A 226,715-nucleotide genomic window follows, 5' to 3' on the forward strand; every position below is an offset into this window, starting at 1 on the left:
CGACGGCGTCCAGCAGCACGCGGACGCGAGAGCGTCCGGTGGCGGCGCCGGCAGCGCGGAGCGGCTCGACCAGGATGCTCTCGATGGTCATCGAGGGATTCAGAGAGGAGTAGGGGTCCTGGAAGATGACCTGGATGTCCTTGGCGACGACGCGCCGACGCGATCGCGAGAGCGAGTCGATCCGCTGGCCGCGGAACTCGATCGAGCCGCCGGTGACGGGGGCGAGTCCGAGGATGGCGCGGCCGATCGTCGTCTTCCCCGATCCGGATTCGCCGACGAGGCTCACGGTCTCTCCGGGCGCGAGGTCGAGCGAGACGTCCTCGATGACGGTCTTCCCACCGCGCTTGCCGCCGTATCGGACGACCAGATCGGTGATGCGCAGCAGGGGCTCAGTCATCGGACACCTCCAGGAGCTCGACCTGACGGGAGGAGGCGAGAAGGTCCTGGGTGTAGGGGTTCTGCGGGGCGGCGAAGAGCTCGTCGACGGTGCCCGTCTCGACGATGCGACCCTCCCGCATCACGCTGACGGTGTCGCAGATGTCGGCGACGACGCCGAGGTTGTGGGTGACGATGATCATGGCGAGTCCTCGTTCTGTGCTCAGTTCGCGCAGGAGCTCGAGCACCTCTGCCTGGACGGTGACATCCAGGGCGGTGGTCGGCTCGTCCGCGATGATCAGCTGGGGGTCGGAGGCGACGGCGCCGCAGATGAGGACGCGCTGAGCCATGCCGCCGGAGATCTCGTGCGGGTAGAGCTTCATGACGCGTTCCGCGTCCGTGATCCCCACTCGCTTCAAGAGTGCGGACAGCTGCTCCCGTGCCTCCTTCTTCGAGGCACCGGTGGCCGCGCGAAGGCCGTAGACGAGCTGGGCTCCGACGGTGAAGGACGGGTCGAGGTTCGACATCGGCTCCTGCGGGATGTACGCGATGCTCCGACCGCGGACCTTCCGCAGGCGTGCCTTGTCGGCGAGCAGGTCCTTGCCCTCGAAGAAGACGCTGCCGCCGAGGACGACCGCTTCGCGGGGGAGGATGCCGAGGATGGAGAACGCGATCTGGGACTTCCCGGAGCCGGATTCGCCGACCAGTCCGTGGATCTCGCCGCTGCGCAGATCGAAGTCGACGCCGTGCACGACCTCCGTCACGTCCTGCGACGACCGGGGGTATCCGACTCGGAGGTCGCGGATCGTCAGGATGTCGTCGCGTCGAGGTGTCAGATCGTTCGCGCCCGCGACGCGCTCGTCGTGCGCGGAGCGGAGCAGCGCCTTGCGCCGGGCGGGCTTGAGCGCGGCACTGCGGTTGGAGGCCTGGAGGGTGTCGCGGAGGCCGTTCCCGAGCAGGACGAGCGCCAGGATCGACGCGCTGATCAGCAGGGCCGGCCAGAGGACGTTCGCCGGGTTCGTGTAGATGTTGTTGAACGCCTCCTGCAGGATCCGACCCCAGGAGGGCTGCGATGGATCGCCGAGGCCGAGGAAGTCGACGCCGGCGAGGATCGCGATCGCGGTGGCGAGGACGAAGGAGCTCTGCACGATCACGGGAGCGCGGACCGCGGAGAGGACGTGTCGACCCACGATGCGGAAGTCCGAGAGGCCGACGACCTTCGCCGCGTCGATGTAGAGCTCGGACCGCACCGAGACGACGACCGAGCGCACCAGCCGGTAGAACGAGGGGGCGACGATGACGCCGAAGACGGTCATGGCGGCGGGGATGTTCGGTCCTGTCAGTGCGTACAGCGCGATCAGCATGACGATGCCGGGCAGGGACTGGACCACGTCCGAGACGAAGTTGATGATCGCCTCGGCCTTTCCGCGGTAGTAGCCGGCGATCAGCCCGAAGGTGAGTCCGAGCAGGAGCGAGACGCCGAGGACGAGGACGCAGGCGATGATGGTCTGCTGCGTGCCCCACATCAGGCGCGAGAGGATGTCGCGCCCGGAGGCGTCGGCGCCGAAAGGGTGCCCCGCGGTGAAGGGAGCCGCGTTCGTCGATGCCAGGTCGGTCGCGTTGGGAGCGAACGGCGCGATCCACGCGCTGGCGAGGCCGACGACGACGACGAGCAGGAGGAAGACGAGGCTGATCGCGGCGAGCGGGTTGCGGAGCAGGGATCCGAAGGTCGAGCGGCGCCGCGGCGAGACGAGAGCTGCGGTTCCGTCGGCGACCGGATCCACCCCGTGCTGGTCGATGGTCATCGGATCCGCGCTTTCGGGTTAAGGGCGGCACTGGCGAGGTCGGTGAGGAAGTTGACGACGAGCACGAGGACGATCACGACGATGACCGTTCCCATCACCATCGGCACGTCCCCCGCCTGAGCGGAGAGGTTGGCGAGCTGACCGACGCCGGGTAGCGCGAAGACCTCCTCGATGAACAGGGTGCCGCCGAACAGGCCCAGCGTGAGGAGACCGAGGGCGACGAGTCCGGGCCCGGCGGCGTTGCGCAGGACGTGGCGGAAGACGAGCTGCGACTCCGGGATGCCGCGAGCGCGGAGCGTCCGCACGAAGTCGCGGGACAGGGTGTCGGCGACGGCTCCGCGGAACTGCGCGGCGGCGTTCGCCACGCTGCCGACGATGAGGGCGAGAACGGGGAGAGTGAGCGCCCAGATCCACCCCTGCACGCTGTCCGTCGCCTTGATGTATCCGGTGGCGGGGAAGTAGGGCACGGCGATCGCGAAGGCGAAGACGAGGCCGATCGCCACGATGAACGGCGGGACGGCGGCGCCGAGAACGGAGATGAACTGGACCAGGCGGTCGATCCATCCTCCGTAGAGCGCCGCCGTCACGCCGAGGAGCACGCTGATGACGGTGGTGATGAGAAGGGTGGCGATGATGAGCGAGAGCGTCACGGGGACTCGAGACGAGAGCGCATCCGTCACCGACTGCCCGGTGAGATAGGAGGACCCGAGGTCACCCCTGACGGCTCCGGAGAGCCAGTCGAGGTACTGGACGACCAGCGGTCGATCGAGCCCCAGCCGTGCCACTTCCGCCTGCACCTGCTCATCCGAGGCGTTCAGCCCGAGCACGGATCGGGCGATGCCGGTGCCGTTGCTGAACATCAGGCTGAAGGTGGCGAAGCTCACGAGGAGCAGCACCGCGAGCGCTCGGACGAGGCTTTTGACGAGGGAGAGAAGCATGGTGGGGCCCGTCGACGTCGGTTACTGGAAGTCGCGCAGCAGGGGGTGCAGCGCCGAGAAGTCGGAGACGGTCGGGACCTCGACGCTGGGGCTGTGCGCGTAGAAGCCGTCCGGGTACGCCATCGGCACGAACCAGGCCTGGTCGATGATGTACTGGTTGATCTCCTGCTCGGCGGCGACCCTCTCCTCGGGGGTGCCCGTGAGGATCTGCTGCCAGAGGCCGTCGATGGTCGAGTCGGTCTGGTGCGAGACGTTCCAGATGCCGTCGGGGAGGACGTAGTCCTTGATGTCCTGGAGCGACTCGCCGTAGTTGCCGAGCTGCCAGAGCGGGACGGGGTAGTCGCCGCTGAGGAGGTTGGTGATCGCGTCGGGCCCGGACAGGTTCGCCTGCTCGACGGTGATGTTCAGCTCAGCGAGCTGCGCGGTGATGTAGGGGAAGAGCAGGTCGTGGTTCTGACCCTCGAGGAACGGGATCTGCAGCGTGAAACCGTCGGCGTAGCCGGCCTCGGCCATGAGCGCCTTGGCCTTCTCGACGTCGTACGGGTAAGGGTCGGTCGTCAGGTCCTCGAGGTAGGCGTCGCTACCGGGACGGAAGATCTGGTACGCCGGGTCGGCGTAGCCGCGGTAGAGCTGCTCGGCGATGGAGTCGCGGTCGAAGACCATGTTCATCGCCTGGCGCACACGGACGTCACCGAGCGCGGGGATCTTCTCGCCGTTGTGGTCGGTCAGGAGCAGGCGGGTGGTCACGCCTCGGAGGGTGACGATGTCCTGGCCCGAGGTCTTCGCCTCATCGACTGTCGCAGCGGACACGAGGGTGCCGTTGATCTGGTCCGTCTTCAGAGCGTTGAGTGCCGCGGTCTCGTTCGTGAAGACCTTGAGGACGAGCCTGTCGTAGGGGTAGGTCTCGGAGTCCCAGTAGTCGGGGTTCTGCGTCAGCGTGTAGGTGGAGCCGACGGTGCTGTCGCCGGGCTGGTAGAGGTAGGGGCCGGAGCCTACGACCTCGTTGTCCAGGTTGCCGCCCTCGATCGCCTCGGATGAAGTGATGTTCGCCTCGCACATGATGAGGTCGAGCGTCGGGATGGGCTGGGGGAAGGTGATGGTGATGGTGTTCGCGTCGGGGCTGTCGAACGTGAGGCCCTCGAATCGAGCGTTCACCTCGCCAACAGCGGTGAGGCTCGCCTCGACGTCTGCAGCGTCGAAGTCGGTGCCGTCGGAGAACTTCACGCCCTCGCGGAGCTTCAGTGTCGCGGACGACTGGTCGTCGTTGTACTCCCACTCCTCGGCCAGCTGCGCGGAAGGCTTGCCGAACTCGTCGCAGATGAGCAGGGCGTCCCATGCGGCGTCGGCGAACCAGCCCTGGTAGGAGGGCTGGATGAGGACGCTGAGGCCGGGGATGTCCGCCGTCATGCCGAGGGTGAGGGTGTCGTCGCCGCCCGAGGAGGCGGTCGTTCCTCCACCGGGGGCGCAGGCCGAGAGGGCGAGGACTGCGGCGGTGGGCAGTGCCAGCGCCATCGCCGCGCGGCGTCGGGTCGATCGCATTGCAACTCCTTTGTTGTGAGGGATCTCGGCTCTTCAGCCGGGCGGTCGAGATCTGTGCTGTCCGATCAGGCCGCGTCAGGAGACTAAGTGGGGGTTTTCACCTGATCAATGTACGGTCTCTTTATTGCGCAATTCCGTTCGCGCCTCTTCGTGAGGAGAGACGATGCTTATTGCGCAATGAAGCCGAGGAGGCGGGCATGGAGTCGACCGAACCGACACTGAAAGACGTCGCCACCGCGTCGGGAGTGTCGGTCGCGACCGCCTCCCGCGCTCTCGCCGGGCGCGGCGATCTCTCCCGTGCCACGCGCGAGCGAGTGGCGGACGCTGCCGACTCTTTGGGATATCTGCGCAGGGAGCGAGGGCGAGGCCGGCCCCGGACCCTGGATCCTCATCTGATCGAGCTGGTCCTCGGCAGCTTCGATGACGCCTGGACGACAGCCGTCACCTCCGGCGCCCGCGACGCGGCCTTCCGCCTCAACTTCGATCTGGTGCTCACGCTCGAGCGTGAGAATCCTGCCGAGGATTGGCCGACGCGCGTAGCGACGAGACGTCCTTCAGGGGTGATCGTCGGCATCATCCGACCGACCGCTCGGCAGCTGGCTGAGCTGCAGGGTCTGCGGATCCCGGTCCTCCTCCTCGACCCCCGATCGGATCCCGAGGGTGAACTGCCCAGCGTCGGCACCACGGATCGGCAGGGCGGGTACGACGCCGGCGCGCATCTCGCGAGGACAGGCGCCGACCACTTCGTGATCGTGTCCGGCGTTCCTCAGTACCGGTTCGGCCGAGCACGGGAGGAGGGCTTCCGGGCGGCCCTTGCCGAGCATCGACCGGGCGCGCGGGTGGAGCACCTGAATTCGGACTGGAGCAACGCCACCGTGACGGAGGAGCTGATGCGTGCCTTCGCGTCGCACCGAGATCCGGTGGGCGTCTTCGCCTGCAATGACGAGATGGCGCTCGTCGTCTACGAGGTGGCCAGGCGCCTGGGGCGCCGCATCCCCGAGGACATCGGCGTCGTCGGCTTCAACGACGAACCGCGCGCCTCGCTGGTGTCGCCACCCCTGACGTCCGTCCGTCAGCCTCTCCGCGCCATGGCCGCGCGCGCGGTCGAGCGAATCCGCGAGCTGCGCGAGCGGAACGAGCAGCATCACGAGCGCATCGAGCTGCCGACCGAGCTCATCGTGAGAGGGTCGACGCTGACAACCTCGCTGGGAGGTCCTGTCTCTCCCGGAGTCCTCTGACCAGACGGAGAAGCCGCCACAATGACGACCACGCGTTGCGCAAAAGTCGGTGCGCTGTAGGAAAAGGCGGGACGAGAACAGGACCATGGGAGAGCTGGTGGACGAGGACTGTCACCTCCTCGCGCCGCGCAGCGTCGACAAGAGAGGTCCTTATGCCCGTCTTCAGCGCCCGATCGCGCCTCACCGATGTCCTCGCCTCGGAGGAGGCGCGTGCCGCCATCACGCACATTGCTCCGCACTTCCTCACCTCCCCATGGGTCGAGATCGGCGCCGACTTCCCTCTGGGAACGACCGTGCGCGCCGCCCTCGGCGTCGAGGAGGAGCTCGCGGAAGAGGTCATCGCCCTCGTTTCGACGATCACCGACCCGACGGTGAGGCGGCCTGAGCCTCCGGCGATCTCTGCGGATCCGGATCTCGAGGGGCCGTCCGTCCGCCGAGGCTCGGCCCTGGTCGATCTGCCGGCGACGGCATCGACCGATGCGCCGTTCGACGTCGTTCTCTCCGGGCCCCGCATCGGGAATCCGTTCGTCGACGTCGAGCTCACTGCCGTCTTCCGCAGCGGCACTTCCGAGATTCGGGTCGGCGGCTTCTACGACGGCGATGACCGGTACGTGCTCCGCTTCCTCGCACCGGCCGCCGGCGTGTGGACGTTCGAGACCTCCTCGACGGCGCGATCGCTCGACGGCGTGCAGGGCGAGATCGAGGTCGCGACCGGACACGAGCACGGGCCGGTCCGCGTCGCCGACACTTTCCACTTCGAGCACGCGGACGGCACGCCTTACCGCCCCGTCGGTACGACGGCCTACGCCTGGACCCACCAGGATCAGCGGCTCCAGGAGGAGACGCTGAACTCGCTCGCGGGTACGCCCTTCACGAAGCTGCGGATGGGGCTCTTACCGAAGTCGTTCCTCTACAACGAGAACGAGCCGGAGGAGTTCGTCTTCGAGCGGGCTGGTGACGGGACGTGGGACACGACCCGCTTCGACCTCGACTACTTCCGTCACCTCGAGAAGAGGATCCGCCAGCTCGACGAGCTCGGGATCCAGGCCGACCTGATCCTGTTCCACCCCTACGACCGCTGGGGCTTCGCCGATCTCGGGCGCGCGGCGGACGACCGCTACATCTCCTACGTCGTTCGACGCCTCTCCGCCTTCCCGAATGTGTGGTGGTCGATGGCGAACGAGTACGACCTGCTCCTCGGAAAGACCGCGGTGGACTGGGACCGCCTCGCCGGCCTCGTCCAGGCGAACGACCCCGTCGGGCATCCGCTGTCCATCCACAACTGGGTCGAGATCTTCGACTACTCGGTGCCGTGGGCGACGCACGCCAGCATCCAGAACGGGGACTCGACGGCGGCGAACGTCGACAAGTGGCGCCACCGCTGGGGCAAGCCGGTGGTGATCGACGAGTTCGGCTACGAGGGCGATCTCGACCAGGGCTGGGGCAACCTCACCGCCGAAGCAGCGCTGTCCCGGCACTGGCTGGGCACCCTCCGCGGCGGCTACCTGACGCACGGCGAGACCTTCTACCGCGACGACCACGTGATCTTCTGGGCCAAGGGCGGGACGTTGACGGGCGCTGTGCCGGGCAAGCTGCGCTTCTTGGAGCAGGTCGTGGCCGAGTCGCCGACAGGGCGCCTGGAACCGCTGTCCTCCGACTTCGACGCCGTCCGCGGGGGAGTGGCGAAGCAGTACGTGCTCATCTACTTCGCTGACCGCCGTCCCCTCTTCCGCGATGTTCAGATCCCCGACGGCTCGACTGCGCGGATCGACGTCCTCGACACCTGGAACTGCACCGCGACGCCCGTTGAGGGACGTCATGGGGGGACGGTCCGGGTTCCGCTGCCTGCGCGACCGTGGATGGCGATCAGGCTCATCCTCGAGTGAGATGTTCGGGATCGTCCGCAGCCGAGCGCCGACGGCGGACGATCCCGGTCACACTTCTGCGCTGTCGGAGCACCGATCCTTCGCCGACGGACCCGGCCTCCACATCGAGCCGAATGTCCTAGTACCCGACCGACGCCCGAGACTGAGCAGGAGCGCTCCGCTATGCGGATGTCGGCGATCGGCCCAGGAGCGAAGGAGAGGGAGGAATCGGCGGAGGCTAAGGCCGCCGCGAGAGCGCGGCAGCTCGATGCCCCGACCGATCGCGCTGTCGCATGGTCACGGCTGCGCAGTCGTCCTCACGGGACTGCGACTCACGAGCGCGCCGAGCAGAACCGTGGCGAGGGTCATCGCGGAGGCGATCACCAGCCCGAGGGGCACTGCGCTCGTCAGTCCGAGCGCACCGACGATCGGAGACGCGATACCGGCGAGACCGAAGTTCGCCGCACCGAGGAGTGCCGCCGCCGTCCCTGCCCGTTCCGCCTGATCGGCGAGAGCGATAGCGCCCAAGCAAGGACCGCAGCCGCCCGCAAGGGTGAAGAACACGATCATCACGCCGACCAGGGGCGCCACTCCCGTCGAGCCGATCGAGACGAGACTGAGGAGGAGTCCGGAGGTCGCCATCAGGGGGAGGATGCACCACAGCACTCGGACCGGGGAGTACCTCTGGGCGAAGAACGCTGCGAACTGGGTGCCGACGACGAACGCGACCGCGTTCACCGCGGAGATCGCTCCGTAGCTCTGCGGCGACAGTCGGTACTCCTCTTGGAAGAGGAACGAGGAGCTGGACAGGTAGGCGAACACCGATGACACCATCAGCCCGCCGATGAGAGCGACGCCGACGAATCGCCGGTTCCTCAGCAGTGTCCGATAGCCGTGCCAGACCGCCCGCGTGGTCGATCGTTCGGTCCTTCGGTCCTGCGGGAGGGTCTCGGGCAGCCGGGCCACGCAGAGCAGGACCATTGCGGCTCCGTAGACCGCGACGACCGTGAAGATGCCGCGCCAGTCCGTCACGCTCATCAGCTGCGCGCCGACGAACGGTGCGGCGATCGGAGCGATCCCTGTGAAGAGCGCGATCCGAGCGAGTCCGCGGATGAGCTGTCGTCCCTCGGCCACGTCACGGATCATCGCCGTCGCCACGACGCCGCCACCCGCCGCGCCGGCTCCCTGGACGACGCGGAGGATCAGCACCCAGGTGATGTCGGGCGCGGCGATGATGGCGATGCTCGCCAGCACGTGCGCCGACGTGGCGACGAGCAGCGGGCGACGCCGACCGACCGCATCGCTCCAGGGTCCGACGACGAGCTGACCGAGCGCGAAGCCGATCGTCGCGGCGGTGAGCGTGAGCTGCACCTGCGAGGGTGACGTCGCGAGGTCGTCCTGCATCTCGGGGAAGGCCGGGAGGTAGAGGTCGATCGTGAGCGGACCGAGAACGGCGAGGAGTCCGAGAAGGACGATCAGAGTAGCGGGGACCCGCTCGGCGGGCGCGCGGGACGCGGTCGTTCCAGACATGTGAATGCCTCTTCCGGAAAGTCGTGACGTCTCCGGGACGGAACCGGGCGGGACAGGTGCCCTGCTTCAGCCTTGCACGATGCTCACTCGAGCCCGGCGGTGTTGCGCAAAAGACCACCGAGTCCTCTCGAGGCCCGGAGAGCCTTGCCCGAATCCTCAGCCGGTCTGCACGTCGAGCCGGACGTCCTCGAATCCGTCTGCACTCACGGTGATGCGGAGCACCCCAGCGCCGGTCGGTCGGATGATCGCGAGCGCGCGGCCCTCGAACGTGCTCGCGCTCTCGGCGAGGAAGCCCTCCTCCGTCACCGGGTTCGCGCTGCCGAGACCCTGCAGCACGCCCGGCCCCTCGACGTCGACGTGCACGCTGGCCCCGGCCGAGGTCGACAGGACACCTGATGCGTCCTGCAGCTCGATGGCGATGAAGGCGAGGTCGGTGTCGTCGGCGCGGATGCTCGAGCGGTCCGCCTGCGCGGTCAGAGCGAGCGGACCTCGGGGGGATCGGAGCACCGTTCGGCCGGCCTCCGCTCCGTCGACGAAGGCGACGGCGCTCAGCTCTCCTCGCTCGTACGGGACCTCGAAGGCTGCTCGGAAGCGGTGTGCGGGGCCGACGGCAGCACGGCCGACCGGACGGCCGTCGAGCAGCAGCTCGATCTCGTCCGCCGCGCTGTAGACCTCGAGGGGGACCGGCGTTCCGTCGGGCACCTCCAGATCCCACGTCGAGAGCGAGTCGGTCCAAGCCCAGCCGAGACGCTGCGGTGTGCGCCCGTACCCGCGGGGTCGGTCGACCGCGATGTAAGGCTCGTCGCGGAGCCCGAAGACGATCTCGCGGTAGTAGGACGCGGGTCGACGGTAGCCCGTGATGTCGATGTCGCCACTCCACGCGGTCAGCCAGGGGTACGGGGAGTACGCCTCGTCGTCGAAGCGCGTGCCGCCGATGCCCGCCTCACCGAGGTAGTCCCAGCCAGTCCAAGTGAAGTCGCCGATCACGTGGGGGTTCTCGGTGACGAGGGCCCACAGCTCGTCGATCTCGTTCGCGAGCGTCTCGGAGCCGACGACCACCCGGTCGGGGAAGCGCGCGAGGTCGGCGCGGTAGCGGCTGTGCGCGTAGTTGTGGCCGACGACGTCGACGACGGAGTGGGACTCCTCGGTCAGGTCGGTGACCTGCTCCGAGAGGCTGATCTCGTCGAACAGGTGGTGCATCTCGCCGAGGAGGTCGTTCACGCCGATCTTGCCGCGCAGATCTCCGGCGCGCTTCTTCAGCTCGGGGAGGAGCTGGGTGATCGTCCCGACGAAACCGCTGACGGCGTTCGTCGTGTACCTCGTCGGATCCAGCGCGCGGACCTTCTCGGCGAGGGCGCGTCCCCAGCGCGCGCCGTGCGGGTTGCCGGCGTCGAGCACCTCGTTCCCGATCGAGTAGACGATGACGCTCGGGTGGTTGAAGTCCTTGGCGACGAGCGATTCGACATCGCGCTCCCACCACTCGGGAAACGCCAGGGAGTAGTCGAACGCGTTCTTCGCCGTCGTCCACATGTCGAAGGTCTCGTCGATCACGAGCATGCCGAGGCGGTCGCAGGCCTCGATCATCGTGATGCTCAGGGGATTGTGGGACGCCCGGATCGCGTTGAAGCCGGCCCCCTTGAGGATCTCCATCCGGCGCTCCTCCGCCCGGCCGATCGCGGCCGCGCCGAGGAGGCCGTTGTCGTGATGGATGCAGGCTCCGCGCAGCTTCACGGTCTCGCCGTTGATGCGCAGGCCGCGGACCGGGTCGAGGCTGAGGGTGCGGATGCCGAACGGGGTCTCGATGGAGTCGATGAGTGCGTCGCCGTCCCAGAGCTCGGTGACGGCACGGTAGAGGTTCGCGTGCTCGACGCCCCATAGGAGCGGATGCGCCACGTACATTCTCTCCCGTGCGATCGCGGAGTCGCCGGGTTGCACGGTGACCGGGGACGACGCGGTCGCGACCTCCCTCCCGCTCGCGTCGAGAACGGAGGAGCGCAGTGTCAGCGACCGTGTGACGACGTCTTCGTTCTGCACGGTGGCGGCGAGGGACACGACGGCCTGATCGTCGTCGGTCTCAGGTGTGGTGATCCTGATGCTGTCCGCGGCGAGGTGCGCGAGGTCCGTGACGGCGAGGACGGTGTCGCGGTGGATGCCGAGCCCCGAGTACCAGCGGGAGTCCTGGTGGGCGCGGGCCTCGACGACGATCTCGTTCTCGGCGCCGTAGCGGAGGAAGGCGTCCAGCGGGACCTGGAAGACGGAGTAGCCGTTCGGCCGCTGGGCGGCGAACGCGCCGTTGACCAGCACGACGGCGTCACGGTAGACGCCCTGCAGCTCGAGCGTGATGCGGCGGCGACGCCACTCCTCGGGGACGGAGAAGAGCTTGCGGTACTCGACCACTCCACCGGGGAAGTAGCCCGACCCCTCGGACAGGCCGGGATCGCGGGGGAGCGCGAGCATCGCATCGTGGGGGAGTGTCACCGGCGTCCGTGCATCCGGGTCGTCGTTGAGCTGACTGAAGATGCTGACCTTCGGCCGGACGGTCCAGTCCTGATTGAACGAAGTGCGCGACATTGTGACTCCTTCGGCGGACAGCGTTGTCATCCGGTCCATCTCGACGATTTCAAAGGGCTTCGACCCGGGCAAGATCAGACGCTTTATTGCGCAAAACCTATCTCCTTCGTCGCCAGGCGGTGAGTGGGAAGCCACGGACGACGATCGGCTCGGCGCGGACGGCGGTCGCGCGCAGCTCCTCGGTCGGAAGCTCTGTGGTTGAGCGGCGGTCGGAGCGGATAGGGGCGCTCCGACCGCCGCGTTCTCCTAGCGGGCGATGACCAGATCGGGTCGCGAGGTGGACCCGATGAATCCGTCGCCGCTGAACTTCGCGATCAGCACGTGGCCGCCGCGCTTGAGCGCCGGGATGGTGACCGTCGTCTTTCCTCGGGCGTCGGCTGTCAGGTTCACAGTCGCGACCACCTGGCCGTTGTCCGTGACGGTGATCGTCCCCGTGGGAGAGGTGTTGTCGTCCGCCTTCACGGCGATGGTGTATTTCACGGATGCGCCGGCGCGTACGAGGTGGCGATCCACTGCACCCGTCACCGTGGTCTTCGCCGGTGCGGTGACAGAGGCGACTTCGCTGATCTTCCCGGAGTTGTCGGTCGCCCGGTATTCGACGACCGTCTTGGAGCCGGTCACCTTGATCGGTCCGGTGTAGGCCTGCCACGCGGACGGCTGACCACCCTTCTTGATGGTGCGGTACTCGATCGCTGCGACACCTGAGTAGTCGTCGGTGGCGTTCAGAGTGACGGTCTGCCCCTCGAACGCCGCGGCGACGATCGGGGCCGCGCCTTCATGGACGACGACCCGGACGCGGTCCAGATTGAGCACCTGGGCGTTGGGATCGGCGACGTCGCCTTCGCGATCAGCGGCCGCGCGGGCGCCGGCGAAGACAGTACCGGCGGTCGGGTAGATGTGCGTGGCGCTGGTCGAGACCTCGTTGGCGGGCTCTCCGAAGGGGACGTCTTCGAAGCTCCCGCTTCCGAGGTAGTCGAAGGAGGTCTTCGTGATCGCACCGAGCCCGTCAGGGGCGTCGGCGGTGAGGTTGAGCGTGACCGTCTGTCCGGTCTCGACCTCTGCTCGGTCGGAGCCGTTGACGCTCAGGCTCGCGGTGGGCTGGATTCCACCTCGAGCGTCGGCATCCGAGCCGACGACGACCTGGGACTTCACGATCTCGTACTGCGTGGAGGCAGGCGCGGCCACGTCGTCCTCCGCCCAACGAGCGATGTCGCGGAGAGCTTGCTCGACCATGCCGTAGAAGGGCACGAGGTATGCCGAGCGGTCCTGCGGGACTTCTCCCTCCTGGTGGTCGGCGCGGTCGTTGAAGTACACGCGGTACGTGTCCGCTGCGGCGTTTCCAAGGCTCTGCTCGACGCGCTTTCGGTACCAGTCCGTGTGGATGGGGAGGGCGTCGACGTCGTAGAGGTTCGAGACCACGATGACTTTGCCGTTGACCGAGCCGTCGAACGCGGTGTTGCCCGACACCGAGCCGAAGCGCGGCGGCTCTCCCACGGCGCGCTGCGGATAGATCGGCGTGCCGTCCGCGTTGCGGAACTGGTCGAGCGCGATCCAGCCGGTGCCGTCAGCGGGCAGCTGGTAGCGGTAGGCGAAGCGCTTGGCGATGTTCCAGCGGTGTCCGACGGTGTCGCCCATCTCTGCGAGTTCGGCGCGGACGCGCGCTCCGAGAGAAGATTCTTCTGTGCCGAGGTATCCGGGCGCGTTCCAGAAGTCGTCGACGTAGGTCGGGTCGTACGCGAGCGGGGTGTCGGAGTCGAGTCCAGCGCCGAAGTACCGGGTGTCGTAGCCCAGCAGGTAGGCCGGGTTCTCCCACGCCTGCCAGGGGATGCCGAGGAGGTGCAGCTCGGTGAGCATCGCCTTCTCGGCTTCGTCGAGTGTGGCGTAGGGGTCTCCGCTCCCACCGGGCAGCAGGGCGTCCGAGATGTCGTTCGCCTTGTCGGCGAGGATGAGCTCCGCCGCTGAACGGCCGTTGGCGGGGTAGCTGTTGGGGTTCGGTACGGCTTGCACGACGGGGACGAAGCCCTGCCAGACGCCCTGCACGTTCTCGGCCGCTCCGACGGTCTGAAGTGATCCGCCGCTCGGGCCGTAGAGGTAGCCGAAGATCTCGCGGTCGCTGTCGTAGTACTTCGCGGCGATCTGCTCCGCGAACTTCGCAGCGGCGGCGTCGTGTCGGTATCCCAGCGAGAGGAAGTCGTTGCCTGCCTGGACGGTGTAGCCGCCGCTGGCGAGGCTGAACTCGATGGCTCGATCATTCGCCCAGGAGGTGTTCGTGCCGGGGGTGAAGGTCGTCGGATAGGTGTACTGGAAGAAGCGGCCGTCCCACTTCTCTTTCTCGGCCTCCGGGTGGAGGTAGATGGTGAACTGGATATTCGTGCCTTCGAAGTGACCGGAGACACGGTGGTGAGGAACGGGCGCCGTTTCATCGGTTTCGGAATCGATGACCGGTCGGGTGTACAGCGGGTCCACGCATTCGGCGGTGATCTGCCATGCGCCGGCGCCGTCGACGGCGCACTGCGAAGATTCGGCGGCTCCGACGGGAGTTGCTGGCAGGATCGCAGCGCCTACTGTCAGGGCGGCCCCGAGAGCGAGAACGGCCTTCCCGCGGACGAAGGGCTGAGACATGTTTCTCCTTCAACATCATTGGTGAATGGGTGCGGCGTCACGCTGGAGATCCGTATCAGCGGATGCTGGTGGGCGGCACGCCGACGATAGGTGGGGCCTTTCGAGCGGTCAACGCGCGAGCATCTTTTTGCGCAATGGTCGAGGTGGAACAAGACCTGGACGCGGTGCGCGGAGAGCACGACCGATTAATGCGGACGCGTCCTCCGTGCAGGAGTAGCGGCCGTCGAGGCGGGCGATCTCGGTCGAGGCGCGCTCGAGCGGATGACGTCGTCCTGGTTGGCGCCGAAGATCAGACGCCTTATTGCGCAAAACCCGGCATCCCTGGTCGCCGCGCCTTGCTCGACCGCGGGTTGACCCCCAGGGTGAAGAGGCGTCACCGTCGGCCAAGCTCCGCTCGGGACAGCGGAGCGCGCTCCCCGCCTCCGCGGCCCACTCTCCGATGAAGGAGCCGTCGTGCACCACCTCGATGCCACACTGACCGTCGACCAGCGGGTCGACGCACTCCTGGCCCTGATGACGCTTCCCGAGAAGGCACATCAGCTGACCAGCATCATGGCCTTCGATCTGATCCGGCCCGACGGGTCAGACCTCGACACCGCGGACGATGTCCTCTCGCGACCGCCCGGTCATGTGGCGCAGCTCATCCGCGACGACCCGCGTCTCCTCGCCGATGACGTCATCGCGCTGCAGCGGCGCTTCGTCGAGCGCACCCGCCTGGGCATCCCGGCACTGTTCCACGCGGAGGCGCTCAACGGGCTGCTCGCCGGGGGTCACATGACCTTCCCTACCGCGATCGCTCTGGCAGCGGCGTGGAAGCCCGAACTCGTCGAGCAGATGGCTCGCCTCATGCGGGGTCAGCTGCGGCGGGTGGGGATGCGCCACGTCCTCTCCCCGGTGATGGACGTCGCCCTCGATCCGCGCTGGGGGAGGGTGCACGAGACCTACGGCGAGGACCCGTACCTCGTCACCGCGAACTCGGTCGCCTACGTCCGCGGCATGCAGGGCGACGATCTGAGCGATGGCGTGATCGCCACTGGGAAGCACTTCCTGGGCTATGCGGCACCCGAGGCCGGGCTGAACTCCGCGACGATCCCCGTCGGCCCCCGTCGACTGCGAGACCTGTTCGCTGTGCCCTTCGAGGCAGCCATTCAGATGGCCGGGCTGGGCTCGATCATGAACTCGTACTCCGACATCGACGGTGCACCGGTCGCCGGCTCCCGCGAGATCCTCACGGGCCTCCTGCGGGACGAGCTGGGCTTCGACGGCTTCGTCTCGGCCGACTACGCCAGCATCGACCACCTCGTGACCGTGAAGGGCGTGGCGCGGGACCTGTCGGAGGCCGGCCGCCTCGCGATCGAGGCCGGCCTCGACGTCGAGTTCCCGCGACCCTCCGCTTACGGCGACCGTCTGGTCGAGGAGGTCGAGTCCGGTCGCCTCGCCGCCGCCGCCGTGGACACGGCCGTCGCCCGGGTCCTGGCCGCGAAGTTCCGAGTCGGGTTGTTCGAGCAGCCGTATCCGCAGGAGGTCATCGACATCCCCGCCGTCGCAGCGGAGGGCGACGAGCTGTCCCTCGACCTCGCCCGCCGCAGCGTCGTGCTCCTCGAGAACGACGGACTCGTTCCCCTCGAACCGAGCGGCCGACGGATCGCGGTCGTCGGTCCGCACGCGGACGCACCGGAACTGCAGTTCGCCGCCTACAGCTACCCGTCGTGGCGCCAGGCCGTCGACGCGATCCACCTCGGCGGCGAGATCACGATGGTCGGCATCGACGAGCGCGCCGACGCCTGGCACCAGGCCCTGCTGCCCGCCGGCGAGGCGCAGCACCTCGCCCGCCAGCGTCTCGGGACCTTGTCTCTCGCGGAAGCACTCTCCACCGCCGGAGCCGAAGTCGTCCACGCCGCCGGGTCCGGCATCACCGAGCGGTTGGGTGATGACGCGATCGCGGAGGCGGTCGAAGCCGCACTGTCGGCGGATCTGACGATCCTCGCCCTCGGCGGGGCGAGCCTGTGGTTCAGCGGTGAGAGGACCGAGGGAGAAGCAAGCGACACCGCAGACATCGCGCTCCCCGCCGCTCAGGCCGAACTCCTCGACCGGATCGCCGAGACCGGTCGGCCCTTCGCGATCGTTCTCGTCCAGGGACGTCCGTACACCCTTCCCGCGAGCGCGGCGCGGTCCCGGGCGCTGGTGGTCTCGAGCTTCGGCGGGCCTCACGGCGCTCGCGCCGTGATCGACGTCCTCACCGGAGTCGTCACCCCGATCGGCCGTCTGCCGTACTCGATTCTTCGGCACGGCGGACAGCTGCCGCTCTACCACCACCGTGCAACCGGCAGCGGCGGGCGGCTCGCCTCCCCGGATCAGTCGTCCGGATACCTCGACATGCCGGCAACCCCGGCCTACCCGTTCGGATCTGGACTCAGCACCACGACGTTCGAGCTCGGTCAGCCTCGAGTTCCGGCTCGAATCGCGACGGACGAGGAGCTCGCCGTCGTGGCGAAGGTGGCGAACACTGGTCCGCGCGACGGCGCCACCATCGTCCAGCTCTACCTCCGAGTCCGGGGGACCGGTCTGACGCGCCCCTTCCAGCAACTCGCCGGCTTCCAGGAGGTGAGCCTCGAGGTGGGCAGCACCGCGGAGGTGCGGTTCGTCGTCGACTCCTCGCAGCTCGCACACACTCGACCTGACCTTCGGCTTGTCGTCGACCCGGTCGACATCGAAGTCGTCGTCGGTTTCGACGCCGAGGACGACTCCCGCCGCGCACACGTGGTGATGGACGGCCAGAGCAGAGACATCAACCGCTCCGAACGCGTCTACTTCTCGAGGTCCTCTCTCGATCGCCCTGAGCGGCCGACGTTCACTCCCCGTCTCCACCATTCGACTCCGTCTACACCTTGAGAGAAGAGCCACCTCTGGCTCAGGGGGTGATCGTGACCGCCAAGCACTTCGTCGGTTACAGCCTCCCCGAGGGCGGCATGAACCTCTCCGCGTTCGACGGGGGCTCACGGCGCACCCGCGATCTGTTCTCGTTCCCGTTCGAGGCAGCCATCCACGACGCCGGCATCGCCTCCCTCACGAACTCGTACTCCGATGTCGACGGCGTCCCCGCAGCGGCCTCGCACGAGATAGAGCTCGCCGAGGGCCGCATGCCGACGCGGTCACATTCCAGTTCCCGCCCTACAGCTACCCGGCGTTCCGTGCGATGACGGTGCACATGAGCTCGAGGGGCATGGGCAACACGACCGGAATCGGTCCGGGGATGGCGGCTTGGAACGACAGTTCCTTCCCCGCCCAGCAGGTCGATGACTCCGTGGGGGCGACTCGGTGCCACTTCCCGGCTTCACCGGCCTGGACCGCGCGTTCGCGGTCGAGCCGGGACGCATCGACTACTTCCTCGGATTCGATGCCGACGACCACCGAGTCACCGGGTCATTCGATCTCAAGGGAGACCGTCGCTTCCTCAGGAGCGACGAGCGGACGTTCTTCTCGACGACGAGAAGAGATGACGCTCTCTAGGTCTCTCCTGACCTTCGCATCTGCGGACGAGCGCCTCACCGTCGCAGAGGGTACCGCCGGCACCTCCCGGAACCGCCCGCGCCTGGCGGACCGCATGACGATCGGTGAACGGCCGCTTCGCAGGCGAAGCCGATGGACCCGAGAGGGTCACGGAGCCTTCTGCCCCGCCGCTGCGTCGTCTGCGACGTAGATGCAGAACGGGTGGCCGGCAGGGTCGGCGAGCACGAAGAGCGCCCCCTCCGGATCGGCGCTCTGATCGTCGACGACCGTGGCGCCCAGCGCGACAGCTCGCGCTCGCTGCTGCTCGAGCTCGTCCGCGTCCGCGACGGTGAAGTCGAGGTGCAGCTGCTGGCGCACCGGTCCGTCCGGCCAGGTCACTCGAGGAAGCTGATCCACCCGTTGCACCGTGAGACCCACGCCTTCGGAGGTGCGGATCGCGACCCACTCCGCGTCGTCGTCCGAGCCGTCGGCGGCGGGCTCGTCCCCCGGGCGGTACTCACCGCCCAGCAGGGCGAGGTAGAACGCCGCGAGCTCTCGCGCGTTCTCGGCGTCGAGCACGATCTGTCTCAGATGCAGAGCCATGGACGCAGAGTATGCCGAACGCCTGGGTAGAAGGATGCCAGGCACCGTGTCGCTCCAGCTCTGCGGCGGCTGTCATCGGACCGCGGTTCCCGTCTCCGCGTCGCCTCAGTACGGGACCTCGAGCGGCAGGACCGTGATGTCGAAGCCCGGCGCGGTGATCAGCAGGTTCGCGACCGGGACCGGGGTCTGCGACCGGTCGTCGTTGGCGATGAGGAGCAGGAGCACGGCGGACTCCTGGCCGGCCGGGAGCGCCGCGTCGTAGCGCAGAGCGATCTGCCCGTCGGGAGACTGGTCGGCGTAGTTCCACAGCTGCCCCCCGAAGCCGGCGAACGAGTAGCCGTCTCCGGGGTCGGCGAGTAGCACGGTGATCGTGCCGCTGTCGATAGATCCGGTGCCGTCGATCGATCCGGTGCCGGTGTTCGTGACGTAGACCCGGTACTCGGTCGATCCCGCCGGCGTGTACTCCGTCGGGCCGTCAGCGCGGGCGCCGAGCGCGGGCGCCGCTCCGCTCGTGGCGGCTGCGGGGGCGGCGACGGCCAGGGCGACGACGGGAGCGGCCCACGCCGCTCCGAGGAGCGTGCGGCGCCCGAGGGGTGAGGAGTCGACGGCGGGCACAGCGGTGGCCTTCCGGTGGAGGAGTGGGGCACGAGACGCGATGGCGTCGAGGCCGCCCAGCCTGGAAGCGCACTGGACCGGGGGTAAGACCCCCGAAGATGCCCGCTCGGAGTGGACGCGTCCGTCAGGGATGGTCGACCGGTCGCGGGAGCGTCCCGTGCTCGATGACCCGCTCGTAGACGCGCTCCATGATGTCGGCGAGCCGGGCGAGGTCGTCGGGATCCAGCGCGTCGAGGACCAGCGTCCGCACGAGCTCGACGTGCGAGGGCGTCGCCTCCCGGAGGGCCCGCCACCCGCCGGGCGTCAGGCTGACGTCGGTCGCGCGGCGGTCGTCGCTCGCCGTCGCCGTCGCGACCAGCGACCGGCGCTGCATCCGGCGGACGTGGTGCGAGGTCCTACTCCGCTCCCAGCCGAGGCGGGTGGCGAGGGCCGCCATGCGCATGACTCCCGAGGGCTCGCTCGTGAGCGCGACGAGGACGTCGTAGTCGGCGAGGGAGAGGTCGCTGTCGGCCTGGAGCTGCCGGTTCATCTCGTAGCGCAGCCGCAGCTGCACCTTCATGTAGGCGTACCAGGCGCGCACCTGATCGTCGGTCATCATCGTGTACGGGGATCCCGCGGGCGGGCCTCCCTGCTGCTCCGTGCTCACGCGTCTCCTGGAGGTTCGGGACCTCAGTATCCCTCTCGCCCGGACGCCTCCGAAATCCGCGCCACCCGCGACGTCCGCGCGATTCCGCTCAGCCGCACGAGGACGCGATCTACTCCGCGTCGCCCGAGACGCTCTCGCCGACCGCGACGATCAGCGACTCCACCGCCGCCAGCAGGTTGTGCAGCGCCTGCTGGAAGTTGTGGTCGTCGGGCAGCTGCTGGATGTCGAAGGCGGCGGCGCTCGCGTACTTCCGAGCGTCGGCGAGAGCGGATTCTTCACGGAACGTGGCCACGGTGATGTCCTCTCGGGAGACGGTGCGATGATGCCGACTGTTCCAGCCTCCTCGTCGGTTGCCATCCGTGATCTGACGTAGCCGCGGAGGCCCCTCCCTGGCACGTACGTCATCGCGCTGATGCGGGCGGCGGGCGCGGCTGCCACGCTTCGACGGGGGTCGACGCGACCACCGGTGAGGACTGACGTGACTCTCGCGCTCGAAGCGATCGACATCCGCAAGAGCTTCACGGCTGCGCGCCACGGGCCGGTCGTCGACGTGCTGCACGGGATCTCGCTCTCCGTGGCCGTGGGCGAGATGGTGAGCGTGGTCGGGCCGAGCGGATCGGGGAAGTCGACCCTGCTCTACTGCCTCGCCGGTCTCGAACGCCCGTCCGGAGGCAGCGTGACGATCGCGGGGACGGACACGAGCGATCTGTCGGGTCGCCGCCTCGCGGCTCTTCGGCGCAGCAGTCTGTCGTTCGTCTTCCAGTCCTACAACCTGGTCCCCTCCCTCACCGCGTCCCAGAACGTCGCACTGCCCGCGCGCCTCGCGCGACGTCCCGTGAGCGAGGAGCAGGTCGCCGCGGCTCTGGACGCCGTCGGCGTCCTGGCGGTGGGGCACGAGCGGCCTCCCTTCCTGTCCGGTGGGCAGCAGCAGCGGGTGGCGATCGCCCGGGCGCTGTTCGCCGAGCCCGACATCCTCTTCGCCGATGAACCGACAGGGGCGCTGGATGCGGCGTCCGGCCGGGTCGTCCTCGACCTGCTCCGAGGAGTGCGGGACAGGGGCAGTGCGGTGCTGATGGTGACGCACGATCTCGAGTCGGCGGCGCGCGCCGACCGGTCGATCGTGATCCGCGACGGCAGGATCCACCGCGAGCTCCTCGGCCCCACGGTCGAGCAGCTCTTCGATGCGGTCGTCAGCGCCGGCTGATGCTGACCCTGCTCCGATCCGATCTGCTGGGTGACCTGCGCCTGTGGTGGGGGACCTTCTTCGTGCTGGTGGCCGCAGGGGCGGTCGCCGGGGTGCCGACGACCCTCATCGAGACCGCGCTGAACGAGGAGGGGTTCCTCCGGCTGGGGATCCTCGCGGTCGCGAGCACCGCCCTCGTCCTCGCGACGGTGAGCCTGGTGCTCGTGCTCTCCTCGACGGTGCGCACGCTCGTCGAGCTGCGCCGCCGGACGTTCGCGCTCTGGCTCGTCGTCGGGATGCAGCCCGCCCAGGTCGCCGTCATCGTCGTGTGCGAGGTGGCGCTCGTCGCCTCGGCAGGGGCGGGAGTCGGTGCCGCCGTGGCGTACGGGCTCTGCCCGTCCCTCGTCGGGATCCTGCTCGAGGGGTCCAGCGGACTCCAGGACGTGCGGCCGGTCCTCTCTCCGGGCTCCGCGCTGCTGGGCGGACTGGTCGCCGTCGTCGTCGCGGTGCTCGCGGCCCTTCCCCTGGCACGAGAGGCCGGATCGACTCCCGTCCTCTCGCTCCTCCGGGGCGAGCAGCCTCGCCGCGTCAGGGTCGTCCGCCGGGCGATCCTCGCCGTGCTCCTCGTGGCGGTCGCCGGGTCGATGTACGCCGGCCTGCCGGGCGCGCTGCCGTCCGGGGCCGCGCAGTCGGTCCTCCTCGGACCCGTCCTCATCGCCGCAGCGGCGACAGCGGCGCCCGTGTACATGCCGGCCCTGATCCGGCTGTGGACCTCCGTCATCCCCGCGCGGGTGTCGGTCGCCTGGTTCCTGGCTCGGGAGACCGTGATCACCTCGGCGCAGCGCAGCAGCGCGGCCGTCGTCGCGTTCCTCGTGGCGATCGGCCTCCCGTGGACCTTCCTCGTCGGTCAGCAGACCGTCGCGTCGGCGGTGTCGGGGGCGGGATCCGCGGTCGATCCGCGACCGCTCGCGCTGCTCCTCGGAGGGCCGGCGCTGCTCGCGGCGATCGGCGCCGCCGCGGGGCTGCTGATGGCGAGCTCGAACCGGGAGCGCGAGGACGCACTCCTGGAGGCCGCGGGGGCCGACGACTCGGCTCGCACGCTGACGTCGGCCTGGGAGGCGCTGATCTACGTCGTCACCGCCGGCATCGTCGCGGGGATCGTCGCCGTCGCCGTGGGCGGAGGCGCGACGCTGTTCCTCGTCGCCGTCGCACCGGCCGTCCGTCCCGCTCTGGTTCCGGGGGTCGCCGTCGGAGCGACGCTGGTCTGCCTCCTCCTCGGCTGGATCGCGACGTTCGCCCCGCGCCTCGGCCGCACTCGCGCGATCGTCGAGGTGCTGGGGGAGTCGTGACCCGCGGGGTCGCGCCGGCCGACTCAGGAGAAGTGCTCTCCCCGCTCGAGCGCGTCTCGGAGCTGCGACCGGCTGGCGATCCCCAGCTTCGGGAACGTCTTGTACAGGTGCGTGCTCACCGTCCGGTGAGAGAGGTAGACCCGGTCGGCGATCTCCTTGTTGCTCATCCCGCGAGCGGCGAGGAGAGCGATCTGCAGCTCCTGCGGAGTGAGCGGTGAGACGGCTCCGCTCGCTGCCGCTCCCGGTCGCGGGGTCTCTCCGGCCGCCCGCAGCTCCGCCGCCGCGCGGTCGGCGAGAAGACGGGCCGAGCACGCGTCGAAGGCGTGGAACGCCTGAGCGAGATGCGGGCGCGCCTCAGCCGGCCGGCGCTCGCGCCGCAGCCACTCGCCGTAGAGGAGATGCGTCCGCGCCGCCTCGAAGGGCGACTCGGCGAACTCGCCGGTCGTGATCGCCCGGTCGAAGTGCTCGGCGGTCGTGTCGTTCCGGCCCTCCGAATCGGCGAGGAGGGCGCGGCTGCGGTGCACGAGAGACGCGAGGAACGCGGAGCGGTGGACCTGCGCGGCGCGCTCCGCCTGGTCGACGTTGTCCCGCACGGTGTCGGCACGTCCCGCCCGGACGGCGGCCTCCGCTCGGTCGGCGACGGCCCAGAGGGCACGGGTGGGATGCACCGTCATGTGGGTGAACTCGATCAGCGCGTCGCGGTACCTGGTGTCCGCCATGGCCAGGATCCCCGCCGCCCACCGGGCGTCGGCGCTCGCCATGGCGAGCGGATGCACCTCGGAGAGCTCCCGCTGCCGCCGGACGGCGTCCTGCGTCGCGCCGGCGTCCCCGAGCATCGCCTGCGCGCGGGCGACGGTCGCGAGGCACATGCCCTGCACCAGGGGCTGGGCCGTGTCCTCCGCCATGCGTGCGGCGAACTCGGCGTCGGCCAGCCCCTCGAGGATGCGCCCGCGGAGCAGCAGGATGGACGCCCGTCCGCGGAGCGCCTGCGCTTCGTCGGCGGGAGCCCTGCGCTCGTGGAAGCGCTCGCGCGCCAGGCTCCAGCAGGTCAGCGCGGTCTCGAGATCCTGCAGGGACTCCGCCGCGATCGCGAGGCTGAGCATGCCGATCGGCGACTGGTCCAGCTCTGCCACCAGCTGCGGCAGCACGGCGCGCACGTCGTCCTCGACCTGACCCAGGGGAGCCATCAGCGCCAGGATGATCGGCTTCAGGGGGTTCTGGGTGCGGATGGCGCGCGCTTGACGATCGATCCTCCGCCACTCCTCCTGCGGCAGATTGCGCCCTCGCGCCGTCATCGCCGCCGCCCAGAGCACCTCGACGCGTCGGTCGGCGTTCTCGGGCCCTCCGAGTCGCGCGATGGTCCGATCGATGTCCGCGGGGGAGTGGCCGGTGAGACCCGTCGTCAGGCTCAGGCCGTTGCGGGTGAGGGCGAGGAGCGTGATCGTCGCAGGGCGGACGGCGATCTGCTCCGCCTCCTCCACCGCCTCGAGCGCTTCGGCACTGAGTCCGGCGGAGCGGGAGACGTCGGCGGCGTGGGCCAGGCGGTCGGCGCGGTTCTCCTGCGACTCCGAGAGCTCGGCCGCCCGACGGTAGGCGGCGGCGGACTCGACCAGAGCCCCTCGGAGGCGTGCGCGCCGCCCCGCCGCCTCGAGATCGCCGGCGACGCTCTCGTCGCGCTCGAACGTCGACGACGCCTTGTGCCACGCCGCGCGAGCCGGGTCCCGCAGGGTCTGCGCGAGAACGGAGTGGGCCTCCTGCAGCTGCGCGGTCGGGGTGGCGCCCAGGACGGCGGCGCGCAGGAGCGGATGCCGGAAGTGCGGCCGCTCGTCGACGATCCGCAGCAGGCCCGCCTCCTCGAGGGGGCTGAGGTCTCCGATGTCGAGGCCGAGGAGCCGCCCGGCCTCGAGCACGTCGATCATGCCGGCGTCCTCTGCGGCCGCGGCGAGCCGGAGCAGCGCCTGGCTCCGCTCCGGGAGGTCGCCGAACTGCCCGAGGAACGCCTGCTCGAGTCGCTGCGTGGTGGGCACGACGCTCCGGAGGCCGTTCCTCCTGACCGGACCTCTCAGCGCGAGCGGAAGCTCGCGGAGGGCCAGCGGATTGCCGTTCGCCTCGCGGAGCACCCGGACCTTCTGCGCCTCGTTGAGGCCGGCGGACACCTCCGTGAGGATCGCCCGCGACGCACGATCGTCGAGGGGCTCGAGGACGAGCCGGTCGAGAGGGGACGCCGACGGGGTGGCGCCGCCCCAGGCGGTGCGGGAGGTGGCGAGCAGCGCGACGGGCGACTCGCCCAGTCGCAGCCCGATGAAGTCGATGACGTGGCGCGTCGACGTGTCGATCCAGTGCAGGTCCTCGACCGCGACGAACAGGGGGCTCCGGCTCGCTGCTTCCTCGAGCAGCCCCAGAGTGGCGATGCTCACCAGCAGTCGATCGGGCACAGGGCCCTCGGCCAGCCCGAAGGCGGTCGCCAGCGCCTCGCGCTGCCGCACCGGGAGGACGTCGAGCTGGCGCAGGAGCGGACGGAGGAGCTCGTGCAGGGAGGCGTAGCCGGTCGGCGACGCCTGCTCGAAGCCGGTGCAGCGCAGCACCCGGAAGCCGGTGTCCTCCGCGTGGCGCATCATCGCGGTCAGGAGCGCGGACTTCCCGATCCCCGCCTCCCCCTCGAGCAGCACGGCCATCCCAGCGCCTCTCGCCGACTCGAGCGCCGAGGTCAGCTGCTCCACCTCGTGCTCGCGGCCGACGAGAGGGTGCTCGTGGCCGCCGAGCAGGAAGGTGAGTGACATGTCACCAGAGTACGAGGCCGAGTGCGGGCGTTCAACACGTGCCGGCGGCGGGATACGTCAGTGCACGGATGACCCGTGTCCGTCCGCCGGAGCACCGTGGATCCCGCGGAGACACCGCACGACATCAGGAGGCAGTCATGGCCGGAAATCCGAAGAACATCGCGCTCGAGCCCGCGGCACAGGAGTTCGCCGATGCGACCTCCGCCCCGCCGTTCCTGTACGAGCTGCCTCCGGAGGAGGGCCGCAAGGCCGTCGATTCCGTGCAGGACTCGCCGATCGACAAGCCAGAGGTCGAGGACGAGTGGATCGACATCGAGGGCGGGCCCACCGGCACGGTGAAGCTCCGCATCGTGAAGCCGCTCGGCGCGACGGGCGACCTGCCCGTCGTCCTCTACATCCACGGTGCGGGCTGGGTGTTCGGCGACGCCCACACCCACGACCGTCTCGTGCGCGATCTCGCGATCGGCTCCCACGCGGCCGTCGTCTTCCCCGAGTACGACCGGGCGCCCGAGGCGGGCTACCCGGTCGCGATCGAGCAGTCCTACGCGGCCGCCCAGTGGATCGTCGCCCAGGGCGCGAGCAAGGGCCTCGACGCCGGCCGCCTGGCCGTCTCGGGCGACTCCGTCGGCGGGAACATGGCGATCGCCCTGGCACTGCTCGCGAAGTCCCGGGGGGACGTCGCCCTCACGAAGATGGTGCTGTTCTACCCGGTCACGAACGCCGCGTTCGACACCGCCTCCTACGACGAGTTCGAGGTCGGCTACTTCCTCGGACGCGAGGGCATGAAGTGGTTCTGGGACCAGTACACGACCGACGAGGCCGTGCGCGCCGAGATCACGGTCTCGCCGCTGCGGGCGAGCCTCGAGGAGCTCTCGGGGCTGCCGGACACCCTCATCATCACGGCCGAGGCCGACGTCCTCCGCGACGAGGGGGAGCAGTTCGCCGCGCGCCTGCGCGAGGCCGGAGTCAGAGCGGCCAACGCGCGCTTCGGAGGCATCACCCACGACTTCGTCATGGTCAACTCGCTGCACGGCACCGAGGCCGCCAAGCACGCGATCTGGCTCGCGACGGCGTCGCTGAGCGACGCCTTCCGCTGAGCGGCCCGGCGGCGCGCCGGCGACGGAGGGTGGGCCTGCGGCGGGGCAGGCCCACCCGCGTCAGGCCAGGGCCCTGGCGGCCGTCTCCCAGAGTCGATCGGCGTTGCCCGGGTCGACCGCGTAGCGGGCGACGCCGGTGGAGCGACCCTCGCCGCTGTCCACGACCTCCGACTCCTGGTTGTCCTCGAAGTACCGGCCGGTGACGCCTGCGAGAGCCGGCGACGCTGCGAGGAGGACGGAGGTCGCCGCCCCCTGCGCGGGCGTCTTGAAGAAGTCCTGCTCGATGCGGCGGCCGTGCTCGTCCATGGCGCCCATCGCCCGCAGGGTGGTGTCGTCGAGGTGCCGCTGCAGGTTCGTGGTGATCCAGCCGGGCATCAGCGCGTTGGCGGTGATGCCGTCGGCCGCCCAGCGCCGCGCGATGCCGGTCGCGAGGAGCACGTCCGCGGTCTTGGACTGCGAGTAGGCGTTCCACCGGTCGTACGGTCGGCGGTCGTAGTGCGGATCGTCGAAGTCGACCGGCGCCCGCAGGTGGGCCGTCGAGCTGAGGACCACGACGCGGCTCTCCTCCGCCTCGGCGAGGGCGCGGTGCAGCCCGCGAGCGAGTGCGAAGTGGCCCAGGTAGTTCGTCGCCAGCTGCAGCTCCCAGCCGTGGCCGTCGAGGCGGCGCTCGGGGACCGCCATCACTCCGGCGTTCGCCACGAGGCCGTCGAGGCGTCCCTCCCAGGCCGCCGTGAACCGGGCCACGCCGGCAGCGTCGGCGAGGTCCAGCTGCCGCAGCTCGATCTCGGGCGCTCCGGTCGCTCGGGGGAGTGCGGCGGAGGCCCGCTCCGGGTCGCGGACGCCGGCGACGACCCGCGCGCCGCGGCGGGCCAGCGCGAGGGAGGTCTCGAGGCCGATCCCGGAGGCGCCTCCCGTGACGACGTAGGTGCGCCCGGCCAGGTCGACTCCGGCGAGCACCTCGTCGGCGGTCGCCTTCGCGCCGAACTCGGTGCGGATCGGGTCACTCATCGCGCGCTCCCGCCGTCGAAGCCGTCACCCGCTCGAGGAACCGTGCGAGCTGGAGGGGCATGTCGCCGGGCTTGCGGGCGGTGATGAACGGGCCGTCCTCGACCACCGGCTCGTCGATGTACTCGGCTCCGGCGGCGCGGACCTCCGGCGCGACGTCCTTCCACGACGTGAGGCGGCGCCCCTCGACGAGACCGGCCGAGACGAGGATCTGCGGGCCGTGGCACACCGCTCCGATCGGCCGGCCCGTGGCGGCGAAAGCGGTGACGAACTCGAGGGCCGCGGGAAGGAGGCGCAGCTCCGACGGTGCGAGTCCGCCGGGGATGAAGAGGGCGTCGTAGTCGGAGGCGTCCGCTCCCGAGACGCTCTGGAGGCCGGTGCGCAGGGCGAGGCCCTTGTAGCCGGTCACCTCCGCGCCGGAGGGAGTCAGCACGTCGACGTCGTAGCCGGCCTCGGTGAAGCGGTAGTAGGGGTAGAAGAACTCGACGTCCTCGACGCGGTCGGCGGTGAGGATCGCGATCCGTCCGATCGGCGTCGCCGTGCTCCGGATCGCGGCGCGGTTGTCGGGGACGTGGGTGTCGGTGGTGGTGGGCATGAGCGTCAGCTTCCTGGAGGGGGATCCCCTCCGCTTCCGTTTGATGAGTATCAAACCGATACCGATCGTGCACTATGGTTTGAGATATGTCAAACGATGGGCGATCCGAGCTGTTCCCTGTTCCCGCCGTGGAGTCGATCGAGATCGTCGCCCTGCTGAAGGCGCTCGCCGACCCGGCGAGGCTGCGCGTCGTCTCGCGTCTCTCCGACGGCGAGTACCACCCGTGCACGACGGACGAGTACGGCCTCTCGCTGCACAAGTCGACCCTCTCCTTCCACTTCAAGACGCTCCGGGAGGCGGGCCTCACCGAGACGCGGGTGCGAGGACGCGACCACGCCGTGCGGCTCCGCATCGACGACGTGGACCAGCGGTTCCCGGGTCTCCTCGCCGCGGTCCTCGGTGCCACTGCCGGCTCCGAGCACCCTCGGACGCCGGCCGACTGAGCTCGTCGGCGGGCGCCGAGATCCCGCGCGGTACGTCACATGACGGTTGTCGACGTCCTGCGCACGAGGGAGATTTCAGACATGACCGAGACGCAGGCGAACCGAGAGAGCTTCTTCCGTCCCGAGGAGTGGGCGCTCGAGCGGCAGGCGATCCGCGATGTCGTCGACCGGTACGCGCACTGCGCGGACCGCGGGGAGCCTCGGGAGCAGGCCGCGGTGTTCGCGCCGGACGGGCGGGTCGTCCTCTACGAGGGCGACTCGAGTGCGAACGAGCCTCTGCAGACCATCACGGGGCGCGAGGAGCTGACGGCGACCTTCTCCGGGCTGATCGCCCAGTACGACGTGACGACCTACCTGAACGGGCAGTCGACGATCCAGCCGACGGGCTCGCACAGCGCGGTCGGCGAGAGCTACTGCCTCGCCTCGCACCTCCTGCACGACGCCGGCGAGCGCATCCTCCTGACCATGTCCATCCGCTACCTCGACCGCTTCGTCAAGACCGACGGAGCCTGGCTCATCGAGGAGCGCAGGCTCGTCTTCGACTGGGTCGACCGGCGCGTCTCGCGGCCCTGACGCCTCCACCCCCCCCCTCACCGAACGGAAGACGACGATGACCGAGCAGATCGAATCCCTGATGACCGCCAACCTCCTCGAGGTGTTCGGCGAGCGCGATCCCGCGCGACGCCGAGCAGCCATCGAGCGCACCTACACCGAGGACGTCTCGTTCCTCGATCCCGACGAGACCGTCGACGGCTACGACGCCCTCGACGCGAAGGCGGGGAAGCTCCTCGCGGACGCACCCGGCTTCGTCTTCTCGCCCGCCGGCCGGGTCTACGTCAATCACGACCTGGGGTACCTCGCCTGGAACTTCGGACCGGAGGGGCAGCCGCCCGTCGTCCGCGGGCTCGACGCGTGCTTCATCCGCGACGGCCGGATCGCGAAGGTCTACACCCTGCTCCTCGACGAGTGACGGCGGACGCTGGTGGCGTTCGGTCAGCCGGCGCGACTCGCTTGACACCCTTGCTAGATAGTTCTACTCTCCAACAGGTGGATAGTCCACTATCTAGAAGGAGACCCTCATGAGATCCCGCCTGACCTTCGCTCTGAACCCGGGGACGTGGCTGATGCCGCTGGTCCTCATCTTCGGACTGGCCGTGCTCTTCCCGGCCGTCTACCTGTCGGCGACCGTCGACCCGCAGGCGAATCTGCACGGGATGCGAGTCGGGCTCGTCGTCGAGCCGCAGGAGGGAGCGGGTGCGGGCACCGACTTCGCGGCCACGGTCGCCTCGGCCATCACCGGCGGCGTCGATTCCGAGAAGATCGATCTGATCGTCCTGGACAGCGCTGAGCTCGATCAGCGGATGCGGAACGACGACCTCGCCGGGGCGATCGTGATCCCCGCGACCTTCGACGCGGCCGTTCAGACGCTCCTCCCGGGCACCGACGGTGCGATCGGCCGACCGACCATCGAGATCCGGACCAACGCGGGCGACGGAGGCATCAGCAGCGGTCTGCTCACCGCCAATGTCTCTCCGCTGCTGACCGGCGTCGACCAGGAGTTCGGCCGGACCCTCACCGCCGGCGTGGCGCAGAGCGGTGCGCCGACGACTCCCGCGCAGACGCAGCTCCTCGCCGCTCCGTTCGACGTCGAGACGAGCGCCTACAGGGCACTGCCCGCCTCCGCCGGCTTCGGCACCAGCGCCTTCTACTACGCGCTGATCCTCCTGCTGATCGGCTTCGTCGGAGCCTCGGTCGTCAACCCGCTCGTCGACTCCGCCCGCGGATTCTCGCCGAGCGAGCTCGGTCCGCTGGTCATCCGCCGTCCCGCCCTGCCCCTCTCGCGACGGCACACCCTCCTCGTCAAGTACGGCGTCATGGTCGCGGCCGCGCCTCTCACGGCGCTGCTGGTCGAACTCGTCGCGCACCTCGCCGGTATCCCGATCTCCGACCCGGTGCAGCTCTGGGCGCTGTCCTCGGCCGCCATCGCCGCCGTCGGACTCGGTGCCCTCAGCGTGTTCGCGCTGCTCGGCAGCGGGATCGGATCCCTGGCGAACACACTGTTCTTCGTGGCCCTGTCGATGACGGCCTCCGGCGGGACGGTGCCGCTGAGCGCGGTGCCCGGGTTCTTCGAGGCGATCTCGTTCGTCGAGCCCTTCCGTCCCGTGCTGCAGGGCGTGCGCGCCATCCTGTACTTCGACGCGGTCCCGGAGGCCGGCCTGTACGCGGCCTGGCTGCACATCGGCCTCGGCGCGCTCGTCGCCGTCGCCCTCGGTCTGCTCACCACGCGGCTCTACTCGCGGCCGCGCACGCCCCGCGCTGCGTGATCGCCGTTCAGTCGGCGGACATGCGGTGGGTGCGGTTCGGCGCGATGTCGTCGTCAGCCATGTCCCGATAGCGCCGGGCGCCGGCCAGGGCGTCCTTCAGCTCGTCGCTGCCGAGCGGCACGACGTAGGCGGGCGTCCCGCGCTGGAATCGCCACCCCTCGCTCAGCGGACCCGCATCCACCACGTCGAACCCGATGCTCAGGATGAGCGTCACGACCGCCTGCTTCGCCTCCGCGTCGTCGCCCGCCACCGCGAGCGCCCTCCGGGTCCCGCCGTTCGGGCGGGCGTCCGTCGCGATGTCCTCGGCGTAGATGTTGTTGAACGCCTTCACCACTCGGGCGGCGGGGAACAGGGACTGCAGACGCTCCGAGGTGGTGGTGGACTCGTCGTCCAGCTCCTCGATGTGCCCCGACCAGTCGGTGTAGTAGTTCCCCGCATCGATGACGATCCTCTCCTCCAGTGCCGAGGGCGGCAGCTGGGCGTAGCGGTGCAGCGGCACCGCGAGGAGGACCATGTCCGCCCTCTCCGCGGCACCGCTCACCGTGTCGGCCGATGCCCCCTCGCCCAGGGTCGCGACGAGGTCGGTCAGGCTCTCCGGGCCGCGCGAATTCGCGAGGACGACCCGGTGGCCCGCTGCGACGGCCGCCTCGGCGAACCCCGCCCCCACGCGACCCGTGCCGATGATGGCGATGACTGTCATCGAAGACTCCTCTCTCCTCGTCGAGTGGCCCGTCCCCGGACGCCTCCCGACCATGATCCGTCCGCCGGGCTGCGGCGCCTTCCGTCAGGTGACGTACCCCTTCTTCGAGATCGCGTCGCACGACCGACCGGTGGTTCTCCTCTCTACCGCGCCACCCAGTCAGCCCTGTACGGTGAGCGGCACCCCGCCTCGATGCGGGTCGATCAGCGTCGGTGACGACGGCAGCAGGCGTGCAGCCGGCGCGTTCGATTCGGCCGCAGTTCCGAGCCGTCTCGACGGCGATCAGCCGCCTGCGGCGCCGCTGGAGGGAGAAGGCCGATGGGATTCTGGAGCAGTCTTTTCAGACCGCGTGAGGAGTCAGCTGCTGAGAAGGTCGGCTCGAGAGTGGACACGTTCTCTCGCTGGCACGACCCCGTCCTCGACGAGGCGTCCGGCCCGTGGGAGTCGCGTCTTCGACAGTTCGCGAGACGATGCGCGAACCGACTCCTCGAAGACGGGCAACCCCTCTGGAACTCGGCTCATCGACACAACGGACAGGATTCGTACAGAGACGCCTTCTGGGTGGTGTCGGTCGATGTCGATCGCGCAGACCGCTCACGTCTCGAGATGAAGATGGTCCAGGACACGTCGAGTGCCGCTCGAGGAGACTTCTCGGGTCGCATCCAGGGGCACGCTCTTCTCCTCACGCCCTCGGGAACACTGGTGTCCTCGGTCACCGAGATGTGGTTTCCCAAGAACGGTGATCACGCCCCCGGAGATCTCAGCTCGACGTTCACCCACTTCTCCACCGACCTGCTGGCAAGCTCGCCCTGGGGGCCTCGCAACATCGGGCGGTGGAAGCGGATCCCGGATCTCAGGGTGTATGGCGCGACTCAGTCGAGTCGGCGATCGGAGTTCCGCGGCGGCTATCCCGCCGGCGCCTGGAACGAGGATCCCGGCAGAGGAACGTCGATGTGCGTGAAGAAGTACACGGAGACCAGGGCGACCCTGTGGCCGCGGTACTTCGGTGACTACTACGGCTGATTCCCGCGCAGGCGGATGCCGCATCCACGGAGAGCGACGATCCGGCGCTCTCGGCCGTGCCCGCGCGGGACGCATCGGGCGGGCGCCCCGCGCGGAAGGGCTCAGGCGGCCAGACGGCGAGCGGCGAGCGTGCGACCGTGCTCCACGGCGCGCTTCTCGGCGAGGGCCTTGAGCTCGTCGGCGATCTCGGTGAACTGGTCCATCGCGGGGTTCACCCCGACGAGGGTGAACTCGCGGGTGACCACCTCGACGTCGAGCTGCCAGACGTCCTCGAGGATGCGGCGCATCCATCCGGTCGCGTGGTCCCACCCCTCGCGCGGGGTCCCGGCCGCGTAGTTGCCGCCCTGGACGGTCACGAGGACCGCCGGCTTGCCCGCGATCGAGGCCGGCGTGCCGGGAGCCAGGCGCGGGTCGGTGAGCACGAGATCGATGTAGGTCTTGAAGTGCTGCGAGACGCCGTAGTTGTAGAGCGGCACGGCGAAGAGCAGCGCGTCGGCTCCCTCCAGCTCGTCGGTCAGCGTCGCCGCGAGGGCCGCCGCGGCCAGCTGCCCGGGGGTGCGCGCGTCGGGCGGTGTCATCGAACCCGCGACCGCCTCCGACCACGAGGTCGACGGGAGGGGGTCGGCGCCGAGGTGGCGGCGGACGATCTCGGCATCGGGGTGAGCGGTTCGCCACTCGCTCTCGACGATGTCTCCGAGAGCACGGCTCGTGGAGCCCTCGATGCGGATGCTGGCGTCTAGACGGAACAGGGACATTCTTCTCCTTCAGAGAACCCGGATCGGACGAACCGGCGCGTACCCGGGCCGGCCTCCGCGGAGCACGTCCGGATCGGCCGCCCGGCCTTTGGTTACGATCGGTAACTCTGTACGCTGGCTTCCTGTTACCGCAAACGAGCCCCTGTTACCCGGCGGTAACGCAAGGAGGACCGATGCCGTCGGACACGGGAACCAAGACCCTGGAGGAGCGCCTCGGCGAGTCCATGCCCTCGATGCGCGAGCTGTGCACGGGCGACTCGCCCGAGGTCTTCCGGTCGCTGATGTCGCGCATCGGGGACAAGTGGACCCTCCTGGTCATCGGCGTCCTCGGCACCGATCGCCAGCGCTTCACAGAGGTCGCCGAGCTGATCCCCGGGATCTCCCGCCGGATGCTCACCGTCACCCTGCGCGCCCTCGAGCGGGACGGCCTGGTGACCCGCACCGTCTACGCCGAGGTCCCTCCGCGCGTCGAGTACGAGGTCACCCCGCTCGGGCGCTCGCTGCAGTGCGTGGCAGCCTCCGTCGGCGAGTGGGTCGGCGAGCACCAGCAGGCGATCGCCGATCACCGCCGCCGGTTCGACGCCGCGGCCGGCTCCGACCCCGTCGACGCCTGACCCCGGCGCCCGGGTCCGCGGGCATCCGGAGCGATCGCGACGGCCGCGCGCTACGCGCGACCCTGGAGGATCAGGTTCCAGTACACCCACGGCAGCACGTAGCGGTCGGCGAGGTAGGTGAGGCGGCGCTCCTTCGCGAGTCCCTTCCAGAACGGCACGGTCGGCTTCGGGCGGTAGCGGTCGTCGAACTCGGCGAAGACCACCGTCCAGCGGGAGACGACGAAGGGGCACACCGAGTAGCCGTTGTAGGTCTGGGGCAGCGGCCTGCCCTTGCGCGCGGAGACGAGGTTCTTCGCGAGGGTCGTGGTCTGCTGGCGGAGTGCGCCGCCGGACTTCGAGTTGGTGGTGGCGGCCGCGTCGCCGAGCGCCCACACGTCGGGGTACCGGGGGTGACGGAGCGTCAGGGGGTCGACCTCGACGAAGCCGTCCGGGTCGCCGTCGACCCCGAGATCCGAGCCGGCGAGCCAGTCCGGAGCCGACTGCGGAGGCACGGCGTGCAGCACGTCGTACGAGAGCACCTCGCGCTGGTCGGCCTCCGCGCGCGAGGTCCTGTCGGGACCGAGGAGGGCCGTGCTGCGGTCGCGCCCCGCGATGACGATCGTCCGCTCTGCCGCGTCGACCTCGACGAGCTCGCGGTTGTAGCGGACGTCGATGCCGTACTCGCGGACCTTGCGCTCGAGCTCGCCGTCGATCAGCGGCATCCCGAAGAGCGTGGGTGTGGGCACCACGAGCACGACGTGGATGTCGGCGAGTACCCCCGTCTGACGCCAGTAGTCGCACGCCAGGTACATCGGCTTCTGAGATGCTCCCGAGCAGGTCCCCGGGCCGCTGGGCTGGGTGAAGACGACCGTGCCGGAGCGGACGTCGCGCAGCACGCTCGACGCCTTGCGGGCGTAGTCGAACTCGTAGTTCGAGACGCCGACGGGCGACTCCATCGCCTCGACGAGCCCCGGGACCGACGACCAGTCCTTCTGGATGCCGGGGCACACGACGAGCTGCCCGTAGCCGATCGTCCGGCCCGACGCGAGGGTGACGGTCTTCGCCTCGGGATCGATGCTCCCGGCGCGGTCCTTGATCCAGGTGACGCCCTTCGGGGTCACGGACCCCTGCGGCCGGGTCGCCTTCGAGGCCGGAGCCGTCCCGCCGGCGATGTGCGAGAACATCGGCTGGTAGAGATGCGTCTCCCGCGGCTCGATCACCGCGACGTCCGAGATCCCGTAGCGGCGCAGGCGCCCCGCGACCGAGAGCCCCGCGTTCCCGCCCCCCACGATCACGACGTCGTGTGCCTCGAAACCAGCGCCGGTAGCAGTCATCCGTCAACCCTAGGGCGCGCGATTCCGATCGATCGGAACGGACGGACGACTACCGCCGCGGCCCGTGAAGCGGTAGGCGCATCAGCTCGCCTTCAGGGCCTCGCGCAGGCTGACCCGCGATCCCATGCGCAGCAGCGAGTTCGTGTAGATGGTGCTCGCCACCGCCATCACCGCGCCGGTCGCGGCGACGAGGAGCGCGAGGGAGACCAGCGGCTCCCACCACTCCGCCTCACCGAAGAACAGGCGCACGGGCATCGCGACGGGGGCGCTGAAGGGGACGTACGACAGGATCGTCATGATGAGCGCGTTGTCGCCGAAGAACACGACTCCGAAGTAGGGGACCATCACGAGCATCATCGCGGGGGTCATCACCGAGCCCGTGTCCTCCTGCCGCGACACCAGTGCGGCACCGGCGGCGAAGACGCTGGCCACCAGGACGAAGCCGAAGACGAAGAACACCACGAACCAGATCAGCGGCGCCGACAGCAGATCCAGCAGCTCGGTCTGACCCGTGATCGCCAGCCCGAGCGCCGACGCGGCCGCGATCGCCGCGGCCGTGCCGACTCCGATCACCGAGTTGCCGAGGATCTTGCCGGCCAGCAGTGCGCGCGCGGGGACAGCGGCGAGCAGGATCTCGACGATGCGCGACTGCTTCTCCTGCACCGTGTTCTGCATGATCGTCGCGCCCGAGCCGATCACGGCGAGCATGAAGACGAGCCCGAACGCCAGTCCGATGAGGGTGCGCAGACCGGAGGGGGTCTCGGAGGGATCGAGGAGCTCGACCGCGGGACTGACCGAGAGGGCCGAGACCAGGCCCTCAGGGGCCTCGTCGAGGGCGACGAGCGAGAAGCCGATCGCCGAGTCGTCGGGGACGAGCGCCGCATCGACCGATCCGGAGCGGACCAGCTCCTCCGCCTCACCCCGGGTCGCGACGTCGGTGACGTCGAGAGCGTCGGAGTCGGCGACGGCGGCGGTCACGGAGCCGACGACCGCCACCGGGGTCGCCTCGGCCGCGCGGTTCCCGAGCACGCTCGAGAGCACGATCCCGCCGATGACCAGCGCGAGCGTGATCACCGTCGAGATGAGGAAGGCCTTCGAGCGGACCTGCGAGAGGATCTCGCGCTCGGCGACCAGGAGCGTCGCGCCCCAGGTGCCCAGGCGGGCGTCGCCCGCGCTGCCGGTCGTCGTGCTGCTGCTGCTGCTCATCAGGCTGCCGTCACCTTCTCGTCGGCGCCCGAGGGCGCGGTCACCACGATGTCGCGGAAGATCTCGCCGAGCGTCGGCCGCACCGGCCGGAACACCGACACCGTTCCCCGCTCGACCGCCGAGCGGAGCACGACGTCGGCGGCCGCGGGGTCGGCGTGGAACAGCGCGGTCGTGCCGGCGAGCTCCTCGACCTCGACCCCCGGTACGCCGCGGACCCAGCCCACGTCCGCGCTCGTCTCGAGCGCCCACCGGTCGCCCGCGTACTGCTCGCGGAGATCCTCCCGCGAGCCCGCCGCCTTCACCCGGCCGCCCGCGATGATCACGAGGTCGTCGCAGAGGCGCTCGACCACGTCGAGCTGGTGGGAGGAGAACAGCACCGGGATCCCGCGCGCCGCGTGCTCGGCGATGACCGCGACGACCTCGTCGACGGCGAGCGGATCGAGGCCCGAGAAGGGCTCGTCCATGATCAGGACGTCGGGGTCGTGCACGAGCGCCGCCGCCACCTGCACGCGCTGCTGGTTGCCGAGCGACAGCGCCTCGAGCTTGTCGCGCCGGCGCTCGAGGAGGCCGAGGCGCTCGAGCAGGTCGTCCGCGCGCTGCACGGCGGTGGCCTTGTCGATGCCGTGGAGCCGGGCGAGGTAGGCCAGCTGCTCGCCGATCTCCATCTTCGGGTAGAGGCCCCGCTCCTCCGGCATGTAGCCGAAGCCGTGGAGTGCGGCCTGGCCGACGGGCGCGCCGTCGAGCGTCACCGTGCCGGAGTCCGGCCGCAGGACGCCCAGGATCATCCGCATCGTCGTGGTCTTGCCGGCCCCGTTGCCGCCGACGAAGCCGGTGAGGCGCCCCCGACCCACATCGAAGCTGACGTCGTCGACGGCGCGATGGCTGCCGAAGCTGCGACTGATGTTCTGCACGCTGAGCATGTAGACCTCCTCGGTCCGGGTTGACGTCTCCACGCTACGAGCGGGACGCGCCCACCGCTTCCGGCCCGGGGGTGACGTCGCCCCTCCGTCTCGAGGCGGAGTCCTGCGACGGAGGCGTCAGTCGACGAGGCCCGACCGGTAGGCGTAGGCGACGGCCTGCACCCGGTCGCGGAGCGACAGCTTCAGGAGCACGTTCGAGACGTGCGTCTTCACGGTCGCGCGACCGACGACCAGCCGCTCGGCGATCTCGTCGTTCGACAGCCCCTGCGCCATCAGCCGGAGGACCTCCGTCTCGCGCCTGGTCAGCTGATCGGGCACCGCTCCCGTCGGCACGGCCGACGGCCGGGACCTGTCGAGGGCGACGGCCCGCTCGATGACCGCGCGGGTCAGCTCGGGCGCGAGCAGAGCCTCCCCGGCGGCGATCGCCCGCACGCCGTAGACGAGCTGCTCGGGAGGGGAGTTCTTCAGGAGGAATCCGCTCGCTCCGGCGTCCAGCGCCGCCAGCAGGTAGTCCTCGCGCTCGAAGGTGGTCAGCATGAGCACCCGGGCGGTCTCGGCGGGGTCGGCCAGCATCCGCCGCGTCGCCTCGAGTCCGCCGATCCCCGGCATCTCGACGTCCATGCAGACGACGTCCGGGCGGGTCCTCGCGACGACCAGCAGAGCCTCCTCGCCGCTCGAGGCCTCACCCACGACGTCGATGCCGGCCTGCGCCGACAGGATGGTGCTGATCCCCTGCCGCATCAGGGCGTGATCGTCGACGAGGACGACCCGGACGTCGCTCATACCCGGACCCCCAGGGGCACGGACACTCGGACGACCCACCCGGACCCCGAGCGCGCCGCCGCCTCGAACGTGCCGTCGAGGGTCGCCGCGCGCTCGCGCATCCCGACGAGGCCGAGGCCGCCGCTGCGCTGACGCGGGCCGGGGCGGCCGAGCCCGTCGTCGGCCACCTCGAGCTCGACCGCGTCGTCGTCGTACCGCACGGTCACGCTCGCCCGGGTGCCGGGGCCGGCGTGCTTGAGCACGTTGGTCAGCGACTCCTGAGCGATGCGGTAGAGGTTCAGCCCCACGAGCGGAGGCACGTCGAACGGCTCGCCCACCCGCTCGAGCGAGACCCGCAGCCCCGCCGAGACGGCGTCCTCGACCAGGGCTTCGAGGGAGTCGAGGCCGAGGGAGGCGGTGACCGGCCCGATCGCGGACTCCTCGTCGCGGAGGGTCCCGAGGAGCTGGTAGAGCTCGCCGACCGCTGCCCGCGAGGTGGCCTCCAGCGCCTCCAGCTGCTGCTGCGCGCGCCCCGGATCGGTGCCGAGCAGCGTCCGCGCCGCCGCGGCCTGGACGCCCATCAGCGACACGTGGTGGGCGACCGCGTCGTGCAGCTCGCGGGCGATGCGCAGGCGCTCGATCGTGATCGCCTGCCGGGCGACCTTCGACTGCTCGTCCTCGAGCTGCCGCGTGCGGTACTCGGTCAGGGCCCGCTGGCGCGCCGACGACCAGGCGTGGTCGCCGAACCACCAGGCGCCGGCGAAGTAGAGCAGGTTGATCAGGACCTGCTGCAGCATGTAGGCGGCGACCGGGGTGAGGGCGCCGATGCCCTCGCCGTCGAAGTCGAGATCCTGCGTGCTCGCGCGGAAGAAGGTGATCATCAGCCAGACGCCCATCACGGCGACCAGCACGCCGCGCGCCCAGCCGGCCCGCGACCGGTTCGGGTCCCACGCCCCCACGCTGTACAGCGCCATGAAGAGGGCGATGTTGGTGATGGTGGCCTCGGGCACGCTCAGCTCTCCGGCCAGCACGAACGCGGCGCCCGTGACGGCGAGGACGGCCCCGGGCTGCACGCGACGGAACGCGAGCGGGAGCGTCACGAGCGCGAGGAGGCCGATGCTGAGGACGGGCTCCGCGGGATCCGGCCACAGGCCGATCGCCCGGCCGAGCACGAGCGAGAGGATGCCGGCTCCGAAGAGGGCGGCGGCGGTCGCGGCGTCGACCCGCCGCTGATCGGCGCTCGCCGGAGACCGCTGCCACGCGCGCGAATCAGGATCCACTGTCATCTCCCGCCCAATCTAGCCGCGGGGCGGTGACGCCGGACCAGGATGCGGCGGGCGGTCAGAGGCGGGCGAGCATCACGCGGGCGAGGAGGAAGACCCCGTACATGATCAGCCCCACGCCGATGAGCGCGAGCACGATCGTGCCGTAGGGCGGCACGGCGAGGAACCGGAGGGCGCCGTCGAGGCCTGTGGCGCTGTCGGCGTCGCCGGTGAACGCCGCGGTGATGAAGATGCCGCCGGCGATGCCGATCGCGACTCCCTTCGCCACGTAGCCGGTGGTGCCGAGGGTCGTGACCACGCGGCCGCGACGGCCGTGGGGCACCCGGATCAGCTTCCGGAAGCCGCGCCGGATCCCGATCGCGACGAAGCCGATGCCGGTGCCGAGCACGATCGCGCCGGTCAGGCCGAGGACGATCACACCCGTCGTGCTGGCGACCAGCTCCTGATTGACGGTCCTGATGGTCTGCGAGGAGCTCGTCGAGCCGCCCAGGGCGAAGACGAGAGCGGTCGCGGCGAGTGTGAGCGAGGCGAGCCCCTTGCCCGCTTCGACGACGCGGCGCCCCCAGCGGGTCGTGCGGCTCGTGCTGTCCGACCGGCCGCCGAGGGTGAGCTGCCAGAGGCCGAGGGCGAGCACGGCGCTGAACGCGAGCCAGGCGGCGGAGCTCCCGAGGGGTGCGCTCGTGAGTCCCGCGATCGCACCGGAGGGGTCCGCCTCCGCCGTCGACGTGTCGCCGAGCGCGAGCCGGATCGCGATCGCGCCGATGACGAGGTGCAGCAGACCGTTGACGGCGAAGCCGAGTCGCGCGAAGCGGCGGAACCGCCGGACCCGCGAGCGCGGCTGCGGGATCGGCAGGCTGTCCGTCGACACACTCCACTGTCTCACGGCGCGCTCCGGCGCCCGCGCGCATCCTGAGGCGCTCCGTCGTCGCGGGCCGCACCCCCGAGTAGCCTGGTGAGCCTCATGGCTGCCGACAACGAACCCACCGTCTCTCCGACCGACTCCCTCGAGGATCGACTGCGCGCCCAGGTCGCCCGCGAAGGCGAGCGGACCGTCGCTCTGCGCTCGGCCGCCCTGCTCGGCGGTGGCTACGAGGGGGAGGCGTTCCTGCTCACGGTCGGCGGCGAGCACGCCGAGGGGATCCTGAACGGTGCGCCCTCGCTGTACTGGCCGGAGCTCTGGGGCGCCCGCGCCCTGCTCTACGTCTGGGACGACGACGCCGCCGACGCCGTGATCGCGGGCCTGGCCAATGCCTCGTGGCGGGTCCGCGAGATGTGCGCCAGGGTCTGCACCGAGCGCGTCCTCGGTGGGCAGAAGAAGCTCGCCCGGCTCACCACCGACGCGCATCCCCGAGTGCGGGCGGCGGGAGCGCGGGCACTGCTCGCGGTCGCGCTGGCCGGCACGGCCTCGGGGCGCGACGAGAAGGGCGAGTTCGCGGCCAGTGTCGAGCAGACCCTGACCGCCATGCTCCGCGATCCCGACCGGGACGTCCGCCGGGCGGCCCAGCAGTCGGCGGATGCTCTGCGGGCGGCTCGGGCCCAGGCCGACTGACCGGAGCAGCGAGCCCTCGCGAGAGCGCGGGGCGGGTGCATCGTTCCTCCACAGGGGGCCGCGGGGGTCGATTCGTCTGGTGAGGGTGGTCGGGACGATGGCGTGTCGGTGGTCCCTGCTTCAATACCCGTATGACAGAGGTGGTTTCGGCGGGGGCGGTGCTGGAGGCGGTGCGTGCGCACGGCGATCGAGCGGCCGACCTCGCCCGTTCCGCGGCGCCGGTGCTGCTGGCCGCTGCGGAGGAGCTGTACGCGGGGTATCGCGCGGCGCTGGCGTGCCCGGAGTCGTTCGCGCGCGGCCTGTCGCGGAGTGAGTCGGACGTCCTGGTCGAGCGGTCGATCCGCGCGGAGTTCGCGGTCGCTCTGGGCGTGTCGGAGCGGGTCGCGTCGCGGGAGCTCGAGCAGGCGCAGCTGCTGATGGAGGACCTGCCGTTCACCCGGGCGGCGCTGGCGGCGGCGCGGATGCGGTGGGAGTCGGGCCGGCTGATCTGCGACGCCGCGGGCTCCCTGCCGGTCGCTTCCCGCGCTGCGCTCGACGAGCGCGCCGCGGAGCTGGCCGTGTCGATGACTCCGACCCAGCTGCGGCGAGCCGTCGCACGGTTGCGCGAGGAACTGCACGAGCAGCCACTCGCGCAGCGGCATGCTCGTGCGCGGGAGGATCGCGCCGTCTGGATCACGCCCGAGGTCGACGGGATGGCCACGCTCTGCGCCTACCTGCCTGCGCCGGCCGCGGTCGGAGCGTTCGACCGCCTCGACCGGATCGCCCGCACGCTGCGAAGCTCAGAAGACAGCGACAGCTCCGACAGCGACACCGCGACTGACGAGCGCACGCTCGCGCAGCTGCGCGCCGACGCGCTGGCCGATCTGCTCTGCGACGGCGACGTCGCCGGCACCACGCCGATCAGCGACGAGGAGACGACCTCGGCGACGTTCGTGCCGGGAGTGCGCGCCGAGGTGCGGCTCACCCTGGCTGCGAGCACCGCCGCGGGCCTGGACGACGCTCACGCCGACCTCGACGGGTACGGACCGGTCCCCGCCGACGTCGCCCGGGCACTCGTCGCGACGGGCGCCTCCTTCACCCGGGTCCTCACCGATGTGGACACCGGCGCGGTCGCCTCCGTCGGACGCAGTCACCGCGTCCCGCCGCCGCAGATGCGCCTGCACCTGCAGCTGCGCGATCAGACCTGCCGGTTCCCCGGCTGCACCCGCACCGCCGCCACCGCCGAGGCCGATCACACGATCGAGTGGCGGAACGGCGGCGAGACCGCCCTCCAGAACCTGGCCTCCCTGTGCGTCGGGCACCATCACGTCCGCCACGGCGACCGGTGGACCTACACCCTCCGCCCCGACGGGACCGCCGACTGGACGACTCCGACCGGCCGCCGCGTCACGACCCGACCACCCGTCCTCCCCGGCCGCCCACCCGAGCCGCGCCCACGACCACGGTTCGACGACCAGCCGCCGCCGTTCTGAGCGCGGACTCGACGCGCCCGCGACAACCCGGGTCAGGCGGCCAGGTGGAAGGTGCTCGCGAAGCGCCCGAGCAGCGCGCCCTGACCGCGCAGCACCTGCACCGCTCCGGAGGCGATGGCCCGGTCGGGAGTGAGCGCGCCCGAGATGAGGCGGTGCAGGCCGTCGCCGGCGTCGAAGGCCAGGTCGACGGGCGCGGCGGGCTCGTCGCCGCGCGAGACGGCGAGCAGCGGTCCGTCGACGCGGATCAGCAGTTCGGATCCGCCGAGCTGCGCCGCGTACGCGGTCGGCGGCAGCTCGGCCGCCACGAGCGGACGGAACGCGGTGCGCAGATCGACGGTCAACGACTCCGGAGTGACGACCTGCTCGTCGCGCGGGTCGCCGAGCGCCTTGAACCCCCAGGCGCCGAGCGCGAGCACGATCGGCTCGAGCTCGCGGCCGTAGTTGGTCAGCTCGTACACGATCACCCGCGAGCGCGGAGCCCGACGCAGGATCCCGGCCGCCTGCAGCTCCTTCAGCCGGGCCGCGAGGACGTTGCTCGGGATGCGGGGGAGCCCCTGGGCGAGCTCCCCGTAGCGGCGCGGGCCGACGAGCAGGTCGCGGACGATGAGCAGCGCCCAGCGCTCGCCGACCAGCTCGACCGCCCGCGTGAGCGCCGAGTACTGCCCGTAGTCGCGTGCCGCCATCGACCTCAGGCCTGCTCGGCCGTGAACGCCTCCGGGCCCTGCGCGGCGGCGACCGGGTCCATGTAGCCGAACTCGAGCAGGTTGCCGTCGGGGTCGGTCAGCTGCCGCTGGTACATGAAGCCGTAGTCGGCGGCGGGGCGCTCCTCCGTGCCGCCCGCGGCGAGGCCGGCGGTGACCGCCTCGTCGACCTCGTCCCGGGTGTCGACGAAGATCGCGGTCGTGACCGAGACGCTGGTGGCCGGGTCGCCGATCGGCCGGTCGCTGAAGGTCTGGAAGTACTCGCGCACCAGGATCATGAAGTAGCTGTGGTCCTCCTCGACCACGACGCACGCGGCGTTGTGATCGGTGAAGGCCGGATTGATCCGGAAGCCGAGCGCCGTGTAGAACGCCTTCGCGCGCTCGAGATCGGTGACGGGCAGGTTGACGAACATCGCGGTCATGGTGCTCTCCTCTTCGAGTGGGTCGGTGCGCCCATACTTGCTAAAAACAAGTGACTCGTCAAGGGCCTGCTGCACGATGCCTCCTCACTCAGAGGTGCGGCGCCACGTGCTCCGCGAAGGAGGCGGCCACGCGGTCGGCGACGGTGGCGAACGCGGTGTCCCAGATCGCCTGGTTGAAGATCTCGACCTCGACGTCGCCGGTGTAGCCAGCGGCCGCGACGGCCCGGGTCGGCTCGGCGAAGTCGATGACGCCGTCGCCGACGTGGTGCCGCGCCAGCAGCACATCGGCCGGCAGGGGCGTCGCCCAGTCGCAGACCTGGTAGCTCGCGATGCGGCCCTCGGCGCCGGCGCGGGCGATCAGCGGCAGCACCTCCGGATCCCACCAGACGTGGAACGTGTCGATCACGACGCCGACGGCGGCCGGCGCGAAGGGCGCCGCGAGGTCCAGCGCCTGCCCGAGCGTCGAGACGACCGCCCGATCGGAGGCGTACATCGGGTGCAGAGGCTCGATCGCGAGCTGCACGCCCGCGTCCAGCGCCGCCGGAGCGAGCTCGGCGAGCGCGTCCTGCACCCGGTCCCTCGCGCCGATCAGGTCGCGGGACCCCGCCGGGAGGCCCCCCGCGACGAGCACGAGCGCGGGCGCGCCGAGAGCCGCCGCCTCGTCGACCGCGCGGCGGTTGTCGTCGATCGCCGCCCGCCGCTCCGCGCCCTCGGCCGCCGTGAAGAAGCCGCCGCGGCAGAGGGAGGAGACGCGCAGGCCGCTTGCCGAGACGAGGCGCACCGCCGCGTCGAGGCCCACCTCGGCGACGGGCTCGCGCCACAGGCCGATGGCGGTGTAGCCGGCCGAAGCCGTGACATCGAGTGCCTCCGCGAGAGACGCGTGCTTGATCGTCGCCTGATTGAGCGAGAGCCGCGGATGGACGGTGACCGCGCCGGCGCTCACACCAGCACCGTGCGCACCGCGTCGACGCCGCTCAGGGCGAGCAGCTGCGTCCACCGCGCGGCGGCCAGCTCGGGGCGCTCGAGTGCACCGGCCTCATTCGCGAGCCGGACGATCTCGGAGAGGTGCGGGAGAGAGCGCGCCGAGTGCAGCCCGCCCACCATCGAGAAGGCCTGCTGGTGGCCGTTGAGCCACGAGAGGAAGGCGACGCCGGTCTTGTAGTACTGCGTCGGCGCCGCGAAGACCTGGCGCGACAGCGCCTCTGTGGGCCCCAGCAGGCGGCGGTACTCGGCGGTGTCGTCGCGGTCGAGCGCCTGGATCGCTGCGGAGGCGTTCGGCGCGACGGCGGCGAAGGCGCCGAGGAGGGCGTCGGAGTGCCGCACCTCGCCGTCCGGATCCGCGCCGCCCTCGATCAGGCCGACGTAGTTGAAGTCGTCGCCGGTGTAGAGCGTCGCGCCGCGGGGGAGCCGAGCGCGCAGGGCGATCTCGGCGTCCGCGTCCAGGAGCGACATCTTGATGCCGCTCACCGAGGCGAGGTCGTTCTCGATGATCCGCACGACGGTGTCCGACGCCTCCGTCACGTCGGAGGAGCCGAAGTAGCCCGCGAGGGCAGGGTCGAACGCGTCGCCGAGCCAGTGCAGGATGACGGGCGCCGAGGCCCGCGCGAGCACCGCCGCGTAGGCGCGCTCGTAGTCGGCCGCGGACGACGCCGCCCGGGCGAGATGCCGGCTGGCCATCATGACCACGCCGGCGCCCGCGTCCTCGGCGAAGGCGAGCTGCTCGAGGTAGGCGTCGATGACGCGCGTGAGCGGCACGACCTCCTCGGTCAGCTGGTCGGTGTTGACGCCCACGACGAGCGAGGCGCCCACGGAGGCGGCCTCGGCGGCGCTGCGACGGATCAGCTCCTGGGTCGCGGGCCAGTCCAGGCCCATGTTGCGCTGGGCGGTGTCCATCGCGTCGGCGACTCCGAGACCCCACGACCAGACGTGGTGCCGGAAGGCCAGCGTCGCCTCCCAGTCGACCTGGGCCGGGTGCCCGGGGACGTTCTCGCCGTGCACGAGCGGGACGACATGGGCGGCGGCGTAGGCGACGCGGGAGGCGAGCGGCGTCACCGGCCGCATCAGCGCGGGCGCCTCGGCGAGCTCGACCGCGCGGATCCCGCCGTCGCGCTCCAGCAGGGTGACGGCGGTCACGAGGCGACCTCGACGGAGGCGAGCGCCTCCGCATCCGCTGCGGCGTCGAGGGCGGCCACGTCGATCCGACGGCCCTCGCGGGACGACTCCAGGCCGAGCTCCGCCAGGCGGACTCCGCGGGCGCCCGCGAAGAAGTCGTACTCGTGGGGAGCGCCCTCGACGACGTGCCGGATGAACTGCTCCCACTGCGTCTTGAAACCGTTCTCGAAGACGTCGTTGACGGGCAGCTCCTGCCAGTCCTGCGCGTAGTCGTGGGTCTCGGGGAGGTCCGGGTTCCACGTCGGCTTGGGGGTCGCGACCCGCGGCTGCACCTTCGCGCCGAAGAGGCCGACGACCGCCGAGCCGAGGGTGCCGTCGACCTGGAACTCGACGAGCTCCCGCCGATCGACGCGGACCACCCAGGAGGAGTTCAGCTGCACCGTGACGCCGCCGGCGACGTCGAAGATCGCATAGACGGCGTCGTCGGCCGTCGCCGTGTACGGATCGCCCGCCTCGTCGACCCGGGTCGGGATGTGCGTGGTCGCCTTCGCGTAGACGCCCTCGATGGGTCCGAACAGGTTCTCGAGCACGTAGTTCCAGTGCGGGAACATGTCGACGACGATCCCGCCGCCGTCCTCGCTGCGGTAGTTCCAGCTCGGGCGCTGGGCGTCCTGCCAGTCGCCCTCGAACACCCAGTAGCCGAACTCACCGCGGACGCTGAGGATGCGGCCGAAGAATCCGGAGTCGATCAGCCGCTTGAGCTTCTGCAGGCCGGGCAGGTAGAGCTTGTCGTGCACGACGCCGTTCTTGACGCCGGCCGCCTTCGCGAGCTCAGCGAGCTCGAGCGCCTCGGCGTACGACTCCGCCGTCGGCTTCTCGGTGTAGATGTCCTTGCCGGCCGCGATGGCCTTCTTGATCGCGGGGACGCGGGCCTTGGTGACGAGGAAGTCGGCGTAGATCGGCCAGGCCGGATCGGCGAGCGCGGCGTCGAGGTCGGTGGTCCAGTGCTCGAGGCCGTGCTTCGCGGCGAGCTCGGCCAGCTTCGCCTCCGAGCGGCCGACCAGCAGCGGCTCGACCTGCACGCGGGTGCCGTCGGACAGCAGGACTCCGCCCTGCTCCCGGATCGCGAGGATGGAGCGCACGAGATGCTGGCGGTAGCCCATGCGGCCCGAGACGCCGTTCATGATGATGCCGATGGTGCGGGGCGTGGTCGACTCTGACACGGTGAGCCCTTTCGTGAGCGGAACGGAAAGCGTTTACCGCATCGTATGCGCCCGAGGCTGGTCGGGCAAGCGATTTCCCGCCGCGTTCGCGGCCGCCCTCTGCGAGCCGGAGGTGCTCAGGCGAGCCCGGGCGTGCTCTCGCGCACGACGACCGCCGTGGGCAGGACGACGGAGGACTCGGCGTCGGCCTCGTCGTCGAGGGCCATCGCGATCGCGCGGCTGCCGAGCTCGGCGAGGGGCACGGCCACCGTCGTGATCGCCGGGCTCACGTCGCGGAGGGTCGGGATGTCGTCGAAGCCGGCGACGCCGATGCCGCGCCCGGGTTCGATGCCCCTGTCGCGCAGCGCCGAGGAGGCGCCTATCGCCATCACGTCGTTCACTGCAAACACGAGATCGATGTCGCCGCCGTGCTCGTCGAGGAGCCGGAGCGTCGCCGCGTGCCCGCCGTCGCGGGTGAACGCGGTCTCGACGACGTGCGCCGGATCCACCGTCACCCCGTGCGCGGCGAGGCCGTCCGTGAAGCCCTGCATCCGGTCGGAGGAGGTGAGGAGGCTGGTCGGTCCGTGCACGATCGCGAAGCGGCGGTAGCCGAGTGCCACGAGCTCCTCGGCCAGAGCGCGGGCGCCCGCCCGGTTGTCGAGCTGGACCGTCGGGAACGGCAGCGACCGCTGGCTCAGCATGACGACGCGGCCGCCGGTGCGCTCGAACGACTCGAGCTCGGCGACGAGCGCGTCGCGCGAGGCCTCGTCGTCGAAGCGGCTGCCGGCGAGCAGCATCACGCGGGGGCGCCCGCCGCGCAGCGTGCGGACCAGGTCGAGCTCGCGGACCGGATCGCGATGCGTGACGGCGATCGTCACCACGAGCCCGGCCGCCTCGGCCGCGGCGAGGACTCCGGAGGCGATGCTCGAGAAGTAGGGGTCGGCGATGTCGCTGACCAGCAGCGCGACGGTCGAGGTCGTGCCCTTGGCCACGGCCTGGGCCGAGAGGTTGGGGGAGTAGCCGAGCTTGGTCGCCGCCGCGATCACACGGGCGCGGTACTCGTCGTTGACCTTGCGGGCACTGCCGTTCAGAGCGCGAGAGGCGGTGGCCAGCGAGACCCCGGATTCGCGGGCCACGTCGTGCAGGGTCACGGCCGCGGTGCGATCCCTCGATGCCATCGCTCACTCCTCGGCGGGCTGCGTGCCCGCTCCACGGTCGTCATTCTGCCACCCGGGCTCAGCGCCCACCGTCGGCGGCGCCCCCGAGAACACCCGGTCCGGGGTGCTATCCGACAGTCGTCCGAGACAGCCGCACGGCGACCGCGGCGAACACCGCGCAGCCGAGGGCGGGGACGATCAGCGGAGCGAGCTGCCAGGTGACCACCACGGTGAGCACGAGGGCGACCAGCACGGCGCCCGACCCGCGGAGATCGCGCACGCAGAGGCCGGCCGCCTCCCTGAGGAGGGGAGCCCAGCGGGAGTCGGGCGTCCACAGGGTGCACGCCGTGAGCAGCACCACCAGCGCGGCGGCGAGGGCGGCCGAGCAGACCACGGCGACGGCCGCTGCGCCGGGGATGCCGCCGCCCGCGACGAGCGCGAGATCGAGGGCGACCACTCCGATCGCGATGATCAGCCCCAGACCGATCGGGAGGGACCGGACGAGGCCCGCGCGAGCCTCCGCCCACGCCGCCGCGAGGGTCGACGGCTCGTCGAGCACGAAGCGGCGGAGGTGGCGTGCACCGACAGCGAGGGCGAGCGGCAGCGTCACCAGCGGCAGGGCGAGCACCGTGATCAGCACGCCCGTGAAGAGCACCTCGGCGAAGAGCGCGAACCTGTTCGCCGCTCCCGGCCAGCGGAGCGCCGTGCCGTCGGCCGAGGCCGCCCGGGCCTCCCGTGCGGCACGCCGGGAGCGCGCGGCGCTCATCCCTTGAGGCCCTGCGTCGCGACCCCGTCGACCAGGAAGCGCTGGAAGATGATGAAGAAGATCAGCACCGGCAGCAGCGCGAGCACCGAGACCGCGATCGTCGCACCGTAGTCGGAGGCCGACGTCTGGTCGTTGTAGACCCGCAGCGCGAGCGGCAGCGGCTGCTTCTCGGGGGTGTTCAGGTAGAGCAGCGGACCGAGGAAGTCGTTCCAGCTCCAGATGAAGGCGAAGATCGACGAGGTGATGAGCGCCGGGCGGATCAGCGGGATCGTGATCGAGCCGAAGATGCGCAGGTGGCCGGCTCCGTCGATCCGCGCGGCCTCGTCGAGCTCGCGGGGCAGGTTGCGGATGAACTGGACCATCAGGAAGACGAAGAACGCCTCGGTCGCGAGGAACTTGCCGATCAGCAGCGGCCAGTAGGTGTCCATCATCCCGAGCGTGCGGAAGATCGTGTACTGCGGGATGAGCAGCACGTGCATCGGCAGCAGCAGCGTGCCGATCATGAGCGCGAAGTAGAGCGGGCGACCGCGGAAGTCGAGTCGCGCGAAGGCGTAGGCCGCCATCGACGACGAGATCACCACTCCGATGACGGAGCCGACCGCCAGCACCGTCGAGTTGAGGAAGAACTGCCAGAGCGGCACTCCTCCGACTCCGGCGAAGACCTTGACGAAGTTGTCGATGGTCGGGTTCTGCGGCAGCAGGGAGGTCTGGCCGCCGAACTCGCTGTTGGGCTTGAACGCCGCGGCTCCCATCCAGACCAGCGGGTAGAGCACGACCGCCGTCAGGACGATCATGGCCGCGACCCAGATCAGGGTGGCGGTCTTCGGCCGCTTGCGGCGGGGGCGCGTCGGCGGCGCGGGCTCGGTGAGCGCCTGCGTGTCGGCCGAGGGGAGGGTGGTGTCGAAGGTCGTCATCGCGTGTCTCCCGAGTAGTGCACCCAGCTCTTCTGGGTCTTGAACAGCACGAAGGCGAGGACGCCGACGAACAGCAGCAGGACCCAGGCCATCGCCGAGGCGTAGCCCATCTGGTTGTTGGTGAACGCACGGGTGTAGAGGTACACCGTGTAGAAGTTCGTCGCCCCGGCCGGGCCGCCCGTGCCGTTGCCGATGATGTACGCCGAGGCGAAGACCTGGAACGCGTTGATCATCTCGAGCAGCAGGTTGAAGAAGATCACCGGCGAGAGCATCGGCAGGGTGACGCTGCGGAACTTGCGCCAGGGTCCGGCTCCGTCGACCATCGCGGCCTCGTAGAGCTCGGCCGGGACCTGCTTGAGGCCGGCGAGGAAGATCACCATCGGTGCGCCGAACTGCCACACCGCCAGGATGATCATCATCGGCAGGATGAGCGCGGGGACGCCGACCCAGCCGCCGATGTCGAGGCCGAAGATCTGCAGCCCGGAGTCGACGGGTCCGTCGGTCGAGAACATCGCCCGCCAGACGATGGCGATGCTGACGCTCGCGCCGATCAGCGACGGTGCGTAGAAGGCGGAGCGGAAGAACCCGGTGCCCTTCGCGCTGTAGTTCAGCAGCATCGCCACCAGCAGCGCGGCGGCCAGTTTGACCGGCGTGCCGATGAACACGTAGGCGAGCGTCAGCTGCACCGACTGCAGGAACTTGGGGTCGCCCAGGAGGCGCTCGAAGTTGCCGAGCCCGATCCACTCGGGAGACGTGAACAGGTTGTAGTCGGTGAAGGAGAAGTAGAGGGACATCAGCATCGGGCCGAGCGTGAGCCCGACGAAGCCGATGAGCCACGGCGAGAGGAATGCGTAGCCGGCCAGGGTGTCCCGCTTCGGGCGGCGTCGCGCCTCGCCTCCGGCCGGACGAGGGGTGCTCGTCCGGCCGTCGGCGGGGGCGACGCGACCGGATGCGGCGGTGCCGCTCGGGGTCGACGTCGTCGTCATGAGGTGCCTTTCCTGGCTGCTGCACGGATCGGTGGAGGATCAGTTGTCGAGCGTGACGGCGGTCTCGTCGAAGAACTGCTGCACGGCCTCGTCGACGCTGACGGCGCCGAGGCCCAGGCTGGTGCCGAGGTCGAGGAAGTTGGCCTCGATCGCGCCGTAGCCGGCGACCGGTGCGGCAGGAGCCTCGCCGATGCGGTCCTCGACCGAGTCGAGGTAGTCGGCGACCTGCTTGTCGGGGCCCTCGAGGTTCGCGCCCTCGAGCTGCTCGGACGAGGCGGGGATGCCGAGGGTCGCGCCGAAGATCTCGCCGACGTCGGGGCTGTTGATCAGGAAGTCGAGGAACGTCGCCGCCGCCTCGGGGTGCTCGGTGCTCGAGGAGATCGCCTGCATCAGGCCGACCTTCTGGTAGAGGTCCTTCGAGCCCTCATCCGCGGTGGGCGGCGCGGTCATGACGATCTCGGAGGCGCCGCTGTCGCCGATGTAGCCGCCGAGGAAGTTGCTCCAGCTCATCTCGCTCGTCGCGATGCCGGCGCCGAAGCCCGACTTGGGCAGCAGCTCCTGGAGGCGGGCGGCCGGCACGCCGGTCGTGGTGCGCATCTCGTCGCCCTGCTCCCAGAACGCCGCGAGGTCGTCCTCGGTGAAGCCGAGCTCGCCGTCCTCGGTGAACAGCTCCTTGCCGTCGGCGCGCAGCTGCAGCTCGAAGTTCTGGATGCGGCCGGTGTAGTCGGTGCCTCCGTAGACGGCGCCGCCGGTCTTCTCGGTGACGTCGGCGACGTAGGCCGCGTAGTCGTCCCAGGTGCCGCCTCCGGGGTAGGGCTCGAGGCCGTTGGCCGTCAGGAGGTCCTGGTTCTGGAAGATCGCCCAGGCGCTGTAGCCGGTGGGGATTGCGTAGGTCGCGCCGTCGAGCTCGCCGGTCGCGAGCAGATCCTCGGAGATGGTGCTCTCGTCGACCACGCCGCCGAAGTACTCGGAGAGGTCGCCGAGCAGGCCGTTGTCGCCGTACTGGCGGAGGTAGGTGTAGTCGAACTGCATCACGTCGGGGAGCCCGCCGCCGGCCGCCTCGGTCTGGCGCTTCTCCCAGTACCCGCCGTAGTCGGTGAAGGTGGAGTTGATCGTGATGTTCGGGTACTCCTCCTCGAACAGCGCGATGGCCTCGTCGTAGCGCGCGGCGCGGTCGTCGTTGCCCCAGAAGGTGTAGTCGAGGGTGATCGGCTCGTCGGGGTCGACGGTGGCCGAGGCACCGGAGCCCCCACCGGAGCAGGCCGTCAGTCCGAGTGCGGCCGCGGCCATGACGGCCACTGCTGCGACGCGGGTGCTGTGTGTGCGGAACATCTTCGTCCTTTCGAGAACATCATTGTTTCGAACCCCGACGCGCCTGTGAAACGTTTCGGGAAAGCGTTTGCCCTAAAGTACGTCGCCGCCGTGACGGCGTCAAGCGCCGATTGCGCAACCGTCAGGGCGAGGGCCGCCGGCAGCCTCCCGAGGCTGTGCGTGCACGGGAGCGGCGACTGCGTCACCGGAGCAGACGAGCACGCCGTCGACGACCGTGAGCACGGCCGAGCGGATGTGCGAACGGCGCCGCGACGCAGTCGGCGGCATGTCCGCGAGCTCGACCCCGTCCCACTTCGGATGCGTGAAGTAGACGACCAGGGCGCGATCGTGGCCGAGCGGCACGACATCGGCGTGCCGGGCGGCGACCGGAGCGCCGTCGGCCGTCCGCTCGGGCGCGGTGAGGATCAGCCCCTCGGCCTCCCGCTGACGCCGCCACTCGGTCGCGCCGTCGGGCGAGTGGTGCACGGCGAGCCCGCGCCACTCGTCGACGATCATCCAGAAGCGGCCGGACAGCTCGAACACCTTCGGCCCCTCGTGCGGACGCCCGTCGATCGCCACGCCCTCCACGTGCCAGGAGGACGGATCGGCTGGGTCGTCGCTGACGGCGACGCCGGTGGTCGAGCCCCGCCGCTCGTCCTTGAACCAGAGCCGCCACCGGCCGTCGCCGGTCCGAGCGACGGCGGCGTCGATGACGCGATCGGAGCCGAGGTCGATCTCGCCGCGCGGTCGCCAGCGCACGAGGTCCTCGCTGTCGAACACGGCGATGGCCGCCCGGCCGCTCCAGTCGTCCGGCGTGCCGTCGATCCGGGTCACGAACATCTGCCAGCGGTCGCCGATGCGGACGATGTCCGGGGCCCAGAGCGTGGCGGGATCGGCGCTGAGGCCGGCGTCCAGCCCGGCGACCGTGCCGCGGTAGCGCCAGCTCGCCCCGCCGTCGGTCGAGGCGGCGACGCCGATCCGGCTGCCGTGCACCCACTGCACCCCCGGCAGATCGAGGGAGGCGCGTCGCTGCGTGTAGAAGAGCAGCCACTCGCCGCGTAGGGGGTCGGCGACCAGCACCGGGTCCGTCGGCCCGTCGAGGACGGGATCGCGGTAGGGCTCGGCGAAGGCGTCGTCGCGCAGCGGCAGTGGTCGGCTCACGCGAGCGCCGCCGTGATGCCGGCGGCGTCGAGCGGGCCGTCGGCGAGCACGACCCGCCAGCTCCAGCGCGCCGGCCCCTCGAGAGGCCACTCGCGGTGGAAGAACGGGGCGGCGCCGAGCATCGGGGTCGCCCCGGTGCGCACGAACCAGGGCGACGGAGTGACGGGGTTCGCCGGGGAGGCGGCGATCGCCACGGTCGCGGCGCCGGTCGAGAGCGCGAGCCACGGCGACTCGGCGCCCATCGCCGCCTCCGGCGTCGTCGCGCCCTCGGGAGTCAGGACGAGTGCCGCCCCGAACGCCGAGGTGAGCCGGAGGAGGAGCCCGCCGTAGCCCGCTCCGGGGCGGCCCGCGGTCGTCGGCGAGCCGAATCGCAGGCCGTCGACGACGGGGCTCCACTCGCTCGCGATCGTCAGCACCGCCGCCCCCGCGCCGGGCCGGTGCACCGAGTGGCTCCGCCGCTCGCGCAGCAGCAGCCTCCCGGAGGCGTCGATCCAGCCGAGATCCAGCGTCGAGCCGTCCTGCGCGAGCACGCGCTGCGAGCCGTTGTTGTCGAGCTGCCGGTACCCCTCCCCGGCGACCCAGGTCACACCGCCCCAGAAGTTCGCGTCGACCCGCTCGTCGCTGATGCTCAGGTTCGCGACGGCCAGCGACAGGCCGAGGTGCCAGTCGTGATCCGGCGGGCGCAGGTCCGAGACGACGACGCCGCCGGGCGTCGAGACCGGGTGCAGGTAGGGGCGGGGGGAGTCGCGGGCCGGGGTGCGGGGGTCCTCGATGACGAGGGTCGCGATCCCGTCGTCCAGGATCACCGCGGCTCCCGGCGGAGGTCGACCACGTCGGCGCGCGCGGCCGTGCGCAGCGCCGGATCGGTCCGGAGCTCCTCGATCCGCACCGGTCCGCCGCGGCGGGTCGAGAGGTAGAGCGCGACCACGAGCTCCAGCGAGCGGGTCGGCGCGTCGGCGACAGCGGGCAGCGGCTCTCCGGAGCGGAAGGAGGCGTAGACGGCGTCGAGATAGGCCGCGTGGCCGCTCGGCACCTCGTCGGGCGGGAACGCCCAGCCCGCGGTCTCCACCGCGTCGACGTGCGGCGCGGGGGTGATCCGCCAGTGGGCGTGCCCGTGCCCGTAGAGGTGCTCGAGCTCGATCGTGGCGCGCTCGGTGTCGATGCGGATCGCACTCGACTCGCGGGGCGACACCGCGCTCGTGAGCACCGAGGCGACGGCGCCGGAGGCGAAGCGGAGCACGGCCGTCGAGACGTCCTCCGTCTCGATGTCGCGGCCGAGGCGCCAGGCCTGCCCCGACACCTCGTCGACGTCGCCGAGCAGGTGTGCGAGCAGGTCGAGCTGGTGGATGCCGTGACCGAAGGTCGTGCCTCCCCCCTCCGTCTCCCAGCGGCCCCGCCACGGCGCCGCGAAGTAGTCGTCGTCGCGGTACCAGAGGGTGTCGCAGCGCGCGACGAGCGGGCGGCCCAGTGCGCCCGAGCGGAGCAGGGCGCGCGTGTGCGCGGCGGCGGTGCCGGTGCGCTGCTGGAAGACCACGGCGAGGCGGCGACCCGCCTGCTCGGCCGCGGCGAGCATCCGGTCGACCTCGGCGAGGGAGAGGGCCGGCGGCTTCTCGACGACGACGTGCGCGCCGAGGGCGAAGGCGGCCTCGGCCTGCTCGGCGTGCACCCCCGGTGGCGTGCAGAGGTGCAGCACGTCGACCTCGGGGAGGTCGGCGAACGACGTGCCCGAGGTCGCGATGCCGTACTGCGCGGCGAACGCGCGCGCCCGGTCGGCGTCGGTGTCGATCGCGGCGACGAGGCGGGCATCGCGGCGGCCCGTCAGGGCGGCGGCGTGCAAGTGGGCGACGCCTCCGGTGCCGACGATGCCGACCAGGAGCGGCGGAGGAGTGTCGGCGTCCATGAGCGTCCTCGCGGGTCGGGCGACGGCGCGGGGTGCGCTCGCCGGGCCCCTGCACCCTAGCTCGGAAAACGCTTGCCCGCCATCTGCTCGAGGGATAGTGTCGATGCGTGAGAGAACCCCGCGCCTCCGCCGCCCCCCTCGAGATCGACAGGCACCGGCCCGCGCGGTCGGCCCTGGGCCTGCTCGGCCGCTACCGGCGCCGGATCGTCGTCGCGGTCCTGTTCTTCGCCGTGAAGGACACTCCGCTCTGGCTGCTGCCGGTCGTCACGGGCGCGATCATCGACGTCGTCGTGGCGGGAGGGCCGCCCTCGACGCTGTGGCTCTGGACCGCGATCGCCCTGATCGCGCTGCTGCAGAACTACCCGAACCACGTGATGTACACCCGGCTCTACATGAGCGCCGTCCGCCAGACCGGCACGGACCTGCGCAATGCGCTCGCGGAGCGGCTCCAGAACCTCTCGATCGGGTTCCACACCCGCGCGAGCTCGTCGATCGTGCAGACGAAGGTCGTCCGCGACGTCGAGAACGTCGAGACGATGCTGCAGCAGGTCGCGCATCCGCTGCTCTCGGCCGTGATGGTCGCGATCGGCGCCGTGGTGATGACGGCCCTGAACGTGCCGGAGTTCCTCCCCGTCTACGCCCTGGCCATCCCGCTGGCGGTGCTGCTGCGCGCGTTCCTCAGCGCCCGCTCGCGGCGGGGCAACGAGCTGTTCCGCCGCGAGGTGGAGCAGTTCTCGGCCCGGGTCGGCGAGATGGCGACCCTCATCCCGATCACGCGGGCCCACGGGCTCGAGCGCACGGCGGTCGATCGGGTCGCCGCGGGCGCCGAGGGCGTGCGGTCGGCCGGCTACAGCCTCGACCTCTTGAACGGACGCTTCGCGTCGCTGTCGTGGGTGGGCCTGCAGCTGCTCGGAGTCGGCTGCCTCGTCGCCGCCGCGTGGGCGTCGATCAGCGGATGGATCCCGATCAGCGCGGGCCAGGTGGTGCTGCTGAGCTCCTACTTCGCCCTGCTCACCGGGGCCGTGACGAATCTGCTGATGCTGCTGCCGACCATCGCGAAGGGGACGGAGTCGGTGCGCTCGATCGGCGAGCTCCTGCAGGATCCCGACCTCGAGCACAACGAGGGCAAGGCGCGGGTCGACGAGGTGCGCGGAGCGATCCGCCTCGACCACGTCGGCTACCGCTACGACGATCGGACCGCCGCGATCGACGACGTCGAGCTCGACGTGCGGCCGGGCGAGACGATCGCGTTCGTGGGCTCCTCCGGCTCGGGCAAGTCGACGATGCTCAACCTCGTGCTGGGCTTCCTGCGGCCCACGAGCGGCCGCATCCTCCTCGACGGACGCGACGCCGAGACTCTGGACCTGCGCAGCGTCCGCCGCTTCGTCTCGGTCGTGCCGCAGGACTCGGTGCTGTTCGAGGGCTCGATCCGCGAGAACGTCGCCTACGGACTCGGCGCTGTCCGCGACGACCGGGTCACCGCGGCGCTCCGGGACGCGAACGCGCTCGACTTCGTGCGGGCCCTCCCCGAGGGCTGGGACACCGTCGTCGGCGAGCGCGGCGCGCGGCTCTCGGGTGGGCAGCGTCAGCGCATCGCGATCGCCAGGGCGCTCGTCCGCGATCCCCGCGTGCTCGTGCTCGACGAGGCCACGAGTGCGCTCGACCCCGAGGCGGAGGCGCTGGTGCGCGAGGCGCTCGAGCGCCTGATGCGGGGACGGACGACGCTGGTCGTGGCGCACCGGCTCTCGACCGTCCGCTCCGCCGATCGCATCGTGGTGCTCGAGCACGGCCGCATCGTCGAGATCGGCGGGCACGCCGAACTGCTCGCCGCGGGCGGCCGCTACGCCGTGCTGCACGCGGTGCAGGCCGGCGCCTGACTCCGCCCGCCCCGCCCCGCGTCACTCGAGGTGGAAGTACTCCTCGAGGCGCACCATCGAGCGGTCGGGGTGGCCGGAGTCGTCGAAGTACTCCGCCATCGTGTCCTGCCAGCGGGTGTTGACCTCCTTCTCGGCCATGCGCGCCCGCGCCAGCTCGAAGTCGTCGGTCTCGAGGTACCCGACGATCAGGCCGTCGCTCTCGCGGATGAAGAGGGAGTAGTCCGACCAGCCGGTCTCGCGGAGCGCCTCCCGCATCTCGGGCCAGACCGTCTCGTGGGCGGCGAGGTAGTCGGCGATCCGGTCCTTCTTGAGCTGCATGGTGAAGCAGACGCGTTGTGTCATGCCCGTCCTCCTGTCCTGATGAGCGCCCAGCCGTACTGCTCGAGGCGCACCGACTCGACCGCGGTGCCGGTCGCGAGATCCGTGCCCGTCACGTCGATGTCGACCGTCTGGGCCCCGTGGTTGATCACGGTGACGACGTCGCCTCGGCGCGCCGCCTCGACCCAGGGGCTCGGCGTCCGCAGCACGGGGTCGACGCCGGCCTCCGCCGCGAGCCAGGCGGTCAGCCCGGCCATCCCCTCGTCGTCGGGGATCGTGGCGAGGTAGTGGGCGGTCCCCGCTCCCGACGCGCGGGCCGTGAGCGCGGGCATCCCCGCGGTGCGGCCGGTCGTGAACCGCGCGAGCACGTCCACCGGCCGCGGGTCGCCGTCGGGGGCGTGGATCGCGAGCTCCTCGACGAGGTGCTCGCCGGCGAAGGCACCGGAGGGTCCCTCCGCCCGCACCGCCGCGCCCGCCGCGAGCCCGCCGAACTCGAGCACCGACACCCCGAGCACGTCGCGCAGACCCACCTGGAAGCCGCCGTCGCGGAAGGCGTCGTCCTCGTCGACCACGTCGCTGAAGGCCGTCACGAGCAGGCGCCCGCCCGCCTCGACGAAGGAGGAGAGGTTCGCGGCGGCCTCGTCGGTCAGCAGGTAGGAGTGGGCGAGCACGACGACGGAGTAGCCCGTGAGGTCGTCCACGGGACGGACCAGATCGACGGCGATGCTCTGCCGGTGGAACGCCGCGTGCCAGCGCTGCACGAGCGAGAGGAAGTCGAGCGCGACGGGATGGTCGGGGTTCTCGATCGCCCACCAGTTCTCCCAGTCGAGCACGAGGGCGACCCGGGCTCCGGAGTCCGTGGGCCCGAGCTCCGGCAGCCCGCCGAGCACTCCTCCCAGCTCGACCACCTCCCGCCACGTGCGCGTTCCGGTGCCCGCCTGCGGGAGCATCGCCGAGTGGAACTTCTCGCTGCCCCGGCGCGACTGGCGCCACTGGAAGAAGAGGACCGCGTCGGCGCCTCGTCCGACGGCCTGCATCGACAGCGCCGCCATCTGCCCCGGCGCCTTCGGAGCGTTCGCCGGGCGCCAGCTGACCGCGCTGGTGGCCTGCTCCATCAGGAGCCAGGGCACGCCGGGCTTCAGCGACCGCATCAGATCGCGGGTGAAGGCGGCGCCGCGGAACGACTCCGGATCGGCGGGATCGAAGTAGTTGTCGTCACTCACGACGTCGACCTCGGCCGCCCACGACCAGTAGTCGAGAGCCGGGAACGCGCCCATGAAGTTCGTCGTGATCGGCTGCGTCGCCCCGGCCGCTCGGAGGATGTCCCTCTCGCTCACGTAGAGCTCGAGGAGGGTGTCGGAGGTGAAGCGGCGGAAGTCGAGCAGCCCCGCCGGATTGTGGCTGTAGGGGGCCTTCCTCGGGGGCACGATCTCGTCGAAGGAGCCGTACCGCTGCGACCAGAACAGAGTGCCCCAGCGGCGGTTGAGGGAGTCGACGTCGCCGTACTTGCGCTTGAGCCAGGCCCGGAAGGCGACGGCGGCGTTGTCGGAGTAGTCGTACTGCAGGTGGCAGCCGTACTCGTTGTTCACGTGCCAGAGCACCACGGCCGGATGGTCGTGGTACTGCTCGGCGATCGCGGTCACGAGCCGGGCCGCGAGCCGGCGGTAGTCGGGGGAGGCGGGGCTGTAGGCCTGCCTGCTCCCCGGCCAGTAGGTCGCCCCGTTCTCGTCCTGCGGCAGGAGGCCCGGGTAGGTCCGCGCCGCCCAGGCGGGCGGTGAGGCCGTCGCGGTCGCGAGATCCACCGCGATGCCGTGGCGGTGCAGGAGGTCGAGCACGCGATCGAGCCAGCCGAAGTCGAAGGTCGCCTCGTCGGGCTGGATGCGCGCCCACGCGAAGATGCCGAGGCTGACGAGGGTGACCCCCGCCTCCTGCATCCGCCGCGCGTCGTCCTCCCAGATCGCCTCGTCCCACTGCTCGGGGTTGTAGTCGCCTCCGTAGTGCATCATCCGTGCGGCATCCTCTGCTTAAAACGTTTCACGTCCTGCTTACCGTGTGCGCCGGGGCGATGCAAGGCAGGGGAGGGCCCGCCGCGTCTCGAGCCGATCGCACCTGCGTACCCTGGACCGCGGCGGCCCGAGACGCCGCACGCTCTGGAGGACCCGTGGCCCGAACCGCCGACCCCGTCGAGGAGGCGACCGGCCGCCGGGCGCGCACGACGCTCCTCCGCGCCGCTCGAGCGATCGACTCCGTGTCGACCGTCGAGGACGCGTGGATCCTCGTCGAGGGCGACCGCATCCGCGCCGCCGGCTCCGGCGAGGCACCGCCCGCCGACCGGATCGTCGAGGCGGGCGAGGCGACGCTCGTCCCGGGCTTCCTCGACATCCACGGGCACGGCGGCGCGCAGAGCTCCTACGACGACGGGCCGGAGGCGATCGCCGCTGCCCTCGCGATGCACCGCCGGCACGGCACCACCCGCTCCGTGCTCAGCCTCGTCGCCGCGCCGATCCCGGCGCTGGCCGCGTCCCTCGCGGTCATCCGCGACGCGATGTCCGGCGACCCGCTCATCCTCGGGGCGCACCTCGAGGGGCCGTTCCTCTCGCCCGGCAACCACGGCGCCCACGATCCCCGGCAGCTGCGGGAGCCCTCGCGCGGCGACGTCGCCGAGCTCCTCGACCGCGGTCGCGGCGTGCTCCGGCAGATCACCCTCGCGCCCGAGCTCGACGGCGCCCTCGAGGCGATCCGGCTGATCGTCGACGGAGGCGTCGTCGCGGCCGTCGGCCACACCGTCGCCTCCCACGGGCTCGCGCTGCGCGCGTTCGACGCGGGAGCGACCGTGCTGACCCACGCCTTCAACGCCATGCCCGGCATCCACCACCGCGAGCCCGGGCCGATCATGGCGGCGGCCGAGGACGAGCGGGTCACCCTCGAGCTCATCCTCGACGGCGTGCACGTCGCTCCGATCGTGGCGCGGACCCTGTTCCGCGCCGTGCCGGGCCGGATCGCCCTGATCACCGACGCGACGGCGGCGGCCGGAGCGCACGACGGCGCCTACCGGCTCGGCTCGCTCGAGGTGCGCGTGGTCGACGGGGTCGCCCGCGTCGCGGGGACGGACACGATCGCCGGCTCCACCCTGACCCAGGACGCGGCGCTGCGGACCGCGGTCGAGCGCCTCGGTCTCGGCCTGCAGGAGGCGATCACCGCGCTGACAGCGACTCCGGCCGCCGCGATGGGGGTCGGCGACCGGTTCGGACGACTGGCTCCCGGCTACGCGGCCGACGTCGTCGCGCTGCTGCCCGATCTCTCCGTCGGCCGGGTCTGGGCGGCGGGCGAGCCGGTGCCCGGGAGCTAGCGGGCGGCCACCACCAGCTCGTTCATCGTCCGCAGCACCTCCGGCGCGAGCAGCCGCTCCGGGTCGACCAGCGTCGCCGTGCGGACGTGCACGACCGCCTCCTCGCCGGGCAGCAGGGTCACCAGCTGGTCGGCGGCCTCGGCGTCGGGGGACGCGACGTCGGCCAGGACCGCCAGGTCGCGGACCACCCCGGTCGCGGTGACGCGCACGTCGACGCCGCCGGGGACGTGGGACGCCGTCGCCGTGAACGGGCGCGGCTCGAGCTCCGAGTCGCGGGGCTCGGCGAAGAACCAGAGTCCGCGGACCGTGCCGACCGAGGCGCGGAGGAGCTCTCGGGAGGCGGCGTGCGCCTCCGAGACCGCGGCGGCGACCGGCACGCGGGTCGCCGAGCGGGCGGCGACCTCGATCGTCGACTCCGTGCTCGCGAGCACCGTGCCGTCGTAGTCGAGACGGTCGACGACGAGGCGCCCGCTCCAGGCCTCCGGTGAGTCGTTCACCGCGACGACCGCGAGGCCCTCGCCCTCGGGCTGCACGGTCACGATGCGGTCGGCGAACGCCTTGCGGAGGGCGTGCAGCAGCGGCTTCGGGCGCTCGTCGCCGTCGACAGCAGCCCACGACACGACGGGCCAGCAGTCGTTCAGCTGCCAGAGGATCGCGCCCTGGCAGTGCGGCAGGAGGGAGCGGAAGTACTCGATCGCGACCGTCACAGCCGCGGCCTGGTTGAGCTGCATCGCCCAGTGCCACTCGGGCATGGTGTTCTGCAGCGGCAGGTGCGGCAGTAGTCCGTCGGTGAGCTTCGCGTTCCCCTCCATCGCCTTCTGGTGCACGAGCATGCCGGGCGACTCCGGAGTCAGGGGGTCGTCGCTGATCGAGCCGACGAGCGTCGACCACGCGGGAGGGCCCTGCCAGCCGAACTCGGCGACGAAGCGCGGGCGCTGGTCGCGGTAGCTCGGGTAGTCCTGGCGGTTCCACTGCTCCCACAGGTGCATCGAGCCGTGCAGCTCGTCGTTCGGGTGCAGCGCGGGGTCGGGCGAGAAGGGGCTGCCGGGGGTGTAGCCGACGTGGGGGGCGAGCTCCGCGACGATCGCGGGGAAGAGCTCGAAGTAGTAGCCGGCGCCCCAGGTGCGGCCCTCGAGCCGGAGCTTCCAGTTCCAGTCCTCGTGCCCCCAGAGGTTCTCGTTGTTGCCGTTCAGCAGCACGAGGGAGGCGTGCGCGCCCAGACGGGCCACCGCCTCGCGCGACTCCGCCACGATCTCGCTCCGGAGCGGCTCCTCCTCGGCGTAGGCGGCGCAGGCGAGCAGGAAGTCCTGCCAGACGAGCAGGCCCAGCTCGTCCGCGGTGTCGTAGAGGTCCTCCGACTCGAAGATCCCGCCGCCCCAGATGCGGACGAGGTTGACGTTCGCATCGAGCGCCTGCCGCAGCCGCCGCTCGTAGCGGGCCCGGTCGACGCGGTGCGGGAAGGCGTCGTCGGGGATCCAGTTCACGCCGCGGACGAAGACGCTCGCGCCGTTGACGATCAGCGTGAACGGGGCGCCCTCCGCGTCGGGTGCCGTGTCGATCTCGACCGTGCGGAAGCCGATGCGGCGCTCGACCCGCTCGAGCTCGGTGCCTCCGGCGGTCGCGGTGACGACGAGGTCGTGGAGCACCGGCTCGCCGTAGCCGACGGGCCACCACCGGTCGACGTCGTCGACGCGCACCTCGAGCGAGGCCTCCGTGGCGCCGTCGTCGAGGACGGCCTCGGCGGTGCCGCCCGCCACTTCGGCCCTGACCGTGATCGGGCCGGAGGCCGCGCGATCGAGGCGGATGCTCGCCCTCAGCACTCCCGTCGATCCGTCGAGCGTCGGCGAGGTGACGAGGGAGGCGATGCGCGCGACCGACCACGAGTGCAGCGACACCGGCCGCCAGATCCCGCTGCTGGAGGTGTCGATGCCCCAGTCCCAGCCGAAGCTGCACGCCGACTTCCGCAGCGCGTTGTAGGGGTGGTGGTTGACGTGCGGCCGGTAGCCGAGCTCGAGGCTCGCCCGGTCGGCAGCGGACACCGGGGCCGAGAAGTCGACAGTCAGCTCGTTGCGGCCCTCGCGGAGGAGGCCGTCGACCGGCACCCGGTAGGAGCGGTGCTGGTTGCGGCTCTCGAGCACGGTGACGCCGTTCAGCCGCACGTCGGCGACCGTGTCGAGGCCGCCGAAGTCGAGCTCGACCCGGTCGTGACCCTGGTCGGCCCACTCGAACGCCGTCGCGTACCGCCAGTCGGTCGCGCCGATCCACTCCTGCAGGCGCTCGTTGCCGTCGAGGAACGGGTCCTCGATCAGCCCGGCCGCGAGCAGGTCGGTGTGCACGACTCCCGGCACGGCGGCGGGGATGTCCCCGGCGCGCAGGACCGCGTCCGGGACTCCCCTGGCGCTCGTCGGGCGGAGGGTCCAGCCCTCGTGCAGGGTCCGGGTGCTCGTCATCGGGTGGTCCACGTGATCGCTCCTCGCGTCGGGCCGGGCCGGCGGCACGAACCTACACTCGGACCATGCGCCACGGAATCGTCATCCTCCCGCAGGAGCCCTGGATCGCGGCCCGCCGGAAGTGGCAGTCGGCCGAGGGTCTCGGCTTCGACCACGCCTGGACCTACGACCACCTCTCGTGGCGCTCGCTCGCCGATCAGCCGTGGCACGCGACCGTGCCGACGCTGACGGCGGCGGCCGTGGTGACCGAGACCATCCGCCTGGGCACCTTCGTGGCGTCGCCGAACTTCCGGCACCCGGTGCCGTTCGCGAAGGAGGTCGCGACGCTCGACGACATCGCGGGCGGCCGGTTCCTCCTCGGTGTCGGCTCGGGAGGGACGGGATTCGACGCCACCGTGCTCGGCCAGCCGCTGTACTCCGCGAGGGAGCGGCACGAGCGCTACGCCGAGTTCGTCGCGGCGCTCGACGTGCTGCTGCGCCACGAGGCGCCGGGCTCGGGCGGTATCGACCTCGAGGGCGCCTGGTTCACGGCGAGCGGAGCCCGCATGGTCGGCGAGCCGGCGCAGCGGCCGCGCGTGCCGCTCGTGCTGGCGGCGAACGGTCCGAAGGGTCTGGCGCTCGTGGCCGAGCACGCCCAGGGCTGGGTGACGACCGGCCGGGAGGGGACGGACGGCGACGAGTGGTGGGCCTCGGTCGCCGCGCTCGGCGAGCGGCTCGACGACGCGCTCGAGGCGGCGGGGCGCGACCAGCGCTCGCTCGACCGCTACCTCTCCCTCGACTCCGGACCGTTCTTCTCGTTCGAGAGCGTCGCCCGCTTCGACGAGATGGTCGGCCGCGCCGAGGAGCTCGGTTTCACCGACGTGATCTCGCACTGGCCGCGTGCCGAGGGGGTCTACGCGGGCGACGACGAGGTGCTGTACGAGGCGGCCTCGCGGTTCTGAGCCGTGACGGTCAGCGCCGCCGGCCGCCGAGCAGCGCGTGCAGCAGCGGCACGACCGAGGCCACCAGGAGCACCGTCCCGAGCACCCCGTCGTCGGGGCGGAGGATCGCCCCCGCGATCAGCAGGCCCGCGAACAGCACCGCCGAGATCACCCGCCGCACCGTGCCCTCGAGCACCGTCAGGCGGCGCTCGACGCTCGGGACGGTGACGGCGAGCCTGCCGTCGTCGAGCGTCGTGACCAGCTCGTCGAGCCGCCGCGGAAGGCGCCAGATCAGCCCCAGGGTGTCGACGGCCTGCCGGCCGATGTCCTGCGCGACGTTGCCCCGCTCCTCGCGGATCAGCTGCTGGGCGTAGGGCTCGACCGAGTCCCAGAGGTTGAACGCGGGGTCGAGCGCGCTGGCGACACCGGAGGTGAGCGACATCGCCCGGATGACGAGCAGGAAGTTCTCGGGCAGCTGGAACGGGAGCGAGCGCACCACGTCGCCGAACTGCACGGCGAAGTCGCGGAACTCTCGCGGGTCCACCTCGCGCAGCTCGGCGAAGCCCATGCCTCCGAAGCGGGCGAACAGCTGCGTCATCGCCTGCTCGAGCTCGCGCGAATCGGCGGAGGGGAGCAGCACGCCGACCTCGCGGGCCGCGTCGACCAGGCCCTTGCCGTCGCGCGAGGCGGCGGCGATGAGCATCTTGCGCAGACCCGCGCGGGTCGACGGCGGCACCTCGCCCATCATCCCGAAGTCGATGAACGTCAGCCGCCACGGCTGCTCGGCGCCGGGAGTCGGGGTGACGAAGATGTTGCCGGGGTGCGGATCGGCGTGGAAGTAGCCGTTCGTGAACAGCTGGTCGAACATGACCGCGGCGAAGACGGGCGCCACGTCCCGCGGGTCGATCCCGGCCGCGGCGAGCGCGGCGGCATCGGTGATCTTGATGGCGGTGACGTCCTCGAGCGTCAGCACCTTCCTCGTCGAGCGCTCCCAGACCACGTCGGGGATGCCCACGCGAGGGTCGCCGGCGAAGTCCGCTGCGAAGCGGATCGAGCTCGCGGCCTCGTGCAGGTAGTCGATCTCCTCGAGGCTGGTCGCCGTGAACTCCTCGACGAGCGCGGGCGCGTCGACCCGGTCCGAGACGAGGCGGACGTGGCTGAGCCAGCCGCCGACCCGCCGCAGCGCCGCGAGGTCGACCTCGACGATCCCGTCGATCCCCGGCCGCTGCACCTTGATGATCGCGGTCTCGTGCCCGGTGTCGGCGGCGTCGGTCGGGTTCAACCGCGCCCGGTGCGCCTGCCCGAGCGAGGCGGCCGCCACCGGCGACTCGTCGACCCAGGCGTAGGCGCGCTCCAGCGGCATCCCCAGCTGGGCCTCCGCGAGCACGCGGATCTCGGCGAAGGGAACGGGCGGGACCTCGTCCTGCAGCCCCTCGAGCTCGCGGGTGATCTCGGGCGGCAGCACGTCCAGGCGCGACGACATGAACTGGCCGACCTTGATCATCAGCCCGCCGAGCTCGACGGCGAGCACGTGGAAGCTGCGCGCGAAGCGCTGCATCCGCCGCGGTCGGGTGCGCAGGGCGATGGAGGAGAGCCCGACGCGCGGCAGGAGCAGATCGAAGAACCAGGTCACCGCGAGGTGCCAGCCGGCGAAGCGCAGGATGCGGCGGTACCGCCTGCGGTCGCTCCGTGTACGGAAGCCCGGGTCGCCGGGACCCGGGCTGACCGACGGCACCCGGGTCAGTCCTGCGCGAGGATCGCGTACAGCCTGCGGCGCGTGTCCTCGAGTTCCGTGATGGCCTGCCGGATCTGCGCCGGAGAGCCCGAGCGACCGACCTGCGCGGCCGCCTGCGCGAGCGCGACTCCGGCCCTGGGCAGTGCCCCGAAGTCGACCGACTCGGACTCGGCCGACGCCCACGGCGCCGACGTGCCGGAGCCCGCGACCTGCGCGTGACCCGCCTCGGTCAGCGTGTAGGTCTTGCGGCCGTTGGACTCGTCGGCGGCGATCAGGCCCTCGTCGGCCAGCAGCTGCAGCGTCGGGTAGACCGAGCCGGGGCTCGGCTTCCAGGCCCCGCCGCTGCGCTCCTCGATCTCGTGGATGATCTGGTAGCCGTGCATAGGCTGCTCGGCGAGGAGCGCCAGCACGGCGGCGCGGACGTCGCCGCGGCCGACCCGGCTGCCGACGCGCTTGTCGAAGCTGGAGCGCGCCTGCTCCATGGCCTGCCAGATGCCCTCGATCGGGTTCCCCGTGCCGAAGCCGGGCGTGGAGTACGAACTGTTCATGGTGACCTCCCGTTTCTCCGAACGATACTCAGCGATATGTGCGGCGACTGTGAGCGACAGCCCCTCCGCGATGCCCGTCAGCGCTGTCCGACCGGGGAGATCACCAGCTCGTCGATCCGCACGTGCGCGGGGCTGTCGAGCACGAAGAGCACGGCGCGGCCGATGTCCTCCGGAGTCAGCATCGCGGCCCGCTGCTCGGCGCCGGGGACCGACGGGCGCAGCGCGAGGAAGTCGGTGTCCACCTCTCCGGGGCAGAGGTGGCAGGCGGCGATCCCGTGGCGCCCCTCCTGGTCGTTGAGGGAGGCGCAGACCATCGCCAGCGCCGACTTGCTCGCCATGTAGGCGACTCCGGAGCCGGGGGAGAAGCGCCAGGCCGAGACCGACGAGACGACGACGATCGATCCGCGGCCGGCGGCGCGCATCGCGGGCAGCACCAGGTCGATCGTGCGGACGACCGAGGTCAGGTTGGTGTCGACGATGTGGGCGAACTCGTCGACCTCCTGGTCGGCCCAGTCGCGCTTCGGAGCATTCAGCCCGGCCGAGAGCACCAGGGAGTCGACCGGCCCCCAGGTCTCGACGATGCGCTCGTGGGCGGCGGAGAGAGCGGCGGGATCGCGGACGTCGACGGGGACGGCCAGCGCCTCGCCTCCCGCGTCCCTGATGGCCTGGACGGTGCCCTCGACCGCCTCCGCCCGTCGGCCGCTGACGGCGATGCGCCGGCCGGAGCGGGCGGCGGCCAGAGCACTCGCCCGGCCCATGCCGCTGCCCCCGCCCGTGATCCAGAGGGTCCCTCGGTCGGTCAGCGTCATCTCGTCCTCCGTCGCCCGGGCGCGCTGTCGGGCCGCGCCGATACGTGCGATCATAACGTCACTGATCACTCAAACGTATGCTTTATCGGAGGCACGAATGGACTGGGATCTGCAGGGACGCGTCGTCGTCGTCACGGGAGCGGGGCGCGGGATCGGCCGCACCATCGCCGAGGCGTTCCTCGCCGAGGGCGCGAGCGTCGCGGCGCTCGACGTCGCCGCCGAGTCGGTCGCCGACTTCGCCGATCGCCCGTCCGCGGCCGGGATCGCGGTCGACGTGCGCGACTCCGCCTCCGTCGCGACGGCGATCGCAGCCGTCGTGGAGCGCTTCGGAGGGATCGACGTCGTCGTGAACAACGCCGGCATCAACGCGGAGGGACGCATCGAGGATCTCGACGACGACGCCTGGCAGCGCTGCTTCGACGTCAACGTCGCCGGAGTCTTCCGGGTCACCAAGGCCGCGATCCCGCACCTCAAGAAGAGCGGGCGCGGGCGGGTGATCAACGCGGCGTCGTTCGCGGCGATCGTGCCCAGTGTCGGCAGCGCCGCCTACGCGGCGTCGAAGGCCGCGGTCGTGCAGTTCACCCGCGTCGTCGCGGGAGAGCTCGGCCCCTGGAACGTGACCGCCAACTCCTACGCGCCGGGCATGATCCCGACGGCGATGAACGGCTTCGCGACGATGCCCGAGGACGCCCAGTCGCGCCTCCTCGACACCCTGACGCTGCGCCGCTGGGGCGAGGCGTCCGAGATCGCCGACCTGCTGCTCTTCCTCGCGAGCGACGCGTCGCGCTACATCACGGGGACCCTCATCGACGTCAGCGGCGGCAAGCTCGCGACGCAGATCCCGGCGCGGGCGTACGAGTCCGCGGGCTCGTGACGCCGACCGGGTCGTCCCCGACCCCGCCGCACTCTCCGGCCCGCGCCTCCGCCGCGACGCGGTCGCTCCCGGGGCTGCACGAACAGGTGCTCGACGCACTCGGGGGCGACATCTGCGCGGGGCGGCTCACGCCGGGGAGCGTCCTCACCCTGCAGAGGATCGAGGAGCGCTTCGGCGTCTCGCGCTCCGTCGGGCGCGAGACGATCCGGGTCCTCGACTCGATGCGGCTGGTCGTGTCCCGTCGCCGGGTGGGCGTGGTGGTCCTGCCTCCCGACGAGTGGAACCTCTTCGATCCACGGGTCGTCCACTGGCGCCTGCAGGCGCCGGATCGGGACGCTCAGATCGCGGCGCTCGCCGAACTGCGGATCGCCGTCGAGCCGGAGGCGGCCCGTCTCGCGGCGACCCGCGCCACCTCGGCAGAGGTCGCCGAGCTCGTGAGCATCGCCGGGCGGATGTGGGCGGCGGGTGAGGACGAGGATCGGGAGCGGTTCCACGAGCTCGACCTCGGCTTCCACTCGCTCGTCCTCGTCGCCTCCCGGAACGGGATGTTCTCGCGCCTGGAATCGGTGATCAGCGACACCCTCACCGGACGGCGGGAGCACGGCCTCGGGCCTGACCAGCCGCTCCCCGTCTCGCTGGGGCTGCACGCCGAGGTGAGCGCCGCGATCCAGCGCCGTGATCCGACGGTGTCCTTCTCCTCGATGCGCCGGCTCCTGCTGCAGAGCGTGGCGGAGTCGATGCCGCACAGGGGCGACAGGCGCTCCTGATCGTCCTCACCCGCACGTCGGGCGGCCACTTGTCCACAGAAGAGGCGGTGGCGCGCCCGCCCACACGAAAGTGAGCATTACTCTCCTCGCACGGGGCTGACGTGAACCGTCGTCGGCGCACTGCGCCCGCGCGGCTGAGGAGAGGACATCGGATGAGTCGAACGGAACGGTCGGGGCCGGCTGGCCGTCGGAGGCGGGAGGCGAGAGCCGCCCGCGCGTTCGCGGGCGCGACGGCGGGCTGCGCGCTCGTGGGCGGACTGCTCGGCAGCGGGGTGGCGACGGTGCCCGCGGCGGCGGCGGCGGCCGAGCCGCCGCGCACGACGATCGAGAACACGCTGCTGCACGGAGGCGCGACCAACGCGGGAACGACGACCGTCTCGGCCTGGGTGCAGAAGGGCGAGACGTTCCGCGTCGACCTCCACCCGCTGAAGGGCGGTACGGGAGCGGGCGAGGGCGAGAGCGGAGGCGGGGCGGCCGCGATCACCGCCCCCGACGGCACCGTGCTCGATGCGCAGGCGTTCGCCCGCGGCGCGCCGCCGTCGGTCGCGGCGGGGGGCGAGTTCGTCGCCTCCGAGACCGGGGTCTTCCGAGTGAGCGTGACCGACGACGACGTGACGGCGCCGGTCAACCTGGTCTGGAGCATCGGCGTGGCCGACGCGTCGGGGCGGGCGATCGCGGGGCGCGTGTGGTCGGACTCCTACGGCATCCAGTCGGGAGCGAAGAGCTCGTACTCGAGTCCCGGCGAGCGCAGCTCCTCGTTCACCCTGCACGCCGTCACCGAGACGGGCGCGCGCTACGACATGACGCTGCGCGGCTACGACGGAGTCGCGTCGACCCTGCAGGCGACCAACAAGGGCAACGTGCGCGTGGGGTCCTCCGACCCCTCCTACCTCTCGGTCCCCATGCCCGAGTCGACCGAGGCGGGCGGCGTCGGCGCTTCGTACGTGCAGGCGTCCGGCCGCGCCGGGATCTCGGGCCTGCAGACCTACAGGCTGTTCCTCGACGAGCCCGCCGACGACCTGCCGGCCTCGATCGCGCCCGAGTACCGCGCGCCGACGATCGAGGGCCTCGCCTACCGACGCTCGGGTTCCTCCTCGAACGCGGGATCGCTGACCGGCACGCTCGGCACGCAGCCCGGCACGGTGACGGTCGACATCGACGCCGACGGCGACGGCGGCTACGACGGCGAGCGCGATGTGCACCTCACCGAGATCGTCGCCGAGAAGGGGCCGTTCGCACTCGAGTGGGACGGGCTCGACGCCCGCGGCGACGCCGTCGATATCCAGGACCCCGACGTGGGCTTCCGCGCCTCGATCGGGCGCACCAACGAGTTCCACTTCACCCGCGTCGACGCCGAGACCTCCTCGGGAGGCATCTCGATCGTGCGCTCCACCGGCGGCGGCGACAGCCCCACCGCCATCCACTGGGACGACTCGCTCCTCACCGGGTCGAACGCCGAGCGCTACTCGGCGACCGCCGACGCGGTGTCCGGCGAGGGCGGCGCCGACTCGGCCGCGGGCGTCCACCGCTGGGAGGCCGACGACTCCGGGGCGGGTCGGGCGCCGAACGCCAACGACTCGGTCCACGGCTCCTACGGTGATCTGCGGGCGATCGACGACTACGCGTTCGGCTCCGACGGCGCGGTCGCGACCGCCGGCCTCGACGCGCTGACGCCGCACGTGACCCTCGCGAAGAGCTCGTCCGTCGACTCCGACGTGCCGCTGCTGCCGGGCGCGCGGGTGCCCTACCGGGTGACGCTCACCTCCGACGGCTCCGGCGACGTCACCGACGCCGCCGTCGTGGACCACCTCGACCGGGGCGTGCTCGACGACGCCGACCTCGACGCGGAGTCGATCCGCACCTCGCACGGCTCGGCCTCGGTCGACCCCGGCACGGGCCGGATCGACTGGGCGGCCGGCACGCTCCCCGTCGGAACGGTGGCGGAGCTGACCTTCGACGTCGTCGTCCGGTCGGGAGGCGATGGCGACCTCACGAACACGGCGTGCCTCGCGGGAGCGCCGTTCGTCCCGTCCGATTCGACGACCGGGACCGACGCGAACCCGTGCGCGACCGTGCCGCACACCGTCGGCGAGGGCCGACTCTGGCTGCAGAAGTCGGCATCGCAGTCCTCCGCCGAGCACGGCGGCGAAGCAGGCTTCGACGTGGTGGTGGGCAACTCGGGCTCGGTCGACGCGACCGGGGTCACGGTGACCGACGTCCCCACGCTCGAGCACCTCGCCGACGCCACGATCGAGGACGGGCGCGGAGGCGTCCAGTCGGCGAGCGAGCCGGTCACCGGGCTGAGCATCCCCGCGGGCGGGCAGATCGCGCTCCACGTGAGCGGGCGCGTGGCCGACGGGTACGACGCCCTCACCATCCCCAACCGGGCGACGATCTCCGACCAGCCCGAGGGCTTCGACCCGCCGACGGTGCAGAACCCGTGCGCCGACGACAGCGCCTTCTCGTGCGCCGAGATCCCCGTTCCTCCTCTCGAGGGGCGCCTCGAGATCGAGAAGACCGCCCGGGAGGAGTCGGTGGCCCACGGCGACACGGCCTGGTTCGAGATCGTCGTCTCGAACATCGGTGACCGACCCGCCGACGGCGTCACCCTCTCCGACCTGCCGACACTCGAGCACCTGTCCGGCGTGACGATCTCGCGTGACGGCGGGCCCGCCTCCGCCGATCTCTCGGTCGAGGGCCTGTCGCTCGCCCCGGGCGAATCGACGACCTTCACCGTGATCGGGGTGGTCGCGGACGGGGTCGACGCGTGGACGATCCCGAACCGGGCCCGGATCGACGATCTGCCCGCCGGCTTCGCCCCCACGCTCGTCGGCAGCCCCTGCTCCGACGAGGCCGCCGCGTCGTGCGCCGAGGTGAGGGTGCCGCCGATCGGCGTCGTGCCCACCGTCCTCGCCTCGACGGGCGCCGCCGCGGGGCCGTTCGCCCTCGCCGGGGCGCTGCTGCTGCTCTCGGGCGGCGGTCTGCTCATCGCCCGGCGGATCCGCGGCGTCGGCCCGACGGCCGAGCCGATCCAGCACTGACGGCGAGGAGGGAGCCGGGATGGACCGGCTCCCTCCTCACCCCACGTCCACCCCTGCGTCCTGCCCCGCCCCGAAAGGCACCGAACGATGTCCCACCCCCACGACGCGCTGCCGCTGCGGGTCACCGAGCGCTTCCCCCTCCCCGACGGCCGCGTGGGCGTCACCGCCTGGTCGGCCGCCGATCCGGAGCAGCTCGAGCAGCAGCTGCGGACCCGCGCCGGGCACCCCCAGCCCGAGCGGGAGCCCGGCCGGCGCCTGCACCTGGCACGGGCTCCGATCGTGACGATCGAGGAGCGGCAGGGCTCCGGGCGCCGCCTCGTCGATCCCGGCCACGAGGCCCTGACCGACCGGCGCTGGCGGCGAGCGCTCACCCGGTCGCACCGGCCGCCGTGGCTCCGCCGCCTGATCGGTCCGCGCGACCTCCCGCGCACGGATCCGCCGGCGGAGGGGCTGACGTCGGCCCGGGTTCAGCCCTTGACCGCTCCGGAGGTCATCCCGGCGACGATCTGGCGGTTGAAGAAGATGTACATCACGAGCGGCGGGATCGTGATCAGCAGCACGTCCATGAAGAGCAGGTTCCACGACGACTGCGACTGCGACGAGAAGTTGTACAGCGTGAGCTGCACGGTCGCGTTCTCGTCCCCCGGCAGGAAGTACAGGGCGTAGGTGAAGTCGTTGAACACCGTCACCGCCTGCACCACGATGACCGTCACGATCACGGGCTTCAGCAGCGGGAGCACCACCGTGAAGAACAGTCGGAACGGGCCGGCGCCGTCGATCACCGCGGCCTCGTCGAGCTCGCGCGGGATCGTCGAGACGAAGGCGCGGAACAGGAGGATGCAGAACGACAGGCCGAAGGCGACGTGGACGGCGATCAGACCCGGCAGCGTCTTGAAGAGCTCGAGGCCCTGCAGCACCCAGATCGTCGGCACGACGGCCGGCGGGATGATCAGGCCGGCGAGGACGAGGCCGTTGACGAACGGGTTCCACTTGGAGCGGCGGCGCTGCAGCACGTAGCCGACCATCGCGGCGAGGACCACCATGATCGTCACCGAGACGATCGTGAGGACCGCGCTGTTCACGAAGGCGCGCAGCAGCACGAAGTCGCGCGCCTCGATCACGGCCTGCAGGTTCTGGAAGAACTGCCACTCGGTCGGCCAGGTGAAGCCGAGCAGCGACGACTCCTGCTGCGTCTTCGCCGCGGTGAGGACGATGAACGCGAAGGGCACGATGAACACGAGGACCGACAGCACGATGGCGGCGATACCGCCGCCGTACCGCCAGGCGCGCGACCCGCGGCCGACGCCGCGCTGCTTGACCTTCGAGCGCAGGGGATCGACGTCGAGGGGAGCGCCGGTGAGCGGGGACGGAGTGAGCGGGGTGGTGGTCACTGCTCGTTGTCCTTCCGGTTGAGCCAGGCCGAGAGCGGGAAGATGATCGCCGCCACGACGAGGAAGAGGATGACGTTGCCCGCGGTCGAGAGCCCGTAGAAGCCCGCCTGGTACTGCTTGTAGATGACCGAGGCGACCACGTCGCTCGTGAAGCCCGGACCGCCCTTCGTCATCGCCCAGATCAGGTCGAACGAGCGCAGCCCGCCGATCAGCGAGAGGAGGATCACCGTCACCGTCGCGGGACGCAGCAGCGGCAGGGTGATGTGCCGGAAGTTGTGCCAGGCTCCCGCACCGTCGACGCGGGCGGCCTCGAAGTAGTCCTGGGGGATCGCGACGATGCCCGCGATGTAGATGAGCGTCGCGAGCCCGACGCCCTTCCAGACGTCGACGAGCGCGACCGAGAAGAGCGCCCACTGCGGATCCGTCAGCCAGCCGGGGCCCGCCACCCCGATCGCGGCGAGACCCTGGTTGACGATCCCGTCGAACGGGTCGAGCAGCACCTTGAAGGTGATGCCGATGCCGATCGTCGACACCAGCACCGGGAAGAAGATGACGCTGCGGAGGAACCCGCGGCCGATGATCTGCGAGCTCAGCAGCAGGCCGAGCGCCATCCCGAGCACGATCTTGAGCCCGGAGGTGATCGCGGCGTAGATGAACGTGTTCACGAAGCCGGTCGAGAGGGCCGGATCCTGGAAGAAGGCGACGAAGTTGTCGAAGCCGATGAAGGTCGAGTCGAACAGCGTCCAGCGGGTGAGCGAGAAGTAGAGCGAGGCGACGGTCGGCACGAGGAACAGCACCACGTAGAAGACGCCGGCGGGGAGGTAGAACCAGGTGGGATACGGGCTCTTCATCGCCTTGCGGCGCTTGGGCCGCTCCGGGGCGGTGGGGGGAGGGGTGCGCCGCGTCTGGCGCTTCTCCGTCAGTGTCGTCATGGGATCTCCGTCGATCGGACCGTGGACGTGAAGGGGGTGGGGGCGACCGCGAGGCCGCCCCCACCGGGGATGCTCACCAGCCGTCGAGGCCGAGCTGCTGAGCCTGCTTGGTCACGTCGTCGTCGTACTGCGCAGCGCCCTCGGCGGCCGGGGTGATCCCCGAGCCCACCGCGACGGTGATCTGCTCGAGCGCCGGTCCCTTGATCGGCGAGAGGAACTCGAGCGCGAGACCGGTGTCGCCGCTGTCGAAGTAGGGCTGCATGTCCGAGACCAGCGCGGGCACGTCGTCCGGCAGCGTGCAGCCGTCGACGACGAACGGACCCTGGGGTGCGGCGATCTCGCTCTGGATGTCGCAGCTCTCGGGCGTCACGAGGAAGGCCATCAGCTTCTTCGCGCTCTCGAGGGCCGCGCCCTCGGTCGACTTCGCGACGTAGACCGCGTTCGGCTGCCACACGGTCAGCGGGTTCGAGTCGGCGGAGTCGCCGGGGAGCGGGAACAGCCCGACCGTGTCGAGCGCCTCCGGGTAGTTCTGGATCAGCGGGCCGGCCGCGAAGGTCAGCATCGGGTACTGCGCGCCCTCGCCGGTCGCGACCATCCGCACGCCGTCGTCGTAGGTCGCAGAAGCGAAGTCCTCGTTGACGAGGCCCGACTCGGCCACCTGCTGGAGGTGGTCGAAGCCCGCGAGGGCCGGCTCGTCGACGTACTTAGCCTCGTTGGCGGTGTACTTCTCGGCCCAGTCCGGGTCGTCCTCGAGCACGTTGGCGAAGTCGCCCAGCACGAAGAGCTGCGAGGTCCAGGTGTCGCCGTAGGTCTGGATGATCGGCGCGACGTCGCCCGCCGCCTTGATCGCCTCGCTGTTGGCGATGAACTCGTCCCAGGTCTTCGGCACCGTCAGGCCGAGGCTGCTGTAGACGTCCTTGTTGTAGAGGACCGCGCCGCCCATGGCCTGGCCGAGCGGGACGCCGTAGAGGTCCGACTCCGACGAGACGACGGTGCGGAAGCCCTCGTCGAGCGAGTCGACCCACGCCTCGTCCGAGAGCGGCGCGAGGTTCTGGTCGGGGTTGAGCGCCTGGAACAGCGAGCCGGAGTTGTAGGCGAACACGTCGCTCATCTCGCCGGTCGCCAGGCGGGTCTTGACGAGGTTGTCGCCCTCGCTGCCCTGCGGGCGGGTCTCGATGTCGAGGGTGATGTCGGGGTTCTCCTCCTCGAAGGCCGCCTTCAGCGCGTCCCAGAGCTCGACGGTCGCCGTCTGGTTGTCGATGAGGACGCTGAGCGAGGAGCCGTCGGCGGAATCGCCGCCTCCGCCTCCGCCGGTGCTGCAGCCGGTGAGCGCGAGAGCGAGGGCCGCTCCTCCTGCGCCGAGGGCGAGCAGGGCTCGCCGGTTCTGTCGGAACGACATCAATACCTCCATGTAGGGACAACTTCGTTGTTGCGGGGGGTGCCCGGGTGGTCGAGCCCGGCGTGCCGTTCGGGACGGCTGCGGGCCGACTCAGGGAGAACCTACGTCGGTCTCGTGAAACGTGTCAATCGATCTACGGAAATTCGTGGACCGATCTACACGATCGAGGTTGAACCGTTACAGTGACGAGCGCGGCAACGCGACAGCGGGGCTCTTGTCCCGCCCACCGAGGCACAGGAGGCGGCGGCGATGAGCTCGATCGACAGCGGCACCACAGGCCCCGCGACGATCCAGGACGTCGCCCTGCGGGCCGGCGTCTCCCGCGCCGCGGTCTCGAAGGTGATCCGCAACGCCTACGGAGTGAGTCCGTCGATGCGCGAGCGCGTCACGGCCGCGATCGCCGAGCTCGACTACCGTCCGAGCGTCGCGGCGCGGGCGATGCGCGGCTCCAGCTTCTCGATCGGCGTCGAGATACCGAGCCTCGGCAACGCCTTCTTCAACCGCATCGTCACGGGAGCGAGCGCCGCGCTCGAGGGCAGCCGCTACCAGCTGATCGTGGCGCCGGCGCAGAGCGACTCGGGCGAGGGGTTCCGCGCGATCGAGGCGCTCGTCGACCGCCAGGTCGACGGCCTGATCGCCGTCTCGCCCATGGTCGAGCCGTCCTGGCTCGAGCGTCTCGCCGCACGCACCCCCATCGTGATGCTCGGGCGTCACGACGACTCCGCCGGCTACGACACCGTCACCAACGACGACGTCGCGGGCACCGACCGGATCATGGACCACCTCTTCACCCTCGGCCACCGCCGCATCGCGCACCTCACCGTGAGCGAGCAGGTCACCGGCCGGGTGCCCGGCGCCCCCCACTCCGTCCGGCTCGTGCGGTACGAGCACCGGATGCGCGAGGCCGGGCTCGGGGACGAGGTGCAGGTGATCCACCTCGACCCGCTCACCGACGACACCCGCGTCCGGATGCTGGAGCTGTTCCGGTCGGTCGACCGGCCCACCGCGCTCTTCGCGGGCAACGACTCCCTCGCCCTCGACGCGCTGTGGGCGCGGGCCGACGCGGGGCTCTCCTCGACCCAGCTCTCGATCGTCGGCTACGACGACATCGAGGTCGCCGCTCATCCCGGCATCTCGCTGACCACCGTCGACCAGTTCGGCGAGGAGCTCGGCGATCGCGCGGTGCGCCTCCTGCTCGAGCGCCTCGGCGGGCGCACGGAGGCGGTCCACTTCCAGGTGGATCCCGTACTGCGGGTCCGCTCCTCGAGCGCGCCGATCGAGCGCCACTCCCTCCCCTCCGACCCTCTCCACGACCACACCGCACACCACGCAGAAGGACGACGATGACCGACTGGACCGCCCGCTTCCTGGCCGCCGACGACGCGCTCGGCGGCGCAGCCCCCCTCCTCCGCCGCGAGACCCCGCTCGAGACCGGGCACGGAGACGTCGCCTCGGCGACCCTCGCCCTCTCGGCGCTCGGGATCGTCGAGGCCACCCTCGACGGCGAGCCCGTCTCGGACGAGCTCTTCACCCCGGGCTGGACGAGCTACGAGTGGCGCCTGCGCTACTCCGAGCACGACGTGACGAGCCTCGTCGGCGGCGACTCCGTCACGCTGGGCCTCGCCCTCGGCGACGGCTGGTACCGCGGCCGGCTCACCTGGGGCGAGGGCGCAGCGCCCTACGGCCCCGAGATCGCCGGCTTCGCCGAGCTGCGGATCCGCTTCGCCGACGGCTTCGAGCAGATCATCGCCACCGACGACTCCTGGCGGGCCGGCGCGAGCGCCACCACCGCCGACAGCATCTACGACGGCCAGGACATCGACGCCCGCCGCGAGCCGCACGGCTGGAACCGTGCGGGCTTCGACGACTCGGCCTGGGGCGGCGTGCACGAGGTCGAGGTCGACCTCTCGATCCTCGAGCCCTACATCGCCCCTCCCGTGCGCCGGATCGCCGAGATCGCGCCGCAGAAGATCTGGACGAGCCCCTCCGGCCGGACGCTCGTCGACTTCGGTGAGAACCTCGTCGGCTGGATCCGCGTCGCGGTCACCGGGCCGGAGGGGAGCGTCGTGACCCTGCGTCACGCCGAGGTCCTCGAGAACGACGAGCTGGGCGTGCGGCCGCTGCGCGAGGCGAAGGCGACTGACCGCTTCACGCTCTCGGGAGGCGCCGACGTCTTCGAGCCGACCCTCACCTTCCACGGGTTCCGCTACGCGGAGGTCGACGGGTGGCCGGGTGAGATCCCGGAGGGGGCCCTCACGGCCGTCGTCGTCAGCAGCGACCTGCGCCGCATCGGCCGCTTCCGCAGCTCCGAGCCGCTCCTCGACCAGCTGCACGACAACGTGGTCCGCGGCATGCGCGGCAACTTCCTCGACGTGCCGACCGACTGCCCCCAGCGCGACGAGCGCCTCGGCTGGACGGGCGACATCGCGGCCTTCGCGCCGACCGCCGTCTACCTCTTCGACGCCGAGGACTTCCTCCGCGACTGGCTGCGCGACCTGGCCCTCGAGCAGCAGCACCACGACGGCGCCGTGCCGTTCGTCGTGCCCGACGTGCTGAAGCGCCGCGCGGCCGAGACCAGCTTCCCTCCCATGGACTCGACGGCGCTCTGGAGTGACGCCGCGGCCTGGGTGCCGTGGTCGGTCTGGCAGGCCTACGGCGACCGCCGGGTGCTCGAGGAGTCGTTCGAGTCGATGGCCTCGCACGCTCGTCGGGTGCGCTCGAAGCTGTCCCCCTCCGGCGTCTGGGACACCGGCTTCCAGTTCGGAGACTGGCTCGACCCCGACGCGGCTCCCGATGCGCCCGCCGATGCCAAGGCCGACAAGGGAGTCGTCGCGACGGCCTGCGCCTACCGCACGGCCCGCATCGTCGCCGACAGCGCCGCGGTGCTCGGCCGCGACGAGGAGGCGCGCGAGTTCGCCGACCTGGCCGCCGGTCTGCGCGAGGCGTTCCGCGCGCAGTACGTCGCCGACCAGCGCGTCTTCAGCGACTGCACCACCGTCTACTCGCTCGCGATCGTCTTCGGCCTGCTCGACGACGACGAGCTGGGCTGGGCGGGCGACCGCCTCGCCGAGCTCGTCGCCGAGAGCGGCTACACGATCTCGACCGGATTCGCGGGCACGCCGTTCATCACCGACGCGCTCTCCTCGACCGGGCACATCGACGCCGCCTACCGCCTGCTCCTGCAGAAGGACTGCCCGTCGTGGCTCTACCCCGTGACGATGGGCGCGACGACGATCTGGGAGCGCTGGGACTCGATGCTGCCCGACGGCTCGATCAACCCCGGCGAGATGACCTCGTTCAACCACTACGCGCTCGGCGCCGTCGCCGACTGGCTGCACCGCGTGGTCGGCGGGCTGGCACCGCTCGACCCCGGCTACTCCCGCCTCCTGATCGCGCCCCAGCCCGGTGCCGGCCTCGACTGGGCGGAGTCGTCGCTCGAGACCCCTCACGGACTCGCGAGCGTGCGCTGGGACCGCCGCGGCGACTCCGTCGATCTCGCCGTGACCGTGCCCGCCGGCGCGACCGCGGTCGTCCGCGCGGCCGGCGCTGCCGACCGCGAGCTGGGCGCGGGCGCCCACACGCTGACGCTCTAGCGCCGCCGGGGGAACCCGTTCGCGCCGAAGGAGCCCGCCCGCCGGGCTCCCTCGCCGAGAACGGGTTCCCTCGCGGGGGGAACACGGGTGCACGAAGAGTACAGATCGTGCAAGAATGCACTTTGTGAGTGAGAGTGCAAACGCGAGAGCGCAGGAGCGGCGAGCCCTGCTCGCTGCCCGCGCCCGCGAGCTCGCGGTCGAGCGCGGGCTCGGCGGCTTCACCATCGACGAGCTGTGCGACGACGTCGGCGTCTCGCGGCGCACCTTCTTCAACTACTTCCCGTCGAAGGAGCAGGCCGTCCTCGGCCGGCCCGAGGACGGGCTCGACGGCGAGGCGGCCGCGCGGTTCGTGGCCGGAGGCGGCACGCCGGGAACCCTGTCGCCCACCCTCCTCGACGGCCTCGTCGACCTCGCCGTCGAGCACTTCCGGGCGATCGGACTCACGCCCGACCGCGCCCAGCAGCTCTTCGCCCTGCTCGAGCGGGAGCCCAAGCTCTTCTCCGCGCTGATGCGGGCGGGGAGCGAGCGCGACCGGCTGCTCGAGCGCCTCTCCGCCGAGCGCGAGGGGCTCGACCCGGGCGACGTCCGCCTCCGGCTCGCCGTGCAGCTCGTCGGCACGCTCGCGCGCGTCGCGGTGGAGGAGTCGCTCGCGACCGACGCCGCCGACCGGTTCGAGCAGATCCTCCGCGAGCGTCTCGACCAGGCGCGATCGCTCGTCAGCGCCGCGCCCCGACCCTCCGCCTCCGAAGCCGCCCCCGCCCCCGACCCCGAGAAGGACCGATGACCACGACCGCCCCACCGAAGCCGCTCCTGCTCACGCAGCGCAGGATCTGGATCATCTTCTCGGCGCTCATCGCCGGCATGCTGCTCTCGAGCCTCGACCAGACCATCGTCTCCACGGCGATGCCGACGATCGTCGGCCAGCTCGGCGGAGTCGAGCACCAGGCCTGGATCACGACCGCCTACCTCCTCGCCACCACGATCGTCATGCCGATCTACGGCAAGTTCGGCGACGTGCTCGGCAGGCGCAACCTCTTCCTGATCGCGATCGCGCTGTTCACCCTCGCCTCCGTCGGCTGCGCCTTCGCCGGCGACTTCTGGAGCTTCGTCGTCTTCCGCGCGCTCCAGGGCCTCGGCGGCGGCGGGCTCATGATCCTGTCGCAGGCGATCATCGCCGACATCGTCCCGGCCAACCAGCGCGGCAAGTACCTCGGCCCGCTCGGCGCCGTCTTCGGCCTCTCGGCCATCGCCGGCCCCCTCCTCGGCGGTCTCTTCGTCGACCACCTGACCTGGCAGTGGGCGTTCTACATCAACATCCCCGTCGGCATCGCGGCCTTCGCGATCGCCTGGTTCGCGCTCACCCTGCCCAGCAAGAGGGCGCAGAAGCGGATCGACATCCCCGGAGTCGTCCTGCTCTCGGCCGCGACCACCCTGCTCATCTTCTTCACCGACTTCGGCGGCGACGCCGAGTACGGCTGGGGCGACCCGCTGACCTGGCTCCTCGGCGCCGGTTTCGTGGTCGCCGTCGCGGGCTTCGTCTGGGTGGAGTCGCGCGCCGACGACCCGATCATCCCGCTGAGCCTGTTCCGCAACCCGATCTTCGTGAACGCGACCGCCATCGGCCTGACGCTGGGGCTCGGCATGTTCTCGGCGATCGCGTTCCTGCCGACGTTCCTGCAGATGGCGTCGGGCACCTCGGCCGCCGTCTCCGGTCTGCTGATGCTGCCGATGATGGTGGGCCTGATGGGCACGTCGATCGCGTCGGGTCTGCTGATCACCCGCACGGGGAAGTACAAGATCTACCCGATCGTCGGCACGATCCTCACCGCGCTCGCGATGACGGCCATGACCACGCTCGCGGCCGACACCCCGATCTGGCTGATCTGCGTCTACCTCCTCTTCTTCGGCGCCGGACTCGGCCTGATCATGCAGGTCGTCGTCCTGGTCGTGCAGAACGCGGTCCCGGTCGAGCAGATCGGTACCGCGACCAGCTCGAACAACTACTTCCGTGAGGTGGGGGCGGCCCTGGGAGTCGCCATCTTCGGCACGATCTTCACCAACTCCCTCACCGAGAAGCTGACGGCAGTCTTCGCCGGGGCCGGCGACTCCGCGGCGGGCGCCTCGGCGGCGACCCTCGATCCGCAGACTCTCGACACGCTCCCGCAGTCGGTGCAGGACGGAGTCGTGGCCGCCTACGCGGATTCGCTCGCGCCGGTGTTCTGGTACCTCATCCCGTTCATCCTGATCGCTCTGGTGCTCGCGATCTTCCTCAAGCAGGTGCCGCTGTCGGATCAGGCCGGGATGGTCGCCCGCGGCGAGGCCGTCGGCGGCGAGGAGGCCGAGCGGATGTTCCGCGAGGAGTCGGAGACCTCGACCACCCGCGGAGTCACCACCCCCTGACCGGGCCCGCTGCAGCGCGGACGCTAGGCGGCGATCGACTCCTCGACGGGGTCGGTCGCCGTCGGCGTCTCGGCGGCCGGAATCGTCTCGTCGGCCGGAGCCTGCTCGGCGGCCAGCCGGGCGCGCTCGACCCCCGCGATCAGCACCGCGAACGCCTCCTCGAGCGAGTCGGAGTCGCGCAGCAGGATGCGCTCACCGGTCTCGACCTCGAGGCGGACGGTCTTGAAGACCGGTCGCGGCAGATCGGCGGCGAAGGTGATCAGGCCGAGGGCGACACCGGCGCGCCGGGCGCGCGCGATCCAGCGGTTGGAGTGGGTGCGGAGCAGGATCATGGCCGGGCCGTTCTCGAGGGGTGGGGATTGCGGCGGGGGAGTACGAGTGGATCCTCTCGAAGCTTCCTGCATGGGAGGCCTCCGGTTCCTGCACTTGACATCAACGTTCTCGAGAGTGGCGCGCCTGCGACAGGATGAGAGCTCGAACGCACGAGGCGGGAGATGCATGCCCGAGACGACCGAGACGGATCCGCGCTACCACGCGGCGTACCAGCGCGGCTATGAGGGCCCGGCGCCCGAGCGGCTGACGCGGGCCGAGGAGCGCTTCCGCCGTCCGCGCCGCGGCGAGCCCGGCCGCGAGATGCGCGGAGAGCCCCGGGCCGAGATCCCCGTGCTCCGCGATCGCCGCGCGGTGCGCTCCGAGCCCGCGCCCGCCCTCGTCCCCCCGACCGACGAGGTCGAGGTGACGCTCGCGCTGCCGGCCCCGACCCTCGGCCGCCGCGTCCCGATCACTCTGGCGATCATCGGCGCCGTGCTCGTCCCATTCGGTTCGATCGCGCTCTGGTGGGCGACGAACAGCGAGTTCGGCTACACCACCTACGTCGACGGCGTGGACCCCGAGCAGTACCTCCGGCTCGTGCTGCAGTACACCTCGACGCCGGCCCTGACCGTCGGTCTGCTGTCGCTCAGCGCGGCCGTCGTGGCCCAGGCGCTCCGGGCGCAGCGCCCATGACCCGCGCCCGAGTGTGGTGGGGAGCCGCGGTCGCCGTCGAGCTGCTCCTGTGCGCCGTCGTGCTCGCGATCCCGGTGATCATCCTCCTGCTGCCGAACCAGTGGCAGGGCGATTCGCCGACGGTCCCGACCGAGATCATCGTGCGGCAGGCGCTCTCGCAGGCCGCGCCGGCGTTCGCGACGGCGGCACTGGCGCTGCTGAGCGTCCTGGTCGTGGCGGCGTTCGGGCGGGACAGGCCGAAGCGCGCCGAGCGGGAGGCCGAGCCCGATGACGGCTGGGCCGAAGCCCTCGTCGAGGCGCCCCCCGCTCCGCGGCGCTGACCGCACCGCCCGGAGGCGTCAGGCCGCCGTCACCAGCACCCGCACATCCCACGCGCCGAGCGCGAGCAGCGATCCGGAGGCGAGCGCCTCACCCGAGTGCAGATCCTCGGCCGCGAACGGGACGGCGACCGACGCCGGCTCCCACGACCAGTTCTGCACCACGTGCAGGCGCTCGCCGCGGGCGTTGACGGCGGAGTGGACCCGCACGCTCCCGGCCTCCGGTCGCCACGGCGAGAGACCGGCGACCTCGCCGGCCCACGAGAGCACGGCGGAGGCGAAGCGCGGGTCGGGCAGGCCGCCCACGGTCGAGACGCGGCCGGCTCCGTGCGCGCGGGTGGTCACGGCCGCGTAGTCCCCGTGGAACGGGTGGTCGTAGCGGGCGAGGACGCTCGCCTCCGTGACCTCGTAGTCCTCGATCCACGAGGTGACCCCCGCGCCGGAGGGCACCACGAGAGGCGGCAGGCCGTCGACCTCGACCGCGAGCACCGGCACCGGCTGCTCGGGGTTGGTGTACTCGTCGTACCAGGCGCCGGCCGCCGCCGCGAGACCGCCTCCCGGAGCGACCTCGAGGCGCGCGCGAGCCTGGGTGTCGGCGTACCCGGTGCGCGGGCCGAGCACGAGGTGGCCGCCCGCCTCGGCGTAGGCGAGCAGCCAGGCGAGCACCGCGTCGTCGGCGGCGTAGTAGGCCGACACCACGAAGACCGGCTGCTCGGCCGCCACCGTCGCCGGGTCGTGCTCGAGCAGGCCGCTCGCGTGGAACAGCCGCGTCTGGAGGCCGGCGTCGAACGCGCCGCGCACGAACGCCTCCACCAGCGGCGAGTAGGAGTCGGGCACCGGCATCCCGTCGGGGCCGCCGAGCGGACCGAAGCGCTCGAGGGTCCACTTCGACGCGTGGTCGTAGAGGACGCCGACCTGCGCGTCGGGCGCGAGGCCGACGATCCGGTCGCCCAGCTCGCCGAGCTCGGCGCCGATCGCGGCGATCTCGCGGTAGGTGCGGCCGGGCTTCTGCGAGTGCGGGAGCACGCCTCCCCAGTAGGTCTCGGGGCCGAAGTGCAGCGTGTGCCAGTGCCAGTACTCGATCATCTGCGCGCCGCGGCTGATCAGCGCCCAGACCCCCTGGCGGCGCTGGCCGGGGTAGCCGGGGTTGTTCATCGACGAGAAGCCGATCGACTGCGCGCCCACCTCGGTCACCAGGAACGGCTCGTGCCGCGTCCCGTACATCCAGTCGGCAGAGTGGTAGAGCGCCCAGGTGCCTTGCGTCCACCAGGTCTGCGGCTTCGTCTCGGTGTCGGGCAGTGCGAGCGAGTCCTGCGCCTTGTAGTAGGGATTGCCCGCGGTGACGGTCATCATCGCGCCGATGGCGTCGTCGCGGAGGGTCGGCCGCGAGTACGACATGCAGGTCATCACGAAGCGCTCTCCCGCGTACTCCTCGACGATGCCGGTCTGCCAGCGCATGTACTCGGTGAGCAGATCCGCCTGGAACAGGCGCCAGGCGAGGTCGTACTGCGGGAGGAAGTTGGCGTCGGGGCGCCAGAGGTCGCTCCAGTCGGTGAGGCGGTGCGACCAGTAGGTGAGGCCCCACTCCTCGTTGAGGCGGTCGACGGTCCCGTAGCTGTGCCGGAGGTGGTCGCGGAAGCGCTCGAAGGCCTGGTGGTTGAAGATCTGCCAGGCGCCGGGCTCGTTGTCGACCTGGAACCCGATGATCGAGGGGTGCTCGGCGTGGCGTTCGAGGATCCTCCGGACGACGCGCTCGACGTGGAAGCGGAAGGCGGCGTGCGCGACGTCGATCTCCTGCCGCATGCCCCAGCCGAACGGCCTGCCCGTGGCGATCTCGACGTTGATCTCGGGGTAGCGGCGCTGGAGCCACGGCGGGATCGCGTAGGTCGGGGTGCCGAGGATCACGCCGATCCCGAACTCCTGCGCGGTGTCGAGCACCGGAGTGATCCACTCGAGGTCGAACGTGTCGTCCTCGGGCTCCCAGGTCGACCAGACGGACTCGCCGATGCGGATGACGGTGAAGCCGGCCGCCGCCATCTCCTCGAAGTCCTGCCGGAGTCGGGTAGTCGGCTGGTACTCGTGGTAGTACGCGGCTCCGAAGAGCACCTGGGGCGGGGTGTAGGGCATGCGAGGAGCCTTCCGAAACAGTTTCCTGCAGTTTCGCAGGTGCGCTCAGAGTAGGAGGCGGGATGCCGCATTCGCAACCAGGACGGGGGGATCCGCTGCCGTCCCGCGACGAAACAGTTTCAGCTAGGGTCGACGCACACTCCCGACCGGAAGGCCCCCGTGGCTCGCACCCCCGACACCCGCGTCACCCTCGACGCGGTCGCTGCGCACGCCGGCGTCTCGAAGGCGACCGCGTCGAAGGTGCTCAACGGCCGCCCCGGCGCGTCCCCCGCGACGCGCGCCCGGGTCGAGCAGTCCCTCCGCGAGCTCGGCTACTCGCCGAGCACCCGGGCCTCCCGGATCGGCGGCGGGATCACGGTCGTCTTCGACACCCTCCTGAGCCTCTACTCGCTGCGCGTGCTCGAGGGCGTCGTCGGGGGAGCGCAGAGCGAGCGGGTCGACGTCGTCACCGGCGTCCTCACTCCGGGCACGTCCGCCGAGGAGGGACTGCGCTTCGACCGCGCCTTCGTCCGCTCCGTGGCGGCGAAGGGGCACCTCGGGATCCTCGCCGTCACCACCGCGATCGACGCCGGCATCGTCGCCGCCTGCGCCGAGACCGGCCTCCCGCTCGTCGCGGTCGACGCGCCGAACCCGCTCGACCCCTCCGTCGTGAGCGTCGGCTCGAACCACTGGGTCGGCGGCCAGCAGTCGACAGAGCACCTGGTCGCGCTCGGGCACCGGAGGATCGCCTTCGTCGGCGGCGACGCCCGCAATCCCGGTCTGCGGGCCCGCTACGGCGGCTACCGCGAGGCGCTCGCCGCCGCCGGCATCGCGGAGGATCCGGCCCTCGTCTCGGAGCACGGCATGGCGAGCGCCGAGCGGATCGTGCCCGGGCTCCTCGAGCTCGCCGATCCGCCGACCGCCGTCGTCGCCACCAACGACATCGACGCGTTCCAGGCGATCCGCGCCGCGACGGCGGCGGGTCGGAGGGTCCCCGACGACCTCAGCGTCATGGGCTACGACGACACCTTCGCCGTGCTGCCCACCGCCCCGCTGCTGTCGACCGTGCACACTCCGATGCACGACATCGGGCGCCTGGCCGTCGAGACGCTGATCCGGATGCACGACGGGATCGCCCCGATCTCGCACCGCATCGAGCTCGCGACGACCCTCGTCGTCCGCGAGTCCACGGCGCCCCCGCGCCGCTGACGTGGATCAGGCCGAGCGCCGGCGCACGCCGATCAGGACGACCAGGCGGAGGAAGCCGACCAGGAACGTGGCGAGCAGCGCCGCGAACAGCAGCAGCACTCCCGCCCCGGCGACCCAGGTGGTCTCTCCGGAGGTGCCCTGGATCAGGAACTCGAGGCAGAACAGCGCCAGCCCGGTGTAGGCGAGCACGAGCACGATGATCGTGCCGGGCCGCATCAGCCGCTCCCGGGGCGTCCGCCAGAGCGCGGGCGGCTCGAACGCGCGGCGGAAGAGCCGCAGCGTCAGCGTGCCGACCAGGCCGATCAGGGCCGTCGCGATCAGCACGATGCCCACCGCGCCGATCCCGCCGTCGGACACGTCCGCCATCGACAGGGCGAGTCCCGTCGCGGTCACCACGGCCCCGAGCACTCCCGCGATCATCGCCGCGAACATCCCGAAGCCGCCGCGCAGCACGCTCTCGCGCTCGGGCCGGGGGGTCAGCGGCGCGTCGACCACGCGCTGCGGCGCCGGCGGGCGGGGGGAGGCGGACTCGCTCGGTCCGCCCCGGCCGGATGCGGTCCCCTGCGTCTCGACGACGTTCTCGCGAACGGGGATGTAGCGCAGCGGCGCCTCGATGCGCACCTCGGGTCGACCGCGGACGACGACCGTCGCGCCGACGCCGACGCCGCGCGGGAGGAGCGAGGGCGCGAGGAGCAGGGTGTCGCCGGAGCCGAGCGACCACTCGGCCGCGCGGGGCTCGGTGCCGTACCACTCCGCCGCCTGAGCGCCGCCCAGAGTGATCTCGATCGGTCGCCCGTCGAGGAAGGTCTCGGCGTCCAGATCGGTCCGGCCGAGGTTCCGCACCGTCGCGGACACCCGCCACCAGTCGTCGCCCGCGTGCGAGAGCAGCACCTCGACGTCGACCAGGGAGGCGGGCTTCGCGCGGCGTCGGCCCACCACGACCACGACGACCGCCGCGATCGCGACGAGCAGTCCGCCGAGCAGGCCCACGACGGCGACGATGATCTCCATCCCCCCAGTCAACCAGTCGACGCCGCTCGGGCACTGCGAGGCGGCGGGCTCCCGAGGGTTTGGCCCCTCGCGGAGGGTTCTGCATACTGAAGCAGCCGCCCCCAACAGGGAGCGTTCAGCTGCGACAGCGGAGGGTGGAGCGGTGTCGACCGTGCGCAACCGGGCTCCCGTCGCCCGCCGGACCGCCAGCCCCCTGCCTCTCGTGCTGGGCGCGGCGGGCCTCGTGGCGAGCCTCGCGCTGGCCATTCTCGCCGCCTCCACGGCCGCCGCGCCGGTGCGAATCCTCGGCCTCTCGCTGCCCCTGGTCCGCGGCACGGCGGTGTGGATGAGCGTCGTCGGCTACCTGCTGACCCCGCTCCTCGTCTTCCTCGCGGCCGGCTGGGACCTGTCGAGCCAGCGCGCGAGCACCCTCCGCGACGCCCGGCACTTCGCTCCCGACCCGCGGCTCACTCGCGCACTCCTGTGGCTCTCCGGCGCCGCCCTCCTCCTCGGTGCGTGGCACGTGCTGAACATCAGCGTCCCGGTCTCCGAATGGCTGGGCACGTGATCCGCCGCGTGCTCGCGGTGGTCCTCGCCGCGCTCCTCCTCGTCCTGGGGTTCGGAGCGGCGGCACAGGCGCAGACCACCGCGGCCCCCTCCGCCTCCCTCACCGACATCGGCCGCGGCGCCATCGAGGATCTCCGCACCTGCCTCTCCTCCTCCGACGTGCTCAACGTCTACTACCTCGTCGACAACTCCGGATCGCTGAACACCGGGGGCGAGGACGGCCGCGGCTCCGACCCCGATGTCGCCCGCGCCGACATCCTCGCGGGCAGCCTCGCCGAGCTCGGCGGCCTCCGCGACGACCTGACCGTCAACTGGGGGGCCGCGTTCTTCAGCCGCGCGTTCGAGTCCGCGGTCGACTGGCGTCCGTGGACGGGCGACAGCCCGGCGGCGCTCGCCGACACCATCCGCGCGAAGACCCCCGGCGGCGGCACGAACTGGCTCGCGGGGCTCCAGGGAGTGCAGTCCGCGCTGCAGAGCCAGCCGAGCGCCGGCTCCGCCTGCCAGCTCGTCGTCTGGCTGACCGACGGCGAGATCGACCTCGGCTCGGCGCAGGCCACCGCGGATGCCACCAACGCGCTCTGCGGCGCGCGCATCGACCCCGACGGCGACGAGCCGGGCGGCTTCGGCGTGCTCGCGGCGCTCCGCCAGGCCGGAGTCGTCGTGATCGGCACCCTCCTCGCCGACGGCGAGCAGCGCGAGCAGGCGCGGGTGATGTGGCCGCTGGTCGAGGGCAGCGGCACCTACGGAGGCGGCACCGCCACCTGCGGACCGGCGACGGCCCCCGAGGGCTCGGTCCGCGGCGCCGTCGTCGACGCCTCCGATCCGGCGGCGCTCGCCTCCGTGTTCCTCGAGCTCGGGTCTCGGATCGCCGGCGGATCCCAGCAGGGCCTCGCGGCCGACGGCACCTTCTGGATCGACGGCGGCGTCTCGAGGGTGCAGGCCGTGGTCACCGAGAGCGACTGGACGCTGCAGCCCCCCGCCGGCTCCGGACTCGGCACCCTGACCGCGGCGTCCCCCGAGGTGCAGGTCAGCGGCTCCTCCGGCGCGCAGCTCGTCGAGCTCGCCGTCGACCGCCCGGAGCTGCGGGGGCAGTGGACGCTCACCGGCGCCGACAGCGTCTTCTACTTCTCCGATCTGCGGATCGTCTTCGACGACGCCAACCAGGTCGAGCGCGCGGCCGACGGCTCCCTCGCGGCGAGCCTGACCGCCCGCGTCGAGCACGCCGACGGCTCGCCGGCCGACCTCTCGGTCTTCGACCAGGCCGTCTTCACGGCGACCTCGACCGCCGACGGCAGCACCGCCGCGCTGCCCGACGCGCGCATCGACGAGGCATCCGGAGTGATCACCCTCCCGCTGCCCGCCGACGTGACCGCCTCCGAGATCCTCGTGACCGCCTCCGTCGACCCGCTGACCACCGCGCCGCACCAGGTCGCCCTCGCGCCCGTCACCACGCAGCAGAGCATCACCACCGTCCTGCCGGCCGAGTTCCCCAGCGTCTCGTCACCGCTCGCTCTGAGCGAGCTCACCGGGGCCGAGGGCCGGGCGGAGGGGACCCTCGCGATCCAGGGACCGTCGAGCGGCGGCGGCGGCCAGGTCTGCCTGACCGAGCCGCCGACCGTGACGAGCGACAACGCCGATCGCTCCGACAGCTGGATCTGGACCTTCGCGGTCGACGGCGACGTCCTCGCGCCGGGTACCTGCGTCTTCGCCGAGCCGGGTGCGACCACCGCCCTCACGGTCACCGCCGAGAACCCCGTCGCCGCCTACTCCTCGGTCACCGCCGCCCTCCCGCTCGACATCCGCACCGCCACCGGCAGCAGCGCGCCGCAGACGATCGCGCTCTCGTTCCCCTCGACCTTCCCCGTGAACGCGGCCGCGATCGGGCTGGTCTCGCTGGTGCTGCTCCTGCTCGGGGTGCTGCTCCCGCTCCTCCTGCTCTGGCTCTTCAACCGCCGCACCACGCGGATCGCGATGGAGGGTTCGTTCCAGCGCGGCACGATCCCGGTCGAGATCACCCCGGAGGCGGTGCGCCCGGCGCCGACGGCCGGTCGCCTCGACGAGCGCTTCCGCTACCTCCGCAGCGAGACCGGGGTGCGCGAGCTGCCCGACGCCGAGCTCGGGCGCCTCCGCGCGCACGTGCCGTGGTGGCCGCTGAAGGCGCCGAGCTACCGGGTCGGTCCGCCCGCGAACGGCGTGGTGGTCGCCTCCCGCACCGGCACCCGCAGCACCTCGGCCGGGCGGCCGCTGCCGAGCGGCGGAGTGGCGTTCTCGGCCCTCCCGCTCGACTCCTTCTGGGCGATCGTCGTCCCCGAGCACGAGCTCGACCGGCCCCGGAGCGAGGACCCCGTCCGCGCCACCGCGGTGCTCTACCACCGTGTCGACCGCGACGACGAGGCGCAGTACGAGCGCCGCCTCGACGACCTGCTCCGCGACTCCGGCGCGCCCGCCTGGGTCACCGTCGACACCCTCCGCCGCGAGCGGGCTGCGAGCCGGCCCGAGCCGAAGGAGCCGCCGCGCACCGAGCCCCGCGACGGCGTCCCACCGCGCGTCGGCGCGTCGTCCGCCCCCTCCCGTCCGGGCTCGCCCCCGCGGCCCGGCACCCCGCCGCCGCGACCGGGCGGTGCTCCCGGCCGACCGAGCTCGCCGCCCCCGCCACGGCCCGGAGGCGCGCCGCCGCCCCCGCCGCCCGGCCGCTCCGGCCCCCGAACCCCTCCGCCCCGCGGTCGCTGACAGCGACTCCCTCAGCGACACGACGAAAGCAGATCCTCATGCTCAAACCCTTCCTCCTCATCGGAGTCGGCGGCTCCGGCGGCAAGACCCTCCGCGGCATCAAGTACCAGCTCGAGCTCAAGCTCCAGCAGCTGGGCTGGGAGGGCGGGATCCCGGCCGCCTGGCGCTTCCTGCACTTCGACACCCCCACCGTCCAGGACGGCATGGAGTACCAGGCGCCGTTCCTGCCGCGCCAGGACTACCGCGGCCTCGTCAGCACGGCGGCGACGTTCGACATCGTGCACGGCTCGATCACGAGCGCGCACGCGACGAACAACGCGATGCGCCACGACATCGAGCGCCAGCTGCCCGACCCGAGCCTGGTCAAGGTCGACGTCACCAAGGGCGCGGGCCAGTACCGCGCCGTCGGCCGCGCGGTCGCGCTCGCCGCGACGAAGGAGATCGCGCAGGCCGCGCGCATCGCGATCGGCCGCATGAACGACGCGGAGGCGCTCGCCGAGCTGCAGACGCTGGGCCAGCGCCTGCGCGCCCGAGACGACGGCGGCGACGGCAGCCCGATCGTCATCGTGATCTCGTCGGTCGCCGGCGGCTCGGGGGCCGGGCAGTTCCTCGACATCATCGAGATCGTCAAGTCGACCGCCAAGCAGTACCCGTGGTCGAACCAGTTCTTCAGCATGCTCTACGCGCCCGACGTCTTCGACCAGCTGAACGTCACCGCCGGCATGCCCGGCAATGCGCTCGCCTCGATCTCCGAGACCATGAACGGCTTCTGGACCGACACTCCGTCGCCGGCGACCCTCGAGCTGCTGCGCACCAAGGGCGTCGCGCCCTCGTACGGCGCCGCGATGGACCGGGTCGGCGCCGCCTACCCCTTCATCGTCGGCCGCAGCAACAGCAAGGTCACCTTCGAGGACCAGAACGCCGTCTACGACGCCGTCGCCACCAGCCTCACCGCGTGGATGATCGACGAGCGCGTGCAGGACGACATGATCGCCTACTCCTCGGGCAACTGGCAGGCGCGCTCGGCCGCGAACGTGCTGCCCGACAACTCCGGGCTGATGAGCCCCGCGCACCACTCGCCGCCCTTCTCCTCGATCGGCTTCGGCCGCGTCACCCTCGGCCGCGAGCGGTTCCTCGAGTACTCGGCCGAGCGCTTCGCCCGCTCGGCGATCGACCGGATGCTGTTCGCGCACGCCGAGGAGGATCCGCAGTTCGAGCGGATGACCGAGCGCGAGTACATCGAGAAGTCGGCCGACAGCGAGTACCAGCGCTTCCTCCGCGAGCTGCGCCTGAACGAGGAGACCGCCGAGCACAACGACGTCACCGACGCGCTGCGCGACACCGCCACTCTCGACCTGATCAAGGCCGAGCTGCAGCGCACCGCCGATGACGAGCTGAGCCGCCCCGAGTCGCTCGACCGCCAGGGCGGCACCGACATCACCACCTGGACCGACCGCCTGGTCAACGAGTACACCCGCGCCGCCCCGCGCCTGCTCCAGCGCGACCGCGAGGCGCGCCAGCAGCGCCTCGACGAGTGGACGCGCACCATGCCCGGCCACATCCTCGAGACCGTCTCGCGCTACGTCGCGCAGGACGGTCTGCCGGTCGTCGTCGCGATGCTCCGCCGCCTCGAGCGCGGCCTCAAGGGCACCGTCGACGCCCTGCGCGTCGAGGCGCGCCAGCACGAGGAGTGGGTGGGCACGCTCAGCTCGCTCGTCTCGGACGAGCTGCGCACCGCCGCCAACCAGCAGTCGATCCGCCCCGATCAGGAGGCGGTGCAGTTCGCGATCCAGCGGCTCGGGCAGGCGCTCGAGTGGTCCTCCGAGGCGGCGCTGCGCGACTCCGCGTGGGCCCTGCTCGCCGAGCTGCGCGAGACCTTCCTCGGTCCGCTCGCCGACTACCTCGACGGCTCCCGCACCGCACTGCTCCAGCGCGTGCACTCGCGCAAGACCAGCGACGACCGCGAGAACGCCTACGACTTCTGGCCGCGCCGCGTCGACGCCACCGTGCCGCGCAAGTACAACCCGGCGCCGAACGAGCGGATGCTCGTCGAGCCCGAGAAGTACCCAGGCGAGTTCGAGAAGCTGGTGCGCGCCTCCGTCGACGGCGACGCCAAGTACCAGGACGCCGTGCTGCGGGTGCTCACCGACCAGCTCGTCGGGGTCAGCCCCGACACCGAGTCGGAGGCGGGCGCCTGGTCGCTCGTCGGCAACCCGCGCACGTGGCGGCCGACCGTCACCGCCGACCCGGCCGTCGCGAACCCCGCGCAGCGCGCCTCCTTCGAGCTCGCCACCGACCCCGAGACCTACATCACGCGGGCCCGCGCGTGGATGAAGCGCGACGGCACCCCCTTCGCCGCCTACATCGGCGAGGACCTGCTCGGCTTCTTCGACTCCGAGATCCTGCCCCCTGACGTCTTCGCCGCCCGGCGCGACCGCTACCGCGAGCAGCTCCAGGCCGCCCTCGGCGCGAGCGAGCCGCTGGTGAAGCTGAACCCGGCGCTGCTGCGCGCCGTGCACGGCAAGGCGATCAACCAGGACACCTCACTGGTGTTCAGCTCGATCCCGTTCCGCGCGGGCACCGAGATGTACGAGGTCACCAAGGGCGTCCTCGGGCAGATGGGCGTCTGGGACGACGCGACCAGCGAGTCGTGGTTCCAGGACCAGAAGGTCGACGGCATCGAGGTCTTCGCGATGTCGGGCTTCCCCTACCAGCCGATCGTCATGGACTCGGTGATGGAGCCGATCGCCCGTGGCTGGCTCGCGCAGTCGAACACCCAGGACAGCCGCGAGGCGTTCTGGAAGTTCAAGCGCGCGCGCCTGCTCGGCGAGAGCATCCCCGCCGACCCGCGGGCGATCGCGTCGATGATCCGCGGCTGGTACGTCGCCAAGGCTCTCGGCCGCCTCGCCGTCGACTCGTCGCAGGGCGAGAAGGGCCCCAAGCTCTCGGTCTGGGACCCGTCGACCCGCTCCTTCGCCGACTTCCCGCACCCGCTGCTGAGCGAGCGCAACGCGCGCGCCGCCGACTTCCCCGGAGTCGTCCTGCAGTCGCTCGCGATCGCGATGGCCCTCTGCAACGTCGAGGGCACTCTCGCGCCGCTCGCCGCCTACCGCGTGCTGATCGCCCTCGGTCGGCGCGACGACGACACCGAGCTGGCCGAGTGGCTGCAGAGCGGCGTGCTGCCCACCGGCGCGCCGGTCCCGGAGGAGTCCCGCGCGGGCACCGCCGACGGCGACCTCGCGTCGCGCCGGGCCGCCGTGCAGGCCTACCTCACGAACGAGCTGGCCCGGTTCGACAGCGACATCGTGCAGCAGGACGAGATGGTCTCGGTCTACGACTACCCGGTCACCTGGGAGATGCGCGACCAGTTCCAGGAGGCGATCCGCGGGCTCGTCTCGTCGGTGCTGTCGACCGGGCCCCGCGACACCGGAGTGTGAGCATGGCTGACGGATCCCGGCCCGACGGCTTCTGGCCCGACGGCAAGGCGGCGATCGTCCTGCTGCCCAGCGGCGCGCAGGGCGAGACCCTGCTCGAGCTCGCGGCGCAGTGGACGAAGACCGGCCTGCTCGGGCAGGCCCTCTGGGTGCTGCCCGAGCACGTGAAGACCTCGGCCTACGCGCCTCCGCAGATCGAGGCCGTCGTGCTCGGGGTGGGCGCCGACCTCGAGTCGGTCGCGATCTCGGTCGACCTCTTCGAGGCGCTCGCGGAGGAGCAGCTCGGCCTGGTGCGACTGGTCACCCTCCGCTCGGCCCTGCCCGAGCGCGAGAGGGACGAGGCCCAGGACGCGGTCGCCGATCTCGTCAGCCGCTGGGTGCGCACCTCGATGCCGCTGCCGAACCCCTCCGCGACCCTCGCCGACCAGACCACCGAGCTGCGCCGGGTGACCCTGATCTGCGCGCCGACCGCCTTCCAGCTGCGCGAGCGGGTGGAGGCGCACGAGCACGGCTTCGTGGTCATCGCCTCGCCCGAGGACCGCTCGAGCCCGTGGTCGGGCGACGCCTTCGTGCGCGACGACGAGCGCTTCACCGGCTTCACCCTCACCCACCTGGCGAGCGTCGCCGGGCTCTGGAACGGCGTGACCGACGGCAGCGTCGAGCTGTTCTCGCGGGAATCCGACGGAGGCGACTCCGTCTGGATCTCGCGCGTGTTCCTCAACGCGGTGCTCACGGAGTCGCTCGGCCGCCGCGTCGCCGCCGGCGTGCTGCAGAACGCGGCCCGCCCCGACTCCCTGCTGATCGACCCCAGCGTGAGCCCGCCGCCGCCCGGCACCGCATTCATCGACGACGCCCAGATCGGCGGCTACGTCGACCGCATGGTCGAGGGCGCCCTGCGCCTCGACGGCGGCGCGCTCACCTACGACTCCGCCGGTGCGCTCGACGTGCCGGAGCCCGCCCGCATCGGCTTCTTCGCGCAGATCGGCCGCTTCTTCGCGTTCTCTGCCGGCAAGCTCGTGCAGATGCCGCGCTGGAGCGCCCGCTGGCTGTCGTCGAGCGCCAACCGCTCGATGACCCGCGCCCTGCACACCTCCGAGGGCTCCGCGGTCGTCGGCTCCTCGTTCGACGAGGTGCTCGATGTGCGCGACCGGCTGCTGCTGGCCGATCTCGACCGTCTCCGCGACGACGAGGGCCGTGCCCGCGTCGAGGCCGGAGCCCCCGCCGCGATGGCGCACGTGCGCACGACGCCCCAGCTGTGGGCGGGCCTGCGCCAGCTCGTGTTCGGCGCGCTCGACGGCAGCGCCGACCTGCGCGACGCCGGCTTCGCGCCCGTGGAGGGTGCCGTGCCGGTGTTCGGCCGGGTGGGCGACGTCCTCGCCCTGCCCGACGGGCCGTGGGAGTCGTCGGGGCACGACGTGCCGCCGGGGTTCCCCGCTCGGGTCGACTGGTACGCGCTGGCGCTCGCGGATCCGCGGGTGCAGCTGCAGAACTGGGTGACGGCGGGGGAGGCGTCGGTTGCCGCGGAGGTGCCTGTCGCCGAGCCGGTGCCTGTCGGGGCCGACGCGTTCGACCCGCCCGCCCAGGAGTCCCTCGTCGAGTCCGCCGCCGAGCCCGGCGTGGTGCGCATCGAGGTCCCCGCGGAGGAGCCTGTCGTGCCCCCTGTGGACCCCGAGGCCCGCCGCTCCGGCCGCCTCCAGGCCCTCGCCGAGTACGACCTCTGGGCCGGCACGCAGAGCTCGTCCTTCGTCTGGCGGTTCCTCGACCGCATCGCCGGCGAGCGTCGCCGCGCCGAGGACGAGGTCTCCTACCTCGTCGGCGAGATCGACGCGATCCGTCCGCAGCGCCCCGGAGAGCTCCTGGCCCTGCGCCGCGACTTCCACCGCTCGATGCTCGTCGGCTGGGTCACCGTCGTCGCCCTGGCGCTCGCCGTGGGAGTCGGCATCTGGTTCGTCAACGACTACGCCGCGCGCGACTCCGGCTCGTTCGAACCGGGCCTGATCACATCGGTGCTGCAGTGGGTGCTCCTGGGTCTCGGAGGCGCGGCGCTGTTCATCACGCTCGTCTCGCTCGTCCGCTACCACGCCGGCTGGTCGCGCTTCGAGCGCCGCATCGAGGTCGAGCGCACGCGCCTCGCCCACTACGGAGCGAGTGCCAGGCGTGCCCGTGAGGAGGCCGCGCGCCTCCGCTCGGTGCACCGCCAGGCCGTGGACTGGCTGGTCCTGCTGTCGAAGGCGATCCACCGCCCGTGGCACGTGCCCGAGGTGTGGACGCAGCACGAGACCTTCGACGTCGAACGCGGCCACATGCCCTTCGCCGTGCGCCTCGCCACCGTCAGCGGCGAGGAGACCGCCGCCGTCGCCCGCATGCGCGCCGCGATGACGTCGAAGCTCGTCCGCCGCGGCTGGCGTCACGAGGCCTTCGAGGCGTTGGTTCAGGAGATGGCCGCCGACTACGGAGCCGGCCAGGGCTTCGGGCTCTCGGCCCTCGACGAGGACCTCCCGCATTCGTCGAACCACACGCGCCGGATGCTGCTGCGTGCGTTGGACGACGAGTCCCTGCTCACGCGGATCGCCGCCCCGCGCCTGGCCGACATCGTCGCCTCCGTTCAGCGCGACGAGGAGTCGATCGCCCGCCCGCGCGTGCGGCCGATGGGTGTGAATCCTCTGAACGCCCTGCGCCGCCCCGAGGACTACGACGGCGTCGAGCTCGACCTCCCGTGGGACGACTTCCTGCTCGAGTCGCTGACCCGCGCCGACCCGATGACCCCGGTGAGCGCCACCGTGCTGACCGAGCTGCAGGTGGGGGAGCGGTACCACGAGCGCGTGACGAGCTTCCTCGTGGCGCCGTCGCGGCTGCAGGAGCGGCTGCGGTTCGACCCGGCCGCGCCGATCCACGTGGTGCCGTACGAGGGCGCGACGGGGGCGCCGGTGGATCTGGTGTGGCGGGTCGACGTCGTCGGTCCGGTGCCGCGCGCGGCGATCCGGCTGTGGGATGGGGCGCGCTCTGCGTCGGAGCCCGTGGTCGCACCTGAAGGCGACTCGGGGATCTAGTGGTGGGAGCGCCTCCGCCGCCCCGCCCGGGAGCGTTGCGGCGCGTGGCGCCCCCGGTGCTCCGCGGTAGGGTGCCGGCGCGAGTCGTGCGTCGGCGGGCGCCCTGGTGGGCGTTCGTCGTCGCCGCGGTGGCTGCTGCAGCTGTCGCGTTCGCCGTGGTCGGAGTCGGCGAAACGGTCGGCGCGCCGGGTGCTATCGGGACAGCACCGGCATCTCCCTCCGAGGCTGTTGCTTCTGCGCCCGATTCGCCTGTCGCTTCACCGACCGCCACTACTGCCGCTTCGCCTGCTGCTGCTGTCGGCTCCGCCGCCGAGGCCCTCGCCGCCCTCGCGTCGATCCCGAAAGACGATGGCTTCGCCGACATCCCCTACGACCGCGACCTCTTCGGCCAGGCGTGGTCCGACGTCGACCGCAACGGCTGCGACACCCGCAACGACATCCTCGGCCGCGACCTCCTCGATCCAGTGTTCAAGCCCGGCACCCGCGACTGCAAGGTCCGCTCGGGCCTCTTGATCGACCCCTACGACGGCACAGCAGTGTCGTTCGTCTCCGGCTCCGACACCTCCCGCCTCGTCCAGATCGACCACGTCGTCGCCCTCGGCTGGGCCTGGCACCACGGCGCCTGGGCCTGGACCGACGAGCAGCGCCTCGCCTTCGCGAACGACCCGGCGAACCTCGTCGCGGCCTCGGAGGAGACGAACCAGTCGAAGAGCGACGCCGGGCCAGGGGAGTGGCTGCCGCCGGAGCGGGAGCTGCAGTGCGGGTACGTGGAGCAGTTCGTGGGGGTGGTGAGCGGGTACGGGCTGGCGATCGGTGCAAGCGATCGGGCGGCGGCGAACGTGGCATTGACTGATTGCTTGGCCAATTGACGCACGCTTTCGCAATGACTAGTCGGCAGCCTTCGGCGAAAAAGATCAATCATGAGCGATGCTCGCCATAAGCGACGCGCATTCTCCTAATGTCATTAAGTGCCCGTTCTCACAGTAGAAGATCTCACGCTCGAATTGAACATTTCTCGGGCCGATGCCTTTGAGCGGTTCTTCGACTTTTTTGGAGCGTCAGAGCTTCGTGAGGAATGGTCGTTTTCTAAGGGCGCGTACTCGGAGTTCGCGGCAAGAAACCCGGTTCCGCCGCAGTCGCCACGGCGTTTCGATTTAGTCGTCGGAGCTACGGTGCGGCGAGCCTCCCTGCTACGTGCGTTCGGCGGCAGGTCGCAGCGCGGAATCACCGTTTCGTCCTCGGCCTCGGATATCTTTGCGTTCACAAATCCAGCGGAGGGGGCCTCCTATGGGTACGACCAGCATGAAGGTCCCCGCCCTGATGGTTCATACGCGTACACTGGCGAAGGGCCTGAAGGAGATCAAGAGTTTACTCACGGTAATCGCCTGCTTCGCGATGCGGAGGACCTGGGTCAAACTATCCGCCTTTTCTATGCAAAGGGCCCACGGGTAACGTACCTCGGCGCCTTCACGAACGGCGATCCGAAGTACCAATACGAGACCATTTCGGCCGGAGATAAGAAGCCGCGCCAAGCTCTCATTTTCAATCTTGTGCCCGTTGATGCCGACGTCTCGTCTCTTGCGATCATCCCGGCGACAGGAGGGGAAGGGGTCAGGCGGTATAAATGGGTTGAGCCGGAATCTTCCGATGCGTTCTATGCGACTACTGGCGAAGCCGGCGAGGTTCGATCCATCACTAGGACCGAATTTCTCCTGCAAGCTGATTTTGGTGCTTGGTTGGAGCGTTCTGGAACGCCTCCAGAACGGATCGGCCTGAATGTGGGCGTTGGATTCGTAAGTCCTGATTTCTACGTTCCTGCCACAACCTGGATTGTCGAAGCAAAAAAGTCAACTGCTCGACCATTCGTGCGCATGGCAATTGGTCAGGTTCTTGATTACGCGAATCTGGCACGACGGAACCAGCTCCCAGCTATTCCTATGATATTACTTCCCAGTCGGCCCGAAGCAGATTTGATTGAGTTGATTTCTAGCTTAGGCATATTGCTTGCGGTCAGATCTGAGGATGGCTTCGCTGTTGTGGATTCGCCTGCGTGAGCTTGCGCACGGCGGGCAGGTCAGGCGGCGCCCAGTTCAACGCAGATAGATCCGCTCGCGTCAGCCAGCGGAGTTCATCATGATCTGTACTCGCCACTGGAGGTCGATCGCAGAGACTAGCCCACCAGCAGCTCAAGCGAATAATTCGGCCGTCCACGGCGGTATCGTCGCTGCTAAGCATTCCGCCGATTCTCACGCGAATCGCAAGCTCTTCCAGAATCTCGCGTTCGAGCGCCCGCTTGGGTTTCTCGCCAGGCTCAATCTTTCCGCCAGGGAACTCCCACTGGCCGCCGGCTGCCTTCTCGGGCCGCCGGCGACCCGCGAGAATCAGGTTCCCGTCGGAGATGACTGCGGCAACGACCTCAAGAATTTGCACCTCTCCATCTTGGTGTGCCGGCGAGCGGCCCGCCGACTGCGCTTCGATGCCTCGCCGTGTGCGCGTTAGCGACGTTCTTGGACCTGCAACTGGTCGTGCAGGCCGACGAAGCCTGAGGAAGCTTCATTGGTTGGTTTTTGTGCCCGGCCGCCACGTGCCGCACAGCTGCAATGGCGTGGTCAGCGACGGACGAATCGCGAGAAGAATGCAGGGACGCGTGCGTTTCCCGCATCCGTAGGACCCCGAACTGCGGGTTCGTGCCGTTCCGCGACGGCGCGAAGTGTGCGGTGTTGTGTCCAGTTCACTTCTTGAGCGGGTCGTTCCCCCAGTTCATCAGCGAGTACCGCCACTTCGTCTCCGTCACGTCGCCCGACGGCCGCTGCTTCGAGTGCCGGGCCACGTACGCCGTGACCTTCTTCATGTGCGCGTAGTCGTCATCGGTGAGGTCGGCCTGCTTGGTGCCGAGGATGTCGACGATGCGGCGGCCGCTCTCGTGGCCGGTGGACTCGCCTCCGCTTGCCGGCTTCTGGCCGACCTCCTTGGACTCGTCCTTCGCCAGCCAGTCCTCGATCTGCTTCACGGTCATGTTCACGGCGTCTTGGAACTCGTCGCGGATCGTGTGCTTCTCGTCGTCTGTGGTCATCGTCGTCCTGCCTCTGCTCGCGACCCAGGGAAGGGGTACGCCTCCACTCGAGCGCCCCGTCGCCGAGAGGTCAAGCCCCATGCCCTCGCGCACCCGCCCACGTACCGTCGAAGACGTCCGCATTCGCGTGACCACCAGCAGAGAAGAGGCAGTCATGCCCTCACGCAACACGCTCGTCCGCAGCCTCCACGACCTCGGTGCCGCCGCCTGGTTCGGAGGCTCCCTCATGGGCGCCGTCGGCCTCAACGGAGCCGCGTCCACCTCGTCCGACCCGGCCGAGCGCCTCCGCCTCGCCTCGAACGGCTGGGCCCGTTGGACTCCGGTGCAGCTCGCCGCGATCGCCGCGCACGGCGTCGGAGGCATCGGCCTCATCCTCGCCAACAAGACGCGCCTCGCCAACCAGCAGGAGAGCCGCACCAACACGATCGTCAAGACCGTCGTGACCGGCCTCGCCGGCGCCGCCTCGGTGATCGCCGCCATCGCCGGTGCGACTCAGGCGAAGCACGCCGACGAGGGCGCCAAGGGCGTCACCGAGGCGTCGCCCAGCAACTCGCCCGAGCTGACGACTGCGCTGCGCGTGCAGAAGGTGACGCAGTGGGCGATCCCCGTCCTCACCGCCGTCATCATCATCCTCGGCGCCCAGCAGGGCGAGCAGCAGCGTCCGATCAAGGGCCTGTTCGAGACCACGGCCCGCATGTTCCGCAAGTAAGGACTCGCCGTCGGGCGTCGACAATTCAGGAAGGATCTCGCGGGGTCCGCGTGATCTAGGGGCCTCGGTGCCTCTCTCCGCCAATCCTTCCTGAATTGTTGACGCCCCGAGCGCCGACGATGTCGCGGCTGTTGACGCTCTCATCTCTACATAGGTAGCCTCGCCGCATGACTCCGCTCTCTCGCGTCACCGCCGCCACCGCGGAAGCGCTGCGCACCCTGCTCGACGCCGACGGGCCGACCTGGGGGATGCTCGTCATCAAGGCGACCGGCCGCCCGGCGGGCAGCGTCTACCCGATCCTCGAGCGGCTCGAGGGTGCCGGCTGGGTGACCTCGGTGTGGGAGACGGACACCGAGCGTAGCGGTCCGCGCCGGCGGCTCTACGAGCTCACGGGCGAGGGGGCGGAGGCGGCACCTGCGGCGATCGCGCGCGTCACCGCTCCGCACCGCACCATCGGCATCGCGGGGGCGACCGCATGATCGACCTGCTGCTGCGCCTCCTGGCCCGCCTCCTGCCTCCGCTCGCGCGCGACCGCTACCTCGAGGAGTGGAGGGCCGATGTCGCGGGAGCACCCGAGCACCGGCGCGATGTGGTGCTCGGGGCGCTCGTGCTCAGCGCCACCCTCGACCGGGGCCTGCCCGCGCACTCGGGCGAGCCGCGGTTTGTCCGGCCGCGACGCCTCGCTCGGCGGGGCCTGGGGCTCCTCACCGCGGCCGCCGTCGTGCTGATCGGCATCTCCCTCACCGGCGGAGGCATCGTCCCGGAGGGAGCGTCCGCGGGCGTGCTCGCCGCGCTGCAGACGACCGGTCGGATCCTCCTCGGGCTGGCGCTCGTCGCCGCGGCCCTCGGAGTCGTGCACCTGGCCGGTGCCGCCCGCGCCGCCGAGACGCGCACGGCCCGGGTGTCGCTGCTCGCGGCCGTCACCGGCCCGGCGGCGGTCGTCGTCGGTGTCCTGCTCCCGGGGGCTCCCTGGTGGCTGCCGTTGCTCGGCTTCGTCGTCGTGATCGCGGGGCTCGCCACCGGCATCGCGGTGATCGGCGGCACCCGTCCGCTCGGTGTCGAGCACCGCACGGCGACCCGGCGGCAGCGCGTTCCCGTCGCCGTCGGCGGTGCCGCGCTGGTCGTGGCGTTGATCGTGGTCGGCGCGATCGACCTCCTCGTCTGGAACCCGCTCGCGAAGGTGCCCGGCACCGACCTCGCGACCATCTACGCGCTGATGGGCGAGCGCGACGGCTTCTCGATCACGGGCACCCTCGTGGCGACGGTGGTCTGGGCGGTCTTCTGGAGTGTGCCGGCCCTGTTCGTGGCGGGGCTCGCCGTGCACCGCACGGGCGAGCACCTCACTCCGCGACGTCCCGCGATCGTGATGCTCTCGCTGGTGGGCGCCGCGATCTTCTGCCGCTTCTTCACCGGCTTCGGCATCGGCATGTCGATCGCCGACTCGTTCGCCACGAGCGGCGGCGACGGCTCGATCGTCTCGGCGGTGCTGCCCTCGGTGGGTCAGCTCGCCCTCGCGGGCGCGGCGATCGCGCTCGGCTGGGCGCCGCGGGTGCAGGCGCGACCGGTCGCGACTCCCGCGTAGGACCGCACGCAGAAGCGGGGCCGACGGACGAGCCGTCGACCCCGCCTTCGATCTGTCTGCTACTTCTGGGCGGTCCGCCTGCGCGTCGCGGTCAGCGCCAGCGCACCCGCGCCTCCGGCCACGAGCGCGAACGCCAGGGCGGCGAGCCCGGTCGTCCCCTCGGCACCGGTGTGCGCGAGGGCAGCGGCCGGCTTCGCCGTGGCGCTCGGAGTCGCGGACGGAACCGGGACGACGGGCGCGGCCGTCGCGGTCGGCTCAGCCGACGCGGTCGGCGCCACCGTCGGCTCCGGCGAGACCGTCGGCTCCGGCGAGACGGTCGGCTCGGGCGTCGGCTCCGTCACCGCCAGCTCCGGAGTCGACGCCGGCGCCACGCGGTGCAGCGTCGCCTGCTCGTAGTCGTACGACATCGCCAGCAGCATCGCGTCCTGGCTGCGCGGGGCGGCCAGCTCGAGTCCCGCCGCGGCTCCGGTCGACGTGAAGCCGGCCGGCAGCGAGACCGTCGGGACGCCGGTGTTCGCGCCGACGTCGCAGAACGTCGTGCCCGCCCAGTCGGGAGTCGCGGAGGTCGCGCTGGTCGGCATCGCCAGGGCATCGAGGTCGTTGTCGAGGAAGAACTGGTCCATCGCCGCCTTGCCCGCGTCCTGGGCGGCGATCGCCGCATCGTAGGCGGGGTTCGGGATGTCGGCGTTGCTCTCGAAGAAGGCGACGTCGTCCGGCAGCAGCGACGTCTTCCCGTCGGCGATGACGTCCGAGAAGGTCAGCGCGTCGGCCGGCTCGGTGAGGGCGGCGAGGCCCTCGGGCCAGGTCGCCTCCGTCGTCGCGAAGAACGAGTCGATGGCGGGGCGCATGTCGAGGTAGCCGCCGCTGACGAGGGTGCCCGAGACGAACTCGCGGGTGAACGTCGGCACCTCGACGATCTCGGCGCCCTGCGCGGCCAGGTCGGCGACCGCCTGGTCGATCAGCGCGGTGGTCTCGGCGAGTCCGGGGCGGGCCGGATCCTCCTCGTAGTCCCAGCGCACGTAGCCGATGCGCTTGCCCTCGAGGGCGGTGTCGCTGAGGCCCTCGACGTACGTCGAGCTGTCCTGCTCGTCGGCGATGACGGTCAGCGGGTCGGTCGGGTCGTAGCCGGCGAGCACCTCCATCAGGAGCGCCGCGTCGGTCACGGTCGTCGTCATCGGCCCCGAGACGTCCTGACGGGGAGACAGCGGGACGATGCCCGTCACGCTGGTCAGGCCCATGGTGGGGCGGTAGCCGACGAGGCTCTGGTGCGCGCTCGGACCGACGATCGAGCCGCAGGTGTCGGTGCCGAGGCCCGCGGGCGCGTAGCCGGCGGCGACGGCCGCGCCGGTGCCTCCGCTCGAGCCGCTGGCGCTGTTGGCCTGGTTGTAGGGGTTGTTGGTGCGGCCGCGCTCGGAGCTGAGCGTGTAGGTGCCGTGCCAGGCGAACTCGGCCATGTTCGTCTTCGCGAGGATGATCGCGCCGGCGTCGCGGAGGCGCTGCACCGCGGTCGAGTCGAGCTTCGTCTGGTAGGTGTGCAGCGATGCACTGCCCGCGGTGGTGGGCATGTCGAACGTGGCGTAGTTGTCCTTCACGAGGATCGGGATGCCGTGCAGCGGTCCGCGGATCGTGCCGGCCGCGCGCTCGGCGTCGAGCTCAGCGGCGGTCGCGAGCGCCTCCGGGTTGGCGAGGATCACGGCGGCGAGGCCGGGCTGGTCGCCGTAGGGGTCGTCGTACGCGGCGATGCGGTCGAGGTACCGCTGCGTCAGGGCGACCGAGGTGGTCGCTCCCGATTCGAGCAGCGCGAGGGCGTCGGTGATGCTGAGGTCGACCACCGCGGGGGCGGTGGCGCTCGCGGCGTCGGTGATGGTCGAGCCGAACGCGGAGGGGGCGGCCAGGGCGGCGCTGAGGGCGAGTCCGGAGCAGAGGGCGGTGGCGGCGGAGAGTCGGGCGACCCTCCGGAGGGGGGAGTGAGACAAGCGGAGACCTTCGGATCGAGTGAGAGGGGGCTTGGAACCTCCCCAGTTTCGGGGGCGTGTGTTGCCGCCCTGTTTCAGCTCCGAGTCGATCGAGCGCAGCCGCGTGTCACCCTTCAGTGGGTCGGCGCCACCGCCCCCTCCGGAACGTGGGTCAGGATGTCGCCCGGCTGGCAGCCGAGGACCTCGCAGATGGCGTCGAGGGTCGAGAAGCGGACGGCCTTGGCGCGGCCGTTCTTGAGGATCGAGATGTTCGCGGTCGTGATGCCGACTGCCGCGGCGAGGTCGGTCACCGACATCTTGCGCTTGGCGAGTTCGACGTCGAGGTTGATGACGATCGCCATCAGACGACCTCGGCGAGCTCGCTGCGCTGCTCGACGGCGAGGTGCAGGAGGCGGCGCATCACGACCACGAGCAGAGCGAGCGCAGCGCTCGCGACGGCGACCGCGGCGAACGCGAGGGCGGGGAGCGGAGCCGGCATCGCCGCGAGCACGGCGACCGCGCCGATCGTCGCGAGGACGGATCCGGCGACGAAGGCGCCGATCGCGAGGTCGACCCAGAGGTCGGAGCGGTGGTCGCCCGCGAACAGCGCGTCGTCGCGGGCGAGAGTGAGCAGGCGCCAGATCGACACCAGCACGACCTCGATGCAGAGCACCCCGGCGACGACCACGGCGACCAGGACTCCGTCGACGGGCCCGCCGTCGAGAGCCTCGCGGGCCACGGAGCTGACGCCGAGCTGGACCAGCAGGGAGCCGAGCAGCAGCAGGGCGAGCATCGCGCGGAGCGCGACGAGGACAGTTCGGGGCATCGGGGCCTCCTGTATCGAATAACGTGTGTTTCGTATGGAATGTCGATACTGTCACCTCTCGAGACCGGCGGCAAGGCGCCTCCGGGGACGGGTGACACGATGGTGCGGTATCGACGACTCCTCGGCACGGCTCTGCTCGTCGGCCTGCTGCCCGGCGCGCTGTCCGGGTGCTCCGGGAGCGACGGCAGGGCACTCGACGCGGCCCTGTCGGTGGACGAGTGCGTGCTCGCGAGCACGACGGACTCGAGGCCGCTGCCGCCGTTCTCACGGAGTTCGACCGCGGTGTTCGACGTCGACGTGACCGCGTCGGAGGAGTGCGGTGTCGAGCAGCTGACGGCGACGGCGATCGTCGTGGCCGAGGCCGCAGCGGAGGCGCTCGGGGGCGTCCCCGAGTGGCGCGCCTCGAGCGAGTACACCCAGCGCGTCGGCGACGACGTGTTCGCGGTCGCCGGCGTCCATGCCGATGCGGGCGCGGTCGTCGCCGCGCTCGAGGGCTGGGACGCGCTGCGCCGGGACGTCGACGGCAGGGTCTCGGTGCGGACGTTCGACGGCGACGCGACGATCGACATCGACCTCGTGGCGGGTACCGACGACACCGCTGCCGGTGTGCTCGCCCGCTTTCTGGAGAGCGGCTCGTCGATCTCGCGGGGCATCCCGGAGTGGACCATCAGTGTTGCCGGCGGCGCGCGGCCGTCCTCCGAGGTCGTCGTGCACGGGGAGCGCCCGGCGTGGGAGCTCGTGGGTCTCGCGCAGCAGATCGACGCCGCCTTCACCGGCGCGACGTCGATGCAGCTGGGCGCGACGGTGCTGAGCTTCTCGGTGACCGGTGGCGGCGAGGGCGGTCGCCCGCTGACCGACTCCGCCCTCTGGCCCTCGGTGCTCAGCACGATGACGGCGATGACGGATCGGGGGAGCGGCTACGGCATCGGCGGAGTCGTCGACGCAGAAGCCGCGGACGGGTCGGGGCGGGTGGTCGACGACTTCGCCGCGGCGAGCACCGACTGCGTGGCGCCTCCGGGAGGCGGTGCGACCACGCGGGCCGCCTTCGAGCACCTGGCCACCGTGATCAGGCCCGCGCATCCCGGGGAGTCATTCCCTCAGGCGGGTCTGAGCGCTCCCGCGTGCCGGTGAGGGGCCGAACCGCCTCACAACCAAGGCTCACAAGACCCGATGCCTGAATTTCCGAGGTTTCGGGCGATCCAGCCTCAGTTGTGCGGCCCGCTCACCCGAGATGCCGCAGGTACCGCCGCGGATCCTCGAGGAACCCGCGCCACGTCCGCACCAGATCCAGCTCGTCGTACTCGCACGACCGCATCCCGAAGTCACCGAGCTCGTAGAGGTCGGCGCCCGGCAGAGCCGCGAGGATCGGCGAGTGGGTCGAGAGGATCACCTGCGACCCCTCGGCGACGAGATCGCGCAGCAGGCCGATCAGCGCGAGGCACCCCGAGACCGAGAGCGCCGACTCCGGCTCGTCGAGCAGCCACAACCCGCGGATGCGCGAGCGCTGGGTCACGAGGTCGAGGAACGACTCGCCGTGGCTGCGCTCGTGGTAGCCCCCGTCGACGCCGGTGTCCTCGAGGTAGGTGAAGAAGCCGTGCATCGTCTCGGCGCGGAGGAAGAACCCGCGCTTGGACGCGCCGGCGCCCCGCACGAGCTGCAGGTGCTCGGCGAGGTCCGACTCCGAGGCGCGCGTCGCGTGCATCGCGCCGGTCGAGCCGCCCTCGGCGTTCAGCCCGTAGGCGAGCGCGAGCGCCTCGAGCAGCGTCGACTTGCCCGCCCCGTTCTCGCCGGTGAGCACGGAGACGGCGCCGAGATCCCAGCCCTCGGTCAGCACCTGACGCACGGGAGCGAGCGTCGCCGGCCACTCGCTCGGCAGCTCCGCCTCGGGATGCCGCTGCACGCGGCGGACGGGGAGGGACGAGAACACTGCGCCTCCGATGCTCGACCGCCTCAGTCAAGCACTCAGACCCTCCAGCCGGCCTCCGCCAGAGCCAGCGCCGCGTCGGCGCGCGGCGAGTACGGGAGGTCCTGGTCGAGCACCACGCGGTAGTCGGTGTCGCCCGGGCCGACCCAGAGGATGGAGTCGTCGGCGCGCGCATCGCCCAGCGCGGCCCGCACGGCGAGGGCCGGCTCGGGGACCTCGCGCACCTCGCAGCCGCGGCCGACGGCGCCGTCGAGCAGAGCGCGCCGGATCCGAGCCGGATCCTCGAAGCGCGGGTGGTGGTCGGTGACGATCACGAGGTCGGCGCGGTCGGCGGCCGCGCGGCCCATCGGCGCGCGCTTGCTCGGGTCGCGGTCGCCGTCGGCTCCGAGGATGACGAGCACGCGGCCCGTCGTCACCTCGCGCAGCGCGTCGACGGTGCGGGCGACCGAGTCGGGGGTGTGCGAGAAGTCGACGTAGAGGCGCGGGCCCTCGGCGCCCGAGACGAGCAGGGTGCGCCCGGGCACCGAGACGTCGAGCCCGGAGGCGAGTGCCGCGGCGATCGCGGTCCGCGCGTATCCCGCCTCCACCAGCATCACGATCGCCAGCGCCGCGTTCGAGGCCATGTGCCGCCCGATGAGCGGGACGGAGGTGGTCATCGACCAGCCGTCGGGAGCCTCCAGCCGGAAGCGGGTGCCGGTCGGAGTCGTCGACAGCACGTGGAGCGTCCAGTCGGCGTCGGCGCTCGAGCCGACCGTCACGACGGGCACGCGGGCGCGGGCGGCGACCGTGCGGCCCGCCTCCGTGTCGATCACGACGACGCCTCGGCGGCTGCGGTCGGGCTCGAACAGCCGCTGCTTCGCCTCCAGGTAGGAGGCGAGGTCGCCGAAGTCGTCGAGGTGGTCGTGGCTGAGGTTGGTGAAGCCGGCGACGTCGAACACGACTCCCTCGACCCGCGAGCGGATGAGCGCCTGGGCGCTGACCTCGATCGCTGCGGCCTCGACCCCGTCCTCGACCATGCGGGCGAGCAGCGCGTGCAGCTCCGACGACTCGGGAGAGGTGAGGCGGCTCGCCACGACGTGCTCCCCGCTCCGCCGCTCGGCGGTCGAGCTGAGACCCGAGGGCACGCCTACCTGGCTGAGCACGGCGTGGATCAGGTGCACGGTGCTCGTCTTGCCGTTCGTGCCGGTCACGCCGAGGAGGGTCGGCGCGGCCCGGTCGGTGCCGTAGACGCGGGCGGCGATCGCGCCGAGGGCGGCGCGCGGATCGTCGGCGACGAGGACCGGCAGGCCGGAGGTCAGCGCCGCATCGACGCCCGTCCCGTCGGTCAGCACGGCCACGGCGCCCGCCGCGGCGGCCTCGGCAGCGAACTCGACGCCGTGAGCGCGCCTTCCGGGCAGCGCGGCGAAGAGCGCCCCCGGCCGCACCTCGCGGTGCGACACGGTGACGCCCGTGGCGACGGCGTCGCCCCTCCCGATCAGCCGCAGACCGCGCAAGTCGTCGAGACGGACCCCCTCCGTGTGGAGCGGGTCGAGTCGCCGGAACACCGGCATGCGCACCTCCTGGACGGTCCGGGTCCCGCGCGAGCCGACAGCGCAGGACCCGGAGTCGCTACTTCGAGACCGGTCCGTAGTAGGAGCTGATCTCGTCGAGCTCCATCTCGGCGGTGGTCTGGATGAGCTTGAGCAGATCGGGGTCCAGACCCGGCGCGTACTCCTCGAAGCGCTCGGGGGCGATGACGGAGGGCACGCCCTCGGGCGCCTGCTCCTTCGACTCCAGGTCCGTGCCGTCGTTCGACGGCGAGGCCCCGCGGAAGATCTTTCCCGCCTCCGACGCACCCTCGAGATCGAAGGTGTACTGCTTGCTCTGCAGTCCCAGGTCGAGGAGCTTCTTGACCTCGGGGAACTTCTCGGCGTTGGTCTTCGGGATCGGCAGGGTCTTCTTCCAGTCGATGCCGAGGGTCTCGAGCGCCTTCGCGTAGGCGTTCTCGTGCGCCTGGTCGCGGACGATCAGGTAGGCGATGGTCGAGCGGGCGGTCTTGTTGGCCGTCATCTCGTAGATGCGCGACTTCTGCAGGCGCCCGGTCGACTCGAGCATGAGGTTGTAGAGCAGGTCGAGCACCAGGTTGCCGGAGTTGTAGACGTAGCTGCCGCTCCACGGGTTGCCGACCGAGTCGACCGGGAGGGCTCCCTGGGCGCCGACGAGGTAGTGGTGGATGTTGCTCGTGTCGAGCGCGATGTTCAGCGGAGTCGCACCGCCGGAACCCGGCTTGTCGAGCGGGTCGGTCGGCTTGCCCTGGTACTGCGGCGAGCCGTCGAGCAGGCGCGAGATGGTGGTGCCGATCAGCTCGACGTGGCTGATCTCCTCGGTGCCGATGCCCTGGATGAGGTCGCGGTAGGGCTTAGCGTCGGCTCCGCGGAAGTTCATCGCCTGGAAGAGGTACTGCATCATCGTGCGCATCTCGCCGAACTGACCGCCGAGCCCCTCCTGGAGCGCGTTCGCGGCGGCCGGATCCGGCTCGTCCTGCTCGATGTCGTTGATGAGTCGCTGCACGTGGAAGAACACCATTGCCTCCTGAATGGATCGGGAGACTCCAGCGTGCGTCGTGGTCGGTGCGCTTGCTAAGGGACTTGCCACGGAGGGGGTGGCTGGCGGACACTGCGCCTCCGCTGCCGGAGTCGGGCTACCGCAGCGCGAACGCCTCGCGGTAGACGTCGCCCAGCTCGGCGGACGCGGGCCCGCTGAGGCCGCAGGTGAGGACCGTGCCGCCCGTGGCGGCGATCAGGTAGTCGACACCGGGCTCGAAGGCGATCGGCGCGCCGTCGACGGCCGACTCGTCGGCCTGGGTCACCTCGAGGGAGTCGCCCACCTCGCCGGCGAAGCGGTCGAGGACGCGCAGGGTGACCACTCCGCCGTCGATCGACGTGACCTCGGCGCTGAAGGCGAGCTCGGCGGGGACGAGCGCCTCCGCGGTGACGGGGGCGCAGGAGGAGGCCGGGCCGCCGGTCGCCGGCAGCGCGAGGCGGGTGGCGGCGCCCCCTCCGAGGCCGAAGGCGAGCGGCAGCAGGAGGGTCGCGGCAGCGGCGAGGCTCAGGGCGCCGACTCCGGCGATCATCCAACGCGAGCGGCGGCGATCGGGAGACGGATCGGATCGCGGATCGGATCGCGGGGCGACTCCGGACGGTGCGGCTGCGCCTCCCGTCGCCGCCGCGAGGCGGACGCCGAGCTCGCCCGCCGTCAGCGGAGCGAGTCCGCGGGCCGGGTCGGTGGAGCGCATCCGCCAGCGGATCTCGTCGTCGCTCATCCCGGCTCGTCCCGCCCCGGGTCCGCTGAGCGTCGCGAACAGCTCCGCGAAGCGCCGCCGCGCGCGCTCGAGGCGGGACGCCGCCGCGTCGGGCGCGAGGACGAGCACCTCGGCGATCGCTCGGGAGTCGAGCGCCTCCCACGCCCAGAGGCGCAGCAGCTCGGCATCGGCCTCGCGCAGGCGCGCGAGCACCAGGCGCACCGTCTCGTCCGACTCCGACGGCCCCTCCTCGGAGTCGACGCGCACCTGCGGAGGGTCGACCACCGCGACCCGGTGAGCGAGGAGCACCTGCCGGCGCTGGGTGCGCCGCGCGTTCTGCAGCTCGAGCCGCGCGACTCCGATCGCCCACGCCGCGGGACTCTCGGCCGGGACCTCGGCCGAGCGGCGACGCAGCACGGCCAGCGTCGCGATGAGGACGTCGTCGGCCATCACCTCGTCGGTTCGGCGCCAGAGGTAGCGGCGGACGGGGTCCGCGACGGCGGCGGCGACCGCGGCGAACCGGTCGGGGCCCGCGAGGGGAGCTGGCATGGTCCTCATGCTCCCGCGAGTCCCTGAGCGCCGGCGTGCTTTCCCGCGGCGCGTTCGGGTTTCCTGCGCTCGGGCTCAGCCGCGCGACGCCGCGATCATCGCCAGCCGCCCCTCCACGAACGGCTCGATGTCGACGACCTCGCTCAGCACGAGCTCGTCGAGCGGCAGGCCCCGGCACTCGAGGGTCAGGGAGTGCCCGCGGACGGATGCGGCCGCTCGGGCGACGCCCGGAGCCTCCCACACCTCGAACGGCTCGCGAGCGCCGTCCACCTCGATCTCGGTGATGCGCGACGGGGCGGGGAGGAGCCCTGGCCGCGGAAGCGCGTCTCGGCCGAGCAGCCCCGCGATGTCCTGGCGCGGCTCGCCGAGGCACGTGCGGGTGGTGACGGCGGGATCCTCGTCGAGTGCGGCGCCGCTCCTGGCGAACGCGAGGCAGTGCGGGCCGCCCTCGAAGATCCACTCCGAGACGAGGCGCTCGCCGGTCCAGCCCTCGATCGCCCAGACCGGCAGATCGCCGAAGGTCGCGCGGATGCGGGCGACCTGCTCGGCGAGCAGCGCGGCGAACCCGTCGTCGTCGAGCCGGCCGGAGGAGCGCATGCTCGATGGTAGGTCGACCCGAGCGGGCAGGACCAGGGTGCAGCGATCGCTACTGTGAGCCCCATGCCCATCTGGTCCCTGCACGGAGACGGCCGCACCGTCGAGCCCGGCGCCGTCGTCGCCCCCGACGAGCGGCTGAGCTGGCCCGCCACGATCGCGATCGGCATCCAGCACGTCGTCGCCATGTTCGGCGCGACCTTCCTCGTCCCCGTGCTCACCGGCTTCCCGGTCGCGACGACCCTCCTGTTCTCGGGTCTCGGCACGCTGCTGTTCCTCGTGATCACCCGCAACAGGCTCCCGAGCTACCTCGGTTCGAGCTTCGCCTTCATCGCGCCCGTCACCGCCGCGACCGCGACGGGCGGCACGGGCTCGGCGCTCGCCGGAGTCGTGGCCGTCGGCGTCCTGCTCGCCGCGGTCGGCTTCGTGGTGCAGTTCGTCGGTCTCGGCTGGATCGACCGGCTGATGCCTCCGGTCGTGTCGGGCGCGATCGTCGCGCTGATCGGCTTCAACCTCGCGCCCACGGCGTGGCTCTCGTTCCAGGAGGCGCCCGTCACGGGCACCGTCACTCTCGCCGCGATCGTGCTCGGCAGCGTGTTCTTCCGCGGCTTCCTCGGCCGCATCTCGATCTTCGTCGGCGTCGTGGTCGGCTATCTCGTCGCTCTGCTGCGGGGCGAGATCGACTACTCCGCCGTCGCCGACGCGGCGTGGGTGGGGCTGCCTCCCTTCACGTTCCCCGACTTCGCGAGCGGATCGACGTGGTCGGGCATCGCGATGTTCCTCCCCGTCGTGCTCGTGCTGATCGCCGAGAACGTGGGTCACGTGCGCGGCGTCGCGACGATGACCGACTCCGCCGTCAACGCGCACACCGGCCGCGCGCTCATCGCCGACGGACTCGCGACCACCGTCTCCGGCGCGTTCGGCGGCTCCGGCACCACCACCTACGGCGAGAACATCGGCGTGATGGCCGCGACCCGCGTCTACTCCACCGCCGCCTACTGGGTCGCCGGCGTCACGGCCGTGCTGCTGAGCCTGTCGCCCAAGGTGGGCGCCGTCTTCAACTCGATCCCCGCCGGGGTCCTCGGAGGCGCGACCACCGCGCTCTACGGACTCATCGGCGTGATCGGCATCAAGATCTGGATCGACAACCGCGTCGACTTCTCCCGCCCGGTCAACCAGTACACGGCCGCGGTCTCGCTCGTGATCGCGATCGCGGGCTTCGCGTTCTCGTCGGGCGGGTTCGAGCTCGGCGGGATCGTGCTCGGCGCGGCGGCGGCGCTGGTGATCTACCACCCCGGCAACGCGGTCGCGCGCTGGAGGGGGACCGGGGCGGAGGACGGCGGGCGGGTGGAGTCGCGTGCGTAGGGTTCATCGCGCGCCGTCCTGCTCATGACCGCTCCGCCACTCGCCTTCGTGCGTTACGACATGAGTGAGGCCGGGTCGGCCGCGGCACTCTTCCTGGGTCGGAAGACTCTGTGCGGTATCTATGTTCTCGAGTTCGAGAACGGCCAGCGCTATGTCGGGCAGACGAGGAACATCGTCAGCCGGTACGCGACTCACCGTCGTCACCACGGCGACGTCGTCGCGCTCTCCTTCGCGCCGTGTCCTCCTGAGCTGCTCGATGAGTGCGAGGTCGAGGAGATCCGGCGACAGGAGGCCGCGCACAGCCTGCGAAATCTCGCCTTGACCGGGTGGCCGGGTGGGAGCGAGGACCTCGGGGTGACCGTCGAGGAGGGGCGCAGCGTTCTCCTGCCGTGGGAGCGAGGGCGTCGAGGTCTGATCGGAGACGAGGGTGGAGCGACACTTCCGGGACGATTCTGGGAACTCAGCCGACGCGCCGACTACGACGAGCTCGCGCGGGCGCTCGGCCGCTACATCGGCGAGACGGTGTCGGATCCCTTCGGAACACAGCGGGTCCTCTGGACGGTTTCGGCGTTGCCCTCGACGAACAGGACGAAGAAGGCCCGTCGTCTGCTCACTCTCAGCTGTGGGGTACTCGAGACCGTTTATGTGCAGGAGGACCGGACGAACGGCGAGCTGATGATCTGTGTCAATATCGACGCGCCTACCTTCGATGCGCTTGTCTCCGAGGCCGACCAAGATCTGCCGTCGATCTTCGCGGAGGGGTACGACGCCGACTACAAGAGCGCGGCGGTCGCTCAGTACGTCTTCGAGTCGTGGGCGGATCTGCTTCTCGCGCTCGACTTCTCTCCCTTCCTCGACGCTGCTTACAAGCTCAACACGACCCTGATGCGCCGCGGAGGCAGTCCTCTGCGGAGGAGTCACAACCTTTTCTTCGCCAACGACCTCCTGCATCGAGCGGTCGTCTGGCGATCGGAGACGCAGCATCGAGCGCGGGTCGACGACCGACTCAGCTGACGATCGCTCGGTTTCGATGTCAGTGGTCGGTGTCATCCTCCGTGCATGGCCACGATCGATCCGTACGCACCGCCCGTCGGGGGAGGCCCCTCAGTGCACGCGTGCTTCGAGGAGGCGTACGGGCAGGCCCTCGACGCCGCGGCCGCGCTGAGGCGGTTTATGTCGAGCGTCGCCGCCGAGCAGGCCGAGCTGATCGAGTGGTCGAGACGCATCGCGTACGCGCTGCCCGAGGCGCTCGTGCAGGTCGGAGTCCACGAGCAGCACGACCGGCTCGAGGCGGCGGCGCGCGCGCACGTCGCCGAGGTCGCGACGACCTTCCGGGTTTCGGAGTCGCACGCGGCCACCCTCGTCGACGAGAGCCGCCTCCTCGTGAACGAGCTGCCCGCGACGCTCGCCGAGCTGAAGGCCGGGCGCTGCGCCTACGAGCACGCCCGAGTCGTGACGTCCGAGGTGGTCGCAGTCCCGGAGGAGGTGCGGCCGCGCTTCGACGAGGCGGCGGCGGTCCTCGCGACCACCTGCACTCCGCCGCAGCTGCGCCGGCGACTCCGCGCGCTCCGCGAGCGGCTACACCCCGAGACCCTGACCGAACGGCACCGGCGCTGCCGGGAGGATCGCGGAGTCTGGGTCGACGCCGAGCGCGACGGTATGGCCACTCTGCACCTGCACGTGCCCGCCCCGGAGGCGTACGGAGCCTTCGACCGGATCGACCGCGCTGCGCGCTCGGTGCGCGAGGCCTCGACACGGGCGGAGGACCCGAGAACGCTGACGCAGATCAGGGCGGACGTGGCGGCGGCGATGCTCCTCGAGGGGGAGACCGGCACCGATCGCCGCTCGACCACCATCTCGCGCGGCATCCGCGCCGTCGTCGCCGTGACCGTTCCCGTTCTCAGCCTCCTCGGCCGCTCCGACGAGCCCGCGATCCTTGACGGCTACGGGCCGATCGATCTCGAGACCGCCCGCGAGCTCGCCGCCGCCGCCCCGAGCCTCACCCGCATCCTCACCGACCCGTTCACCGGGGTGACCCTCGGGGTCGATCGACGGCGCTACCGGCCACCCGTCGAGCTGCGCAGGGCCCTCATCCACCGCGATCAGACCTGTCGGTTCCCGGGCTGCCTCCGCACCGCCCGCAGCAGCGAGCTCGACCACACCGTCCCGTGGGAGCACGGAGGCGCCACCGACGCCGACAACCTGGCGCACCTCTGCGCCTCCCACCATCGCCTCAGGCACCTCACCACCTGGCAGCCGACCAATCGGGGCGGGGGAGAGGTCGAATGGCGGAGCCCGGCGGGGCGGGTGCTGACCGTCGACGCGCCCCGAGCCCAGGCTCCGCCGCCGTTCTGAGAACACCGCGCCTGCCCGCCGAGGGGAACCCCCTCCGCGATCCCGGATCGGCCGGGAGGATGGACGCATGACACGCATCGACCCGTTCTCGAGCATCGCGGAGCTGCGGGCGGCGCTCGCCGCGGGGGAGGTGTCGGCCGTCGAGGTCGCCGCCGATCGGCTGGCGGCGGTCGGCGAGCATCCGACGACCGTGGTGGCGCACGATCCGGAGGCGGTGCTGCGCGCGGCGGCGTCGGTCGACGAGCGGAGGCGGCGAGGCGAGCCGCTGGGCCCGCTCGCCGGGGTGCCGATCACGGTCAAGGACGCGTTCGAGGTCGAGGGGCTCGTCGGCAGCGTCGGCACGGCCGGCAGCGTGCACCGCTCCGGGAGCGACGCTCCCGCGGTCGCGGCGCTCCGGGCCGCCGACGCGGTGATCCTCGGCAAGACGAACGTCCCCGCGTTCCTCGCCACGCTCGACACCGCCAACGACGTCTACGGGCGCACACCCAACCCGTGGGGCGCGGGGCTCTCGGCCGGCGGCTCGTCGGGCGGGTCCGCGGCGGCCGTCGCCTCCGGTCTGTCATGGGGAGACCTGGGCAGCGACCTGGTCGGCTCGATCCGGGTGCCCGCGGCCTGGAACGGGGTCTGCGGGCACCGCCCGAGCAACGGAGTGATCTCGAAGCGCGGCCACCTGCCGTGGCGGACGGGCACGCGGCTCGAGCCCTCCGCCTCCGTCGCCGGACCGATCGCCCGCAGCGCCGACGACACGGCGGCCCTCTTCGAGGTGCTCGCAGGCACCGCGTCGCCCGGTCCGTGGCGGCTCGCGCTGCCCGCTCCTCGGTTCGCGGCGCTCGGCGAGCTGCGGGTCGGGCTCTGGCTCTCAGAGGAGTCGGCCCCGATCGACGACGAGACGGCGGAGGCTCTCGAGGCCCTGGCGGACCGCCTCGGACGGGCCGTCTCGAGCGTCCGCGTGATCCGCGACTACGTTCTGGCGACCGCGGACGCCGAGCAGCTGTTCGACCGGCTGGTGCAGCACGAGATCGCCTACGGAGCGGCACTCGACGGCACGGCGGCAGGCTTCGACACCGTCGGCGACCCCACTGCAGGAGCCCCCGCCGCGCAGGTCTGGGCCGATCTGGACGCGCAGATCGGCATCCGCGACCACTGGCACGACACGATCGCCGACGTCGACGTGGTTCTCGCCCCGACGGTGCCGTCCGCGGCCCCCATGGCACCGGTCGCCTCCGAGGGTGAGCCCGCGATCAGCCGCTGGAGCAACCTGGCGAATCTCGCGATGGGCCCGTCGACGGTCCTCCCGATCGGGCTCGGCTCCTCCTCGGGCCTGCCGATCGCGGCGCAGCTGATCGGGGCGCACGGGCACGACCTGTCGACGCTCTCGGCGGCCCGGCTGCTCGCCGACGCGGGCCTCGTCCCCCGGACGCTCAGTCCGTGAGCCCCGCCAGCGCGAGCTTCGCGTACAGGTCCTCGAGCAGCAGTCGCGTGTCGACCGCCGTGTAGACGCGCACCTCGGGCCCTCCTGTGCCGGCCGTGTACTGCCCGTCGGCCGAGATGCCCGGGCGCGGCACGAGCACGCTGCGGCTCGAGGAGGCGGCCGGCTCGAACGCCGAGAGCAGCGCGGTCGCGAGGACGAGCGGGCTGTCGCCGAGCGCGTAGGTCTCGCCGAAGCTCAGGCCGTGCGCGGCCCCCATCGCGAAGACCGTGTCGAGCGCATCGGCGAGGTGACGACCGAGCGCGCCCGCACCGTGCATCCGCACGCGCAGCTCTGCCGTCGACGCGAGGACCTGCCGGTAGGCGTCGCGCGGGAACTGCTCGATCGGCAGCTCCGAGGCGAACACCTCGCTCGCGGCGGCGACGTCGATGAGCAGGTTGTACTCGATCGGCATGGCGCCCGGCGGCGGCGAGGCGAGCCCCGGATGCTCGGGCCCGCCGATCCAGACGAGCGTCATCCGCGAGGCGATCGCTGGCTCGAGGCGGAGCGCCGCCGCGACCTCGGTGAGTCCCGCTCCGGCGCACAGGTAGAGCGGGCGGGGATCCTCGCGCAGGGCCTCGGCGACGATCGCGTGCGCGGCGGGCGACGCCTCCGCAGCGGAGTCGAGCGCGGTGTTCGACCCCGCCACCACCGGCACGTCGGAGCGACCGCAGAGCGCGAGCACCGTGCGCGCCGCCTCGGCCGCATTGTCGGCCGACCGTCCCGACGGGTCGAAGGGGTCGTCGGGCCGCAGGTGCGAGCCGATCACGATCACGAGCTCGACCGAGGGCGACAGCGCGTGCTGCGCCAGCTGCACCAGGCCGTCGGGGTCGCCGGAGTAGTCGTTGTCCGAGATGACGCGCACCCGCGGAGGCACGGCGGTCACGAGAGCACCTTCGTCAGGCGGATCGCCATGAACTGCCGCGCCGGCAGCTCCACCCGGAACGATCCCGAGAAGACGCCGGGCACCCGCGACACGCTCATCCCCCACGTGTCGATGACGTCCACGGTCCACCGGTCGGCGGGATCCCGCACGATCGTGCGGAAGCGCGGCCGGTTGAAGCCGAAGTACACCAGCTGCACGTCGCCCGAGCCGCCCCAGGGCGCGTCCCAGTCCGACGGCAGCGGGTCCATCCGCCCGCCCGGCATCTCCTCGGTGATGCGGCGGAGGAACGCGATCCGCGCGGGGCTGTCGCCGACGAGCTCGCCGCCCTTCGACCACCACAGCTCCTCGCGGTCGTTGAGGTAGGTCTCGCCGTGGCCGACGTAGCCGCCGCGCACGGCGCCCTCCCAGAAGCGGCGCGTCATCTCCTCGCCGGTGATGTTGCCCCAGCCCTGGTCGATGTCGCCCTCGTAGGCGCACTCGTCGATGACGACGGGCTTGCCCCACTCCCGGCGCCACGCGTCGGTGTTCTCGGCGGTGCGGTAGACGTCGATGCGCTGGACGCTCGCGTGGGTGATCCACGGCCGCGAGTAGTCGTAGAAGCCGAAGCAGTTGTGGATCGAGAGCAGGTGGCCGACCGGGTCCTCGGCGACGACGATCCCGGCCAGCCGCTCCCAGTCGTCGACGGTCTTCGACCAGAGCAGGTCGTACTCGTTCGCCATCGACCACCAGATGTTCGGGTGCGCGGCGAGACGGCGCACCACGTAGCGCGTGAGCAGGTCGTCGGCCGCGCGGCCCATGTCCGAGAAGCCCCAGCGGTCGTAGGCGTGGAACAGGATGAGGTCGGCCTGGATCCCGAGCGCGGCGAGGTCGGCGACGCGCTCCTCGAGATGCCGGAAGAAGGCTGGCACGGGGCGGTCGAAGTCCCACTCGCCGTCGTCCCCGCGCGAGAACGGGTACAGCTCGGGCTCGTTCGTGTTGTACAGGTACGCCTTCGGGAACACGCACATCCGCACCTTGGTGAAGGGCGCGTCGGCGAGCGTCGCGAGGGTCGCCTCCTCGAGGGCCGCGACCTGGTGGTTCCAGGCGTAGGCGGTCGTGCCGAGGGGGAGGTGGCGGGTGCCGTCCTCGTGCGCGAAGTGGAAGGTGTCGGCGACCCGGACCGGACCGTGGGCGCCGGGAAGGGCGTCGCCGACGACGACGGTGCCCCGGAGGCCGTCGAGGGAGCGGGCGGTGGAGGAGGTGCTGACGCTCCAGGTGCCGGCCGTGCGGGGGAGGAACCGGGCGCGGTAGACGCCGTCGCCGTCGTAGAACCCGCCGACGTGGACGACCTCCTCGCCGAGCCGGAACTCGGCGCCGAACTCGACGTCGACGAACGGGTTGCCGTGCGAGGGGCCGTCGACGACGATCTCGCAGGGCGCCTGCACGGTGCCCGCGACGGCGTCCCGCAGTCGGGCGCATCCCCGGGGTGCGTCGTCGTAGTCGTCGCCGGGCACGATCGCGACGCGCTCGGGCCGCGGGGCCGCGACTGCGGAGTCGTCCACGTCGGCGAGCGTCGACCAGAACGACTCCTCGCGGGCCGGGTCCGCCTTGAGGAGCGGGTCCATGCCGACGACGAGGCCGAGCGGTGCCGACCGCAGCTGCACGAGCAGCGGCGAGTTCACGACTCCGGGGGCGAACCGCCGGACGACGTCGGCCGCGTCGGGGTGGTCGAGGGCGGAGGCGAGGGTCGAGTCGCGGGAGAAGGGCACGCTCAGACCTCCACAGTGGTCAGGGTCTGGATGGCCAGGCGGAACTCCGTCTGCATGTCGAGCGCGTCGCGCTGGAGGAGCCACTGCACCTGGAGCCCGTCCATCGTCGCGACGGCGCGGATCGCGGCGCTGCGCGGATCGACCCCCGGCTCGAGCTGGCCCTTGGTCAGCATGTCGCCGAAGGCGTCGGTGAGCAGGTCGATCACGAAGCGGTAGCGCTTGGCGAAGTACTCGTGCGCCGGGTGATCGGCGTGGGTCGCCTCGGCCGACAGCACGCACTGCAGCTCGACGAGGCCCGGGATCCGGGTGTTGTAGGCGACCAGGTCGACGAGTCCGCGGATCGTCTCGAGCCCGGAGATCTGGTCGCCTCGCGGCACGCGCACCAGCGACTCGTCGTCGCGCAGGGTGAGGACCGCCGAGAGCAGCTCCCACTTGTTGGCGAAGTGGTGGAGGACCCCCGCCTGGCTGAGCCCGACCTTCTCGGCGATCTCGCGGAGGGACGCGGCGTGGTAGCCGCTCGCCGAGAACACCTCGAGACCCGCGCGGACGATCTCGGCGCGCCGGGCGGCCGTCTTGGCGTACTGCCCGCGCGGTCGCCGCGGCGGTGAGGTGGGGAGTGCCATGAAGTGCCTCCTGGCGCGTCGTTGCGAGGTGGTGGAGTGGAGCGCCGTGAGGCGGGCAGGGATGCCCCCGGTCTGAGAAACCTAACCCCTTGAGGTTTCCGAGTCAAAAACCTCGACGGATTCGGGTTTCAGGTTTCTCCCCGTCAGCGCGCAGAAGCGATCGCACTCGAGGGACGTGACCGGTCACGAAATCACGAAAACCTAACGCCACGAAGTTTTTTCGATGAAAACCTAGGGGTCAACTGTTTTTCGTGTTAGCTTCCTCGGCACCGGCTCATGGAAGAGTCGGGAGAACCTGGAGACCGAAGATGTTCCGATGGAAGAGGCTGGCGGCCGCTGCGATCGCCATCACCACGATGGTCGGCTTGACCAGCTGCGCTGCAGACTCCGAGGGAGGATCCTCCGACGGCTCGGGCGGCACGCTCACCCTCGGCGCGATCCAGACCCTGTCGACGTTCGCTGCGGCGGACTCGTACTGGGCCAACGAGTCGCCCTACATGCAGGCCGTGTACGACACGGTGCTGCGGGCCGAGCCCGACGGCACGATCACCGAGGGCCTCGCCTCCGCGTGGGAGTACAACGAGGACAGCACCGTCCTCACCCTCACGATCCGCGACGGCGTCACCTTCTCGGACGGCTCGACGCTCGACGCCGATGCGGTCGCCCAGAACCTGATCCGCTTCCGCGACGGCACCTCGCCCGACACGAACAAGATGGCCGACCTCGCCGACGCCGTCGCGACCGACGCCTCGACCGTCACGGTCACCCTGAAGCAGGCCAACCCGACCTTCCTCTTCTACCTGACGCAGAACGCCGGCCTCGTCGAGGCGCCCTCGGCCTTCGAGTCGGCCGACATCCAGACCGTTCCCGTCGGATCCGGCCCCTACGAGCTCGACGCGGCGAAGACCGTCATCGGCACCTCCTACGCCTTCACCAAGCGCGACGGCTACTGGGACGAGGACTCGGTCCACTACGACGACCTCGTCATCAACGTCTACAGCGACTCCACCGCTCTGGTGAACGCGATCAAGGGCGGCCAGGTCAACGCGGCCAACACGGTCGACAACAACGACCTCAAGGAGATCGAGGCGTCGGGCTTCACCGTCAACGCCTTCGAGCTCAACTGGACCGGTCTGCTGCTGCTCGACCGCGACGGCACGATCGCGCCGGCCCTGAAGGACGTCCGCGTCCGCCAGGCCATCAACTACGCCTTCGACAAGGAGTCGCTGCTCACGGCGATCGGCCAGGGCTACGGCACCCCGACGACCCAGATCTTCCCGACCTCCTCCGAGGGCTACGACGAGTCGCTCGACGACGACTACCCCTACGACCCCGAGAAGGCCAAGGAGCTGCTCGCCGAGGCCGGCTACCCCGACGGCTTCGAGCTGAACATGCCCAGCTCCTCGCTGGTCGGCTCCGCGACCTTCACGCTCATCCAGCAGCAGCTCTCCGAGGTCGGCATCACCGTGACCTACACCGACGCCGGCAACAACTTCATCGCCGATGTGCTCACCCCGAAGTTCGCCGCGACGTGGCTCACGCTGCAGCAGGACCCCGACTGGGCGCTGATCAACTTCGAGCTCAGCGAGAACGCGATCTTCAACCCCTTCAAGAACGCCGATCCCGAGCTCGCGACGCTGATCGAGGCCGTGCGCACCGCCGACGAGGCCGGCTACGCCGACGCCGTCAAGGCCGTCAACACCTACACGGTCGAGAACGCCTGGTTCGCCCCCTGGTACCGCCAGCAGTCGAGCTTCGTGACCGACGCGAACACCAAGGTCGAGACCCAGACGGGCAACGCCTACCCGTACCTCTGGAACATCACCCCGGCCTGATCCGGTCGTGAGGGGGCCGGCCCACCCGCCGGCCCCCTCCGCTTCTCTCCGCGCCGCCGAGTGTGAGCGCTGCCACTCCTCATCGAAGGACCACTGATGACCAGGTTCATCCTGCGACGCGTCATCTCGGGGATCATCCTCGTGGTGCTCATCTCCGTCGTCGCGTACGCCCTCCTCTACCTCGGCGGCGGCGACATCGCCCGCCGCATCCTCGGACAGAACGCGACGCCGGAAGCGGTGGCGCAGCGCGCCGCCGAGCTCGGCCTCGACCAGCCGATCTGGTCGCAGTACGTCGGCTGGCTCGGCGGCGCCGTGACCGGCGACCTCGGCAACTCGTGGTTCACCGGCCAGGCCGTCACCACCGCCATCAGCACCAGGGTCAGCGTCACGCTCTCGCTGGTGATCGGCGCCACCATCATCTCGGCGATCGTCGCCGTGGTCCTCGGAGTCTGGGCCGCGGTCCGCCGCGGCTGGGCCGACCGGCTCGTGCAGATCGTCTCGATCCTCGGCTTCGCGATCCCCGGCTTCCTCATCGCGCTGGGCCTCGTGACGGTCTTCGCGATCAACCTCCGCTGGTTCAAGCCGACCGGCTACGTCAACCTCTCCGACTCGTTCTCGGGGTGGGCCGCCACCGTCACGCTGCCGATCATCGCCCTCGCGATCGGAGGCATCGCCGGTGTGGCGCAGCAGGTCCGCGGCTCGGTCATCGACGCGCTCCGCCAGGACTACGTGCGGACCCTCCGCTCCCGCGGCCTCCCCGCCTCCCGAGTGGTCTTCCAGCACGTGCTCCGGAACGCCGGAGGCCCCGCTCTCGCCGTGCTCGCGGTGCAGTTCATCGGCCTCCTCGGCGGCGCCGTGATCGTGGAGCAGATCTTCGCGATCCCGGGTCTCGGCCAGGTCGCGGTCATCGCGACCACCCAGGGCGACATCCCGCTGGTCATGGGCCTCGTGCTCATCACGGCGATCATCGTCGTCATCGTCAACCTGCTCATCGACCTGCTCCAGGGCTGGCTCAACCCGAAGGTGCGACTCTCATGACCGCCACCGCTCCGCTGCCCGATCCGTCCCTCACCATCGGGATCGAGGAGCGAGCCGCCCGCACGCACCTCTTCCGCCGGCTCCTGCACAACCCGGTCGGGATCGTCTCGCTCGTGTTCCTCGCCCTGGTCGTGCTCTCGGCGGTCCTCGCTCCTCTGCTCGCCCCGGCCGACCCCAATCAGGCGTCGCTCCAGGACGTGCTCGCGGCGCCCGGAGGCGCGCACCCGCTCGGCGCCGACAGCGCCGGACGCGACGTACTCTCGCGCCTGCTCTTCGCGACGCAGTTCAGCCTCGCCGGCGCCCTGGTCGCCCTCCTGGTCGCGATGGTCATCGGCGTGACGAGCGGCCTGCTCGCCGGCTACTTCGGCGGCTGGTTCGACTCGATCTCGTCCTGGACGACCGGACTCCTGATGGCGCTCCCCGGCATCGTGGTGCTCCTGGCCGCCCGCGCCGTCATCGGCCCGTCGATGTGGCTCTCGATGGCCATCTTCGGCGTCCTGCTCTCGCCCGCGTTCCACCGGCTGGTCTACGCCTCCGTCACCGCGGTGCGCGGCGAGCTCTTCGTCGACGCGGCCCGCGTCTCCGGGCTCAGCAACGGGCGGATCATCGCCCGGCACATCCTCACCGTCGTCCGCGCTCCCGTCATCATCCAGGCGGCGCTCATCGCGGGCATCGCCATCGCGATCCAGGCAGGGCTCGAGTTCCTGGGCCTCGGCGACCTGTCGATCCCGACCTGGGGCTCGATGCTCAACGACGGCTTCTCCAACGTGTTCAACGCCCCGATCCTGATGCTCTGGCCGAGCCTGGCGATCGCGCTCACCTCGATCGCGCTGACCCTCCTGGGCAACGCGATGCGTGACGAGCTCGAGCAGAGCGCCTCCGGAGCGAAGCGCTCGAAGAAGCGCAAGGCGGCGTCGGCCCCGGCGACGGTGCCGACCAGCCTCTCGACCATCGGCATCCAGACGATGCTCGACGAGGACGCGGCGACGCCGCAGACCGTCGTGCACGAGGAGACGGCCGTCTCCAGCGCCGCCGAGGTGCTGCGCGTCACGAACCTCTCGATCGGCTACGGCCAGGGCGACGGCTCGACGAAGACCGTCGTGCACGACGTCTCGCTCTCGGTCCGCCGCGGCGAGATCCACGGGCTCATCGGAGAGTCGGGCTCGGGCAAGACGCAGACCGCCTGGTCGATCCTGCGCCTGCTGCCCGGCGGCGGCACCATCACCGGCGGCTCCATCGTCTTCGACGGCCAGGATCTCGCCCACCTGTCCGAGAAGGAGATGACGAAGCTGCGCGGCAAGCGCATCGCCTACATCCCCCAGGAGCCGATGTCGAACCTCGATCCCTCGTTCACCATCGGCACCCAGCTGGTGCAGCCGATGCGCGTGTGCCTGGGCATCTCGAAGGCGGAGGCGAAGGAGCGGGCGATCGCGCTGCTCACGCGAGTGGGCATCCCCAACCCGCAGCGCACCTTCGACGCCTACCCGCACGAGGTCTCGGGCGGCATGGCCCAGCGGGTGCTGATCGCCGGAGCCGTCTCGTGCGACCCCGACCTGCTGATCGCCGATGAGCCGACCACAGCGCTCGACGTGACCGTGCAGGCCGAGGTGCTCGATCTGCTGCGCGAACTGCAGTCCGAGCTCGACATGGGCATGATCCTCGTCACCCACAACTTCGGCGTCGTCGCCGACCTGTGCGACCGGGTCTCGGTCATGCGCGACGGCCGGATCGTCGAGACCGGCCCGGTCCGCTCGATCTTCGCCGAGCCCCGTCACCCCTACACCCGCGCTCTGTTCGACGCGATCCTCGAGGAGGGGCCCGCTCGCGGACCGCTCGTCGGGACTGTTCCCAAGGAGGCCCAGCGATGAGCGAACTGCTTCTCGACGTCAAGGACGTCGTCGTCGAGTACCCCGGCAAGGGCTTCCGGGCCCAGCCGTTCAAGGCCCTGAAGGGCGTCTCGCTCGACATCCGCCCCGGCGAGACCGTGGGCCTCGTCGGCGAGTCGGGCTCGGGCAAGACCACGCTCGGCCGGGCCGTCCTCGGGCTCGCCCCGGTGACGGGGGGCGAGATCCTCTACAACGGCCGCGACATCGCGCACCTCGACCGGCGCGAGCGCCGCGGGCTCTCCTCCGAGATCCAGGTCGTGTTCCAGGATCCCTACACCTCGCTCAACCCCTCGCTGACGATCGAGCAGATCCTGGTCGAGCCGCTCACCGTGCGGAAGGTCGACGCCAAGGTCGCCTCGAAGCGCGTGCGCGAGCTGCTCGATCAGGTGGGCCTGCCGCAGTCGGCGTCAGGCCGCCTCCCGCGCGAGTTCTCGGGCGGCCAGCGGCAGCGCATCGCGATCGCCCGTGCGCTCGCCCTCGAGCCGCGCCTGATCGTCTGCGACGAGCCGGTCTCGGCGCTGGACCTCTCGACCCAGGCCCGCGTGCTCGATCTCTTCACCGAGATCCAGGAGCGCACCGGAGTCGCGTACCTCTTCGTCTCGCACGACCTCGCCGTCGTGCGGCACCTCTCGCACCGGGTCGCCGTGATGTACCACGGCGAGATTGTGGAGTGGGGCGACGGCGACCAGGTCACCGCGCGCCCGGAGCACCCCTACACGCAGCGCCTCTTCCTCGCGGCCCCCGTGGCCGACCCCGTACGCCAGGCCGCCCGCCGTGACGAGCGCCGCGCGTTCGTCGCCGCCCACTCCGCCTGATCGATGACGAAAGAGAACCCCGTGACCGACACCGCCACCACCCCGCAGATCAGTGCCGAGGGGCCCGACGCCGACGCCCTGCTCACCGAGCTGATCGGCCGCCTCGACCTCGACGAGAAGGTGCAGCTGCTCACCGGCCGCGACTTCTGGACCACCTGGCCGATCGAGAAGATCGGCCTGCGCCGCATGCTCGTCTCCGACGGCCCGTCGGGCGTCCGCGGCGAGGTCTGGGACGAGCGCTCGCCCTCGCTCAACCTGCCCTCGGCGACCGCCCTCTCCTCCTCGTGGGACCGCTCGATCGCCAGGCGCTACGGAGCCGCCGCCGCGGTCGAGGCGCGCCGCAAGGACGTCGACGTCGTCCTCGGCCCGACCATCAACCTGCACCGCTCGCCGCTCGGCGGCCGCCACTTCGAGGGCTTCAGCGAGGATCCGGTGCTCACCGCCGACCTGGCCGCCGCCTACGTCAGCGGCGTGCAGGAGAACGGCGTCGGCGCGACTCCGAAGCACTACATCGCCAACGACTCCGAGACCGACCGCTTCACCGTCGACGTCCGGGTCGGCGACCGCGCCCTGCGCGAGCTCTACCTCCTCGCCTTCGAGCGGGCGATCGTCGAGACGCGCGCCTGGCTGGTGATGAGCTCCTACAACTCCGTCAACGGAGTCACCGCGACCGAGAACGACCTGCTCGAGACCCCGCTGAACAGCGAATGGGGCTTCGACGGAGTCGTCATCAGCGACTGGACCGCGGTGCGCTCGGTCGACAGCGCCCGCGCCGCCCAGGATCTGGTCATGCCCGGACCCGACGGACCCTGGGGCGCCGCGCTGGTCGAGGCCGTCCGCTCCGGCGCGATCGAGGAGGCGGTCGTCGACCGCAAGGTGCGCCGCATCCTCCGCCTCGCCGCCCGCGTCGGCGCGCTCGAGGGCTTCGCCCCGGCCGTCGCCGAGCCGGTGCTCGTCGAGGACGGCAGGGCCTTCGCCCGCGAGGCCGCCGCGGCGGGCAGCGTGCTGCTGCGCAACACGGGCGAGCTGCCGTGGGACGCGAGCGCCCTCGCCTCCGTCGCCGTCATCGGGCACAACGCCCGCGAGGCGCGCACCCAGGGCGGCGGATCCGCGACCGTGCTCCCCGAGAAGGTCGTCACCCCGCTCGACGGCATCCGCGCCGCGCTCCCCGGCGCCCGCGTCGACTACGCCCTCGGCGCGGTCGTGCAGGACGGAGTCGCTCCGCTCGCCCTCGAGACCATCACGAACCCCGTCACCGGAGAGCCCGGGCAGCGCGTGCGCTTCCTCGACCACTCCGGCGCCGAGCTCTTCGTCGAGGACCGCCGCGCCACCTCCCTCGTCTGGTTCGGCGGCACGGCACCCATCGCCGCCTCGGCCCGCGTCGAGTTCTCGACGATCCTGACCCCCGCGGCCGACGCCACCGTGCGCCTCGGCTTCGCCGTCGCCGGCACCGCCCGCGTCTTCGTCGACGGCGAGCTGTTCCTCGAGGAGACGCTCTCGCCGGTCGGCAACGACCTCGGCGCCTCGCTGCTCGCGCCGCCGTCGGTCTCGGCGCCGCTCACGGTCACCGCGGGCACGCCGGTCGACATCCGCATCGAGTACGACATCGTGCACGCCGAGGGCGACCTCGACGGCGCGCTGGGCTTCACCTACGGCCTCGAGCCCGAGGACACCCCGGCCGACGAGCTGATCGCCGCGGCGGTGGCGCTCGCCCGCGACGCCGACGTGGCCCTCGTGGTCGTCGGCACCAACTCCGCCGTCGAGTCGGAGGGCTACGACCGCAGCTCGCTCGACCTGCCCGGCGAGCAGGACGCGCTCGTGCGCGCCGTCGCCGCCGTCAACCCGCGCACCGTCGTCGTCGTCAACGCCGGAGCCCCCGTGCTGCTGCCCTGGCGCGACGAGGTCGCCGCCGTGCTGGTCGGCTACTTCGGCGGCCAGGAGATGGGCGACGCGGTCGCCGACGTCCTCCTCGGCCGCGTCGAGCCCGGCGGACGCCTCCCCACGACGTGGCCGGCCGCGATCGAGGACGTCCCCGTGCTGTCCACGCTGCCGACCGACGGCGAGCTGCACTACGACGAGGGCATCCACATCGGCTACCGCGCCTGGCTGCGCAGCGAGGTCGAGCCGGCCTACGGCTTCGGCCACGGTCTCGGCTACACCTCGTTCGACCTGCTCTCGGTCTCGGAGCCGTCGCCGACCGCCGCGGGCGAGGACGCGGTCCTCCTCGTCGACGTCGCGAACACGGGCGAGCGCGCGGGCAAGGTGGTGCTGCAGGCCTACGCCGAGCGCCGCGACTCGGTCGTCGAGCGCCCGGTCCGCTGGCTCGTGGGCTTCGAGAGCGCGAGCGTCGAGGCCGGAGCGAGTGCGCAGATCGCGATCACCGTGCCGACGCGCCTCCTCGCCACCTGGAACGACGGCTGGGACTACGAGCCGGGTGCGTTCACGATCCGCGTCGGCACCTCGCTCGAGGACGTCCCTCTCGCCACCGAGCTCGAGCTGCTGGCATGAGCGCCGTCTCCTCGGGCGGACGGGTGGGGGCCCCGCACCCGAACCCGCTGATCCCCGGATTCAACCCCGACCCGAGCGTGGTGGCCGTCGACGGCGTCTACTACATCGTCACGTCGACCTTCGAGTACCTGCCCGGCATCCCGGTCCATCGCAGCACCGACTTCGACACCTGGGAGCGCATCGGCAATGTCGCGACGCGCCCCGAGCAGATCGCGGTCGAGGAGGTGCCGACGGGCCTCGGAGTGTGGGCGCCCACCATCCGCCACCACGACGGTCTCTTCCACGTGATCGTGGTCGTGCCCGCGGGCCGCGGCTGCGTGGTCTTCACGGCGGAGGATCCGACGGGGCCCTGGAGCGACGGCACGGTGCTGCGCTCCGAGAGCGGAGCGGGCCTGCAGGGTATCGACCCCGACCTCGCCTGGACCGCCGACGGCACCGCCTACGTCACCTACTCCGGGCTGATCCTCGACGGTCCCGAGGCGGGGCAGCACCTCGGCATCCAGCAGGTGCGCGTCGATCTCGCCACGGGCAGGATCCTCGAGGAGCCGCGCTCGCTGTGGTCGGGCACGGGCGGCGGCTTCCCGGAGGCGCCGCACCTGTACCGCCGCCCCGGGCGCGACAGTCGCGACGACACGTGGTACCTGCTCATCGCCGAGGGCGGGACGGAGCGGGGCCACGGTGTCTCCATCGCCCGCAGCGACTCGCCGGAGGGGCCCTTCGAGACCGCGCCGACGAATCCGTTCCTCACCGCCCGGGGGACGACGCGGCCCGTGCAGAACACCGGTCACGGCGACCTCGTCGAAGGACCGGACGGCTCGACTCTGCTCGTGATGCTCGGCGTCCGCCCGCGCGGCGCCACCCGCGCCTTCTCGGCGCTGGGCCGCGAGACCTTCGTCACCCGCGTCGAGTGGGTCGACGGCTGGCCGGTGGCCGAGCCGGTGCAGCTCGCGCCGCGCGGTCCGCTGCGCGACGACGTCGACTTCTCCCTACCGCTCGATGCGGGCTGGATCGGGGTGCGGCGCCTTCCCGAGAGCATCTCCCTCGTCGACGTCGAACGCGGGGCTCTGCTGCTCCCGGGGGAGGGCCGGACCCTCCGGCACCCCCGGCCGACCTTCGTGGGGCGACGGCAGCTGACGCAGACGATGACGGCCTCGGTCGTCGTCGATGTGCAGAGCGGAGTCGGCGGACTGGCCGTCCGCTACGACGAGGACTCCTTCTACGCCGTCGAGGCGGAGGCGACCGGCTCGGGGACGCGGGTGACCGCGCGCGCCGTCATCCCCTCCTTCGAGCAGGAGTGGACCGCCGAGCTCCCCGAGGGCCCGGTGACGCTGGTGCTCGAGTCGGAGCGCGACGGGGGCGTGGGCTTCGGCCCGGGGCAGATGACCTCGGACTTCGTGGTGCTGCGCGCGGAGGCGGGCGGGGTCGAGCGCACGCTCGCCCGCATCGACGGCCGCTACCTCACCGCCGAGACCGCCACCTCGTTCACTGGGCGCGTGCTGGGTCTCTACGCGGTGACGGGCACGCCGGTCTTCTCGGAGTACCGGTACGCGGGCACCGACGACTGAGCTCCGGCGCGCGTCTACCACGTTTGCTCCCTGCCGCAACCCGGTGAACTTCCAGGCGGCTCGCGCCTACCGTCGAGGAAGACGACCGCAGCTGCGGATCGCCGCACATCGAGTGAGACAGCAAGGAGCACTACCGTGCCGCAGATCATCGAGACCGTCGACGTCAACGTCCCCGTGTCCGTCGCCTACAACCAGTGGACCCAGTTCGAGGAGTTCCCGAAGTTCCTCGACGAGGTCGAGTCGATCCAGCAGGTCACCGAGACGTTGACCGTCTGGAAGGTCAAGGTCGGACCCGTCGAGCGCGAGTTCGAGGCCAACATCACCGAGCAGCACCCCGACGAGCGCGTCGCGTGGAACAGCACCGGAGGCGAGACCGACCACGCCGGTGTCGTCACCTTCCACAAGCTCTCGGACTCCGAGACGCGCGTGACCGTGCAGCTCGACTGGGAGCCCGAGGGCTTCCTCGAGACGCTCGGCTCGCTCGTCGGAGCCGGCAGCCACGCCGTGAAGAAGGACCTGAAGAACTTCAAGGAGTACATCGAGTCGAAGGGCTCGCCCGACGGCGCCTGGCGCGGCGACGTCCAGGCCTGAGCGCATCAGGGCTGAGGCGGATCATGGCTGACAAGAAGGACGACGGGCTCGGCACCGAGGGCACCATCCCCGACTCCGAGGACGGGCTGTCGCTGGGAGTCTCGGGCGACTCCCACTTCAACCCCGAGGAGGACGCGCCCCACGAGAGCGAGTCCGAGGCCGGCTCCGAGAGCTGACCACCGCTGAACGACGAAGGGCCGGGCAGATGCCCGGCCCTTCATCGTTCAGCGCCAGGCGCGGGCGTACTGCGGAGGCGCGACCTCGGCCGGCGCGCCCAGCTCGTGCGCCATGCGCGTCGCGGCGTGCGGATCGCGGAGCAGCTCGCGGGCGAGCAGCACCACATCGGCGTCGCCCGCGGTGAGGACGCCCTCGGCCTGCTCCGCGGTGGTGATCAGGCCCACGGCGCCGACGAGGGCGCCGGTCGCCCGCCGCACCTCGCGGGCGAACGGGACCTGGTAGAGCGGCGCGACCGGGATGTCGGTGCCGCCGACCAGCCCGCCGGTCGACACGTCGAAGAGGTCCACTCCCGCCTCGCGCGCCCACTCCGCGACGCGGACGGTCTCGTCGAGCGTCCAGCCGCCCTCGGCCCAGTCGGTCGCCGAGAAGCGCACCAGCAGCGGCAGCGACTCGCCGATCTCGGCGCGCACGGCCCGCACGATCTCGAGCAGGAGTCGCGCCCGGTTCTCGAGCGGGCCGCCGTAGGAGTCGTCGCGCCGGTTCGAGAGCGGCGAGAGGAACTGGTGCAGCAGGTACCCGTGGGCGGCGTGCAGCTCGATCACGTCGAAGCCGGCGTCGACCGCGCGGCGGGCGGAGGCGCGGAACGCCTCGACGACCGCGGGCAGCTCCTCCGCGGTGAGGGCGCGCGGGCTCGCGTAGCCGTCGAAGGCGACGGCGGAGGGGCCGACCGTGTCCCAGCCGCCCTCCTCCGCGGGCACCGTGCCGCGCCCGCTCCACTCGCGGTAGGTCGAGGCCTTCCGGCCGGCGTGCGCGAGCTGGACGCCCGCGAGAGCGCCCTGCGCGTGCACGAAGTCGACGATCGGCGCCCAGGCGTCGCGCTGCGCGTCGTCCCAGAGGCCGGTGTCCCAGGGGCTGATGCGGCCCTCGGGCGTGACGGCCGTCGCCTCCGAGATCACGACTCCGACGCCTCCCCGGGCGATCGAGCCGAGGTTCACGAGGTGCCAGGTGGTCGGCACCCCGTCCTGCGCCTCGACGGAGTACTGGCACATCGGAGCCGCCCAGAGGCGGTTGCGCGCGGTGCGCGAGCGCAGTGCCAGCGGCTGGAAGAGGAGGGGCCCGGGAACGTCGTCTGTCATGAAGTGGGGTAACCGGGAACCGCGCCGGGCTATGCCCGGGTCAGCGCATTCCCGGTCAGCGCATTACCGGTCAGCGCGGCCACGTCGCGCCGGGCGCGTCCTGCCAGACCTCGCTCGAGGGCGCGAGCGCGTCGAGCTCCTCGAACAGCGCCGCCGGGATCTCGAGGGCGTCGTCGGCCACGAAGGAGTCGTAGTGCTCGGCGGTCGTGGCGCCGACGACGGTCGTCGTCACGCGGGGATCGCGCGTCGAGAACTGCAGGGCCGCCGCGGCGAGCGGCACGCCGGCGCGCTCGCACGCCGCTCCCATCGCGGCGACCGCGTCGACGATCGGCGCGGGTGCTGGTGCGTAGGCGTAGCTGCGCACCGGCTCCGGCCAGCGCGCGAGCGCGCCCCCGCCGTAGACCGCCGCGTTCACGACGACGACACCGCGGTCGACGGAGGCGTCGAGCAGCTCCTCGGAGGAGCGGTCGACGAGCGTGAAGCGGTTGTGGGTGATCACCGCGTCGAAGAGGCCGGTCTCGACGTAGTGCAGCAGCATCGGCGCGGGCCCGCCCGAGATGCCGATCGAGAGGGCGGCACCCGCCTCCTTCATCGCGACGAGCGCGCGCACCGGTCCGTCGTCGGCGAACGCCTCCTCGTACGAGATCCGCTCGGGGTCGTGCAGGTAGAGCAGGGGCAGCACGTCCATCCCGAGGCGCTCACGGCTCTCGTCGAGGCTCCGCCGCATCCGCTCGGCCGAGTAGCTGCCCGTCTCGGGGTCGCGGTCGAGCTTGGTGACGACGGTGATCCCCTCGGGCACCCCGCCGCGTGCCCGCAGGGCCTCGCCGATCAGGCGCTCGCTGTGCCCCTTCGCGTACTCGTTCGAGGTGTCGATCACCGAGACGGCTCGGTCGCCGGCAGTGGAGTCGAGCACCCGCTCGAGGGCCGGCACCCGCTCGAGGTCGCGGACCCGCTCGGGGTTCCAGGACGTGCCGAGGGTCAGCCGGGTGACCAGGGCTCCCGACGGGCCGAAGGGGCGGAGGGCGGTGGGGGAGGACTGCGATGTCATGGTGCCAGCCTGGCAGCCCTGCCTGCTCAGTGCACCCGAGCTCAGTGCACCAGAGCTCAGTGCACCAGCGTGCTCAGCCACACCACGACGACGCCGAGCAGGGTGGTGGTCAGCGTGCCGAGGAGGCGCCTCCCGAGCGGGCTGCCCCGCCGCGCCGACATCACGTAGCCGAGCAGCGCGAGGATGAGGACTCCCGAGCCGAGCGCGAGGTAGTAGGCGGTCCACTCGTCGACGAGTCCGAGCGGCCCGAGCGCGAGCAGCAGGGCGGGCACGATCATCGCGGCGAGCATGCCGACGGAGTGCCGGGCCGTGTCGGCCGCCGCCGCGAGCACCGTGCGAGGGCTCGGCTCCGTCGAGGGGAGGCGCGCGATCGTCCCGGCGTACAGGTGCGCCACCCAGAACACCGTGACCGAGCCGAGCAGGAACAGCAGCACCTCGAGGTCGGTGTCCTTGTCCCAGCCGACCGCGATGAGGGTGATCGAGAGGACCGTGCCGTAGATCGCCCCCTCGGTGCGCATCACGGCACCGACGACCCCGACCGCGGCGACCGCGCCGGTGCGGGTGGTGACGATCCTTCGCGGCGCGCGATCGGCTGCGGCCTCGACGGCGTCGTTCTGCTCGACAGGATCCATGGCGCACGGCCTTCCGCTCGGCACGGGCGACCGGCGGCGGGCTCGGTCTGTGCCCACCCTAACTCCCCGCCGGGCCCGACTCCCCGCTAGGCCCTGTCGTGCAGCGTGATGAGGTAGCCGTCGGGGTCGACGAAGGTGAAGGTCCGGCCGAACGGGCCGTCGATGGGCGGCGAGGCGATGGTGACTCCTGCGGCGACGAGGGCGGCGTGGATCGCCTCCGCATGGGGCGCGTGCAGCCAGATCGCCACCCCGCGGCCGAGGGGGGACTCGTCGAGGTCGACGCCCGGAAGCGGCTCGCGGACGGCGAACGCGGCCGGCGTCGTGGCGAACACGACCGCGTGCGGAGGGCCGGGCGTGCGGGTCAGACCGAGGTGCTGCTCGTAGAACAGCGCGGACCGTTCGAGGTCGCGGACTTGGAGCGAGAGGAATCCGGGGCCGGATGCGGGCATGTCGTTCTCCTTGGTGAGAGGATCAAGTGTCAGTTGACTGACATCGAGAAGAGTATGTCAGACTACTGACATGAGTCAAGACACCGGTCGGATCGTCCTCGACAGCTCACCCGGACGACTCCTCAAGGAGGCGTCGAGCGCCCTGCGCCAGGCGATGGAGGAGGTGCTGCGACCGCTCGGGATGACGATCACGCACTACGCCTGCCTCGAACTCCTCGCGCAGCGCCCCGGGCTGTCCAACTCCGAGCTCGCTCGCGGGGCGTTCGTCACCCGGCAGTCGATGAACGTGCTGCTCCAGGCGCTCCAGCGCGACGGCCTCGTGACGCGGCCCGATCAGGCGAGCGCCGGCCGGGTCCTGCCGGCCGAGCTGACCGAGGCGGGGCGCCGGCAGTGTGCGGCGGCCAGCGCCGCGGTCCGCGCGGTCGAGGACCGCATGGTCGAGGGCCTCGACTCCGCCGACCGGGCGCGGCTCATCGAGTCGCTCCGCCGCTGCATCGCCGCGCTCCGCTGATCAGAGGGCGATGACGCCGTCGATCACGCCCTGCGCGATGTCGGTGACCCGCGCCTGGCGCGACCGGGCGCGCTCCCGCAGGATCGACCAGGCCGACTCCATGTCGACGTTGCGGCTGTGCGCGATCACGCCCTTCGCCTGCTCGATGAGGACCCGGGAGTCGAGTGCGTGCTGCAGCTGATCGCGGGCGAGCGACGCCTCGCGGACGGCTCGCTCCTGCACGAGGCCGATGGTCGCGACGTCGGCGATGGTCTGGGCGACGGGCACGTCGGCCTCGTCGAGCCTGCCCGGCTTGTCGCGGAAGAAGTTCAGCGAGCCGATCGTCTCTCGGCGCAGCCGCAGCGGCACGGCGTGCACCGAGTGGTAGCCGGAGGCGCGGGCTCCGCTGGCGAAGCCGGGCCACCGCTCCACGATCTCCTCCAGGCTCCCGGCGGTGACGACGGAGCCGTTCTCGTACGACTCGACGCAGGGGCCGTCCCCGGCCGAGAGCTGGAGCGCCTCGATCAGGCGGAGGCGCTCGGTGGTCGAGGCCATCACGACCAGCTCACCGTGCCTGTCGGCGAGGAGGATGCCGACGTCGACGGCGTCGAAGATCCTCGCGCATCGCTCGACGAGGTCGTGCAGGAAGTCGACGACGTCGAAGTCGTCGACCAGGGTGTCGGCGACGACCGTCAGAGTCTCGAGGAGGATCTGCTCGCGCACGGAACCGGCCATGGGGTCATCCTACTTTCGGGTCGTCATCGCCCTGGTCGGGCGTGAAGTCGAGGGTGCGCGCGATGATCTGCGCGGCGACCTCGCGGACGCTGTGCCCGGAGGTGAAGGCGTGGACCCGGATGGTGAGCAGGGCCTCGTCGGGCGTGGACCCGGTCTGGGCGATGACCATGCCGGTCGCCTGATGCACTTCGCGCCGAGAGAGCGCAGGATCGCGGATCGCGACTCCGGTGTCGGCCTCGCCGAGCGCCCGCGCGACGACGGACCGGGCCAGGAGGGTCGAGAGACCCGTCGCGAGCCGCAGCTGCTCCGCCTCCAGGTGCACCGAGGAGCCGCTGTAGAGCGAGACCGCACCGATGCTCAGCGTTCCCACGAGGAGGGGGACGGCGACGACCGAGCAGACCCCCACGCGGCTCACCGCCGAGGAGAAGAACGGCCAGGTCGCCTGGTCGGCGTCGTCGGCCGCCTCCATCCGCACCGGGCGCAGGGTGCGGTAGGCCGTCCAGCCCGGCCCCTCGCCGAGGTCGATCTGCGCGCCGTCGAGGTCGGCCGCCCGGGTGCTGCTGGCGACGAGGGTCTCGATGTCGAACGGACGACCGAGCGCGGAGGCGGCGGCGTCCTCGACGGGCAGGAGGGTGACGAAGGAGGAGAGCAGGGCACCGATATCCGGGTCCTCCCCGGATCTCGACGAGAGCTGGTCGTCGCGGATCACGGGAGAAGACGGTAGCGGGCTGGAGGCCGGGACATGGCGGGGACCTTCGATCATCGTCCGATGACGAAGCTCCGCAGTATCAGGGCGCGCACGGGTGGTGCGAGTATAGCGGCTCGGGCCGTCGATGGGTCGGGGACGACGGATCCGGGTCTGGTGCGCGAGCGGAACTCTGCTCTAACGTGTCAGACGGCGGCCTTGACCCTGTTGCCACGCCACGACGTGCGACCGAACAGGGACGGGCTGATGACGCACACCGCACGGACGAGCGGCATCCCCGGCACCGACTGCGCGGCGCTCGAGGTCCTCTCCGACCTGCTCGCCGCGCTGAGCGACCCGGGTTCCATCCATGCAGGCCTCGCCGCGACGGTGTCGGCGCACGCCAGAGCGCTCCGGGACGCGACGCCGCCCGGACCTCAGACCGACGACCCCCGCGGGCGCGTCTTGAGCGGCACGACCGGCAGCTCCGCCAGCGACGGCGAGACGAATCCGGTCACGTCCGAGTAGTGCTCGTCCTCTCCCGAGCGCACGAACGACCAGCACTTCAGCGACGCCGGGCGCCCGCTCAGGGGGAGTGGGCTCGCCTCGACCACGATCGCGGAGGCCGAGCGGTGCACGACGCGGACGGGCACGGTCCGGCGCCGGCCGTCGACCGTCCAGCTCGCCGAGGCCCTCAGCCGGTCGCCCTGGCGGTCGATGCCGACCGAGAGCACCGAGCGGAAGTCCTCCGACGCGGCGCCCATCCCGATCTGGAAGTCGGCACCCGCGCCGTCGAGGAGGAACACGACGTCGAGCCCCCGCGCGTGCCGGACGGCGTAGGTCGCCGAGAGCACCCCCCGGCCGAACGAGGCGGCCCGGTCCTGTGCGTCCTCGAGATGCTGCCGTGCTTCGAGTTCCTGCATCCGATGCTCCTTCGCGCTCGGGGACCGCCGCGGAGTCCCGGACGGAACCGTACCGTACCGCTCGACCCTCGTCAGGGGGTCCGGACTGTCCGGTCTGCGAGCAGGTCGCCGCGCCTAGGATCGCCCCGTGCCCGATGCCTCGTTCTCCGCCCGCTCCGCCGTGCTCGACGCCCTCGCGACGCCGGCGCTCGTCCTCGACGAGGCCATCCTCGATCGCAACATCGCCCGCGTGGCGGCCTGGGCGCACGAGCGCGGCCTGGCGCTGCGGCCGCACGCCAAGACCCACAAGTCGGTCGAGATCGCCCGGCGGCAGCTGGCCGCCGGAGCGGTCGGCCTCACGGTGGCGACCGTGTCGGAGGCGGAGGTGTTCGCCGCGGGCGGGGTCGAGGACCTCTTCATCGCCTACCCGCTCTGGCTCGACGCCGAGCGGGCGGGCCGCCTCCGGCGCGTGCTCGAGCGCGCCAGGGTCAGGGTCGGCGTCGACTCGGCCGAGTCGGCCCGGCGACTCGCCGAGGCGATCCCGGAGCAGGAGCGCTCGGCCCTCGAGGTCGTCGTCGAGATCGACTCCGGTCACCACCGCAGCGGGGTGCTGCCCGGCGAGGCCGGAGCGATCGCGTCCGCTGCGACCGAGGCCGGCCTCGAGGTCGTCGGCGTCTTCACCTTCCCCGGCCACAGCTACGCGTCCGAGCAGCGGGCCTCGGCGGCGCGCGACGAGGCGGAGGCGCTCGGCGCGGCCGCCGCCTCCCTCGCGCAGGCGGGCGTGCCGGCCCGCGTGGTGAGCGGAGGGTCGACTCCCTCGGCCGCCTTCGCCGACGCGGCGGTGCTCACCGAGCTGCGCCCCGGGGTCTCGGCGCTCGGAGACGCCCAGCAGTGGGAGCTCGGGACGATCGGGCTCGACTCCCTCGCCGTCACCGTGCTCGCGACGATCGTCTCGCGCCGCGGCGACCACCTCATCGCCGACGCCGGCAGCAAGGTGCTCTCCTCCGACCGGGGTGCGGCGTCGACGGGCTTCGGCCGTCTGCCCGAGTTCCCCGACGCGCGCATCACCGTGCTCTCGGAGCATCACGCGACGATCACCGGAGTCGATCTGCCGCTCGGCACGCGGATCAGGATCGCGCCGAACCACGTGTGCGTCGCGGTGAACCTGGCGGACGAGTACCGCGTGCTGCTCGGCGACGGGGGCGGAGCCTCCTGGCCCGTCGACGCGCGCGGCCGCAACAGCTGACTCCCGGGGCTCAGGCCGGCGTCACCCGGGGGATCCGCAGGCCGACGAGCGACGTGAGCCCCAGCAGGACGAACGCGGAGGCGAACGCGGCGGTGGGCGAGGCGGCGTCGGCGAGCGCTCCGGCGAGCAGCGGGCCGATGACTCCGCCGAGATCGGACGCGGCCTGGAACACCGACACCGGGCGACCTCCCCGCTCGCCCGCCGCATCGCCCACGAGAGCGCCGGGAGCGGTGCCCATGAAGGCCGCCGCTGCGCCGTAGACGCAGAGCAGGACGACGAGCAGCCACAGCTCCGACACGAGCGGCATCGCCAGCATCGCCGCGGCGGCGACGGCGAAACCGCCGATCAGCGCGGGGCGGCGGCCCACCGTGTCGACGAAGCGCCCGGCGGGAGCGAGCGCGATCGTCTGGACGACCGCCGCGATGGCGAAGGCGATGCCGGTCCATGCGGGCCCGCCGTCCAGACCCTCGACGACCAGCACGGGGACGAGCGTCGCGCGCACCCCCATCGCCGACCAGCCGAGAGCGAAGTTCGCGAGCAGGGCGCTCTGGTAGCGGCGATCGCGCGCGACCTCGAGCAGCGGCTTCGTCACGGCCCCCGACCGCAGCGCCGCGTCGTGCTCGGGCCGCCTCAGCAGCACGAGCCCGACCAGCCCGGCGACGGCCAGGGTGCCCGCGTAGAAGAAGAAGGGCGCGGTGAGCGAGATCGCGGTGAGCACACCACCCACCGCAGGCCCGGCCATTCCGCCGAGCAGGAACCCGCCCTGGTAGAAGCCGATCGCTCGTCCCCGCCGCTCGGGCGCCGCCGTGCGCAGGAGGAGCGTCATCGCCGCGACCGAGAACATCGCGGAGCCGATCCCGCCCGCTCCGCGCAGCAGCAGGAGCTGCGGGTAGTCGGCCGCGATGCCGACGAGAGCGCTCGACGCCGCGACGATGCCGATGCCCGTCGCGAGCACGACGCGCTCGCCGAGCCTGTCGACGAGCGGCCCGACGAACGGGTTGGCGATCAGGCGCATCAGGGCGAACGCCGAGACGACCGCTCCGAGCTCGGTGAAGCCCACTCCGAAGCTGCGGACGTAGGTCGGGAGCACCGGAACGACCACGCCGAAGCCGAGCATCACGAAGAAGGCGACGACTCCCAGGACGAGCACGTCGCGGGGGAGCCTGTCGCGGTCGTGCCCGTCGCGGTCCGCGGGCCTGCGTCGGAGCTGCCACGGGAATCGCACCCGTCGACGCTACCCCGTGGTCGCGGGTGCGCCGGGCCGCACCGGGAATGCCTCCGCGGTCTCGACGTTGTCGCAGGGGATGACTTCGACACCTCAGCACTCCTCCCTCCGCCCGACCGACGCCGAGCGCCGCGCCCTCGTGGTCGGCGCCACCGGCATCGGCGGCTCCGCCCTCGTCGACCTGCTCACCGAGCGCGGCTGGCCGGTCACCGCGCTCTCGCGGCGGCCCATCGACGAGCGCCCAGGGGTCACCCCGCTCTCGGCCGACCTCCGATCGGCCGACGACCTCGCCCGGGTCCTCGCCCACGAGCGGCCGACGCACGTCTTCTTCACCGCCTGGTCGCGCCAGGCGAGCGAGGAGGAGAACATCGCGGTCAACGGCGGGATGGTCCGCGACCTCCTCGCCGCCCTCGCGCACGCTCCGCTCGAGCACGTCGCCCTGGTGACCGGGCTCAAGCACTACCTCGGCCCGTTCGAGGCCTACGGACAGGGCGCGATGCCCGACACGCCCTTCCACGAGGAGGAGGCGCGGCTGGACGCCCCGAACTTCTACTACGCGCAGGAGGACGAGCTCTTCGCCGCCGCCGCCCGAGACGGCTTCACCTGGTCGGTGCACCGCTCGCACACCGTCATCGGCCATGCCGTCGGCAACGCGATGAACATGGGGCTCACCCTCGCCGTCGCCGCGTCGATCCACCGCGAGCTCGGCACGCCGTTCGTGTTCCCCGGCTCGCTCACGCAGTGGAACGGCCTGACCGACATGACCGACTCGACGGTGCTCGCCGAGCAGATGCTGTGGGCGGGCACCTCGGAGGCGGGCCGCGACCAGGCGTTCAACGTGGTCAACGGCGACGTCTTCCGCTGGCGCTGGATGTGGACGCGGCTCGCGGACTACTTCGGCGTCGAGCCCGTCGGCCCGGGTGAGGAGCCGCAGCCGCTCGAGGAGCAGATGAAGGGGGCGGGAGAGGTGTGGCAGCGACTCGTCCGCGAGCACGACCTGGTCGAGCCCGACCTCGATCGCGTCGCCTCCTGGTGGCACACCGACGCCGACCTCGGCCGGAGGATCGAGGTGGTCACCGACATCAGCAAGTCGCGCCTGGCCGGATTCACGCTCCACCACCGCACGGTCGACTCCTTCACCGCGCTCTTCGACCGCTACCGCGCGGAGCGCCTCATCCCGTAGCGGGTAGCCCGGCCCGGCCCTCCGGACCCCGTCCGGACGCCCGCTCGACGCCCACCGGACACCTCGGCGACACCGTGCGTCTCCCCACCGTGCCTAGCGTCACGGCATGGCGGAGGCGGTGGGTACCAGGTGATCGAGCGGGTCGACCCGTTCATCGGCACCGAGGCGACGCTGCTCCCCGAGCCCACGGGGCTCGCGGCCACCTGGTGGTCGCCGAAGCCGCAGATCGGCAACACGCATCCCGGCGCGACCTACCCGCTCGGGATGGTCTCGGCCTGCTCGTACTCGGGCGCCTACCCGACCGGGTACGGACGCTACGACCTCGCGCTCGAGGGGGTGCCGCCCACGGTGCAGGACGGGCTGGTCGCCTCCGGGTTCACCCACTTCCAGCAGTCGGGCACCGGCGCGATCCGCAAGTACTACAACTACCTCCGCGTCACGCCGATGCTCGAGCCGCTCGACGAGCTCGGCCGCAGCTGGGAGCTCGAGGACGAGGTCGCCGAGCCGGGCTACTATGCGGCGACCCTCTCCTCCGGGGTGCGCGCCGAGCTCACGGTCGGGCCCGCGTCCGTGGTCCACCGCTACACCTTCCCCGAGCACCGCAGCGCGCGCGTGGTCGTCGACCTCTCGCTCGGCGGCCTCGCCATCCCCTCGGGAGCGACGATCCCGCTCCGCGCGCAGCTGCACTCGATCTCGCCCGGGGTCGCCGCGGGCGAGGTCGTGATGGAGGGTGCGCCCCTCGCGGTCCACCTCGAGTGCGACGCCCTGCGCTGGCGGCAGATGCTCTGGTACGACCGTCGGCTGATGCCGGGCGGCACCCGCCTCGACTTCGACCACATCCGCCCGACGACCCTCCGCCCGTTCGGCCTGATGTGGGCGGGCCCGAGCACGGCCGGGCAGACGGTCGAGCTGCGGATGGGGTTCTCGCTGCGGGGCACCGAGCGGGCCCGCGAGAACCTGCACCGCGATGTGCCGCCGACGGGCACCGGCTTCGAGCAGCGCCGCGACCGCACCCGCAAGACGTGGCGCAAGCGGCTGCGCTCGATCGCGGTCGACACGCCCTCGACCGAGCGCGAGACCGTCTTCTCGACGGCGCTCTACCACTCGCTCATCAAGCCGTGCCTCGCCCCCGACGAGAGCCCGTTCTGGCCCTCCGACGGACCGTTCGTCTTCGACATCAGCACGATGTGGGACATCTACCGCACGCAGCTGCCCCTGCTCACCGCGCTCGTCCCCGACCGCGCGGTCGAGATCGGTGCGGCGCTGCTGACCATCTGCGAGGAGGAGGGCAACTTCCCGATCGGCTACCGGATGGCCAAGGGGAGCGATCGCTTCTCCCGTCAGGGCAGCGCTCTGGCGCACACCTTCCTCGCCGACCTCTGCCGCCTCGGCGTCGCCGGCATCGACTGGGAGGCGGCCCTCGTGCACATGTCGGAGGACCTCAAGCGCACCTACGGCGAGGAGTTCCTCGCGGCCGGGGAGGCGCACCCGATCAGCCACACCCTCGACCTCGCCCACGGCTACTGGTGCACCGCGGTCGTCGCGCGCCACGTCGGCGACCGGGTGCTCGCCGAGCAGCTCGAGGAGCGGGCCGCGCAGTGGGTCAACGCCTACGATCTCCGCTCGGGACTGCTGAAGGACTCGACCTACTACGAGGGCACCCGCTACAACTACTCGTTCCGCCTGCTGCACGACATGGCGGGCCGCATCGCCCTGAGCGGAGGCGACGAGGGCTTCCTCGCGCAGCTCGACGACTTCTTCGGCTACGGCGCCGAGCCGGTCGTGCAGCCGGGCCTGCGCCCCGACCGGGCCGAGATGCTCGCGGGGGCCGCGCTCGGGCGCTTCGAGGGGCTGAACAACGAGCCCGACATGGAGGCGCCCTGGGCCTACCACTACGCCGGCCGCCCCGACCGCACGGCCGAGATCGTGCACGGCGTGCTGCACCAGCGTTTCGGCGCGGGCCGCGGCGGCCTGCCCGGCAACGACGACTCCGGCGGGCTGAGCTCGTGGTACGTCTGGGCGAGCCTCGGGCTCTTCCCGGTCGCCGGGCAGGGTCTGCTGCTGGTCAACGCCCCGGCCTTCGCGCGCGCGTCGCTCGCGGTCGGCGGCGCCGACTTCGAGATCCGCACCACCGGCTTCGTCGAGCCGGTGCCCGGCGGGCCCGTCCAGTACGTCCAGTCGGCCGAGCTGAACGGCGCACCCCTCGAGGCGAGCGTGATCAGCACCGCCGAGCTGCATCGCGGCGGCGAGCTGACGCTGCACCTCGGAGCAGAACCCGTCGGCTGGGGGAGCGCTCCCGCGCACCGGCCGCCGTCGTTCCCCCTCACGTAGTCCCACCCCCGATCACCGATCACCCCGAAGGAGACCCATGGACCAGAGCACGCACGACCACACCGTGCAGAACCGACTCGTCATCGTGGTCCGCGCGGATCCGGTGATCTGCGGGCACTCCGTCGAGGCGCGGAACCTCGCCGAGACGGCCCGCGAGCGCGGCTTCGACGAGGTCCGCATCGTCACGTGGCCGATCGAGCGCCTGCAGGCGGCCGGCCTCCCGCTGAAGCCGCTGGACGCCGTGCTGCCCTACAGCGACGGGATCATCGTCGAGCGGCCGGAGCCGGTCGGCGACTACAAGGTGCCCGACGGGCGCTACCTCGCGGGGATGGTCGGACGCCTGGTCGAGCTGTTCACCGACGGAGTGCCGACGGTCTGCCTCTCGCTCTACCTCAGCCCGCACACGATCGCCGTGTCGGATGCGCTGCGCGCGGCGTGGAGCACGGGACTGCCGGTCGACGTCACGACCGTGGCCGAGGCCGTCGGCTCCGACGTGACGAACGTGGTGCGCCGAGCGGTCGAGGAGGGGCGCCTGGGCGCCGCCGCCCACATCTTCGCGTCGTACCTGTCGCAGGACCACTGCGTCGCCGTGTCGGAGTACACGCGCGACCTCATCGTCGAGGAGGCGGAGCGGATCGACGCCGCCCACGGCACCCGCTTCGCCGAGCAGTGCCGCGCGCGCATCGAGATCTCCTACCCGGCGATCGACTCCGACGCCTACACGGGCCTCGACCCGGCGGTGGTCGACGAGGTCGTCCGTGCCAGGGGCCTCCGGACCGACGGCTACGTGCTCTTCCTCTCCCGTCTGACCGAGGCGAAGGGCGTCGAGGATCTCATCGGCGGCTTCGAGCGCAGTCGCGTCCACGACGATCACGAGCTCGTGATCGCCGGTCGGGGTCCTCAGGAGGCGGAGCTGCGGCGCCTCGCGGCCGCGTCACCGCTCGCGCACCGCATCCGCTTCCTCGACGACGTGGGCGACGCCGAGAAGCCCTACCTGATGGCCGGATGCTCGGCGTTCGTGCTCCCGAGCAAGCCGCGACCCGAGTTCGTCGAGACCTTCGGGATCGCGCTGGCCGAGAAGATGCTGGCCGGCGGGGGTCCGATCATCACGACCCTCACGGGCGGGATCGGCGAGGCCATCGGCGAGCACGCGTTCATCACGCCCGTCGACGACCCCGACACGATCGCTGCGCTGCTCGATCACGCCGTGCTCGAACTGGACGCCGAGGACCGGGCCCGTCGGGCGCTCGCGGCCCGCGAGTACGCCCTGCAGTTCGACCGCCGGACCGTCTTCGACCGCCTCTTCGCCCGGATCCCGCGTCCGCTGCTCGCGGAGCACGCGCTCGAGGCGGGCGAGGGCGTCGAGGTGGGCGGACTCTAGGAGCGCGCCGGGTCGTCGGCAGGAAGGGTCGAGTCCTGCGCGAGCAGCCAGAGGCGGTGGCGGACGAAGCGGAGCGTGAAGCTGCGGCGCTCGCCGCCCCCGTCGCGCTCGGCGAGCACCCTGATGCCGAGGACGGCGACGACGCGCCAGTGCTCGAGGCCCTCGGAGACGACGGCGGTGAAGACGTCGCCCGGGCACACATCCAGACCCGCCTCGCCGCCGTTCGCACCCTCGGGATCGATGGCGGCCTGCGCTTCGCTGGACGTGTCGATGGTCATCCTGCCGACTCCTGAGCCTGGCGGACCTCCGGTGGCGCTTCGGGGCGTCACGCGCCGGCCGTCGGATGCTCGAGAGGGGGCTCGGCATCCGACGGACGGTCATGCGCGCGACTCACGGGGACGAGCCCGCCGAAACGTCCCTGAGTCGCACTCGAAGTGTAGGGGTGCCGGGGACAGGGTGGCGCGAAATGTCAAGTACTTGCGAGGGAGTTCAGATCTCGATCGGACAACTGTTGGATAACGGCGCCGGGGATCAGGCCGCGGGCTCCTGGCGGATCGGCAGGGCGGCGGCCGAGCCGGCGGGCTCGGGGACGATGCGGAGTCCCGCTCCGCTGTTCGCACGCTCCATCAGGGCCTCGACCCACTCCGGGTTGATCGTGGGCTGACGGCTGCCCTTGAACTCGAACTGGATCGGGATGGTCGGGTGCATCCACACGCCGCGGCGTCCGGTGCCGGCCTGCGGGCTCGCATCGAGGGTGAGCAGGAAGCGCTCGTCCCGGCGGAACTTGTTGATGATGACGATCTGCAGGTGCGCGAGCGCCCGGTCCTCGACCTCGATGGCGGCGGGAGGCGTTCCGTACAGGATGGAGCCCATGATCTTCTCCGATCAGACGAGTGACGGTGCGCGACCACCCTATCGCTAGACAGACTTCCTACTAGTCAAGCTAGTTAGCCCTCGTCGGAGAGTGACGGACTGTTCAGGCGTCGATCACCCGACGGACACCTCCGGGGTCGCGCGGGAGCCTGTGTCAGGCGCGGCGGCGCTGGGTGCTGCCGACGGCTCGGTCGAGGTCGACCTCGACGTCGTCGAAGGCGGGCTCGCCGGACTCCTCGAGGTCCTGAGCGGGCTTCTCGACGATGTCGCGCATCGTCTGCAGGAAGTCGATCACGGTCGTCGCCTCCTGGCCCGTGAGGCGCTGGGCGGCCTCGAGCATGCGGCGGTGCATCTCGTCGAGCGTCTCGCGCACCTCTCGATGGGAGGTGGGGGTCGCCACGATGCGGATCGCCCGCCGGTCGCTCGGATGGGGCTGGCGCTCGACGTGCCCGCTCTTCACGAGGCGGTCGATCAGGACCGTCGTCGAGGCGGAGGAGATGCCGAGGTACGCGGCGAGATCCTTGGGGCTCACGTGCTGTCCCGACTGCTGCCGGCGCATGAGGAACTGCACCGCGAGCAGGTCGTTCTCGCCCATCCCCATCGAGCCGCGGGTCCGTCGGCGCATCGCCGTCTCGGCGGTCCGGAACGCGCGCATCGCCGCCAGCACCTCGACCGCGCCGGGCGCACTCGCCTCGCCGGGATACCAGAAGGCCCCGGGGCGGTCGGTCCCGGCCTCGTCCATGAGAAACAGTCTAGGCATTCACGTAGCAAGAACATCTAGCGGTAACGAACCCTGTCCAGATGCTTGTGCGGGGGGCGTCCAGGGGGTACAAATCGCATAGCTAGTTAGACAAGCTAGCGAATTCGACCGGACCAACGAGACCGCGAGGAGTGTGACGTGATCGACTGCTGTGTCGACCGACTCCTCGGTGCAGTGCTCGTCGAGCGCTACCTCCTCCTCGACCGCGTCGGAGACGGCGGGACCGCCTCCGTGTACCTGGCGAGGGATCTGCTCCTCGACCGCTCCGTCGCGGTCAAGGTCCACCGGGCAGCGGCCGGATCGCCGGAGGAGGACGCCCGCCGCGACCGCGAGGGTCGGCTGCTGGCCGACTCCCGGCACGCCTCGATCGTCGAGATCCTCGACCGGGGCCGGGTCGCGCTGCCCGAGGGCGAGGCGTCGTTCCTCGTCCTCGAGTACTTCGACGCGGCCGACAGCGCAGCGGCCTGGTTCACCTCGGCCGACGAGCGGGCCGTCGCCGACGTGGGCGCGCAGGTCGCCGAGGCGCTGGCGCACCTGCACGAGCGCGGCGTCCTCCACCGCGACGTGAAGCCCGAGAACGTCCTCGTGCGCTCCCGCGCCCTCCCGGTCGGTGCCTCGACGAGGGAGGCGAAGCTGAGCGATCTCGGCACCGCGCGTTCGCTCGACGATCCGCCCGTCGGCGCGCCGGGCACCGTGGTCGGCACCGCGGCGTACCTGAGCCCCGAGAGCCTCGGATCGGGCGTCGTCGCCGCCGCCTCCGACGTCTACTCCCTCGGCCTGGTGCTGCTCGAGGCGCTCTCCGGCCGACGCGCCTACAGCGGCACCACCCTCGAGATCTCGCTGCAGCGGATGCACCACTCCCCGGTCATCCCGGCATCCGTGCCGATGCGCTGGCGGTCCCTGCTCGGAGCGATGACGGCCCTGGACCCGGCCGACCGCCCCTCGGCACGCGACGTGGCCCGTCGCCTCTGGGCGGAGGTGCAGGACCTGCCCGCGAGCACGGCGCCCGCCGCCCCCTCTCGCGTGCACCGCCTGCTCGCGGCCACCGCCGCATTGTCGGTCGGAGTGCTCTCGACGCTCACTCTGATCGGCTCGCCGGGCTGACGCGCTCTCGCAGCGCTCGCCGAGGGTCGCTGCCGTAGCCTCCGAGTGACCCACGAACGGAGCCGCTCCCATGACCCCGCGCCGCCTCTTCCGCCTCATGTCGATCGTCGAGGCGGTGACCTGGACGCTCCTCCTCCTCGCCATGCTGCTCAAGTACGTCGTCGGAGTCGGCGACTGGCCGGTCAGCGCCGCCGGCCCGATCCACGGCTTCGCGTTCCTCGCCTACGGAGCGGCGGCGCTCGTCCTGGCCGTCAACCAGCGCTGGTCGGCGGGAGCGACGCTGCTCGCCCTGGCCTCGGCGGTCGTGCCCTACGCGACGGTACCGCTCGAGCGCGGATTCGAGCGCCGGGGGCTGCTCGAGGGTCCGTGGCGGCGCGAGGCCGGGTCCGACCCGCGCGACCGGAGGATCCTCGGCCGGCTGCTCCGCTGGGCGCTCGGACGCCCCGTTCTGGCCGGTGCGCTGGTGCTGGCCGCCGTCGCCGCCGTCTTCACCGCGCTTCTGGTCGTCGGGCCTCCCGGAGGCGGCGAGGCCTGAGGCCGACGCGTTCGCGCGCGACTACGCGAGCGCCCGGACGCGGTTGTTGCGGGCGCCGTGCTCGAGCTCGACGAGGCCGAGGTGCTCGAGGAGCGGCGGCAGGTAGACGCCGAAGCGCCCGCGGTAGCCGCGGCGCAGCCCGTACCAGCCGCCGACAGGGTTCGACTCGTCCCGGCCGAACGCCTCGACGCTCCCCGCCGGAGCCGGCTTGCTCTCGTCCGCGCCGCCCAGGGCCACCCAGTCGCCCTGCTCGAGCAGCCAGGTGTGCAGATCGGTCACAGCGCGCAGCTGGTAGCTGAGCCGCGTCGAGCCGACCGTGCAGACCAGGGTCTCGCCGTCGCGGTGAATCGTGTAGGCGGAGGTGCCGGGCGCGGTGGTGAGGGGGATCGGGGCGTCTGCGCCGCCGAGCGTGGAGGTGATGTCGGACATGGGGGCGAGCGTACGCGCGTGCCGCACCGGGCGGTCCGCCGCGCCGCGTGGTGCGCCGCAGTCGAGTGGACGCTGTCGTCCCGGAACGGTGGCGGCTCGTCTGCCGGTCGGTCGCGGCCCTCCCTGCTGGTCGAGTAGCCGCGCGGGGGAGTATCGAGACCCACCTCCTCATGCAGGTGGGTCGAGAGACGTCCGGTCCGTCAACTCTTCGTCGAGCGGCTGCGCAGCGGAGTACCCCGCCCTCCGGCGCCGGGCGGGCAGGAGGCTGACGTTCGTCGAGAGGTGGGTCTCGAGACGCCGCCTGCGGCGGCTACTCGACCAGCAGGCAGGCGGGTGACGAGCGCTTCCGGGCCGCGACCTGTTGGTCGAGTAGTCCCGCAGCGGCGCATCGAGACCCGCGCTCTCAAGCAGGAGAGTCGAGAGGCGTCCGGTCTGTCAGCCGTTCGTCGAGCGGCTGCGCGGCGTATCGCGACCCACGTCCTCCGCAGGTGGGTCGCGGGGCACCCACGGCGCTGCCTTGCTGGTCGAGCAGTGAACGACGCGCTCTCCTCGCTGGCGGCGGGCGGGCAGGAGGCTGACGCTCGTCGCGCGGTGGGTCTCGATACGCCGTCGGCGGCGGTTACTCGGCCAGCGGGTGGGCGGGCGACGAGCGACGAGTGCTTCCCGGCCGCCCGCTCCGCTGCCTGCTGGTCGAGGAGCCGCGCAGCGGCGTATCGAGACCCACGTCGCGCGGGTGGTTCAGAAGGGTGGCGGGTCGTCGAAGCGCGGGCGTGGGGGTGGTCCAGGTGGTCGGCCCGGGAGCGCGGGTGGTCGGGTGGTGACGCGGCGCCCGGTCGGGGTGGTCCACTCGGCGGTGCCGTCGGGGTGGAGGGTGTAAGTCCAGCGGTCGCCGTGGCGGACGTGGTGGTGCGCGACGCACAGCGAGGCGAGGTTGTGGAGGGCGGTGGGGCCTCCGTTGCGCCATTCGATCGTGTGGTCGGCTTCGGCGCGGGACGCGGGGCGGGTGCAGCCGGGGAAGCGGCAGGTCTGATCGCGCAGCTGCAGGTGGAGCCGCATCTGCGGGGGTGGAAGGCGGTGGGTGCGTCCGACCGAGACGACCCTGCCGGAAACCGGGTCAGTCAGAACCTGGGTGAACGACGATCCGGTGGCGGCGAGGTCGCGGGCGAGGTCGGCGGGGATGGTTCCGTAGCCGTCGAGGTCGGCGGGCGCGTCGTCGAGTCCCGCCGCGGTGCTCGCAGGCAGGGTCAACCGGATCTCCGCGCGCACTCCGGGCACGAAGGCGGGCGCCGGGCGGTCGGCATCGCGGTCGACGGGAGTGGTGCCGGTGATGACGCCGTCGCAGAGGAGGTCCGTCAGGGCGTCGGCGCGCAGCTGCGCGAGAGTGCGCTCATCACCTCGGATGCTGCCGGCGCTTCCGTCTTCCGTGCCGTCGCGGAGGATCCGGGCGATGCGGTCGAGGCGGTCGAACGCGCCGATCGCGGCTGGCGCCGGAAGGTGGGCGCACAGCGTGGCCATGCCGTCGACCTCGGGAGTGATCCAGACGGCGCGGTCCTCCCGCGCGCGAGCGTGCCGCTCGGCGAGGGGCTGCTCGTGCAGCTCATCGCGGAGCCGGTCAGCGGCGCGCCGCAGCTGCGTCGGCGTCATCCGCGCGGCCAGCTCCGCGGCGCGCTCGTCGAACTCGGCACGAGACCCGACGGGCAGGGTGGACGCGACCCGGCAGATCACCTGCCCCGACTCCCACCGCAGCCGCGCCTCCGCCAGGGCAGCACGCGTCACCGGTAGGTCCTCCATCAGCAGCTGCGCGTGCTCGAGCTCGCGCGACGCGACCCGCTCCGACACCCCCAACGCGACCGCGAAGTCCGCCCGGATGGACCGCTCGACCAGATCCGTCGTCTCACTGCGCGACAGACCCCGAGCGAACGCCTCCGGCCACGCGAGCACCGCCCGGTACCCGGCGTACAGCTCCTCAGCGGCCGCCAGCAGCACCGGCGCTGCGGAGCGGGCGAGCTCGGCCGCGCGGTCGCCGTGCGCGCGCACCTGCGTGAGCGCCGCCTCCGCCGTGCCGATCTGTGTCATACGTGTATTGAACCAGCGACCACCGACACTCACTCGCCCACAGCGAGCACGCCGGACAGAGCGGCTCCGATCCGCCCCTGTGGAGGAGCGAGGGCGCGCCCGCCTACGCCGTCTCGACGTCGATCAGGATCTCGGCGGCGCGGCGGGCGTGCAGCGCCGACTCCGGGGTGCCGGCGATCGCGGCGGTGGTCTGCGCGCCCTCGGCGAGGATCGCGAGCTGCGCGGCGAGCTCGGCCCCGCCCCCCGCACCCTCGGCGAGGGTGGCGAGGAAGCGCTGGAAGGACTCCTTGTGCTCGCGGGCGAGCTGCGCGACGGCGGGGTTCGACGAACCGAGCTCGCCGAAGGCGTTGATGAAGCCGCAGCCGCGGAACGAGTCCTCCGAGAACCAGTCGAACAGGAAGTCGTAGATCGCGAGGAGCTTGTCCCGGGCGCCGGAGGCCGACTCGACGCGGGCCAGGACTCCCGCTGTCCAGTGCTCGTGCCGGCCCTGGAGGACGGCGACGACGACCGCCTCCTTGCTCGCGAACTCGGAGTAGAGGCGCTTGAGCGAGACGCCGGCGGCGGTGCGCAGCTCGTCCATCCCGACGGACTGGATGCCCCGCTCGTAGTAGAGGCGGTCGGCCGCCGCGAGGATCGCGTCGCGGGGAGCGCGGTCGTCGAGGGTCTGGGTGGGCATCCTCCCATGGTAGGCGCTCAGGGAACGGGCGTTCTCGGGGGATGGCAATCGGGGGTCGGGCGGTGCCGCGTCGATGTCGGAGGCGGCTGCTAGCGTCGGCCCCCTCGGACGACGACAGCGAGAGGCGGCGCGGATGGTTCTGGCGATGCAGGCCGACGACTTCGGGGGGCCGGCCGCCCTCCGGCCGGTCGAGGTCGACCCGGGAGACCCTGGCCCCGGACGGGTGCGGCTGCGGGTGCGGGCGGCGGGTGTGAACCCCTCCGACGCCAAGCTGCTCTCGGGAGTGTTCGGTCGGGGCCGCACGCCGGTCCGGCCGGGCAGCGAGGTCGCAGGAGTCGTCACGGCGGTGGGATCCGACGCGATCGGGCCGCTCGGCGAGGTCGGCGTCGGCGACGAGGTCGTCGCCTTCAGGGTCTCCGGCGGCTGGGCCGAGGAGGTCGTGGTTCCCGCGTCCTCCGTGCTGAGCAAGCCCGCCGCCCTGGGCTGGGCGGCGGCGGCGGGGCTCCTGCTGACCGGGACGACCGCCGTGCACCTCCTCGAGGCCACACGGGTCTCCGCCGGCGACACGGTCCTCGTCCACGGAGCGAGCGGAGCCGTCGGCTCGCTCGTCGTGCAGCTCGCTCGCGGCCGCGGTGCGCGGGTGATCGGCACGGCGGGGGAGCGCGGTGAGGCCGTCGTGCAGCGGTTCGGCGGCGAGCCCGTGCGCTACGGGCCCGGCCTCGAGGAGCGCGTCCGTCTGCTCGCACCCGACGGCGTCGACGCCGCGCTCGACACGGCCGGCACCGAGGAGGCGCTCGACGTGTCGGTCGCGCTCGTCGCCGACCGCTCGCGCATCGCCACGATCGCCGGCTTCGAGCACGCGGCAGCGCTCGGCGGAGGGATCCTCCTGCTCGGCGGCGGCCCCGGCGCCGATCCCGGGGCGGCTCTCCGGGACGCCGCCCGTGCGCCGCTGCTCGAGCGGGCCGGCCGCGGCGAGCTCGAGGTGGTCCTCGGTCCCTCCTTCGCGTTGCGCGATGCTGCGGAGGCGCTCGCACTCGTCGCCTCGGGCCGCGCCGGCGGCAAGGTGGTGCTTCTCCCCTGACGCCGCGCGATCCGGCCCTCACGTCGAGCGACGCGGCACAGGGCAGCGCGGTGCTCCAGCTCGACGCGAACGGGCCGTTCGATCGCGCCGGAGCCGCGAGCCTCCTGCGGAACCATGCGCTCCCGGGCATCGACAGGGTCGCCGACGACGGCCGGCGCCTCGAGCGCCTCCTCACGGTCGACGGCGGACTGCACCCGGTCGCGATCCAGCTCACGGAGACGGGCGTCAGGGTCGAGACCGCATCGCAGGTCGCCCCCGCGGTCGCGGCGCTCGTGCGGGCCTGGTTCGACCTCGACTCCGACCTGATCGCCATCGGGGCCGAGCTGTCGCGCGACCCGCTCCTGGCCCCGCTCGTCGCCTCCCGGCCGGGGCTGCGCGCCACGCAGTACCCGGAGCCGTTCGAGGCCGCCGTGATGGCGGTGCTCGGTCAGCAGGTGTCGGTCGCGGCGGCGCGGACCTTCGGAGGGCGGACGGTCGCGGCCTTCGGGGCGGACGGCCCGGACGACCAGGACGGGCGGGGTCTGCGCACCTTCCCCACTCCGGAGGCGCTCCTGACCGGCGAGATCGAGGCGCTCCGGTCGGCGATCGGCGTCACGAACGCCAGGGCGAGGGCGGTCCGGGCGGTCGCGGCGGCCTTCGCCGCGGGCCTCGTGCTCGACCGCGACGGCGATCTGCCCGAGCAGCGGCGCCTCCTGCTCGCGATCCCCGGGATCGGACCGTGGACCGCCGACTACCTGGCGCTGCGGGTCCTCGGCGATCCCGATGCGTTCCCCGCGGGTGACCTGGTGCTCCGTCGCGCGCTCGGCGGCATCGGCACGGCCGGGGCCGAAACGGCGTCGCAGGCGTGGCGGCCGCACCGCGCGCACGCGGCGTTCCAGCTCTGGGCGTCGACGGGCGCGATGTGACGACCGGGGGCGGTGTGACGACGGGGGCAGTGTGACGACGGGCGCGGTGTGCGACTAGCTGAGGTACTCGACGTCGTCGTAGTGGAAGGGCGCGTCGTCCTCGTCGGGATCCTCGACGGGGACCTCCTCGTGCTCGAGGATGACGGCGACGCCGGGCGAGACCAGGACGCAGACCTCGCGGTCGCCGGCCACGGCGAAGCAGACCAGGTCGCCGTGCGAGCGCACCGCCTCGATCAGCCGCTTCTCGAGAGCCTCGGTGTCGAGGTCGACCGCCAGGAGGAAGCGGCGCCCGTCGATGCTCAGACTCGTGCGCTTCATCATGACCTCCTGCTCCGGGGGAACGCTACGTCGTCCCCTGCCCGGTGTGACCGGCTTGACGCGCAATGAGGACGCATGCATCCGGATGACGGCGTTCATCCGGCGTCCGGGCGCGACTCGTGATGACGGCGACCGGCCGTGCGCCGGTCCTCCTTCATCTCGGACTCGAACAGGTGCCGACGGCCGGCGGCGAGGCTCTCGCGGGCCGAGCGCTCGTGCTCGCGGAAGGCCCGGTAGTAGCCGTCGTCGTAGTCCTCGACGATCTGGAAGGTCCAGCGGCCCTCGATGACGTTGCGCCCGATGAGGTCAACCTCGAGCTCGTCGGCCAGATCGTCGTGCCCGGAGGCGCGGAACGCCTCGACCGCCTCGCCGAGGGCCAGGTCGGCCGCGCCCGTCAACCGGTGGAAGCCGTAGAGCAGGCCGCGGGCGTGCTCGACCGTCTCGAGTGCCTCCGAGAGCTTGCCCAGCGCCGCCACCGTGGCGTCGTCGAGACCGTCCGGACGCAGGTGCGCGGAATCGGGTCTGTCCTGTGAGCGGGTCATCTCGGAGAGCTTAGGCCGACCTCATTTCCCTGTGACCCCCTTGCGCCCGGGCCTCTGGAGGGGAGGCTGACGAGGCGGACGTCGTGCAGTCGACCGGCCTCGGCGACCACGGTGATGACGGTGCAGGCGGGCTGGCGCCGGCGATCGGTGGGCGAGCCGGGGTTCAGCAGACGCATCCCGCCGGGCGTGACGGTGTCCCAGGGGATGTGGCTGTGGCCGAAGACGAGCAGGTCGGTGGCGGGGTGCGCGGCGTCGGCGCGCGCCTCCCTGCCCGCGGCGGGGCCGGTCTCGTGGACGACTCCGACCCGCACGCCGCCGACCACGGCGTGCGCGACCTCGGGCAGCCGGGCGCGCAGCCCGGCGGGATCGTTGTTGCCCCACACGGCGAGGAGTCGCCGCGACCGCGCCTCGAGAGCGTCGAGGGTCGCCTCGTCGACCCAGTCGCCCGCGTGCACGACGAGATCGGCCTCGTCGACGGCCCGCCAGACCTCCTCGGGGAGCGCCTTCGCGCGCTTGGGCAGGTGGGTGTCGGCGAGCAGCAGCAGGCGGACCGGACCCTCGAGCGTCGGCGGGCTCCCGGAGGCGTCGGGCTCGAGGAGCGGCATCAGTGCGCCGGGCCGGGGGTCGGCTCCACCCCGCCGTCGGCTCCGGGCTCCTCGGCGGTGCTGGAGCCGCGCAGGCGGGCGTCGAGCGCCTCGAGCGCGGCGGCGAACCAGAGGTGGTCGCCGCGGTTCGACTCGAGGACGAAGTCGTGCAGCGCGCTCGAGGCCGAGACGTGCTCGGTGATGTCGCCGACGATCACGAGCCGCTTGCGGTAGTTGACGAACCTCTGCACGAACTCGCCCGCGATGCCGGAGCGGAGCCGGAAGAACTCGGGGTCGAGGCGGCCGACGGGCACCACGATCGTCTCGGTGTCGCCGCCGTAGGTCTCGGCGATCAGCGCGAGCGCGTCCTCGGGGGTCGAGAGCGCGCCGCCCTCGTCGTCGACGAGGAGGAGGGGGACGCCCTGGCGGGTCTCGGTTCGCATCGTCCCAGCCAACCACGTCACCGGAGCGCTGGTCAGCCTCCGGGGCGGAACGATCGCAGGCGGAGGCTGTTCATCACCACGAACACGCTCGAGAACGCCATCGCCGCTCCGGCCACGAGCGGGCCGAGCAGCCCCGCCATCGCGAGCGGGATCGCGGCGACGTTGTAGGCGAAGGCCCAGAACAGGTTGCCGCGGATCACCCCGAGGGTGCGGCGGCCGAGCCGCAGCGCGTCGGGGACGCGGGCGAGGTCGTCGCCGACGAGGGTGACGTCGGCGGCCTCGATCGCGGCGTCCGATCCCGCTCCCATCGCGATGCCGAGGTCGGCCGCCGCGAGGGCCGCCGCGTCGTTCACTCCGTCGCCGACGAAGGCGACGCTCCGACCCTGGAAGCGGAGCCGTTCGATCACGGCGAGCTTCTCCTCGGGCAGCACCTCGGCGATCACCTCGTCGATGCCGACCACCTCTGCGACGGCGCGCGCCGCGCGGTCGTTGTCGCCGGTCAGCACGAGGACGCGGACGCCGCGGTCGCGGAGCGCCCTCACGGCCGTGGCGGCACCGGGGCGAGGGCGGTCGCGCAGCACCGCGATGCCGCGCAGCTCGCCGTCCCAGCCCACTCCGACGACCGTGCCGCCCGAGAGCACCGCGCGCTCCGCCTCGTCGGAGAGGCCGCCCGACGCGTAGCCCCACTGCTCCTCGAGCCAGCGGAGACGCCCGGCGACCACGAGCCGCTCGCCGACCCTGGCGCGCACGCCGAAGCCGGCGCTCGAGCGGAACCCGGTCGCCGGGGGGACGTCGAGACCGCGCGCCTCGGCACCGCGGACGACGGCCGCAGCGAGCGGGTGCGCGGAGCCCCGCTCGACGGCGGCGAGCATCCGCAGCGCCTCGTCGCCGGTCGCCGAGACGACCTCGAAGTCGCCGGTCGTCAGCGTGCCGGTCTTGTCGAACACGACGGTGTCGATCCGCCGGCTCGCCTCGAGGACCTCGGGGCCGCGGATCAGGATGCCGAGCTGCGAGCCCCGACCCGTGCCCACGAGCACCGCCGTCGGAGTCGCGAGCCCGAGGGCGCAGGGGCAGGCCACCACGAGCACGGCCACGGCCGGCGAGACCGCCGCGGCGAGATCGGCGCCCGAGAGGAGCCATCCGACGAGGGTCGCCAGCGCGAGCAGCACCACGACGGGGACGAAGACGGAGGAGACGCGGTCGGCGAGCCGCTGCACGCGCGCCTTGCCGGCCTGCGCCTCCGAGACGAGCTGGCCCATGCGGGCGAGCGTGGTCTCGGAGCCGACGCGGTCGACCCGCACGGTCAGAACGCCGTGCGCGTTGAGCACGCCCCCCGTGACCGAGGAGCCGGGACCCACCTCGACCGGCACGCTCTCACCCGTGAGCAGGCTCGCATCGACGGCGCTCGAGCCCTCGAGAACCGTGCCGTCGGCGGCGACGATCTCACCTGGTCGCACCAGGAGGCGGTCGCCGACGGCGAGGTCCGCCGCCGGCACGCGCTCCTCGGTGCCGTCGGGCGCGAGGCGCGCGGCGTCCTTCGCGCCGAGGCGGAGGAGCGCCCGCAGCGCAGCGCCCGCGTCGCGCTTGGACCGGGCCTCGAGGTACCGACCGGCGAGCACGAGCACCGGCACCGCGGCGGCCACCTCGAGGTAGATCTCGTCGTGGCCGGACGGGGAGCCGAGCAGTTCGAACGGCATGCTCATCCCGGCGCGGCCTGCATCGCCGAGGAACAGCGCGTACACCGACCAGAGGAACGCGGCGCTGACGCCGAGGCTGATCAGCGTGTCCATCGTCGTCGACCCGTGCCGGAGCGCCCGCCAGGCCGTGCGGTGGAAGGGCAGCGCCCCCCAGACGGCGACGGGGGCGGCGAGGGTCAGGCACAGCCACTGCCAGTTCGCGAACTGCAGCGGAGGGATCATCGACAGCACCACGACGGGCAGGGCGAGGAGGGCGGAGACGCGCAGCCGGGTGCGGAGCGCCCGCCGGTCCGTGTCGTCGGCGGTGTCGGCGTCGGCGTCGGGTGCCTCCTCCGGTGCGTCGGCACGGCTCGGCACGCTCGCGGTGTAGCCGGCAGCCTCGACGGCGGCGATCGCGTCGGCCGCGGTGGTGCCCTCGGGCAGGGTCAGAGTCGCCCGCTCCAGCGCGAGGTTCACGCTCGCCGTCACTCCGGGGAGCGCGTCCAGCCTCCGCTCGACCCGGGCGACGCAGGAGGCGCAGGTCATGCCCCCGATCGCGAGCTCGAGCGGGGTTCCGGCCGTGTCGGGCACGTCAGTCGAGGGGGGCGAGCCGATAGCCGGCGTCGGCGACGGCGGCCGCGATCTCCTCGCGCCCGAGGGCGCGGGACGAGCCGACGGTCACCCGGGAGACTCCGTCGGGGGCGAGGGAGATGTCGATGCTGCCGACCTCGGGGTAGGCGGCGAGCTCCTCCGTGACGCTGCGCACGCAGTGCTCGCAGGTCATGCCGGCGACTCCGAAGCTCTGTGTGACGGAGGCGGGACCCGCGGCGTGAGCCGCCCCGTCGTGCCCTCCGCAGGCGCACGCGCCGCCTGAGCCGCAGCCTCCGGTGGCGCCCTTGGCGGTCAGGCCGAGATCGAGGCGGGTGCTCATGCGGGTCTCCTGGAGTGGTGCGATCGGTGCCGGGTCCGTGGTGGATACCCCCGGGGGGTACTGACCATCCTAGGCGGGTCGGGTTCCGGCGGCAAGACGGGCGCTGGAGGAGCGAGAATCGGAGGTGACGTGAACGACCGACGGGAGGACCGGCATGGACGCCTCGCCGCCACCGCCCCCCTGGGGAGCTCCGCCGCCCGGCGCCCGCACCCGGCCGCTGCCCTCGGTGCCGCTCCCGCCCCGCGCGCGCTTCGAGCCGACCGCGCTCCTGACCTCGCCCGCTCGGGCGCGGAGGCTGCGCACCGGACTCGGGTCGCAGCTGCGCCAGGCGAACCCCGAGAGGCAGCGCCGCCTCGCCGAGCTCGCCGAGATCGGAGGCGGTCTCGTGGTGCTGCGCGGAGCGGAGCTCGACCGCGCTCTCGAGAGGATCTCGGCCCCCGCCTCCGGCGCGTCGAGCAGGGGAGCGGTCGCGATCACCCTGGGCGCGGCTGGTCCGGCGCTCGCCGCCGAGCGCGCCGACTCCCTGACGATCGCCGGGTGGGAGGACGTGGTCGGCGTCGAGGTCGGCACCGTCGCCCACGGCGCTCGCCGCGTCCGTGCCGCCGTGCTGGCGGTCCGTGCGCCTCGGCGGGAGCCGCCTCCCGCGGAGGGCTTCCGCGGTCTCGCCTCGGCGGCCGCGCGCGCGTCCCTCCGGGCGCGCAGGGGCCGCACCGTCCTCGTGCCGCTCGTCGTCGCCTCCCCGGGGCCGCTCGGCTGGACCGTCGCCGACGACCGCTCCTTCCTCATCGCTCTCGACCGGCTGCAGCAGGCCCGCGAGCAGGGCACTCCGTGAGGGCGCGGCTGCCGTTCGTGCTCGCCGCCGTCGCCGCCCTGGTGCTGGGTCTCGCGCTGCGCTTCCTCCTCACCGGCCTCGTCGCCGATGTCGCGGGCGGCGTGCTCTACGTGGTGCTCGTCGCGCTGCTGGTGTGCGTCGTGCTCCCGCGACTGCCGGCCGTGTCGGCGGCGGGCATCGCGCTGGCCTGGTCGATCGCCATGGAGCAGCTGCAGGCGATCGGCGCCGCCGCCCGCCTCGTCGAGCTCTGGCCGCCGCTGCGGCTGGTGGTCGGCAGCACCTTCTCGTGGCTCGACATCGCGGCCTACGTCCTCGGGGCCGTCGTCGCGGCGGCCGTGCTGATCGCCGTCGCACCCCGCGGCCGTCCCGACGAGTCGCCCGACGGCTCGGGAGCGAGCCGCCCGTAGGGTGGGGCCATGGACGAGGCGACCGGCGCGACCGCGCGTGACGACGGCGTTCGGCGAGACACCGGCGGTGTCCCGACGCTGCGCCGCGAGGCGCTCGGCCGCCCGCGCGACCGGCGGCGGGATCGGCGCATCCCCGAGCCGGTCGACCGCTTCGCCACGGGCGAGGAGTACCCCGAGTACCGCGTCGACCTCGAGCGCATCCGCTTCTCGCCCTACTTCGCCCGCCTCTCGGCCGTGACGCAGGTCATCTCCCCGAGCGGAGTCGGCCAGGTGGTCCACAACCGCCTCACCCACTCGATCAAGGTCACCGCCGTCGCCCGCGCGATCGCCATGCAGCTGACGACGACCGACCGCGCCCAGCGCGAGCTGGTCGAGCGGCTCGGAGGCTGCGACCCGGTCGTCGTCCAGGCCGCGGCCAGCGCGCACGATCTCGGGCACCCTCCGTTCGGACACCTCGGCGAGCAGGCCCTCGACCGGCTCGCCCGCGAGAAGCTCGGACTCGAGGAGGGCTTCGAGGGCAATGCGCAGTCGTTCCGCATCCTCTCGGAGCTCGACGTCTGCGAGACGGTCGAGGCGGGCCTGAATCTCACGGCCGCGTCGCGGGCCGCGGTGCTCAAGTACCCCTGGGGCCGCGCCGTCTGCCGGCCCGACATCGACTCCACCGACCCGACCGAGCTGCCGCGCGGCTCGACCGCGAGCCGGTGGGAGACCGCTCCTCCGAAGTTCTCGGCCTACACGCTCGACCTCGACGACCTGCTCGATGCGCGCGCGGGCTTCGAGGCGATCGCTCCGTGGCAGCAGACGCTCGAGTGCTCGGTGATGGACGTCGCCGACGACATCGCCTACTCCCTGCACGACCTCGACGACTTCTACCGCGCGGGGGTGCTGCAGCAGGCGGCGGTCGCGGTGGAGTTCCGGGCGTTCCTCCGCGAGCAGAACGCGCTCGCGGCGCTCGACGCCGGTGAGCTGTGGGCACGGGCGCCGGGGCACTCCCTCGAGATGCTGCGACGGAGGCTGGTCGCCCGCGACCCGTGGATCGCCGGTGACGAGCTCTTCCGCGCCTCCGTCGAGCGGGTGTCGACCGAGCTGGTCGAGGGGCTGCTCGCCGTGCCCTTCGACGGATCGACGCGCACCGAGCGGGCCATCGAGTCGTTCGTCTCGTCGTGGATCGGGCGGCTGCAGCGCTCGGTGCTCGTGCTCGCGGAGCCGAACGTGCGCTCCGGGCACGTGTCGCTCCTCCCGGACGCGTGGCACGACGTGGCGGTGCTGAAGTTCGTGCACACCCGCTTCGTGATCGACCGGCCCGACTTCGCGACCTACCAGCGCGGCCAGTCGCAGGTGCTCGAGACGCTGGTCACCCACCTCGACGCGTGGCTGGCCGACCCGCGCGACAACACCCGCGCGCCGCAGAAGCTGCTCGATCTGATCGAGCTCGCCACCGACGGCTACTTCCGCCTCCGCGCCGATCGGGCCGACTGGCTGCCGGCCGGCCAGCGGGGGCGGCCGCGCGCCGATCCGGCGTCGCTCGAGCGGCTGGGGCGTGCCCGCGGCATCGTCGACTACGTCGCGACACTCACCGACGAGCAGGCGATGGCGCTGGCCGCCCGACTCCGCGGCGACCGCGAGCCGTGGGCGATGGGCACCTGACGCGTCGTCGCCCTCAGTGCGGCAGGTGCTCCTCGACCAGCGCCGCGAACTCCGGAGTCGCCGGCGACTCCCGCGGACGCACCCGCGCGACGGCCCGGCCGTTGCGGACGAGGAACTTCTCGAAGTTCCACTGCACGTCGCCGGCCTCGCCCGCGGCGTCGCGCGCCTCGGTCAGGACGGAGTAGAGGGGATGCCGGCCGGCTCCGTTCACCTCGGTCTTCGCGAGCACGGGGAAGTCGACGCCGTAGGTGGCCGAGCAGAACGCCTGGATCTCGTCGTTCGTCCCCGGCTCCTGCCCGTTGAACTGGTTGCAGGGGAAGCCGACGATCGAGAGGCGCTCGTAGCGCGTGTTCAGCTCCTGCAGCTCGCCGTACTGCGGAGTCAGGCCGCAGCGGCTCGCGACGTTCACGATGAGGAGGAGGTCGTCGCGGTACTCGGCGAGAGTGGTGGAGGCGCCGTCCGCCGTCTCGACGGGAACGGCGTAGAGGTCGGGGGTGGTGTCGGTCACCCGTCCGAGCCTAGGTGCGCCCGGCGCGGGAGGGTGGTTGACAGCGTCGGGATCGTGTGGCGGCCGATCGCCGCCCGCGTCGTTCCGGGGCTGGACGGCGCTGCCGTCCCTCGGGACCGCATCCCACCAGTATTCAGCCCGCATCCAGGAAGCAGCAGGTGAACGACAGCGTAAAATCGGTGCGGCACATGCCAGGATCGACAACTCGACAGGGAGTTCCGTTGGACGGAAACGCAACGACCACGCACCGCAACGTCGCGTTGCTGTCCGTCGCGACCACGATGGCCCCGCGCGTGACCACGTCGGCCGAGATCGATGCGCGCCTCGCGCCCGCACTCAAGCGCCTCCGCCTCCCCACCGGGCTGCTGCAGCGCGTCGCCGGCGTCTACGAGCGCCGCAACTGGGACAGCGAGCAGGACTTCGACGGAGCGGCCATCGAGGCGGGTCGGCGCGCGCTCGCCGAAGCGGGCATCCGGCCCGACCAGATCGGCCTGATCATCAACACCTCGGTCACCCGCAAGCACCTCGAGCCCTCCGTCGCGGTCCGCCTGCATCACGGTCTCGGGCTGCCCTCCTCGGCGATCAACTTCGACATCGCGAACGCCTGCCTCGGCTTCGTCAACGGGATGACCCTCGCCGCGCAGCTGATCGACGCCGGCCAGATCCAGTACGCCATGATCATCGACGGCGAGGACGCCGACGAGATCCAGGTCAACACGATCGAGCGCCTCAGCCGCGAGGGCATGAACCGCCAGGACTTCATGAGCGAGTTCGCGAGCCTCACCCTCGGGTCGGGCGCCGCGGCGGCCATCCTCGGCCCGGCCGATGCGCACCCGCAGGGCCACCGCCTCCTCGGGGGGATCACGCGGGCGGCCACCCAGTTCAACGAGCTCTGCGTCGGCAGCGTCGACGGCATGTTCACCGACGCCAAGGCGCTCCTCAAGGGCGGGATGGAGCTCGTCGTCTCCGCCTGGAAGGAGGCGAAGCGCGACTGGAACTGGGGGAAGATGGACCGCTACATCACCCACCAGGTCTCCTCCGTGCACACGAACGGCCTCGTGAAGGCGGTCGGCCTCGACCGCACCCGCGTCCCCACGACCTTCGGCACCCTCGGCAACGTCGGGCCGGCCTCGATCCCCATCACGCTCGCCCAGGAGGCGCCGACGCTCAAGCAGGGCGATCGGGTCCTCCTGATGGGAGTCGGCTCGGGGATCAACACCGCGATGCTCGAGATCGCCTGGTGAACGCTCCCGCGGGCTCGCACCCGGCCTCGAGGATCCGCGCCCTGCTCGGCGCGACAGCCCCGGCCCAGCGGCCGCCCGCGGGACTCGACGGGCTCGACCCCTCGTGGTCGCGGCTCGTCGACGCGCCGGACGCCGCGGGCGACTCGCGACGCTGGCACCTCCTCGACACCGGAGCGGCCCTCGACGCACCGCCGGTGGGGACGATCCTGTGCGTCCACGGCAATCCCACCTGGTCCTTCCTCTGGCGCCGCCTCGCCTCCGCGAGCCTCGAGGCCGCCCGCCGCGGCGAGCCGGCCTGGCGCGTCGTTGCGGTCGATCAGCTCGAGATGGGCTTCTCCGAGCGCACCGGCGCTCTGCACACGCTCGCCGACCGCGTCCGCGAGCTGTCGAACCTGACCGACGTCCTCGGGCTGACCGACGTCGTCACGCTCGGGCACGACTGGGGCGGAGTGGTGTCGCTCGGCTGGGCCGTCGACCACCCCGCCGATCTCCGCGGCGTGATGCTCCTCAACACCGCGGTGCACCAGCCGGCGGACGCGCCGATCCCGGCCCCCCTGCGCCTCGCCCTCGCCTCCGGGGTGCTCGGCGCCTCGACCGTCGGCACCCCGGCGTTCCTCGAGACGACCCTCGCGCTCGGCCGTCCGGCGCTGACCGGCCCCGTGCGCGACGGCTACCGCGCCCCCTACGACGGTGCCGCGCGCCGCGGCGGGATCGGCGGTTTCGTCGCCGACATCCCGGTCGACTCCGCGCACCCGAGCCACCACGAGCTCTCCCGGATCGCCGAGGGCGTCCGCTCCCTCGACGTCCCGGCGCTCATGCTCTGGGGCCCGCTCGACCCGATCTTCTCCGACCGCTACCTCGACGACCTCGTCGGCCGCCTCCCGCACGCGCAGGTCCACCGCTTCGAGGGCGCGGGCCACCTCCTGGCGGAGGACGTCGACTACGCCTCGGCGGTGCTGACGTGGCTCGGCGACGCCTCGGCCGAGGGTGGACCGGCACCGGACGTGCAGCGCCCGACCGCGCCGGTCGAGTCGCTCTGGCGGCACCTCGACACGCACGCCGACGACGACGGCGTCGCGCTCGTCGAGATGGCGCCGCCCGGAGGCGGGGGGCCGCGCACCGTGTCGTGGCGCCTGCTCTCGCGGCGGGTGCGCGAGCTCGCGGCGGGCCTCAGGGCCTCGGGGGTGCAGCGCGGCGATCGCGTGTCGCTCCTGGTGCCGCCGGGTGCCGATCTCACCGCGCTCCTCTACGCCTGCCTCCGCATCGGCGCCGTGGTCGTCGTGGCCGACGCCGGGCTCGGGCTGCGGGGCCTCACCCGCGCCGTGCGCGGCACCTGGCCCGATCTCGTCGTCGGCGCCCTGCCGGGGCTCACGGTCGCCCGTGCCCTCGGCTGGCCCGGTGGCCGCATCTCGACGCAGACGCTGCCGCGCGCCTCCGCTCGTGCCCTCGGCGTCGACACCTCGCTCGGTCAGCTGATCGAGCTCGGTCGCGCCGAGCTCGCCGCGAACGCCTGGGCGCTGGGCGAGCCGCCCGCTCCGGATGCGGTCGCCGCCATCCTCTTCACCTCCGGCTCCACGGGCCCGGCGAAGGGAGTCGTCTACACGCACCGCCAGCTCGCCGGCGTACGGGACGCGCTCGCCCCCCAGTACGGAGTGGGGGAGGGGACGGGCCTCGTCGCCGGTTTCGCCCCGTTCGCGCTGCTCGGTCCCGCCCTCGGGGCGCGGTCCGCGACTCCGGACATGGACGTGACCTCCCCGCGGACCCTGACCGCGAGGGCCGTCGCAGCCGCGGCGGCGCAGGTGGAGGCGACCGTCCTCTTCCTCTCGCCGGCCGCGCTCGCGAACGTGGTCGCCACCTCGGGCGCGCTCGACGACGGCGACCACCGCGCGCTCGGCGGCGTCCGCACCTTCCTCTCGGCGGGCGCCCCCGTGCCAGAGGGCCTGCTCGCGCAGGCGCAGGCGCTGATGCCGAACGCGTCGGCGCACACGCCCTACGGCATGACCGAGGCGCTGCTGCTGACCGACGCGTCGCTTGAGCACATCCGCGAGGCGGCGCTCGACGACGACCCGCGCGGCGGCGTGTGCGTCGGCGTTCCCGCGGACGGCGTGCGGCTGCGCATCGCCCCGCTCGACGATGACGGCCGGGCCGCGCCCGAACCCGCCGAGGTCGTCGGGGTGACCGGCGAGATCGTGGTGTCGGCCGGCCACGTCGAGGACCACTACGAGCGGCTGTGGCTGACCGACCGCGCCGCCCGCATCGGCGCGACGCCGGGCGAGCGCTGGCACCGCACGGGCGATGTCGGCCGCATCGACTCCCGGGGCCGGCTGTGGGTCGAGGGTCGTCTGCCGCATGTGATCGTGACGCCGGCGGGAGTCGTGACGCCCGTCGGTCCCGAGCAGCGGATCGAGGCGCGGGTCGCCTCCGTCGCCCGGGCCGCGATCGTCGGAGTCGGCCCCCGCGGCGTCTCGCAGCTGGTCGCCGTCGTCGAGAGCCGACGCCCGGCCCGCCGCACCCGCCTGGCCGAGGAGGGTCTCGCCGCCGAGATCCGCGCCGCCGTCGGCGCACCGGTGGCCGCCGTGCTCGTCGTGCCTGCGCTGCCGACCGACATCCGCCACAACTCCAAGATCGACCGCGCGGCGCTCTCGCGCTGGGCCGGGACGATCCTCGCGGGCGGCCGGATGGTGGCTCCGTGAGGGTGCTGGTGACCGGGGCGAGCGGACTGCTCGGCGGTGCGGTCGCCTCCGCTCTCGTCGCCGAGGGGCATGACGTCGTGACCTTCCAGCGGCGCGCCTCGGGAGTGGCGGGTGCCCGCGACGCGCGCGGCACCCTGACCGACCCGGTCGCGGTGCAGGAGGCGGTCGCCGGCGCGGAGGCCGTCGTGCATCTCGCCGCCAAGGTGTCGCTCGCGGGCGACCCCGGCGACTTCGACCGCGTGAACGTCGACGGCACCCGCCGGCTGCTGGCCGCGGCGGCGCGGGAGGGTGCGACCCGGTTCGTGCAGGTCTCGTCCCCGTCGGTCGCGCACGCGGGCGCGTCCATCGCGGGCTCCGACGCCGAACCCGCCGATCCCGATCGGGCGCGCGGCGACTACGCCCGGACGAAGGCCAGGGCCGAGCTGCTCGCCCTGGCCGCCGACGCTCCCGGCTTCTCGGTCATCGCCGTGCGCCCGCACCTCGTCTGGGGTCCGGGCGACACGCAGCTCGTCGCCCGCATCGTCGAGCGCGCCCGCGCCGGGCGGCTGCCGCTGCTCGGCGACGGTCAGGCGCTCATCGACTCGACCTACCTCGACAACGCCGCGTCGGCGATCGTCGCGGCCCTCGGCCGGGCCGCCGAGGTGCACGGCCGCTCGTACGTCGTGACGAACGGGGAGCCGCGGCCGGTGGCCGAGCTGCTCGCCGGCATCTGCCGCGCGGCCGGTGTGGAGCCGCCGCGCTGGTCGGTGCCCGCCTCCGTCGCCCGCGCCGCGGGGTCGGTCGTCGAGCGCGTGTGGGCGGTGCGTCCGGGAGCCGACGAGCCGCCGATGACGCGGTTCCTCGCCGAGCAGCTCTCGACCGCGCACTGGTTCGACCAGCGCCGCACCCGCGCCGACCTGCGGTGGACGCCTTCGGTCACGCTCGACGAGGGCCTGGCGCTGCTCGCCGACTCCTACCGGCGCTGAGACGACGAGAAGGCGCTGAGACGACGAGACGCCGCTGAGACGACGAGACGGACGGGACACCCGATGAGGGCGTCCCGTCCGTCACCGGGCTCAGGGCTCTGCGATCAGTCGGCGAGGATGAGGTACAGCGCGCGACGGGTCTCGTCGAGCTTCGCGGAGGCGGCGGCGCGCTGCTCCGGAGTCGCCCCGCGGAACTGGTGGACGGCAGCCGCGAGCTTGCCGACGTTCTCCATGAAGGCGCGGTCGGCGTCGCTGGCCCCGGGAGTCGCCTCCCACGCGGCGGCGAGCTCGTCGGCGTGCTCGCGGACGTAGGTGCCGCCCGCGTCGGTCAGCTGGTACTCGGTGCCGCGGCCCTCGCCGACGGCCGTGATGAGGCCCTCGTCGACGAGCTGCTGAAGGGTGGGGTAGACGGAGCCGGGGCTGGGGCGCCACGAGCCGTTCGTCTTCTCGGCGATGGCCTTGATCAGGCCGTAGCCGTTCGAGGAGTTCTCGGCGAGGAGGGAGAGGAGGGCGGCGCGCACGTCGCCGCGCCGGGCGCGTCCGCCGCCGCGTCCGAAGCCGGGGCCGCCGAAGCCCGGGCCGAAGCCGGGGCCGCCGCCGAAGCCGGGCCCGAAGCCGAAGCCCGGCCCGAAGCCGCGCCCGTGGCCGCCGGGGCCGCGGCGCTCGCGCTGACCGGGGTGGTCGTGTCCGTGTCCGTCGCGTCCTCGGCGGGAGGAGCGGTCGTCCTGGGCGGAGAAGAAGTCGTGGGAGTTCATGGGGTTCTCGTTTCTGTCGTGAGGAGGATCCCTTTCGATCGGATCCGATCGCCCGTCTCGAGCGAGTGCTCGTGATCTGTCGGCGATGTTGTAACGATATATCGCTACTGTTCACTGAGTCAAGAGGAAACCGAAGATCGCTACGCTGACCCCCGCCGCCGACCAGAAAGGGCCCGCATGCCGCCGCTCTCCACCGACGCGCTCGCCGCCGTCCTCGACGAGACGCTCCTCACCGGCGCCGTCCTCACCGACCGCGCCAGCAACCTCGGCAATCTCCGCCGCCTCGCCGCCCGCGAACCCGCCCACCTCTACGGGGTCGACGTCGCTGAGCACTGGAGCGTCGAGAGCCTCCTCGCGCTGATGGGGGAGCGGGTCGGCATCAGCACCGACCCCGCGTTCGAGCGCGGACAGGACCGGATCGACGCGCGCCTGGCGGTCGCCGGCCTCGACGCCTACCGCCTCCGGTTCGCCGCGGCGGTCCGCGACGGCGGGCTCCTCCTCTTCGCGACGGCCCACCCGGCCACCCTGATGGACGTCTATCGCCGCTTCGCGGCGGCGGCGACGGAGGCGGGCGCCCGCGTCCTCGACGTGAACGCGCTGCCGTCCGCCCGTCCCGACGGCATCCGCGTGCCCCTCGCCGACGAGCACCAGATGCTGTGGTCGACCGGAGGCGTCACCTGCGCCTACCGCGGCGGCAGCCTCGTGCACACCCACGCGCCCGAGCCGATGAACGCGCTCCTCGACGAGCTCGATGCGCTCGGCCTCCGCCCCGATCTCGTGATCGCCGACCACGGCTGGGCCGGCGCCGCGGGCCGCCGAGGCCTCTCGACGATCGCGATCGCCGACTGCAACGACCCGGCCGTCTTCGTGGCCGAGGCGCAGGGCTCGATCGAGGTCGTCGTGCCGCTCGACGACGGCCTGGCCGTGCACCTCTACGAGCCGGTGATCGACTACGTCCTCGCGGCGCTCGCGTCCAGCCCTGCCGACTCCGAGCCCGCGGGCACCTCCGGCTCGTAGAATCTCCCTCGGCTCGTCAGGATCCCGGGATCCGACGAGCCGAGCGCGTTCCCGCGAGCCCGAGGTCGAACCTCGCCACCCCCTCCCAGACGGAGCATCCGTGACCCAGCCCCAGGACGGCCTCCTCCCGCGCTTCGCGGTCGGCGTCGACATCGGCGGAACCTCGATCAAGGCGTCCCTGGTCGACGTGACCACCGGCGAGCGCGCCGCCCGCCGCTTCGCGGTCGCGAACCCGATCGGCAAGGAGCCCGAGGACTTCGCCGCGGCGATCGCCGGCATCGTCCGCGACGTGTCGCCGATCGCGGGCACGCCGGTGGGGGTGGGCTTCCCCGGTATCGTCCGCGGAGGGGTCGTCCGGCAGACGACGCACGTCTCCGAGCGCTGGGTCGGCCTCGACGCGCAGGCCCTGCTGTCCGAGGCGACCGGGGTCGACGTGGTCGTCGTGAACGACGCCGACGCGGCCGGAGTCGCCGAGCGCGAGTTCGGCGCGATGCGGGGCCGCGACGGCCTGCTGCTGCTGACGACGCTCGGCACCGGCATCGGCACCGCCCTCGTCCACGAGGGCGTCGTCGTCCCCAACTCCGAGCTCGGTCACGTGCACATCGACGGGCCCGACTTCGAACCCCGCGTCGGCTTCTCGGCCGTGCGCCGCGAGGGCATCACGCTCGAGGAGTGGGCCGGGCGCCTGAGCGTCTACTACCGCCACCTCGAGATGCTGCTCTCGCCCCAGCTGTTCGTGATCGGAGGCGCCGCCGCGCACGTCTTCGACGACTTCGCCGGCTTCCTCGACATCGGCACCGAGATCGTCCCGGCCCGCTTCGGCAACGACGCGGGCTTCACGGGAGCCGCGATGGTCGCCGTCTCGCCCGATCGGCTCGCCCCGTGGCACCGCTCGACCAGCGGCGCACGCCTCGACCCGGGAGCACCGGCGATCGCCGACTGACGGTCCTCCCGGTCAGCGGAGCAGCAGGCGGCGGTACACGGCGTCCAGCCGCGCCGCCGTCGACGCCCACGAGTGCGTCGCGGCCCAGTCCACGCCGCCTCGGCCCAGCCGCGCGCGCTCGGCGGGGTCCGCGAGCAGCCGCCGGATCTCCTCCGCCCACACGCCGGGGTCGTCGGAGTCGATCAGCACCCCGCTGCGCCCGTCGCTCACGGCGTCGACGAGGCCGGTGGTCCGGCGGGCGAGCACCGGTGTGCCGCTCGCGGCGGCCTCGAGCGCGATGAGCCCGAACGTCTCGGCCGCCGAGGGCACGAGCGCGAGGCGCGCCCGCCGGAGCCGTGCCGCCACTGCGTCGCGGCCCGCGACTCCGTCGAACCGGACCCACTCCGCGACCGCTCGCGCCGCCTCCTGCACCTCGCGGAGGTAGCCCTCGCGGCCCGGCGCCGGCCCGCCGATCAGGCGCAGCACCGGCCTCTCCTCGCGCGGGATCCGCGCGAGAGCCTGCACGGCGAGCAGCTGGCCCTTGAGCGGCTGGACGCGGCCGACGAGGACGATCTCGTCGTCGCGGGCGCCGCCTCCGGGATGGAACCGCGCCTCGACCCCGGGCGCCACGACCTCGACCCGGGCGGGATCGACCCCGTACCCGCGCACGACGTCGTCCCGCTCCGCCGCGCCGGCGACGACGACCGCATCGGCCGAGGCGAGCACCGAGCGCTCGGCCCGGATCCGCTCCTCGGGCTCCGCTACGTCGCCGGCCGCCAGGCGCGCGTTCTTCGCGAGAGAGCTCGAGTGCATCGAGTGCACGTGCGGGGCACCGGTGAGGGCCCCGGCGAGACCCGACACCCAGTAGTGCGAGTGCACGACGTCGGCGCCCGCGGCGGCGCGAGCGAACTCGGGAGCCGAGGAGGCGAGGGAGTACTTGTCGCCCGCCGCGACCGGCACACCGACCACCTCCACCCCCGGCGCGAGCAGGCGGGAGCCGGCTCCGCGGGTGAGCACGCGCACGTCCCAGCCGAGCGCCGCGAGCTCGGGCAGCACCGCGGCGAGGTACACGTTCATGCCGCCCGCGTCGCCGGTCGACGGCTGCTCGAGAGGAGACGTGTGCGCCGAGACGACGGCCAGTGAGGGCATCCCTCCATCGTAGGCAGGGGCGGCCGTCGTCCACGGATCCTGTCCCGCGGCTCGAACGGCCCCTGGAATCGGGTTGAATGGACGGATGCGCTCCGCTCGGTGCGCGGAGAGCTGGAGGTCCATGGCCCGCCGGAGTCCCCCCGATGAGGTGTCGCAGCCGTCGGCCGCGCCCCGGGCGACGGCTCGCGAGAGCTTCACCGAGCAGGACATCCGCGCGCTGGTCGGCTCGGCCGCCTTCGAGAAGGGCACGGCCTACGCCGACGAGGGCAGGGTCGGCGAGCTGCAGTGGTTCGGCGGCCGCACCAGGCTCTTCGGCCAGGTCCGCGGCTCCGGGCGCTCTCCCTACGCGGTCAGCGTGCAGCTCCGCGACGACGGCGACCGCTCCATACTGCTCGGCGGCGCGTGCAGCTGCCCGGTGAAGCACGAGTGCAAGCACGTCGCGGCGGTCCTGGTCGAGGCCCTGCGTCGCGAGCGCGAGGGCGGCCTCGGCGGCCCCTTCGCGGGCGAGGCCGCTGTCGACGCGGTCCCGGAGTGGCGCAGCGCCCTGGCGCCGCTGCTCGCGGGCACCGAGCGCTCGCACTCGGGCATCCCGCTCGGGCTGCAGTTCGAGCTGCTCCCCGGCGAGCCGGTGCGCCGTCCGCCCGGGCGCTACAACAGCTACCGACCGCCGCCCGAGCCGCGCCCGCGCCTGGGGGTCCGTCCGGTGCGGATGGGCGACCGCGACCGCTGGGTGCGCACCGGCACCAGCTGGCGCGACCTCGGCTATCTGCACTACAGCCACGACTACGACGAGCGCCAGATCGACATCGTCCGCGAGATGCAGGGGCTGCTCTCGGGCCACAGCGCCTCGAGCTACTACTCGCCCGACACCTGGCTCTACCTCGACCAGACCCGGAGCGAGGCGATCTGGGCGGCGCTGCACGGCGCGGTCCGGGCGGGCATCGGGCTGGTCATGGGCGACCGCGACCAGACCCCGCTGCGGATCCTGGACACCACGGCCACCGCCTCCATCGACGTCACGCGCACCCCGAACGGGCTCGAGCTGCGCTCGCTCGTCGCGATCGGCGAGCATCCCGCGCCCGAGGAGTTCGGCTTCATCGGCGACCCGGCGGTCGGCCTCTACACCTGGGAGGGGGGCGACGAGCTGCGCGCCCGCCCGGTCACGCTCGTCCCGTTCGCCGCGCCCCTGGTCTCCTCCGCCCGCACGTTCCTCTGGAGTCGCGAGCCCATCCGCATCCCCGAGCAGGAGGAGTCGGCCTTCCTCACCGAGCACTACCAGCGCCTGCACCGGCTGTTCGCGATCGTCTCGAGGGACGGCTCGTTCGAGGCGCCCCCGGTCCCCGAGCCGCGCCTCGGGCTCACGCTCGAGCACACGGAGGGCGCGGGGCTGCGCGGCTCGTGGTGGTGGCGCTACGGCGTCGAGGGCGCCCGCGGCGTCGAGGCCGAGCGCCTCCCCCTCCGGATCGACGACGAGGCCGGCTACCGCGACGCCGAGGCCGAGCAGCGGATCCTCGACTCCGTCACGGGGGCCGGCATCGACGCCGAGACGACGCCCGCCCTGGTGTCGCGCTCGAGCCGCCGGCTGCGCCCGACGTTCGATCTGCGCGGCATGCAGACGGTCGGATTCCTGACCGACGAGGTCGAGCGCCTCCGCGAGCTCGGCACGGTCGAGATCGAGGAGATCGGCGAGCGGGTCGAGTACCGCCAGGCCGAGTCGGCTCCGGTGGTCGCCGTGCAGACGGTCGCTCAGCCCGACAGCCGCGACTGGTTCAACCTCGAGATCTCGGTCACCGTCAACGAGGAGGCGGTGCCGCTCGCCGAGATCTTCCTCGCCCTCGCCCGCGGCGACGAGTACATGGTGCTGCCGAGCGGCGTCTACTTCGCGCTCGACGACGAGCGCTTCGGTCGCCTCCGCGAGCTGATCGCCGAGGCGCGCGAGCTCTCGGACGACCAGGGCGGGACCCTGCGGATCAGCCGCTTCCAGTCCTCGCTCTGGGACGAGCTCGTCGAGCTGGGCGTCGTCGAGGCGCAGGCCGCCGCCTGGCGCCGCGCGGTCGAGGGCCTCTCCGGATTCACGGCCACGGGGGCGCTCGAGTCGCGACCGCTCCCCGACGGCTTCTCGGTCGAGCTCCGCCCCTATCAGCAGCTCGGCTACGACTGGCTCTCGTTCCTCTACGACAACCAGCTCGGCGGCGTGCTCGCCGACGACATGGGTCTGGGCAAGACGGTGCAGTCCCTCGCTCTGATCGCGCGGGCGATGCAGGAGCAGCGCGCCGCGATCGGGGACGCCGGCACCTCGCCGCGCCCGTTCCTCGTCGTGGCCCCGACGAGCGTGGTCCCCAACTGGGTGGGAGAGGCGAAGCGGTTCGCCCCGGGCCTGAAGGTCGTCGGCATCGACGAGACGTCGAAGAAGAAGCGCAGGGCCCTGTCGTCGGTGATCGGCGAGGCCGAGCTCGTGATCACCTCCTATGCGCTGTTCCGGCTCGACTACGAGTCGTACGCCGGCATCAGCTGGGCCGGCTTCATGCTCGACGAGGCGCAGTTCGTCAAGAACCGCCAGTCGGCGACGCACCAGCTGGCACGCCGGCTCGACGTGCCGTTCAAGCTCGCGATCACGGGCACGCCGATGGAGAACAACGTGATGGAGCTGTGGTCGCTCCTGTCGATCGTCGCCCCGGGGCTGTTCCCGTCGCCGGTCGGGTTCGCCGAGTTCTACCAGAAGCCGATCGAGCGCGAGGCCGACTCCGAGAAGCTGAGCCAGCTCCGGCGCCGCATCCGCCCGCTGATGCTCCGGCGCACCAAGGAGCTGGTGGCGACCGAGCTGCCGCCCAAGCAGGAGCAGACCATCGAGGTCGAGCTGGGCTCGCGCCAGCGCAAGGTCTACGACACCTACCTCGCCCGCGAACGGCAGCGCGTGCTGGGCCTCATCGGCGACTTCGAGAAGAACCGCTTCGCGATCTTCCGGGCCCTCACGGTGCTCCGGCAGGTCGCGCTGGATGCGGCACTGGTCGACGACGCGCACGCGACCGTGCCCTCGACCAAGCTCGACCTGCTCGACGAGCTGCTCGCCGATGCGCTCGCGGAGGGGCACCGCGTGCTGGTGTTCAGCCAGTTCACGCGCTTCCTCGGCCGGGTCCGCTCACGGCTCGACGCGGCCGGCGTCGAGTACGCCTACCTCGACGGAGCGACCAAGAAGCGCGACGAGGTGATCGAGCGGTTCCGATCAGGCGACGCGGGCGTGTTCCTCATCTCGCTGAAGGCCGGCGGCTTCGGCCTCAACCTGACCGAGGCCGACTACTGCATCCTGCTCGACCCGTGGTGGAACCCCGCTACCGAGTCGCAGGCCGTCGACCGGGCGCACCGCATCGGGCAGACGCGCTCGGTCATGGTCTACCGCCTCGTCGCGAAGGACACGATCGAGGAGAAGGTGATGGCCCTCAAGGAGGCGAAGGCCGCGCTGTTCGCCGCCGTCATGTCCGACGACGGGGCCGCCGCGACCGGAGGCATCACCGCGGAGGACGTGCGCGAGCTCCTGGGCTGAGCAGCGGGCGGCCCGCTCAGCACTCCTGGTCGACGAGCACCTTCGCGAAGGCACCGGTCTGGTACGCGTACTCGTAGACCCACGAGCCGAGCGTGTACGGCTCCCCGGAGGAGACCATCAGCACCCTGCCGCTCCAGCAGCGCTCGAGGAGGATCCGCGCCCGCGTGATGTGCGGCGTCTGCGTGATCACGACGACGCTCTCCCACTCGTTCGCCCGGGCGTAGTCGGCGAGGGCGCGCGCCTCGCCCTGGGTCGTCCCGGGATCCGCGGTGAAGCAGATCACGTCCCTGCCCGGCTCGTCGCAGGCGACCACGTCGCTCGACTCGGGCGGCGCCGCCAGCTCCGACGCCCAGACCGAGATCAGCAGGGTGTCGGCGACGCCCTCGTCGACCAGCTCCCGGGCGAGGTCGGTGCGGGCCCGGGTCGCGGGCCCCAGGACCAGCACCGCGTCGACGTGCGCCGGCACCTCGTCGACGGCGGGGAACACGTAGACGGGCAGACCGGCACCCACCACGACGACGAGGGCGACCACGGCTCCGACCAAGAGGCGGTGCACCCAACGCAGCACTCCGCGCACCAGCCCTCCGATCTCCGGCGGTCACGGTACCGCAGTCGTGTGACAGCGACGTGTCGGCGAGCGTTGCCGATCGGGGAGCGCGCATCGAGATCCGCCTCCCGCAGTGACGCGTGATCAGCCGAGGAGCGTCCGCGCCCCCGCCACCACGTCGGCGCCGCTCCGGCCGAGGAGCCATGCGAGCCGCACGGCGACCGAGCGGTGCGGCTTCAGCAGTCGCCGCGCCGCCGTGCACGGCAGCGCGAGCACCTCGGCGATCCCCGCGTCGATGCCCTCGAGCCCGCCGTCGTCTCGGCCGTGCACCAGCTCGCGCCCCTCGTGCGCGAGCGGCGCGGGCAGAGTGCCCTCCCCGAGCGGGAGGCGCAGTGTCGCGAGGAGGGCGGCCGCCGCGATCCTCCCCGGGAGGGGCCGGCCGAGCCGGTCTTCGGCGAGCTCGCCGAAGAAGTCCGCGTGCCGCTCCAGGATCGCGATCGCCGCCTCCGCGAGGCGCTCCATCTCGGGGTGCAGCGACAGTCGGGCGAGGCGCCGGTAGGCCTGCATCGAGACCCGGGCGTCGACCTCGAGGGCGAGCGCCAGCGGCCCGGCCAGCAGCGCCGCCGTCCGGTCGCGGACGAGGTGCCGCACCGCCGCCGGCTCCGGCGGCCGGGTATCCACTCCGCGGATCTGCGGAGAGGCGGCCAGCACGTCGCCGAGCGCATCGGCGATCCGGTGCCGCTCCGCCGCCCAGGCCGGCGCGAAGATCCGCACCCGGGGGTCGGCGTGGGTGCGCGCGACCGGCAGCACGCGGGCGATGACGGCGTGCTCGACGGCGCGCAGGTAGGCGGTGGCGACGATCGCCTCCCGGTCGAGAGGCACCTCCTCGAACTCGCGGATCGAGAACCGCGATCGGAGGGTGCCGTGCGCGCTGCGGCTGTAGCTCTCGACGTCGAACGGTTCCGCGATGCCCATGCTGCCCGCCCTTCGCCTCGACCGTACCGCTCATCCTGCGCTCCGGGGCCCTCGGGGGGAAGTCTTGCCTGATCGAGCCGGCCGACGGCGCTGCCAGACTGGGTCGGCAGCGCCCCCCGGCGCGGGAGAGGGGCGGCATGACGGCGCGGGGATCGGCGATCGGTGCGGTGGTGGTCGCCGCCGTCTGCTTCGGGACCACCGGGACCGCCCAGTCCCTCGGTGCCGCCGGTCTCGATCCGCTGCTGCTGGGCGCGGCCCGCATCGTCCTCGGCGGCGCCCTCCTCGCCGCCCTGCTCGGCGTCGAGGCCGTCCGCGCTCCGCGTTCGGCTCCCCGGCGTCCCGGCGCGGCGGCCGTCCTGCTCGTGCTGGTCGGCGCGGTCGGCGTGGTCGCCTACCAGCCCGCCTTCTTCACGGGCACGGCCGAGAACGGGGTCGCGGTGGGCACGATCGTCGCTCTCGGCTCGGCTCCGGCCTTCACCGGGCTGCTCGAGTGGCTGGTGCTGCGGAGCGTCCCCGGCGCCCGCTGGTTCGCCTCCACCGCCCTGGCCGCTGTCGGCGTCGTGCTGCTCGCCGGCCTCCTCACGGGCGGTGCGGCAGGAGGCGTCTCCCTTCCGGGTCTCGCCGCCTCGGCCGCAGCGGGCGCCTCCTACGCCGTCTACGCGGTCTGCGGGAAGCTGCTGCTCGAGCGGGGGTCGACGCCGGCCGCCGCGATGGGGTGGCAGTTCGGAGTCGCGGCGCTCCTCGCGCTGCCGATCGTCCTGGTGAGCGGTCCGCAGCAGCTCGCCGGCGCAGTGCCGGCCGTCCTCTGGCTCGGCGCCGTCACCGTCGCTGTCGCCTACACCTTCTTCGCGCGGGGCCTCCGCGTTCTGCCCGCCGCCACCGTCTCGACCCTGACGCTCGTCGAACCGGCGACCGCGACCCTCCTGGGCGTGGCCGTGCTGGGTGAGCGGCTGACGACGGAGGCGCTCGCCGGCGTCGCCGTCCTCGTCGCGGCCGTGCTCCTGCTCGCGCTCCCTGCGAGGCGCACCGATCCGGAGGCGGAGTCGAGCCTCGCGGAGTAGCGTCGCTCGTGCCGCGGCGCCCTGGCGCCTCACCGATCGACGACGAGGGGCGGAGCGCATGACCAACCCCTGGCTGGCTCGACCCGGCAGCGCGCGGCGGCGCCCCCTCGTCGAGGCGTCCTGGGAGCGTGCCCGCAGCCACCGCCTCGACCCCGAACGCCTCACCGCGCCGCTCACCTTCTCGAGCAGCGAGCTCCGGGAGTACCGGATGGGGCACCCGCTCGCCTCGGTCCTCCCCGTCATCCGGCGCCTCCTCGTGCGCGACGCCGACGAGGACAGCGGCGTGCTGGTCGCGGTCGGGGACGCGCTCGGCCGTCTGCTCTGGGTCGACGGCGATCAGCGGCTGAAGGGGCTCGCCGAGGGGATGTCGTTCGTCGAGGGCGCGGCGTGGGCCGAGCCCGACGTGGGCACCTCCGCCCCGGGCACCGCGCTCGTCCTCGATCACGGCGTGCAGATCCACGGCGCCGAGCACTTCGCCACCCTGGTGCACCCGTGGAGCTGCACGGCGGTTCCCGTGCACGATCCCGAGACGCACGAGATCCTCGGCGTGATCGACATCACCGGAGGCGCCGACGTGGTCGCCCCGCAGACCCTCCCTCTGATGGAGGCGACCGCCGCGGCCGTCGAGAGCGAGCTTCTCGTCCAGCGGCTGCGCTGCCCGCAGCGCAGCCGAGCGGCGCAGAGGCAGCCGGCGGCCAGGGCGCCGAGCCTGCGCGTCCTCGGCCGCGAGACCGGTCTGGTGACCGCCGGCGCAGTCGCGCTCGAGCTGAGCGCCCGGCACGCCGAGATCCTCACCCTGCTCGCCTGGCATCGCCAGGGTCTGTCGGCCGAGCAGCTGGCACTCCTGGTGCACGGTCGCGAGGACGCCGTCGTCACGGTGCGCGCCGAGATGGTGCGGCTGCGCAAGGCTCTCGAGGTCTCGGTGCCGCGCCTCGTCCCGCTCTCGCGGCCCTACCGTCTCGGGAGCCCGGTCGACCTCGACGCTCGGCAGGTCCTCGGGCTCCTGGATCGCGGCTCGCACCGGCTCGCGCTCGACGCCTACGTCGGCGCGCCGCTGCCCGGCTCCGAGGCTCCGGGCATCCGCGCGATCGCGGATGAGCTGCGTGCACGGGTGCGCGAGAGCGTCGTGACCAGTGCGGCCGCCGAGACGCTGCTGGCCTACGCGAACGGTCCCGACGGCTCCGACGACGCCGAGGTGTGGGCCGAGCTGCTGCGGATCCTCCCGCGACGCTCGCCGCGCCGGGCCGGGATCGTCGCGCACCTCGAGGCGCTCGGAACCGCGCCGAGCTGACCGCGACCCGGTGCAACCTGCCGCAACCCCCCGCGACGTAGCGTCGACTCGGGCGCGCGATCCCCGCGTCCGCCGACAACGATGTCGATGGAGGTCCCCATGACGCTGTACGCCGACCCGGTAGCCGAGCAGGCACCGAAGGAGCCGGAACCCACGGTCTACGCCGCCCCGGGCACGGAGGGATCCGTCGCCTCGTTCCGCTCGCGCTACGACCACTTCATCGGAGGCGAGTACGTCGCCCCCGCGAGTGGTCAGTACTTCGAGAACATCACCCCGGTCACGGGCAAGCCGTTCTGCGAGATCGCCCGCGGCACCGCGGCCGACGTCGACCGGGCGGTCGAGGCGGGCTGGAAGGCCTTCGCGAGCTGGGGGAAGACCAGCCCCGCCGAGCGGTCGAACATGCTGCTCAAGATCGCGGACCGGATGGAGGCGAACCTCGAGCTGCTCGCGGTGGCCGAGACCTGGGAGAACGGCAAGCCGGTGCGCGAGACCCTCGCCGCCGACATCCCGCTCGCGATCGACCACTTCCGCTACTTCGCCGGAGCGATCCGCGCGCAGGAGGGCGGCGTCTCCGAGATCGACCACGACACGATCGCCTACCACTTCCACGAGCCTCTGGGAGTCGTCGGGCAGATCATCCCCTGGAACTTCCCCATCCTGATGGCGGTGTGGAAGCTCGCTCCCGCCCTCGCCGCGGGCAACTGCGTCGTCCTCAAGCCGGCCGAGCAGACTCCCGCCTCGATCCACGTGCTGCTCGACCTGATCTCCGATCTGATCCCCGCGGGCGTGCTCAACGTGGTCAACGGCTTCGGCATCGAGGCCGGAGCGCCGCTCGCGTCGCACCCGCGCATCCGGAAGATCGCCTTCACCGGAGAGACCACCACCGGCCGGCTGATCATGCAGTACGCGAGCGAGAACCTCATCCCGGTGACGCTCGAGCTCGGCGGCAAGAGCCCCAACGTCTTCTTCGCCGACGTGGCGGCCGAGCGCGACTCGTTCTACGACAAGGCGCTCGAGGGCTTCTCGTTCTTCGCCCTCAACCAGGGCGAGGTGTGCACGTGCCCCTCCCGTGCGCTGGTGCAGAAGTCGATCTACGACGACTTCGTCGGAGACGGCCTCGAGCGGGTCCGCCGCATCAAGCAGGGCGACCCGCTCGACGTCTCGACGATGATCGGCGCCCAGGCCTCGAACGACCAGCTCGAGAAGATCCTGTCCTACATGGACATCGGCAAGCAGGAGGGAGCGAAGCTCCTGATCGGCGGCGACCGGGCCGACCTCGGCGGCGAGCTCAGCGGCGGCTACTACGTCAACCCGACGGTGTTCGAGGGCCGCAACTCGATGCGCATCTTCCAGGAGGAGATCTTCGGCCCCGTCCTCGCGCTCACCTCGTTCGAGGATTTCGACGACGCCATCGGCATCGCGAACGACACGCTGTACGGGCTCGGCGCAGGAGTCTGGAGCCGCAACGGCGCCCAGCTCTACCGGGCCGGCCGCGCGATCGAAGCAGGCCGCGTCTGGTCGAACACCTACCACCAGTACCCCGCGCACGCGGCCTTCGGCGGCTACAAGCAGTCAGGCATCGGGCGCGAGAACCACAAGGTGATGCTCGACCACTACCAGCAGACGAAGAACCTCCTCGTCTCCTACGCGGAGGGACCGATGGGTTTCTTCTGAGTTGGTCTGCACGTGCTCCTCGTTCCTCGTCACACGTGGCGCAGTCGGCTCACCGAGGTGGTTGCGGTGGGAGGAGCGGGGAGCGTCGGGCCTACGGGGATCCGCTGAGACGCGGATCCCCGGTTCGGCCCTCGTTCCTGTGCGGCGCCTGCGGCGGCCGACCGCTCCGATCGAGTGGGCCGCGGAGCGGGCCTATCGAGATCACGTCCGCCATCAGTCGGGGGCTCCGCGCCCCCACCGAGAGGAGATACGCACATGACGTCCACCAGGGTCGACGTGACCGAGGAGGCGGCAGAGATGCTGCGCCGCATGACGGCGCTGCACGGGCCGCTGATGTTCCACCAGTCGGGTGGCTGCTGCGACGGCAGCTCGCCGATGTGCTTCCCCGTCGGCATGTTCCGCACCGGGGCGTCCGACGTGCTGCTCGAGCGCCTGCAGGTCGAGAGGCTCGACCCGATCGACTTCTTAATGTCTCGGTCGCAGTTCGAGTACTGGAAGCACACCCACCTCACGGTCGACCTCGTCGACGGCCGGGGCAGCGGCTTCAGCGTCGAGGCACCGGAGGGCAAGCGGTTCATGATCCGCAGCCGACTCCTCACCGATGAGGAGCTGGTCGAGTTCGGCCTGCTGCCCGCCGCCGCCGTGCAGCTCTGAGGCCGGGGAGGCGCGCCCCGCTCAGACGCTCGGCTGGGGCGGACTCGTCGCCGCGCTGCCGGTGCTGATCTGCACGCCCACCTCCGAGCCGCGCACGACCGAGGTGCCGGCCGCGGGGTCGGTCCCGGCGACCTGACCGGTGGGTACCGCCGAGTCGACCTGCGTCGACGCGCCGACCATGAGGCCGGCGGCCCTCAGCGCGCTCGTCGCAGCATCGACGCTCCGGCCCGTCACATCGGGAACCGTGACCATCGGGGCGGTCACGAACGACGCATCGGGCGGCGTGAAGGCCGCGCCGCCGTACTCCCGGTCGAACGCCGCCATCACCGGGTTCCAGATCCGGTGGCGGGCGAGGATCGCCGAGCCGCTCTCGAAGTCGATGGAGTCGAGCGCCATCCGCCTCCCCGAGTCGTCGAGCGCCGAGATGCTGCCCACCCAGACCGCGAGAGCCACCTCCGAGGAGGCGCCGAGCGTCCAGCCGTCGGCCGCGGCGTCCGTGGTCCCGGTCTTCGTGATGTGCTCGGTCCCGTCGCCGGGGCTCGCCGCGGCTCCGGTGCCCTGCGCCGTCACCTGGAGCAGGGCGTACTGGGTCGCCCGAGCGACCGCCGGCGTCATCGACCGCGTGCAGTCCGACTCCGGCGCCGGGATCGCCTCGCCGGTCGGCCCCACGATGGAGTCGATCGCGACGGCCGAGCAGGTGGTGCCGTCGTTCGCGATGCCCGCGTACGCGACCGCCATCGTGAGCGGTGCGATCTCGTTCGTGCCCAGCACGGTCGCGGGGGTCTGCAGGAGCGTCGTCGCGTCGGCCCGGTGCACGCCGAACGCCTCGGCCGTCTCGCGGATGGCGCACAGGTCGAGCAGGTGCGCCATGCCGATGAAGCCGGTGTTGATCGACTCGATCGTCGACTCGAGCGCGTTCAGGGAGTCGGGGAAGATCTGGCCGCCGTTGTTCTGCGGATTGAACGCGGCGTAGTTCTGCGTGCCGTTGCAGCTGTCGGTGAACCCCGTCCAGTTCTTGTTCTTCGCGTCGAACTGCTCGAGCAGCGAGTGGCCGTCCTGCAGCCACTCGATCAGCGTGAAGACCTTGTACGTCGAGCCGGTCTGGAACCCGTTGCCACCGCCGTACGCGGCGTCGACGTTCAGGTTGATCGCGGAGTACTCGCCGCCGTCGGCGGAGGCGATCTGGTCGGGATCCTGGCTGTAGCGCTTGTTCTGCACCATCGTGAGGATCCGCCCCGTGCCGGTCTCGACTCCCACGGCCGCGGCTCCGACGTCGAAGCGCGGGTCGGACGCGGGCACCTGCTCCGACATCACCTCGGCCGAGCGCTCCTGCATCGAGAGGTCGATGGTCGTGTAGACCTTGAGCCCGCCGCGCTTCATCGTCGCGTACCGCTCGTCGTCCGTCTCGCCGAGGGCGGGGTCGTTGCGCAGCACGTGCGAGACGTAGTCGCAGAAGTAGGCCGCATCGCCGGCCGTCTGGCATCCCGTCGACGGCTGGGTGATGTCGGGCGCGATCGGCTCGGCGACCGCGGCGTCGCGCGTCGCGGCGTCGATCTTGCCGTACTCGAGCATGCGGTCGAGGATGTAGTCGCGCCGGGCGGTGGTCAGGGCGTAGCCGTTCGCCTCGCCGTTGTCGGGGTCGTCCGGCCGGTCGAAGCGGAACTTCTCGGGATTGTTCACGATGGCCAGCAGCGCGGCCGACTGCGCGACCGAGAGATCGGCGGCCGAGATCCCGTAGTAGTACTCGGCGGCGGCCTCGATGCCGTAGACGGTGCCGCCGAAGAGGGCGATGTTGAGGTAGCCGAGCAGGATGTCGTCCTTCGAGTACTCCTTCTCGACGCCGATCGCGAGGCGCATCTCTTTGAGCTTGCGCTCGGGAGTGGTCGCCGTCGCCTCGGCGTAGGCGGCGTCGCGCTCGGCCTCGTCGGTGATCGACTCGGCCTTCTGCACGAGCACGTTCTTGACGTACTGCTGGGTGATCGACGAGCCGCCCTGCGTGTCGCTGTTCAGGATGTAGGTGCTCGCGATGGCGCGGAGCGTGCCCTGGATGTCGATGCCGCCGTGGTCGTAGAAGCGCGGATCCTCGCTCGCGACGAGCGCGTCCTTCACCGGGTCGGCGATCTGGTCGGCCGAGACCTCGATGCGGTTCTGGTCGTAGAAGGAGGCGAGCAGCGTCGGGTCGTCGGGGTCGCCCGCGTAGACGTCGGTCTTCTGCATGAGCTCGCCGACCTCGAGGTAGCTGGGCAGCGACTGGAACGCCGAGATCGTGCCCGTCGTCGCGGCCCCCGTGAGCGCGACCGCCGGAGCGACCGCGACGGTCGCCAGCAGCCCGGCGAGGACGCTGATGATCACGAATCCGAACAGCGCGCCGAGAGCTCCGTGGACGGTTCGACGGGGCTGGAAGACGGGGACGTTCGGTCGCTTCAGGATGTATCCTCTCGCTGCATCAGCACCCTAGGCGAGGCCCCCGACATCCTCGCCCAGGCGCGCCAGGACCGTCGGCGAGCGCTCAGGACGGCGCGCGGAGCGCTACTGGTCGAGCAGATCGCCGTTGAGATCCGAGATGTCGCTCGTGTTCAGCGGCGCCTCCCCGGTGCTCACCTGGAGGGGGATCACCGTCCCGCGGAGCACCTCCTCGTCGGCGCTCGGCGTCGTCGACACGACCGAGCCGGCGGGGACCGCCGTGGACGCGACCCGCTCGTTCAGGCCGACGCTGAAGCCCGCGGCGGTCAGCGTCGCGGTCGCGGCCTCGACGGTCTGACCCGAGACGTCGGGGACCGTCGTCACCGTGGCGCTGCGCGACGAGGAGGCGAGCATCGAGGCGGGCGGGTCGATGAAGTCGTCGCCGCCGTACTTGGCGTCGATCGCGGCCATGATCGGTCGGAAGATCACGTGGCGGGCGTCGGAGGCGCGGACGGTGCCCTCGTCTCCGGTGATGCGCAGCTGACGGAGGCTGACCTTCGTACCGGTGCCGTCGAGGCTGTTGATGCTGCCGACCCAGACCGCGAGCGACACCGCACGGCTCGCACCCGCCGTCCAGACATCGGCCGCGTCGTCGGTGGTACCGGTCTTGCCGATGTGCTCGATGCCGTCGTCGGGATCGGACTGCCGGCCGGTGCCCGCGGTCATGACGCGCTGCATCGCGTACTGCATCCCGTGGGCGACGTCGGCCGACACCGAGGAGGAGCAGTTCGCCGAGGGCACGGCGACCGCGGCGCCCGAGGAGTCGGTGATGCGGTCGATGACGACCGCGGAGCAGGTCGTCCCGTCGTTGGCGATGCCGGCGTAGGCGACCGCCATCGTCAGCGGGGCGATCTCGTTCGTCCCCAGCACGAACGCGGGGCCGTTCCGCGGCTCGGTGCCGTCGGCGCGGTGGACGCCGAACGACTCGGCGGTGGTGCGGATGTCGCAGAGGTCGAGCTCGTGGGCCATGCCCATGAAGCCCGTGTTGATCGAGTTCGTCGTCGCGGCCAGCGCCGTCATCGACTCGCTGTTCTCGGAGGCGACGTCGTTGCGCGGGGCGAAGCGCGACCCGGCGTAGTAGCCGTCGTTCGAGACGTTGCACTTCTGCGAGTACGAGGGGAAGCCGGAGGTCGGGGAGGCGAAGGACTCGTTGACCGTGTGCCCGGTGCGCAGCCACTCCGCGAGGGTGAACACCTTGAAGGTCGACCCGGTCTGCACGCCGGAGCCGCCGCCCATGCTCGCATCGACGTTGAGGTTGATCGCCGAGTAGTCGGGGCTGGTCGCGATCACCTCGGGGTCCTGGCTGTAGCGGGTGTTCTGCACCATCGACAGCACCCTGCCCGTTCCGGCCTGCACGGAGGCGGCGGTCGCCCCGACGTCGAAGCGCGTGTCCGTCGCCGGCACGTAGGCGCTCAGGGCCTCCTGCGAGGTGCTCTGGAGGTCGAGGTCGAGGGTGGTGACGACGTCGAACCCGCCCTGCCGGATCCTCTGGTAGCGCTCGTCGTCCGTCGCTCCGAAGACCTCGTCGTTGCGCAGCACGTTGAGCACGTAGTCGCAGAAGTAGGCGGCGTTGCCGGCCGTGGCGCAGCCGGTGGAGGGCTGGGTGATGTTCGGGGTGATCGGCTCGGCGACGGCGGCGTCGTGCTGCTCCTGCGTGATCTTCGCGTACTTCAGCTCCTCGCCGAGGATGTAGTCGCGCCGCTCCTTGGTCTCGGCGTAGCCGTTCGCGGCGCCGTTCACCTCGTCGCCCGGGTTGTCGAACCGGAACTTCTCGGGGTTGTTGACGATCGCGATCAGCGCGGCCGCCTGCGAGGTCGAGAGGGCGCTCGCCGGGATGCCGTAGTAGTAGTTCGCGGCGGCCTCGATGCCGTAGACCGTGCCGCCGAAGAGGGCGATGTTGAGGTAGCCGAGCAGGATGTCGTCCTTCGACGACTCCTTCTCGAGGCCGATCGCGAGCCGCATCTCCTTGAGCTTGCGCTCGGGAGTCGGGTCGGTCGCCTCCTTGTAGGCCTCGTCGCGCTCGGCCTCGTCGGTGATCGACTCGGCCTTCTGCACGAGCACGTTCTTGACGTACTGCTGGGTGATCGACGAGCCGCCCTGGAGGTCGTCGCCCGAGAGGGTCACGGCGAGCGCGCGGAGGGTGCCCTGGAGGTCGATGCCGCCGTGCTCGTAGAAGCGCGGGTCCTCGCCGGCGACCGCCGCATCCTTCGCGGTCTGGGCGATGTCGTCCCAGCCGACCTCGACGCGGTTCTGGTCGTAGACCGACGCGAGCAGGGTGGTGCCGTCGCCCGCGTAGATGTTGGTGCGCTGCATCAGCTGGCCGACGTCGAGGTAGCCGGGCAGGTTCTGGAACATGCCGATCGTGTTGCTCGTCGCCAGCCCCGTGAGGGCGAGGGCCGGAGTCACGCCGACCGTGATCAGCACCCCCGCGACGACGCTCATCCCGATGAATCCCACGATCGCCCGCAGCGACATCCCGAGCGGCCGGGCGGAGCGGCGGGATGCGGTGGGGAGAGCCATGGAGCGGTCGTCCTTTCGGCACGGCGGGGCCGTGGCGGTGCAGTGGGGGAGGGTGGCGAGAGCCTCGCGACGAGCGCGCGATCCCCTGGTGCATGGTACGTGACGCACCCCCTCCCGAGGCGTCCTCCCGCAGGACGAGATGCGAGGTGGCGGAGGATGCACAGCTGCTCGGGCCGGGCGTCGGAGGCGGCGTGTCGCGAGCCGGATCCGGCGCTGTGCGAAGACCGAGACGGGGCTCCGCCACGGACGATGCATCCGTATCGTGGGGGATGCGTCCCTCGCGCAGGACGCGGCAACGCACCCCGCACCATGCGCCGGTCCCGGGGCCCCCGGGACGGTCGGATCCGGCAGAAAGCACACCACCATGGCACGCATCTACGACGACGTGACGCAGCTCGTCGGCAACACCCCTCTCGTCCGCATCAACCGCCTCGAGGGCGCCGAGTCCGCGACGGTGCTCGCGAAGCTCGAGTTCTACAACCCCGCGAACAGCGTGAAGGACCGCATCGGCGTCGCGATCATCGACGCCGCCGAGGCCTCGGGCGAGCTGCCGCCGGGCGGCACGATCGTCGAGGGGACCAGCGGCAACACGGGGATCGCGCTCGCTCTGGTCGGTGCGGCCCGCGGCTACAAGGTCGTGCTGACCATGCCCGAGTCGATGTCCGTGGAGCGGCGGGTCCTGCTGCGCGCCTACGGAGCCGAGATCGTGCTGACGCCGCCCGGCGAGGGCATGCGCGGCGCGGTCGAGAGGGCGCAGGCCATCGTCGCCGAGACTCCGGGCGCGATCCTCGCCCGCCAGTTCGAGAACGCCGCGAACCCCGAGGTCCACCGCCGGACGACGGCGGAGGAGATCTGGAACGACACCGACGGTGAGGTCGACGTCTTCGTCGCCGGCATCGGCACGGGAGGAACCATCACCGGCGTCGGGCAGGTCCTCAAGGACCGCAAGCCCGGTGTGCAGATCATCGGCGTCGAGCCGATCGACTCGCCGCTGCTCACGCAGGGGACCGCCGGACCGCACAAGATCCAGGGGATCGGCGCGAACTTCGTGCCCGCCATCCTCGATCGCGACGTCTACGACGAGATCATCGACGTGACGCTCGACGACTCGGTGCGCGTGGCCCGCGATCTCGCGGCCCGGGAGGGGATCCTCGGAGGCATCTCCTCCGGCTCGATCATGTGGGCGGCCCTCGAGGTGGCCAAGCGCCCCGAGAACGCCGGCAAGACCATCGTCGCGATCGTCTGCGACTTCGGCGAGCGCTACATCTCGACCGTCCTCTACGAGGACCTCCGCAGCTGAGCGCCGCGACACCCGCTCCCGGCGTCCTCGCCCGGATGCGGGAGGACGTCCGCACCGCGCGCCGACGCGACCCGGCGGCGCGCGGTGCGGCCGAGGTCGTGCTCGCCTACCCGGGCCTGCACGCCGTCTGGGTGCACCGCGTCGCGCACGCCTGGTGGCGTCGCGGTCTGCACCTGCCCGCCCGGCTCCTCGCTCAGGCGGCGCGCGCGGCCACGGGGGTCGAGATCCACCCGGGAGCCGTCATCGGCCGGCGCCTCTTCATCGACCACGGCATGGGAGTCGTGATCGGAGAGACGGCGCGCATCGGCGACGACTGCATGCTGTACCACGGCGTCACCCTGGGCGGGAAGTCGACCCGGCGCGAGCGGAGGCACCCGACGATCGGCGATCGCGTGGTCATCGGAGCGGGCGCCGTCGTCCTCGGGCCGGTCGTCCTCGGCTCCGACGTCAGCGTCGGCGCCAACGCGGTCGTCGTCAAGGACGCACCCGATGGCGCTGTGCTCGTCGGCATCCCGGCGCGCGACCTGCGAGCGCTCGGTCGTGCGGACAGCGCGCTCGCCGATCCCGACTTCTGGATCGACCCCGCGATCCACATCTAGGGCGGGCCGGGATCGATCCCTACGAGCCGTGCGCGATGGTGCGCGGCGCGCTCTTGATCGTCGCGAAGGCGTCGAGCGCGTGCGCGCGCGTCTCCTTCAGATCGAGGATCGGCGCCGGGTAGTCCCCGCCCTCAGGAGTCAGCGTGTCGCCGAGCGTCCACGGCTCGTGGACGGCGGAGCCGCCGACAGCGCCGAGCTCGGGGACGTTCAGGCGGATGTAGTCGCCGTCGGGATCGAACTTCTTCGACTGCGTCACCGGATTGAACACCCGGAAGTAGGGGGAGGCGTCGGCTCCCGATCCGGCCACCCACTGCCAGTTCGCGGCGTTGCTCGCCGGGTCCGCGTCCACCAGCGTGTCCCAGAACCAGCTCTCGCCGATCCGCCAGTCGACCAGCATGTTCTTGATGAGGAACGACGCCGTGACCATGCGCACCCGGTTGTGCATGTAGCCGGTTCGCCAGAGCTCGCGCATCCCGGCGTCGACGAGCGGATAGCCGGTGCGTCCCTGGTGCCACGCCTCGAGCTCCTCCTCGTGCGGCTCACCCCACGGGAACGAGTCGAAGCGCGTGTCGAAGTTCGCGGTCGCGAGGTCGGGCCAGTGGAAGAGCAGGTGGTAGCAGAACTCGCGCCACAGCACCTCGGAGGCGAAGCGCTCGCCTCCCTCGCCGCGGTGCGTGCCGTCCCTGTGCGCCTCCTCGACCGCGTGCCACACCTGGAACGGGCTGATCTCGCCCCAGCGCAGGTGCGCCGAGAGGTTCGAGGTCGCGTCCTGGGCCGGGCGGTCCCGGCCGTCGGCGTACTCGTCGAGCTGCTCGGCGATGAAGGCGCGCAGGCGCTTCGCGGCGGCCTTCTCGCCCGGCTCCCAGCGCTCGCGGAGCCCGCCCGCCCAGTCGGGTCGCGTCGGCAGCAGCTCCCAGTCGGCCAGGTCGTCGGAGGCGGCTCGCCCGGTCCAGCCGTCGATCGTGCGCGGGCGGGGGAGCGGCGCCCGCGGAGCGTCGCGGTTCCGGCACGCTCGGGCGAAGGGCGTGTAGACCGAGTAGGGGCCACCGCTGCCGGTCTGGACGGTCCACGGCTCGAAGAGCAGCGAACCCTGGTGGCTCTCGGCCTCGATGCCGCGCGCCCGGAGCTGCTCCTTGACCGCGGTGTCCACGGCCCTCTCCGCCCCCCCGTACCGGCGGTTCCAGTGCACGGCACCGGCGCCGATCTCCTCGGCGAGCTGCAGGACCACGGCCTCGCCCGGCCCGCGGCGCAGGAGGAGCGACGCCCCGTGGTCCTCGAGGTCGGCCGCGAGGGCCGTGAGGCTCCCGTGCAGCCACCAGCGCGCTGCGGCCCCGAGCGGTCGGATGCCCGCCGACTCGTCGTCGAGGACGTAGCAGACGGCGACCGGGCCGTCCCGGTCGATCGCGGCGCGGAGGGCGGGGTTGTCGGCCAGTCGCAGATCGTCGCGGAGCCAGACGAGAGTGGGGGAGGAGGAGCTCATGGTCCGTCCATGATCCGCGAGGGCCGCGCCGGGGCGAAGACCTGGCCGCGACGGCCGGTGCGTGCTAGCGGAGGCGGGTCACTCCGGCCCGACGCGCTCGCGCAGCTTGTCGCAGAGGGCGGTGAGCTGGGCGAGCTCGTCGTCGTCCAGGGCCGAGCCCACCTGCTCCGAGATCGTCTCCATGTGGGTGAGGGCCACGCGGCGGAAGAGGTCGTAGCCCTCGTCGGTGATCGCGATCACTGTGCCCCGCGCGTCGGAGGGGTCCTCGCTCTTGACCACGAAGCCACGGCTGACGAGCCGGTCGATCAGGCGGCTCACGCTGGGCTGCGTGAGGAGCACGTGCTTGTTGAGGTCGCGGAGGCGGGCGCGACGGTCGGGCTGCCGCGTCAGGTTGAAGAGCACGTCGTACTCGTTGAGCGAGATCTCCTTCGAGGGGAACTCGGTGCTCAGCGTCCTCATGATGTGGACCTGGGCGCGGAAGAGCGACTCCCAGGCGGCCACCGCACGTCTCGACGCCACGCGTCCTCCTCCGTCCCGTCCGGGACTGTCCCGTTCAGGATAGGGCGTCCTTCAGCTCGGGGTTCGCGCATCGGAGGTGTCGCCTCCTGGAAACGACAGAAGGCCGGCCGCTGAGGCGAGCGGCCGGCCTTCATTCCCTTGCACCAAGAGTGTCCTGCAATCACATTCGCGCTTCGTCGCCACAGCAAACGACTAACGCTCTAGAACTATATAACGGATGGGTAACGCCGCAAGCCCCGATTTCCTGGGACCTCCCTGAGCGCCCTCCGGTGCTCTCTGCGACCCCGACTTCGAAGGGGGATCGGTCCCGATACGCCGCCCGCGGCCGCTACTCGACCAGCAGGAACGTGCCGGCGCAGCCGCACCTACAGCAGGGAACGTGCCGGCGGAGCCGCACCTTTTCCCGAGCGCGGTGCGGACGACTCCCCACCCTGCGGAAGGCGATCAGGTGAAAACGCGTGCCAGCGTTTTCACCGAGCCGAACGCACCCCGCTCTGCGAGACGCGCCCCCGTTTCCGAGCCGACCGCGGCGGAGCGAGCGCGAGCGCTCGCGCACCCCGCGGAAGGCGATCAGGTGAAAACGCGTGCCAGCGTTTTCACCGAGCCGAACGCACCCCGCTCTGCGAAACCCGACCCCGTTCCGAGCCGACCGCGGCGGAGCGAGCGCAAGCGCTCGCGCAGCAATTCAACTCAGAACAGGTCCGGGCTCGGCGTCGACGCGTAGCGGATCGCGACGTCGGCGTGGCGGTCGAAGCGGTAGCCGACTCCGCGGACGGTGCGGACGATGTCCTCGTAGCGGCCGAGCTTGGCGCGGAGGCGGCGGACGTGGACGTCGATGGTGCGCTCGTTGGGCGCGTCGTCGTCGGCGGCTCCCCAGAGGGAGGCGATCAGCTCGGCGCGCTCGATCGTGCGGCCCTCGCGGAGCACGAGGTACTGCAGGAGCTCGAACTCCTTGTAGGTGAGCGCGGTGGTCTCGTCGTCGAGGATGACGCGCTTGCGCGAGATGTCGATGACGACTCCTCCGGGGGCGCTGTCGAGGTCGGGCTCGGAGTCGGCGCGGCGTCGGGCGACGGCGGCCGGGTCCTGGAGGGCGAGGCGGACGACGTCGACGTCGCGCCCGCCGGCGCCCTGGGGGGCGAGGGCGACCGAGGCGTAGGTCTCGGCGTCGGGGGCGAGGAGAGCCGTGACGCGCTTGAGCTCCTCGACGAGCCGGCCGAGGTCGACTCCGGCGGCGCGGGCCTTGGCCTCGTCGATGCCGACGTAGAGGGCGAAGCCGCGGGCCTCGGTGCCCTGCGGCACGGCGCGCAGGCGCGGGGCGGCGGGGGCAGGCTGCGGTGCGGCCTGGAGGCGGGGGGTCTCGTGGGCGGTGGGTGCGGTGCGGGCGTGGAGGAGGGTCATGACGAATCCTTGGGGTGTTCGGATCCGGGACGGGTGTCCGGGGAGCGGATCCGGGTGTGCGCGAGTGCGGTCCGCACGAGGCGGTCCGGCGGTGTCGGACGGAGTGTCCGAGGGATCCGTCGCGCCTGCGACGCCCGTCCGATCACGGGGATCGGTCCAATCAGGAGGATCGGGGGGCGGAGGCTGTGCGGGGATCCGGCGAGGTCAGTGCCTCAAGCACACATTCGACAACACATGACGAGGCCACGGGCCATCATCATGTCGGCATTCCCGGAAGCCTCGAAGGAGGTCAGGGCGTGCAGGTTGTCAGTCATGATCGATAGTAAAGCCGACCGGAGCGGAGCACGTCAACCGATTTCCGCGCACCGGGGGAGGATGCGCGGTCTCGGCGGTCGGCGGACGGCGTCCGCCGGCTCAGCCCGCGAGCCCGTACAGGCGGTCGCCGGCGTCGCCCAGTCCGGGCACGATGTAGCCGAGCTCGTTGAGCCGCTCGTCGAGCGAACCGAGCACGATCGTGACGTCGCGGTCGCCGAACGCCTTCTCGACGGCGGCGAGTCCCTCGGGGGCCGCCAGGAGGCAGACGGCCGTGACGTCGACGGCTCCGCGGTCGAAGAGGAACTGGATCGCCGCGATGAGGGAGCCTCCGGTGGCGAGCATCGGGTCGAGCACGAAGCACTGGCGGTTCGAGAGGTCCTCGGGGAGGCGCTCGGCGTAGGTGGTCGGCTCGAGGGTCTCCTCGTTGCGCGCCATCCCGAGGAATCCGACCTCGGCGGTGGGGATCAGCTTGACCATGCCCTCGAGCATCCCGAGACCGGCGCGGAGGATCGGGACGACGAGCGGCTGCGGGTCGCTGAGCGCCAGCCCGGTGGTCGTCGTCACCGGCGTCTCGATCGTGACGGGCCTCGTGCGGACCCCGCGGGTCGCCTCGTACGCGAGCAGGGTCATCAGCTCCTCGGCGAGCTGACGGAACGTGGGGGAGGGGGTGCGCTTGTCGCGCAGCACGGTGAGCTTGTGCGTGATCAGCGGGTGGTCGGCTACGTGGACGCGCATAAGCTCAATCTACTTGCTGGCCGGAGGGCGGCCGGAGCCGGGAGGAGTGGCGCGATGCGCGAGAGCGACCTGCGCCTCCCCGCCGGATCGGACGGCTGGATGCGGTCGGCGCTCGAGGAGGCGCGGCGCGCCGAGGAGTGGGGCGACGTGCCGGTCGGCGCGGTGGTCGTCGACGCCGACGGAGTCGTCATCGGCCGCGGCCGCAACGAGCGCGAGCTGCACCGCGACCCGACGGCGCACGCCGAGATCGTGGCCCTGCGCGAGGCCGCCGCGGCTCGAGCCGACTGGCAGCTGAACGGCTGCACCCTCGTCGTCACCCTCGAGCCCTGCCCGATGTGCGCGGGCGCGATCCTCGCCGCGCGGATCGAGCGCGTCGTCTTCGGAGCGTGGGACGAGAAGGCGGGGGCGGCCGGATCGGTGCACGACCTCCTCCGCGATCGCCGGCACAACCACGTGGTCGAGGTCTACCCCGGGGTGCGGGCCGAGGAGAGCACGCGTCTGCTCGTCGACTTCTTCGCGGCGCGGCGCTGACGGTCGGGTCGCTCCCCGACCGGGAGGTCAGTGCTGAGCGCGGACCCACTCCGCCAGCGCGAGCTCGGTCGCGTCGCGCATGCGCGCGAACCGACCCTCGCGGACGTCCTCCTCGAGCGTCTCGGGCCGGTAGCCCGCCTCGGCGGCGTACTCGGCGTCACCCTCGAGCCAGCGCGACGCCATGGCGCCGGTGAGCTCGGGATGGAACTGCACTCCGAGCAGCCAGTCGCCGACCGCGAACGCCTCGACGGCGTACGACTCGGAGGAGGCGAGCAGGGTGGCGCCCCCGGGGAGGGCGAACGTGTCGCCGTGCCACTGCATGACCTCGACGTCGGCGAAGTGGCGGAGCGGAGAGCGCATCCCCTCCTCCGTCGGCCGGATCGTGCGGAACCCGACCTCTCTGGTGGGCCCCGCGTAGACGCGCTCGCCGAGGGCGGAGGCGAGCAGCTGCGCCCCGAAGCAGACACCGAGCGTCGGCCGGCGCAGGTGCAGCCGATCCTGGAGCAGGGCGATCTCGGGCGAGATGAAGGGGTGGTGGACGGTCTCGTAGACGCCGGCGCTCGAGCCGAGGGTGACGACGAGGTCGGGATCGACGATGTCGACGGCGCCGAGGTCCGTTCCGGCCACGACCTCCACGTCGAAGCCCAGCGCTCGCAGGATCGGGTCGAGGACGCCGAGTCCGGCGCCCCGCTCGTTGACGATCGCGAGTGCGCGCGGCACGTCAGCCTGCGCTCTCGGCGTCGGCCGTCAGGGGCGCGGCTGCGCGGTCGACGTCGGGCTCGAGGTAGATGACGCGGGCGGCCGGGACCGCTGCGCGGATCCGCTGCTCGGTGGCGTCGATCCCGGCGGCGAGGTGCTCGACCGTCTCAGCGGCCGGGAAGGCGAGCTTGGCGGCGACGAGGATCTCGTCGGGGCCGAGGTAGAGGGTCTTCATGTGGATGATCCGCTCGACGTCGTCGCCCGCCTCGATCGCCGAGCGGATCGCCGCGGCGTCGGCCGGAGTCGCGCCCTCGCCGACGAGGAGGCTCTTGGTCTCGATGCCGAGCACGACGGCGACGACGATCAGCAGGGTGCCGATCAGGATCGTGCCGATGGCGTCGAAGATCGAGTCGCCCGTGATGACCGAGAGGCCGACTCCGAGGAGCGCGAAGACGAGACCGGTGAGCGCGGCGACGTCCTCGAGCAGCACGACGGGCAGCTCCGGCGCCTTGGCGCGGCGGATGAACTGCAGCCAGGACTGCGTGCCGCGGGTGTGGTTCGACTCCTTGACGGCGGTGCGGAGCGAGTAGCCCTCGAGCCCGATGGAGACGAGGAGGACCAGGATCGGGAGCCAGGCGTTCTCGAGCTCGTGCGGATGCGTGATCTTGTCGATGCCCTCGTAGAGCGAGAAGACCCCGCCGACCGAGAACAGGATGATCGCGACGACGAAGGCGTAGACGTAGCGCTCGCGGCCGTAGCCGAAGGGGTGCTCCTCGTCGGCCTCCTTGCGCGACTTGCGGCCTCCGAGCAGCAGCAGGAGCTGGTTGCCGGAGTCGGCGAGCGAGTGCACGCCCTCGGCGAGCATCGACGCCGAGCCCGAGAAGAACCAGGCGACGAACTTCGTCAGCGCGATGCCGAGATTGGCGGACAGCGCCGCGATGATCGCCCTGCTGCCTCCGGATGCGCTCACGTGGTCTCCTCGAGGATCCTTCTGCGGGTGGGACGGTCGGCCCATCCTAGGGAGTCCGTTGCAGAGGAGCCCCTCCCCGCCCCGCGCGGTTCGTAGGATGTGCGGGTGACCGACGCTCCCGTGCTCCTCCCGCCCATCGCCGTCCTCGGCCTCGGCTCGATGGGCGGTGCGATCCTCACGGGGCTCCTCGCGCCCGGCGTGCACGTCGAGGGCGGCGTCCGCGTCACCAACCGCGAGGCCTCGAAGGCGGCGCTCTGGCACGACCACCCCGTCGTCACCGCGTTCGCGACGGCCGACGATCCGGAGGCGAACCGCCGGGCCGTCGAGGGAGCCTCCGTCGTGCTCGTGGCCGTGAAGCCGCACATGGTCCCCGACGTGCTCGACGAGATCGCCGAGGCGCTCGCTCCGGGGACGGTCGTCGTGAGCGTGGCCGCCGGAGTCACGGTCGAGACGTTCGAGCGCCACCTGCCAGAGTCGGTCGCCGTCCTGCGCTCGATGCCCAACACCCCCGCGGTCGTCGGCCGCGCCGTCACCGGGCTCAGCGCGGGGACCCGCTCGAGCGCCGACGACCTCGACCTGGTGCGCCGCCTGTTCCGGACGGTGGGCGAGGTGGTCGAGGTTCCGGAGTCGCAGCTCGACGCGCTCTCGACCATCTCGGGCTCGGGGCCGGCCTACGTCTTCCTGCTGATCGAGCAGCTGACGAGGGCGGCGATCGACAAGGGCTTCACGCCCGAGCAGGCCGCGACGATGGTGAACGGCACGTTCCTCGGGGCGGCCGAGCTGCTCGTCGACTCCGGAGAGGACCCCGCAGAGCTGCGCCGCCGCGTGACGAGCCCGAACGGCACGACCGAGCGCGCGATCGCGGTGCTGCAGGAGGCGGACCTCGCGTCGCTCTTCACCCGCGCGACCGACGCGGCCCTGGCCCGCGCCCGCGAGCTCGCCGCCTCCTGAGCCCCCGGCGGGTCAGGAGCCGAGGGCCGCGAAGCGCTCGATGTCGCTGGGGGTGCCGCTGACGACGATGAGGTCGTGGTTCGAGACCACGGTCTGCTCGGTCGCGTAGGTGAAGGGCTTGCCGGGGCTCTTCACACCGACGACGGTGACGCGGTGCTTGCGCCGCACCCCCGACTCCGTGAGGGTGAGGCCCCGGATCGGCTTCGGCGGGTACATCTTCGCGAGCACGAAGTCGTCGTCGAACTCGATGAAGTCGAGCATCCGCCCCGAGACGAGGTGGGCGACGCGCTCGCCGGCCTCCGCCTCCGGGTAGATCACGTGATTCGCCCCGATGCGCTCGAGGATCTTGCCGTGCGAGCGCGAGATGGCCTTGGCCCAGATCTGCGGGATCTTGAGGTCGACGAGGTTCGCGGTGATCAGCACCGAGGCCTCGATCGACGAGCCGACCGCGACGACCGCGACCTGGAAGTCCTGCGCGCCGATCTGCGCGAGGGCGTCGAGCGAGCGCGCGTCGGCCTGCACCGCGTGGGTGACGCGCTCCGACCACTTCTGCACGAGCCCGGCGTCGGCGTCGACGGCGAGCACCTCGCGATCGAGGCGGTCGAGCTGGCCGGCCGTGGCGGCACCGAAGCGACCGAGGCCGATCACCAGCACCGGGGCGTCGTACCTGATGCGGTCAACCAACGATGGGCCTCTCTTCCGGTCGTCTGAACAACTGCCTCCGCTGACTCGCGGCGAGCGCGGCGGCGAGAGTCACGGTACCAACGCGGCCCATGAACATGGTCAGCGCCAGCACGTAGACCCCGGAGGGAGGCAGCTCGGCGGTGAGCCCCGTCGACAGTCCCGAGGTGGCGAAGGCCGAGATGACGTCGAACAGCACGTGGTCGAGGGAGGCCTTCGTGATCTGGAGGATGATCACCGACGAGACGGCGACGGTGGTCGCCCCCCACAGCACGACGGAGACCCCGAGTCGCAGCACGTCGTTGGGGATGCGGCGGCCGAACGCCTCCATGTCGTTGGTGCCACGCGCCTCCGCGAAGGCCGCCAGGAAGAGGATGGCGAGCGTCGTGACCTTGATGCCGCCCGCGGTCGACGCCGAGCCTCCGCCGATGAACATCAGCATGTCGGTGACGAGCAGGCTCGAGCCGTTCAGATCGGGGATCGTGATCGTCGAGAACCCGCCGGAGCGGGTCATGGTCGACAGGAAGAACGACTGGAAGACCGTGTCTCCCGCATCGAGGACGCCGAAGGTCTTGGGGTTGTCGAACTCGAGCACGATGTAGAGCGCCGCGCCCGCGACGAGGAGGATCAGCGAGGTGACGAGGGTCAGCTTCACGTGGACGGACCACTTGCTGGGTCGGCGCCAGCCCCGCGACAGGGCGTAGATGACGGGGAAGCCGATGGAGCCGAGGAACACGCCGATCATGAGGATGCCGAGGAACCAGTAGTCGTCCTCGAACGGCGTGAGCCCGGCGGCGTTCGGCGCGAACCCGGTGTTGGTGAACGCCATCGCCGAGTAGTAGAACGAGTGCCAGACCGCTTCGCCGATCGGGATGCCGTCGATGAGCATCCGCGGGAACAGCAGCAGGGCGACCACGATCTCGATCACCGCGGCGCTGATCGCGACCGTGGTCAGGAGGCCGCCGATCTCGCCGAGGCGGACGGCCTGCCCCTCCGCGACGGGTCCGGAGTGGATCCGGAGCGGGTTGGAGTCGCTCGCCACCATGAGCTTCGCGCGGAGGCCGAGGCGGCGCGACACCGCCAGCCCCATGATCGACGCCAGCGTCAGCACGCCGAGTGCGCCGATGTTCACGCCGATGAAGATGATCGAGTGACCGAACGCCGACCAGTGGGTCGCCATGTCGACGGTCGCGAGCCCGGTGACGCAGATGACCGACATCGCCGTGAAGAACGCGTCGTGCAGCGGAGTGACGGTGCCCGTGGTGCTCGAGACCGGCAGCGAGAAGAGCAGCGTGAACACCAGGATCAGCGCCGAGAAGATGAGGATCGCGAAGCGGGAGGGCGACCGGCCCGCGAAGTCGTCGATGAGGTCGCGCGCCCGCTCGAAGCCCGACCAGGGCGAGACGGGGGAGACCCCCATGGGGCTTCGGAACTGCTGCCGAACCACCACGGCGATCCTCCACTCGATCGCGGCCATGCTACCGCCCGCAGCAGCCCGGGCCCGGCGGCCGCGTGGCGAGCGGACGGCTGCGCGCGGCACAGCGGACGCCCGGCTCGGGCCCGGCCGTGCTGACTACCCTGGGTTCATGGCAGACATCTTCGCGGTGATCGCGGACGGCACTCGCCGCGACATCCTCTCGATCCTGCTGGAGGAGCGGATCGAGGGGACCGCGCCGGGCGGCGGGATCAGCGTCTCGCGGATCGTCGCCCGCCTCGAGCTCAGCCAGCCGACCGTCTCGAAGCACCTGAAGGTGCTGCGCGAGGCGGGGCTGGTGACCGTCCGCGAGAGCGGGCAGCACCGCTACTACGCGCTGCAGTACGGCCCGCTCGAGGCGGTCGAGGACTGGCTGCTGCCGTTCCTCGCCGCGGACGACTCCGAGGCCGGCCCCGCGCTGCTCGATGCGACGGCGGCCGCCAGGGCGGAGTCGCTCGGGCGCGCGCTCGCGGAGCGGACCCACCAGGTCAGCACGGTGGTGCAGGACATCCAGCGCGGGGTGAGCGAGGGGGCGACGAAGGTCGCCGAGGTGCTCCGGATCCGCAAGTGAGCCACGGAGGCCGCAGCGCGATTCTCGTCGTCCGCCGCGTCGTGTAAGCTCGCGGGAGCCAGTTTTTCGTAAGCGGCCGTCCGTCGGGCGGCCGACCCCCTGAACGTTGTGAGGTCTTCGTGGGTTCTGTCATCAAGAAGCGTCGCAAGCGTATGGCGAAGAAGAAGCACCGCAAGCTGCTTCGCAAGACTCGTCACCAGCGTCGCAACAAGAAGTAGGCTCGCGCCTCTTCCCTCTCGAGCGTCCGCCCCTCTCCGGGGTCGGGCGCTCGTCTGCGTTCCAGCCGCTCTCGTGCGCGGGTCGGGGCCCGCCGCCCGGCGACCGCGACCGGGAGTGCCTCGAGCGCTCCTCTACACTGTGGGCGTGGTGGACGTGCGGCTGACTCTCGTGGGCAAGCCGGGCTGCCACCTGTGCGACGACGCCCTGACGGTCGTCCAGCAGGTCCTCGCAGAACTCGACGGCGATCCCGCGGCTCCGGCCGTCTCGCTGGTGGAGGCCTCGATCCTCGACGACGCCGAGCTCCACGAGCGCTTCGTCGAGGAGATCCCGGTCCTCCTGATCGAGGGACGCGTCCACACCTACTGGCGGGTCGACCCGATCCGCCTCCGCCGAGCCCTCCTGGAGCAGCCATGACCGTCCGGCACGTCGTCGCCTGAAAGCTGAACGCCGTCGATCCCGCTCAGCGGTCCGAGCACACGGAGCAGATCTCGGAGGCGCTGCGCAGCCTCCTGCCGATCATCCCCGAGATCGAGTCGATGACGATCGGGAAGAACTCGCTGTTCCCGAAGGACAACTTCGACATGGTGCTGATCGCGGACTACGCCGACGCCGATGCGCTGAACGCCTACGTCGAGCACCCCGACCACCGCCGGGTCGCCGGCTTCATCCGGCCGCTGGTCCGCGAGCGGGCCTGCGTCGACTTCGAGGTCTGAGCGGCGCGGAGGTCGGCCCGCCGTCGTGATCCGAATGTTGTAGAAGTCCCCTCGATGGGGGACCGCATTTCCTTCGAGCGTTCTTCGAACAGCCCTAGTCTCTTCACGGGGAGGACCGCTCCCCGTGTCCGGGGCGCGCGCCGCGTGCCGGCGGGGGAGGAACGTCCATGTCACGTCAGCGTCGCCGTACAGCGGCCTCCGCAGTCGCGCTCGCGGTGCTCGTCGCCGGACTCGCGCTGCCGGCCGCGGCCCAGGCCGGTGAGATCGTCCCGACCGGCGCCGCCACCTCCGTCGTCATCGAGCCGGTGACCGATCCCGAGGTCCCGTCCCTTCCCGAGGAGCCCGTCGAACCGGAGGTGCCCTCGATCCCCGAGGTGCCGCCGGAGCCGGAGCCCACGGTCGCCCCCGAGCCGGAGCCGGAACCCGAGGTGCCCGGTGTGCCTCAGGAGCCGGAGCCCGAGCCTCCTGTCGAGGTGCCGGGAGTGCCGCAGGAGCCGACGGAGCCCGAGCCCGAGCCGCAGCCGACGCAGCCGCAACCTCAGCCGTCGAGCCCCGGGACCGGCGGCGGGACGGGTGGGACTGGCGGGTCCGGTGGCAGCGGCGGGACCGGCGGCACAGGTGGCTCCGGCGGAACGGGCGGCACCGGTGGGAACGGCGGGACGTCCGGCGGGAACTCCGGCGGGACCGGCGGCTCCGGGACGACCGGCGGCACCACCGGCGGCACCACCGGAGGGAACTCGGGCGGGAACTCGGGCGGGAACTCGGGCGGATCCTCCGGCGGCACGGCGACGACCGAGGCCGGCGCGACTCCGCCCCGCTCCTCGGCTCCCGGCCGCACCCTGCTCTCGACGTCGGCCGGCGATCCGGCCGCGGCACCGGCTCCCGACGCGAGCGGCGCCGAGGCGACCACGCCCGCCGTGTCCGTCTACCTCACCCGTGACGCCGGAGTCGACCCCGGCGCTCTGACCGTCGATCTCGCTCGCTTCTACGGTGTCGGCGTCGCCTACGCCGGCTTCCAGCGCGAGGAGGTCGCCACCGCCACGCTCCGCGCCCCCGCGGGAATCGAGACGGCGCTGACCGTCGAGGGCCGCCAGGACGGCGAGACCACGAGCTCCGGGTCGGCGCTCGTGCCGACCGCGGCGCTCGCGGCGATCGGCACCTACACCGTCACGACGACGGGCGATCGCGGATCCTCGGCCACGACCACCTTCTCGCTCCTCGCCTCCTCCGGACCCGGCGTGCTCGTCGAGCCCCGAGAGGCGACCAGCGCCGAGGCGGCCTCGCCGCGCGGCGCCGTCTGGGGCTTCGGCCCGGTCGAGAGCGTGAGCGTCGGCGCCTACACGACGGCGGGCAAGAGCGCCGACCTCGCCGCCGGGGAGCTCGCCGTCCGTGTCGACGCGCTGGGCTGGTCCGACCTCGAGCTCGGAGACGCGATCGTGAAGGAGCCGACGGCCGCGGTCTACTGCATCGTCGCGGTCGGCTCGGTCTCGGGCCGGACGGCCGCCGTCACGGTCGCGTACCCCGAGGGCGACTCGGCCGCCGACGTGCCGGAGGCGTCGCAGGTCTGCGGCATCGCGATCACCGCCGCGAAGACCGGCCTCGTCGCCGCGGCGACCGCGGGCGGCACCGGCGGGCTCTCGGCCGGGGTCGGCCTGACCATCGGCGCGGGAGTCCTCGTCGCGGTGCTCGTGGCCGGGCTCGTCACCGCCGTGGTGCTCCGTCGCCGCCGCGAGAACGACGACCTGCTGATCGGCGGACCGCTGCCTCACCCCACGGAGGAGTGAGGGCGAGCGGTCCGCGGGTATCGAAACGCCGCTCCGCGGCTACACGACCAGCAGGGTGCGGGCGGGTTCAGCCGAGCGCGCTGAAACGGAGCAGCAGGGTGCGCGCCTGGGGGCGCAGCTGGAAGTCGGGCCAGACGTCGGGCCCGCAGGCCCGCGAGCCGAGGCCGTGCTGGGCGGCGTCGATCGTGAGGACGGAGCGGGTCGACGGCGGCAGCTCGTGCGGGTGGCCGGCGGCGGTCAGCTCCTGAGCGGTGTGCCGCGCGAGCGTGAAGCCCGGGAGTCGGCCGTGCAGGTCGGCGGCGGCCTCGATCCGGAGGCGCTCCGCTCCGCCGTCGCGCAGGATCAGCTCCCGCACGGCGCTCCGGTGGCCGTTCTCCTGCGGCCTGGCGTAGGTGGTGGACAGTTCGTCGATCCCGGCCGAGAAGCGTCCGACGCGCGCCGCGCGGAGGCTGTCGGGGTACGACTCGCGGGGACCGGTGCCGAACCACTCCGCGGAGTCGACGGACGCCGGGAGGTCGAGGCGGATCCCGAGCCGGGGCCAGACGGAGCCCCAGCCGCGGGTGGGCGCGAGATCGACCCGCAGCACCACGGCGTCGCCGTCGGTGCTCCAGCGCTCCTCGACGAGCAGCGCCGCGTCGAGGTCGGCGGCCGACCACCGCGTGCGGCGGCGGACTCCGTCGGAGGTGTCGACCTCCTCGACGCGGCCGACCAGCCGGTCGAGGCCCGCGGCGCGCCAGAGCGAGGCGGAGGAGGGTGCCGGGGTGCCGCGTCCGTCGCCTGCCCACGGGTCCTCGTCGACGTAGCCCGGGAATCCGGAGCCCTCGTCGTTGTCGGTCGGCGCGCGCCACAGCTCGGCGCGCGGGCCGCCGACCGCGAGTCCGGCGAGCGACACGAGCCGCCCGTGCCGGAAGGCGGCGGGGCCCAGCGCGCCGGAGTCGTCGAGCGCTCCTCCGCGCCGAGACCGTGCCCACGCGGGGATCGCAGCGGGTGCGGAGAGCCGGCGCTGGCCGGTGGAGAGCACGTGACCCTCCTCGGCCCAGGCGGTCGGGGCGGACAGGACCACGTCGACCGTGAGCCAGGCCTCGCCGCTGGTGGGCACGTCGAGCGGAGGCAGCGCGACGTGAGCGGAGTCGCCCGCCGCGATCGCGGGGGCGTCGAGGGTCCCCTCCACCGTCACCCTCCCGTCGAGCTCGAGCCGCCAGGTGAAGCGCAGATCGGCGGTGGAGGCGGTGTGCCGACGGTTCTCGATGTGCACGGCGTCATCGCCGATGCCGACGCGCACGGGCGAGACGATCTGCTTCCACTCGAAGAGTCCGGGGCTCGGCGTGCTGTCCGAGAGCACCATGCCGTCCATCACGAAGTTGCCGTCGTGCACGACCTCGCCGAAGTCGCCGCCGTAGGCGTAGTACTCGACTCCGTCGGGGGTGCGGGCGCGCAGGCCGTGGTCGCGCCACTCCCAGACGAAGCCGCCGTGCAGGCGCGGGTGGCGGTCGACGAGGTCCTCGTACTGGTCGATCGCTCCGGGCCCGTTGCCCATCGCGTGGACGTACTCGCAGAGCAGGAACGGCTTGGTGCGCTGGCGGGCGGACTCGGCGGCGGTGCAGCCGAGGAGGATCGAGCGGGAGTCGTCGCGGCCGATCCGGTCGGTCTCGGGGATGGAGGAGTACATCCGCGAGTAGACATCGGTGTAGGCGCCGGTGTAGTCGCCCTCGTAGTGCACGGGCCGCTCGGGGTCGCGGCCTTGGACCCACGCGGACATCGCGGCGAGGTTCGCTCCCGTTCCGGCCTCGTTACCGAGCGACCAGATCACGATGCTCGGATGGTTCTTGTCGCGCTCCACCGTGCGCTGGATGCGGTCGAGGTAGGCGTCGCGCCAGGCGGGGTCGTCGCTGGGGTTCCCGGCCCAGCCCTGTCGTTCGAAGCCGTGGGTCTCGAGGTCGCACTCGAGGATCACCCAGAACCCGAGCTCATCGGCGAGGTCGAGCAGGCGCGGGTGCGGCGGATAGTGGCTGGTGCGGATCGCGTTCACGTTGAACCGCTTCATCATCGCGAGGTCCGCGCGGGCGAACTCCTCGTCGAAGACACGGCCGCGGTCGGGGTGGGTCTCGTGCCGGTTCACGCCGTGGAGCACGACGCGGGAGCCGTTCACCAGGAACCGGTCGCCGCGGATCTCGACCGTGCGGAAGCCGAGGCGGAGCGAGACCGTCTCGCCCGTCGAGGCGAGCTCGGCGTCGTAGAGGCGCGGCACCTCCGCCGACCACGGCTCGACCTGCGCGACGTCGATCGGGGCGACGTCGTCGGCCGACGCCCACACCGTCTCGATGCCGAGGTCGGGGATCCGCAGTGTGACGGGGAAGGCGTCGGCCCCCACGGTGATCTCGGTCTCGATGCGACCCGCGCCGCCCGCGTAGGAGGCGCGCACCCAGGCGTCCTCGATGCCGCCGACGGGGCGCGCGAGCAGGTGCACTGACCGGAAGATCCCGGGCAGCCACCACTGGTCCTGATCCTCGACATAGCTCGACGCCGACCACTGGTGCACCCGCACGACGACGAGGTTCTCGCCCGGCCGCACCGCGCTGGTGACGTCGAACTCCTGCGCGAGGCGACTCCCCGAGCCGATGCCGATCTCGACGCCGTTCACCCACACCCGGTACCGCGACTCGACCCCGTCGAACCGCAGGACGACCGCCTCCGCATCGCCCCACGACTCCGGGACCTGGAACGTGCGCCGGTAGTCGCCCGTCGGGTTCTCGTCCGGGATGAACGGCGGCTCCGTCGGGAACGGGAACTGCACGTTCGTGTAGGCGGGACGGCCGTAGCGGCCGTCACCCTCGAGGACCCAGTGCGCGGGGACGGGGATCAGGTCCCACCCGGAGTCGTCGAAGGACTCGCCCCCGACGTCGTCCACTCCCTCACCCTCGGGCAGCACACCGATCCCGCCGAGCGTTCCCGGAGCGGCGGGGAGCAGGCGGAAGCGCCACTGCCCGTCCAGCGGGAGCGACGGAGCATCGGAGTGCAGCCACGAGCGGGCCGGCCGGCGCAGGCCGGAACCCGGACCGGTGCCGGTGAGGTAGTGGGCCGTCGTCGGGGGAGTCGTCACTTCACGGAGCCTTCCGTCAGGCCGCCGCGCCAGAAGCGCTGCAGCACGATCATGGCGATGGCGAGCGGGATGATCGACAGCAGCACGCCGCCGGTCGTCAGCTCGTAGAACTCGGGCAGGCGATCGACCTGACTGAGCCAGTTGTTGAGGCCGAGCGTGATCGGGAACAGCTCGGTGTCCGAGAGCATCACGAGCGGGAGGAAGTAGTTGTTCCAGATCCCGACGAGCTGGAAGAGGAACACGGTCACGAGCGCCGGGGTCAGGATGCGCAGTCCCAGCGTATGGAAGATCCGCAGCTCGCTCGCACCGTCGATCCGTGCCGCCTCGATGATCGCCGTGTCGACCGTCGCCTGCGCGTAGATGCGGCAGAGGAAGAGACCGAACGGCGAGACCAGCGAGGGGATCAGCACGCTCCAGTAGGTGTTCGCGATCCCCATCTGGCTGAAGAGCAGGAACAGGGGCAGGGCCGTCGCGGTGCCCGGCACGAGGACGCCGGCGAGGATCGTCCCGAAGACGAGCTTGCTGCCCTTGAACTCGTACTTGGCCAGTGCGTAGCCGCCCGCGGCCGCGAGGTAGGTCGCGAGCAGGGCTCCGACTCCGGCGTAGAGCACCGAGTTCAGGAACCAGCGGACGAAGATCCCGCCGTCGTAGGTCAGCACCTGGCGGAGGTTGTCCCAGAGCGCGAAGGTCGGCGCGAACCAGAAGCCGTAGGTGGCGAAGAGGTCCTCGGTGGTCTTCGTCGCCGCGACGACGACCCAGTAGACGGGGACGAGGAAGTAGACGGCGACGACGACGAGGATCGCGGTGACGATGATCGTCGAGGCGCGGTTGCGGCCCGCCGATCGGTCGGGGCCGCGGCCGGGCTTCACCGGGCGGTCGGCGGTGACGACTCCGGTCGTCGTGGGCTGCTCGGTGCGCTCGACCGTGCTCATGAGGACTTCCTGTTCGTGATCGAGAGGAACGTGAAGGACAGGACGAACGCGACGAGGGCGATCAGGACGGCCTGGGCGGCAGCGACGTTGTAGTCGTTGTAGGCGAAGGCGGTCGTGTAGGCGCTGAGGTTCGGCGTGTACTGGCTGTCGATCGCCGGCGCGACGGTCTTCAGAACCTGCGCCTCGGCGAAGAGCTGCAGCGTGCCGATGATCGAGAAGATCGTCGTCAGCACCAGCGCCGGCCGGATCAGCGGCAGCTGGATGCTCCGCGCGACCCGCCAGGTGGAGGCTCCGTCGACCTTCGCCGCCTCGTAGAGCTCGACCGGGATCGCCTTCAGCTGGGCGACGATGATCAGCATGTTGTAGCCCGTGTAGCTCCAGAGCGAGATGTTCGCGATCGACCAGAGCACCGAGTTCGCGCCGAGGAAGTCGGGCTCGAGGCCGACCACGTTCGCCGCGTCGATGATCGGGCTGAGCCCCGGCACGTAGAGGAACGACCAGAGGATGGTCGCGATGACGCCGGGGACGCCGTAGGGGAGGAAGTACGCGGCGCGGAAGAAGCCCGGCATCCTCGCCGACGCCGATTCGAGCATCAGCGCGAGCACCGTGCAGAGCGCGATCATGATCGGCACCTGCACGACGCCGAAGAGGAACATCCGGCCGATGGAGGCGATGAAGTTGCCGTCGGCGAGAGCCTGCGCGTAGTTGTCGAAGCCCGCGAAGCCGCTCGTGACCCCGGCCTCGCCGAAGAGACCCGAGCGGGTCACCCTGGTGAAGCTGGAGCCGATCGCGACCACGATCGGGATGATGAAGGTGAGCACGAACAGCGCCAGGAAGGGCGTGAGGAGGATCCACGGTGCGCGGGTGACCGCGCGGCTCCGGGTCGTCTTCGTGGAGCTCGTGGCCGCGACTGCGGCGGCGGCCGGGGACGTCGTCGTCGTCATGCCGATGCCTTCCTGATGCTGAGGCCCTTGTTCTCGAAGACCGTGATGATCTGGTTCTCGGCCTCGGCGACCGCGTCGACCAGGGTCACTCCGGACGCCTTCTTGCGGAAGCCGTCGCTCAGGATGTTGAACGACTGCTGGGTGACCGGCCACCACGACCAGTCGGGGTTCTGCTCCTCGGAGGCGGGCACGAGGACCTCCTCGTTGTAGTTCTCACCGCTGAAGAACTCGCTCGGGCCCTTGCGGGCCGTGCCGATCTCGCCGACGGCGGGCGACCAGCCGATGCCGCTGTTCGCGATCATCGCGTCGATCCCCTCCTGCGACGTGGTCATCCAGACCGCGAACTCGAGCGCCTCCTGGGGGTGCTTGCTGCTGGCGAACACCGCGGCGGTCGAGCCGCCGAGGAAGCTCGAGCCGAAGCCGGTGTCGCCCCAGACCGGCATCGGCGCGACGCGCCACTTGCCCGAGCCGCCGCTGACGCCCTGGATCAGCGCGTCGCCCCAGCTGCCGGTGGTGCAGGAGGCGATCCCGCCGTTCGCGGCGGCCGCGAACCAGGCGGGGGAGTAGGCGCCGTAGCCGGTCTGCACGAGGTCCTGATCGATGGCGATGTCGAAGAACTGCGCGACCTGCGTCGTGGCGTCGTCGGTCATGTCGATGACCCAGCCGTCCTCCTCCGCCGTCAGCCACTGCGCGCCCGCCTGGGTGGCGAACGCCGCGAAGACCGAGGCGTCGGCGAGCGGGAAGCAGTCGATGTAGGAGTCGACCCCGCGCAGCTCCGCGGCGACCGCGGCCCAGTCGTCCCAGGTCGTCGGAGGCTCGGCGCCGACCTGGCCGAGCACCTCCGGCTGGTAGAAGAACGCCATCGGGCCGCTGTCCTGCGGGATCCCGTAGACGCCTCCGGTGTAGCTGACCTGACCCCAGAGAGTGGGGTCGTAGCGGTCGGCGTACTGCTCGGCGCCGTAGCGGTTGAGGTCGACGAGCCCGTTGACGAGCATGAACTCGGGCAGCGAGCGCATCTCGACCTGGCCGATGTCGGGCCCGCCGCCGGCCGCGAGGGCCGAGTAGAGCTTCTGGTAGCCGCCCGCGTTGCCGCCGGGGATCCAGACCGCGTCGACCTGCACCTCGGGGTGCGAGGCGTTCCAGACGTCGCAGACCTTCTGCAGATCCTTGAGCCATGCCCAGTACTGGAGCCGGATCGGGCCGCTCGCGGCCGGGATCGCCGGGCCCGCGTTGACCGAGACGGTGCCGGGCGTGGCGCAGGCCGTGAGGCCTCCGAGTGCCGCGGTCCCCAGACCGGCGGCGATGAGCTGTCTCCGTGTGAACGGTGTCACTGTCCCTCACTTCATCGTGGTGGATGTCCGGGCCTCAGCGCCGCGGATGTTCCGGACGCTATCACAATGTCGAGTAGCTGCTCGAAATTCGTTTCTCCACCCCGGTCGCGGGGGTCGACCGCGCGCTACGCTGAGCGATCCGAGGAGTGGTCGACTCTTCCGCGGCACGAGGAGCAGTGATGACGGAGGCGGTCCCCACCCGCAGCGCGCGCCGCGGCCCCTATGCGAAGTCGGCCGAGCGCAGGCGCAGCATCATCGAGGCGGCGCACGCGGTCTTCGCGGCGCGCGGCTACGCCCGCGGCTCGCTGCAGGACGTCGCCGACCGCGTCGGGCTCAGCCAGACGAGCCTGCTGCACTACTTCCCGACCAAGAACGAGCTGCTGCTCGCCGTGCTGCAGCACCGCGACCTGATCACGGGCGACGGCTCGTCACCGCCCGATCCCCAGGAGGGTCTCGTCGCGGGAATCCTCCGCCAGACCCGCTACAACGAGAGCGCGCCCGGAGTGATCGAGCTCTACGCGGTGCTGTGCGGCGAGTCGACGACCGACGAGCATCCGGGGCGCGACTTCTTCGCCCAGCGCTTCGGGAGGCTCCGCGGCGAGTACGCGCTCGAGCTGCGCGCGCTGCGCGACGCCGGTCGCCTCCGCGAGGGCACCGACCCCGAGCGGGTGGCGGCGTCGATCATCGCGCTGTGGGACGGCATCCAGCTGCAGTGGGTGCTCGACCACGATGCCGTCGACATGGTCGCGTGCCTGGCCGACTACCTCGACCTGGTGATCCTGCCCGCCCCGCCGCGCAGCTCGCCCGGTCGATCCGTCACGGACGGCCCGTCCGACCCGCTGTGAGGGGCCGTTCGCGACGGATCGACCGGGCGGTGCCGCGGGGGTTCCCTCGGTGCGGCGACTACGGCAGGAGGCGCGTCGGGCCGCGGAAGAGGTAGGTGACCTCGCGCAGGTTGGCCTGGTGCAGCATCAGCATGACGACCCGCGACAGGCCCATGCCGAAGCCACCGTGCGGCGGGACCCCGTAGCGGAAGAAGTCGAGGTAGAACCCGAGCTCCTCGGGGTCGAGGCCCTTGTCGCGCGCCTGCTCGGTGAGCACGTCGATGCGGTGCTCGCGCTGCGCGCCCGTCGAGATCTCGACTCCGTTGTAGATGAGGTCGTAGCTGTTGGTGATCGACCCGTCGCCCTCGCGTCGCATGTGGTAGAACGGCCGGATGCTCGAGGCGTAGTCGGTCAGGAACACGAAGTCGTGGCCGAACTCCTCCTTGACGTACGCCGCGATGCGGCGCTCGCCCTCGGGGTCCATGTCGTCGTCGGCGCGGGGCACCTCGTAGCCGCGCTCGGCGACGATGCGCTTCGCCTCGGCCAGCGGGATGCGCGGGAACGGGGTGCTGGGCACCTCCAGGTCGATGTCGAAGAGCGCCTTCACCTCGGCGCCGTGCTTCTCGACGACGGCGGTGAGCCCCGCGACCATCAGCTGCTCGTGCAGCTCCATCACGTCCTCGTGCGAGTCGATCCACGAGACCTCGGAGTCGACGCTCGTGAACTCGGTCGCGTGCCGCGAGGTGAAGCTCGGGTCGGCGCGGAAGGCAGGCCCGACCTCGAACACCTTGCCGAAGCCTGCGGGCTGCGCCATCTGCTTGAAGAACTGCGGGCTCTGCGCGAGGTAGGCCTTGGTCTCGAAGTACTCGACCTCGAAGAGCTCGGCGCGCGACTCCGAGGCGCTCGCCATCAGCTTCGGGGTGTGGATCTCGATGAAGTCGTGCTCGACCCAGTAGGTGCGCAGGGCGTGCTCGAACGTGGTCTGCACGCGGGCGATCAGGTTCTGCTCGGGGCGGCGGAGGTCGAGGAAGCGCCAGTCCATTCGCTTGTCGATGCCGGAGTCGGGCGCGATGGGCGCCTCGGGGATCGACTCGGACACGATCTCGAGCGTCTCGAGCTTGACCTCGATGCCGCCGAGCTTCACGCGCTCGTCGTGCTTGAGCGCTCCGGTCACGGTGATGAAGGAGCCCTGCGCGAGGCCGGAGATCGCCTCGGTGATCGCGAGCTTCGCTGCCGAGGCGTCGTCGCCCTCGACGGCCTCGCGGACCGCGGGGTTCACCAGCTGCACGGCGCCCGACTCGTCGCGGAGGACGACGAACTGCACCTTCTTCTGGTCGCGCACGGTCTCGACCCAGCCGGAGACGCGCACCGGCCCGTCTTCGAGGGCGGCGAGCTTCTTGACGGTGGTTCGGGGGAGGCGGGTCTCGTCGGTCACGGTAGGGGAGTCTACTCGCGGGCTGTCCGCGGGCGTTCGGTCTCGAGGCTCGGGCCGGCGTCGACGTCCCACCTCGGAACTAGGGTCGTGCCGTGACTCGCACCGACAGGCTGTACGCGCTCGTGGAGGAGCTTCGGGCCGTCGCGCCCCGTCCCCGGAGTGCTCGGTGGCTCGCCGAGAGGTTCGGCGTCAGCTCCCGGACCATCGAGCGGGACCTGTCGGCGCTGCAGCAGAGCGGAGTCCCGATCTGGGCCGAACCCGGTCGCACCGGTGGCTACTGCCTCGACACGGCGCACACCCTGGCGCCCCTGGGGTTCACGGTCGACGAGGCCCTCGCCGTGACGGTCGCTCTGGGCTCGCTGGCGACGAGCCCGTTCCGCGAAGCAGCCGCATCGGCCCTCCGCAAGGTCGTCGCGGTCACGGAGGATCGCAGCCTGAGGCAGACCGCGGACCTCGCCACCCGTATCCACCTCCTCAGTGGAGCGAGGTCGGACGAGGCGCCCCCGGGTCTCGCCCAGGCGCTGCGGACCGGCAACGTCCTCCGGATCTCCTACCTCGACCGCACGGGAGCAGCGACCGAGCGGGACGTCGAACCGATGGGATTCGTCGGCAAGGGCGACGACTGGTACCTGATCGCGTGGTGCCGTCTCCGCGACGGCCTCCGCGCGTTCAGGGGGGACCGCATCGCGCGGGCGGAGCCCTCGGGCGAGCGACCACCGCGGCGACCGCTCCGCGCGGAGGATCTCGGCATCGTCGAGGGGACGCTGCGTGCGATCGGCCCGATCGCGGATCGGCGCTGAACACCGACAGGACGGTGTCGCCGGGGGAGTGGACGATGACGACGTCGAGCCGGACGGCGCGACGGGAAGGAACACCATGGACCTCGCCTCGATCCGCATCATCACCCACGACGTCGACCGGCTCACCCGCTTCTACGAGGCGGTGACGGGAACGAGCGCCGCACGGCCCGCCCCGGTCTTCGCCGAGGTCCGAACCGGCTCCGGCACCCTGGCGCTGGCGAGCCCCGCGACTGTCGCGATGCTGGGCGACGACGCGCCGCGACCGGGCGGCGACGGCTCGATCATCATCGAGTTCCTCGTCGACGACGTCGACGCGGAGTTCGCCCGGCTGCACCCCGTGCTCGAGGACGTCGTCCTCGAGCCGACCAGCATGCCGTGGGGCAACAGGTCCGCCCTCTTCCGCGATCCCGACGGCAACCTCGTCAACCTCTTCTCGCGTCCGACGCCGTGATGCCCGGCCCGTCGGCCTCAGTGCGAGGGCAGACTCGACGGTGACGCGGCACGAGACGCCGCGGCAGGCGCACGCAGAGGAGCAGACATGAGCACCGCACTGATCACCGGCGCGTCCAGCGGCATCGGCGCCGCCTTCGCGCGTGCCTTAGCCCGCCGGGGCTGGAGCCTCGTTCTGGTCGCGCGGAACGAGCAGCGACTCGAGGAGGCGGCGCGCACCTTCCAGGAGCTCGGCGCTCCGCACGTCGAGGTCCTCCCCGCCGACCTGTCCGACCGCGAGCAGGTCGAGCGGGTGCGGGCCAGGGTCGCCGACCCCGCGCGTCCCGTCCGCGTGCTCGTCAACAACGCCGGCTTCGGCATCGACGGGAGCTTCTCCGAGCCCGACGTCGCGGCGCAGGACGAGGCGTTCGAGGTGATGATCCGCTCCGTCTCCGTCCTCTCGGGCGCGGCGGCGGAGGCGATGATCGCCCGGCGGGACGGCGCGATCCTCACGGTCTCGAGCGTCGCGGGGTTCGTGCACCTCGGCCCGTACTCCGCGGTGAAGGCGTGGGCGACGGCGTTCACGCAGTCGCTCGCGGTCGAGCTGCGCGGCACGGGAGTGCGGGCGGCGGCGCTGTGCCCGGGCTGGGTGCGGACCGAGTTCCACGAGCGCGCGGCGATGGACACCTCCTCGATCCCCGAGGCGCTCTGGCTCGACGCCGACGCGGTGGTCGAGGAGTTCCTCCGTGACGTCGCGCGCGGTCGGGTGGTCTCGGTGCCGTCGTGGCGGTTCGGCGTGCCCGTGGCCGTGGCGCGGTACCTCCCGGACGCGCTCGTCCGGCGGATCTCGGCGGCCGTCCTCTCCCGCCGCTGAGGGCCCGCACAGGTGCGGCCCAGGCAGGCCTTTGCCGGGTTTCGACCCGGCCGCGTTCCGTACACTTGACGCTCGTGGTTGCCGATCAGATCCATCTCGTGCGGCACGGCGAGGTGTTCAACCCCGACCGGGTCCTCTACGGGCGACTCCCGAACTTCCGGCTCTCCGAGCTCGGCCACCGGATGGCCCGCGCGGCGGCCGACGACCTGCTCGAGCGCCGACGCCACGTGACGGCCCTCATCGCCTCCCCTCTGCAGCGCACCCGGGAGTCGGCGCAGCCGCTCTCGCAGGCGTTCGAGCTCGAGATCGGCATCGACGAGCGGATCATCGAGCCCACCAACCGCTTCGAGGGCAAGCGCATGGAGGCGCGCGCCTCGGCGCTGCGGGACCCGCGCAGCTGGCCGTGGCTGCGCAATCCCTTCGAGCCGAGCTGGGGCGAGCCCTACCTCTCGATCTCGGCGCGCATGTACGCGGCGATGCAGTCGGCGTGGGAGAGCACGGCGGAGGGTGACGTGGCCCTCGTCAGCCACCAGCTGCCGATCTGGACAGCGCACCGCGCGATCGCGGGCGAGCGCCTGTTCCACGACCCGCGCAAGCGCCGCTGCGCGCTCTCGAGCATCACCACGTTCGAGCGCCGCGGCGACGGCTTCGTCGAGGTCGGCTACTCCGACCCCGCAGCGGGGCTGCAGGGACTCGCGACCGACGTCGGGGCCGTCTGATGGCGCGACTGCGCGCCGTGTCCGGCCTGGCGCTCGCGGCTCTGCTCGCGCTCACCGGCTGCACCGAGGACGGCGGGCTCGCCGGCCAGTACCGCAACGGCGACAACAAGGGCTACATCTCGGGTGACGGCACCGTCACCGAGGTCGCCTCCGACGGCCGGGACGACCCGATCGTGTTCTCGGGGACCGACGAGGACGGCGCGACCGTCGACTCCGCCGACCTGGCCGGCCGGGTCGTGGTCGTGAACTTCTGGTACGCCAGCTGCGCGCCGTGCCGTGCGGAGGCGCCCGACCTCGAGTCGGTCAACGCGGAGTTCGCCGATCAGGACGTCTCGTTCGTCGGCGTGAACGTGCGCGATCAGGCGCCGACGGCCGCCGCGTTCGCCGAGACCTACGGCATCAGCTATCCGTCGATCGTCGACGTCGACTCCTCGGTGCAGCTCGCGTTCACCGGCGAGGTCCCGCCGAACGCCGTACCCACCACCATCGTCCTCGACCGGGAGGGGCGGGTCGCCTCGCGCATCCTCGGCCAGCTGCAGGAGGCGTCGATCCTGTCGACGCTCGTGAGCGACACGCTCGCGGAGTCGGAGTAGCCGCGTGGGCGACATCGTCATCAGCGGTCAGCTCCTCCTCGCCGTGCCGATCGCGCTGCTCGCGGGGCTCGTCTCGTTCGCGTCGCCGTGCGTCCTGCCGCTGGTGCCCGGCTATCTCGCCTACGTCGGCGGCTTCACCGACGCCGACGAGCGCGCCGCCCGCGGCCGCCGGCGGGTGGTGCTCGGCGTGCTGCTGTTCGTGCTGGGCTTCTCGCTCGTGTTCGTGCTCTACGGGGCCGCAGCCGGCTCGGTCGGCTTCTGGATGCAGCGCTACAGCGACGTCATCACCCGCGTGCTCGGCGCCGTGGTCATCGTGATGGGCCTGGTCTTCATCGGCCAGTTCTCGTTCCTCCAGCGCACCCTCCGGCCGAGCATCCGCCCCGCGACCGGCCTGATCGGCGCGCCGCTGCTGGGCATCGTCTTCGGCATCGGCTGGACCCCGTGCCTCGGCCCGACCCTCAGCTCGATCCTCGCGCTGGGGCTGGGCGCCGGCTCGCCGTGGCGGGGGGCGCTCCTCGCCCTGATGTACTGCCTCGGGCTGGGGCTGCCCTTCCTCCTCGTCGCCTTCGGCTTCAGCTGGGTGACCACGACGCTCGCCTTCGTGAAGCGCCACATCCGCGCGATCAACGTCGCGGGCGGCGTCGCGCTCGTGATCATCGGAGTGCTGATGGTGACCGGGATCTGGAACACCCTCGTCTACGGAGCCCTCGGCGAGGTGATCTATGGCTTCCAGCCCGCGATCTGACTCCGGAGTGCCGGACGCGCCCGTCGACCGCGAGGAGGCGACGCAGAAGCGCGCCGACGCGAGCTTCCGCCCGGCCGACCACCACGACTCCGACGCCGAGACGATCACGCAGCCCACGCTCGGCCTCGTCGGCTGGCTGCGCTGGATGTGGCGGCAGCTCACCAGCATGCGCACGGCGCTGTTCCTGCTGCTGCTGCTGGCCATCGCGGCGGTGCCGGGCTCGCTCGTGCCGCAGCGCTCCTCCGACCCCAACGGCGTCACGCAGTACTTCGTCGACAACCCCGATCTCGCGCCGCTGCTCGACAAGGTGCAGGCGTTCGACACCTACACCTCGGCCTGGTTCTCGAGCATCTACCTGCTGCTGTTCGTGTCGCTGATCGGCTGCATCATCCCGCGCACGAAGCACCACTTCGAGGCGATGCGCTCGCGGCCGCCGCGCACGCCCGCGCGCCTGCAGCGTCTCGCCGGGTACACCGTGCGCGAGGTCGACGGGGCGAGCGAGGAGGAGGCGATCACCTCCGCCCACGCCGTGCTGCGCCGCGCCGGCTACCGCGTCGAGCGCTACGAAGACCCGCGCGGGCGCTGGACGAGCGTGTCGGCCGAGCGCGGCTACCTCCGCGAGACCGGCAACCTGGTGTTCCACTCCGCACTCGTCGGCATCCTCGTGGCGGTCGGAGTCGGCGGCGGCTTCGGCTACAGCGGCCAGCGCGTGCTGGTCGAGGGCGGGCAGGGCTTCGCGAACAACCTCGCGGCCTACGACTCGTTCAACCCCGGACGCTTCTTCGACAGCGGTCAGCTCGATCCCTACCAGCTCAGGCTCGACGGACTCGATGTCGAGTACGAGGAGCAGAACCAGCAGGCGCTGGGCCAGGCGATCGACTACACGGCCCGGGTGACCACGACCCAGCGCGGAGGCGGCACCGAGGACGCCACGATCAAGGTCAACGAGCCCCTGTCGATCGGGGGCACCAACGTGTACCTGCTCGGCAACGGCTACGCGCCGACGATCACCGTCCGCGACCCGTCGGGAACCGCGATCTTCACCGACTCCGTGCCGTTCCTCCCGCAGGACGCCAACCTCACCTCGGTCGGAGTCGTGAAGGTGCCCGACGGTCTCGCCGAGCAGATCGGCATGACCGGGTTCTTCTACCCCACGCAGGACGAGCTTCCGTCGGGCGCATCGACCTCGATCTTCCCCGACCTGCAGTACCCGGTGCTCTCGCTCAACGTCTTCGCGGGCGACCTCGGCCTCGACGAGGGAGTGCCCACCTCGGTCTACGTGCTCAACACCGACTCGCTGACGCGCCTCACCGGCGGCGACACCGGGGTGGCCTCGATCACGCTCAAGCCGGGGGACAGCGCCGAGCTGCCGGACGGGCTGGGCACGGTGACGTTCGAGAACGTCGGAGCCGACCCCTCCGTCGTCGGGACCGACAGCGTCAAGCGCTTCGCCTCGTTCGACATCCACCACGACGCGACCCAGGGCTGGGTGCTGCTGTTCGCGATCCTCGTGCTGGCGGGGCTCCTGACCTCCCTCTTCGTCCCGCGCCGCCGCGTGTGGGTGAAGGCGGCATCCGGCCCCGACGGCGGGCTGACCCTCGAGTACGCGGGACTCGCGCGCGGCGAGGACCCGCAGCTCGTGCGCGCGGTCCGCGAGATCGCCGACCGCCACGCCCCGCTCGACGGGTCCTGACGCGCACGGTCTCCGCGTCCGGCGGAGGCGGAGCGAAGGGTGGCCTTATCTGTGAGGGTGCGCAGGGGCGGCTCGCGGCCGCAGCGATTACCCTGAGGGGGTGATCGAGACCCTCTCGCAGTACTCCGTGCTGTGCCTCTACTCCGCCATGGGCATCTATGCGCTGGCCTTCATCTTCTTCGCGGTCGACCTCGCCCGCCGCTCCTCGATCGCCGACGGCGAGTCGATCGAGGTCGTGCAGGAGGCGGAGCGCGTCGCCACCGCCGCCGCCGCCGACCGCGCCGCGAGCGGCAGGGCCACCGTCGCCGCCGCGGGCACGGGCCGCCCCACCGCGACGCTCTCGCGCCTGGGCAGTCGCGTCGAGGACGAGGTCTACAACGCGCCCTCGCGCTCGAAGGCGATGCGCATCGGGTTCTCGCTCACGCTGCTCGCCTTCGTGCTGCACCTCGGCGCGACGGTCCTCCGCGGAGTCGCCGCGGGTCGCGTGCCGTGGGCCAACATGTACGAGTTCTCGATCACCGGGACGCTGATCATCATCGGAGTGTTCCTCGCGGTGCAGCTGCGCTGGGACCTCCGCTTCCTGGGCGCCTTCATCACCGGGCTCGTCCTCGTGCTCCTCGGGGTCGCGACGGTCAACTACTACGTCGACGTCGTGCCCCTCCCGCCGGCTCTGCAGTCGTACTGGCTCGTGATCCACGTGCTCGTGGCGATCCTCGGCACGGCGTTCTTCGCCCTCGGCTTCGCGCTCTCCGTCACGCAGCTGCTCCAGTCGCGCCGGGAGGCGGAGGGGGACAGCCCGCGCTCGGTCCTGCGGTTCCTGCGGACCCTCCCGAGCGCGCTGACCCTCGAGAACCTCGCCTACCGCGTGACGATCATCGGCTTCATCCTGTGGACCTTCACGCTCATCGCCGGCGCGGTCTGGGCCGAGAAGGCCTGGGGCCGCTACTGGGGCTGGGACACCAAGGAGGTGTGGACGTTCATCATCTGGACGATCTACGCCGGCTACATCCACGCACGCGCGACCCGCGGCTGGCGCGGGACGCCCTCGGCCTGGCTCGCGATCATCGGCTTCGCGGCGGTCATGTTCAACTTCGGAGTCGTGAACGTGTTCTTCAAGGGGCTCCACGCCTACTCGGGGCTCGACACCGGCATGTAGGTCGGCGCGCGCTCCCCCCGGAGCTCGGAGCTCGGAGCTCGGAGCTCGGAGCACGGAGTTCGGTCCCCGGGCGGGTCAGGCGCCGCCCGTGATCACGTCGATCAGGTGCGGTGCGAACGGCTCCTCGAGCCCCAGCACGAAGCGGGTGCGCGACCCCTCCGGGTGCACGTCGCGGTAGATGCCGCGCAGGTCGGGGAGCGTCTGGCCCCGGCCGGGGCCCGAGGTCGCGTCGACCTCGACCGGCACGCGCGGGGCCGAGGAGAGGGCGATCGCGTCGACCGCGATCGCGGCGGCCATCGGATCGTGCAGCGCCGCCGTGCGCTCGCCGAAGTGGCCGACGTAGAAGTCGAAGTAGTAGTCGAGCGCCCGTCCGATCGCCTCGGCGAGCGCGTCGCCCGACTCGAGCAGGACCGCGCGGTTCTCCTCGGTCATCAGATGCCGCATCGTGACGTCGAGCGGGACGAGGGTGAGGTCCCAGTCGGCGGCGACCACCTCGGCCGCCGCAGCGGGGTCGTGCCAGATGTTCGCCTCGGCGACGGCGCTCACGTTGCCCGGAGCCAGCGCGGCGCCGCCCATGACGGTCACCGAGTGCAGGAGGGTCGTCAGCTCCGGGTGCCTGCGCAGCGCGAGGGCGACGTTCGTCAGCGGCCCGATCGCCACCAGCCGCAGCTCGCCCTCGTGCAGGCGGGCGAGGCGGAGGAGGAGGTCGGCGGGGTCCTCGTCGACCGGCTCGCCGCCGGACGGGAGGTCGACGCCTCCGATGCCGTTGTCGCCGTGCACGTGCGGAGAGCCGCCCGCGTACTCCTCTTCGAGGAAGTGGTGGGCGCCGACGGCGACCGGGACCTCGGTGCGGCCCGCGAGGGCGAGCAGCCCGAGGCTGTTCACCGCGGCCTGTCTCGCGTCGGTGTTGCCGCTGACGGTGCTGATGCCGACGAGCTCGGCGCGGGGGGAGCGCAGCAGGTAGGCGAGGGCGAGCGAGTCGTCGATGCCGGTGTCGCAGTCGAGGAAGACGGGGACGGTCGGTGCGGTCACGGGACTCCGATCAGCGGCGGGGAAGGGGGCGACGGGCATCGGCGACCGGCAGGCTCCATTCTGGCGCACCTGCACCACTCGGTTCACCGCGCCGGCCCGCGCTCGGGCCGCCGGTCTCGAGAGCCGCGGGTAGCCTGAGCGGGCGCGGTCCGCGCACCCGAGGCGAGGAGGAGCCGTGCCGCGTCCGTCGCTCGTCTCCACCGTCGCCGACGCCCTGCTCGACGACATCGTCGCCGGCCGCATCCCGGTCGGCTCCGAGCTGCCCAGCGAGGCGGAGCTCGCGCTCGCGCACGACGTCAGCCGCGCGACCATGCGCGAGGCCCTGGGGCGCCTCCAGGGTCTGAATGTGATCGACGCCCGGCGCGGCAAGCGCGGGTCGGTGAACCCCGTGGAGCGCTGGGCCGATCTGGAGCCCATCCTCCGGGCGACCGCCTCCGGTGTCGACTCCGAGGCGGCGTCGCTGCACCTGATCGAGGTGCGCGAGATGATCGAGACCGGCGCGTCGGCGCTCGCCGCCACCCGCCGCTCCGACTCCGATCTCGAGCGGATGGAGGAGGAGCTCGCCCGGATGCACGCGGCGCACGCCGACGGCGACCTCGCCGCATTCGTCGCCGCCGACATCGCCTTCCACGACGTGATCCTCGCGGCGACGGGCAACGTGTTCGTCGCCGCCGTCTTCGCGCCTCTCGCGAAGGTGATGCGGGCCAAGCGCGAGCAGACCTCGGCCCTCGTGCAGATCCAGCAGAACGCGCTCGTCAAGCACCGCGCGGTGCTCGACGCGATCCGCTCAGGAGACGCCGACGCCTCCCGTGCCGCGATGGCCGATCACATCAGCCAGACCGCCGAGGACCTCCACCGCTACGTCCTCCCGCGGGAGTGACGGGCGAGGAGGCGTTCGCCCTCGCGTAGCCCAGCGCGGTCAGCACGTGCGGGGTCCAGTGCTCGAGTGCGGCCCGGTCGTCGTCGAGTCGCGGCACGCTCACCCACTCCCGGAGGGTCCGCGCGCCCATGACGACCGGCTCGGCGCGGCCCTCGCCGATCAGTCCGAGCGTGTCCTCGCGGGTCAGCTTCACGATGAGCTGAGCGTCGTGACTGAGGAAGCAGACGACCTTGCCGCGGTGGCGGATCGCCGGTGAGCCGAACATGGTCGCGATGTCGACGTCGTCGATCGCGCTGTGCTCGATCAGCTCCTCGAGCAGCCGTCGCCTGTCCTCGATCGGGATCGCCATGCCCGGATGCTACTCGCGCACCCGGTCGCGCGACGGGCCGGTTTCGACCTCTTGACGAGCGGATCGCAACTTGTATGATATCTGATACCTAGGACGAAGGAGTACCGGTGATCTCGGAATCGACGCTGCTGGAGCAGTACCCGGCGGACGTGCCCGTCGAGGCGGCGGCGGTCGCCCGCACCCGGACCTCCCGCACGCCCGTGCTGATCGTGCTCGACGACGATCCGACCGGCACCCAGTCGGTCGCCGACCTCCCCGTGCTCACGGCCTGGAGCGAGGACGACCTGCGCTGGGCGCTCGGCACCGGGGCACCCGCGGTCTACGTGCTGACCAACACCCGGAGCCTCGCGCCCGAGACCGCCGCCGCGCGCACCCGCGAGATCGTCGGGAACGCGCTCGCCGCCTCCGGTGCCCTCGATCTGCCGGTGGCGTTCGTCAGCCGCGGGGACTCGACGCTGCGCGGCCACTTCCCCCTCGAGACCGACGAGATCACAGCGGCGGTGGGAGCGGCGGTCGACGCCGTGCTGCTCGTGCCCGCGTTCCCCGACGCCGGTCGCGTCACCCTCGGCGGCGTGCACTACATGCGCGCGCCCGAGGGTCTGCAGCCGGTCGCCGAGACCGAGTTCGCCCGCGACTCGACCTTCGGCTACGCGCACTCCGACCTGCGCGAGTGGGTGCAGGAGAAGACCGGCGGCCGCTGGAGTGCCGAGCAGGTCGTCACTCTCGACCTGTCGACCATCCGCGCCGGTGCCGAGGCGATCGCCGCTGTCCTCGCGCCGCTGACCGGGGGAGTGCCCGTCGTCGTGGACGCCGTCACCGAGGACGACCTCCGCCTGCTCGCCCTCGGACTCGCGGCGGCCGAGGAGGCGGGCGCCCGCCTGCTCTACCGGGTCGGGCCGCCCTTCGTCCGCGCCCGCATCGGGCAGGCGGTGCACCCTCCGCTCACGTCCGCCGAGATCTTCCCGGAGGCATCGCCCGCCGACTCCGTGCGCGGCGGCCTCGTGGTGGTCGGCTCGCACGTCGGCCTCACGTCGCGGCAGCTCGCGCGCCTCGCCGACACCGGCACCCTCGGCGCCACCCTCGAGATCGACGTCGATGCCGCGGTCGACCCGGCGCGCGCCGGAGCCCATCTCGCCGAGGTCGTCGAGCAGGCCGTGGCCGCGCTCGCCGACGGCGACGTCGCCGTGCACACGAGCCGCTCGCTGCGCCGCGCCCTCGACCCGCAGGAGAGCCTCGACATCTCGCGTCGCGTCTCGGCCGCGGTCGTCGCCGTGGTGCAGGGGGTGCTGGCCCGGGTCCGCCCGCGGTTCGTGATCGCGAAGGGCGGCATCACCTCGAGCGACGTCGCCTCCGAGGGGCTCCGCATCCGCCGCGCGATCGTCCGCGGCCCGATGCTCCCCGGCATCGTCTCGCTCTGGGAGCCCGTCGAGGGCCCGGCAGCGGGCATCCCCTACATCGTGTTCGCCGGCAACGTCGGCGACGACGACTCGCTGGCGCAGGTCGCCGCGACCCTCCGCGCACCCGCCCGCTGACCCCGACCCCTGGAGAACCCCATGACCCCCTACACCGTCGCCGTCCTCGGACTCGGCGCCATGGGCCTGCCGATGGCCACGCGCCTCGCCGGCTCGCTGACCGTCCACGGCTTCGACATCGCCGAGCCGCGCCTCGAGCTCGCGCGGGAGGCGGGCATCCGGCCGTTCGGCTCCGCCCGCGAGGCGGTGTCCGGCGCCGACGCGACCCTCCTCGCGGTCCGCAACAGCGCTCAGCTGCGCGAGGTCCTCTTCGGCGGCGCGGAGGCGGAGGGGATCGCGTCGGCGCTCCTCCCCGGCTCGGTCGTCATCATGACCAGCACCGTCGGCATCACCGACGTCGTCGAGGTGGCGGCGGCGCTCGCCGAGCACGGCGTCGAACTGGTCGACGCGCCCCTCAGCGGCGGGCCGGTCCGCGCCGGAGAGGGCGACCTGCTGATCGTCGTCGGCGCCACTCCCGAGGCGCGCGAGAAGGCGCAGCCGGTGCTCGACCTGCTCGCCTCGACCCTCAGCGTGATCGGGGACCGCCCGGGCGACGGCCAGGCCTTCAAGACGGTCAACCAGCTGCTGTGCGGGGTGCACATCGCGGCGGGTGCCGAGGCGCTGGCGCTCGCCTCCGCCCTCGGGCTCGACCCCGCGGCGACGCTCGAGACGCTCTCGGCCGGCGCCGCCGGATCGTTCATGCTCGCCAACCGAGGGCCGCGGATGCTCCAGGCGGAGGAGGGCGCCGAGGTGCTCAGCCGCCTCGACATCTTCGTGAAGGACATGGGCATCGTCACGACCGCCGCCCGCGGGGCGGGCCTCGCGACCCCGGTCGCTGCGGCGGCGGAGCAGCTCTTCCTCCTGGGCGCCGCCCACGGACTGGCCGCCGCGGACGACTCCGCGGTCATCTCGGTGATCGCCCCCAGGGGCTGAGGGTCAGAGCAGGGCGTACGCCGCGCTCAGCCGCGCGCGCCACCACGCGAGACGCTCGGGCGACACGGCGTGCCGGGCGAGCAGCTCCTCCGACACCTCGACGCGCCCCACCGGGATGGAGCCGTCGACCGGGCGGAGCGGTCGGTCGGTCACATCGACGGCGAGCAGCGAGGCCGTGCCGAGACCGCAGTCGTAGGGCAGCTCGGGCAGGGCCGCGGCGAGAGCCGCCCCCATCGCGAGCCCGACCGAGCTGTCGAGAGCGCTCGAGACGACGGCGGGGAGACCCGCCTCCGCCGTGATCGCGAGGGCACGGCGCACCCCGCCGAGGGGCTGCGCCTTCACGACCAGAAGGTCGGCCGCTCCCGCCCGGGCGACGGCGAGCGGATCGGACGCCTTGCGGACGCTCTCGTCGGCCGCGATCGGGATGCCCATGTACTTCACGCGGTAGCGGAGCTCGACGAGGTCGTCGATGCTCGCGCACGGCTGCTCGACGTACTCGAGATCGCAGGCGGCCATCGCGTGGAACGCGTGCTCGGCCTCGTCGACGTTCCAGGCCGCGTTCGCGTCGATGCGGATCCGACCCTCCGGCCCGAGCGCCCGGCGCACCTCCTCGACACGCGCGACGTCGTCGGCGAGGGTCTGCCCGCGCTCGGCGACCTTGACCTTCGCGGTCCGGCAGCCGTGGAAGCTCTCGAGGATCCCGGCGACCAGCTCGGGCGCCACCGCGGGGACCGTGGCGTTCACCGGGATCCGGTCGCGGAGCACCTCGGGCTGCGGGTTCCAGCCGTAGTCGAGGGCGGCGTGGAGCCAGGCGGCCGACTCCTCGGCGCCGTACTCGAGGAACGGCGAGAACTCCGTCCAGCCCTCGGGCCCGCGCACCAGCGCGATCTCGCGGTGGTCCACTCCGCGAAAGCGCGTGCGCAACGGCAGTGAGACGACGCGCAGGCCGGCGTCGACCTCGTCGAGGGAGGGGAGGGGGGAGCCGGGCACGTCGTCGTCCATGCGGCCATTGTCCTCCGGGCCGCGGGTCGGCAGGACCGCGCGGCGGCCGACCAGCGGCGGGAGAGCGCTCCCCGATGTACCTCGACAACACGTCCGAACGGTCCTAGCTTGTGCCCATCGGCATCCCGCCGCCGCGGTCGGAGCCCCGGACCGGTCGACCCGGCGACGGCTCCGCTCGCACACTCGAGTGCAAAGGAGCACCTCGTGAACAGACGCCTCGTCGTCGTGGCGGCAGCAGCCGCCGCGGTCACCGCCCTCGGAGTCGCGCCGGCCGCTCAGGCCGCCCCCTCCCCGCTGTCGTTCGTCTCGGTCACCGACCGCGCAACGGGCCTCTTCTCCCCCCTCAGCTTCGCGGTCGACGGCGGAGGCACCGCCTACGTCGCGCAGAACTTCGCCGGCCTGCTCACCAGGGTCGCCCCCGACGGCACCACCTCGGTCGCGGCGAGCGCTCCCGGCTCCGAGATCGGCTCGGTGTCGGTCCGCGGGTCGACGGTCTACTACAGCGAGGGCGTCCAGGAGGAGGGCACCGCGCTGCTGAAGTCCGTGTCGACCTCCGGCGGCGCGCCGGTGACCCTCGCCGATCTCGGCGCGTACGAGGCGAGCGCGAACCCCGACTCCGTCAACACCTACGGCTTCGTCGGCCTGCCCTCGGAGTGCGCCGCCCTGGTCGATCCCGCCGTCGCGGGTCCCGCCTCCTACAGCGGAGTCGTCGACGTGCACCCCTACGCCTCGGCGGCGACCAGCGCGGGCGTCTACGTCGCCGACGCCGCGGGCAACGCGATCCTCAAGGTGGCTCCGGGCGGCGCGGTCTCGACCGTCGCGGTCCTGCCGGCGACCGCTCCGGTCACCATCACGGCAGACCTCGCCGCGGCGTTCGGGTTCCCGTCCTGCACCGCCGGTTACGGCTACTCCTTCGAGCCGGTCCCGACCGACATCGAGGTCGGCCCCGGCGGCTGGCTCTACGTGACGTCGCTCCCCGGCGGGCCGGAGGACGCGAGTCTCGGTGCCCGCGGCTCGGTCGTGAAGGTGAACCCCGCCACGGGCGAGGTGCGCACCGTCGCGACCGGGCTGATCAGCGCCACCGGCCTCGCCGTCGACCGCTACACCGGCACGATCGCGGTCACAGAGCTGTACGGCGGCCCCCAGGGCACCGGCCGGGTCGCCCTGGTGCTCCCGGGTGCCTCGACGCCGATCACGGGTCTCGCGGTCACGTCCCCCGCGGCGATCGAGCTGCGCAGCGGCGCGCTCTACGTCGCGCGCAACGCGTTCGTCCTCTCGCCGGAGGGAGCGCCGCAGGCCGTCGGAACGCTGACGGTCGCGCGCCTGAAGGGCTTTGGAGCCGCGATGAACGCGATCGACTGACCGGGTCCCGCGGCGGCGGGAGGGGCCGGTACGACTCGGCCCTCCCGCTGCCCCGGGGAGGTCTCCCGCCCACGCCACCCGGGCGCCCCTCCGTGCCAGACTGGCGAGGCTGCCGCTCGACACCGGAGGAACGCGATGAGTCAGATCCCGATGGGCCCGCCGACGACGCCCCCGGCCACTCCTCCCGGACAGCCCGGACAGCCCGCCTCCGGACGCCGTCCTCTCGGCACCGGCGGCTGGATCGCGATCGCCTCGAGCGCCGTCGTCGGCCTGCTCTACACGGCGGTCCTCGGCGGCCTGCTCGCGCTGAGCGTGGGCGCGGCGGTCGACGTCGCCGCCGACGCCGTGCCGACGGACGTGCCCGGATTCACGGACGACCCCTTCGGCTCGACCGACGACCCCTTCGGCTCCACCGACGACCCCTTCGCCGAGGGCGACTCCAGCGACCCGTACTTCGACTACCCCGGCTACGAGGACGGCGACGCCGCGGTCGTGCTCGATCAGCCCTCGGCCGAGGCCGCGATCGCCGTGTCGACGGCCGCGGTCGCCGCGGTCGAGGCCGCCGTCATCGGCGAGTGGGAGTCGGCCGACGACGAGTACTACGAGCGCACCGACAACGTCTACGGCGGCCCCTCCCTCCTCTACAACTACATCTCGGCCACCGACTACGCCGTGGCCGATCTGAGCACCGCCGCCGACAAGCAGGCGGTCGTCGACCTCTTCACCGCCGCCGTCGCGCCGCTCGGGTTCGACGAGATCGACATCGCCGACACTCCCGGCGAGTGGTCGCAGGTGGGCTACGACTTCCGCGGCGACCTCACCGACGAGGAGGCCTCCGCCAGCCTCTGGGTGGTGACCGCCTACTCGACGACGCAGTCCGTCCCCGCCATCGAGCTCGGCCTGGTCGACCTCGACTCCGACCCCTCGGGCGAGGTGCAGGCGATGCTCGACGACGTCGGAGTCACGCCGTCGGAGCAGGGCGCGTTCCTCGCCGGATACGCGAACAGCATCCTCGAGGAGGGCGACCGCGCCGAGTTCACCGACCGCATGGAGGAGTTCGGCGGAGTCGCCGCGACCTGATCGGCCGCGGCCCGGTACCGGCATCCGGTCGAGGTCGCAAGCCCGCGCCCGGGCGGTCGCTCCCGCCTAGCGTGAGGGCATGGCGGAACCCCGAGCGACGAGACCCTTGCGCGACTACGCGGCGATCGGCGACGGGAGGACGGTGGCGCTGATCGCGCGCGACGGCAGCGTCGACTGGATGCCCGTGCCCGACCTCGGCTCGACTCCCGCCTTCGCCGCGCTGGTCGACGGCCGCTCCGGCGGCTGCGTCGAGCTCTCGCCCGAGGACCCGGCGGAGGTGTCGCGCGCGTACCTCCGCAACACGAACGTGCTGCAGACGACCTTCACCACTGCCTCTGGAACCGTGCGCGTCACCGACGCGCTCGTCACCGGGATCGCCGGACGCCTGCCGTGGGCCGAGCTCGCCCGGCGGATCGACGGCATCGACGGCGAGGTGCGCATGCGCTGGGCGGTCCGGCCGGGCACCGGGCTCGGCACGATGTCGCCGTGGATCCAGAACGCCGACGGCCGCTCGCTCATCCGCGCCGGTGACATCACCATCGGGGTCACCGGCGAGGGTCACGGTCCCGACGGCGACCACGCCCCCTCCGGAGCCGGCGACGAGCTCACCGGGTCGTTCGTCGTCTCGGCCGCGAAGGAGGAGAGCCGCCACGTCCTGGTCGTGTCGGCCACGCACGACGAACCGCTGCACTTCCCCGACGCGCACAACGTCGACCGCGGCATCGACCGCACCATCCGGAGCTGGCAGGACTGGTCGGAGGAGTTCTCGTACGACGGACCGTGGGCCGAGGCGGTGCAGCGCAGCGCGCTCGCGCTCAAGCTGCTGATCTACTCGCCGACGGGCGCGATCGCGGCCGCGGCGACCACCTCCCTCCCGGAGTCGCCCAACGGCGGCAAGAACTGGGACTACCGCTTCGCCTGGGTGCGCGACGCCGCCTACACCGCCCACGCGCTGGTGCGCTTCGGGCTGCGCGAGGAGACGCACGCCGCGCTGTCGTGGCTCCTGCGCACCATCAAGGAGCACGGCCCCGACCTGCACATCTTCTATGCGCTCGACGGCTCGCTGCCCACCGGAGTGGTCGAGTACGACGTGCCGGGCTGGGACGGGATCGGGCCGGTGGTCTCGGGCAACGGCGCGCAGAGCCAGCTGCAGCTCGGCGTCTTCGGCGACCTCTTCGACATCTGCCGCATCTACGTCGACGAGGGCAACGTTCTCGACATCCAGACCGGGCGCCTTCTCTCGCGCGTGGCCGACACGACCTGCGACCTCTGGCGCAACCGCGACGCCGGCATGTGGGAGCTCGAGGAGGAGCAGCACTACACCTCGTCGAAGATGGGCTGCTGGCAGGCGCTGAACGACGCCGTCCACCTCGCCGAGCTCGGCCAGGTCGCGGGCAGCACCGACCGCTGGCGCTTCGAGCGCGACCGCATCCGCGACTGGATCGAGGAGAACTGCTGGTCCGAGGCCCTCGGCTCCTACGTGATGTACCCGGGCAGCGAGGAGCTGGACGCCTCCGTCCTGCTGCACGCTCCGAGCGGCTACGAGCGCGGCGAGCGGATGATCTCGACGATCGACGCCCTCGTCGCGGAGCTCGGCCGCGGGTCGCTGATGTTCCGCTACTCCGGGATGGAGGGGGAGGAGCACCCCTTCGTCGCCTGCTCGTTCTGGCTCGCGTCGGCGCTCGCGTGCGTCGGCCGGCAGGAGGAGGCGGTCGCCCTGATGGACGACCTCGTCGCGACGATCCCGAACGACGTCGGCATCATGTCCGAGATGATCGCGGTCGACGACCTCGCGTTCTGGGGCAACCTGCCGCAGGGGCTCAGCCATCTGGCCCTCATCAACGCCGCGATCACGATCGAGGAGCTCGCTCCCGAGAAGGCGGGCGGGAAGGACTGAAGCGGGCTAGACCCGCCGAGGCGTTCGCGCAAGCCGCTTGAGGCCCTCGAGCCGGGCGCGTAGACCGGAGGCATCCCCCGGACGGCCCCGTCGACCACCACGGTGCGCGGCTCGACGCCCGGGAGGCACCCAGCCGAGCACGCCACACTCGGAGTCGGGGTTTCCGCACCCCGGCACTGTCAGAGAAAGGATCGGTCCATGACCACCACCCTCGAACGCCACACCGAAGCCCCCGCCGGCTCCGGCGCCAAGACCAGCCGCCGCCAGAACGCCGAGAAGGGCTTCAAGGCCTCCAAGGAGCTGCTCGACAGCCTCCAGATCGTCCTCGTCGACCTGATCGAGCTGCACGTCCAGGGCAAGCAGGCCCACTGGAACGTCGTCGGCAAGAACTTCCGCGACCTCCACCTCCAGCTCGACGAGATCATCGAGGCGGCCCGCGAGTTCAGCGACGACATCGCCGAGCGCATGCGCGCCCTGCACGGCATCCCGGACGGACGCAGCGACACCGTCGCGGCGACCACCACGCTGCCCGAGTACCCGCACGGCGAGATCGACACCGCCGAGACGGTCGACCTCGTCACCATCCGCCTCGAGAACACCGCGGCGACCATGCGCGAGGTCCACGACCAGGTCGACGAGGAGGACCCGACCAGCGCGGATCTCCTCCACGCGATCATCCAGAGCCTCGAGCAGTACGCCTGGATGGTGTCGGCCGAGAACCGCCGCACCTCCACCGCGAAGTAGCACCGAGCACGCGACGAGGGCCCCGCGAGAGCGGGGCCCTTCGTCGTTCCCGCCCGCGGAGCGGGCCCTGCCTACTGATCGAGTAGCCCGCGGAGCGGGAGTATCGCCCCGGATGACGTGGGTCTCGGTACACCCCTGCGGGCTGCTCGACCAGTGGGAACCGTCACCGCAAGTAGGGTCGAGGCCATGAGCACGCAGGTTTCCGAGCTGTTCGACGCGCGCCGCTGGGCGCCGGTCGACGGCTTCGACGGTCTCGAGGACATCACCTACCACCACGACCGCACGGGTCGCGTCGCCCGGGTGGCGTTCGACCGCCCCGAGGTGCGCAACGCCTTCCGCCCGCGGACGGTCGACGAGCTGTTCCGCGCCCTCGAGGACGCCCGGACGAACCCCAGGATCGGCGTCGTGATCCTCACCGGGAACGGGCCGAGCCCCCGCGACGGCGGCTGGGCGTTCTGCTCCGGAGGCGACCAGCGCATCAGGGGCCGCGACGGCTACCGCTACTCCGACGGCGAGACCGCCGAGGGCATCGACGCCGCGCGCAACGGCCGCCTGCACATCCTCGAGGTGCAGCGCCTCATCCGCTTCATGCCGAAGGTCGTCATCGCCGCCGTTCCCGGTTGGGCGGCGGGAGGCGGCCACTCCCTCCACGTCGTCTGCGACCTCACCATCGCCTCGGCCGAGCACGGGCGCTTCAAGCAGACCGACGCCGATGTCGGCTCGTTCGACGCGGGCTACGGCTCGGCCTACTTCGCCCGGCAGATCGGGCAGAAGGCGGCCCGCGAGGTGTTCTTCCTCGCCCGGGAGTACTCGGCCCAGCGCGCCTACGAGATGGGGGCGGTCAACGCCGTCGTCCCGCACGCCGAGCTCGAGGCGACGGCCCTCGAGTGGGCCGAGACGATCCTGACCAAGTCGCCGACGGCGATCCGGATGCTCAAGTACGCCTTCAACGCCGTCGACGACGGCCTGGTCGGCCAGCAGCTCTTCGCCGGCGAGACCACCCGTCTCGCCTACGGCACCGATGAGGCCGTCGAGGGGCGCGACTCGTTCCTCGAGAAGCGGCAGCCCGACTGGTCGCCGTTCCCGTGGCAGTTCTGAGCGGCACGGTGCGGAGGTGACCCGCCCGCTCGTCGCGGTCGATCCCGCCCCCGAGGCGGTGCTGATCGCCCTGCGCGCCGCGCTCGACGGGAGCGGACCCGCCGTGCGGATCGCTGCTCCGGGCGCCCCGGGCCCCGCTGCGGAGCAGGCCGAGGCGAGGGTTCCCCAGCGGGTCGCCGTCGTCGTCGAGACCTCCGGATCCTCCGGCCCTCCCAAGCGCGTCGCCCTGGCCACGTCGGCGCTGCTCACGAGTGCCGCCGCCGCTCTGGCCGAGCTCGGCGGCCCCGGGCGCTGGCTGCTCTGCCTGCCGACGCACTACGTCGCGGGCGTGCAGGTGCTGGTGCGCTCCCTGACCGCGGATGCCGACCCCGCCGTGCTGGCTCCGGCGAGCTTCGACGCGGCCGACTTCCTCGATCTCGCCCGCACGATGCCCGCGGGGGAGCGGCGCTACTCCTCCCTCGTGCCGGTGCAGCTCGCGCGGCTCCTCGATCGGGCCGAGGGGGACGCCGCCGGCGCCGAGACGCTGCGCTCCTTCGACGCGCTCCTGATCGGCGGGCAGGCGACCCCGCTCCAGCTGCGCGAGCGGGCCGCGGCGCTCGGCGTGCGCATCCGGCTGACCTACGGCTCGAGCGAGACCGCCGGCGGCTGCGTCTACGATGGGGCTCCGCTGCGCGACGTGCGGATGCGCGTCGAGGACGGTCAGGTGCTCCTCGGCGGGCCGACGCTCGCCGACGGCTACCTCGATGCGAGCGGAGCCCTCGACCCCGAGCGGACCGACTCCGCCTTCGTCTCGCTCGACGGCGCACGCTGGTACCGCACCGGCGATGCCGGGTCGATCGTCGACGGTCGCTTGAGCGTCACGGGCCGGCTCGACCGCGTCATCGTCTCGGGGGGAGAGAAGGTGTCACTCGACGCGGTCGAGCGGGTGCTCCGCGAAGCGGGGGTGCCCGACGCCGTGGTCGTGCGCCGCGCCGACGAGCGCTGGGGAGAGGTGCCCGTCGTCGTCACGGCCGGCGAGCCCCCGGAGCTCGCCGAGCTGCGCGCCACCGCTGCCGAGGCGCTCGGTCG

Annotated in this window: 202 protein-coding genes (2 of these 202 cut by a window edge); 99 read left to right on the forward strand and 103 right to left on the reverse strand. The window is 71.9% G+C overall.

The annotated features are described in order from the left end of the window. The 4 genes in view from B9Y99_RS11480 to B9Y99_RS11495 are tightly spaced (at most 21 nt apart) and all read right to left on the reverse strand, a layout consistent with a single transcriptional unit that may run on beyond the window. Positions 1–397, reverse strand: the beginning of a protein-coding gene (locus B9Y99_RS11480; RefSeq protein ID WP_085476736.1) for an ABC transporter ATP-binding protein. Its footprint begins 446 nt before the window's first position; only the first 397 of its 843 coding nucleotides appear in the window; the start codon lies at positions 395–397; the stop codon falls past the left edge of the window. Further along, positions 390–2,180, reverse strand: a complete 1,791-nt coding sequence (locus B9Y99_RS11485) for a dipeptide/oligopeptide/nickel ABC transporter permease/ATP-binding protein (protein WP_085476737.1) — start codon at positions 2,178–2,180, stop codon at positions 390–392. Before B9Y99_RS11485 ends, B9Y99_RS11480 begins: the two co-directional genes overlap by 8 nt. Beyond that, the gene (locus tag B9Y99_RS11490) at positions 2,177–3,118 is read right to left on the reverse strand and encodes an ABC transporter permease (RefSeq protein ID WP_085476738.1); all 942 of its coding nucleotides are present in this window, start codon (positions 3,116–3,118) and stop codon (positions 2,177–2,179) included. Before B9Y99_RS11490 ends, B9Y99_RS11485 begins: the two co-directional genes overlap by 4 nt. Positions 3,119–3,139: 21 nt before the next feature. Continuing rightward, positions 3,140–4,657 (reverse strand): ABC transporter substrate-binding protein, encoded by a 1,518-nt coding sequence (locus B9Y99_RS11495; protein WP_085476739.1) that lies wholly within the window; start codon positions 4,655–4,657, stop codon positions 3,140–3,142. Positions 4,658–4,854: 197 nt separating this feature from the next. Between B9Y99_RS11495 and B9Y99_RS11500 the strand changes: the two genes are divergently transcribed. Next, positions 4,855–5,895 carry a LacI family DNA-binding transcriptional regulator gene (locus tag B9Y99_RS11500; RefSeq protein WP_085476740.1) on the forward strand — a complete coding sequence of 347 codons (1,041 nt, stop codon included), beginning with the start codon at positions 4,855–4,857 and terminating at the stop codon, positions 5,893–5,895. A 152-nt stretch (positions 5,896–6,047) separates the two neighbouring features. Continuing rightward, complete coding sequence (locus B9Y99_RS11505) at positions 6,048–7,781, forward strand: DUF5605 domain-containing protein (RefSeq protein ID WP_085476741.1); 1,734 nt, start codon at positions 6,048–6,050, stop codon at positions 7,779–7,781. A 276-nt stretch (positions 7,782–8,057) separates the two neighbouring features. Here the strand turns inward: B9Y99_RS11505 and B9Y99_RS11510 are convergent, their stop codons facing one another. The 3 genes from B9Y99_RS11510 to B9Y99_RS11520 all read right to left on the reverse strand — a co-directional run bounded on the left by B9Y99_RS11510 (position 8,058) and on the right by B9Y99_RS11520 (position 14,483). Next, the gene (locus B9Y99_RS11510) at positions 8,058–9,290 is read right to left on the reverse strand and encodes a multidrug effflux MFS transporter (RefSeq protein WP_085476742.1); all 1,233 of its coding nucleotides are present in this window, start codon (positions 9,288–9,290) and stop codon (positions 8,058–8,060) included. A 156-nt stretch (positions 9,291–9,446) separates the two neighbouring features. Beyond that, positions 9,447–11,861 (reverse strand): glycoside hydrolase family 2 TIM barrel-domain containing protein, encoded by a 2,415-nt coding sequence (locus tag B9Y99_RS11515; RefSeq protein WP_085476743.1) that lies wholly within the window; start codon positions 11,859–11,861, stop codon positions 9,447–9,449. Positions 11,862–12,107: 246 nt separating this feature from the next. Continuing rightward, entirely contained in the window at positions 12,108–14,483 is a 2,376-nt protein-coding gene (locus B9Y99_RS11520) for an OmpL47-type beta-barrel domain-containing protein (protein ID WP_085476744.1), read from the reverse strand. 453 nt (positions 14,484–14,936) lie between these two features. On the opposite strand from B9Y99_RS11520, the gene B9Y99_RS11525 reads away from it, so the two are divergent. Both B9Y99_RS11525 and B9Y99_RS11530 read left to right on the forward strand, forming a co-directional pair. Continuing rightward, on the forward strand, positions 14,937–17,375 hold the full coding sequence (locus B9Y99_RS11525) for a glycoside hydrolase family 3 N-terminal domain-containing protein (RefSeq protein WP_208856942.1): 2,439 nt from the start codon (positions 14,937–14,939) through the stop codon (positions 17,373–17,375). A 32-nt stretch (positions 17,376–17,407) separates the two neighbouring features. After that, the gene (locus B9Y99_RS11530; RefSeq protein ID WP_208856943.1) at positions 17,408–17,683 is read left to right on the forward strand and encodes a glycoside hydrolase family 3 N-terminal domain-containing protein; all 276 of its coding nucleotides are present in this window, start codon (positions 17,408–17,410) and stop codon (positions 17,681–17,683) included. A 457-nt stretch (positions 17,684–18,140) separates the two neighbouring features. Here B9Y99_RS11530 and B9Y99_RS11540 read toward each other — a convergent pair whose 3' ends face one another. From B9Y99_RS11540 to B9Y99_RS11555, 4 genes are all read right to left on the reverse strand, one after another. Then, on the reverse strand, positions 18,141–18,575 hold the full coding sequence (locus B9Y99_RS11540; RefSeq protein ID WP_085476747.1) for a VOC family protein: 435 nt from the start codon (positions 18,573–18,575) through the stop codon (positions 18,141–18,143). Between the two features lie 105 nt (positions 18,576–18,680). Beyond that, complete coding sequence (locus tag B9Y99_RS11545; RefSeq protein WP_085476748.1) at positions 18,681–19,190, reverse strand: InlB B-repeat-containing protein; 510 nt, start codon at positions 19,188–19,190, stop codon at positions 18,681–18,683. A gap of 124 nt (positions 19,191–19,314) precedes the next feature. Then, on the reverse strand, positions 19,315–19,836 hold the full coding sequence (locus B9Y99_RS11550) for a MarR family winged helix-turn-helix transcriptional regulator (RefSeq protein WP_244274885.1): 522 nt from the start codon (positions 19,834–19,836) through the stop codon (positions 19,315–19,317). A gap of 109 nt (positions 19,837–19,945) precedes the next feature. Continuing rightward, complete coding sequence (locus B9Y99_RS11555) at positions 19,946–20,128, reverse strand: hypothetical protein (RefSeq protein ID WP_085476749.1); 183 nt, start codon at positions 20,126–20,128, stop codon at positions 19,946–19,948. Positions 20,129–20,314: 186 nt separating this feature from the next. Between B9Y99_RS11555 and B9Y99_RS11560 the strand changes: the two genes are divergently transcribed. Both B9Y99_RS11560 and B9Y99_RS11565 read left to right on the forward strand, forming a co-directional pair. Beyond that, positions 20,315–21,040, forward strand: coding sequence for an ABC transporter ATP-binding protein (locus B9Y99_RS11560; protein ID WP_085476750.1), 726 nt, complete (start codon positions 20,315–20,317; stop codon positions 21,038–21,040). After that, positions 21,040–22,368, forward strand: coding sequence for an FtsX-like permease family protein (locus B9Y99_RS11565; protein WP_085476751.1), 1,329 nt, complete (start codon positions 21,040–21,042; stop codon positions 22,366–22,368). The genes B9Y99_RS11560 and B9Y99_RS11565 overlap by 1 nt, the downstream gene beginning before the upstream one ends. Positions 22,369–22,391: 23 nt before the next feature. On the opposite strand, the gene B9Y99_RS11570 is transcribed toward B9Y99_RS11565, so the two are convergent. Beyond that, entirely contained in the window at positions 22,392–25,148 is a 2,757-nt protein-coding gene (locus B9Y99_RS11570) for a helix-turn-helix transcriptional regulator (RefSeq protein WP_085476752.1), read from the reverse strand. Between the two features lie 137 nt (positions 25,149–25,285). Here B9Y99_RS11570 and B9Y99_RS11575 point away from each other — a divergent pair, with 137 nt between their 5' ends. Beyond that, positions 25,286–26,245 (forward strand): alpha/beta hydrolase, encoded by a 960-nt coding sequence (locus B9Y99_RS11575; protein ID WP_085476753.1) that lies wholly within the window; start codon positions 25,286–25,288, stop codon positions 26,243–26,245. Between the two features lie 60 nt (positions 26,246–26,305). On the opposite strand, the gene B9Y99_RS11580 is transcribed toward B9Y99_RS11575, so the two are convergent. Both B9Y99_RS11580 and B9Y99_RS11585 read right to left on the reverse strand, forming a co-directional pair. Next, positions 26,306–27,253 carry an SDR family NAD(P)-dependent oxidoreductase gene (locus B9Y99_RS11580; RefSeq protein WP_085476754.1) on the reverse strand — a complete coding sequence of 316 codons (948 nt, stop codon included), beginning with the start codon at positions 27,251–27,253 and terminating at the stop codon, positions 26,306–26,308. Further along, positions 27,246–27,845 (reverse strand): type 1 glutamine amidotransferase domain-containing protein, encoded by a 600-nt coding sequence (locus B9Y99_RS11585; RefSeq protein WP_085476755.1) that lies wholly within the window; start codon positions 27,843–27,845, stop codon positions 27,246–27,248. The genes B9Y99_RS11580 and B9Y99_RS11585 overlap by 8 nt, the downstream gene beginning before the upstream one ends. Before the next feature lie 86 nt (positions 27,846–27,931). Here B9Y99_RS11585 and B9Y99_RS11590 point away from each other — a divergent pair, with 86 nt between their 5' ends. The 4 genes from B9Y99_RS11590 to B9Y99_RS11605 all read left to right on the forward strand — a co-directional run bounded on the left by B9Y99_RS11590 (position 27,932) and on the right by B9Y99_RS11605 (position 30,612). Then, positions 27,932–28,288, forward strand: coding sequence for an ArsR/SmtB family transcription factor (locus B9Y99_RS11590; RefSeq protein WP_085476756.1), 357 nt, complete (start codon positions 27,932–27,934; stop codon positions 28,286–28,288). 81 nt (positions 28,289–28,369) lie between these two features. After that, complete coding sequence (locus B9Y99_RS11595; protein WP_165759604.1) at positions 28,370–28,861, forward strand: nuclear transport factor 2 family protein; 492 nt, start codon at positions 28,370–28,372, stop codon at positions 28,859–28,861. A 37-nt stretch (positions 28,862–28,898) separates the two neighbouring features. Further along, complete coding sequence (locus B9Y99_RS11600) at positions 28,899–29,258, forward strand: nuclear transport factor 2 family protein (protein WP_085476758.1); 360 nt, start codon at positions 28,899–28,901, stop codon at positions 29,256–29,258. A gap of 109 nt (positions 29,259–29,367) precedes the next feature. Next, a complete protein-coding gene (locus B9Y99_RS11605; protein WP_085476759.1) occupies positions 29,368–30,612 on the forward strand; it encodes an ABC transporter permease in 1,245 nt (414 codons plus the stop codon). 7 nt (positions 30,613–30,619) lie between these two features. Here the strand turns inward: B9Y99_RS11605 and B9Y99_RS11610 are convergent, their stop codons facing one another. Further along, entirely contained in the window at positions 30,620–31,312 is a 693-nt protein-coding gene (locus B9Y99_RS11610) for an NADPH-dependent F420 reductase (protein ID WP_085476760.1), read from the reverse strand. Between the two features lie 318 nt (positions 31,313–31,630). On the opposite strand from B9Y99_RS11610, the gene B9Y99_RS11615 reads away from it, so the two are divergent. Next, on the forward strand, positions 31,631–32,335 hold the full coding sequence (locus B9Y99_RS11615) for a hypothetical protein (RefSeq protein ID WP_129588009.1): 705 nt from the start codon (positions 31,631–31,633) through the stop codon (positions 32,333–32,335). Positions 32,336–32,436: 101 nt separating this feature from the next. Here the strand turns inward: B9Y99_RS11615 and B9Y99_RS11620 are convergent, their stop codons facing one another. After that, positions 32,437–33,090, reverse strand: a complete 654-nt coding sequence (locus tag B9Y99_RS11620; protein WP_085476762.1) for an FMN-dependent NADH-azoreductase — start codon at positions 33,088–33,090, stop codon at positions 32,437–32,439. A gap of 173 nt (positions 33,091–33,263) precedes the next feature. Here B9Y99_RS11620 and B9Y99_RS11625 point away from each other — a divergent pair, with 173 nt between their 5' ends. Continuing rightward, the gene (locus tag B9Y99_RS11625; RefSeq protein ID WP_342097152.1) at positions 33,264–33,704 is read left to right on the forward strand and encodes a winged helix-turn-helix transcriptional regulator; all 441 of its coding nucleotides are present in this window, start codon (positions 33,264–33,266) and stop codon (positions 33,702–33,704) included. A gap of 50 nt (positions 33,705–33,754) precedes the next feature. Here the strand turns inward: B9Y99_RS11625 and B9Y99_RS11630 are convergent, their stop codons facing one another. The 6 genes from B9Y99_RS11630 to B9Y99_RS11655 all read right to left on the reverse strand — a co-directional run bounded on the left by B9Y99_RS11630 (position 33,755) and on the right by B9Y99_RS11655 (position 40,071). Further along, a complete protein-coding gene (locus B9Y99_RS11630; protein ID WP_085476763.1) occupies positions 33,755–35,017 on the reverse strand; it encodes an NAD(P)/FAD-dependent oxidoreductase in 1,263 nt (420 codons plus the stop codon). An 81-nt stretch (positions 35,018–35,098) separates the two neighbouring features. Further along, on the reverse strand, positions 35,099–36,223 hold the full coding sequence (locus B9Y99_RS11635; RefSeq protein WP_085476764.1) for an ABC transporter permease: 1,125 nt from the start codon (positions 36,221–36,223) through the stop codon (positions 35,099–35,101). Beyond that, a complete protein-coding gene (locus B9Y99_RS11640) occupies positions 36,223–37,143 on the reverse strand; it encodes an ABC transporter ATP-binding protein (RefSeq protein WP_085476765.1) in 921 nt (306 codons plus the stop codon). The genes B9Y99_RS11635 and B9Y99_RS11640 overlap by 1 nt, the downstream gene beginning before the upstream one ends. Positions 37,144–37,260: 117 nt before the next feature. Then, positions 37,261–37,926 (reverse strand): response regulator, encoded by a 666-nt coding sequence (locus tag B9Y99_RS11645; protein ID WP_085476766.1) that lies wholly within the window; start codon positions 37,924–37,926, stop codon positions 37,261–37,263. Next, on the reverse strand, positions 37,923–39,191 hold the full coding sequence (locus B9Y99_RS11650; protein WP_085476767.1) for a sensor histidine kinase: 1,269 nt from the start codon (positions 39,189–39,191) through the stop codon (positions 37,923–37,925). The genes B9Y99_RS11645 and B9Y99_RS11650 overlap by 4 nt, the downstream gene beginning before the upstream one ends. A gap of 55 nt (positions 39,192–39,246) precedes the next feature. Beyond that, positions 39,247–40,071, reverse strand: a complete 825-nt coding sequence (locus B9Y99_RS11655; protein ID WP_165759605.1) for a DUF1206 domain-containing protein — start codon at positions 40,069–40,071, stop codon at positions 39,247–39,249. A gap of 78 nt (positions 40,072–40,149) precedes the next feature. On the opposite strand from B9Y99_RS11655, the gene B9Y99_RS11660 reads away from it, so the two are divergent. Both B9Y99_RS11660 and B9Y99_RS11665 read left to right on the forward strand, forming a co-directional pair. Continuing rightward, positions 40,150–40,737: a HEAT repeat domain-containing protein gene (locus tag B9Y99_RS11660; RefSeq protein ID WP_244274886.1), complete on the forward strand. Its 588-nt coding sequence runs from the start codon at positions 40,150–40,152 to the stop codon at positions 40,735–40,737. A gap of 131 nt (positions 40,738–40,868) precedes the next feature. After that, positions 40,869–42,209, forward strand: coding sequence for an HNH endonuclease signature motif containing protein (locus B9Y99_RS11665; protein ID WP_085476769.1), 1,341 nt, complete (start codon positions 40,869–40,871; stop codon positions 42,207–42,209). 32 nt (positions 42,210–42,241) lie between these two features. Here B9Y99_RS11665 and B9Y99_RS11670 read toward each other — a convergent pair whose 3' ends face one another. The 13 genes from B9Y99_RS11670 to B9Y99_RS11730 all read right to left on the reverse strand — a co-directional run bounded on the left by B9Y99_RS11670 (position 42,242) and on the right by B9Y99_RS11730 (position 54,841). Further along, complete coding sequence (locus B9Y99_RS11670) at positions 42,242–42,892, reverse strand: winged helix-turn-helix transcriptional regulator (RefSeq protein WP_085476770.1); 651 nt, start codon at positions 42,890–42,892, stop codon at positions 42,242–42,244. Positions 42,893–42,897: 5 nt separating this feature from the next. Continuing rightward, positions 42,898–43,332 (reverse strand): VOC family protein, encoded by a 435-nt coding sequence (locus B9Y99_RS11675; RefSeq protein WP_085476771.1) that lies wholly within the window; start codon positions 43,330–43,332, stop codon positions 42,898–42,900. A gap of 88 nt (positions 43,333–43,420) precedes the next feature. Continuing rightward, positions 43,421–44,275: a sugar phosphate isomerase/epimerase family protein gene (locus B9Y99_RS11680; RefSeq protein WP_085476772.1), complete on the reverse strand. Its 855-nt coding sequence runs from the start codon at positions 44,273–44,275 to the stop codon at positions 43,421–43,423. Beyond that, entirely contained in the window at positions 44,272–45,465 is a 1,194-nt protein-coding gene (locus tag B9Y99_RS11685; RefSeq protein WP_085476773.1) for a dihydrodipicolinate synthase family protein, read from the reverse strand. Before B9Y99_RS11685 ends, B9Y99_RS11680 begins: the two co-directional genes overlap by 4 nt. Beyond that, positions 45,462–46,628, reverse strand: coding sequence for a Gfo/Idh/MocA family protein (locus tag B9Y99_RS11690; RefSeq protein WP_085477373.1), 1,167 nt, complete (start codon positions 46,626–46,628; stop codon positions 45,462–45,464). The genes B9Y99_RS11685 and B9Y99_RS11690 overlap by 4 nt, the downstream gene beginning before the upstream one ends. A 155-nt stretch (positions 46,629–46,783) precedes the next feature. Further along, entirely contained in the window at positions 46,784–47,824 is a 1,041-nt protein-coding gene (locus tag B9Y99_RS11695; RefSeq protein WP_085476774.1) for a LacI family DNA-binding transcriptional regulator, read from the reverse strand. Between the two features lie 106 nt (positions 47,825–47,930). Continuing rightward, positions 47,931–48,569 carry a hypothetical protein gene (locus B9Y99_RS11700; RefSeq protein WP_085476775.1) on the reverse strand — a complete coding sequence of 213 codons (639 nt, stop codon included), beginning with the start codon at positions 48,567–48,569 and terminating at the stop codon, positions 47,931–47,933. Beyond that, positions 48,566–49,483, reverse strand: coding sequence for a carbohydrate ABC transporter permease (locus tag B9Y99_RS11705; protein ID WP_085476776.1), 918 nt, complete (start codon positions 49,481–49,483; stop codon positions 48,566–48,568). The genes B9Y99_RS11700 and B9Y99_RS11705 overlap by 4 nt, the downstream gene beginning before the upstream one ends. After that, the gene (locus B9Y99_RS11710; protein ID WP_085476777.1) at positions 49,480–50,469 is read right to left on the reverse strand and encodes a carbohydrate ABC transporter permease; all 990 of its coding nucleotides are present in this window, start codon (positions 50,467–50,469) and stop codon (positions 49,480–49,482) included. Before B9Y99_RS11710 ends, B9Y99_RS11705 begins: the two co-directional genes overlap by 4 nt. A gap of 39 nt (positions 50,470–50,508) precedes the next feature. Further along, positions 50,509–51,801 (reverse strand): ABC transporter substrate-binding protein, encoded by a 1,293-nt coding sequence (locus tag B9Y99_RS11715; RefSeq protein ID WP_085476778.1) that lies wholly within the window; start codon positions 51,799–51,801, stop codon positions 50,509–50,511. Positions 51,802–51,900: 99 nt separating this feature from the next. Next, a complete protein-coding gene (locus tag B9Y99_RS11720; protein ID WP_208856944.1) occupies positions 51,901–52,941 on the reverse strand; it encodes a glycoside hydrolase family protein in 1,041 nt (346 codons plus the stop codon). Next, complete coding sequence (locus B9Y99_RS11725) at positions 52,938–53,747, reverse strand: DUF6807 domain-containing protein (protein WP_085476779.1); 810 nt, start codon at positions 53,745–53,747, stop codon at positions 52,938–52,940. Before B9Y99_RS11725 ends, B9Y99_RS11720 begins: the two co-directional genes overlap by 4 nt. Continuing rightward, entirely contained in the window at positions 53,744–54,841 is a 1,098-nt protein-coding gene (locus tag B9Y99_RS11730) for a Gfo/Idh/MocA family protein (protein ID WP_085476780.1), read from the reverse strand. Before B9Y99_RS11730 ends, B9Y99_RS11725 begins: the two co-directional genes overlap by 4 nt. Before the next feature lie 107 nt (positions 54,842–54,948). Here B9Y99_RS11730 and B9Y99_RS11735 point away from each other — a divergent pair, with 107 nt between their 5' ends. Beyond that, positions 54,949–56,718: an ABC transporter ATP-binding protein gene (locus B9Y99_RS11735; RefSeq protein WP_085476781.1), complete on the forward strand. Its 1,770-nt coding sequence runs from the start codon at positions 54,949–54,951 to the stop codon at positions 56,716–56,718. A gap of 21 nt (positions 56,719–56,739) precedes the next feature. Here the strand turns inward: B9Y99_RS11735 and B9Y99_RS11740 are convergent, their stop codons facing one another. After that, positions 56,740–57,060, reverse strand: a complete 321-nt coding sequence (locus tag B9Y99_RS11740) for an L-rhamnose mutarotase (protein WP_085476782.1) — start codon at positions 57,058–57,060, stop codon at positions 56,740–56,742. Next, entirely contained in the window at positions 57,057–59,042 is a 1,986-nt protein-coding gene (locus B9Y99_RS11745) for a beta-galactosidase (protein WP_129588010.1), read from the reverse strand. The genes B9Y99_RS11740 and B9Y99_RS11745 overlap by 4 nt, the downstream gene beginning before the upstream one ends. A 155-nt stretch (positions 59,043–59,197) precedes the next feature. Here B9Y99_RS11745 and B9Y99_RS11750 point away from each other — a divergent pair, with 155 nt between their 5' ends. Further along, positions 59,198–60,385, forward strand: coding sequence for an N-acetylglucosamine-6-phosphate deacetylase (locus B9Y99_RS11750; RefSeq protein ID WP_244274887.1), 1,188 nt, complete (start codon positions 59,198–59,200; stop codon positions 60,383–60,385). Here B9Y99_RS11750 and B9Y99_RS11755 read toward each other — a convergent pair. Then, positions 60,382–62,835 (reverse strand): glycoside hydrolase family 2 protein, encoded by a 2,454-nt coding sequence (locus B9Y99_RS11755; RefSeq protein ID WP_085477375.1) that lies wholly within the window; start codon positions 62,833–62,835, stop codon positions 60,382–60,384. The two genes, B9Y99_RS11750 and B9Y99_RS11755, sit on opposite strands and share 4 nt — an antisense overlap. Positions 62,836–62,900: 65 nt before the next feature. On the opposite strand from B9Y99_RS11755, the gene B9Y99_RS11760 reads away from it, so the two are divergent. After that, on the forward strand, positions 62,901–63,776 hold the full coding sequence (locus tag B9Y99_RS11760) for an LLM class flavin-dependent oxidoreductase (protein ID WP_085476784.1): 876 nt from the start codon (positions 62,901–62,903) through the stop codon (positions 63,774–63,776). A 10-nt stretch (positions 63,777–63,786) separates the two neighbouring features. On the opposite strand, the gene B9Y99_RS11765 is transcribed toward B9Y99_RS11760, so the two are convergent. The 3 genes from B9Y99_RS11765 to B9Y99_RS11775 all read right to left on the reverse strand — a co-directional run bounded on the left by B9Y99_RS11765 (position 63,787) and on the right by B9Y99_RS11775 (position 66,901). Further along, positions 63,787–65,490, reverse strand: coding sequence for an ABC1 kinase family protein (locus tag B9Y99_RS11765; RefSeq protein ID WP_129588011.1), 1,704 nt, complete (start codon positions 65,488–65,490; stop codon positions 63,787–63,789). 5 nt (positions 65,491–65,495) lie between these two features. After that, on the reverse strand, positions 65,496–66,038 hold the full coding sequence (locus tag B9Y99_RS11770; RefSeq protein ID WP_085476785.1) for a PadR family transcriptional regulator: 543 nt from the start codon (positions 66,036–66,038) through the stop codon (positions 65,496–65,498). 77 nt (positions 66,039–66,115) lie between these two features. After that, positions 66,116–66,901, reverse strand: coding sequence for an SDR family oxidoreductase (locus B9Y99_RS11775; RefSeq protein ID WP_244274888.1), 786 nt, complete (start codon positions 66,899–66,901; stop codon positions 66,116–66,118). Positions 66,902–66,944: 43 nt separating this feature from the next. Here B9Y99_RS11775 and B9Y99_RS11780 point away from each other — a divergent pair, with 43 nt between their 5' ends. The 3 genes from B9Y99_RS11780 to B9Y99_RS11790 all read left to right on the forward strand — a co-directional run bounded on the left by B9Y99_RS11780 (position 66,945) and on the right by B9Y99_RS11790 (position 71,529). Continuing rightward, a complete protein-coding gene (locus B9Y99_RS11780; protein ID WP_085476786.1) occupies positions 66,945–67,721 on the forward strand; it encodes an SDR family NAD(P)-dependent oxidoreductase in 777 nt (258 codons plus the stop codon). Positions 67,722–67,807: 86 nt separating this feature from the next. Continuing rightward, the gene (locus B9Y99_RS11785; RefSeq protein ID WP_208856945.1) at positions 67,808–68,488 is read left to right on the forward strand and encodes a FadR/GntR family transcriptional regulator; all 681 of its coding nucleotides are present in this window, start codon (positions 67,808–67,810) and stop codon (positions 68,486–68,488) included. A gap of 152 nt (positions 68,489–68,640) precedes the next feature. Then, a complete protein-coding gene (locus B9Y99_RS11790) occupies positions 68,641–71,529 on the forward strand; it encodes a DUF7927 domain-containing protein (RefSeq protein ID WP_129588012.1) in 2,889 nt (962 codons plus the stop codon). A 467-nt stretch (positions 71,530–71,996) separates the two neighbouring features. Here B9Y99_RS11790 and B9Y99_RS11800 read toward each other — a convergent pair whose 3' ends face one another. From B9Y99_RS11800 to B9Y99_RS11810, 3 genes are all read right to left on the reverse strand, one after another. After that, on the reverse strand, positions 71,997–72,794 hold the full coding sequence (locus B9Y99_RS11800) for a carbohydrate ABC transporter permease (RefSeq protein WP_244274965.1): 798 nt from the start codon (positions 72,792–72,794) through the stop codon (positions 71,997–71,999). 122 nt (positions 72,795–72,916) lie between these two features. Continuing rightward, entirely contained in the window at positions 72,917–73,852 is a 936-nt protein-coding gene (locus B9Y99_RS11805; RefSeq protein WP_085476789.1) for a carbohydrate ABC transporter permease, read from the reverse strand. Positions 73,853–73,925: 73 nt separating this feature from the next. Then, a complete protein-coding gene (locus B9Y99_RS11810) occupies positions 73,926–75,251 on the reverse strand; it encodes an ABC transporter substrate-binding protein (protein WP_085476790.1) in 1,326 nt (441 codons plus the stop codon). A gap of 249 nt (positions 75,252–75,500) precedes the next feature. Between B9Y99_RS11810 and B9Y99_RS11815 the strand changes: the two genes are divergently transcribed. From B9Y99_RS11815 to B9Y99_RS11830, 4 genes are all read left to right on the forward strand, one after another. Further along, positions 75,501–76,598, forward strand: a complete 1,098-nt coding sequence (locus B9Y99_RS11815; protein ID WP_085476791.1) for a LacI family DNA-binding transcriptional regulator — start codon at positions 75,501–75,503, stop codon at positions 76,596–76,598. Then, a complete protein-coding gene (locus B9Y99_RS11820) occupies positions 76,595–78,844 on the forward strand; it encodes an alpha-L-rhamnosidase (RefSeq protein ID WP_085476792.1) in 2,250 nt (749 codons plus the stop codon). The genes B9Y99_RS11815 and B9Y99_RS11820 overlap by 4 nt, the downstream gene beginning before the upstream one ends. Positions 78,845–78,968: 124 nt before the next feature. Then, a complete protein-coding gene (locus tag B9Y99_RS11825; protein ID WP_165759606.1) occupies positions 78,969–79,628 on the forward strand; it encodes a TetR family transcriptional regulator in 660 nt (219 codons plus the stop codon). Further along, positions 79,625–81,244, forward strand: coding sequence for an MDR family MFS transporter (locus B9Y99_RS11830; RefSeq protein ID WP_085476794.1), 1,620 nt, complete (start codon positions 79,625–79,627; stop codon positions 81,242–81,244). The genes B9Y99_RS11825 and B9Y99_RS11830 overlap by 4 nt, the downstream gene beginning before the upstream one ends. Positions 81,245–81,267: 23 nt before the next feature. On the opposite strand, the gene B9Y99_RS11835 is transcribed toward B9Y99_RS11830, so the two are convergent. After that, complete coding sequence (locus tag B9Y99_RS11835) at positions 81,268–81,576, reverse strand: hypothetical protein (protein WP_085476795.1); 309 nt, start codon at positions 81,574–81,576, stop codon at positions 81,268–81,270. 166 nt (positions 81,577–81,742) lie between these two features. Between B9Y99_RS11835 and B9Y99_RS11840 the strand changes: the two genes are divergently transcribed. Together B9Y99_RS11840 and B9Y99_RS11845 are read left to right on the forward strand one after the other, a co-directional pair. After that, positions 81,743–82,249, forward strand: a complete 507-nt coding sequence (locus B9Y99_RS11840; RefSeq protein WP_085476796.1) for a hypothetical protein — start codon at positions 81,743–81,745, stop codon at positions 82,247–82,249. Next, positions 82,246–82,569: a hypothetical protein gene (locus tag B9Y99_RS11845; RefSeq protein WP_129588013.1), complete on the forward strand. Its 324-nt coding sequence runs from the start codon at positions 82,246–82,248 to the stop codon at positions 82,567–82,569. Before B9Y99_RS11840 ends, B9Y99_RS11845 begins: the two co-directional genes overlap by 4 nt. 18 nt (positions 82,570–82,587) lie before the next feature. On the opposite strand, the gene B9Y99_RS11850 is transcribed toward B9Y99_RS11845, so the two are convergent. After that, entirely contained in the window at positions 82,588–84,693 is a 2,106-nt protein-coding gene (locus B9Y99_RS11850) for a beta-galactosidase (RefSeq protein WP_085476798.1), read from the reverse strand. A 159-nt stretch (positions 84,694–84,852) separates the two neighbouring features. Between B9Y99_RS11850 and B9Y99_RS11855 the strand changes: the two genes are divergently transcribed. Then, positions 84,853–85,881, forward strand: coding sequence for a LacI family DNA-binding transcriptional regulator (locus B9Y99_RS11855; protein WP_085476799.1), 1,029 nt, complete (start codon positions 84,853–84,855; stop codon positions 85,879–85,881). Between the two features lie 6 nt (positions 85,882–85,887). Here B9Y99_RS11855 and B9Y99_RS11860 read toward each other — a convergent pair whose 3' ends face one another. Next, positions 85,888–86,892: a hypothetical protein gene (locus B9Y99_RS11860; protein ID WP_085476800.1), complete on the reverse strand. Its 1,005-nt coding sequence runs from the start codon at positions 86,890–86,892 to the stop codon at positions 85,888–85,890. A gap of 142 nt (positions 86,893–87,034) precedes the next feature. On the opposite strand from B9Y99_RS11860, the gene B9Y99_RS11865 reads away from it, so the two are divergent. The 6 genes from B9Y99_RS11865 to B9Y99_RS18515 all read left to right on the forward strand — a co-directional run bounded on the left by B9Y99_RS11865 (position 87,035) and on the right by B9Y99_RS18515 (position 98,706). Then, positions 87,035–87,439, forward strand: a complete 405-nt coding sequence (locus B9Y99_RS11865; RefSeq protein WP_085476801.1) for a hypothetical protein — start codon at positions 87,035–87,037, stop codon at positions 87,437–87,439. Continuing rightward, entirely contained in the window at positions 87,424–90,168 is a 2,745-nt protein-coding gene (locus tag B9Y99_RS11870) for a vWA domain-containing protein (RefSeq protein ID WP_129588014.1), read from the forward strand. Before B9Y99_RS11865 ends, B9Y99_RS11870 begins: the two co-directional genes overlap by 16 nt. Positions 90,169–90,206: 38 nt before the next feature. Next, positions 90,207–93,605 carry a tubulin-like doman-containing protein gene (locus B9Y99_RS11875; protein ID WP_085476803.1) on the forward strand — a complete coding sequence of 1,133 codons (3,399 nt, stop codon included), beginning with the start codon at positions 90,207–90,209 and terminating at the stop codon, positions 93,603–93,605. A gap of 2 nt (positions 93,606–93,607) precedes the next feature. After that, positions 93,608–96,652, forward strand: coding sequence for a hypothetical protein (locus tag B9Y99_RS11880; RefSeq protein ID WP_085476804.1), 3,045 nt, complete (start codon positions 93,608–93,610; stop codon positions 96,650–96,652). Positions 96,653–96,807: 155 nt separating this feature from the next. Next, positions 96,808–97,521: an HNH endonuclease family protein gene (locus tag B9Y99_RS11885; protein WP_085477380.1), complete on the forward strand. Its 714-nt coding sequence runs from the start codon at positions 96,808–96,810 to the stop codon at positions 97,519–97,521. 99 nt (positions 97,522–97,620) lie between these two features. Then, a complete protein-coding gene (locus B9Y99_RS18515; RefSeq protein WP_129588015.1) occupies positions 97,621–98,706 on the forward strand; it encodes an SRA domain-containing endonuclease in 1,086 nt (361 codons plus the stop codon). Here the strand turns inward: B9Y99_RS18515 and B9Y99_RS11890 are convergent. After that, positions 98,663–99,082 (reverse strand): (deoxy)nucleoside triphosphate pyrophosphohydrolase, encoded by a 420-nt coding sequence (locus B9Y99_RS11890; protein WP_085476805.1) that lies wholly within the window; start codon positions 99,080–99,082, stop codon positions 98,663–98,665. The two genes, B9Y99_RS18515 and B9Y99_RS11890, sit on opposite strands and share 44 nt — an antisense overlap. Positions 99,083–99,383: 301 nt before the next feature. Next, on the reverse strand, positions 99,384–99,725 hold the full coding sequence (locus B9Y99_RS11895; protein WP_085476806.1) for a DUF3140 domain-containing protein: 342 nt from the start codon (positions 99,723–99,725) through the stop codon (positions 99,384–99,386). 154 nt (positions 99,726–99,879) lie between these two features. Here B9Y99_RS11895 and B9Y99_RS11900 point away from each other — a divergent pair, with 154 nt between their 5' ends. The 3 genes from B9Y99_RS11900 to B9Y99_RS11910 all read left to right on the forward strand — a co-directional run bounded on the left by B9Y99_RS11900 (position 99,880) and on the right by B9Y99_RS11910 (position 102,016). Next, positions 99,880–100,434: a hypothetical protein gene (locus tag B9Y99_RS11900; protein ID WP_085476807.1), complete on the forward strand. Its 555-nt coding sequence runs from the start codon at positions 99,880–99,882 to the stop codon at positions 100,432–100,434. Between the two features lie 167 nt (positions 100,435–100,601). After that, complete coding sequence (locus tag B9Y99_RS11905) at positions 100,602–100,913, forward strand: PadR family transcriptional regulator (RefSeq protein WP_085476808.1); 312 nt, start codon at positions 100,602–100,604, stop codon at positions 100,911–100,913. Continuing rightward, complete coding sequence (locus B9Y99_RS11910) at positions 100,910–102,016, forward strand: hypothetical protein (protein WP_085476809.1); 1,107 nt, start codon at positions 100,910–100,912, stop codon at positions 102,014–102,016. Before B9Y99_RS11905 ends, B9Y99_RS11910 begins: the two co-directional genes overlap by 4 nt. 59 nt (positions 102,017–102,075) lie before the next feature. Here B9Y99_RS11910 and B9Y99_RS11915 read toward each other — a convergent pair whose 3' ends face one another. The 3 genes from B9Y99_RS11915 to B9Y99_RS11925 form a co-directional block, all read right to left on the reverse strand. Further along, positions 102,076–103,992, reverse strand: coding sequence for an amidase family protein (locus tag B9Y99_RS11915; protein ID WP_129588016.1), 1,917 nt, complete (start codon positions 103,990–103,992; stop codon positions 102,076–102,078). Between the two features lie 113 nt (positions 103,993–104,105). Beyond that, positions 104,106–104,333 carry a helix-turn-helix domain-containing protein gene (locus B9Y99_RS11920; RefSeq protein ID WP_085476810.1) on the reverse strand — a complete coding sequence of 76 codons (228 nt, stop codon included), beginning with the start codon at positions 104,331–104,333 and terminating at the stop codon, positions 104,106–104,108. Beyond that, positions 104,333–104,797: a DUF2975 domain-containing protein gene (locus B9Y99_RS11925; protein WP_085476811.1), complete on the reverse strand. Its 465-nt coding sequence runs from the start codon at positions 104,795–104,797 to the stop codon at positions 104,333–104,335. The genes B9Y99_RS11920 and B9Y99_RS11925 overlap by 1 nt, the downstream gene beginning before the upstream one ends. A 39-nt stretch (positions 104,798–104,836) precedes the next feature. Here B9Y99_RS11925 and B9Y99_RS11930 point away from each other — a divergent pair, with 39 nt between their 5' ends. Then, entirely contained in the window at positions 104,837–105,928 is a 1,092-nt protein-coding gene (locus B9Y99_RS11930; RefSeq protein WP_085476812.1) for a hypothetical protein, read from the forward strand. 91 nt (positions 105,929–106,019) lie between these two features. On the opposite strand, the gene B9Y99_RS11935 is transcribed toward B9Y99_RS11930, so the two are convergent. The 5 genes from B9Y99_RS11935 to B9Y99_RS11955 form a co-directional block, all read right to left on the reverse strand. Beyond that, on the reverse strand, positions 106,020–106,724 hold the full coding sequence (locus tag B9Y99_RS11935) for an AAA family ATPase (protein WP_165759607.1): 705 nt from the start codon (positions 106,722–106,724) through the stop codon (positions 106,020–106,022). Between the two features lie 35 nt (positions 106,725–106,759). After that, a complete protein-coding gene (locus B9Y99_RS11940) occupies positions 106,760–108,271 on the reverse strand; it encodes a Mur ligase family protein (RefSeq protein WP_085476814.1) in 1,512 nt (503 codons plus the stop codon). Positions 108,272–108,329: 58 nt separating this feature from the next. Continuing rightward, on the reverse strand, positions 108,330–109,283 hold the full coding sequence (locus tag B9Y99_RS11945; RefSeq protein ID WP_085477381.1) for a manganese catalase family protein: 954 nt from the start codon (positions 109,281–109,283) through the stop codon (positions 108,330–108,332). 118 nt (positions 109,284–109,401) lie between these two features. Further along, the gene (locus tag B9Y99_RS18520; protein ID WP_129588017.1) at positions 109,402–110,550 is read right to left on the reverse strand and encodes a sigma-70 family RNA polymerase sigma factor; all 1,149 of its coding nucleotides are present in this window, start codon (positions 110,548–110,550) and stop codon (positions 109,402–109,404) included. Positions 110,551–110,625: 75 nt separating this feature from the next. After that, the gene (locus tag B9Y99_RS11955) at positions 110,626–111,147 is read right to left on the reverse strand and encodes a hypothetical protein (RefSeq protein ID WP_085476815.1); all 522 of its coding nucleotides are present in this window, start codon (positions 111,145–111,147) and stop codon (positions 110,626–110,628) included. Positions 111,148–111,210: 63 nt separating this feature from the next. On the opposite strand from B9Y99_RS11955, the gene B9Y99_RS11960 reads away from it, so the two are divergent. The 4 genes from B9Y99_RS11960 to B9Y99_RS11975 all read left to right on the forward strand — a co-directional run bounded on the left by B9Y99_RS11960 (position 111,211) and on the right by B9Y99_RS11975 (position 116,296). Continuing rightward, complete coding sequence (locus B9Y99_RS11960; protein ID WP_085476816.1) at positions 111,211–112,509, forward strand: uracil-xanthine permease family protein; 1,299 nt, start codon at positions 111,211–111,213, stop codon at positions 112,507–112,509. A 60-nt stretch (positions 112,510–112,569) separates the two neighbouring features. Continuing rightward, complete coding sequence (locus B9Y99_RS11965) at positions 112,570–113,523, forward strand: GIY-YIG nuclease family protein (protein WP_129588018.1); 954 nt, start codon at positions 112,570–112,572, stop codon at positions 113,521–113,523. A gap of 45 nt (positions 113,524–113,568) precedes the next feature. Further along, complete coding sequence (locus B9Y99_RS11970; RefSeq protein WP_085476818.1) at positions 113,569–114,864, forward strand: HNH endonuclease signature motif containing protein; 1,296 nt, start codon at positions 113,569–113,571, stop codon at positions 114,862–114,864. Positions 114,865–114,931: 67 nt separating this feature from the next. Continuing rightward, positions 114,932–116,296, forward strand: coding sequence for an amidase (locus B9Y99_RS11975; RefSeq protein ID WP_085476819.1), 1,365 nt, complete (start codon positions 114,932–114,934; stop codon positions 116,294–116,296). Here B9Y99_RS11975 and B9Y99_RS11980 read toward each other — a convergent pair. The 3 genes from B9Y99_RS11980 to B9Y99_RS11990 are packed head-to-tail and all read right to left on the reverse strand — an operon-like array spanning position 116,286 to position 119,589. Beyond that, a complete protein-coding gene (locus B9Y99_RS11980; RefSeq protein WP_208856946.1) occupies positions 116,286–117,218 on the reverse strand; it encodes a nucleoside hydrolase in 933 nt (310 codons plus the stop codon). The two genes, B9Y99_RS11975 and B9Y99_RS11980, sit on opposite strands and share 11 nt — an antisense overlap. After that, positions 117,215–118,966, reverse strand: coding sequence for a DUF5605 domain-containing protein (locus B9Y99_RS11985; protein ID WP_208856947.1), 1,752 nt, complete (start codon positions 118,964–118,966; stop codon positions 117,215–117,217). The genes B9Y99_RS11980 and B9Y99_RS11985 overlap by 4 nt, the downstream gene beginning before the upstream one ends. A 2-nt stretch (positions 118,967–118,968) precedes the next feature. After that, positions 118,969–119,589 (reverse strand): TetR/AcrR family transcriptional regulator, encoded by a 621-nt coding sequence (locus tag B9Y99_RS11990; protein ID WP_085476820.1) that lies wholly within the window; start codon positions 119,587–119,589, stop codon positions 118,969–118,971. 308 nt (positions 119,590–119,897) lie between these two features. On the opposite strand from B9Y99_RS11990, the gene B9Y99_RS11995 reads away from it, so the two are divergent. From B9Y99_RS11995 to B9Y99_RS18800, 8 genes are all read left to right on the forward strand, one after another. Continuing rightward, the gene (locus B9Y99_RS11995) at positions 119,898–121,424 is read left to right on the forward strand and encodes an ABC transporter substrate-binding protein (protein ID WP_085476821.1); all 1,527 of its coding nucleotides are present in this window, start codon (positions 119,898–119,900) and stop codon (positions 121,422–121,424) included. A 96-nt stretch (positions 121,425–121,520) separates the two neighbouring features. Next, on the forward strand, positions 121,521–122,462 hold the full coding sequence (locus B9Y99_RS12000) for an ABC transporter permease (protein WP_085476822.1): 942 nt from the start codon (positions 121,521–121,523) through the stop codon (positions 122,460–122,462). After that, positions 122,459–124,330 (forward strand): dipeptide/oligopeptide/nickel ABC transporter permease/ATP-binding protein, encoded by a 1,872-nt coding sequence (locus B9Y99_RS12005; RefSeq protein WP_085476823.1) that lies wholly within the window; start codon positions 122,459–122,461, stop codon positions 124,328–124,330. The genes B9Y99_RS12000 and B9Y99_RS12005 overlap by 4 nt, the downstream gene beginning before the upstream one ends. Continuing rightward, positions 124,327–125,163, forward strand: coding sequence for an ATP-binding cassette domain-containing protein (locus B9Y99_RS12010; protein ID WP_085476824.1), 837 nt, complete (start codon positions 124,327–124,329; stop codon positions 125,161–125,163). Before B9Y99_RS12005 ends, B9Y99_RS12010 begins: the two co-directional genes overlap by 4 nt. Before the next feature lie 3 nt (positions 125,164–125,166). After that, complete coding sequence (locus tag B9Y99_RS12015) at positions 125,167–127,671, forward strand: glycoside hydrolase family 3 protein (RefSeq protein WP_085476825.1); 2,505 nt, start codon at positions 125,167–125,169, stop codon at positions 127,669–127,671. Next, positions 127,668–129,236 (forward strand): glycoside hydrolase family 43 protein, encoded by a 1,569-nt coding sequence (locus B9Y99_RS12020; protein WP_085476826.1) that lies wholly within the window; start codon positions 127,668–127,670, stop codon positions 129,234–129,236. The genes B9Y99_RS12015 and B9Y99_RS12020 overlap by 4 nt, the downstream gene beginning before the upstream one ends. Positions 129,237–129,371: 135 nt before the next feature. Then, on the forward strand, positions 129,372–129,827 hold the full coding sequence (locus B9Y99_RS12025) for an SRPBCC family protein (RefSeq protein ID WP_085476827.1): 456 nt from the start codon (positions 129,372–129,374) through the stop codon (positions 129,825–129,827). A 23-nt stretch (positions 129,828–129,850) separates the two neighbouring features. After that, entirely contained in the window at positions 129,851–130,003 is a 153-nt protein-coding gene (locus tag B9Y99_RS18800; RefSeq protein ID WP_165759608.1) for a hypothetical protein, read from the forward strand. Positions 130,004–130,051: 48 nt separating this feature from the next. On the opposite strand, the gene B9Y99_RS12030 is transcribed toward B9Y99_RS18800, so the two are convergent. The 4 genes from B9Y99_RS12030 to B9Y99_RS12045 form a co-directional block, all read right to left on the reverse strand. Beyond that, positions 130,052–131,140 carry an NADH:flavin oxidoreductase/NADH oxidase gene (locus tag B9Y99_RS12030; protein ID WP_085476828.1) on the reverse strand — a complete coding sequence of 363 codons (1,089 nt, stop codon included), beginning with the start codon at positions 131,138–131,140 and terminating at the stop codon, positions 130,052–130,054. Positions 131,141–131,210: 70 nt separating this feature from the next. Further along, positions 131,211–132,188, reverse strand: a complete 978-nt coding sequence (locus B9Y99_RS12035; RefSeq protein WP_085476829.1) for an aldo/keto reductase — start codon at positions 132,186–132,188, stop codon at positions 131,211–131,213. 56 nt (positions 132,189–132,244) lie between these two features. Then, on the reverse strand, positions 132,245–132,820 hold the full coding sequence (locus B9Y99_RS12040; protein ID WP_085476830.1) for a hypothetical protein: 576 nt from the start codon (positions 132,818–132,820) through the stop codon (positions 132,245–132,247). An 86-nt stretch (positions 132,821–132,906) separates the two neighbouring features. Beyond that, positions 132,907–133,269 (reverse strand): VOC family protein, encoded by a 363-nt coding sequence (locus tag B9Y99_RS12045; RefSeq protein ID WP_085476831.1) that lies wholly within the window; start codon positions 133,267–133,269, stop codon positions 132,907–132,909. A gap of 70 nt (positions 133,270–133,339) precedes the next feature. Between B9Y99_RS12045 and B9Y99_RS12050 the strand changes: the two genes are divergently transcribed. Further along, positions 133,340–133,780, forward strand: a complete 441-nt coding sequence (locus B9Y99_RS12050) for a MarR family winged helix-turn-helix transcriptional regulator (protein ID WP_085476832.1) — start codon at positions 133,340–133,342, stop codon at positions 133,778–133,780. Here the strand turns inward: B9Y99_RS12050 and B9Y99_RS12055 are convergent, their stop codons facing one another. The 3 genes from B9Y99_RS12055 to B9Y99_RS12065 all read right to left on the reverse strand — a co-directional run bounded on the left by B9Y99_RS12055 (position 133,781) and on the right by B9Y99_RS12065 (position 136,102). Next, positions 133,781–134,494 (reverse strand): GAF and ANTAR domain-containing protein, encoded by a 714-nt coding sequence (locus B9Y99_RS12055; protein WP_085476833.1) that lies wholly within the window; start codon positions 134,492–134,494, stop codon positions 133,781–133,783. It lies immediately after the preceding gene. A 4-nt stretch (positions 134,495–134,498) separates the two neighbouring features. Continuing rightward, on the reverse strand, positions 134,499–135,203 hold the full coding sequence (locus B9Y99_RS12060) for a GAF and ANTAR domain-containing protein (RefSeq protein WP_165759609.1): 705 nt from the start codon (positions 135,201–135,203) through the stop codon (positions 134,499–134,501). 413 nt (positions 135,204–135,616) lie between these two features. Continuing rightward, positions 135,617–136,102: a hypothetical protein gene (locus tag B9Y99_RS12065; protein ID WP_085476835.1), complete on the reverse strand. Its 486-nt coding sequence runs from the start codon at positions 136,100–136,102 to the stop codon at positions 135,617–135,619. Between the two features lie 127 nt (positions 136,103–136,229). Between B9Y99_RS12065 and B9Y99_RS12070 the strand changes: the two genes are divergently transcribed. After that, positions 136,230–137,327, forward strand: coding sequence for an alanine racemase (locus B9Y99_RS12070; protein WP_244274889.1), 1,098 nt, complete (start codon positions 136,230–136,232; stop codon positions 137,325–137,327). Between the two features lie 10 nt (positions 137,328–137,337). On the opposite strand, the gene B9Y99_RS12075 is transcribed toward B9Y99_RS12070, so the two are convergent. Beyond that, positions 137,338–138,552, reverse strand: a complete 1,215-nt coding sequence (locus tag B9Y99_RS12075; protein WP_244274890.1) for an MFS transporter — start codon at positions 138,550–138,552, stop codon at positions 137,338–137,340. A gap of 79 nt (positions 138,553–138,631) precedes the next feature. On the opposite strand from B9Y99_RS12075, the gene B9Y99_RS12080 reads away from it, so the two are divergent. From B9Y99_RS12080 to B9Y99_RS12090, 3 genes are all read left to right on the forward strand, one after another. Further along, positions 138,632–139,735, forward strand: a complete 1,104-nt coding sequence (locus tag B9Y99_RS12080) for an SDR family oxidoreductase (protein WP_085477386.1) — start codon at positions 138,632–138,634, stop codon at positions 139,733–139,735. A 129-nt stretch (positions 139,736–139,864) separates the two neighbouring features. Further along, entirely contained in the window at positions 139,865–142,066 is a 2,202-nt protein-coding gene (locus B9Y99_RS12085) for a glycoside hydrolase domain-containing protein (protein WP_085476836.1), read from the forward strand. A gap of 37 nt (positions 142,067–142,103) precedes the next feature. Next, positions 142,104–143,447, forward strand: coding sequence for a glycosyltransferase (locus B9Y99_RS12090; RefSeq protein WP_085476837.1), 1,344 nt, complete (start codon positions 142,104–142,106; stop codon positions 143,445–143,447). Here the strand turns inward: B9Y99_RS12090 and B9Y99_RS12095 are convergent. The 3 genes from B9Y99_RS12095 to B9Y99_RS12105 all read right to left on the reverse strand — a co-directional run bounded on the left by B9Y99_RS12095 (position 143,444) and on the right by B9Y99_RS12105 (position 145,062). Next, a complete protein-coding gene (locus B9Y99_RS12095) occupies positions 143,444–143,725 on the reverse strand; it encodes a hypothetical protein (RefSeq protein WP_085476838.1) in 282 nt (93 codons plus the stop codon). The two genes, B9Y99_RS12090 and B9Y99_RS12095, sit on opposite strands and share 4 nt — an antisense overlap. Before the next feature lie 253 nt (positions 143,726–143,978). Continuing rightward, positions 143,979–144,320, reverse strand: a complete 342-nt coding sequence (locus tag B9Y99_RS12100; RefSeq protein WP_085476839.1) for a DUF7882 family protein — start codon at positions 144,318–144,320, stop codon at positions 143,979–143,981. Positions 144,321–144,474: 154 nt separating this feature from the next. Then, entirely contained in the window at positions 144,475–145,062 is a 588-nt protein-coding gene (locus tag B9Y99_RS12105) for a MarR family winged helix-turn-helix transcriptional regulator (protein WP_085476840.1), read from the reverse strand. Positions 145,063–145,218: 156 nt separating this feature from the next. Between B9Y99_RS12105 and B9Y99_RS12110 the strand changes: the two genes are divergently transcribed. Further along, positions 145,219–146,184: a serine/threonine-protein kinase gene (locus tag B9Y99_RS12110; RefSeq protein ID WP_165759610.1), complete on the forward strand. Its 966-nt coding sequence runs from the start codon at positions 145,219–145,221 to the stop codon at positions 146,182–146,184. A 70-nt stretch (positions 146,185–146,254) separates the two neighbouring features. After that, positions 146,255–146,719 (forward strand): DUF3817 domain-containing protein, encoded by a 465-nt coding sequence (locus B9Y99_RS12115; RefSeq protein WP_085476842.1) that lies wholly within the window; start codon positions 146,255–146,257, stop codon positions 146,717–146,719. A 21-nt stretch (positions 146,720–146,740) separates the two neighbouring features. Here the strand turns inward: B9Y99_RS12115 and B9Y99_RS12120 are convergent, their stop codons facing one another. The 3 genes from B9Y99_RS12120 to B9Y99_RS12130 all read right to left on the reverse strand — a co-directional run bounded on the left by B9Y99_RS12120 (position 146,741) and on the right by B9Y99_RS12130 (position 149,900). After that, positions 146,741–147,148, reverse strand: coding sequence for a DUF6855 family protein (locus tag B9Y99_RS12120; RefSeq protein ID WP_085476843.1), 408 nt, complete (start codon positions 147,146–147,148; stop codon positions 146,741–146,743). A 738-nt stretch (positions 147,149–147,886) separates the two neighbouring features. Further along, positions 147,887–149,224, reverse strand: a complete 1,338-nt coding sequence (locus B9Y99_RS12125; RefSeq protein ID WP_085476844.1) for an HNH endonuclease signature motif containing protein — start codon at positions 149,222–149,224, stop codon at positions 147,887–147,889. Positions 149,225–149,327: 103 nt separating this feature from the next. Next, positions 149,328–149,900 carry a TetR/AcrR family transcriptional regulator gene (locus tag B9Y99_RS12130; RefSeq protein ID WP_085476845.1) on the reverse strand — a complete coding sequence of 191 codons (573 nt, stop codon included), beginning with the start codon at positions 149,898–149,900 and terminating at the stop codon, positions 149,328–149,330. A gap of 133 nt (positions 149,901–150,033) precedes the next feature. Between B9Y99_RS12130 and B9Y99_RS12135 the strand changes: the two genes are divergently transcribed. Continuing rightward, positions 150,034–150,981 carry a quinone oxidoreductase family protein gene (locus B9Y99_RS12135; RefSeq protein WP_085476846.1) on the forward strand — a complete coding sequence of 316 codons (948 nt, stop codon included), beginning with the start codon at positions 150,034–150,036 and terminating at the stop codon, positions 150,979–150,981. Positions 150,982–151,031: 50 nt separating this feature from the next. Further along, positions 151,032–151,886, forward strand: coding sequence for a DNA-3-methyladenine glycosylase family protein (locus B9Y99_RS12140; RefSeq protein ID WP_085476847.1), 855 nt, complete (start codon positions 151,032–151,034; stop codon positions 151,884–151,886). A gap of 54 nt (positions 151,887–151,940) precedes the next feature. Here B9Y99_RS12140 and B9Y99_RS12145 read toward each other — a convergent pair whose 3' ends face one another. The 6 genes from B9Y99_RS12145 to B9Y99_RS19250 all read right to left on the reverse strand — a co-directional run bounded on the left by B9Y99_RS12145 (position 151,941) and on the right by B9Y99_RS19250 (position 156,380). Next, on the reverse strand, positions 151,941–152,204 hold the full coding sequence (locus B9Y99_RS12145) for a hypothetical protein (protein WP_085476848.1): 264 nt from the start codon (positions 152,202–152,204) through the stop codon (positions 151,941–151,943). A gap of 95 nt (positions 152,205–152,299) precedes the next feature. Further along, positions 152,300–152,746 carry a hypothetical protein gene (locus tag B9Y99_RS12150; protein ID WP_085476849.1) on the reverse strand — a complete coding sequence of 149 codons (447 nt, stop codon included), beginning with the start codon at positions 152,744–152,746 and terminating at the stop codon, positions 152,300–152,302. Further along, complete coding sequence (locus B9Y99_RS12155) at positions 152,743–153,351, reverse strand: metallophosphoesterase family protein (RefSeq protein ID WP_085476850.1); 609 nt, start codon at positions 153,349–153,351, stop codon at positions 152,743–152,745. The genes B9Y99_RS12150 and B9Y99_RS12155 overlap by 4 nt, the downstream gene beginning before the upstream one ends. Continuing rightward, positions 153,351–153,773: a DUF4180 domain-containing protein gene (locus B9Y99_RS12160; RefSeq protein ID WP_085476851.1), complete on the reverse strand. Its 423-nt coding sequence runs from the start codon at positions 153,771–153,773 to the stop codon at positions 153,351–153,353. Before B9Y99_RS12160 ends, B9Y99_RS12155 begins: the two co-directional genes overlap by 1 nt. Positions 153,774–153,805: 32 nt before the next feature. Then, the gene (locus B9Y99_RS12165; protein WP_280158316.1) at positions 153,806–156,040 is read right to left on the reverse strand and encodes a heavy metal translocating P-type ATPase; all 2,235 of its coding nucleotides are present in this window, start codon (positions 156,038–156,040) and stop codon (positions 153,806–153,808) included. A gap of 1 nt (position 156,041) precedes the next feature. Next, positions 156,042–156,380, reverse strand: coding sequence for a heavy-metal-associated domain-containing protein (locus B9Y99_RS19250; RefSeq protein ID WP_085476852.1), 339 nt, complete (start codon positions 156,378–156,380; stop codon positions 156,042–156,044). Positions 156,381–156,534: 154 nt separating this feature from the next. Here B9Y99_RS19250 and B9Y99_RS18805 point away from each other — a divergent pair, with 154 nt between their 5' ends. From B9Y99_RS18805 to B9Y99_RS12180, 3 genes are read left to right on the forward strand one after another with little or no spacing between them, the layout of a single operon-like run. Further along, complete coding sequence (locus B9Y99_RS18805) at positions 156,535–157,212, forward strand: hypothetical protein (protein ID WP_165759611.1); 678 nt, start codon at positions 156,535–156,537, stop codon at positions 157,210–157,212. Beyond that, entirely contained in the window at positions 157,209–157,619 is a 411-nt protein-coding gene (locus B9Y99_RS18810) for a DUF2809 domain-containing protein (RefSeq protein WP_165759612.1), read from the forward strand. Before B9Y99_RS18805 ends, B9Y99_RS18810 begins: the two co-directional genes overlap by 4 nt. A gap of 9 nt (positions 157,620–157,628) precedes the next feature. Then, entirely contained in the window at positions 157,629–159,266 is a 1,638-nt protein-coding gene (locus B9Y99_RS12180) for a deoxyguanosinetriphosphate triphosphohydrolase family protein (RefSeq protein ID WP_085476854.1), read from the forward strand. 13 nt (positions 159,267–159,279) lie between these two features. Here B9Y99_RS12180 and B9Y99_RS12185 read toward each other — a convergent pair whose 3' ends face one another. Continuing rightward, the gene (locus B9Y99_RS12185; protein WP_244274891.1) at positions 159,280–159,774 is read right to left on the reverse strand and encodes a glutathione peroxidase; all 495 of its coding nucleotides are present in this window, start codon (positions 159,772–159,774) and stop codon (positions 159,280–159,282) included. Positions 159,775–159,995: 221 nt separating this feature from the next. On the opposite strand from B9Y99_RS12185, the gene B9Y99_RS12190 reads away from it, so the two are divergent. The 3 genes from B9Y99_RS12190 to B9Y99_RS12200 are packed head-to-tail and all read left to right on the forward strand — an operon-like array spanning position 159,996 to position 164,676. Next, positions 159,996–161,018 carry a 3-oxoacyl-ACP synthase III gene (locus B9Y99_RS12190; RefSeq protein WP_425298480.1) on the forward strand — a complete coding sequence of 341 codons (1,023 nt, stop codon included), beginning with the start codon at positions 159,996–159,998 and terminating at the stop codon, positions 161,016–161,018. After that, positions 161,015–163,711 (forward strand): alpha/beta fold hydrolase, encoded by a 2,697-nt coding sequence (locus B9Y99_RS12195; protein WP_244274892.1) that lies wholly within the window; start codon positions 161,015–161,017, stop codon positions 163,709–163,711. The genes B9Y99_RS12190 and B9Y99_RS12195 overlap by 4 nt, the downstream gene beginning before the upstream one ends. Next, complete coding sequence (locus B9Y99_RS12200) at positions 163,708–164,676, forward strand: NAD-dependent epimerase/dehydratase family protein (RefSeq protein WP_085476857.1); 969 nt, start codon at positions 163,708–163,710, stop codon at positions 164,674–164,676. Before B9Y99_RS12195 ends, B9Y99_RS12200 begins: the two co-directional genes overlap by 4 nt. Positions 164,677–164,780: 104 nt before the next feature. Here the strand turns inward: B9Y99_RS12200 and B9Y99_RS12205 are convergent, their stop codons facing one another. Next, positions 164,781–165,431, reverse strand: a complete 651-nt coding sequence (locus B9Y99_RS12205; RefSeq protein WP_085476858.1) for a PadR family transcriptional regulator — start codon at positions 165,429–165,431, stop codon at positions 164,781–164,783. A 177-nt stretch (positions 165,432–165,608) separates the two neighbouring features. Here B9Y99_RS12205 and B9Y99_RS12210 point away from each other — a divergent pair, with 177 nt between their 5' ends. Further along, positions 165,609–166,448, forward strand: a complete 840-nt coding sequence (locus B9Y99_RS12210; protein ID WP_085476859.1) for a phosphatase — start codon at positions 165,609–165,611, stop codon at positions 166,446–166,448. A gap of 100 nt (positions 166,449–166,548) precedes the next feature. Continuing rightward, positions 166,549–167,391, forward strand: coding sequence for an ROK family protein (locus B9Y99_RS12215; RefSeq protein ID WP_244274893.1), 843 nt, complete (start codon positions 166,549–166,551; stop codon positions 167,389–167,391). A 12-nt stretch (positions 167,392–167,403) separates the two neighbouring features. Here the strand turns inward: B9Y99_RS12215 and B9Y99_RS12220 are convergent, their stop codons facing one another. Beyond that, entirely contained in the window at positions 167,404–168,519 is a 1,116-nt protein-coding gene (locus B9Y99_RS12220) for a glycosyltransferase (RefSeq protein ID WP_165759613.1), read from the reverse strand. Positions 168,520–168,640: 121 nt separating this feature from the next. On the opposite strand from B9Y99_RS12220, the gene B9Y99_RS12225 reads away from it, so the two are divergent. Beyond that, positions 168,641–172,060, forward strand: a complete 3,420-nt coding sequence (locus B9Y99_RS12225; protein WP_165759614.1) for a DEAD/DEAH box helicase — start codon at positions 168,641–168,643, stop codon at positions 172,058–172,060. Between the two features lie 16 nt (positions 172,061–172,076). Here B9Y99_RS12225 and B9Y99_RS12230 read toward each other — a convergent pair whose 3' ends face one another. Then, positions 172,077–172,616 carry a YdcF family protein gene (locus tag B9Y99_RS12230; RefSeq protein ID WP_165759615.1) on the reverse strand — a complete coding sequence of 180 codons (540 nt, stop codon included), beginning with the start codon at positions 172,614–172,616 and terminating at the stop codon, positions 172,077–172,079. A 135-nt stretch (positions 172,617–172,751) separates the two neighbouring features. Next, positions 172,752–173,582, reverse strand: a complete 831-nt coding sequence (locus tag B9Y99_RS12235) for a hypothetical protein (RefSeq protein ID WP_085476864.1) — start codon at positions 173,580–173,582, stop codon at positions 172,752–172,754. Between the two features lie 137 nt (positions 173,583–173,719). On the opposite strand from B9Y99_RS12235, the gene B9Y99_RS12240 reads away from it, so the two are divergent. The 4 genes from B9Y99_RS12240 (at position 173,720) to B9Y99_RS12255 (ending at position 178,262) form a co-directional block, all read left to right on the forward strand. Further along, positions 173,720–174,643, forward strand: coding sequence for a DMT family transporter (locus tag B9Y99_RS12240; protein ID WP_085476865.1), 924 nt, complete (start codon positions 173,720–173,722; stop codon positions 174,641–174,643). Positions 174,644–174,701: 58 nt separating this feature from the next. Further along, positions 174,702–175,934 (forward strand): GAF domain-containing protein, encoded by a 1,233-nt coding sequence (locus B9Y99_RS12245; RefSeq protein WP_129588021.1) that lies wholly within the window; start codon positions 174,702–174,704, stop codon positions 175,932–175,934. A 99-nt stretch (positions 175,935–176,033) separates the two neighbouring features. Next, complete coding sequence (gene exaC / locus B9Y99_RS12250; protein WP_085476867.1) at positions 176,034–177,608, forward strand: acetaldehyde dehydrogenase ExaC; 1,575 nt, start codon at positions 176,034–176,036, stop codon at positions 177,606–177,608. A 255-nt stretch (positions 177,609–177,863) separates the two neighbouring features. Further along, positions 177,864–178,262 (forward strand): DUF779 domain-containing protein, encoded by a 399-nt coding sequence (locus B9Y99_RS12255; RefSeq protein ID WP_085476868.1) that lies wholly within the window; start codon positions 177,864–177,866, stop codon positions 178,260–178,262. Positions 178,263–178,283: 21 nt separating this feature from the next. On the opposite strand, the gene B9Y99_RS12260 is transcribed toward B9Y99_RS12255, so the two are convergent. Both B9Y99_RS12260 and B9Y99_RS12265 read right to left on the reverse strand, forming a co-directional pair. Further along, positions 178,284–180,614 (reverse strand): penicillin-binding protein, encoded by a 2,331-nt coding sequence (locus B9Y99_RS12260; RefSeq protein WP_085476869.1) that lies wholly within the window; start codon positions 180,612–180,614, stop codon positions 178,284–178,286. Positions 180,615–180,791: 177 nt separating this feature from the next. Then, a complete protein-coding gene (locus tag B9Y99_RS12265; protein WP_165759616.1) occupies positions 180,792–183,245 on the reverse strand; it encodes a penicillin-binding protein in 2,454 nt (817 codons plus the stop codon). A 364-nt stretch (positions 183,246–183,609) separates the two neighbouring features. Between B9Y99_RS12265 and cysK the strand changes: the two genes are divergently transcribed. Next, positions 183,610–184,545: a cysteine synthase A gene (gene cysK / locus B9Y99_RS12270; protein ID WP_085477389.1), complete on the forward strand. Its 936-nt coding sequence runs from the start codon at positions 183,610–183,612 to the stop codon at positions 184,543–184,545. A gap of 35 nt (positions 184,546–184,580) precedes the next feature. Continuing rightward, a complete protein-coding gene (epsC, locus tag B9Y99_RS12275; protein ID WP_085476871.1) occupies positions 184,581–185,144 on the forward strand; it encodes a serine O-acetyltransferase EpsC in 564 nt (187 codons plus the stop codon). A 19-nt stretch (positions 185,145–185,163) separates the two neighbouring features. Here epsC and B9Y99_RS12280 read toward each other — a convergent pair whose 3' ends face one another. From B9Y99_RS12280 to upp, 4 genes are all read right to left on the reverse strand, one after another. Further along, a complete protein-coding gene (locus B9Y99_RS12280) occupies positions 185,164–186,624 on the reverse strand; it encodes a cryptochrome/photolyase family protein (protein ID WP_085476872.1) in 1,461 nt (486 codons plus the stop codon). Positions 186,625–186,702: 78 nt separating this feature from the next. Next, complete coding sequence (locus B9Y99_RS12285; protein ID WP_085477390.1) at positions 186,703–187,083, reverse strand: MarR family winged helix-turn-helix transcriptional regulator; 381 nt, start codon at positions 187,081–187,083, stop codon at positions 186,703–186,705. A gap of 750 nt (positions 187,084–187,833) precedes the next feature. Beyond that, on the reverse strand, positions 187,834–188,541 hold the full coding sequence (locus B9Y99_RS12290) for a winged helix-turn-helix domain-containing protein (protein ID WP_085476873.1): 708 nt from the start codon (positions 188,539–188,541) through the stop codon (positions 187,834–187,836). Between the two features lie 414 nt (positions 188,542–188,955). Beyond that, complete coding sequence (upp, locus tag B9Y99_RS12295; protein ID WP_085476874.1) at positions 188,956–189,591, reverse strand: uracil phosphoribosyltransferase; 636 nt, start codon at positions 189,589–189,591, stop codon at positions 188,956–188,958. A 54-nt stretch (positions 189,592–189,645) separates the two neighbouring features. Here upp and tadA point away from each other — a divergent pair, with 54 nt between their 5' ends. After that, the gene (gene tadA, locus B9Y99_RS12300) at positions 189,646–190,122 is read left to right on the forward strand and encodes a tRNA adenosine(34) deaminase TadA (RefSeq protein WP_244274894.1); all 477 of its coding nucleotides are present in this window, start codon (positions 189,646–189,648) and stop codon (positions 190,120–190,122) included. A 27-nt stretch (positions 190,123–190,149) separates the two neighbouring features. Here tadA and B9Y99_RS12305 read toward each other — a convergent pair whose 3' ends face one another. Together B9Y99_RS12305 and B9Y99_RS12310 are read right to left on the reverse strand one after the other, a co-directional pair. Continuing rightward, positions 190,150–190,842 (reverse strand): glutamine amidotransferase-related protein, encoded by a 693-nt coding sequence (locus tag B9Y99_RS12305; RefSeq protein ID WP_085476875.1) that lies wholly within the window; start codon positions 190,840–190,842, stop codon positions 190,150–190,152. A gap of 1 nt (position 190,843) precedes the next feature. Further along, positions 190,844–191,791: a cation diffusion facilitator family transporter gene (locus B9Y99_RS12310; protein ID WP_085476876.1), complete on the reverse strand. Its 948-nt coding sequence runs from the start codon at positions 191,789–191,791 to the stop codon at positions 190,844–190,846. Between the two features lie 105 nt (positions 191,792–191,896). Here B9Y99_RS12310 and proC point away from each other — a divergent pair, with 105 nt between their 5' ends. After that, the gene (proC, locus tag B9Y99_RS12315; RefSeq protein ID WP_085476877.1) at positions 191,897–192,742 is read left to right on the forward strand and encodes a pyrroline-5-carboxylate reductase; all 846 of its coding nucleotides are present in this window, start codon (positions 191,897–191,899) and stop codon (positions 192,740–192,742) included. Positions 192,743–192,754: 12 nt separating this feature from the next. On the opposite strand, the gene B9Y99_RS12320 is transcribed toward proC, so the two are convergent. Next, a complete protein-coding gene (locus tag B9Y99_RS12320; RefSeq protein ID WP_055790397.1) occupies positions 192,755–193,426 on the reverse strand; it encodes a potassium channel family protein in 672 nt (223 codons plus the stop codon). After that, on the reverse strand, positions 193,419–194,843 hold the full coding sequence (locus B9Y99_RS12325; RefSeq protein WP_085476878.1) for a TrkH family potassium uptake protein: 1,425 nt from the start codon (positions 194,841–194,843) through the stop codon (positions 193,419–193,421). The genes B9Y99_RS12320 and B9Y99_RS12325 overlap by 8 nt, the downstream gene beginning before the upstream one ends. Positions 194,844–195,009: 166 nt before the next feature. Here B9Y99_RS12325 and B9Y99_RS12330 point away from each other — a divergent pair, with 166 nt between their 5' ends. The 5 genes from B9Y99_RS12330 to B9Y99_RS19070 all read left to right on the forward strand — a co-directional run bounded on the left by B9Y99_RS12330 (position 195,010) and on the right by B9Y99_RS19070 (position 198,184). Further along, positions 195,010–195,468, forward strand: a complete 459-nt coding sequence (locus B9Y99_RS12330) for an ArsR/SmtB family transcription factor (RefSeq protein ID WP_085476879.1) — start codon at positions 195,010–195,012, stop codon at positions 195,466–195,468. 119 nt (positions 195,469–195,587) lie between these two features. Next, positions 195,588–195,686 carry a 30S ribosomal protein bS22 gene (locus tag B9Y99_RS12335; RefSeq protein WP_003792170.1) on the forward strand — a complete coding sequence of 33 codons (99 nt, stop codon included), beginning with the start codon at positions 195,588–195,590 and terminating at the stop codon, positions 195,684–195,686. 145 nt (positions 195,687–195,831) lie between these two features. After that, positions 195,832–196,101, forward strand: coding sequence for a glutaredoxin family protein (locus tag B9Y99_RS12340; protein ID WP_085476880.1), 270 nt, complete (start codon positions 195,832–195,834; stop codon positions 196,099–196,101). A 26-nt stretch (positions 196,102–196,127) separates the two neighbouring features. Next, positions 196,128–196,400 (forward strand): Dabb family protein, encoded by a 273-nt coding sequence (locus tag B9Y99_RS12345; protein ID WP_085476881.1) that lies wholly within the window; start codon positions 196,128–196,130, stop codon positions 196,398–196,400. 167 nt (positions 196,401–196,567) lie between these two features. Continuing rightward, positions 196,568–198,184, forward strand: a complete 1,617-nt coding sequence (locus B9Y99_RS19070; protein WP_208856948.1) for a hypothetical protein — start codon at positions 196,568–196,570, stop codon at positions 198,182–198,184. Between the two features lie 67 nt (positions 198,185–198,251). On the opposite strand, the gene B9Y99_RS12355 is transcribed toward B9Y99_RS19070, so the two are convergent. Genes B9Y99_RS12355 through B9Y99_RS12370 form a run of 4 tightly spaced genes read right to left on the reverse strand, consistent with a single transcriptional unit; the run spans position 198,252 to position 204,491 of the window. Further along, entirely contained in the window at positions 198,252–201,284 is a 3,033-nt protein-coding gene (locus tag B9Y99_RS12355; protein WP_085476882.1) for a glycoside hydrolase family 2 TIM barrel-domain containing protein, read from the reverse strand. After that, on the reverse strand, positions 201,281–202,216 hold the full coding sequence (locus B9Y99_RS12360; RefSeq protein ID WP_085476883.1) for a carbohydrate ABC transporter permease: 936 nt from the start codon (positions 202,214–202,216) through the stop codon (positions 201,281–201,283). Before B9Y99_RS12360 ends, B9Y99_RS12355 begins: the two co-directional genes overlap by 4 nt. Then, entirely contained in the window at positions 202,213–203,160 is a 948-nt protein-coding gene (locus B9Y99_RS12365) for a carbohydrate ABC transporter permease (RefSeq protein ID WP_085476884.1), read from the reverse strand. Before B9Y99_RS12365 ends, B9Y99_RS12360 begins: the two co-directional genes overlap by 4 nt. Then, complete coding sequence (locus B9Y99_RS12370; RefSeq protein ID WP_085476885.1) at positions 203,157–204,491, reverse strand: ABC transporter substrate-binding protein; 1,335 nt, start codon at positions 204,489–204,491, stop codon at positions 203,157–203,159. The genes B9Y99_RS12365 and B9Y99_RS12370 overlap by 4 nt, the downstream gene beginning before the upstream one ends. 179 nt (positions 204,492–204,670) lie before the next feature. On the opposite strand from B9Y99_RS12370, the gene B9Y99_RS12375 reads away from it, so the two are divergent. Then, positions 204,671–205,336, forward strand: a complete 666-nt coding sequence (locus B9Y99_RS12375) for a TetR/AcrR family transcriptional regulator (RefSeq protein WP_085476886.1) — start codon at positions 204,671–204,673, stop codon at positions 205,334–205,336. Positions 205,337–205,394: 58 nt separating this feature from the next. Here the strand turns inward: B9Y99_RS12375 and aspS are convergent, their stop codons facing one another. Beyond that, positions 205,395–206,750, reverse strand: coding sequence for an aspartate--tRNA(Asn) ligase (gene aspS / locus B9Y99_RS12380; RefSeq protein ID WP_244274895.1), 1,356 nt, complete (start codon positions 206,748–206,750; stop codon positions 205,395–205,397). A gap of 92 nt (positions 206,751–206,842) precedes the next feature. On the opposite strand from aspS, the gene B9Y99_RS12385 reads away from it, so the two are divergent. From B9Y99_RS12385 to ccsB, 8 genes are all read left to right on the forward strand, one after another. Beyond that, positions 206,843–207,550 (forward strand): helix-turn-helix transcriptional regulator, encoded by a 708-nt coding sequence (locus tag B9Y99_RS12385; RefSeq protein WP_085476887.1) that lies wholly within the window; start codon positions 206,843–206,845, stop codon positions 207,548–207,550. 76 nt (positions 207,551–207,626) lie between these two features. After that, the gene (locus B9Y99_RS12390; RefSeq protein ID WP_085477393.1) at positions 207,627–208,001 is read left to right on the forward strand and encodes a VOC family protein; all 375 of its coding nucleotides are present in this window, start codon (positions 207,627–207,629) and stop codon (positions 207,999–208,001) included. 87 nt (positions 208,002–208,088) lie between these two features. Beyond that, a complete protein-coding gene (locus B9Y99_RS12395) occupies positions 208,089–208,853 on the forward strand; it encodes an SDR family NAD(P)-dependent oxidoreductase (protein WP_085476888.1) in 765 nt (254 codons plus the stop codon). A 74-nt stretch (positions 208,854–208,927) separates the two neighbouring features. Continuing rightward, positions 208,928–209,572, forward strand: a complete 645-nt coding sequence (locus tag B9Y99_RS12400; protein ID WP_085476889.1) for a histidine phosphatase family protein — start codon at positions 208,928–208,930, stop codon at positions 209,570–209,572. Further along, positions 209,572–210,165, forward strand: a complete 594-nt coding sequence (locus tag B9Y99_RS12405; RefSeq protein ID WP_085476890.1) for a TlpA family protein disulfide reductase — start codon at positions 209,572–209,574, stop codon at positions 210,163–210,165. Before B9Y99_RS12400 ends, B9Y99_RS12405 begins: the two co-directional genes overlap by 1 nt. A gap of 4 nt (positions 210,166–210,169) precedes the next feature. After that, on the forward strand, positions 210,170–210,910 hold the full coding sequence (locus B9Y99_RS12410) for a cytochrome c biogenesis CcdA family protein (protein ID WP_244274896.1): 741 nt from the start codon (positions 210,170–210,172) through the stop codon (positions 210,908–210,910). After that, on the forward strand, positions 210,888–212,603 hold the full coding sequence (gene resB, locus B9Y99_RS12415) for a cytochrome c biogenesis protein ResB (RefSeq protein WP_085476891.1): 1,716 nt from the start codon (positions 210,888–210,890) through the stop codon (positions 212,601–212,603). The genes B9Y99_RS12410 and resB overlap by 23 nt, the downstream gene beginning before the upstream one ends. A gap of 148 nt (positions 212,604–212,751) precedes the next feature. Next, positions 212,752–213,759, forward strand: a complete 1,008-nt coding sequence (gene ccsB, locus B9Y99_RS12420) for a c-type cytochrome biogenesis protein CcsB (protein ID WP_085477395.1) — start codon at positions 212,752–212,754, stop codon at positions 213,757–213,759. Between the two features lie 75 nt (positions 213,760–213,834). On the opposite strand, the gene B9Y99_RS12425 is transcribed toward ccsB, so the two are convergent. Next, a complete protein-coding gene (locus tag B9Y99_RS12425; protein WP_085477396.1) occupies positions 213,835–214,791 on the reverse strand; it encodes a nucleoside hydrolase in 957 nt (318 codons plus the stop codon). A 175-nt stretch (positions 214,792–214,966) separates the two neighbouring features. Here B9Y99_RS12425 and B9Y99_RS12430 point away from each other — a divergent pair, with 175 nt between their 5' ends. Further along, positions 214,967–215,671 (forward strand): FadR/GntR family transcriptional regulator, encoded by a 705-nt coding sequence (locus B9Y99_RS12430; RefSeq protein WP_085476892.1) that lies wholly within the window; start codon positions 214,967–214,969, stop codon positions 215,669–215,671. Here B9Y99_RS12430 and B9Y99_RS12435 read toward each other — a convergent pair. Then, positions 215,622–216,020 (reverse strand): hypothetical protein, encoded by a 399-nt coding sequence (locus B9Y99_RS12435; RefSeq protein ID WP_085476893.1) that lies wholly within the window; start codon positions 216,018–216,020, stop codon positions 215,622–215,624. The genes B9Y99_RS12430 and B9Y99_RS12435 overlap by 50 nt on opposite strands. A 107-nt stretch (positions 216,021–216,127) precedes the next feature. Here B9Y99_RS12435 and B9Y99_RS12440 point away from each other — a divergent pair, with 107 nt between their 5' ends. Together B9Y99_RS12440 and B9Y99_RS12445 are read left to right on the forward strand one after the other, a co-directional pair. After that, on the forward strand, positions 216,128–217,552 hold the full coding sequence (locus B9Y99_RS12440) for a four-carbon acid sugar kinase family protein (protein ID WP_085476894.1): 1,425 nt from the start codon (positions 216,128–216,130) through the stop codon (positions 217,550–217,552). A 21-nt stretch (positions 217,553–217,573) separates the two neighbouring features. Next, positions 217,574–218,464 (forward strand): NAD(P)-dependent oxidoreductase, encoded by an 891-nt coding sequence (locus B9Y99_RS12445; protein WP_085476895.1) that lies wholly within the window; start codon positions 217,574–217,576, stop codon positions 218,462–218,464. Between the two features lie 3 nt (positions 218,465–218,467). Here B9Y99_RS12445 and B9Y99_RS12450 read toward each other — a convergent pair whose 3' ends face one another. After that, entirely contained in the window at positions 218,468–219,466 is a 999-nt protein-coding gene (locus B9Y99_RS12450) for an o-succinylbenzoate synthase (RefSeq protein ID WP_085476896.1), read from the reverse strand. A 204-nt stretch (positions 219,467–219,670) separates the two neighbouring features. On the opposite strand from B9Y99_RS12450, the gene B9Y99_RS12455 reads away from it, so the two are divergent. The 6 genes from B9Y99_RS12455 to B9Y99_RS12480 all read left to right on the forward strand — a co-directional run. Beyond that, on the forward strand, positions 219,671–220,828 hold the full coding sequence (locus tag B9Y99_RS12455; protein WP_085476897.1) for a ScyD/ScyE family protein: 1,158 nt from the start codon (positions 219,671–219,673) through the stop codon (positions 220,826–220,828). A 135-nt stretch (positions 220,829–220,963) separates the two neighbouring features. Then, positions 220,964–221,908 carry a hypothetical protein gene (locus tag B9Y99_RS12460; protein ID WP_085476898.1) on the forward strand — a complete coding sequence of 315 codons (945 nt, stop codon included), beginning with the start codon at positions 220,964–220,966 and terminating at the stop codon, positions 221,906–221,908. 79 nt (positions 221,909–221,987) lie between these two features. Beyond that, on the forward strand, positions 221,988–223,805 hold the full coding sequence (locus tag B9Y99_RS12465) for a glycoside hydrolase family 15 protein (protein WP_085476899.1): 1,818 nt from the start codon (positions 221,988–221,990) through the stop codon (positions 223,803–223,805). Between the two features lie 198 nt (positions 223,806–224,003). After that, positions 224,004–224,549 (forward strand): Dps family protein, encoded by a 546-nt coding sequence (locus B9Y99_RS12470; RefSeq protein WP_085476900.1) that lies wholly within the window; start codon positions 224,004–224,006, stop codon positions 224,547–224,549. 186 nt (positions 224,550–224,735) lie between these two features. Beyond that, a complete protein-coding gene (locus B9Y99_RS12475; RefSeq protein ID WP_085476901.1) occupies positions 224,736–225,647 on the forward strand; it encodes a 1,4-dihydroxy-2-naphthoyl-CoA synthase in 912 nt (303 codons plus the stop codon). A gap of 16 nt (positions 225,648–225,663) precedes the next feature. Next, positions 225,664–226,715: the 5' portion of an AMP-binding protein gene (locus B9Y99_RS12480; RefSeq protein WP_244274897.1), read on the forward strand. Its footprint extends 106 nt past the window's final position; only the first 1,052 of its 1,158 coding nucleotides appear in the window; its start codon is at positions 225,664–225,666; the stop codon falls past the right edge of the window.

Source organism: Rathayibacter oskolensis, assembly GCF_900177245.1.
Lineage (GTDB): Bacteria > Actinomycetota > Actinomycetes > Actinomycetales > Microbacteriaceae > Rathayibacter > Rathayibacter oskolensis.

Bases quoted from the DNA above. Each gene is read 5' to 3' on its own strand.
- B9Y99_RS11880 (WP_085476804.1), top strand. From the start codon at position 93,608: ATGGCTGACGGATCCCGGCCCGACGGCTTCTGGCCCGACGGCAAGGCG.
- B9Y99_RS11625 (WP_342097152.1), top strand. From the start codon at position 33,264: ATGCCGTCGGACACGGGAACCAAGACCCTGGAGGAGCGCCTCGGCGAG.
- B9Y99_RS12365 (WP_085476884.1), bottom strand. From the start codon at position 203,160: ATGACGACGACGACGTCCCCGGCCGCCGCCGCAGTCGCGGCCACGAGC.
- B9Y99_RS11970 (WP_085476818.1), top strand. From the start codon at position 113,569: ATGGCCACGATCGATCCGTACGCACCGCCCGTCGGGGGAGGCCCCTCA.
- B9Y99_RS12090 (WP_085476837.1), top strand. From the start codon at position 142,104: ATGGACCAGAGCACGCACGACCACACCGTGCAGAACCGACTCGTCATC.
- B9Y99_RS11760 (WP_085476784.1), top strand. From the start codon at position 62,901: ATGCGCCACGGAATCGTCATCCTCCCGCAGGAGCCCTGGATCGCGGCC.
- B9Y99_RS18805 (WP_165759611.1), top strand. From the start codon at position 156,535: ATGGACGCCTCGCCGCCACCGCCCCCCTGGGGAGCTCCGCCGCCCGGC.
- ccsB (WP_085477395.1), top strand. From the start codon at position 212,752: ATGGGCATCTATGCGCTGGCCTTCATCTTCTTCGCGGTCGACCTCGCC.
- B9Y99_RS11860 (WP_085476800.1), bottom strand. From the start codon at position 86,892: ATGGAGATCATCGTCGCCGTCGTGGGCCTGCTCGGCGGACTGCTCGTC.
- B9Y99_RS11900 (WP_085476807.1), top strand. From the start codon at position 99,880: ATGCCCTCACGCAACACGCTCGTCCGCAGCCTCCACGACCTCGGTGCC.
- B9Y99_RS12055 (WP_085476833.1), bottom strand. From the start codon at position 134,494: ATGGCCGGTTCCGTGCGCGAGCAGATCCTCCTCGAGACTCTGACGGTC.
- B9Y99_RS12265 (WP_165759616.1), bottom strand. From the start codon at position 183,245: ATGGCTCTCCCCACCGCATCCCGCCGCTCCGCCCGGCCGCTCGGGATG.
- B9Y99_RS12035 (WP_085476829.1), bottom strand. From the start codon at position 132,188: ATGACATCGCAGTCCTCCCCCACCGCCCTCCGCCCCTTCGGCCCGTCG.
- B9Y99_RS12010 (WP_085476824.1), top strand. From the start codon at position 124,327: ATGAGCGAACTGCTTCTCGACGTCAAGGACGTCGTCGTCGAGTACCCC.
- B9Y99_RS11630 (WP_085476763.1), bottom strand. From the start codon at position 35,017: ATGACTGCTACCGGCGCTGGTTTCGAGGCACACGACGTCGTGATCGTG.
- B9Y99_RS11710 (WP_085476777.1), bottom strand. From the start codon at position 50,469: ATGACGACGACGTCGACCCCGAGCGGCACCGCCGCATCCGGTCGCGTC.
- B9Y99_RS18520 (WP_129588017.1), bottom strand. From the start codon at position 110,550: ATGCCAGCTCCCCTCGCGGGCCCCGACCGGTTCGCCGCGGTCGCCGCC.
- B9Y99_RS11960 (WP_085476816.1), top strand. From the start codon at position 111,211: ATGCCCATCTGGTCCCTGCACGGAGACGGCCGCACCGTCGAGCCCGGC.
- resB (WP_085476891.1), top strand. From the start codon at position 210,888: ATGGCTTCCAGCCCGCGATCTGACTCCGGAGTGCCGGACGCGCCCGTC.
- B9Y99_RS11830 (WP_085476794.1), top strand. From the start codon at position 79,625: ATGACCACGACCGCCCCACCGAAGCCGCTCCTGCTCACGCAGCGCAGG.
- B9Y99_RS12245 (WP_129588021.1), top strand. From the start codon at position 174,702: ATGACCAACCCCTGGCTGGCTCGACCCGGCAGCGCGCGGCGGCGCCCC.
- B9Y99_RS11520 (WP_085476744.1), bottom strand. From the start codon at position 14,483: ATGTCTCAGCCCTTCGTCCGCGGGAAGGCCGTTCTCGCTCTCGGGGCC.
- B9Y99_RS11755 (WP_085477375.1), bottom strand. From the start codon at position 62,835: ATGACGAGCACCCGGACCCTGCACGAGGGCTGGACCCTCCGCCCGACG.
- B9Y99_RS12220 (WP_165759613.1), bottom strand. From the start codon at position 168,519: ATGCCCTCACTGGCCGTCGTCTCGGCGCACACGTCTCCTCTCGAGCAG.
- B9Y99_RS11845 (WP_129588013.1), top strand. From the start codon at position 82,246: ATGACCCGCGCCCGAGTGTGGTGGGGAGCCGCGGTCGCCGTCGAGCTG.
- upp (WP_085476874.1), bottom strand. From the start codon at position 189,591: ATGCGCGTCCACGTAGCCGACCACCCGCTGATCACGCACAAGCTCACC.
- B9Y99_RS12065 (WP_085476835.1), bottom strand. From the start codon at position 136,102: ATGCAGGAACTCGAAGCACGGCAGCATCTCGAGGACGCACAGGACCGG.
- B9Y99_RS11840 (WP_085476796.1), top strand. From the start codon at position 81,743: ATGCCCGAGACGACCGAGACGGATCCGCGCTACCACGCGGCGTACCAG.
- B9Y99_RS12080 (WP_085477386.1), top strand. From the start codon at position 138,632: ATGACTTCGACACCTCAGCACTCCTCCCTCCGCCCGACCGACGCCGAG.
- B9Y99_RS12145 (WP_085476848.1), bottom strand. From the start codon at position 152,204: ATGAAGCGCACGAGTCTGAGCATCGACGGGCGCCGCTTCCTCCTGGCG.
- B9Y99_RS11605 (WP_085476759.1), top strand. From the start codon at position 29,368: ATGAGATCCCGCCTGACCTTCGCTCTGAACCCGGGGACGTGGCTGATG.
- B9Y99_RS11835 (WP_085476795.1), bottom strand. From the start codon at position 81,576: ATGATCCTGCTCCGCACCCACTCCAACCGCTGGATCGCGCGCGCCCGG.
- B9Y99_RS11510 (WP_085476742.1), bottom strand. From the start codon at position 9,290: ATGTCTGGAACGACCGCGTCCCGCGCGCCCGCCGAGCGGGTCCCCGCT.
- B9Y99_RS11585 (WP_085476755.1), bottom strand. From the start codon at position 27,845: ATGCCCACCACCACCGACACCCACGTCCCCGACAACCGCGCCGCGATC.
- B9Y99_RS12390 (WP_085477393.1), top strand. From the start codon at position 207,627: ATGGACCTCGCCTCGATCCGCATCATCACCCACGACGTCGACCGGCTC.
- B9Y99_RS11740 (WP_085476782.1), bottom strand. From the start codon at position 57,060: ATGACACAACGCGTCTGCTTCACCATGCAGCTCAAGAAGGACCGGATC.
- B9Y99_RS12130 (WP_085476845.1), bottom strand. From the start codon at position 149,900: ATGCCCACCCAGACCCTCGACGACCGCGCTCCCCGCGACGCGATCCTC.
- B9Y99_RS12225 (WP_165759614.1), top strand. From the start codon at position 168,641: ATGGCCCGCCGGAGTCCCCCCGATGAGGTGTCGCAGCCGTCGGCCGCG.
- B9Y99_RS11610 (WP_085476760.1), bottom strand. From the start codon at position 31,312: ATGACAGTCATCGCCATCATCGGCACGGGTCGCGTGGGGGCGGGGTTC.
- B9Y99_RS11995 (WP_085476821.1), top strand. From the start codon at position 119,898: ATGTTCCGATGGAAGAGGCTGGCGGCCGCTGCGATCGCCATCACCACG.
- B9Y99_RS18800 (WP_165759608.1), top strand. From the start codon at position 129,851: ATGGCTGACAAGAAGGACGACGGGCTCGGCACCGAGGGCACCATCCCC.
- B9Y99_RS11620 (WP_085476762.1), bottom strand. From the start codon at position 33,090: ATGTCCCTGTTCCGTCTAGACGCCAGCATCCGCATCGAGGGCTCCACG.
- B9Y99_RS11485 (WP_085476737.1), bottom strand. From the start codon at position 2,180: ATGACCATCGACCAGCACGGGGTGGATCCGGTCGCCGACGGAACCGCA.
- B9Y99_RS12135 (WP_085476846.1), top strand. From the start codon at position 150,034: ATGGTTCTGGCGATGCAGGCCGACGACTTCGGGGGGCCGGCCGCCCTC.
- B9Y99_RS11925 (WP_085476811.1), bottom strand. From the start codon at position 104,797: ATGCCCCGAACTGTCCTCGTCGCGCTCCGCGCGATGCTCGCCCTGCTG.
- B9Y99_RS11850 (WP_085476798.1), bottom strand. From the start codon at position 84,693: ATGCCCTACACCCCGCCCCAGGTGCTCTTCGGAGCCGCGTACTACCAC.
- B9Y99_RS12460 (WP_085476898.1), top strand. From the start codon at position 220,964: ATGAGTCAGATCCCGATGGGCCCGCCGACGACGCCCCCGGCCACTCCT.
- B9Y99_RS12155 (WP_085476850.1), bottom strand. From the start codon at position 153,351: ATGCCGCTCCTCGAGCCCGACGCCTCCGGGAGCCCGCCGACGCTCGAG.
- B9Y99_RS11870 (WP_129588014.1), top strand. From the start codon at position 87,424: ATGGCTGGGCACGTGATCCGCCGCGTGCTCGCGGTGGTCCTCGCCGCG.
- B9Y99_RS12395 (WP_085476888.1), top strand. From the start codon at position 208,089: ATGAGCACCGCACTGATCACCGGCGCGTCCAGCGGCATCGGCGCCGCC.
- B9Y99_RS11640 (WP_085476765.1), bottom strand. From the start codon at position 37,143: ATGCTCAGCGTGCAGAACATCAGTCGCAGCTTCGGCAGCCATCGCGCC.
- cysK (WP_085477389.1), top strand. From the start codon at position 183,610: ATGGCACGCATCTACGACGACGTGACGCAGCTCGTCGGCAACACCCCT.
- B9Y99_RS19250 (WP_085476852.1), bottom strand. From the start codon at position 156,380: ATGAGCACCCGCCTCGATCTCGGCCTGACCGCCAAGGGCGCCACCGGA.
- B9Y99_RS11875 (WP_085476803.1), top strand. From the start codon at position 90,207: ATGCTCAAACCCTTCCTCCTCATCGGAGTCGGCGGCTCCGGCGGCAAG.
- tadA (WP_244274894.1), top strand. From the start codon at position 189,646: ATGCGCGAGAGCGACCTGCGCCTCCCCGCCGGATCGGACGGCTGGATG.
- B9Y99_RS11600 (WP_085476758.1), top strand. From the start codon at position 28,899: ATGACCGAGCAGATCGAATCCCTGATGACCGCCAACCTCCTCGAGGTG.
- B9Y99_RS11815 (WP_085476791.1), top strand. From the start codon at position 75,501: ATGAGCTCGATCGACAGCGGCACCACAGGCCCCGCGACGATCCAGGAC.
- B9Y99_RS11810 (WP_085476790.1), bottom strand. From the start codon at position 75,251: ATGTCGTTCCGACAGAACCGGCGAGCCCTGCTCGCCCTCGGCGCAGGA.
- B9Y99_RS12405 (WP_085476890.1), top strand. From the start codon at position 209,572: ATGGCGCGACTGCGCGCCGTGTCCGGCCTGGCGCTCGCGGCTCTGCTC.
- B9Y99_RS11805 (WP_085476789.1), bottom strand. From the start codon at position 73,852: ATGACGACACTGACGGAGAAGCGCCAGACGCGGCGCACCCCTCCCCCC.
- B9Y99_RS12045 (WP_085476831.1), bottom strand. From the start codon at position 133,269: ATGCCCGCATCCGGCCCCGGATTCCTCTCGCTCCAAGTCCGCGACCTC.
- B9Y99_RS12000 (WP_085476822.1), top strand. From the start codon at position 121,521: ATGACCAGGTTCATCCTGCGACGCGTCATCTCGGGGATCATCCTCGTG.
- B9Y99_RS11580 (WP_085476754.1), bottom strand. From the start codon at position 27,253: ATGAGTGACCCGATCCGCACCGAGTTCGGCGCGAAGGCGACCGCCGAC.
- B9Y99_RS12465 (WP_085476899.1), top strand. From the start codon at position 221,988: ATGGCGGAACCCCGAGCGACGAGACCCTTGCGCGACTACGCGGCGATC.
- B9Y99_RS11660 (WP_244274886.1), top strand. From the start codon at position 40,150: ATGGCTGCCGACAACGAACCCACCGTCTCTCCGACCGACTCCCTCGAG.
- B9Y99_RS11645 (WP_085476766.1), bottom strand. From the start codon at position 37,926: ATGAGCGACGTCCGGGTCGTCCTCGTCGACGATCACGCCCTGATGCGG.
- B9Y99_RS11895 (WP_085476806.1), bottom strand. From the start codon at position 99,725: ATGACCACAGACGACGAGAAGCACACGATCCGCGACGAGTTCCAAGAC.
- B9Y99_RS19070 (WP_208856948.1), top strand. From the start codon at position 196,568: ATGTCACGTCAGCGTCGCCGTACAGCGGCCTCCGCAGTCGCGCTCGCG.
- B9Y99_RS12240 (WP_085476865.1), top strand. From the start codon at position 173,720: ATGACGGCGCGGGGATCGGCGATCGGTGCGGTGGTGGTCGCCGCCGTC.
- B9Y99_RS12115 (WP_085476842.1), top strand. From the start codon at position 146,255: ATGACCCCGCGCCGCCTCTTCCGCCTCATGTCGATCGTCGAGGCGGTG.
- B9Y99_RS12205 (WP_085476858.1), bottom strand. From the start codon at position 165,431: ATGAACTCCCACGACTTCTTCTCCGCCCAGGACGACCGCTCCTCCCGC.
- B9Y99_RS12445 (WP_085476895.1), top strand. From the start codon at position 217,574: ATGACCCCCTACACCGTCGCCGTCCTCGGACTCGGCGCCATGGGCCTG.
- B9Y99_RS11780 (WP_085476786.1), top strand. From the start codon at position 66,945: ATGGACTGGGATCTGCAGGGACGCGTCGTCGTCGTCACGGGAGCGGGG.
- B9Y99_RS12100 (WP_085476839.1), bottom strand. From the start codon at position 144,320: ATGGGCTCCATCCTGTACGGAACGCCTCCCGCCGCCATCGAGGTCGAG.
- B9Y99_RS12005 (WP_085476823.1), top strand. From the start codon at position 122,459: ATGACCGCCACCGCTCCGCTGCCCGATCCGTCCCTCACCATCGGGATC.
- B9Y99_RS11905 (WP_085476808.1), top strand. From the start codon at position 100,602: ATGACTCCGCTCTCTCGCGTCACCGCCGCCACCGCGGAAGCGCTGCGC.
- B9Y99_RS11955 (WP_085476815.1), bottom strand. From the start codon at position 111,147: ATGCGCTCCTCCGGCCGGCTCGACGACGACGGGTTCGCCGCGCTGCTC.
- B9Y99_RS11820 (WP_085476792.1), top strand. From the start codon at position 76,595: ATGACCGACTGGACCGCCCGCTTCCTGGCCGCCGACGACGCGCTCGGC.
- B9Y99_RS12235 (WP_085476864.1), bottom strand. From the start codon at position 173,582: ATGGGCATCGCGGAACCGTTCGACGTCGAGAGCTACAGCCGCAGCGCG.
- B9Y99_RS11495 (WP_085476739.1), bottom strand. From the start codon at position 4,657: ATGCGATCGACCCGACGCCGCGCGGCGATGGCGCTGGCACTGCCCACC.
- B9Y99_RS12015 (WP_085476825.1), top strand. From the start codon at position 125,167: ATGACGAAAGAGAACCCCGTGACCGACACCGCCACCACCCCGCAGATC.
- B9Y99_RS11650 (WP_085476767.1), bottom strand. From the start codon at position 39,191: ATGACAGTGGATCCTGATTCGCGCGCGTGGCAGCGGTCTCCGGCGAGC.
- B9Y99_RS11570 (WP_085476752.1), bottom strand. From the start codon at position 25,148: ATGTCACTCACCTTCCTGCTCGGCGGCCACGAGCACCCTCTCGTCGGC.
- B9Y99_RS11690 (WP_085477373.1), bottom strand. From the start codon at position 46,628: ATGAACGGCGTCTCGGGCCGCATGGGCTACCGCCAGCATCTCGTGCGC.
- B9Y99_RS12120 (WP_085476843.1), bottom strand. From the start codon at position 147,148: ATGTCCGACATCACCTCCACGCTCGGCGGCGCAGACGCCCCGATCCCC.
- B9Y99_RS12020 (WP_085476826.1), top strand. From the start codon at position 127,668: ATGAGCGCCGTCTCCTCGGGCGGACGGGTGGGGGCCCCGCACCCGAAC.
- B9Y99_RS11515 (WP_085476743.1), bottom strand. From the start codon at position 11,861: ATGTCGCGCACTTCGTTCAATCAGGACTGGACCGTCCGGCCGAAGGTC.
- B9Y99_RS11930 (WP_085476812.1), top strand. From the start codon at position 104,837: ATGTCGATACTGTCACCTCTCGAGACCGGCGGCAAGGCGCCTCCGGGG.
- B9Y99_RS11775 (WP_244274888.1), bottom strand. From the start codon at position 66,901: ATGATCGCACGTATCGGCGCGGCCCGACAGCGCGCCCGGGCGACGGAG.
- B9Y99_RS11490 (WP_085476738.1), bottom strand. From the start codon at position 3,118: ATGCTTCTCTCCCTCGTCAAAAGCCTCGTCCGAGCGCTCGCGGTGCTG.
- B9Y99_RS12435 (WP_085476893.1), bottom strand. From the start codon at position 216,020: ATGGCGATCCCGATCGAGGACAGGCGACGGCTGCTCGAGGAGCTGATC.
- B9Y99_RS11790 (WP_129588012.1), top strand. From the start codon at position 68,641: ATGAGTCGAACGGAACGGTCGGGGCCGGCTGGCCGTCGGAGGCGGGAG.
- B9Y99_RS11745 (WP_129588010.1), bottom strand. From the start codon at position 59,042: ATGATGCACTACGGAGGCGACTACAACCCCGAGCAGTGGGACGAGGCG.
- B9Y99_RS12290 (WP_085476873.1), bottom strand. From the start codon at position 188,541: ATGACCCTCCTCCACGCCCGCACCGCACCCACCGCCCACGAGACCCCC.
- B9Y99_RS12210 (WP_085476859.1), top strand. From the start codon at position 165,609: ATGCCGCCGCTCTCCACCGACGCGCTCGCCGCCGTCCTCGACGAGACG.
- B9Y99_RS11575 (WP_085476753.1), top strand. From the start codon at position 25,286: ATGGCCGGAAATCCGAAGAACATCGCGCTCGAGCCCGCGGCACAGGAG.
- B9Y99_RS12095 (WP_085476838.1), bottom strand. From the start codon at position 143,725: ATGACCATCGACACGTCCAGCGAAGCGCAGGCCGCCATCGATCCCGAG.
- B9Y99_RS11665 (WP_085476769.1), top strand. From the start codon at position 40,869: ATGACAGAGGTGGTTTCGGCGGGGGCGGTGCTGGAGGCGGTGCGTGCG.
- B9Y99_RS12050 (WP_085476832.1), top strand. From the start codon at position 133,340: ATGAGTCAAGACACCGGTCGGATCGTCCTCGACAGCTCACCCGGACGA.
- B9Y99_RS12450 (WP_085476896.1), bottom strand. From the start codon at position 219,466: ATGGACGACGACGTGCCCGGCTCCCCCCTCCCCTCCCTCGACGAGGTC.
- B9Y99_RS11505 (WP_085476741.1), top strand. From the start codon at position 6,048: ATGCCCGTCTTCAGCGCCCGATCGCGCCTCACCGATGTCCTCGCCTCG.
- B9Y99_RS11920 (WP_085476810.1), bottom strand. From the start codon at position 104,333: ATGGCGATCGTCATCAACCTCGACGTCGAACTCGCCAAGCGCAAGATG.
- B9Y99_RS12105 (WP_085476840.1), bottom strand. From the start codon at position 145,062: ATGGACGAGGCCGGGACCGACCGCCCCGGGGCCTTCTGGTATCCCGGC.
- B9Y99_RS11730 (WP_085476780.1), bottom strand. From the start codon at position 54,841: ATGGACGCCGACACTCCTCCGCCGCTCCTGGTCGGCATCGTCGGCACC.
- B9Y99_RS12375 (WP_085476886.1), top strand. From the start codon at position 204,671: ATGACGGAGGCGGTCCCCACCCGCAGCGCGCGCCGCGGCCCCTATGCG.
- B9Y99_RS12040 (WP_085476830.1), bottom strand. From the start codon at position 132,820: ATGGATCCTGTCGAGCAGAACGACGCCGTCGAGGCCGCAGCCGATCGC.
- B9Y99_RS11940 (WP_085476814.1), bottom strand. From the start codon at position 108,271: ATGCCGGTGTTCCGGCGACTCGACCCGCTCCACACGGAGGGGGTCCGT.
- B9Y99_RS11910 (WP_085476809.1), top strand. From the start codon at position 100,910: ATGATCGACCTGCTGCTGCGCCTCCTGGCCCGCCTCCTGCCTCCGCTC.
- exaC (WP_085476867.1), top strand. From the start codon at position 176,034: ATGACGCTGTACGCCGACCCGGTAGCCGAGCAGGCACCGAAGGAGCCG.
- B9Y99_RS11670 (WP_085476770.1), bottom strand. From the start codon at position 42,892: ATGGCGGCACGCGACTACGGGCAGTACTCGGCGCTCACGCGGGCGGTC.
- B9Y99_RS12150 (WP_085476849.1), bottom strand. From the start codon at position 152,746: ATGACCCGCTCACAGGACAGACCCGATTCCGCGCACCTGCGTCCGGAC.
- B9Y99_RS11695 (WP_085476774.1), bottom strand. From the start codon at position 47,824: ATGGCATCGAGGGATCGCACCGCGGCCGTGACCCTGCACGACGTGGCC.
- B9Y99_RS12160 (WP_085476851.1), bottom strand. From the start codon at position 153,773: ATGCGAACCGAGACCCGCCAGGGCGTCCCCCTCCTCCTCGTCGACGAC.
- B9Y99_RS11565 (WP_085476751.1), top strand. From the start codon at position 21,040: ATGCTGACCCTGCTCCGATCCGATCTGCTGGGTGACCTGCGCCTGTGG.
- B9Y99_RS11590 (WP_085476756.1), top strand. From the start codon at position 27,932: ATGTCAAACGATGGGCGATCCGAGCTGTTCCCTGTTCCCGCCGTGGAG.
- B9Y99_RS12030 (WP_085476828.1), bottom strand. From the start codon at position 131,140: ATGACAGACGACGTTCCCGGGCCCCTCCTCTTCCAGCCGCTGGCACTG.
- B9Y99_RS12125 (WP_085476844.1), bottom strand. From the start codon at position 149,224: ATGACACAGATCGGCACGGCGGAGGCGGCGCTCACGCAGGTGCGCGCG.
- B9Y99_RS11965 (WP_129588018.1), top strand. From the start codon at position 112,570: ATGAGTGAGGCCGGGTCGGCCGCGGCACTCTTCCTGGGTCGGAAGACT.
- B9Y99_RS11615 (WP_129588009.1), top strand. From the start codon at position 31,631: ATGGGATTCTGGAGCAGTCTTTTCAGACCGCGTGAGGAGTCAGCTGCT.
- B9Y99_RS12280 (WP_085476872.1), bottom strand. From the start codon at position 186,624: ATGAGCTCCTCCTCCCCCACTCTCGTCTGGCTCCGCGACGATCTGCGA.
- B9Y99_RS11705 (WP_085476776.1), bottom strand. From the start codon at position 49,483: ATGACGACCTTCGACACCACCCTCCCCTCGGCCGACACGCAGGCGCTC.
- B9Y99_RS11635 (WP_085476764.1), bottom strand. From the start codon at position 36,223: ATGAGCAGCAGCAGCAGCACGACGACCGGCAGCGCGGGCGACGCCCGC.
- B9Y99_RS11975 (WP_085476819.1), top strand. From the start codon at position 114,932: ATGACACGCATCGACCCGTTCTCGAGCATCGCGGAGCTGCGGGCGGCG.
- B9Y99_RS12330 (WP_085476879.1), top strand. From the start codon at position 195,010: ATGGCAGACATCTTCGCGGTGATCGCGGACGGCACTCGCCGCGACATC.
- B9Y99_RS12325 (WP_085476878.1), bottom strand. From the start codon at position 194,843: ATGGGGGTCTCCCCCGTCTCGCCCTGGTCGGGCTTCGAGCGGGCGCGC.
- B9Y99_RS12255 (WP_085476868.1), top strand. From the start codon at position 177,864: ATGACGTCCACCAGGGTCGACGTGACCGAGGAGGCGGCAGAGATGCTG.
- B9Y99_RS12475 (WP_085476901.1), top strand. From the start codon at position 224,736: ATGAGCACGCAGGTTTCCGAGCTGTTCGACGCGCGCCGCTGGGCGCCG.
- B9Y99_RS12180 (WP_085476854.1), top strand. From the start codon at position 157,629: ATGGACGAGGCGACCGGCGCGACCGCGCGTGACGACGGCGTTCGGCGA.
- B9Y99_RS11700 (WP_085476775.1), bottom strand. From the start codon at position 48,569: ATGAGCGCCGCGCGCTCCCGGCGTGCCGCACGGGAGGCCCGGGCGGCC.
- B9Y99_RS11540 (WP_085476747.1), bottom strand. From the start codon at position 18,575: ATGGCTCTGCATCTGAGACAGATCGTGCTCGACGCCGAGAACGCGCGA.
- B9Y99_RS11990 (WP_085476820.1), bottom strand. From the start codon at position 119,589: ATGGCACTCCCCACCTCACCGCCGCGGCGACCGCGCGGGCAGTACGCC.
- B9Y99_RS11595 (WP_165759604.1), top strand. From the start codon at position 28,370: ATGACCGAGACGCAGGCGAACCGAGAGAGCTTCTTCCGTCCCGAGGAG.
- B9Y99_RS11770 (WP_085476785.1), bottom strand. From the start codon at position 66,038: ATGAACAGTTCGTACTCCACGCCCGGCTTCGGCACGGGGAACCCGATC.
- B9Y99_RS11715 (WP_085476778.1), bottom strand. From the start codon at position 51,801: ATGTTCCGCACACACAGCACCCGCGTCGCAGCAGTGGCCGTCATGGCC.
- B9Y99_RS12285 (WP_085477390.1), bottom strand. From the start codon at position 187,083: ATGAGGACGCTGAGCACCGAGTTCCCCTCGAAGGAGATCTCGCTCAAC.
- B9Y99_RS11500 (WP_085476740.1), top strand. From the start codon at position 4,855: ATGGAGTCGACCGAACCGACACTGAAAGACGTCGCCACCGCGTCGGGA.
- epsC (WP_085476871.1), top strand. From the start codon at position 184,581: ATGCGGGAGGACGTCCGCACCGCGCGCCGACGCGACCCGGCGGCGCGC.
- B9Y99_RS11675 (WP_085476771.1), bottom strand. From the start codon at position 43,332: ATGACCGCGATGTTCGTCAACCTGCCCGTCACCGATCTCGAGCGCGCG.
- B9Y99_RS12470 (WP_085476900.1), top strand. From the start codon at position 224,004: ATGACCACCACCCTCGAACGCCACACCGAAGCCCCCGCCGGCTCCGGC.
- B9Y99_RS12360 (WP_085476883.1), bottom strand. From the start codon at position 202,216: ATGAGCACGGTCGAGCGCACCGAGCAGCCCACGACGACCGGAGTCGTC.